The 229,052-nt window shown below is 69.5% G+C and carries 209 protein-coding genes, 4 tRNA genes, 5 pseudogenes and 2 riboswitches (1 of these 220 running past the window's edge); of the genes and pseudogenes, 161 read left to right on the plus strand and 57 right to left on the minus strand.

Going from position 1 to position 229,052, the window contains the following annotated elements; all coding sequences use genetic code 11:
• Positions 1–454 precede the first annotated feature (454 nt).
• Positions 455–1,222, plus strand: coding sequence for a DUF2637 domain-containing protein (locus tag Adu01nite_RS25145; protein WP_203729910.1), 768 nt, complete (start codon positions 455–457; stop codon positions 1,220–1,222).
• A complete protein-coding gene (locus tag Adu01nite_RS25150; RefSeq protein WP_203729912.1) occupies positions 1,219–1,776 on the plus strand; it encodes a hypothetical protein in 558 nt (185 codons plus the stop codon). Before Adu01nite_RS25145 ends, Adu01nite_RS25150 begins: the two co-directional genes overlap by 4 nt.
• Positions 1,777–1,865: 89 nt before the next feature.
• Here Adu01nite_RS25150 and Adu01nite_RS25155 read toward each other — a convergent pair whose 3' ends face one another.
• Positions 1,866–2,423 (minus strand): AfsR/SARP family transcriptional regulator, encoded by a 558-nt coding sequence (locus Adu01nite_RS25155; protein WP_203729914.1) that lies wholly within the window; start codon positions 2,421–2,423, stop codon positions 1,866–1,868.
• 366 nt (positions 2,424–2,789) lie between these two features.
• Here Adu01nite_RS25155 and Adu01nite_RS47950 point away from each other — a divergent pair, with 366 nt between their 5' ends.
• Positions 2,790–2,975: a helix-turn-helix domain-containing protein gene (locus Adu01nite_RS47950; protein ID WP_239132691.1), complete on the plus strand. Its 186-nt coding sequence runs from the start codon at positions 2,790–2,792 to the stop codon at positions 2,973–2,975.
• A 107-nt stretch (positions 2,976–3,082) separates the two neighbouring features.
• Entirely contained in the window at positions 3,083–4,552 is a 1,470-nt protein-coding gene (locus Adu01nite_RS25165; protein WP_203729916.1) for a tyrosine-type recombinase/integrase, read from the plus strand.
• A 223-nt stretch (positions 4,553–4,775) separates the two neighbouring features.
• Here Adu01nite_RS25165 and Adu01nite_RS25170 read toward each other — a convergent pair whose 3' ends face one another.
• The 5 genes from Adu01nite_RS25170 to Adu01nite_RS25190 all read right to left on the minus strand — a co-directional run bounded on the left by Adu01nite_RS25170 (position 4,776) and on the right by Adu01nite_RS25190 (position 15,077).
• Positions 4,776–6,371 (minus strand): serine/threonine-protein kinase, encoded by a 1,596-nt coding sequence (locus tag Adu01nite_RS25170; RefSeq protein WP_239132692.1) that lies wholly within the window; start codon positions 6,369–6,371, stop codon positions 4,776–4,778.
• Between the two features lie 79 nt (positions 6,372–6,450).
• The gene (locus Adu01nite_RS25175; protein WP_239132693.1) at positions 6,451–9,501 is read right to left on the minus strand and encodes a type I restriction endonuclease subunit R; all 3,051 of its coding nucleotides are present in this window, start codon (positions 9,499–9,501) and stop codon (positions 6,451–6,453) included.
• Between the two features lie 128 nt (positions 9,502–9,629).
• Positions 9,630–10,586 carry a restriction endonuclease subunit S domain-containing protein gene (locus Adu01nite_RS25180; RefSeq protein ID WP_203729919.1) on the minus strand — a complete coding sequence of 319 codons (957 nt, stop codon included), beginning with the start codon at positions 10,584–10,586 and terminating at the stop codon, positions 9,630–9,632.
• A gap of 284 nt (positions 10,587–10,870) precedes the next feature.
• Positions 10,871–12,916: a type I restriction-modification system subunit M gene (locus tag Adu01nite_RS25185; protein ID WP_203729921.1), complete on the minus strand. Its 2,046-nt coding sequence runs from the start codon at positions 12,914–12,916 to the stop codon at positions 10,871–10,873.
• Between the two features lie 58 nt (positions 12,917–12,974).
• Complete coding sequence (locus Adu01nite_RS25190) at positions 12,975–15,077, minus strand: N-6 DNA methylase (protein WP_203729923.1); 2,103 nt, start codon at positions 15,075–15,077, stop codon at positions 12,975–12,977.
• Between the two features lie 258 nt (positions 15,078–15,335).
• Here Adu01nite_RS25190 and Adu01nite_RS25195 point away from each other — a divergent pair, with 258 nt between their 5' ends.
• The 7 genes from Adu01nite_RS25195 to Adu01nite_RS25225 all read left to right on the plus strand — a co-directional run bounded on the left by Adu01nite_RS25195 (position 15,336) and on the right by Adu01nite_RS25225 (position 25,447).
• Positions 15,336–17,069, plus strand: a complete 1,734-nt coding sequence (locus Adu01nite_RS25195) for a DUF6119 family protein (protein WP_239132710.1) — start codon at positions 15,336–15,338, stop codon at positions 17,067–17,069.
• Between the two features lie 360 nt (positions 17,070–17,429).
• Positions 17,430–21,413, plus strand: a complete 3,984-nt coding sequence (locus Adu01nite_RS25200) for a PDDEXK-like endonuclease domain-containing protein (RefSeq protein ID WP_203729926.1) — start codon at positions 17,430–17,432, stop codon at positions 21,411–21,413.
• Positions 21,413–22,273 carry a hypothetical protein gene (locus Adu01nite_RS25205; RefSeq protein WP_203730280.1) on the plus strand — a complete coding sequence of 287 codons (861 nt, stop codon included), beginning with the start codon at positions 21,413–21,415 and terminating at the stop codon, positions 22,271–22,273. The genes Adu01nite_RS25200 and Adu01nite_RS25205 overlap by 1 nt, the downstream gene beginning before the upstream one ends.
• 888 nt (positions 22,274–23,161) lie before the next feature.
• Positions 23,162–23,812, plus strand: coding sequence for a type IV toxin-antitoxin system AbiEi family antitoxin domain-containing protein (locus tag Adu01nite_RS25210; RefSeq protein WP_203729928.1), 651 nt, complete (start codon positions 23,162–23,164; stop codon positions 23,810–23,812).
• On the plus strand, positions 23,809–24,726 hold the full coding sequence (locus Adu01nite_RS25215; RefSeq protein ID WP_203729930.1) for a nucleotidyl transferase AbiEii/AbiGii toxin family protein: 918 nt from the start codon (positions 23,809–23,811) through the stop codon (positions 24,724–24,726). The genes Adu01nite_RS25210 and Adu01nite_RS25215 overlap by 4 nt, the downstream gene beginning before the upstream one ends.
• 16 nt (positions 24,727–24,742) lie before the next feature.
• A complete protein-coding gene (locus Adu01nite_RS25220; RefSeq protein ID WP_203729932.1) occupies positions 24,743–25,018 on the plus strand; it encodes a hypothetical protein in 276 nt (91 codons plus the stop codon).
• A 93-nt stretch (positions 25,019–25,111) separates the two neighbouring features.
• A complete protein-coding gene (locus Adu01nite_RS25225) occupies positions 25,112–25,447 on the plus strand; it encodes a hypothetical protein (protein ID WP_239132694.1) in 336 nt (111 codons plus the stop codon).
• Positions 25,448–25,973: 526 nt separating this feature from the next.
• On the opposite strand, the gene Adu01nite_RS25230 is transcribed toward Adu01nite_RS25225, so the two are convergent.
• A complete protein-coding gene (locus tag Adu01nite_RS25230) occupies positions 25,974–27,434 on the minus strand; it encodes a plasmid pRiA4b ORF-3 family protein (RefSeq protein WP_203729934.1) in 1,461 nt (486 codons plus the stop codon).
• Positions 27,435–27,701: 267 nt separating this feature from the next.
• Here Adu01nite_RS25230 and Adu01nite_RS25235 point away from each other — a divergent pair, with 267 nt between their 5' ends.
• Positions 27,702–29,177: an AAA family ATPase gene (locus Adu01nite_RS25235; protein WP_203729936.1), complete on the plus strand. Its 1,476-nt coding sequence runs from the start codon at positions 27,702–27,704 to the stop codon at positions 29,175–29,177.
• Here Adu01nite_RS25235 and Adu01nite_RS49160 read toward each other — a convergent pair.
• Positions 29,165–29,365 (minus strand): annotated as a pseudogene (locus Adu01nite_RS49160) (nucleotidyl transferase AbiEii/AbiGii toxin family protein); the annotation flags it as partial. The gene Adu01nite_RS25235 and the pseudogene Adu01nite_RS49160 sit on opposite strands and share 13 nt — an antisense overlap.
• Before the next feature lie 597 nt (positions 29,366–29,962).
• On the opposite strand from Adu01nite_RS49160, the gene Adu01nite_RS25240 reads away from it, so the two are divergent.
• Positions 29,963–33,187 (plus strand): DEAD/DEAH box helicase, encoded by a 3,225-nt coding sequence (locus Adu01nite_RS25240; protein WP_203729938.1) that lies wholly within the window; start codon positions 29,963–29,965, stop codon positions 33,185–33,187.
• A 91-nt stretch (positions 33,188–33,278) separates the two neighbouring features.
• Positions 33,279–33,785 (plus strand): DUF6933 domain-containing protein, encoded by a 507-nt coding sequence (locus tag Adu01nite_RS25245; protein ID WP_203729940.1) that lies wholly within the window; start codon positions 33,279–33,281, stop codon positions 33,783–33,785.
• A 335-nt stretch (positions 33,786–34,120) separates the two neighbouring features.
• Here Adu01nite_RS25245 and Adu01nite_RS25250 read toward each other — a convergent pair whose 3' ends face one another.
• Positions 34,121–34,432: a hypothetical protein gene (locus Adu01nite_RS25250; protein WP_203729942.1), complete on the minus strand. Its 312-nt coding sequence runs from the start codon at positions 34,430–34,432 to the stop codon at positions 34,121–34,123.
• A gap of 59 nt (positions 34,433–34,491) precedes the next feature.
• Here Adu01nite_RS25250 and Adu01nite_RS25255 point away from each other — a divergent pair, with 59 nt between their 5' ends.
• On the plus strand, positions 34,492–36,840 hold the full coding sequence (locus Adu01nite_RS25255) for a DEAD/DEAH box helicase (RefSeq protein WP_203729944.1): 2,349 nt from the start codon (positions 34,492–34,494) through the stop codon (positions 36,838–36,840).
• 303 nt (positions 36,841–37,143) lie between these two features.
• Here the strand turns inward: Adu01nite_RS25255 and Adu01nite_RS25260 are convergent.
• Positions 37,144–37,792, minus strand: a pseudogene (locus Adu01nite_RS25260) (nucleotidyl transferase AbiEii/AbiGii toxin family protein).
• Positions 37,793–37,795: 3 nt separating this feature from the next.
• Positions 37,796–38,134: pseudogene (locus Adu01nite_RS25265) on the minus strand (hypothetical protein); the annotation flags it as partial.
• Positions 38,135–38,654: 520 nt separating this feature from the next.
• Here Adu01nite_RS25265 and Adu01nite_RS25270 point away from each other — a divergent pair.
• The gene (locus Adu01nite_RS25270; RefSeq protein ID WP_203729946.1) at positions 38,655–39,737 is read left to right on the plus strand and encodes a glycoside hydrolase family 19 protein; all 1,083 of its coding nucleotides are present in this window, start codon (positions 38,655–38,657) and stop codon (positions 39,735–39,737) included.
• Between the two features lie 55 nt (positions 39,738–39,792).
• Positions 39,793–40,650 carry an alpha/beta fold hydrolase gene (locus Adu01nite_RS25275; RefSeq protein ID WP_203729947.1) on the plus strand — a complete coding sequence of 286 codons (858 nt, stop codon included), beginning with the start codon at positions 39,793–39,795 and terminating at the stop codon, positions 40,648–40,650.
• Between the two features lie 58 nt (positions 40,651–40,708).
• Here Adu01nite_RS25275 and Adu01nite_RS25280 read toward each other — a convergent pair whose 3' ends face one another.
• From Adu01nite_RS25280 to Adu01nite_RS25290, 3 genes are read right to left on the minus strand one after another with little or no spacing between them, the layout of a single operon-like run.
• Positions 40,709–41,323, minus strand: coding sequence for an ABC transporter ATP-binding protein (locus Adu01nite_RS25280; protein ID WP_203729949.1), 615 nt, complete (start codon positions 41,321–41,323; stop codon positions 40,709–40,711).
• Between the two features lie 2 nt (positions 41,324–41,325).
• Positions 41,326–42,138 (minus strand): ATP-binding cassette domain-containing protein, encoded by an 813-nt coding sequence (locus Adu01nite_RS25285; RefSeq protein ID WP_203729951.1) that lies wholly within the window; start codon positions 42,136–42,138, stop codon positions 41,326–41,328.
• On the minus strand, positions 42,128–44,902 hold the full coding sequence (locus Adu01nite_RS25290; protein ID WP_203729953.1) for a hypothetical protein: 2,775 nt from the start codon (positions 44,900–44,902) through the stop codon (positions 42,128–42,130). The genes Adu01nite_RS25285 and Adu01nite_RS25290 overlap by 11 nt, the downstream gene beginning before the upstream one ends.
• 119 nt (positions 44,903–45,021) lie before the next feature.
• On the opposite strand from Adu01nite_RS25290, the gene Adu01nite_RS25295 reads away from it, so the two are divergent.
• Positions 45,022–47,700, plus strand: coding sequence for an AfsR/SARP family transcriptional regulator (locus Adu01nite_RS25295; RefSeq protein ID WP_203729955.1), 2,679 nt, complete (start codon positions 45,022–45,024; stop codon positions 47,698–47,700).
• Here the strand turns inward: Adu01nite_RS25295 and Adu01nite_RS25300 are convergent.
• Both Adu01nite_RS25300 and Adu01nite_RS25305 read right to left on the minus strand, forming a co-directional pair.
• Positions 47,697–48,179: a response regulator transcription factor gene (locus Adu01nite_RS25300; RefSeq protein ID WP_203729956.1), complete on the minus strand. Its 483-nt coding sequence runs from the start codon at positions 48,177–48,179 to the stop codon at positions 47,697–47,699. The genes Adu01nite_RS25295 and Adu01nite_RS25300 overlap by 4 nt on opposite strands.
• Positions 48,180–48,235: 56 nt before the next feature.
• Positions 48,236–48,946: a hypothetical protein gene (locus tag Adu01nite_RS25305; RefSeq protein ID WP_203729958.1), complete on the minus strand. Its 711-nt coding sequence runs from the start codon at positions 48,944–48,946 to the stop codon at positions 48,236–48,238.
• A gap of 145 nt (positions 48,947–49,091) precedes the next feature.
• On the opposite strand from Adu01nite_RS25305, the gene Adu01nite_RS25310 reads away from it, so the two are divergent.
• The 9 genes from Adu01nite_RS25310 (at position 49,092) to Adu01nite_RS25350 (ending at position 60,705) form a co-directional block, all read left to right on the plus strand.
• Complete coding sequence (locus tag Adu01nite_RS25310; protein ID WP_203729960.1) at positions 49,092–49,388, plus strand: WXG100 family type VII secretion target; 297 nt, start codon at positions 49,092–49,094, stop codon at positions 49,386–49,388.
• 22 nt (positions 49,389–49,410) lie between these two features.
• Positions 49,411–53,733 carry an FtsK/SpoIIIE domain-containing protein gene (locus tag Adu01nite_RS25315; protein ID WP_203729961.1) on the plus strand — a complete coding sequence of 1,441 codons (4,323 nt, stop codon included), beginning with the start codon at positions 49,411–49,413 and terminating at the stop codon, positions 53,731–53,733.
• Positions 53,733–54,017 (plus strand): hypothetical protein, encoded by a 285-nt coding sequence (locus Adu01nite_RS25320; RefSeq protein WP_203729963.1) that lies wholly within the window; start codon positions 53,733–53,735, stop codon positions 54,015–54,017. Before Adu01nite_RS25315 ends, Adu01nite_RS25320 begins: the two co-directional genes overlap by 1 nt.
• Entirely contained in the window at positions 54,014–55,198 is a 1,185-nt protein-coding gene (locus tag Adu01nite_RS25325; RefSeq protein WP_203729965.1) for a hypothetical protein, read from the plus strand. The genes Adu01nite_RS25320 and Adu01nite_RS25325 overlap by 4 nt, the downstream gene beginning before the upstream one ends.
• Positions 55,198–55,860, plus strand: coding sequence for a hypothetical protein (locus Adu01nite_RS25330; RefSeq protein ID WP_203729967.1), 663 nt, complete (start codon positions 55,198–55,200; stop codon positions 55,858–55,860). Before Adu01nite_RS25325 ends, Adu01nite_RS25330 begins: the two co-directional genes overlap by 1 nt.
• A complete protein-coding gene (locus Adu01nite_RS25335; RefSeq protein ID WP_203729969.1) occupies positions 55,857–56,498 on the plus strand; it encodes a hypothetical protein in 642 nt (213 codons plus the stop codon). Before Adu01nite_RS25330 ends, Adu01nite_RS25335 begins: the two co-directional genes overlap by 4 nt.
• Complete coding sequence (locus Adu01nite_RS25340; protein ID WP_203729971.1) at positions 56,495–58,099, plus strand: RICIN domain-containing protein; 1,605 nt, start codon at positions 56,495–56,497, stop codon at positions 58,097–58,099. The genes Adu01nite_RS25335 and Adu01nite_RS25340 overlap by 4 nt, the downstream gene beginning before the upstream one ends.
• Before the next feature lie 5 nt (positions 58,100–58,104).
• Positions 58,105–59,496: a S8 family serine peptidase gene (locus Adu01nite_RS25345; protein WP_275414696.1), complete on the plus strand. Its 1,392-nt coding sequence runs from the start codon at positions 58,105–58,107 to the stop codon at positions 59,494–59,496.
• 204 nt (positions 59,497–59,700) lie between these two features.
• A complete protein-coding gene (locus Adu01nite_RS25350) occupies positions 59,701–60,705 on the plus strand; it encodes a pectate lyase family protein (protein WP_203729973.1) in 1,005 nt (334 codons plus the stop codon).
• Positions 60,706–60,778: 73 nt separating this feature from the next.
• On the opposite strand, the gene Adu01nite_RS25355 is transcribed toward Adu01nite_RS25350, so the two are convergent.
• Together Adu01nite_RS25355 and Adu01nite_RS25360 are read right to left on the minus strand one after the other, a co-directional pair.
• Positions 60,779–61,966 (minus strand): Kelch repeat-containing protein, encoded by a 1,188-nt coding sequence (locus Adu01nite_RS25355; protein WP_203729975.1) that lies wholly within the window; start codon positions 61,964–61,966, stop codon positions 60,779–60,781.
• Between the two features lie 49 nt (positions 61,967–62,015).
• Positions 62,016–62,486, minus strand: coding sequence for a hypothetical protein (locus Adu01nite_RS25360; protein WP_203729976.1), 471 nt, complete (start codon positions 62,484–62,486; stop codon positions 62,016–62,018).
• A 102-nt stretch (positions 62,487–62,588) separates the two neighbouring features.
• On the opposite strand from Adu01nite_RS25360, the gene Adu01nite_RS25365 reads away from it, so the two are divergent.
• Positions 62,589–63,272 carry a response regulator transcription factor gene (locus Adu01nite_RS25365; protein WP_203729978.1) on the plus strand — a complete coding sequence of 228 codons (684 nt, stop codon included), beginning with the start codon at positions 62,589–62,591 and terminating at the stop codon, positions 63,270–63,272.
• Positions 63,269–64,510: a HAMP domain-containing protein gene (locus tag Adu01nite_RS25370; RefSeq protein WP_203729980.1), complete on the plus strand. Its 1,242-nt coding sequence runs from the start codon at positions 63,269–63,271 to the stop codon at positions 64,508–64,510. Before Adu01nite_RS25365 ends, Adu01nite_RS25370 begins: the two co-directional genes overlap by 4 nt.
• A gap of 155 nt (positions 64,511–64,665) precedes the next feature.
• Here Adu01nite_RS25370 and Adu01nite_RS25375 read toward each other — a convergent pair whose 3' ends face one another.
• Positions 64,666–65,106 carry a hypothetical protein gene (locus Adu01nite_RS25375; RefSeq protein ID WP_203729982.1) on the minus strand — a complete coding sequence of 147 codons (441 nt, stop codon included), beginning with the start codon at positions 65,104–65,106 and terminating at the stop codon, positions 64,666–64,668.
• Between the two features lie 71 nt (positions 65,107–65,177).
• Positions 65,178–65,450: a DUF3040 domain-containing protein gene (locus Adu01nite_RS25380; RefSeq protein ID WP_203729984.1), complete on the minus strand. Its 273-nt coding sequence runs from the start codon at positions 65,448–65,450 to the stop codon at positions 65,178–65,180.
• A gap of 144 nt (positions 65,451–65,594) precedes the next feature.
• Between Adu01nite_RS25380 and ctaD the strand changes: the two genes are divergently transcribed.
• Complete coding sequence (ctaD, locus tag Adu01nite_RS25385) at positions 65,595–67,352, plus strand: aa3-type cytochrome oxidase subunit I (RefSeq protein WP_203729986.1); 1,758 nt, start codon at positions 65,595–65,597, stop codon at positions 67,350–67,352.
• Positions 67,353–67,500: 148 nt separating this feature from the next.
• Positions 67,501–69,204 carry a hypothetical protein gene (locus tag Adu01nite_RS25390; protein WP_203729988.1) on the plus strand — a complete coding sequence of 568 codons (1,704 nt, stop codon included), beginning with the start codon at positions 67,501–67,503 and terminating at the stop codon, positions 69,202–69,204.
• Positions 69,205–69,262: 58 nt separating this feature from the next.
• On the opposite strand, the gene Adu01nite_RS25395 is transcribed toward Adu01nite_RS25390, so the two are convergent.
• A complete protein-coding gene (locus Adu01nite_RS25395; RefSeq protein ID WP_239132697.1) occupies positions 69,263–71,053 on the minus strand; it encodes a glycoside hydrolase family 5 protein in 1,791 nt (596 codons plus the stop codon).
• 294 nt (positions 71,054–71,347) lie between these two features.
• On the opposite strand from Adu01nite_RS25395, the gene Adu01nite_RS25400 reads away from it, so the two are divergent.
• Together Adu01nite_RS25400 and Adu01nite_RS25405 are read left to right on the plus strand one after the other, a co-directional pair.
• Positions 71,348–72,868: a serine/threonine-protein kinase gene (locus Adu01nite_RS25400; RefSeq protein WP_203729990.1), complete on the plus strand. Its 1,521-nt coding sequence runs from the start codon at positions 71,348–71,350 to the stop codon at positions 72,866–72,868.
• A 46-nt stretch (positions 72,869–72,914) separates the two neighbouring features.
• Positions 72,915–75,878 (plus strand): PAS domain S-box protein, encoded by a 2,964-nt coding sequence (locus Adu01nite_RS25405; RefSeq protein ID WP_203729992.1) that lies wholly within the window; start codon positions 72,915–72,917, stop codon positions 75,876–75,878.
• 3 nt (positions 75,879–75,881) lie between these two features.
• On the opposite strand, the gene Adu01nite_RS25410 is transcribed toward Adu01nite_RS25405, so the two are convergent.
• Positions 75,882–77,300 carry an MFS transporter gene (locus Adu01nite_RS25410; RefSeq protein WP_203729994.1) on the minus strand — a complete coding sequence of 473 codons (1,419 nt, stop codon included), beginning with the start codon at positions 77,298–77,300 and terminating at the stop codon, positions 75,882–75,884.
• A gap of 80 nt (positions 77,301–77,380) precedes the next feature.
• Between Adu01nite_RS25410 and Adu01nite_RS25415 the strand changes: the two genes are divergently transcribed.
• From Adu01nite_RS25415 to Adu01nite_RS25445, 7 genes are all read left to right on the plus strand, one after another.
• Positions 77,381–78,049 carry a TetR/AcrR family transcriptional regulator gene (locus Adu01nite_RS25415; RefSeq protein WP_239132698.1) on the plus strand — a complete coding sequence of 223 codons (669 nt, stop codon included), beginning with the start codon at positions 77,381–77,383 and terminating at the stop codon, positions 78,047–78,049.
• A gap of 27 nt (positions 78,050–78,076) precedes the next feature.
• Entirely contained in the window at positions 78,077–78,676 is a 600-nt protein-coding gene (locus Adu01nite_RS25420; protein ID WP_203729998.1) for a mycothiol-dependent nitroreductase Rv2466c family protein, read from the plus strand.
• Positions 78,677–79,108: 432 nt separating this feature from the next.
• Positions 79,109–80,029, plus strand: coding sequence for a glycosyltransferase family 2 protein (locus Adu01nite_RS25425; protein WP_203730000.1), 921 nt, complete (start codon positions 79,109–79,111; stop codon positions 80,027–80,029).
• 138 nt (positions 80,030–80,167) lie between these two features.
• Positions 80,168–83,257: a glycosyltransferase gene (locus Adu01nite_RS25430; protein ID WP_203730002.1), complete on the plus strand. Its 3,090-nt coding sequence runs from the start codon at positions 80,168–80,170 to the stop codon at positions 83,255–83,257.
• 103 nt (positions 83,258–83,360) lie between these two features.
• Positions 83,361–84,974 (plus strand): lipopolysaccharide biosynthesis protein, encoded by a 1,614-nt coding sequence (locus Adu01nite_RS25435; RefSeq protein WP_203730004.1) that lies wholly within the window; start codon positions 83,361–83,363, stop codon positions 84,972–84,974.
• Between the two features lie 10 nt (positions 84,975–84,984).
• Positions 84,985–86,169, plus strand: a complete 1,185-nt coding sequence (locus tag Adu01nite_RS25440) for an NAD(P)/FAD-dependent oxidoreductase (RefSeq protein ID WP_203730006.1) — start codon at positions 84,985–84,987, stop codon at positions 86,167–86,169.
• Between the two features lie 49 nt (positions 86,170–86,218).
• The gene (locus Adu01nite_RS25445; protein WP_203730008.1) at positions 86,219–86,929 is read left to right on the plus strand and encodes an FAD-binding oxidoreductase; all 711 of its coding nucleotides are present in this window, start codon (positions 86,219–86,221) and stop codon (positions 86,927–86,929) included.
• A 97-nt stretch (positions 86,930–87,026) separates the two neighbouring features.
• Here the strand turns inward: Adu01nite_RS25445 and Adu01nite_RS25450 are convergent, their stop codons facing one another.
• A complete protein-coding gene (locus Adu01nite_RS25450; protein WP_203730010.1) occupies positions 87,027–88,094 on the minus strand; it encodes an FAD-dependent monooxygenase in 1,068 nt (355 codons plus the stop codon).
• Between the two features lie 55 nt (positions 88,095–88,149).
• On the opposite strand from Adu01nite_RS25450, the gene Adu01nite_RS25455 reads away from it, so the two are divergent.
• Together Adu01nite_RS25455 and Adu01nite_RS25460 are read left to right on the plus strand one after the other, a co-directional pair.
• Positions 88,150–88,701 carry a TetR/AcrR family transcriptional regulator gene (locus Adu01nite_RS25455; protein WP_203730012.1) on the plus strand — a complete coding sequence of 184 codons (552 nt, stop codon included), beginning with the start codon at positions 88,150–88,152 and terminating at the stop codon, positions 88,699–88,701.
• A 28-nt stretch (positions 88,702–88,729) separates the two neighbouring features.
• A complete protein-coding gene (locus tag Adu01nite_RS25460; protein ID WP_379129402.1) occupies positions 88,730–89,518 on the plus strand; it encodes an SAM-dependent methyltransferase in 789 nt (262 codons plus the stop codon).
• A gap of 206 nt (positions 89,519–89,724) precedes the next feature.
• Here the strand turns inward: Adu01nite_RS25460 and Adu01nite_RS25465 are convergent, their stop codons facing one another.
• Positions 89,725–91,356 (minus strand): DedA family protein, encoded by a 1,632-nt coding sequence (locus Adu01nite_RS25465; protein WP_203730014.1) that lies wholly within the window; start codon positions 91,354–91,356, stop codon positions 89,725–89,727.
• A gap of 134 nt (positions 91,357–91,490) precedes the next feature.
• Here Adu01nite_RS25465 and Adu01nite_RS25470 point away from each other — a divergent pair, with 134 nt between their 5' ends.
• Complete coding sequence (locus Adu01nite_RS25470) at positions 91,491–92,129, plus strand: SDR family oxidoreductase (protein WP_203730016.1); 639 nt, start codon at positions 91,491–91,493, stop codon at positions 92,127–92,129.
• A 98-nt stretch (positions 92,130–92,227) separates the two neighbouring features.
• Here Adu01nite_RS25470 and Adu01nite_RS25475 read toward each other — a convergent pair whose 3' ends face one another.
• Together Adu01nite_RS25475 and Adu01nite_RS25480 are read right to left on the minus strand one after the other, a co-directional pair.
• Complete coding sequence (locus Adu01nite_RS25475; protein WP_203730018.1) at positions 92,228–92,581, minus strand: GatB/YqeY domain-containing protein; 354 nt, start codon at positions 92,579–92,581, stop codon at positions 92,228–92,230.
• A 171-nt stretch (positions 92,582–92,752) separates the two neighbouring features.
• Positions 92,753–93,631 (minus strand): LysR family transcriptional regulator, encoded by an 879-nt coding sequence (locus tag Adu01nite_RS25480; protein WP_203730020.1) that lies wholly within the window; start codon positions 93,629–93,631, stop codon positions 92,753–92,755.
• 70 nt (positions 93,632–93,701) lie between these two features.
• Between Adu01nite_RS25480 and Adu01nite_RS25485 the strand changes: the two genes are divergently transcribed.
• Complete coding sequence (locus Adu01nite_RS25485; RefSeq protein ID WP_203730022.1) at positions 93,702–94,067, plus strand: YybH family protein; 366 nt, start codon at positions 93,702–93,704, stop codon at positions 94,065–94,067.
• A 211-nt stretch (positions 94,068–94,278) separates the two neighbouring features.
• Here the strand turns inward: Adu01nite_RS25485 and Adu01nite_RS25490 are convergent, their stop codons facing one another.
• Complete coding sequence (locus tag Adu01nite_RS25490; RefSeq protein WP_203730024.1) at positions 94,279–94,986, minus strand: LysM peptidoglycan-binding domain-containing protein; 708 nt, start codon at positions 94,984–94,986, stop codon at positions 94,279–94,281.
• Between the two features lies 1 nt (position 94,987).
• Positions 94,988–95,144, minus strand: a riboswitch (cyclic di-AMP (ydaO/yuaA leader).
• Between the two features lie 228 nt (positions 95,145–95,372).
• On the opposite strand from Adu01nite_RS25490, the gene Adu01nite_RS25495 reads away from it, so the two are divergent.
• A complete protein-coding gene (locus Adu01nite_RS25495) occupies positions 95,373–96,611 on the plus strand; it encodes a saccharopine dehydrogenase family protein (protein WP_203730025.1) in 1,239 nt (412 codons plus the stop codon).
• Between the two features lie 21 nt (positions 96,612–96,632).
• Here Adu01nite_RS25495 and Adu01nite_RS25500 read toward each other — a convergent pair whose 3' ends face one another.
• Positions 96,633–97,265, minus strand: coding sequence for a TetR/AcrR family transcriptional regulator (locus Adu01nite_RS25500; RefSeq protein ID WP_239132700.1), 633 nt, complete (start codon positions 97,263–97,265; stop codon positions 96,633–96,635).
• A 147-nt stretch (positions 97,266–97,412) separates the two neighbouring features.
• On the opposite strand from Adu01nite_RS25500, the gene Adu01nite_RS25505 reads away from it, so the two are divergent.
• The 3 genes from Adu01nite_RS25505 to Adu01nite_RS25515 all read left to right on the plus strand — a co-directional run bounded on the left by Adu01nite_RS25505 (position 97,413) and on the right by Adu01nite_RS25515 (position 99,588).
• Positions 97,413–98,021 (plus strand): GNAT family N-acetyltransferase, encoded by a 609-nt coding sequence (locus tag Adu01nite_RS25505; protein ID WP_203730027.1) that lies wholly within the window; start codon positions 97,413–97,415, stop codon positions 98,019–98,021.
• Positions 98,022–98,048: 27 nt separating this feature from the next.
• Positions 98,049–99,143 (plus strand): DNA glycosylase AlkZ-like family protein, encoded by a 1,095-nt coding sequence (locus tag Adu01nite_RS25510; RefSeq protein WP_239132701.1) that lies wholly within the window; start codon positions 98,049–98,051, stop codon positions 99,141–99,143.
• Between the two features lie 160 nt (positions 99,144–99,303).
• The gene (locus tag Adu01nite_RS25515) at positions 99,304–99,588 is read left to right on the plus strand and encodes a DUF3040 domain-containing protein (protein ID WP_203730029.1); all 285 of its coding nucleotides are present in this window, start codon (positions 99,304–99,306) and stop codon (positions 99,586–99,588) included.
• Between the two features lie 143 nt (positions 99,589–99,731).
• Here Adu01nite_RS25515 and Adu01nite_RS25520 read toward each other — a convergent pair whose 3' ends face one another.
• The 5 genes from Adu01nite_RS25520 to Adu01nite_RS25540 form a co-directional block, all read right to left on the minus strand.
• The gene (locus tag Adu01nite_RS25520) at positions 99,732–100,970 is read right to left on the minus strand and encodes a bifunctional glycosyltransferase family 2/GtrA family protein (RefSeq protein WP_203730031.1); all 1,239 of its coding nucleotides are present in this window, start codon (positions 100,968–100,970) and stop codon (positions 99,732–99,734) included.
• A gap of 159 nt (positions 100,971–101,129) precedes the next feature.
• On the minus strand, positions 101,130–103,196 hold the full coding sequence (locus Adu01nite_RS25525) for an ArnT family glycosyltransferase (protein WP_203730033.1): 2,067 nt from the start codon (positions 103,194–103,196) through the stop codon (positions 101,130–101,132).
• 95 nt (positions 103,197–103,291) lie between these two features.
• Positions 103,292–104,365 carry a 3-deoxy-7-phosphoheptulonate synthase gene (locus Adu01nite_RS25530; protein ID WP_203730035.1) on the minus strand — a complete coding sequence of 358 codons (1,074 nt, stop codon included), beginning with the start codon at positions 104,363–104,365 and terminating at the stop codon, positions 103,292–103,294.
• Between the two features lie 188 nt (positions 104,366–104,553).
• Complete coding sequence (locus tag Adu01nite_RS25535) at positions 104,554–106,146, minus strand: sensor histidine kinase (RefSeq protein ID WP_203730037.1); 1,593 nt, start codon at positions 106,144–106,146, stop codon at positions 104,554–104,556.
• Complete coding sequence (locus Adu01nite_RS25540; protein WP_203730039.1) at positions 106,124–106,861, minus strand: response regulator transcription factor; 738 nt, start codon at positions 106,859–106,861, stop codon at positions 106,124–106,126. The genes Adu01nite_RS25535 and Adu01nite_RS25540 overlap by 23 nt, the downstream gene beginning before the upstream one ends.
• Positions 106,862–106,991: 130 nt before the next feature.
• On the opposite strand from Adu01nite_RS25540, the gene Adu01nite_RS25545 reads away from it, so the two are divergent.
• Both Adu01nite_RS25545 and Adu01nite_RS25550 read left to right on the plus strand, forming a co-directional pair.
• Positions 106,992–107,240 carry a hypothetical protein gene (locus Adu01nite_RS25545; RefSeq protein ID WP_203730041.1) on the plus strand — a complete coding sequence of 83 codons (249 nt, stop codon included), beginning with the start codon at positions 106,992–106,994 and terminating at the stop codon, positions 107,238–107,240.
• Positions 107,241–107,258: 18 nt separating this feature from the next.
• A complete protein-coding gene (locus Adu01nite_RS25550) occupies positions 107,259–107,624 on the plus strand; it encodes an RCC1 domain-containing protein (RefSeq protein ID WP_203730043.1) in 366 nt (121 codons plus the stop codon).
• On the opposite strand, the gene Adu01nite_RS25555 is transcribed toward Adu01nite_RS25550, so the two are convergent.
• Positions 107,569–109,695, minus strand: coding sequence for a hypothetical protein (locus tag Adu01nite_RS25555; protein WP_203730045.1), 2,127 nt, complete (start codon positions 109,693–109,695; stop codon positions 107,569–107,571). The two genes, Adu01nite_RS25550 and Adu01nite_RS25555, sit on opposite strands and share 56 nt — an antisense overlap.
• Positions 109,696–109,835: 140 nt before the next feature.
• Between Adu01nite_RS25555 and Adu01nite_RS25560 the strand changes: the two genes are divergently transcribed.
• Together Adu01nite_RS25560 and Adu01nite_RS25565 are read left to right on the plus strand one after the other, a co-directional pair.
• Positions 109,836–110,207 (plus strand): tetratricopeptide repeat protein, encoded by a 372-nt coding sequence (locus Adu01nite_RS25560; RefSeq protein WP_203730047.1) that lies wholly within the window; start codon positions 109,836–109,838, stop codon positions 110,205–110,207.
• A 9-nt stretch (positions 110,208–110,216) separates the two neighbouring features.
• Positions 110,217–110,501, plus strand: coding sequence for a Smr/MutS family protein (locus Adu01nite_RS25565; protein ID WP_203730049.1), 285 nt, complete (start codon positions 110,217–110,219; stop codon positions 110,499–110,501).
• A gap of 4 nt (positions 110,502–110,505) precedes the next feature.
• On the opposite strand, the gene Adu01nite_RS25570 is transcribed toward Adu01nite_RS25565, so the two are convergent.
• Entirely contained in the window at positions 110,506–112,857 is a 2,352-nt protein-coding gene (locus tag Adu01nite_RS25570) for a M28 family peptidase (RefSeq protein ID WP_203730051.1), read from the minus strand.
• A gap of 75 nt (positions 112,858–112,932) precedes the next feature.
• On the opposite strand from Adu01nite_RS25570, the gene Adu01nite_RS25575 reads away from it, so the two are divergent.
• The 10 genes from Adu01nite_RS25575 to Adu01nite_RS25620 all read left to right on the plus strand — a co-directional run bounded on the left by Adu01nite_RS25575 (position 112,933) and on the right by Adu01nite_RS25620 (position 123,597).
• On the plus strand, positions 112,933–113,268 hold the full coding sequence (locus tag Adu01nite_RS25575) for a hypothetical protein (protein ID WP_203730052.1): 336 nt from the start codon (positions 112,933–112,935) through the stop codon (positions 113,266–113,268).
• A 78-nt stretch (positions 113,269–113,346) separates the two neighbouring features.
• Complete coding sequence (locus Adu01nite_RS25580; RefSeq protein ID WP_203730054.1) at positions 113,347–114,549, plus strand: PP2C family protein-serine/threonine phosphatase; 1,203 nt, start codon at positions 113,347–113,349, stop codon at positions 114,547–114,549.
• Positions 114,546–116,153 (plus strand): sensor histidine kinase, encoded by a 1,608-nt coding sequence (locus Adu01nite_RS25585; RefSeq protein WP_203730056.1) that lies wholly within the window; start codon positions 114,546–114,548, stop codon positions 116,151–116,153. The genes Adu01nite_RS25580 and Adu01nite_RS25585 overlap by 4 nt, the downstream gene beginning before the upstream one ends.
• Positions 116,150–116,605: a response regulator gene (locus Adu01nite_RS25590; protein ID WP_203730059.1), complete on the plus strand. Its 456-nt coding sequence runs from the start codon at positions 116,150–116,152 to the stop codon at positions 116,603–116,605. Before Adu01nite_RS25585 ends, Adu01nite_RS25590 begins: the two co-directional genes overlap by 4 nt.
• Positions 116,598–117,407, plus strand: a complete 810-nt coding sequence (locus Adu01nite_RS25595) for an inositol monophosphatase family protein (protein WP_203730061.1) — start codon at positions 116,598–116,600, stop codon at positions 117,405–117,407. Before Adu01nite_RS25590 ends, Adu01nite_RS25595 begins: the two co-directional genes overlap by 8 nt.
• Complete coding sequence (locus Adu01nite_RS25600) at positions 117,404–118,177, plus strand: SDR family NAD(P)-dependent oxidoreductase (protein ID WP_203730063.1); 774 nt, start codon at positions 117,404–117,406, stop codon at positions 118,175–118,177. The genes Adu01nite_RS25595 and Adu01nite_RS25600 overlap by 4 nt, the downstream gene beginning before the upstream one ends.
• Before the next feature lie 64 nt (positions 118,178–118,241).
• Complete coding sequence (locus tag Adu01nite_RS25605) at positions 118,242–119,243, plus strand: coiled-coil domain-containing protein (RefSeq protein WP_203730065.1); 1,002 nt, start codon at positions 118,242–118,244, stop codon at positions 119,241–119,243.
• Complete coding sequence (locus Adu01nite_RS25610) at positions 119,171–120,718, plus strand: fused MFS/spermidine synthase (RefSeq protein WP_438871095.1); 1,548 nt, start codon at positions 119,171–119,173, stop codon at positions 120,716–120,718. The genes Adu01nite_RS25605 and Adu01nite_RS25610 overlap by 73 nt, the downstream gene beginning before the upstream one ends.
• 162 nt (positions 120,719–120,880) lie before the next feature.
• Positions 120,881–122,767 carry a serine/threonine-protein kinase gene (locus tag Adu01nite_RS25615; RefSeq protein WP_203730068.1) on the plus strand — a complete coding sequence of 629 codons (1,887 nt, stop codon included), beginning with the start codon at positions 120,881–120,883 and terminating at the stop codon, positions 122,765–122,767.
• 104 nt (positions 122,768–122,871) lie between these two features.
• Positions 122,872–123,597: an SDR family NAD(P)-dependent oxidoreductase gene (locus Adu01nite_RS25620; RefSeq protein WP_203730070.1), complete on the plus strand. Its 726-nt coding sequence runs from the start codon at positions 122,872–122,874 to the stop codon at positions 123,595–123,597.
• 63 nt (positions 123,598–123,660) lie between these two features.
• On the opposite strand, the gene Adu01nite_RS25625 is transcribed toward Adu01nite_RS25620, so the two are convergent.
• On the minus strand, positions 123,661–124,059 hold the full coding sequence (locus Adu01nite_RS25625) for a hypothetical protein (protein ID WP_203730072.1): 399 nt from the start codon (positions 124,057–124,059) through the stop codon (positions 123,661–123,663).
• Between the two features lie 94 nt (positions 124,060–124,153).
• On the opposite strand from Adu01nite_RS25625, the gene Adu01nite_RS25630 reads away from it, so the two are divergent.
• The 5 genes from Adu01nite_RS25630 to Adu01nite_RS25650 all read left to right on the plus strand — a co-directional run bounded on the left by Adu01nite_RS25630 (position 124,154) and on the right by Adu01nite_RS25650 (position 130,185).
• The gene (locus Adu01nite_RS25630) at positions 124,154–125,695 is read left to right on the plus strand and encodes a glycosyltransferase (protein ID WP_203730074.1); all 1,542 of its coding nucleotides are present in this window, start codon (positions 124,154–124,156) and stop codon (positions 125,693–125,695) included.
• Between the two features lie 162 nt (positions 125,696–125,857).
• On the plus strand, positions 125,858–128,023 hold the full coding sequence (locus Adu01nite_RS25635; protein ID WP_239132702.1) for a RecQ family ATP-dependent DNA helicase: 2,166 nt from the start codon (positions 125,858–125,860) through the stop codon (positions 128,021–128,023).
• A 165-nt stretch (positions 128,024–128,188) separates the two neighbouring features.
• Positions 128,189–128,494: a metal-sensitive transcriptional regulator gene (locus Adu01nite_RS25640; RefSeq protein ID WP_203730075.1), complete on the plus strand. Its 306-nt coding sequence runs from the start codon at positions 128,189–128,191 to the stop codon at positions 128,492–128,494.
• 121 nt (positions 128,495–128,615) lie between these two features.
• Entirely contained in the window at positions 128,616–128,828 is a 213-nt protein-coding gene (locus Adu01nite_RS25645) for a heavy-metal-associated domain-containing protein (RefSeq protein WP_203730077.1), read from the plus strand.
• Positions 128,821–130,185 (plus strand): DUF8832 domain-containing protein, encoded by a 1,365-nt coding sequence (locus Adu01nite_RS25650; protein WP_239132703.1) that lies wholly within the window; start codon positions 128,821–128,823, stop codon positions 130,183–130,185. The genes Adu01nite_RS25645 and Adu01nite_RS25650 overlap by 8 nt, the downstream gene beginning before the upstream one ends.
• On the opposite strand, the gene Adu01nite_RS25655 is transcribed toward Adu01nite_RS25650, so the two are convergent.
• Positions 130,178–131,311: a class I SAM-dependent methyltransferase gene (locus Adu01nite_RS25655; protein ID WP_203730079.1), complete on the minus strand. Its 1,134-nt coding sequence runs from the start codon at positions 131,309–131,311 to the stop codon at positions 130,178–130,180. The genes Adu01nite_RS25650 and Adu01nite_RS25655 overlap by 8 nt on opposite strands.
• 105 nt (positions 131,312–131,416) lie before the next feature.
• Here Adu01nite_RS25655 and Adu01nite_RS25660 point away from each other — a divergent pair, with 105 nt between their 5' ends.
• A complete protein-coding gene (locus Adu01nite_RS25660; RefSeq protein ID WP_203730081.1) occupies positions 131,417–132,073 on the plus strand; it encodes a biliverdin-producing heme oxygenase in 657 nt (218 codons plus the stop codon).
• A gap of 17 nt (positions 132,074–132,090) precedes the next feature.
• Positions 132,091–132,390, plus strand: a complete 300-nt coding sequence (locus Adu01nite_RS25665) for a DUF2470 domain-containing protein (RefSeq protein ID WP_203730083.1) — start codon at positions 132,091–132,093, stop codon at positions 132,388–132,390.
• Between the two features lie 186 nt (positions 132,391–132,576).
• Here the strand turns inward: Adu01nite_RS25665 and Adu01nite_RS25670 are convergent, their stop codons facing one another.
• The 3 genes from Adu01nite_RS25670 to Adu01nite_RS25680 form a co-directional block, all read right to left on the minus strand.
• The gene (locus Adu01nite_RS25670) at positions 132,577–134,424 is read right to left on the minus strand and encodes a DEAD/DEAH box helicase (protein ID WP_203730084.1); all 1,848 of its coding nucleotides are present in this window, start codon (positions 134,422–134,424) and stop codon (positions 132,577–132,579) included.
• A 257-nt stretch (positions 134,425–134,681) separates the two neighbouring features.
• Complete coding sequence (locus Adu01nite_RS25675) at positions 134,682–134,906, minus strand: DUF3107 domain-containing protein (protein WP_203730086.1); 225 nt, start codon at positions 134,904–134,906, stop codon at positions 134,682–134,684.
• 38 nt (positions 134,907–134,944) lie between these two features.
• Positions 134,945–135,604 (minus strand): TetR/AcrR family transcriptional regulator, encoded by a 660-nt coding sequence (locus Adu01nite_RS25680; protein WP_203730088.1) that lies wholly within the window; start codon positions 135,602–135,604, stop codon positions 134,945–134,947.
• A 504-nt stretch (positions 135,605–136,108) separates the two neighbouring features.
• Here Adu01nite_RS25680 and Adu01nite_RS25685 point away from each other — a divergent pair.
• The 6 genes from Adu01nite_RS25685 to Adu01nite_RS25710 all read left to right on the plus strand — a co-directional run bounded on the left by Adu01nite_RS25685 (position 136,109) and on the right by Adu01nite_RS25710 (position 143,131).
• The gene (locus Adu01nite_RS25685; protein WP_239132704.1) at positions 136,109–138,106 is read left to right on the plus strand and encodes a Daple; all 1,998 of its coding nucleotides are present in this window, start codon (positions 136,109–136,111) and stop codon (positions 138,104–138,106) included.
• Positions 138,103–139,074: an alpha/beta fold hydrolase gene (locus Adu01nite_RS25690; RefSeq protein WP_203730090.1), complete on the plus strand. Its 972-nt coding sequence runs from the start codon at positions 138,103–138,105 to the stop codon at positions 139,072–139,074. The genes Adu01nite_RS25685 and Adu01nite_RS25690 overlap by 4 nt, the downstream gene beginning before the upstream one ends.
• A 68-nt stretch (positions 139,075–139,142) precedes the next feature.
• Positions 139,143–140,018: a DUF3152 domain-containing protein gene (locus tag Adu01nite_RS25695; RefSeq protein ID WP_203730092.1), complete on the plus strand. Its 876-nt coding sequence runs from the start codon at positions 139,143–139,145 to the stop codon at positions 140,016–140,018.
• A 53-nt stretch (positions 140,019–140,071) separates the two neighbouring features.
• Positions 140,072–140,935: a DUF3152 domain-containing protein gene (locus Adu01nite_RS25700; RefSeq protein ID WP_203730094.1), complete on the plus strand. Its 864-nt coding sequence runs from the start codon at positions 140,072–140,074 to the stop codon at positions 140,933–140,935.
• Positions 140,936–141,042: 107 nt separating this feature from the next.
• Positions 141,043–142,224 carry an adenylyltransferase/sulfurtransferase MoeZ gene (moeZ, locus tag Adu01nite_RS25705; RefSeq protein WP_203730096.1) on the plus strand — a complete coding sequence of 394 codons (1,182 nt, stop codon included), beginning with the start codon at positions 141,043–141,045 and terminating at the stop codon, positions 142,222–142,224.
• 100 nt (positions 142,225–142,324) lie between these two features.
• Positions 142,325–143,131 carry a prenyltransferase/squalene oxidase repeat-containing protein gene (locus Adu01nite_RS25710; RefSeq protein ID WP_203730098.1) on the plus strand — a complete coding sequence of 269 codons (807 nt, stop codon included), beginning with the start codon at positions 142,325–142,327 and terminating at the stop codon, positions 143,129–143,131.
• 7 nt (positions 143,132–143,138) lie between these two features.
• On the opposite strand, the gene Adu01nite_RS25715 is transcribed toward Adu01nite_RS25710, so the two are convergent.
• Positions 143,139–144,386, minus strand: coding sequence for a glutamate-5-semialdehyde dehydrogenase (locus tag Adu01nite_RS25715; protein ID WP_203730100.1), 1,248 nt, complete (start codon positions 144,384–144,386; stop codon positions 143,139–143,141).
• A gap of 12 nt (positions 144,387–144,398) precedes the next feature.
• Entirely contained in the window at positions 144,399–145,511 is a 1,113-nt protein-coding gene (gene proB, locus Adu01nite_RS25720; RefSeq protein WP_203730102.1) for a glutamate 5-kinase, read from the minus strand.
• A 61-nt stretch (positions 145,512–145,572) separates the two neighbouring features.
• Between proB and Adu01nite_RS25725 the strand changes: the two genes are divergently transcribed.
• A complete protein-coding gene (locus tag Adu01nite_RS25725; protein WP_203730104.1) occupies positions 145,573–145,875 on the plus strand; it encodes an MGMT family protein in 303 nt (100 codons plus the stop codon).
• Entirely contained in the window at positions 145,875–146,678 is an 804-nt protein-coding gene (locus Adu01nite_RS25730) for a class I SAM-dependent methyltransferase (protein ID WP_203730106.1), read from the plus strand. The genes Adu01nite_RS25725 and Adu01nite_RS25730 overlap by 1 nt, the downstream gene beginning before the upstream one ends.
• Here the strand turns inward: Adu01nite_RS25730 and Adu01nite_RS25735 are convergent.
• A complete protein-coding gene (locus Adu01nite_RS25735; RefSeq protein WP_203730108.1) occupies positions 146,671–147,354 on the minus strand; it encodes a TetR/AcrR family transcriptional regulator in 684 nt (227 codons plus the stop codon). The genes Adu01nite_RS25730 and Adu01nite_RS25735 overlap by 8 nt on opposite strands.
• A gap of 102 nt (positions 147,355–147,456) precedes the next feature.
• Between Adu01nite_RS25735 and Adu01nite_RS25740 the strand changes: the two genes are divergently transcribed.
• Complete coding sequence (locus tag Adu01nite_RS25740) at positions 147,457–148,389, plus strand: NAD-dependent epimerase/dehydratase family protein (RefSeq protein ID WP_203730110.1); 933 nt, start codon at positions 147,457–147,459, stop codon at positions 148,387–148,389.
• A 32-nt stretch (positions 148,390–148,421) separates the two neighbouring features.
• Here the strand turns inward: Adu01nite_RS25740 and Adu01nite_RS25745 are convergent, their stop codons facing one another.
• A complete protein-coding gene (locus Adu01nite_RS25745; protein WP_203730112.1) occupies positions 148,422–149,813 on the minus strand; it encodes a gamma-glutamyltransferase in 1,392 nt (463 codons plus the stop codon).
• A gap of 49 nt (positions 149,814–149,862) precedes the next feature.
• On the opposite strand from Adu01nite_RS25745, the gene Adu01nite_RS25750 reads away from it, so the two are divergent.
• The 12 genes and pseudogenes from Adu01nite_RS25750 (at position 149,863) to Adu01nite_RS25805 (ending at position 163,080) form a co-directional block, all read left to right on the plus strand.
• Complete coding sequence (locus Adu01nite_RS25750) at positions 149,863–151,191, plus strand: MFS transporter (protein WP_203730114.1); 1,329 nt, start codon at positions 149,863–149,865, stop codon at positions 151,189–151,191.
• Positions 151,192–151,207: 16 nt separating this feature from the next.
• Positions 151,208–152,629 carry a pyridoxal phosphate-dependent decarboxylase family protein gene (locus tag Adu01nite_RS25755; protein WP_203730116.1) on the plus strand — a complete coding sequence of 474 codons (1,422 nt, stop codon included), beginning with the start codon at positions 151,208–151,210 and terminating at the stop codon, positions 152,627–152,629.
• Between the two features lie 9 nt (positions 152,630–152,638).
• Positions 152,639–153,208, plus strand: a complete 570-nt coding sequence (locus Adu01nite_RS25760) for an NADH-quinone oxidoreductase subunit B (RefSeq protein WP_203730118.1) — start codon at positions 152,639–152,641, stop codon at positions 153,206–153,208.
• A gap of 10 nt (positions 153,209–153,218) precedes the next feature.
• A complete protein-coding gene (locus tag Adu01nite_RS25765) occupies positions 153,219–154,514 on the plus strand; it encodes a DUF2252 domain-containing protein (RefSeq protein WP_203730120.1) in 1,296 nt (431 codons plus the stop codon).
• A 34-nt stretch (positions 154,515–154,548) separates the two neighbouring features.
• Positions 154,549–155,166: an NADH-quinone oxidoreductase subunit C gene (locus tag Adu01nite_RS25770; RefSeq protein WP_203730122.1), complete on the plus strand. Its 618-nt coding sequence runs from the start codon at positions 154,549–154,551 to the stop codon at positions 155,164–155,166.
• Positions 155,166–156,122 (plus strand): NADH-quinone oxidoreductase subunit NuoH, encoded by a 957-nt coding sequence (gene nuoH / locus Adu01nite_RS25775; protein WP_203730124.1) that lies wholly within the window; start codon positions 155,166–155,168, stop codon positions 156,120–156,122. Before Adu01nite_RS25770 ends, nuoH begins: the two co-directional genes overlap by 1 nt.
• 135 nt (positions 156,123–156,257) lie before the next feature.
• Positions 156,258–156,893 carry a NuoI/complex I 23 kDa subunit family protein gene (locus tag Adu01nite_RS25780; RefSeq protein WP_203730126.1) on the plus strand — a complete coding sequence of 212 codons (636 nt, stop codon included), beginning with the start codon at positions 156,258–156,260 and terminating at the stop codon, positions 156,891–156,893.
• Positions 156,890–157,447, plus strand: a pseudogene (locus Adu01nite_RS25785) (NADH-quinone oxidoreductase subunit J family protein); the annotation flags it as partial. The gene Adu01nite_RS25780 and the pseudogene Adu01nite_RS25785, both read left to right, overlap by 4 nt.
• A gap of 428 nt (positions 157,448–157,875) precedes the next feature.
• A complete protein-coding gene (nuoK, locus tag Adu01nite_RS25790; protein WP_203730127.1) occupies positions 157,876–158,250 on the plus strand; it encodes an NADH-quinone oxidoreductase subunit NuoK in 375 nt (124 codons plus the stop codon).
• Positions 158,247–160,157 (plus strand): NADH-quinone oxidoreductase subunit 5 family protein, encoded by a 1,911-nt coding sequence (locus Adu01nite_RS25795; RefSeq protein ID WP_203730129.1) that lies wholly within the window; start codon positions 158,247–158,249, stop codon positions 160,155–160,157. The genes nuoK and Adu01nite_RS25795 overlap by 4 nt, the downstream gene beginning before the upstream one ends.
• 14 nt (positions 160,158–160,171) lie before the next feature.
• Positions 160,172–161,635: a complex I subunit 4 family protein gene (locus Adu01nite_RS25800; RefSeq protein ID WP_203730298.1), complete on the plus strand. Its 1,464-nt coding sequence runs from the start codon at positions 160,172–160,174 to the stop codon at positions 161,633–161,635.
• Entirely contained in the window at positions 161,632–163,080 is a 1,449-nt protein-coding gene (locus Adu01nite_RS25805; protein WP_203730130.1) for an NADH-quinone oxidoreductase subunit N, read from the plus strand. The genes Adu01nite_RS25800 and Adu01nite_RS25805 overlap by 4 nt, the downstream gene beginning before the upstream one ends.
• Here Adu01nite_RS25805 and Adu01nite_RS25810 read toward each other — a convergent pair.
• The 8 genes from Adu01nite_RS25810 to Adu01nite_RS25845 all read right to left on the minus strand — a co-directional run bounded on the left by Adu01nite_RS25810 (position 163,073) and on the right by Adu01nite_RS25845 (position 169,195).
• Complete coding sequence (locus tag Adu01nite_RS25810; RefSeq protein WP_203730300.1) at positions 163,073–163,663, minus strand: MOSC domain-containing protein; 591 nt, start codon at positions 163,661–163,663, stop codon at positions 163,073–163,075. The two genes, Adu01nite_RS25805 and Adu01nite_RS25810, sit on opposite strands and share 8 nt — an antisense overlap.
• Before the next feature lie 61 nt (positions 163,664–163,724).
• Positions 163,725–164,546 (minus strand): GNAT family N-acetyltransferase, encoded by an 822-nt coding sequence (locus Adu01nite_RS25815; protein ID WP_203730132.1) that lies wholly within the window; start codon positions 164,544–164,546, stop codon positions 163,725–163,727.
• 40 nt (positions 164,547–164,586) lie between these two features.
• Positions 164,587–165,597 (minus strand): LLM class flavin-dependent oxidoreductase, encoded by a 1,011-nt coding sequence (locus tag Adu01nite_RS25820; RefSeq protein WP_203730134.1) that lies wholly within the window; start codon positions 165,595–165,597, stop codon positions 164,587–164,589.
• 49 nt (positions 165,598–165,646) lie between these two features.
• Positions 165,647–166,099, minus strand: a complete 453-nt coding sequence (locus Adu01nite_RS25825) for a DUF1707 SHOCT-like domain-containing protein (protein ID WP_203730136.1) — start codon at positions 166,097–166,099, stop codon at positions 165,647–165,649.
• Between the two features lie 48 nt (positions 166,100–166,147).
• Positions 166,148–166,624, minus strand: a complete 477-nt coding sequence (locus Adu01nite_RS25830; RefSeq protein WP_203730138.1) for a DUF4396 domain-containing protein — start codon at positions 166,622–166,624, stop codon at positions 166,148–166,150.
• Between the two features lie 80 nt (positions 166,625–166,704).
• Positions 166,705–167,964: an MFS transporter gene (locus tag Adu01nite_RS25835; RefSeq protein WP_203730140.1), complete on the minus strand. Its 1,260-nt coding sequence runs from the start codon at positions 167,962–167,964 to the stop codon at positions 166,705–166,707.
• Positions 167,965–168,094: 130 nt separating this feature from the next.
• Positions 168,095–168,964 (minus strand): zinc metalloprotease HtpX, encoded by an 870-nt coding sequence (gene htpX, locus Adu01nite_RS25840; protein WP_203730142.1) that lies wholly within the window; start codon positions 168,962–168,964, stop codon positions 168,095–168,097.
• Positions 168,965–169,111: 147 nt separating this feature from the next.
• Positions 169,112–169,195, minus strand: a tRNA-Tyr gene (locus Adu01nite_RS25845).
• 150 nt (positions 169,196–169,345) lie between these two features.
• Here Adu01nite_RS25845 and Adu01nite_RS25850 point away from each other — a divergent pair.
• Genes Adu01nite_RS25850 through Adu01nite_RS25860 form a run of 3 tightly spaced genes read left to right on the plus strand, consistent with a single transcriptional unit; the run spans position 169,346 to position 170,829 of the window.
• Positions 169,346–169,837 carry a YajQ family cyclic di-GMP-binding protein gene (locus Adu01nite_RS25850; protein ID WP_203730143.1) on the plus strand — a complete coding sequence of 164 codons (492 nt, stop codon included), beginning with the start codon at positions 169,346–169,348 and terminating at the stop codon, positions 169,835–169,837.
• Between the two features lie 30 nt (positions 169,838–169,867).
• A complete protein-coding gene (locus Adu01nite_RS25855) occupies positions 169,868–170,170 on the plus strand; it encodes a hypothetical protein (RefSeq protein WP_203730145.1) in 303 nt (100 codons plus the stop codon).
• A 23-nt stretch (positions 170,171–170,193) separates the two neighbouring features.
• Positions 170,194–170,829, plus strand: a complete 636-nt coding sequence (locus tag Adu01nite_RS25860) for a LysE family translocator (RefSeq protein ID WP_239132705.1) — start codon at positions 170,194–170,196, stop codon at positions 170,827–170,829.
• Positions 170,830–170,863: 34 nt separating this feature from the next.
• On the opposite strand, the gene Adu01nite_RS25865 is transcribed toward Adu01nite_RS25860, so the two are convergent.
• Positions 170,864–171,196 carry a hypothetical protein gene (locus tag Adu01nite_RS25865; RefSeq protein WP_203730147.1) on the minus strand — a complete coding sequence of 111 codons (333 nt, stop codon included), beginning with the start codon at positions 171,194–171,196 and terminating at the stop codon, positions 170,864–170,866.
• Between the two features lie 261 nt (positions 171,197–171,457).
• On the opposite strand from Adu01nite_RS25865, the gene Adu01nite_RS25870 reads away from it, so the two are divergent.
• The 57 genes from Adu01nite_RS25870 (at position 171,458) to truA (ending at position 213,641) form a co-directional block, all read left to right on the plus strand.
• On the plus strand, positions 171,458–171,607 hold the full coding sequence (locus Adu01nite_RS25870; protein WP_203730149.1) for a hypothetical protein: 150 nt from the start codon (positions 171,458–171,460) through the stop codon (positions 171,605–171,607).
• 53 nt (positions 171,608–171,660) lie between these two features.
• A complete protein-coding gene (locus Adu01nite_RS25875) occupies positions 171,661–174,189 on the plus strand; it encodes a putative bifunctional diguanylate cyclase/phosphodiesterase (protein ID WP_203730150.1) in 2,529 nt (842 codons plus the stop codon).
• Between the two features lie 94 nt (positions 174,190–174,283).
• Positions 174,284–174,356, plus strand: a tRNA-Thr gene (locus Adu01nite_RS25880).
• Between the two features lie 62 nt (positions 174,357–174,418).
• Positions 174,419–174,491, plus strand: a tRNA-Met gene (locus Adu01nite_RS25885).
• A gap of 106 nt (positions 174,492–174,597) precedes the next feature.
• Positions 174,598–174,765 (plus strand): 50S ribosomal protein L33, encoded by a 168-nt coding sequence (gene rpmG, locus Adu01nite_RS25890; protein WP_203730151.1) that lies wholly within the window; start codon positions 174,598–174,600, stop codon positions 174,763–174,765.
• Positions 174,766–174,841: 76 nt separating this feature from the next.
• Complete coding sequence (locus Adu01nite_RS25895; protein WP_203730152.1) at positions 174,842–175,291, plus strand: MaoC family dehydratase N-terminal domain-containing protein; 450 nt, start codon at positions 174,842–174,844, stop codon at positions 175,289–175,291.
• Positions 175,292–175,293: 2 nt separating this feature from the next.
• Positions 175,294–175,683 carry a MaoC family dehydratase gene (locus tag Adu01nite_RS25900; protein ID WP_203730153.1) on the plus strand — a complete coding sequence of 130 codons (390 nt, stop codon included), beginning with the start codon at positions 175,294–175,296 and terminating at the stop codon, positions 175,681–175,683.
• A gap of 111 nt (positions 175,684–175,794) precedes the next feature.
• A tRNA-Trp gene (locus Adu01nite_RS25905) sits at positions 175,795–175,867 on the plus strand.
• Between the two features lie 105 nt (positions 175,868–175,972).
• A complete protein-coding gene (gene secE, locus Adu01nite_RS25910; protein WP_203730154.1) occupies positions 175,973–176,356 on the plus strand; it encodes a preprotein translocase subunit SecE in 384 nt (127 codons plus the stop codon).
• A gap of 48 nt (positions 176,357–176,404) precedes the next feature.
• Entirely contained in the window at positions 176,405–177,130 is a 726-nt protein-coding gene (nusG, locus tag Adu01nite_RS25915) for a transcription termination/antitermination protein NusG (RefSeq protein WP_203730155.1), read from the plus strand.
• A gap of 65 nt (positions 177,131–177,195) precedes the next feature.
• Positions 177,196–177,906 carry a 50S ribosomal protein L1 gene (gene rplA / locus Adu01nite_RS25920; protein WP_203730157.1) on the plus strand — a complete coding sequence of 237 codons (711 nt, stop codon included), beginning with the start codon at positions 177,196–177,198 and terminating at the stop codon, positions 177,904–177,906.
• A 68-nt stretch (positions 177,907–177,974) separates the two neighbouring features.
• The gene (locus Adu01nite_RS25925) at positions 177,975–178,787 is read left to right on the plus strand and encodes an ATP-binding cassette domain-containing protein (protein WP_203730159.1); all 813 of its coding nucleotides are present in this window, start codon (positions 177,975–177,977) and stop codon (positions 178,785–178,787) included.
• On the plus strand, positions 178,784–179,467 hold the full coding sequence (locus tag Adu01nite_RS25930; RefSeq protein ID WP_203730161.1) for a hypothetical protein: 684 nt from the start codon (positions 178,784–178,786) through the stop codon (positions 179,465–179,467). Before Adu01nite_RS25925 ends, Adu01nite_RS25930 begins: the two co-directional genes overlap by 4 nt.
• Before the next feature lie 383 nt (positions 179,468–179,850).
• On the plus strand, positions 179,851–180,399 hold the full coding sequence (gene rplJ / locus Adu01nite_RS25935) for a 50S ribosomal protein L10 (RefSeq protein ID WP_203730163.1): 549 nt from the start codon (positions 179,851–179,853) through the stop codon (positions 180,397–180,399).
• Between the two features lie 54 nt (positions 180,400–180,453).
• A complete protein-coding gene (gene rplL / locus Adu01nite_RS25940) occupies positions 180,454–180,837 on the plus strand; it encodes a 50S ribosomal protein L7/L12 (RefSeq protein ID WP_203730165.1) in 384 nt (127 codons plus the stop codon).
• 616 nt (positions 180,838–181,453) lie between these two features.
• A complete protein-coding gene (rpoB, locus tag Adu01nite_RS25945; RefSeq protein ID WP_203730166.1) occupies positions 181,454–184,894 on the plus strand; it encodes a DNA-directed RNA polymerase subunit beta in 3,441 nt (1,146 codons plus the stop codon).
• Between the two features lie 84 nt (positions 184,895–184,978).
• Positions 184,979–188,869: a DNA-directed RNA polymerase subunit beta' gene (locus Adu01nite_RS25950; RefSeq protein ID WP_203730167.1), complete on the plus strand. Its 3,891-nt coding sequence runs from the start codon at positions 184,979–184,981 to the stop codon at positions 188,867–188,869.
• Positions 188,870–188,976: 107 nt separating this feature from the next.
• A complete protein-coding gene (locus Adu01nite_RS25955) occupies positions 188,977–189,291 on the plus strand; it encodes a hypothetical protein (protein ID WP_203730304.1) in 315 nt (104 codons plus the stop codon).
• Between the two features lie 43 nt (positions 189,292–189,334).
• The gene (locus Adu01nite_RS25960; RefSeq protein WP_203730168.1) at positions 189,335–189,799 is read left to right on the plus strand and encodes a hypothetical protein; all 465 of its coding nucleotides are present in this window, start codon (positions 189,335–189,337) and stop codon (positions 189,797–189,799) included.
• A gap of 430 nt (positions 189,800–190,229) precedes the next feature.
• On the plus strand, positions 190,230–190,604 hold the full coding sequence (gene rpsL / locus Adu01nite_RS25965) for a 30S ribosomal protein S12 (protein WP_014440718.1): 375 nt from the start codon (positions 190,230–190,232) through the stop codon (positions 190,602–190,604).
• Between the two features lies 1 nt (position 190,605).
• Complete coding sequence (gene rpsG, locus Adu01nite_RS25970) at positions 190,606–191,076, plus strand: 30S ribosomal protein S7 (protein WP_127499794.1); 471 nt, start codon at positions 190,606–190,608, stop codon at positions 191,074–191,076.
• Between the two features lie 87 nt (positions 191,077–191,163).
• Positions 191,164–193,260: an elongation factor G gene (fusA, locus tag Adu01nite_RS25975; protein WP_203730169.1), complete on the plus strand. Its 2,097-nt coding sequence runs from the start codon at positions 191,164–191,166 to the stop codon at positions 193,258–193,260.
• Positions 193,261–193,393: 133 nt separating this feature from the next.
• Positions 193,394–194,587, plus strand: a complete 1,194-nt coding sequence (gene tuf / locus Adu01nite_RS25980) for an elongation factor Tu (protein WP_203730170.1) — start codon at positions 193,394–193,396, stop codon at positions 194,585–194,587.
• 303 nt (positions 194,588–194,890) lie between these two features.
• A complete protein-coding gene (gene rpsJ, locus Adu01nite_RS25985; protein ID WP_007073037.1) occupies positions 194,891–195,199 on the plus strand; it encodes a 30S ribosomal protein S10 in 309 nt (102 codons plus the stop codon).
• Between the two features lie 12 nt (positions 195,200–195,211).
• Positions 195,212–195,862, plus strand: coding sequence for a 50S ribosomal protein L3 (gene rplC, locus Adu01nite_RS25990; protein ID WP_203730171.1), 651 nt, complete (start codon positions 195,212–195,214; stop codon positions 195,860–195,862).
• A complete protein-coding gene (rplD, locus tag Adu01nite_RS25995) occupies positions 195,859–196,509 on the plus strand; it encodes a 50S ribosomal protein L4 (RefSeq protein ID WP_203730173.1) in 651 nt (216 codons plus the stop codon). Before rplC ends, rplD begins: the two co-directional genes overlap by 4 nt.
• Positions 196,506–196,808 (plus strand): 50S ribosomal protein L23, encoded by a 303-nt coding sequence (gene rplW / locus Adu01nite_RS26000; protein ID WP_203730174.1) that lies wholly within the window; start codon positions 196,506–196,508, stop codon positions 196,806–196,808. Before rplD ends, rplW begins: the two co-directional genes overlap by 4 nt.
• A gap of 14 nt (positions 196,809–196,822) precedes the next feature.
• On the plus strand, positions 196,823–197,662 hold the full coding sequence (rplB, locus tag Adu01nite_RS26005; protein WP_203730175.1) for a 50S ribosomal protein L2: 840 nt from the start codon (positions 196,823–196,825) through the stop codon (positions 197,660–197,662).
• 15 nt (positions 197,663–197,677) lie between these two features.
• Entirely contained in the window at positions 197,678–197,959 is a 282-nt protein-coding gene (gene rpsS / locus Adu01nite_RS26010; RefSeq protein ID WP_020513590.1) for a 30S ribosomal protein S19, read from the plus strand.
• Positions 197,960–197,991: 32 nt separating this feature from the next.
• Positions 197,992–198,468 carry a 50S ribosomal protein L22 gene (gene rplV / locus Adu01nite_RS26015; RefSeq protein ID WP_203730176.1) on the plus strand — a complete coding sequence of 159 codons (477 nt, stop codon included), beginning with the start codon at positions 197,992–197,994 and terminating at the stop codon, positions 198,466–198,468.
• Entirely contained in the window at positions 198,468–199,325 is an 858-nt protein-coding gene (gene rpsC, locus Adu01nite_RS26020) for a 30S ribosomal protein S3 (protein ID WP_203730177.1), read from the plus strand. The genes rplV and rpsC overlap by 1 nt, the downstream gene beginning before the upstream one ends.
• A gap of 3 nt (positions 199,326–199,328) precedes the next feature.
• Positions 199,329–199,754, plus strand: coding sequence for a 50S ribosomal protein L16 (gene rplP, locus Adu01nite_RS26025; RefSeq protein WP_020513593.1), 426 nt, complete (start codon positions 199,329–199,331; stop codon positions 199,752–199,754).
• Positions 199,754–199,987 (plus strand): 50S ribosomal protein L29, encoded by a 234-nt coding sequence (gene rpmC, locus Adu01nite_RS26030; protein WP_203730178.1) that lies wholly within the window; start codon positions 199,754–199,756, stop codon positions 199,985–199,987. The genes rplP and rpmC overlap by 1 nt, the downstream gene beginning before the upstream one ends.
• Complete coding sequence (rpsQ, locus tag Adu01nite_RS26035) at positions 199,984–200,259, plus strand: 30S ribosomal protein S17 (RefSeq protein WP_030436513.1); 276 nt, start codon at positions 199,984–199,986, stop codon at positions 200,257–200,259. Before rpmC ends, rpsQ begins: the two co-directional genes overlap by 4 nt.
• Before the next feature lie 92 nt (positions 200,260–200,351).
• The gene (gene rplN / locus Adu01nite_RS26040) at positions 200,352–200,720 is read left to right on the plus strand and encodes a 50S ribosomal protein L14 (RefSeq protein WP_014687766.1); all 369 of its coding nucleotides are present in this window, start codon (positions 200,352–200,354) and stop codon (positions 200,718–200,720) included.
• On the plus strand, positions 200,717–201,037 hold the full coding sequence (rplX, locus tag Adu01nite_RS26045) for a 50S ribosomal protein L24 (RefSeq protein WP_203730306.1): 321 nt from the start codon (positions 200,717–200,719) through the stop codon (positions 201,035–201,037). Before rplN ends, rplX begins: the two co-directional genes overlap by 4 nt.
• Positions 201,037–201,606, plus strand: coding sequence for a 50S ribosomal protein L5 (rplE, locus tag Adu01nite_RS26050; RefSeq protein ID WP_203730179.1), 570 nt, complete (start codon positions 201,037–201,039; stop codon positions 201,604–201,606). The genes rplX and rplE overlap by 1 nt, the downstream gene beginning before the upstream one ends.
• 2 nt (positions 201,607–201,608) lie before the next feature.
• Complete coding sequence (locus Adu01nite_RS26055) at positions 201,609–201,794, plus strand: type Z 30S ribosomal protein S14 (RefSeq protein ID WP_020513598.1); 186 nt, start codon at positions 201,609–201,611, stop codon at positions 201,792–201,794.
• A gap of 73 nt (positions 201,795–201,867) precedes the next feature.
• The gene (gene rpsH / locus Adu01nite_RS26060) at positions 201,868–202,275 is read left to right on the plus strand and encodes a 30S ribosomal protein S8 (protein ID WP_203730180.1); all 408 of its coding nucleotides are present in this window, start codon (positions 201,868–201,870) and stop codon (positions 202,273–202,275) included.
• 14 nt (positions 202,276–202,289) lie between these two features.
• Positions 202,290–202,829 (plus strand): 50S ribosomal protein L6, encoded by a 540-nt coding sequence (rplF, locus tag Adu01nite_RS26065; RefSeq protein WP_203730181.1) that lies wholly within the window; start codon positions 202,290–202,292, stop codon positions 202,827–202,829.
• Positions 202,826–203,221: a 50S ribosomal protein L18 gene (gene rplR, locus Adu01nite_RS26070; RefSeq protein WP_275414698.1), complete on the plus strand. Its 396-nt coding sequence runs from the start codon at positions 202,826–202,828 to the stop codon at positions 203,219–203,221. The genes rplF and rplR overlap by 4 nt, the downstream gene beginning before the upstream one ends.
• A 13-nt stretch (positions 203,222–203,234) precedes the next feature.
• Complete coding sequence (rpsE, locus tag Adu01nite_RS26075) at positions 203,235–203,858, plus strand: 30S ribosomal protein S5 (protein ID WP_203730183.1); 624 nt, start codon at positions 203,235–203,237, stop codon at positions 203,856–203,858.
• Positions 203,858–204,040, plus strand: coding sequence for a 50S ribosomal protein L30 (gene rpmD / locus Adu01nite_RS26080; RefSeq protein WP_203730185.1), 183 nt, complete (start codon positions 203,858–203,860; stop codon positions 204,038–204,040). The genes rpsE and rpmD overlap by 1 nt, the downstream gene beginning before the upstream one ends.
• A complete protein-coding gene (rplO, locus tag Adu01nite_RS26085; RefSeq protein ID WP_203730187.1) occupies positions 204,040–204,483 on the plus strand; it encodes a 50S ribosomal protein L15 in 444 nt (147 codons plus the stop codon). The genes rpmD and rplO overlap by 1 nt, the downstream gene beginning before the upstream one ends.
• 243 nt (positions 204,484–204,726) lie before the next feature.
• A complete protein-coding gene (gene secY, locus Adu01nite_RS26090) occupies positions 204,727–206,073 on the plus strand; it encodes a preprotein translocase subunit SecY (protein WP_203730189.1) in 1,347 nt (448 codons plus the stop codon).
• Between the two features lie 65 nt (positions 206,074–206,138).
• Entirely contained in the window at positions 206,139–206,792 is a 654-nt protein-coding gene (locus Adu01nite_RS26095; RefSeq protein ID WP_203730192.1) for an adenylate kinase, read from the plus strand.
• A 2-nt stretch (positions 206,793–206,794) separates the two neighbouring features.
• Entirely contained in the window at positions 206,795–207,628 is an 834-nt protein-coding gene (map, locus tag Adu01nite_RS26100; RefSeq protein WP_203730194.1) for a type I methionyl aminopeptidase, read from the plus strand.
• A 69-nt stretch (positions 207,629–207,697) separates the two neighbouring features.
• Positions 207,698–208,153: a DUF1707 SHOCT-like domain-containing protein gene (locus tag Adu01nite_RS26105; protein ID WP_239132706.1), complete on the plus strand. Its 456-nt coding sequence runs from the start codon at positions 207,698–207,700 to the stop codon at positions 208,151–208,153.
• Between the two features lie 23 nt (positions 208,154–208,176).
• On the plus strand, positions 208,177–208,818 hold the full coding sequence (locus tag Adu01nite_RS26110) for a DUF1707 SHOCT-like domain-containing protein (RefSeq protein WP_239132707.1): 642 nt from the start codon (positions 208,177–208,179) through the stop codon (positions 208,816–208,818).
• 249 nt (positions 208,819–209,067) lie between these two features.
• Entirely contained in the window at positions 209,068–209,289 is a 222-nt protein-coding gene (gene infA, locus Adu01nite_RS26115; RefSeq protein WP_007073013.1) for a translation initiation factor IF-1, read from the plus strand.
• 45 nt (positions 209,290–209,334) lie between these two features.
• On the plus strand, positions 209,335–209,451 hold the full coding sequence (gene rpmJ, locus Adu01nite_RS26120) for a 50S ribosomal protein L36 (protein ID WP_015619018.1): 117 nt from the start codon (positions 209,335–209,337) through the stop codon (positions 209,449–209,451).
• A 154-nt stretch (positions 209,452–209,605) separates the two neighbouring features.
• A complete protein-coding gene (gene rpsM, locus Adu01nite_RS26125) occupies positions 209,606–209,986 on the plus strand; it encodes a 30S ribosomal protein S13 (RefSeq protein ID WP_203730196.1) in 381 nt (126 codons plus the stop codon).
• 17 nt (positions 209,987–210,003) lie between these two features.
• On the plus strand, positions 210,004–210,411 hold the full coding sequence (gene rpsK / locus Adu01nite_RS26130; protein ID WP_203730198.1) for a 30S ribosomal protein S11: 408 nt from the start codon (positions 210,004–210,006) through the stop codon (positions 210,409–210,411).
• 16 nt (positions 210,412–210,427) lie between these two features.
• Positions 210,428–211,054, plus strand: coding sequence for a 30S ribosomal protein S4 (rpsD, locus tag Adu01nite_RS26135; protein ID WP_203730200.1), 627 nt, complete (start codon positions 210,428–210,430; stop codon positions 211,052–211,054).
• A gap of 92 nt (positions 211,055–211,146) precedes the next feature.
• A complete protein-coding gene (locus Adu01nite_RS26140; protein ID WP_020513615.1) occupies positions 211,147–212,169 on the plus strand; it encodes a DNA-directed RNA polymerase subunit alpha in 1,023 nt (340 codons plus the stop codon).
• 33 nt (positions 212,170–212,202) lie between these two features.
• A complete protein-coding gene (gene rplQ, locus Adu01nite_RS26145) occupies positions 212,203–212,763 on the plus strand; it encodes a 50S ribosomal protein L17 (RefSeq protein WP_203730202.1) in 561 nt (186 codons plus the stop codon).
• Between the two features lie 62 nt (positions 212,764–212,825).
• A complete protein-coding gene (gene truA, locus Adu01nite_RS26150) occupies positions 212,826–213,641 on the plus strand; it encodes a tRNA pseudouridine(38-40) synthase TruA (RefSeq protein WP_203730205.1) in 816 nt (271 codons plus the stop codon).
• Here the strand turns inward: truA and Adu01nite_RS26155 are convergent.
• Positions 213,638–214,465, minus strand: coding sequence for a hypothetical protein (locus tag Adu01nite_RS26155; RefSeq protein WP_203730207.1), 828 nt, complete (start codon positions 214,463–214,465; stop codon positions 213,638–213,640). The two genes, truA and Adu01nite_RS26155, sit on opposite strands and share 4 nt — an antisense overlap.
• Before the next feature lie 96 nt (positions 214,466–214,561).
• Between Adu01nite_RS26155 and Adu01nite_RS26160 the strand changes: the two genes are divergently transcribed.
• The 9 genes and pseudogenes from Adu01nite_RS26160 (at position 214,562) to thiC (ending at position 222,644) form a co-directional block, all read left to right on the plus strand.
• Positions 214,562–215,176: a class I SAM-dependent methyltransferase gene (locus tag Adu01nite_RS26160; protein WP_203730209.1), complete on the plus strand. Its 615-nt coding sequence runs from the start codon at positions 214,562–214,564 to the stop codon at positions 215,174–215,176.
• 33 nt (positions 215,177–215,209) lie between these two features.
• Positions 215,210–216,856, plus strand: a complete 1,647-nt coding sequence (locus Adu01nite_RS26165) for an ABC-F family ATP-binding cassette domain-containing protein (RefSeq protein ID WP_203730211.1) — start codon at positions 215,210–215,212, stop codon at positions 216,854–216,856.
• Between the two features lie 36 nt (positions 216,857–216,892).
• Positions 216,893–217,004, plus strand: a riboswitch (TPP riboswitch).
• Positions 216,973–217,596, plus strand: coding sequence for a thiamine phosphate synthase (locus Adu01nite_RS26170; protein ID WP_203730212.1), 624 nt, complete (start codon positions 216,973–216,975; stop codon positions 217,594–217,596). It overlaps the preceding riboswitch by 32 nt.
• A complete protein-coding gene (gene thiO / locus Adu01nite_RS26175; protein ID WP_203730214.1) occupies positions 217,593–218,597 on the plus strand; it encodes a glycine oxidase ThiO in 1,005 nt (334 codons plus the stop codon). The genes Adu01nite_RS26170 and thiO overlap by 4 nt, the downstream gene beginning before the upstream one ends.
• The gene (gene thiS / locus Adu01nite_RS26180; protein ID WP_203730216.1) at positions 218,597–218,800 is read left to right on the plus strand and encodes a sulfur carrier protein ThiS; all 204 of its coding nucleotides are present in this window, start codon (positions 218,597–218,599) and stop codon (positions 218,798–218,800) included. The genes thiO and thiS overlap by 1 nt, the downstream gene beginning before the upstream one ends.
• Entirely contained in the window at positions 218,797–219,546 is a 750-nt protein-coding gene (locus Adu01nite_RS26185; protein ID WP_203730218.1) for a thiazole synthase, read from the plus strand. The genes thiS and Adu01nite_RS26185 overlap by 4 nt, the downstream gene beginning before the upstream one ends.
• Positions 219,540–220,103, plus strand: a pseudogene (locus tag Adu01nite_RS26190) (thiamine phosphate synthase); the annotation flags it as partial. The gene Adu01nite_RS26185 and the pseudogene Adu01nite_RS26190, both read left to right, overlap by 7 nt.
• Before the next feature lie 158 nt (positions 220,104–220,261).
• On the plus strand, positions 220,262–221,020 hold the full coding sequence (gene thiD / locus Adu01nite_RS26195) for a bifunctional hydroxymethylpyrimidine kinase/phosphomethylpyrimidine kinase (RefSeq protein ID WP_203730222.1): 759 nt from the start codon (positions 220,262–220,264) through the stop codon (positions 221,018–221,020).
• 76 nt (positions 221,021–221,096) lie between these two features.
• Complete coding sequence (thiC, locus tag Adu01nite_RS26200) at positions 221,097–222,644, plus strand: phosphomethylpyrimidine synthase ThiC (RefSeq protein WP_203730313.1); 1,548 nt, start codon at positions 221,097–221,099, stop codon at positions 222,642–222,644.
• On the opposite strand, the gene Adu01nite_RS26205 is transcribed toward thiC, so the two are convergent.
• From Adu01nite_RS26205 to Adu01nite_RS26215, 3 genes are all read right to left on the minus strand, one after another.
• The gene (locus Adu01nite_RS26205; RefSeq protein WP_203730224.1) at positions 222,632–223,072 is read right to left on the minus strand and encodes a ribonuclease domain-containing protein; all 441 of its coding nucleotides are present in this window, start codon (positions 223,070–223,072) and stop codon (positions 222,632–222,634) included. The genes thiC and Adu01nite_RS26205 overlap by 13 nt on opposite strands.
• Positions 223,073–223,207: 135 nt before the next feature.
• Positions 223,208–224,437 (minus strand): hypothetical protein, encoded by a 1,230-nt coding sequence (locus Adu01nite_RS26210; protein ID WP_203730226.1) that lies wholly within the window; start codon positions 224,435–224,437, stop codon positions 223,208–223,210.
• A gap of 108 nt (positions 224,438–224,545) precedes the next feature.
• Positions 224,546–225,706, minus strand: a complete 1,161-nt coding sequence (locus Adu01nite_RS26215; protein ID WP_239132708.1) for an ABC transporter substrate-binding protein — start codon at positions 225,704–225,706, stop codon at positions 224,546–224,548.
• A gap of 413 nt (positions 225,707–226,119) precedes the next feature.
• On the opposite strand from Adu01nite_RS26215, the gene Adu01nite_RS26220 reads away from it, so the two are divergent.
• Entirely contained in the window at positions 226,120–229,047 is a 2,928-nt protein-coding gene (locus tag Adu01nite_RS26220; RefSeq protein ID WP_203730229.1) for a sensor histidine kinase, read from the plus strand.
• A protein-coding gene (locus Adu01nite_RS26225; RefSeq protein ID WP_203730231.1) for a roadblock/LC7 domain-containing protein crosses the window boundary here: on the plus strand, positions 229,044–229,052 show its 5' end (the start). Its footprint extends 399 nt past the window's final position; 9 of the gene's 408 nt are visible here — the first part of the coding sequence; the start codon lies at positions 229,044–229,046; the stop codon falls past the right edge of the window. Before Adu01nite_RS26220 ends, Adu01nite_RS26225 begins: the two co-directional genes overlap by 4 nt.

Raw genomic sequence — 229,052 nt, forward strand, 5'->3', positions numbered from 1 at the left:
GGGGGGACGGCGCCTGCGCCTTGCCGAACTGGGCGGTCGAGACCTGATAGCGGCGGCGTAGACGCCCGGCCGGCCGTTCCCCGAAATGACACTCACCGTGGAGATCGTTTCGTGCTGGCCGACAGACACCGCTTTCTGTCAGAGCACGAACGGCGGCGGTGTTGACAGATGCCGACGCTATCGTCCCGCCGCCCCATCACATCGTTGCCGGCACCCGTCCGGGTGCGGCTTTCGTCCACATCGACCGGAGGAGCTACACCATGAAGTCCAGCCAGCGGTTGCACGCTTCCGCCTTCTCGTCCCGCCGCGTTCACGACGGGGAACCGTGTCGTGATCGCCGTTCGGTGCTCACGGCACGGACGGGTCCGCGGGAGGTGGTCCCGTAGCAGCGAGTCGTTCGCCTGACCGGACCGTCCGCGGCAACCGCGCCGAGGGATTGGCCCAGATCCTGATCATGCTCGCGATCGGCGCAGCCGCCGGAGCCGCGAGCTTCACCCACGTCCACAACGTTGCCGCCGGCCACGGGCAACCGGGCTGGCTCGCCTGGGCCGACGCGATCGTCCTCGAGTTGATGTCGATCGCCTCCGGCCTGGAACTACGCCGCCTCCGACGCGAGCACACCTCAGCCCGTTTCCCCGCCGTGGTGCTGGGCTGCGCGGTCGTGCTGTCCCTGGCGGCACAGGTCGTCGAAGCCGAACCGTCGCCCATCGGCTGGACGGCCGCCGCCATCCCGGCACTGGGTTTCCTGGTCATGGTCAAGGTCGCGCTCAGCCACACCGGGGAACCGTCCGCCTCGACACTCGGCGATCCCGCGGTCCGCGCCGAGTTCGGGAACCGCCCCGCCGACGCGCCCTTGGTCCGCGACGCAGCAGACCCGGATAAGCGGTCCGCACCGGTCCGGCGCCGGTCCCGCGGACCGTCCGCTGAGGTGGAAGACCTGCGGACGGTGCTACCCGCCGCCCGAGCGGTCAGAGACCACCTGGCCGTCAACGGCGAACCCCTGACCCGCGGCGCGCTCGCTCACCACCTGCGAGCCGGTGGCAACAGCGTCTCCAACTCCAAGGCCTCCGCGCTGCTCAAGGCGCTCAGGTCTGAGCGGGAGCCGCCACCGACCCGCCAGTACCGGGCCAGCAGCCCGGGCCGGCCGCCCCAAAGCCCACTCCAGCAGCGTGATCACGGCGCTGACGTGAATCCCCGACAGGAGGGAGGTGATACATCATGACAACGCTCTCAGAACGTTTCCCGGAGATCTTCCCGCCGGACCGTCCGGTCATGGATCACGACTCCGACTGGTTCGCCCAGGCGTGGCTGCACCAGTTCCGGCGCCGCACCGCGCGTACCGTGCCGGTGATCGCGGTCGTCCGCGAACTGGCGGCGACGCTACGCGACGATCAGATCCCGGCACCGCAGGCACTTCGTGCCCTGCGGCGCGCGGTCAGTCTGCTCACCGTGCTCGCCGGTAGCGACCGCAACGTCAACCGACAGGTGGTCGACCGCGGCCGTGCCGACCTCGATGACGAGGCGGAAAGCGACCGGCTCCTCGGTCGCGAGGCCGTCTCGCGGCCGGGGGAATCGACACGGTTCGCCAAGGCGTGGCTGCTCGCCAGCCCCTCCGAGGTGATCCGTACCGAACCGGTGATCGCCCTCGTCGAACAGCTGCTCGACGATCTGATCACGAAGAAGCCGACTGTCGCCTACGCCAGCCTGCGACAGGCCGTCCAGGTGCTCAACGTCTTCGCCCGCGAAAACGAGAACACCACCGGCACCACCAAGTAACCCGGTTCACACCTCGCACCGCCTGAACGGGGCTGTCCCGCCGCCACAACAGGCAGGACGGCCCCGTCTCGGCCGCGGGCAAACGCCGCTCACCGCGTCGGCGTGAACCCTTTCAGGACGGCGGCGAGCCGCTCGTCGTACGGATGGTGCTGTCGGCCCTCTTCCAGCACCGCCCGTGCGGGGCCGGCGAGGTTGTCGGCGAGAGCGACCACCGCCTCGACGTACTCCCGGCGTATGAGGTACCGATAGCCGGTCAGCCACAAGTAACCGGCGCCGTCGGCGAACGGCCCGGTGTAGGCGTCCACCGCCCGGCGCAACGCCGCGACCCGGGCCTGCTGATCGGATGCGGCAGCGGCGTCCGCGACAGCGTCGAGCATCGTCCACAAGTCGACCTCTAAACCGGCGCGCTCCAACACGTACCGGTGCCGCTGCAACTGCAGGTCGCTGCCGTCGCCGCCGAGCCGGGTGAAGATCTGCCGCAGGTTGTACGTGTAGGTATGCATCCGCTCCGCGGCCTTGCGCCGGGACGGCTCAGGCATCAGGTCAGCGGCGATCTCGTCTTGGTACGCGCTGCCGCCGCGCGCGATCAGATACGTCAAGAACTCCAGGGCGTTCTTCCGGACATGCACCTCCGCGGGAACACCCACAATCTCTGGCCTCCCGAGCACCCGCACCCTGATCACCGCACGAGAATCGCCGCCAGTCCCGCCGGGCAGCCGCTCCGGGCGTCCGAGAACCGGGAGGGTGCGGGCATCCGGCCAGGAAGCCACGTCTCCGGCATCGCGACCGCCGGGCCGATCATGCATGGGCAGGACGGTAACGCATCAATCGCCCAGCACGGACGTCAATAACGTCAGCGCGGCTGGGCCGATCCCGCCTGCTCAAATCTGCCATCACGACTGGGAGTCACCCTGACCGATCGTCGCCGCACCCGCACACCCGCCGGCCCTGAAACGCCCGGCGACTCCACTTCGAACATCGAGGACCTGCAAGCACTCGGCGCCACCACCGACGTGGTCACCGCCGGAAAGTTCCTCGGCATCTCCCGCAACACCGCCTACCGGCTCGCCCGCCACGGAGCATTCCCGCTACCCCTCATACGCGTCGGTGCCCAGTACCGCGTCCCCACGGCGGCCCTGATCACCGCTCTTCACCCGCCGCCGAGCGGACCAGCCGCGACCAGCAGCGAAGCGCCGTAGCCATCCGCCAAGACGACTTGATCAATGTTAGGAGCAGAGCGTGAATGTCGTGCGATCACCGAAAAACCGCTGCACACCAACCCTCGTACGCTGGGAGCGTCCACCTCGTGGCCACCGACACCCCGTTCAAAGTCTGCCGTTGCAAGGGCCCTGATACCGGCCAACCACTGCGCAACAAATGCCCGAAACTACGCCGCGCCAACCGATCCTGGAGCCTCACCCACGGTCAGTGGGCATACCAGCTCGAACTCCCCCCGACCGCCGACGGGAAACGACGCCAACTACGGCCCAGCACCGGCTTCGAGAACCGCGACGCCGCACAAGACGAAATCGACCAGGTCCGCCGGCTGCTCGACCTCGCCGGCAAAGACCCGAAACGGCTGACCGAGGTCGCGAATCTCATCCAGGCCGCCCGCCGCGCGACCGGCGAACTGCCCGATCTCGACACCGTCCGGTTCCGCCTGAAGACCGACAGCGCGCTCGGCGGCATCCCCACCCTCGCCCAATACCTGACCGGCTGGGTCGTCGACATCGAGATCGACGAGAACACCCGCCGCAGCTACGCCAACCACATCACCACCCACCTGATCCCGCACCTCGGCGACGTCGCCCTCGACCAACTCCGCCCGCACCACATCCACACCCTCATCCGCAAAATCAAAGAACGAAACGAGGAAATCCTCGCCAAGCGAAACGACCCCGACCCCGCGGTACGCAAAAGCGTCGCCGGTAAACGGCCCACCGGGGAGGCGACCCGCTCCCGCATCCGCGCCACCCTGCGCAAGGCCTTCAACGACGCCCTCCGCGAAGGCATCATCGCCGGCGTAGCCAACCCCGCCGCCCTGGTGAAGACCCGCAACAATCGGTCGAGGCCGATCGTCTGGGAACCCGAACGCGTCGAACGCTGGCGAGCCACCGGCGAAGTCCCCAGCCCCGTCATGGTCTGGACCGACGAACTACTCGCCGACTTCCTCGACTACGCCGCCGACCACGCACCCGACATCCACCCGATGCTGCACCTCATGGCCTACCGCGGCACCCGCCGCGGCGAAACCTGCGGCCTGCTCGACGCCGAAGTCCGCCTCCGCAAAGCCGAGATCGGCATCATCAACCAGATCACCACGTACGGCGGCGGAAGTATCCGTCACAAGAAGCCCAAGAGCGAAGCCGGCAACCGCGACGTCATCCTCGACCCGGATACCGTCGCCCTCTTCACCAGCTACAAGGTCCAGCGAGCGAAGTGGCAACTTGCTGCTGGAGCTTCCTGGCCAGACACCGGCCTGTTCTTCGTCCGTCCCGACGGCAGAGCCTGGCACCCCGCCTCGATCTCCCAGCGCTTCCGCCGCCTCATCAAACGCGGCGGCTTCCCACCCATCCGCCTCCACGACCTACGCCACTGCGCCGCCACGATCGCCCTCGAAGCCGGAATCGACATCAAAGTCGTCTCCGAACAACTCGGCCACTCCACCACGACCCTGACGCGCGACACGTACCAGAGCGTCGCCAAAGAACTGCACCACGAGGCCGCTGGAGCGGTCGCGGAACGCATCAAAGCCAAGCGAAGAGGCGCGGCGTGAGTCCTGCCGCAGAGGTCCTGTGCCTCCACGGCGTTATCGGCATGGAGACGATCTCGCTGGCGCTCGTCTGCACGCAACTACTCGGTCTCGTAACCAGCGAATTCGGAGCCACTCAGTCTCGGCAACCATCCGAAGCTCTACTTCGGTTCACAGGTGCTTACGGTAAACACGAGCCCACCCGGATCATTGTCGATGGCTGCTGCAGCGCCTGCCTACTGTAGTCCTACCGGTCGGTTATCCCCCTCGACCCCAGGGAAGCGCGCAGCCGGGCGAGAATCTCGGCGATTTCCCGGGTCTCCTCATGGTCCGGGCCGTACAGCACGAGGAAATCGTCGTGCAGCGGCACCAGTTCCGCGACCGCCTCTTCCGTGTCGCCCTCGGCGAGCAGCAACATCGCGATGTTTCGGCGCAAGTCCACCGCCTCGGTGGAGACATCGCCGTCGCGGGCGCGGACGTGGGTGAGGACCTGACGAAACTGCCGCAGCGCGATTGTGGCCTGACCCAGCTCCGCACGGCAGTGCGCCGCCTGGCGCAGGCATTCGAGCGCGTCATCGGTGTTGGGGCCGCCGGTTCGAACGAAGGCCGCGTACAGGGCGTCGAATTCAGGCAGGGCTGCCCGGAGATCGCCGCCGACGACGAGGATCGCGGCGCGGCGCTGACGCAGGCTGAGCACGCGCCGGCTTTCGATGCCGAGGGCCGCCGCTGCGGGCTCGATGACCTGTTGCAGCGCCTCGGCAGCCTGGGCAAACCGCTCGTCGTCGAGCAGCTCGTCGGATGTTGAGATCGCGGCTCGGATTGCTCCGCGTAGGTCGGTTGCCGGCGCTGTCTCGGGCGACGGAGCTGGCGCCGGCACCGGCTGGTCAGGTACGCCGGTGGCGACTCGAGGCCGTGGGGCGTTGGGGTGGCGGTAAAGCAGCGTGGGGTCGGGTACACCGGCCGGCGCAGGCCCTGCCGCGGGCGGTCGAGCGCCCGCTTCGGGAAGGAAGGGCAGCAAACGGTCATAGACGTCGTACGCATCCCGGGGCCGCAGCTCAGGCTGTTTAGCGGTCAGGTCGAGGACAAGCGCCTCGAGGGCTTCGGGTACGTCAGCGCGTATCTCTCGGAGGCGGCGGGGTGCGTCATAAACGTGCTGACGCATCAACTCAAAGTCGCTGGTGCCGTCGAAGAGCGTTGTGCCGACGAGGAGCTCGTGCAACACGCAACCGAGGGCGTACAGGTCGCTCTGTGGGCTGATCTGGCCGCCCTGGATCTGTTCCGGCGGCATGTAGTGGTGGGTGCCGACCACACTGCCAGTCGCGGTGAGGCGGGTGACGTCGGTGCGCAGGATGGCGGCGATGCCGAAATCGAGCACCTTGATCTCACCGTCGGCGGATACCAGAACGTTGTCGGGCTTCAAGTCGCGGTGCACGACGGGGATCGCGTGTGCGTGGGAAAGCACGGTGCAGATCTGGGCCGCGATGGCCGCCGCCCAGTCGACCGGCAGCGGCCGGACCGGATCGATGTAAGCACGCAGCGAGATGCCGCGGACGTACTCCATGACCAGGTAGACGCGGTCGTAGGTACGGTCGAGGACCGCGTCGTACACCTGGGGAACGCCGTGGTGCTGGATGCGGGCGGTGACCCGGGCCTCGCGGCGGAACCGCTTGGCGAACTCCTCGGCCAGCTCGGCCGTGGAGATCACGTCCGGGCGGATGAGCTTGACGGCGACCTCGCGGTCGAGGACACCGTCGTATCCGCGCCAGACCTGACCCATGCCGCCGGTGCTGATCTCGTCGACCAACTCGTACCGGCCGGCGATCGGCTCTGCCCGCACCGTCACCCCCGCGTGTCGATGACCCGGTCCGGCCCAGTGTCTCGTGTGGACTCTGCGGCGTCCAGGCTAAAGGGATCTCGGACGGTCAGGCCGCGTCGTCCTCGACGCCCGCCTGGCGGCGGATCATTCGCCAGGCGGCGCTGCGGGCACTGCGGTTGAGTGAGCTGCGGAAGTCCTCCTGCGGGTCGAAGTACTTGCGGCCCATGTCGGCCATGGTGTCGAAGTGGTCCATCATCTTGTCCTCGAATACCGGGTCGAAGACGTGGCCGAAGTTCTCCTCGTCGTTGGCGACCGCGGCCAGGCGCACCTTCGGGTCGTCGAGGGCTTCGTTGAAGGGCGTGATGACGTCCTGCTCGGTGAATTCGGTGCCGTGCTTCTCGTTGAACTTCTCGATCAGCTCCGAAAGCAGCGACTTCTCCGGCTCTTTGGCACCGCCGGTGCCGTCGCCGAAGCCCTTCAGCTCGGTCTCGCCCTCGGGGACGAGGCTGACGTTGTGGTCACCGGTGTGCTCCACCCGCAGGTGGCTGAGGTCGACCTCGCCGATGTCCACGCCGCCGTCGTCACGGCGAGGCAGCCGGTTGAGCAGGTGCCGCCCGTAGAGGTAGAGCCGCTCCAGTTCGGCGTCGGCGTAGGGGACGATGCCGGAGAGGAAGCTGTACTTGCGGACGTAGTCGTTCAGGTCTGCGCGGAAGGCCTCGGCGTTCGCCTGGTCTTCCTCGTCGTCGCTGTTGAGCAGGTCGGCGAAGCGTTCTACCGCCGGGTCCAGGTGCCGGTACAGCTCGGCGTGCAGCTTCTCCCACTTCGCCGTGCTTCCGGCAGCCTCCTGCTCGGCCGCCAGGTAGGCCGCCGCGAACTCCTGCATCTCCGCGTCGACGAGCAGCTCGGCGGCCATCACCTTGCTCTGCGCGGTGAACATCAAGTTGGGGTCGGACGGCAAGGTGGCGGCCTCCTCGAAGTACGGGCGGAATGCCTCCTTGATGTCGTCGGCCTCGTTGACGAAGTCCAAGACGGCCAGGTCAGGCTGGGCCTTGCGATCCATGGTCCGGTTGAGCCGGGACAGGGTCTGCACTGCGGCGATGCCGGTCAGCGTCTTGTTGACGTACATGGTGGTGAGCAGCGGCTGGTCGAAGCCGGTCTGATATTTCTCGGCGACGACCAGGATCCGATATTCGGGCTGCCCGGCGCCGCCGGTCCGGGTGGCCTTATCGTCGGCCCTGGTGTAACCGAACGCCTTGGGCAGGGCGGTCTCCGGCAAACCGCCGTTCTCCCTGGCCTCGGTGGTCTCCTCACCGTCGTATGTGAGGGTGCCGGAGAACGCCACCAACACCCCGAGGTCGCCGTAGCCGCGGTCGTCCCGGTATCGCTTGATCGATCGGGCCATCTGCACGGCGCTGTGCCGCGACGCCGTGACCACCATCGACTTGGCCCGGCCGCCGAGCCGCCCGGCGCTGTGCGCCCGAAAGTGCTCGACGATGATCTGCGCGTGCTGGGCGACGGTGGAGTCGTGTGTCAGCGCGTACCGGGCCAGCAGCGGGTTCGCCTTTGCCGGGTCGACTTCCCGTTCGTCCGGGTTCTCGTTGACGAGCTTCCAGTAGGTGTTGTAGGTGACGTAGTTCTGCAGCGGGTCGAGGATGAACCCCTCCTCGATGGCCTGCCGCATCGAATACGTGTGGAACGGGTGGTACTTCCCGTCCTCGCCGAGCGTCCCGAAGCCTTCGAGGGTTTTGGCCTTCGGCGTCGCGGTGAACGCGAAGTAGGACAGGTTCGCGGCCCGCTGCCGCTTCCGCGCACTGGCTGCCAGCTGTGCATCTACGTCGGTCGCCGGCGCGGTGATCGCGCCCGGGTCGTCGGAATCGGCGTCCAAGCCCAGGTCGCGCAGCACCGCGCGAACGGAAGCGGCGGCGTCGCCGGACTGCGACGAGTGCGCCTCGTCCACGATGATCGCGAACCGGCTGCCCTGGATCTCGATGGGCGTGCGCCGTAGATAGTCCACCAGCGCCGGGAAGGTGTGCAGCGTAACCGTGACGATCTTCCCAGTCTCCTGGGAGAGTGCTCTGGCGAGTTGCTCCGACTTCGACCCGTGCTGTTCGTCGATCTTCACGACCAGGCCAGCGGTCTGCTCGAAGCTACCGACCGTCTCGCGGAGCTGCGAGTCCAGGTTTCGCCGGTCGGTGATGATGATGATTTTGTCGAAGACCGGCGAGCCCGGCTTCAACCCGGCAGCAACCGCGTCCGTTTCCAACTCGTCCGGGTCGGTCGAGGTATGCAACGACGACAGGCGATGCCCAAGCCAGGCGATCGTGTTCGACTTCCCCGACCCCGCCGACGCCATGACCAGGTAGTTGTCCCCTGCGCCATGCCGGGCCGCGTGCGCCGTCAGCATCCGCACCACATGCCACTGGTGATAGCGCGGAAAGATCAAATTCTTGCGGGTACGCCCGTCCGCGCCCTTCTCCTTGTGCAGGTGGACGAAGCGCTCCAACATGTCGAGCCAATTGTCTCGCTGCCAGACTTCGTCCCACAGGTACGAGGTGGCGTACTTGCCGAACTCGGTGGCGGACGGGTTGCCCTTGCCGCCAGGCCGACCCGGCCCTTCTGAGCCGGTGTTGAACGGCAGGAACCGGGTCGCCTTACCGCGCAACTGGGTGGTCACGAAGACCAGATCGGGGTCCACCGCGAAGTTGGCAATCACCCGCCGGGCGAAGATCAGCTCGGTAGGGTCCCGCTCTTTCCGGTACTGCTCCTTGGCGTGCTCCACCCCCGAGCCGGTCAGCGGGTTCTTCAACTCGGCCGTGGCGACCGGGATCCCGTTAAGGAAGAGGGTGAGATCGAGCCGGTTGCCTCTGTCGGCTTGCTTGGTCGCATACGCCAACTCGCGCACGACGCTGAGCCGGTTCTTCCTGTAGTCGGCCAGGATCTCGTCTGACTCCACGAACGACGGCTTGAAGTACGCGACCCGGATGCGTACACCATGGTCCTTGACACCTTTGCGCAGTACGTCGAGCAGCCCATCGCTGGTGATCGCCTGGTCGAGCCGCTTGACGAAGCCCCGCTGCGCGGCATTCGGATCACCGCCGTAGAAGTCCACCACGTCAGCCCACTCGGCCGCCTGGGTATCGCCGACGAACTCAAACAACCGACCGGTATCGAACCCGATGTCAGCCCGATAGTCTGCGCTGCTCCCCACCTCCCATCCTCCGGCGGCAAGCGAGGCGACGATGGCGTCACCAAACGCAGACTCATGATGGATCGGGCTCATGGTCTTCAGTCCTCAATTCCTCGCCCGCTGGCGGTAGACACGTCAATCTTTCCGGTGACGGCTGCGGTGATCAGCGCTTGCCGACGTTCAGCTAGCAAGGCAAGCTGCTTGTCGATCTTTATGCGCAGCGCCTGAGTACGCCGCGTTTCATCGTCTATCATTGCGATCGCGCGGCGTTGTGCAGTCAGGCTGGCCGACGGAATAGGCCAATCCTTGATCTCTTCGAAGCGAACGTTCGCCATCGACTGCGAAGCGCCGTTCGAGACGACTCCACACAGAGCTCGGATGCGGCTGCCGCGAGCGACCAAAGAAATGTATTGAGGATCCATTGTGGCCGAGACTCGAACGCGAAAAATCTTGTCCGAAAGCAGCAGTTTACGTCGTGTTGAGGGAACAACGGCGGTCGAACCGACCAGTTGCGGGGTATTGGCACGTGTGATGAGGAGGTCGCCCTCCTTAACCTCGCGACGGACATCTGGAATGACGTCCTCAGGCAAGCGCTTATTCTCGTCGGGATAGAAAGATCCTGGCCTGAGGCAGCTGACCTTCAATACGCCCCACTCATCCGGTCCGGCTGGCGTGGCATCGCACTGCGGACTGCTGCCCTGGTCCATTCCGTCGATGTATCTTCTGAAGGGGACCGCCCCGCTGCTTGCCGCGAGCCCATCGATCATTGCATCAAGCAGGGCGGAGTCACGCTCTTCGAGGCGTGCGACGGCTTTGCGTTGGAGGGCGTCGAGTCGATCGATACGCGCGGTTTCGAAGTCGAGGAAGTCGGCGATGCGGCGGCGCTCTACTGGCGAGGGGGTGACAATGGTGATGTTGGCATATCGCTCTGCGTTGAAGTTCTGAATTGTCGAAGAAACCGACTCCGCGAGTATTGTCTGTTGGAATACGCTTGATCGCGCAACGTAGGCAAGAAATCTTGCATCAACGTCCGGGCTTGGCCGGAATCTGACCAAGTATCCAGCGTAGGTTGCTTCGCTTTCGGAAGCTTGGACGGAATAAGATTGACCTGGAGGGGTCCCACTGCGCGATAAAAGTAGGTCCCCTTGTCGCAGTCTATGTCTTTCTTCAACATGAGAATCTACATAGACTCCGTCCGCGGCTTGCTTAAGTGAACCACTACTGATGTCTGTGGTGCGAATCAGGCGAGTCCCTTGACCCACGTACTGGTCTGCCGAGATATTTAGCCCATACTGCCCTGAGTCGACACACAAGTACTTAAGGCGTGTCCGTGTCCAGGTCATTCGGTTACCTCGCCAAGTAGGGTTTGAATTTCAAACTCCAGGGCCTTAAGCTCAGCGTCAATTTCGGCGAGAGGCCGTGGCGGCTTGTAGACGTAGAAGTGTCGGGTGAACGGGATCTCGTATCCGATCTTAGTTTTTTCGTCGTCAATCCAGGCGTCGGCGACGTGGGGGAGCACCTCGCGGCGCAGGTATTCGTCGATGTCCTCGTCCAGTGGGACGTTTTCGTAGTCGCGCAGTTCTGGGTCCGGTTCGGGGCTTCCTTTGACGAGCTGTATCTCACCCTCCGGATCACGCACACCGACGATTTCGCGCATTGTCTTCTGGAACGGAGTGCCTGCAGGCCACGGCGCTCCGGCTTCGGCCATCGTCTTGCGCAGGGTGTCCCAAGCTTCCCGCTTCGTCGTCCACACTTGGCCGACCAACGGCTTCAGGGCATGGGCCAGCGACTCGGCATTCGTTGCCTTCTGGATTGGCTTCGACGCGACCAACTCGGTAAGCGTCTCCTCGGTGATCTCGAAGCGAAGCTTCAGCGGGCGTTCGACGGTGATGCGGTGGTAGCCGAAGTCCTCGTTGGCGAAGACTTTCACCTTGGCGTGCATCGGATGCTCGGCGTCCTGGGCGGCGTCGAGGGCTTCGGCGTACAGCTGGGTGATGGTTTTGATCTGGTCTTTGGTCAGGTATTTGCGCTTGTCTCCGAGGGACTTGCGCATCTTGGCGAACTGGTCGCGGGCGTCCAGCAAAACGACCTTGCCGCGGTGGCCTCTGGCCTTGCGGTTGGTCAGGATCCAGAAGTAGGTGGAGATGCCGGTGTTGTAGAAGAGCTGGTCGGGCAGTGCGACGATGCCTTCGAGCCAGTCGTTCTCCAGGATCCACTGGCGGATGCGGGACTCGCCCGACTCGGCGGCGCCGCTGAACAGTGGTGAGCCGTTGAAGACGATGGCGATGCGGCTGCCGCCCTTGCCGTCGGTGGTGACCGGCTTCATCTTCGAGATCATGTGCTGGAGGAAGAGCAGCGAGCCGTCGTTGATCCGGGGCAGGCCGGCGCCGAAGCGGCCGCTCTCACCGAGCGTTTCGTACTCGTGCTCGACCTCGTCTTTGACCTTCTTCCACTCCACCCCGAACGGCGGGTTGGCCAGGATGTAGTCGAAGTGCTTGTTGCGGTGGCCGTCGTCGCTGAACGAGTTGCCGAACTTGATGTTCTCCGGGTCCTGACCCTTGATCATCATGTCCGAGCGGCAGATGGCCCACGACTCCGGGTTGAGTTCCTGGCCGAAGACGGTGACGGTGGCGTCGTCGTTGAGCTGCTTGATGTGCTCCTCGGCGGCGGAGAGCATGCCGCCGGTGCCGCAGGCCGGGTCCAGGACCGTGCGGGAGGCGCCGGGGATGCTGAGCGCATCATCGTCTGGCGCGATGAGCAGGTTGACCATCAGTTCGATGACCTCGCGCGGGGTGAAATGCTCACCTGCGGTCTCGTTGGACTGCTCGGCGAAGCGCCGGATCAGTTCCTCGAAGACGTAGCCCATCTGGTGGTTGGAGACGATGACCTTGGGCTGGCCGTCGTCGCCGAGGACGGGCTTGCCGTCCTTGAGCTCGACGGGCCGCAGATCGAGATCCGCGAACCGGCCGATCACCCGATAGAGCAGGTTCGCGTTGTCGAGGCGCCGGATCTGCTGGGGGAAGTCGTACTTGTCGAGCACCTCCTGTGCGTTCTCGGAGAAGGCACCGACGTACGCGAGCAGGTGTTTCGCCGCCTGGCTCGAATCCTTGGTGATCGCTTTCAGGGTGTAGCGGCTGGTGTTGTAGAAGCTGTGGCCGGCCGCCTTGCGGAGGAACCGGGGCAGGTCGACGTCCTCCCTGCCTTTGAGCTGGTCGTATACACCGAGGACGTTGTCCTTGGCGGGTTCCAGGACGCACTCCAGGCGGCGCAGCACAGTGAACGGCAGGATGACTTTGCCGTAGTCGGACTGCTTGTAGTCGCCGCGGAGAAGATCGGCTACCGACCAGGCGTGGTTCGCCAGTTCGGTGTGCTTGCTGCTGTTCAACGGGTTCCTTCCGTCAGGACCGGGACGGGGGCGCTTCCTTTTGGACTATCGGCGGTGCTCAGGTGTCGGTGTCGGGTGGAAGCAGGGCCCCTTCGGTGAGGCCGGCACTGAGTACTCGGGCGGCTTCGTCGGCCAGGCGGTTGGCTAGGTCGGCGGCGACCCGCATCGTGTGCAGTCGGCGGAACGCCATCGCGTACCGATGCTGCTCGGATAGCGGCAGCAGCGGTAAGCGCAGGCGGCGTACGTCGACCCGGACGATGCTGGTGCCGTTGGCGGCGGCGTTGAGGTTATCCTCGGCGGCGAGGAATCCGGCGAGGAACCACGGGTCGAAGCGGGTGGGATCCGGGCGTAGCAGGTAGAGCTGCCTGCCCAGGAGGTGACCGGCGTCGGCATCGGTGGCTACCCGGGCGACGCTGGCGCCGTGGTGCAGGATCTCGGGCAGGATGACGTCGCCGGTCTCGATGGTGATCTCCTCGCCGGCCCGTTCGGCGGGCCCGGAGGCGGGCCGGCGATTGAGCACATCCTGCGTCGTCAAGGTCCTGACCTGGTCTGATTCGTCGCGTGATGCGTCCGCCGCGCGGTGGACCATCAACGGGGCGCGGACCAGCGACAACGCGTCACCGCGTAGGAGATCGGCGACGGTTGCCTGCCGCCAGTCCCTCGCTGTGCTACCGGCGGGCGGCCAGTGCTGTCCGCCGCTGAGTGCGGTCAGTCCGGCAGCGGCACGCCGCAATCTGTCCCGCACCGCCAGCGCGGTGGCGGCTAGTTCCTCTGGTGGGGCGACTGCCGGTGTCGCCCGGACGTGCCGTGCCGGCGTGAGGTCGACGGCATCGTCCAGTAGGTCCACGACCGGCACGGCGTGGGCTGTGCCGGGGATCGCGTCGAAGGCGTCCGGGTGCAGGTCGTACTCGCGCCAGGTGCCGAGCACGAGGCTGCTCAGGGCGGGCCAGTCCGCGGTGGGGCGACGGGTCGCTGTTTTGTCGGTGCGGCGCGCGTTGGCGGCGGCCGTGTCGACGAAGAGGACGTGCTGTGCCGGGGTCGTCTGCTGGTACGGGCGTTGGAGTAGCCACAGGTGCAGCCCGATGTGCAGCGGGGGCGCCGCGCCGGCCGGGAGGGCGATCACGGCGCGCAGCGTGCCGGTGCGGACGAGTTCAGCCCGGATACGGCGTCCCGCGGCTCGCTCGGCGGTGGCCGGTGGCATGAGCATGACGACCCTCCCGCCCTGCGGTGTGTGGCTCAGGCAGTGCTGCGCCCAGGCCAGTTCCGGTTCGCTCTTGGGGGGCAGGGTGAACATCCATCGTGGATCGTAGGCCAATTCCTCGTGACCCCAGTCCCGGTCCCCGTATGGCGGCGCGCATAGCACGGCCTCCGTCATCAGCCCGGGGAAGCCGTCGGCACGCATGCTGTCACCAACGCGCACGGTCACCCCCGCGTTTGGTGTCTCCAGTGCGATACGGACTGCGGCCTGGGCAGCTAAGCCGGCGACGACGTCCTGGCCGTACAGCTCGGTCGCACCCCGCGTCCCGGCTGCGATCAGCAGGCCGCCGCCGCCGCAGGCGGGATCGAAGACAGTAGCCGGGTAGGGCTCGCCCGGAGTGACCAGCAGGTCGGCGATCAGTTCGCTCAGCGGGACAGGGGTCTGGTAGTTGCCGCCGCTAGCCATGTCGTCGGAGTTGTACTCAGCCAGGGCCTCTGCGGTCGGCACGGCGCCCACCTCGGCCACGCTGCGAAGCAGGGCTCGGAGCAGGTCAGCACTTTCGTCGCGGTACCGCTGATTGTCGATCCCCGGCACGTAGTCGTGGTAAGGCTCAACCGCCAACCCGAGCCGGGACATGAGTATCTCGTCGGGAAGTGCGATGACGTCCTTGAGTTCGCCCGGACCCATCCGCCCAGCGGCCAGCACCAATGGGAGGAGCCACAGGGGGGCTGCCTTGGTCGTCAACTTGGCGCGCAGGGCGTCCGCCGGGGAGTCGGCCGGGAGCTGCCCCCGGGCGGCCAGCCAAGCGCGCACCGAGGCCAGGTCGTATGCCGGGCTCGCCTCCGTTCCTCCGGACGGCGCGGGAAAGTCCGGGTGTCGCCGGCGCCAGTTGCTGACCGTGGCGCGCGTGACCCCGGCCAGCCGGGATATCTCGGCGGCAGTCACCAGGGCGAGGTCCGGCATGTGACGTCCTGTCGGTCGGTACTGGGATGTTTCATTGCGGACCCTACACTACGCCGGAAGCGTCTAGACGGTTTGACAGTGCTTTCACTTGCAAGTTGGGCCGGAGTCGCTTAGGGTTTGGCCGGTCTGGCCCGTCTGCCTACCGCTCCGGCGATTCGGATCGCGCCGCGAACGCAATCCACCCACTCCACATGCGCCACCCGGCCTTGTTGCACTCGGCCGGCCAGGGGTCACACCGCGAACAGGGAGAAGCGCTCCATGAGTGAGAACACAGGCAACCGCCCGCCCGGCCGTGGCGACAAGCGCCGCCCGGCCGGTGCGGCCCGCGGCCGGCGAACCGTTCGCCGCGCGCCCCGACCCCGGTCCACGTATCGCACGAGCGTCTATCGGCTGCGCGTCGACCTCGACCAGGAAAGCCTCGAGGCCGTCCTCAATCACCGTTACCTGAGCGGCAACGACTTCACCACCGTGACCACCGAGGTAGCCGGAGCGCCGGCGCTGCTGATCCACGGGCACGTTCCGCAGCCCGTCGCCGATTGGTGTCCGGTTGTCACGGGCCTGACCGGTGACGCGATGACGGTCAGCCACAGCAGCGCAGGCTGCGTCCTAGTCGTCGCCGTCGACGATCAGGTGTACGCCCTGACCTACGGCACTATCGGCCGGTTCATGCTCGACGCGGAGCGGATCGACCCCGGCTTCGGTATCGCGTTCGCGATCCGGGCGATCGAACCGGAACAGGTTCGCCGGGTCACCCGGCGGGTGCTGGCCTCGACCGGGCGGGTCGAGCGCAGCCTAGTGCCGGGTGGTCAGCACATCCGCCGCTATGCGATCGAGGGCTTCGGCGAAATCGTTGGTCAGCTGTCCGGTCACCTCACCAACGCCCAGCTCACCGTCGTTCGTGGTAGCACCCGCCCGGTGTCTATCGCCGGCGCCGAGTCTCTGCAGATCGCAGTGAGCACCGATCCCGCTGGGCTGATCGACGACCTGCGCGAGATCAGCCGGGTCTGCGCCCGCGAATCCCCCGCGCCCGACCTCGAATTCATTGCCCAGATCCGGCCGATGCGCCCGGGAGACAGCACAGCCCGGCTCGACGAACTCCTCGACGGTTTGCTCGGCGCCGACGGGCACCCCGACCTGGGCCTGGCTGTGCCCGCCACCCAGATCGACTACGAAGCCTCAGCCCTGTCGTACGTGGTCAAGCTGCCATACCGGGCGGTCCACACTTCCGACCTCGACCTGGACACGATCCTCGAGAACACCCGCAAGCGGCCCGCCGGGCGCCGACTGGAGACGTTGAAGATCGGTTCCATCGGCTTGTGCGCCGACCCGGACGGCCGCGAACTGCTTGCCCCGGCGGTCGCGGCGCACAGGTGGATCACCGCGGAGGTCTCCCTCGGCGCGGTCCGAATGGTCTATTGCGAAGGCCGCTGGTACGAGATCGGCGCTGAGCATCTCGCCCTCCTCCGCGCCGAGATCGAGCAGATCCTGACCCAGCCCTCAACTGTCGTCCTGCCCCCGTGGACCGGCGACCTCGCGGACGAGGACGCTTACAACCGGATGGTCGCCGGGCGGGGAACCGGATACGTCCTGCTCGACAAGCACTTCCTCAAGACCAGGCAGCACCGCCGCGGCCCCGGCATCGAAGCCTGCGACCTGCTCGGGCCCGCCAACGAACTGATCCACGTCAAGCGCGCCGAGCGGTCGGCGCCGCTGAGCCACCTGTTCGCCCAGGGCGAGGTCTCCGCCGACGCGTTGATCAACGAGGCCGACGCGCGGGAGCGGCTCGTCGACCAGGTACGCGCCGAACGGCCGGAGCACACCATCGACACGACATTCCGTCCGCGCAAGGTGGTTTTTGCCATCGCGCTCGGTGAGGGCAAGCGGCTCACCGTCGACACCCTCTTTACGTTCTCGCAGGTTGCGCTCTACCGGACGGTCCGGCGGCTGCGCGGCGACGGTATCGACGTTGAAGTCGTTTCCATCCCTACCTGACGTGCCACAGGTGAGTGGGCGATGGGGCGTGGCAGGCCGGCGGGGTCGATGAGGCTGCGGCGTGCCTGCCCATCGCCCGCAACTGCGGCTTCGCCGGCCAGTGCCCGTCATCTTGCCCTCACGCCACCCACCCGTGAATGAATACCTGGAACCCCTCCGTTGACCACGGTCGATGCTGAATGTCGTAATGCCGACTCCGAGGCTGGTTCAAATTAGCCATAGCCTGAAGGGCTCTGCCCCGGGCCGACGGCTTGGCGGATCTCCATCAGCGCAATTCATCTGACGCGGGAGAAGAATTCGGTGATCCAATCACGGACGCATCACCTCGTGCAGCAAGCCGCCAGTCGATGGGCAGACCAATTGATCGACTTCGGCCCACGCAACACACTGCTCTATTTCAAGGAACGGCAGACCACCACGCTCGATCTCGGCGCAGCGGCCGTCGATGGAATCGCTGATCTACTTGCGGGTCAGAAGGTCCGGCTTCGGACGCTTTTTGCCGATCAGGAAGATCACACTGCTGCGTGTTCTCGCGCGCGGATTTTGCGGCGCAAGCTGGTGGAACTCGACGAGGAGCAGGGCATCCAGGCCGGCTGGGTGGCCCGCGGGCTGATCTGCATGGACAAGGCATACACACGCGGGACGGTGCCGATGCCGCCGTTGCGAGCTCCGCTGATCCTGCAACAGATGACCTTGGACACTCGGACCGCGACGGAAAGCGACTTCACACTGGAGCTTCCCGAGGCGCCGGAAATCAACCCCGTGTTGCTCTACGCACTCGACCGACAGTACGGCGTGGAAGCAGACATTGACGCTCTCGCGGAGAAGTTGAGCACCATGTTGTCCGAGGTAACCGACCCGGAGGAGCAGTTGAGGGCGGCCTACGACGTGATCGCTGACGCGGTCAAGCCGAGCGGCCTATCTTTGTGGTTAGACTCTGCCGTCGTCGCTGGCGTCTTCAGCTTCGACAAGCTACCCATGGTCAAGGACCTTCGTGGCTCGGCTGAGCTGCTCGCTGCACATCCGGTGATCGCGGCGATGGCAGGAGATCAGGACGCCCGGCAGCTACTGCGGACCGAGTCGGCATCCGGCCCGAGTTCCACTGCCGACCGGATCGATTTGGCGCAGGAGTTCCTGGTCCACGACGCGGACTCGTCGCAGCAGCGGGCCCTCGACATGGCGCTGTCCGGACGGCATGTGGTCATCGAAGGGCCACCCGGCACCGGCAAGAGCCAGACCATTGCCAACCTCATCGCTCACATGGCGGCGATGGGCCGCAGCGTACTTTTCGTCTCCGAGAAGCGAGCCGCCATCGAGGCGGTCATGAACCGGCTCGGCGACTTCAAGCTCGACAATCTCGTCTTCGACCTGCACGACCGAAAGATCAGCAGGCGGCAGGTGGCCCAGCGCATCGCTACGACCCTGGCTCAGGCTGAGACAGAGCCGCCGGTCGACGTCAGCGACCTACACCGGCGGCTGCACGCACGCCGTGACGCGGCGCAGCGCCATCCGGCAGAGTTGCACGAGAAAAGGCAGCCGTGGGGTCTCAGCGCGTTCGAGGTGACCGAGCGATTGCTCGCCCTGCCAGAGTACGACGTGAGCAGGTACAACCTGCGTGCCTCACAGTTGCTGAACCTGGACCGCAATGCCGTCAGTGAGCTGACGGACGACCTGCGGGCGTTCGTGGAACGCGGCGGCCTACGCGTCTGGCGCGGGGAGTCGCCCTGGTCCAAGGCCGCCATCCGGACCTCTGACGACGTGAGCAGAGTGCTGGTACATCTCGACGAACTGGCCGCCGGTGCGCTTCAGGGCGCGAAGCGGCAGATCCGAGACCTGGTCGATCAGGCCGGGCTCGACGTACCCGACGACCTGGCTGCCTGGACGGACTTGTTCGAGCTGCTAAGCGACGTGGATCGCACCATCGCCGGCTATGGCGGGGACATCTTCGGACCCGAGCTGGAGGATTTCGTCTATGCCACCGCGCCGCGCCGACTCCGGTCGGTGCGGTCAGAACCAATCGGGGCTGTCCGGAGATTCCACCTGCGGCGTCACCTGCGGCGGGCCTATCCCGCGGTGCCTCGACATCGGACTGAGATGTATCAGGGCCTGGTCGCCGCGGCCGATCAACGCGATCGGTGGCGGAAACTCAGCCGGCAGGAGGCCACGCCCCAGACGTTGGCCGGAACCGGGCTGTGCATGTCGTCATTCACCCAGGTCCGCGATCATCTCGCCGCGGTCGCTGCCTGCGCACAGGTCGATGGACTGGAACGCCGATCGGCCACAGACGCGGAGACCACCATCGCTGAGCTGCAAGGCGACCGCGACACTCTGTTCCGCATGCCCGATCTCAACCAGCAGCAGCAACGGTTCCGGGCACTTGGGCTGGCCTCTCTTCTTGACGACCTGGCCATTCGACACCTCGGTGCTGCCGAGGCAGCAGAAATTCTCCTACGAGCCTGGAACCAGGTGGTCCTCGACGAAATGCGGATACGGGTGCCGTACCTCGGCCAGTTTGTCGGCCAACAGCACGCTGCGGTGATCGAGGACTTCCGGGCCGCCGACGCTTCACACGTCGCGTACGCGGCGGCAAGGGTACGGCGCAAGGTAGCCGTGCGACTGCGCAAGACCCGCGATGAGTACCCAGACCAGAACACCGTAGTGCGGCAGCAGGCTGCCAAGAAGAGCCGCCACATGCCTTTGCGACAACTGCTCTCCCAGGCACCAGACGTGCTGCTGGCCGCGTTTCCCTGCTGGGCGATGTCCCCGCTGGTGGTAAGCAGGGTCCTGCCCGCCGACCGAGTGTTCGACGTGGTCGTCTTCGACGAAGCGAGCCAGATCGAACCACACGACGCGGTCGCGTCCATCATGCGTGGTTCACAGCTGGTCGTTGCGGGAGACCCGAAGCAGCTCCCGCCCACTCCGTTCTTCCGACGTCTCGTCCCGCAAGCGGCCGTCAGCGACGACGAATTCCTCGACGAGGATCTCGGCGATTACGAGTCGATCCTCGACTCGCTCGGCGGACTGATTTCTGACAACTACCGCCTGAACTGGCACTATCGCAGCCGCGACGAACGTTTGATCGCGTTCTCCAACGTCGAGATCTATGACCGCTCCCTGGTCACTTTCCCCGGCGTGCGCGTCGACAGCCCGCTGCGTCTGGAAACGGTCGACGGGCGGGTTGCGCCGGGACAGGGCGGCTCTTCCCCTGAAGAGGTCAACCGGGTCGTCGACCTCGTCCTCGAGCATGCCGAACAGCGGCCGGACGAGAGCCTAGGTGTCATCACGATGGGACAGAAGCACGCCTTGCGCATCGAGGCCGCGCTGCGTGCCCGGAGGCGTGAGCACGAGCCCTTCGACGACTTCTTCGCCCAGGACCGGCCTGCAAGCCAGCGCTTCTTCGTCAAGAGCCTGGAGAACGTACAGGGCGACGAACGCGACGCCATCATCCTAAGCATCGGGTACGCCAAGACCCGCGACGGGAAACTGCCGCTGCGGTTCGGGCCGCTCAACCAGGACGGCGGAGAGCGGCGGCTGAACGTCGCGGTCACCCGAGCCCGCAACCGGATGACGGTGGTCGCAGCCTTCTCTCACCACGACATGGACCCCAGCCAGACCGCAGCCACCAAGAACCGCGGCCCCGAACTTCTGCGCCGCTATCTTGAATTCGTCGCCCTCGGCGGCGGTCTCGGCGACCGACAACACACCGACGCAGAGCTGAACGGGCTCGAGCGCAGCGTCTACGAGGCGATCAAGCGCCAAAGCATTGGCGTGGTGCCGCAGTGGGGCGTTTCGGGGTACCGGATCGATCTCGCACTTGCCCACCCGGAACAGCCCGGCCGCATGGTGCTTGCGGTCGAGACCGACGGCCACAACTACCACCATGCGCACAGCGCCCGGGACCGGGACCGGCTACGTCAGCAGCATCTTGAACGACTCGGCTGGGAGTTCCACCGCATTTGGTCTACCGACTGGTATCGCGATCCGGCCGGTGAGACGACCCGACTGGTGGCCCGGTGGCGACAAGCGGTCGATCGTGCGGACCAAGCGCCGCAGCCAAGGACCATGCCGGAGCCTCTGCCGAGAGCCCAGCCTGTTGTGTCGGCGGCCCGACGGGGACCACGACCTCCGGTGCCATCGGGGCTGCGGATCGGCGACTACTCCGACTACCACCTGATCTCGTTGTGCGTCTGGCTGCTCAGCGACCAACTGCAGCGCGACCGGGACGAACGCATCCAGGAAGCAATGTCTGACCTCGGCTTCCAAAAGCGAGGATCCATCATCGTCCGCCGACTGACCGAAGCGCTCGAAATCGCCCAACAATACACCGACCGGGAGGCATCGTGATGATCACCTTGGACGTACTCACTATCGAGCGCGTCGCCCGGCTGATCTGTGACATTGGAGGTCCGTACGAGAAGACCGGGCGGGAGGCGGAAGGCTTCCTACGGCGGGTCCGCTGGCCGAGTCTCTCGGAGTACGACGGCTCTCCCCGCGTCCCTTGGGTCGTTGAGACCCTGGTCGCCCACGCCGACGACGCCGCCGCCCTCGACCGCTTACTGTGCCGAATCTGTGACCCGCTGGAATATGAGGACGGTCGGGCCGCGGCAGAACCAGTCGCCGAGGAACTGAATCGAATCCTCTTGTCCGAACAACTGACCGTCCGCTACGTCAGCGGGCGCCCCGTACTGGGTCAAATGACCCAAGCAGACGATTCACCTCGCTACGAGCAGCCGCCGGACCTTCGGCTGAGGCTGCAACGCCTGACCACCGACAACAAGGTGGTCGAGGTCCTCATGGCCCGCGCGGACGAGGCTTGCATCTGCCAGAACAACGGAGCATTCGCGCTCGCGATCATCGGAATCGGCAGCTTCGTGGAAGGGCTACTCCACGTCGTCGCCACTGAACACGACGAAGAAGTACGGCGGAACGGGCTGGTCGGCCGTGGAGGCCGGCGGTTCACTGCCGACCGTGCGGGTCTGCAACTTCTACTCGAATACACCCATCGGCGGGGTTGGGTCCAGACCGACGCCAAGGACTTCATGGAGAAGGTTCGGGACTACCGCAACTTCGTGCACCCCAGACACCAGATCCAGTACGGGCTGATACCGGACCTGGACACCGTTCAGCTGTGCTGGGGCCCGGTGCACGCCCTGTTAAACGATCTTGAAGCAGCGCTGCTATCCCCTACTCCGACCACCGCGTAGCGCAGCGACCACGAAAGGCGCGCGCAAAGTCGCCGAGTACATAGGGATCATCGGCCGTCGCCACGAGTCCCTAGACTGCGCAAACTCAGACGGGGGAGATCGCCGGTGATGATCCCGGCCGGTTTCTCATGGTGTTGCCTTCGGCCCCAGGTTCGAGTCACGCCGGGTCCCCAAGTTTGAGCCACGCCCTGGATCTACGATCCGGGCGGGTCTGAAGTCGGCTCCCCGCTCCCCGCTGCCCGTCGACCGCTCGACCCGCGGAGTACAAATCGAGCGAATGCTCGGTGACAGCAGGGCGCGTGATGGGTGCTTCTGCAGCTAGTTCGCGTGGCGAATCGGTGTCCGTCCACATTAGGAAACCGATGCTCTATCCCCTGAGCTACGAGGGCCTACGGCCCATATCGTACCGACCTGGGGATACCCACGAGTGCCCGGGCGTCCTGTGGGGTGCCCACTGGTGTCATCTGGTCGACTGGCGGGGATTCCGTCGCTGGTCGGAGGACGTGCGGAGCAAATCTCGCGCACACGCCGCTCGGCGTGCCTGGCCGTGACCGCGGGTGCCCAGCGGTGATCTCCATTGCCATTCGCTCGCCGAGCACCGCCGGAGCACTCGCGGCGGCTTCTGAGCTGGGAAAACATCTTCGGCGCACGACTTGATGTTCGCGAGGGGTTAGGCGATCGTTCCTGCACCGGTACCGCGGGGTGCGCCTCCTGCGGCAGCGTCGCCGGGCACCTCGCTTACGAGGTGCCCGGCGCGTGGCCTCGTCGCTACGGCGGTGGCCACGCAGTTTCCGTATCGCGGCGGGGCGCGACTCACCTGAGTCCTGTTTCGTTGGGCTGGCTAGCGGCAACCTGGAGCGTTCGTCGCACTATTGATACGATCGCTCCATGTCGAGACGCACTGCGCTAGCCGCGATTAGTCCCGTGGCCAGCGAGCAGTGGGGCATGGTCACCGCAGGACAAGCCCGCCGACTCGGGGTGTCCCGTCAAGACCTGAACCGCCTCGTCGATGACGGCACGCTGGCCATCGCCGATCAGGCCACGCGGGTTTATCGGCTCACGGGCGCGCCTGAAGACCCTGACCTTGACCCGCTACGCGCTGCCTGGCTCCAACTAGGCGACGCCCAGTCGTGGCAAGAACGCACCACCGCCCCGGACCTTATTATCAGCCACCGCAGTGCCGCACACCTGCGCGGACTAGGTGACCTGATTCCGCACGAACACGAGTTCTACGCCACCACCCGGATGCGACCACGACGTCACGACATCAAACTGCGCGTCCGGTCACAGATCAGCCCGGACAGCTGGGAAATCTCGGGTGGCCTTCCAGCGCGTACCGTACCGGCGATTCTTGATGATCTGCTCTCTGACGGCGAGGACGAGTCCGCAGTGGCTCAGGTCGTACGGGATGCCCTCGCGCTGGGCCTGCTGCGCGATGAGGCGCTCAACGCCATCGTCGCGCCCTACGCGGTCGTCTACGGCCACACCAACGGGGACGAGTTCGCCCAGGTACTCACCGGCAAGGGAACGAGTCGATGACCGAGCCCACGTTCCGATATCAGACGCCTTCGGCGTTCAGGACGGCACTCAAGGAACGCTTCGGGCAGATCGCGCGTACCGACCGGCGCTACCCACTCGCCGAACTCCAGCGGCAGTTCGCCTACGACCGGGCACTCGCCCGGCTGTTCAGTTCCCACGACGCCGACCGGTGGGTCCTCAAGGGCGCGGGGGCGCTGTTAGCCCGGCTCGCTACGGCTCGGCACAGCAAGGATGTCGACGTCTTCTTCAACGCCTCCGAAGTCGTCGTCGACGACGCCGTTGATGCTCTGCGTGCTGCACTTCGTGCCGATATCGGCGATCACTTCGCGTTCGACGTCAACCGGATCGCTCCTCTCCAGGAGGAAGCCAAAGGAGCCCGGGTGCACGTCAACGCACGACTCGGCCCGACTTCCTTTGCCGGCTTCCATATCGACGTCGTGGTGGGCACCGCCATGACAGGCGCGCCGGATGTCGTCGCGCCGCTGACGCCGCTCACCATCGACGGCCTGGTTCGACCGCACTATCGGGTCTTTCCAATCCCAGACCATCTGGCCGACAAGCTCTGCGCGACGGTCGGCACCTACGTCCGGGACGGGCAGCCCGCGAACAGCAGCCGAGTCAAGGACCTCGTCGACATCGCGATCATCGCCAGCACGCAAACCTTCAGCGCCGACCGGCTACGCACCGCGGTCGTCATCAACGCGGCGATACGCAAGGTTGAACTTCCCGACCGATTCATCGTGCCCGACGACGGCTGGGCAAGGCGCTACCCGAAGGTCGCGGCCGAAGCTCCCGGCACCGTCCCGGACTACGACACCGCCGTGAGCCTTGCAAGCCAGATTTTCGACCCCATTCTGGACGCAACAGCGACCGGCGTCTGGGATCCGTCAGCGCGGGCCTGGACCCCAGAGTGACCCCACCGTCCAGATCGTGGTCCAACAGCGCCGGCCAGATTTGGCAGAGCCGATCCTGCTGGAGCTCTTGAAGAAGCATCAGTCCGGACGGCGTCGGGGAATCGCGCTCGCCGACCTTACGGCGGTCAGCGCACAACGGCCGGATGTGCTGCGGCTGGTCACCTATGGGGCGGCGGCCCTCGACCATGCCCGGCAGACCGGGTCCGGTGTCGTGCTTCGTAAACTGCAAAACCTGCGGCCGGAGTTGGCCCGGTTCAAGCAAGATCCGCACGTACGCAACCTGGACACCTAAATCGCTCACCTGGTCTTTTCGTCGCACTGACCAGCAGCTCGATGGGAAGGCTCCTTCAGTGGCCGTAGAAGCCGGCAAGATCTTCCGCGAGGCTTGGATCGCCGGGGTCAACAGCACTACCCCGGGGAACCCAAAGCGGGCTACGTCGCGCCATGGGACGAAACCCCGGAATGGGAGCGGCACAGCGCGGCCGCGGTCTACCAACTCGTCACCGAGCTGCTGCGCATCAGTGAAGGCGCCGCTCGCCGTCTCACTCGGGTTCAGAAGAGCCAATTCGTGGCAGCCAGCTGGACCGCCCAGATCTTTCTGCGGATCGACAACCCCAAGCCAGCCTACGTAGCGCCGTGGGAGGCCCTGCCGACCTGGCAGCAAGAGGTCGATGCCGACATTTTCGAGTCCATCGAGAGAGTCGAGCCCCAAGCGGACTGACGCCTTCGTTCGTGCACTGGCACCGTGGGGGTGCGCCTCCTGCGGCAGCTCGCCGGGCATCTCGCGCACGAAGGGCCGGTGCGGGGCCTACCGAGGCAGCGCCGGTCGCCAGTTCCACAAGCTCTCTCACCGTGGTGAGCACCGCCTTGTGCGTGCTGGACAGGCGGGCGGGCCGACTCAGGTCATACTCGGCATGGCTGGACCAGTCGAGATGGTGCGGCAAGGTGATCATGCCGCGGGTCGGCCCGTTGAGCGCGGTGAGCGTGTCGGCCAGAACGGACGGTTTCCGATGACCGTCCGGGAGATAGCCCGCCGGTGGCCGGGTCATCGGCTCGTCCCACCCGCTGTCGCTCCCTCGGAGAAACTCGCCATCCCCAAGCCTATTGGGCCGCCCTCCACACTTCGGGCATGCGCCCAGGTAGAGGCAGTTTCAGTCCTTAGTCCTGAAAAAGAGCCTCCGGCCAACGTAGTGCGACGTGCCCTGTGACCGCGGCTCTCGGAAGCGCCGACACATGTGGCCCGTTCGTCAGCGGTTTCGTAGTCGCTGGTTCACCTGGTCGAGGTTGAAGGTGTTGGGCGCGAACTGGGTCGCGTCGGGCAGTCCCAGCCACTCCAGCCGTTCCTCATGCTCCGGGTGGCCGGGGTCGGCCAGCACCTCGATCAGCTCTTGGTATCCCCAGATGCCGCCGCAGTCGTCGGGCGGGGCCGCTCGCCGGCCGCCGGTGCACAGCGGGTACTCGAGGGTGGGGTCGGCGGCCGTCACCTTCTCGACCAAGATCTCGTGTTCCCAGTCGTCGCCGAAGTCGTAGGTGTACCGGATTTTGTCTTTCAGCGCGGGTGCGACCTGTTCCAGGGTTACTGGGCTGTCCGAGCGATGCCCCAGCTCCGGGTCGGCCTGACCGAATTGGCCGTACGCCGTGTCGAAGACGTGCAGATGGCCGCCGTGCCAGCCGAACGCCGCGAGGAACGCGAGGTGGAGCCGGTTCAGGGTGATATCGCCGGGAACCAGCAGCCGGCGCCAGATCGGCGGTTTCGCGCCCCGCAGGCTGACCTTGATCTGGTAAACCGGTGCCGGGCCGTTCGACTTCTTCCGTTTCGTCGGCAGTTTCGCCGACTGCGGCCGACGCGCGGCCGGTAGGTCCAGGCCGAACGCGGCGGGCCCGCCGGACCTGCCGAGCACGGCGGCGAACTGTTGCAACACGTCCAGTGCTGTCCGGTCAGCGGCGTGGCCGGACGCGGCCGCGCCGCGCGGCCGGCGAGCGGGCGGCAGACCTGCCAGCCGGTTGTGGGTCAGCACAGCGAGCGGGGCGTATCCCGGGCCGTCCTCGCTGTCGGTCAGGTCGAAGCCGGCCGGGACGTTGTCGGGTTCGTCCTCCTCGTCGTGGACGGCACGCGCTTCCAGGGCCTGCTCGACATGCCAGCGGAACTCGGCCGCGCTCAGTTTCTTGGTCTTGATGGTCACCCCGTCCTGCCGGGCGCCCTGATGAACCGCGGCCACGGCCGTCGGCAGTTCTTCCCCGCCGAGCAGGTAGATCTCGTCCGCAGCACCACAGTGGTCGTGATCGACCACGATCATGAGCGCGTGGTCACGATCTGCCCGCTGGAACACACCGATCAGCACCGACATGGTGTCCTCGACGTCGTACAGGCGGGTGAATGGCCCGGCGGTCAGGGGCTGCGCCAGATCATCCGCCCAGGACGGCACGGCGACACCGCCGCCGGTCAGCCGGACGGCAGCCGTCCGGGCCGCCTCGGAGACCGGATCCGCCACCTTGCCGGCCGCCGCGCCGATCGCGGTGAGCAGGGTCAGGGCAGCGCGGGTGCCGCGCGCCTCGATCGCCGGGATTACTCCACCGGCGAAAGCTGCCATGGCGTCGTCACCGCCGGATCGCGCCATCACCACGAACAGCGCGCCCGCCAACTCAGCTTCGAGGGGGTCTTTGACCTCGGCCAGGGCGGCGGCATCGTCGACCAGATCGGTCAACATCTGCTCGGGATCAGCCGCACCCGCACCGCAGGCAGGGCAGTCACAAGCCTGATCCCGATCGGAGACGACAGTGAGGTCAGGGCGTCGGAGAGACCGGCCGGTCCCTCGCTTGACAGCGCGTCGGCTTCCAGAACTCATCGCGCCATTCTGCCGCAAGAGCCGAATCTCACCTCGGCCCACCCGCTGCGAGGCTCCCTAGATTGATTCCAGGAGCCCGATCCTGCTGTCTGCCGCCCACGTAAGTATAGTTATAGTAACTACGCTTACATGGGGAGGGTCGTGGAGAAGCCGAGCGGGATCTTCGACCGGGACGACGAGTGGAACGAACTGGTCCGCTTCGCTCGCCTGCCCCAGGACGGAGCGACCCTGGGTGTCGTTTCCGGTCGTCGACGTCAGGGCAAGACGTTCCTGCTCGACGCCTTGGTCCAGGCGGCTGGCGGATTCATGTTCACCGCCACCGAGTCGTCCGAGGCCGATGCGCTACGGCAGTATGGGCAGGCGCTCGGCGACCACCTCGGTGAGGCGACACCGCTGCGGTTCGTCAATTGGGACGAAGCGATCATGCGGACGATGACGATGGCCCGGCGCGAACCGATGCCGGTGGTGATCGATGAGTTTCCGTTCCTGGCCCGCGCCAGCCCAGCACTGCCCTCGATCATTCAGCGTGCGCTCGATCCGGCCGGACAGCGCTCGAACACGCAGGTACGGCTGCTGTTGTGTGGTTCGGCGCTGTCGTTCATGGGCGGGTTGTTATCCGGGACCGCGCCGCTGAGGGGACGAGCCGGTCTGGAATTGGTGGTTCGGACGCTGGACTACCGGGCAGCCGCCCAGTTCTGGGACATCGACGACCCACGCACCGCCCTGCTCGTGAACGCGATCGTCGGCGGCACGCCTGCCTATCGGCACGAGTTCACCCAGGACGACTCTCCGGCCGGGCCGGGCGACTTCGACGACTGGGTCGTCCGTGCTGTGCTGAACCCGGCGCGCCCGTTGTTCCGGGAAGCCCGCTACCTGCTCGCGGAGGAACCCGACATCCGCGATCCCGCCCTGTACCACTCGGTCCTGGCCGCGATCGCCGACGGCCGTACCCGCCGTGGCGAGATCGCCAGCTTCCTGGGCCGGCAACCGTCCGACCTGGCCCATGCGTTGGGTGTGCTGGAGGATGCCGGACTGGTCGTGCGCGAGGAGGACGCCTTCAAGAGCAACCGGGGCGTCTACCGGACTGCTGAGCCGCTCCTGACCTTCTTCCACGCTGTCATGCGCCCGGCGTGGGGTGACCTCGAACGAACCGGTCGCGCCCGGCAGGTCTGGCCCCGCCTGCAGCGCACCTTCCTGAGCAAGGTCGTCGGCCCGCATTTCGAGACGATCTGCCGGAACTGGGCCCGCTGGGAAGCCGACCCGGACCTGCTTGGCGGCTATCCGACCAGGGTTGCGGCCGGCATCGTCAACGACCCCGCCGCCCGCACCCAGCACGAAGTGGACGTGGCCGTCTTCGGCCGCGACGACCAGGACCGCGAGGAACTTCTCGCGATCGGCGAGGCCAAGTGGAACGAGACCGTCGGAACAGGCCACCTGCAGCGGCTGGCCCACATCCGCACCCTGCTCAACGGCCGGAACGACATCCGCGCGGACCGGTGCCGGCTGCTGCTGTTCAGCGGCGGCGGCTTCACCGACGACCTTCTCGCGATGGCTGCTGCCGATCCCGGCATCCAACTCATCGACCTTGCCCGCCTGTACACGTGACCTCGACGTATTCCGCAACTCCCGATGTCGACGAAGTCACGCGCGAACGCCCGCCCGTAGACCGCACTCATCTTGTTCGCGACCGCGTCGTTGGGATGCAGAACCGGTCCCACGGCCATGAGAATGGGCTCGTTGGCCCGCCAGTCCACGCCGAACTCCACCTTCGACTGCTCTATCCCCTGAGCTACGAGGGCCTACGGCCCATATCGTACCGACCTGGGGATACTCACGAGTGCCCGGGAGTCCCGTCGAGAGGCCCCCTGGTGCCATCTGGTCTGCCGGTGGGGGTTCCGGCGCTGGTCGGAGGACGTGCGGAGCAAGTCTCGCGCACACACGCCCGGCGCGCCCGGTGGTGACTGCGGGTGCCTAGCACTGATGTCGAGTGTTATTTACTCGCCGAGCGCGTCTGGAGCACTCACGGCGCCTTCTGAGCTGGGGAAAATCTTCGGCGGACGACTTGATGTTCGCACGAGGTCACGCGATGGTTCGTGCCACCGCCGTGCGCTTGGACCGCGTACCCGCCGGCGAGTGCGAAACCGCGAACCGCGCGCCGCGCCATCGATCGCTGCCACCTGCTCCACCCCCCTTGGCCGATATACACGGCCAGGTGGCCGTCGGCGGGTCTCATGGTCTGAGCAGTTCGGGGTGTCACCAACCCTCCGCGACCTTTGCCGCCGGGCCTCACCCTGGCGGCGCCCCGTGACGTCACTCGTCGTGAGTACGTCGCGTGCAGCATCTCTTGCCGCGCGTTTAAGGTGGGTCGCTGACTCTGGCGAAAGGCGACGATGGCGAAGCTGGTCCTCCCGGCAGAAGAAGCGGTGCTTTGTGAGTTGGTCGGAGTCCGCACCTTTCTCCAAGCACGAGCAGTGCTGGCCGATGGGGAGATCGTCGATCTAGCAGTAAACGGGTCCGGTCAGGCGGTCGGCAAGGTTCGCGCCGGCGGGGCAGTGACCGGCGAGATCATCCCGGGTGCGGCGCCCGCGGTGGCAGGTGCGTGCAGCTGCGCCGATGCGGAATGCGTTCATGTCGTGGCGCTGCTGATCGCCGCTGAGCAGGAGGCCAGGGTGAAGAAGCCCGCTGCACCGGCCCAGCGCCGGCCGAGCGCCAGCCGATGGGAGTCCCAGCTGTCGGCCTGGGTCCGTGACGTGGCCGGGACACAGCCGGTCCCGCAGTCTACGGATCCCGGTGTCGGGCTGCAGTTTGAGCTGGTGAACGCATACGTTTCACGGACGCGGAAGACCCAGCAGCGGATCTCGATGCGTCCGGTGCTGCCGGGCCGCAGGGGCTGGGTGCGCACGGGGATCAGTTGGCAGTCGCTCGGCTATGCCGGGGGCGGTTCGTCGGACCTGAAGCACCACCGCCAACTACTTACCGAGATCGTCAAGCTGTCCGGCTCCCATGCGCAGTACTACAGCAGCAGCGCGAACGTCTTTCTCGACGAATTCGGCAGTCGACGGATCTGGGACTTGTTGGCGGAGGCGCAGGAGTCCGGCCTGCCGCTGGTGGCGTACGGCAAGAACGCCGGGCCGGTCATCGTGGCGCGCCGGCCGGCGCGGGTGTCGATGCGAGTGGACCGGGTCGACGGCGACCTGTTGTTACAAGCCGTGGTGCAGGACGACGGCATGCCGGTCGACCTGGAGAGCGCGATGTTCATCGGGGAGCCGGCGCACGGCATCGCCTCGTGGGGTATGCGCGGCGAAGCGGAGTCGGCTGGGCGGCCCATGAGGCTGGCTCCGCTGGCCCGGCCGCTTCCGAGTTCGGCTCGTAAGGTCCTGACGGCATCGAGTATCCGGATTCCGGGCGACCACGAGAAGCGGTTCTTCGCCGAGTTCTATCCCGGCCTGGTCCAGCAGGTGGAGGTCGTGCCGGCCGGACCCGCCGTAAGTCTGCCCGAGGTGGGTGCTCCAACCCTGACCGCGACCTTGAGTGCCGAACGCCGGCAGCAGCTGCGATTGCACTGGGAGTGGGTGGTTGAGGTAGGCGGCGGGCGACATGGCGAGCCGCTCTGGCCGCCGACGCTGTCCGACGAGGGCGCCGATCTCCTTCAGCGGGTGGCCGATCTCGTCGTGCCCAGCCTGCTCGAATCCGGCCCACTGGGCCCACGGCTCGCCTCCGAGTCGGTGCTCGGCGGCGACGAGATGATCCGCTTCCTGAGTACGGTGGTCCCCGCGCTGGCCAGACTCGGGGTGTCCGTGATCGAGCCCGACGACGGTTGGAACCTGCAGGAAACTGCGGCGACGCCGATCATCAGATTCACCGGCGCCGCCGAAGCCGACGAGCAGGATTGGTTCGACCTGTCAGTTCGCGTCGAGGTGGGCGGCGAGCAGGTCGACTTCGAAGTGCTGTTCGTGGCCCTCGCCCGGGACCAGGAGTACTTAATTCTGCCCAGTGGCGCCTATTTTGGCTTGGATCGGCCGGAGTTCCAGCAGCTGCGCGATCTGATCACCGAATCGCGAGCGCTGACCGACAGCCCGCCGGGCGTGCTCCGGGTCGGCCGGTTCCAGGCCGGGGTCTGGGACGAGCTGGCCGAATTGGGCGAGTTGGCCGGTCAGGCCGCGGATTGGCAGCGTACGGTGGCCGCGCTGACTGACGGCGTGGCCCTCGACCAGCCGGTGCCCGCCGAGGTACACGCCCAGTTGCGGCCGTACCAGGAGGAGGGTTTCCGCTGGCTGGCCGCGTTGCACGACAACGGGCTCGGCGGCATCCTCGCCGACGACATGGGTCTCGGTAAGACGCTGCAGGCGCTCGCTCTGCTGTGTCATGCCCGCAAACACGGCCGCTTCCTGGTCGTGGCGCCGGCCAGCGTCGTGCACAACTGGGCGGCTGAAGCGGCCCGGTTCACTCCCGATCTCGAGGTTCGGGCGATCACATCGACTGCGGCCCGGCGAGGTGTCGATCTGGCTGAGGCTATTGGGCAGGCCGACGTTGTGGTTACGTCTTACACGCTGTTCCGCTTGGAGTACGACGATTACGCGGCATTGGACTGGGTTGGTCTGGTGCTCGACGAAGCGCAGTTTGTGAAGAACCCGCAGTCGCAGGCATACAAGTGCGCCCGCCGCCTCCCGGTGCCTTTCAAAATCGCTATCACCGGTACGCCGATGGAGAACAATCTGGCCGAACTGTGGGCGCTGTGTTCGGTCGCCGCCCCCGGGCTGTTTCCTCGGCTCGATCGGTTCACCGAGTATTACCGCCATCCGATCGAGCGTGACCGCGACCAGGACCGGCTGGCCCAGTTACGCCGCCGGATCCGGCCGCTGGTGCTGCGCCGGCGCAAGAGCGAGGTTGCCGCCGACCTGCCGGCCAAGCAGGAGCAGGTGGTCGAGGTTGATCTGTCGCCAGGTCATCGCAAGGTTTACCAGCGCTACCTGCAGCGGGAGCGGCAGAAGGTACTTGGCTTGCTGGGTGACATGGAGAAGAATCGCTTTGAGATCTTCCGCTCGTTGACTTTGTTGCGGCAGGCCAGCCTGGACGTAGCGCTGGTCGACGAACGACACCGCGCAGTTTCCTCCACCAAGCTTGATCTGCTCGTGGAGCAACTCACCGACATCGTCGCGGAGGGCCACCGCACTCTGGTGTTCAGCCAGTTCACTCGCTTCCTCGGCAGCGCTCGCGATCGGTTGGAACAGGCCGGCATCGCCTGCACGTACCTGGACGGCAACACCCGCAATCGCAAGCGGGTGGTGGAGGAGTTCAAGACCGGCGCCGCCGGGGCCTTCCTGATCAGCCTGAAGGCCGGCGGGTTCGGCCTGAATCTGACCGAGGCGGACTACTGCATCCTGCTCGACCCGTGGTGGAACCCCGCGACGGAAGCCCAGGCGGTGGATCGAACCCACCGCATCGGGCAGACCCGCAACGTAATGGTCTATCGCCTGGTAGCGCGGGACACCATCGAGGAGAAAGTAATGGCCTTGCAGGCCCGCAAGGCCGAACTGTTCTCCGGCGTGATGGACGGCGGGGAATTCTCCTCTGCCGGGCTCACCGCGGAAGACATCCGCGAGCTCCTCGGTTAGGGGCCATGGTGCGAAAAGCGGGCGCTTAGTCACGCCCTGATAAGACCAGCCCGGCCACTTCGGTCGACAACTGTGGGGCAGAATCGGTCTCGTGTTGATCGTCCGCGCGACCAAGAAACTACGCCAGCGGCTCGGGTCGGCGACGCCGTATGACGGTGAACCGTCGGCCACCCTGCTGGGCGAGTGGTACGCGACCCTGCTGCCGTGGCGGCCTCAGCAACTGATCCTGCTGGTCAATGAGGAGACCCTGCTACCGGTGTTGATGCCGGTGGCACCGGGCGCCACCGCGCCGGCCCGCATCGGACCGGAGATCGCCGCAGCCCTGGCCACCCACCAAGCGCCGGCGAGTGTTATCGACAGCGAGTTGAGCCAGATGCGTGACTGTCGGTTCGGTCCGACCGCGAACCGCAGCGTCGTCGGGATCATGAACGAGTTCGCCTACCTCGCCGACGTCTACCGGCACTCCGACCCCAGCCGAAGCCTGACCGAGCTGGGTGCGAAACTGGCGGAGACGCCATGCAGCCCGCTCTACCGCCGCCATGTCCGGCCGGCCCGTGAACTCAAGGCGTTCCTGCAACTCATCCAGCGCCCGGAGTAGTTCGGCCAAGGTGCACCGTCGGTGGACGACTTGATGTTCGCGAGAGGTCACGCGACTGTTCGTGCACCGGTACCGCGGGGGTGCGCATCCCGCGGCAGCGTCGCCGGGCACCTCGCGCACGAGGTACCCGGTGCGTGGCTTCTCGCCGCCACGGTGTGTTGACTTCGGCGAGACCGGAAGCATTGTTCGCAGGACCGCTGGGGGTCTCGGATCTGTGCCGGTATGGGAGCATCGCGAATAGCCGGCGCATGCAGCCAGCGACCTTCCGGCCTCTTTGCCGTTCCGCGGTTTGGGCAGGCGCGGGAGGAGTAGGACTGGCATTCACCTACCGTGGTCTACCGTCCTGCCCAATACCGGTAGGCATCGATCCATACTGAGCCGTCCGGTGGTGGGGTGGGCAGTGGCAGGTCGAGTAGGTCGATCCGCTGCCGGTCACGACCTCGGGCGCAGATGGCGACGATGCTGTCGCCGGTGAGGTCGAGTTTCTTCACGGTGACTTCCACGCCGAGCGCGGTGGTGGTGAACGGCACGACCACGTTTTCTTCGATCATGGTGAACAGGCCGGTGAGTTGTTCGTCGTCGTTGTACGCGTCAACCGTGGCTTCTTCGATCATCGCCTCGAGCGCCGCGTTCCGCTTCGGTGCCATCGGCGGAGGATGGCGGCCTGTCGTCGTAGGTTCGAAGCCCGATACGCCAGAATGATTCGGTGGATGCGACGGCTGAGCACGCCGACCTGCGCCGGGAGGTACAGCGCTTACAGGCCGAGAACGCCAGGCTGTCGCGGTTGCTGGAACTGCGTGGTCAGGACACAGCTCCGTCCCCGGAGCAGCTATCCGCCCCGGCCGCCGCGCCGGGGATGGTCACCATGGCCTCGCCGGTGGCGGACAAGCTGGCTTTGTTCACCGACCGGTTCCGGGCCCGCACCGACGTGTACGCCGTCCGCTGGGAAAACACTCGTACGGGTGCATCTGGGTGGTCGCCAGCCGTCGCCGGCGGCTGGCGCAAGGGTATGGATCGGCGCAGCGCCGTCCATCTTCCTCGTACGCCCCAAGTCGTCGCCGCTCATCTGGTCGGCGACGTGTTCATGGGTCTCTACCCGTTGCTACCCAAAAACACGTGCCAGTTCGTCGTCGCCGACTTCGACGGTGCGACGGCGATGCTTGACGCGCTCGCCTACGTCAAGGCGGCGAGGGCCAGTGCTGTGCCGGCCGCGCTGGAGATTTCCCAGTCTGGCCGCGGGGCCCATGTATGGATCTTCTTCACTGACACGCTAACCGCGGCGACGGCACGAATGGTCGGTACCGCGTTGCTGCACGAGGCGATGGTGCTGCGCGGGTCGATGGACCTACGGTCTTATGACCGGCTGTTTCCCAATCAAGACGTCATGCCCGACGGCGGGTTCGGCAACCTCATCGCCGCCCCGCTGTACGGCCGCCGCCGTAAAGAAGGCCTCACCACGTTCCTCGACCTCGGCACGCTCGAACCGTACGAGGACCAGTGGGCGTTCCTCTCGACGCTGGATCGGCTCAGCCCCGGCGATGCAGAACGCCTCGTCCGTAATGCGAAACGCTCCACCACCGGAACCGACGTCGCCAGGATCAGCCGGTCTGCCGCAACGCAGGTCCATCCCGCGCTGCCTCCGGTGGTCCAGGCGGAACTCGGTGCCGGTCTGAATCTCGACGCCGGTCAGCTCACCCCGGCCGCGCTCGCGACGTTCAAACACGCGGCTGCCATTGCCAATCCGAAGTTCTACGAACTGCAACGCCTGCGGAAATCGACCTGGGACACCCCGCGATTCATCCGCGGCTACGACCTCACCCTCGACGACCACCTGGTCCTGCCCCGCGGGTTGCGACACACCATCAACTCCATCGTCGAACATGCGGGTTCGCGGCTTTCCGTCGCCGACGCGCGAAACCCCGGCCAGGAGATCGACGTCGCGTTCACCGGCGAACTCACCGCCAAGCAAGGGACCGCGGTCGGCGCCCTGCTCGCCCACGACGACGGGCTGCTCATCGCTCCGCCCGGATCCGGTAAGACCGTCATGGGCTGCGCCGTGATCGCCGAGCGTGGCACCTCCACCCTGATCCTCATCGACCGCAAAGCCCTCGCAGACCAGTGGCGTATGCGCGTCGAGCAGTTCCTCGGCATCAAACCCGGCCAACTCGGCGGCGGCCGGCGCAAACTCACCGGCACCGTGGACATCGTGCTGCTGCCGTCGCTGGCCAGACGTGACGACATCGCCACCCTCACCCACGAGTACGGGCACGTGATTGTCGACGAGTGCCATCACCTCGGCGCAGCCGCGTACGAGCATTCCGTCAAAGCGATCGCCGCGCAGTTCTGGCTCGGCCTCACCGCCACGCCCACCCGGCGTGACGGCCTCGGTCAACTCGTCACCTGGCAACTCGGCCCCGTGCGGCACACCATGACCGACGAGGAACAGGGCACTCTCGCCGCCACCATGCACGCTGACGCCGGACCGCGACGCGTGTTGTTCCTGCAGGACACCGAGTTCAAGGCCGGCGACGTCGACCTGGACGCGCCGGGCGGGCTGGCCGAGGTGCATCGGAGATTGGCCCTCGACGAGCCACGCAACACTCTGATCGCCGATGACGTTGCCGCGGCCCTGAAGCGTGGCCGCAATTGTCTGATCCTCACCCGACGGGTCGCCCACGTCGAGGCTCTCGCCGCAATGCTCGCCACACGGGGACATCAGCCGCTCGTGCTCCAAGGAGCGATGAGCACCACCGATCGCCGGGCGGTTGTCGAACGACTGGACACAGCCAAAGCCGGTGACGCCCTGCTGGTCATCGGCACCACGCCGTTCATCGGCGAAGGCTTCGACGCCCCAGCCCTCGATACCCTCTTCCTCGCCGGGCCGATCTCCTACGACGGCCTGCTCGTCCAATGCGCCGGCCGCGTCATCCGAGCCGCACCAGGCAAGGACATCGCCGAGGTACACGACTACCACGACGTTGCCACCCCAGTCCTTGCCGCCTCATTGCAACGCCGCATGCCCGGATACCGGACTCTCGGCTTCGCAGCGGCATAAACCAGTGCAGTCGCGGATAGCCTCAGTCGTCGATGGATGATGGTCGTGAGGCCAACCGGCAGACCGCCGATTCCGTCCGAGCGACGGCAGCGGTCGGCCGAACGGGGTCTTCTCTACGACCCGGCCACGGGGAATTCTCAGGGAATCTCGGCTGAGGTCAACAGGCTCTTGTTCAGCCAGGTAGTCGCCTCGATCCTGCGCAGCTGCCGGGCCGCATGTCGCAGTGAATGGCCCCTTTTCACCCGGCATGCGGACGCCTCGACCCGGCGCGAGCCCGACCACTCCGCGGGTTTCGCCACGCAACTACTCCGACGAAGACTGGTCACGCAGATCGCGACGCCATACGGCGAACCGTTTCCGGATGTCGTCGAGCGCTTGACCGGTGATGCCGTATTGGGCGAAGTCGTCCGGATCCAGCAGGTCGGCCTGCCCAAGGGCGTCGGCGAAGATTCGCCGGTCGAAGCCGCGGTCGGCGCGTTCGGCCAGGCATAGAACGACTTCGTGGGTGTACCGGCCTGATCGCAGCGCGGCATCGACGTCGACGAAGTCGCGTGCGAACGCCCGCCCGTAGAGCGCACACATTTTGTTCGCGACCGCGTCGTCGGGATGCAGAACCGGTCCCACGGCCATGAGAATGGGTTCGTTGGCTCGCCAGTCCACGCCTAGCTCCACCTTCGACGTGTGGCTGCCGTCGCTCACTGCCAGTCGGGCGAACGTCTCGTACCGCCGTGCGAGGTCGACTGTGAGGCCGTCGTCGCGGTACGCCTGAACCACGGCTGCGACCGCTGTGCTGAACTCGTCGCGGCGGTTCCAGCCGGTAAACAGGTCGATGTCCTCGCTGGGCCGCTCAAGAAGACCGGCTGCCTGGACCGTATCCGCCGGCGAGGGCGAAGCCGTATCGCTGAGCGGCGGCAAGCCCCGTGCGAGCGAGCCGTTCGTGAAAGGGATCCACCAGCTATGCGGCGTTCGTGCGGGTAGCGGCGAGTTCCGGGAAGCGTTCTTCCCAGCGCCGCCGGAGCTGCGGTGGCAGCCACAGCGTGGGCCAGAGCCGGAGAAGCAGTTCACCGTTGAGCCAGGTGCACAAGTCGTCGACGCTGCCAGCCTCGGTCAGCACCACCTTGTACATGCTGGACAGGCGCGCGGCCCGGCTCAGGTCATACTCGGCATGGCCGGACCAGTCGAGGTGGCGCGGCAACGTGATCATGCCGCGGGTCGGCCCGTTCAACGCAGTGAGCGTGTCGGCGAGGACGTACGGCTTCCGATCACCGTACGGAAGGTAGCTCACCGGCGGCCGGGTCATCGGCTCGTCCCGCCAGGTGTCGACTCCCTCAGAGAACTGGCCCACGCCCCCAGCCTACTGGACACGCCTCCACACTTCGTGCATACGCTCCGGCGAATGGCAGGTCCGTAGTCCTCTATCCGCTGACAAATCGCCTCCGGTTTGCCACGGCGTAGTGCCTGAAATGCGTACGTCATTGAGGGGTTTGGCGCCGCTGAGAAGTCGGATGCCGAGCTGGCGCAGCCTGCGTGACGCCTCCAGGCGACGCCGTTGGGCGCCGTGACCACGAGGCCGGCAGCAGCGTCAGCTGGAACACCCACCTCGTCAGCCCCTGAGCTACGAGGGCCTGCGGCCCACGTCCTGCCGACCTGGGGATGTCGGTCATGGTCCGGGCGTGCTGGTCGGGGGGTTCGGGACGAAGGTTGCCCGATCTACTTAAGTTTGTTTACAGATATTGACCGGGCCCTCGGTATTTGGTTTGGTCGATTTATCGCGCGCGCGGTCCTCTTCCCCCACGCTCCCCGGAAGGTCCGCCATGAAACGGAAACGCCTGCTCACGCTGCTTGCTGTGGTCAGTCTTGGGCTTGTTGGTGCGGTGGCGCCGATGCTCACGTCGGAAGCTGCCGCTGCCTGCGTGACCGCCTATAACAGCAGTGCGGTGTACACCGGAGGCATGACCGCCTCCTACAACAGCCACAACTGGACCGCCAAGTGGTGGACCCAAGGTGAAGCGCCCAGCACCGGTGGCTCGGGGGTCTGGCAGGACAACGGGGGCTGTGACGGCGGCAGCACCGGCGGTGGCGGGGGCAGCACCAACTGCAGCTATCCGAACTGGGTCGCCGGGCAGTATTACGCGGTCGGGGCCATCGTTAAATACACGAATGGGCAGTTCTATCAGGCCACCCATGAAAATCCGGGCTATGACCCGGTCATCAGCACCTGGTTCTGGTCTCCCTACACCTGTACCGGTGGGGGCAACACCGGCGGCGGGGGCGGGACCAGCGGGTTTGTGGTCAGTGAAGCTCAGTTCAATCAGATGTTCCCGGGGCGGAACGGCTTTTACACGTACGCCGGGCTCGTTGACGCCATGAAGAAGTATCCGTCGTTTGCCACCAGTGGCAGTGACACCGTCAAGAAGCAGGAGGCGGCGGCGTTCCTGGCCAACGTCAGCCACGAGACCGGTGGTCTGGTCTACATCGACGAGATCAACCAGGCCAACTGGCCGCACTACTGCGACACCTCCCAGCCGTACGGGTGTCCGGCGGGGCAGTCGGCCTATCACGGTCGCGGGCCTATTCAGCTGAGCTGGAACTTCAACTACTACGCGGCCGGTAACGCTCTCGGTGTCGACCTGCTCAACAACCCCAACCTGGTGGCCACCAACTCGTCGATCTCGTGGCAGACCGGTCTCTGGTACTGGATGACCGGCACCGGCGCGGCCGGCACCACCTCGCACAACGCCATGGTCAACGGGCAGGGGTTCGGCACCACGATCCGGGCGATCAACAGCATCGAGTGCAACGGCGGTAACCCGGCCCAGGTGCAGAGCCGGGTCAACATCTACACGCAGTTCGCGAACGTGCTCGGCGTCGCCACCGGCGGCAACCTGAGCTGCTGACACGACCGGGCGGTGCTGCTGCGAAAGCGGCACCGCCCGTCGTAGCCTCGGCTGCATGACGGAGACCCACACCCTGGCGCTGCCCGAGGTCGATCTGGTTTACGACGTACGAGGTACGGGCGGGAACACGCTGCTCATGATCGGGCAGCCGATGACGGCGGACGGGTTCGGCGCGCTCGCCGAGCACTTCACCGACCGCACCGTCGTCACCTACGACCCTCGTGGGCTGGGCCGCAGCACCCGCAAGGACGGCCGCAGCGAGCTCACCCCGCAGGATCAGGCGGCGGACCTGCACCGGCTGATCGAGGCGCTCGGCGGCGGGCCGGTCGACGTCTTCGCCAGCAGCGGCGGCGCGGTCACCGCACTGGAGCTGGTCGCGAAGTACCCGGGTGACGTCGGCACGCTGGTGGCGCACGAACCGCCGATCAACGCGGTCCTGCCCGACGCCGCGGCCGCCGATCGGGCCCGGGCCCGCTTTTACGAGGCGTACCAGGCGAAGGGCAACGGGGCCGGCATGGCCGCGTTCATCGTCATGACGTCGTGGCAGGGCGAGTTCACCGACGCGTACTTCGAGCAGCCGTTGCCGGACCCGGCGATGTTCGGGATGCCGGCCGAGGACGACGGCAACCGCGACGACCCGCTGCTGTCGAAGAAGTCGTGGTCGATCACCGACTACCGGCCGGACGCGGCCGCGCTGACCGCGGCCCCGACCCGAATCGTGATCGGGGTCGGCGAGGAGACCGGGAACGCCTACACGGCGCGCACCGCGCACGGTGTGGCGGCGCTGCTCGGCCAGGAGGCGGTCGTCTTCCCCAGCCATCACGGCGGCTTCCTCGGCGGCGACTTCGGCTACGCGGGCAAGCCGCCGGAGTTCGCGGCCAAGCTGCGAGAGGTGCTGGACGTAAAGGCGTGACGGGGCTGAACGTAAAGGCGTGACGGGGCTGGCCGTAAAGGCGTGACGGGGCTGGAAGTCAGTCCGTGACGATGCGGCCGGAGTGCAGCCGGACGACGATGTCGGCGGCGTCGATGACGCGCTGGTCATGGGTTGCCACGATGGCCAGGGTGCCGGTCTGCACCGCGGCCCGCAAGGCGTCGAGCACCAGGTGGACGTGCTCGTCGTCCTGATGGGCGGTGGGTTCGTCGAGGACGGCGACGGCCGGGCGCAGGACGAGCGCGCGGGCCAGCGCGGTGCGCTGCTGCTCACCCAGCGAGGTGTCCCGAGCCGGGCGCCCGGCGATCGCGGTCAGGCCGAGCCGGTCGAGCAGTTCGGCATCGTCCGCCGCGCCGAACAGCGGGAGCAGCACGTTCTCGGCGACGGTCAGGGCCGGGTCGAGCGCCAGCCGTTGCGGCAGCAGCGACACGGTCGACCAGCTCGGGGCGGGCACCGCGGGCCGGCCGTCGACCAGCACGGTTCCGCTGGTGGGTGGCATGACCCCGGCGATCAGGTGGCACAGGGTGGATTTGCCGGAGCCGGACCGTCCGGCGAGGACGGCCGTCGCGGCGGCCGGCAGCGACAGGTCGACGTCCTGAAGAACGGGCTGCCCGGCCCGGGTGTGCCCGACGTTGCGTACCTCTACCAGTGCCATCGTCACTCCGGCCGATGCAGCTCGACGTGGCCGTCGACGACGGTGACGACGACCCGGCCGTCGGGGAACAGCGGCAGCGCTTCTTCGGGCAGCTGGAGCCGGCCCTGGCCGTCGATGGTGGTGGTGTGGTCCTGGCCGGCATCCACGACCCCGCTCAGCACTCCGTGCCGCAGTCGCAGCACGGTGTCGGCGGCCGCCGTGGCCCGCGCGTCGTGGGTGGCGAGCACGACGGCGCTGCCCTGGTCGGCGCGGGCCCGCAGCAGGCGAAGGACCAGCGCCGCCGAGTCGTCGTCCAACTCGGCGGTCGGCTCGTCGGCCACGAGAAGCGCGGGCGCACCGACGGCGGCCGCGGCCACCGCGAGGCGCTGCTGCTCACCGCCGGACAGCACGGCCGGAAGCGCCCCGGCCCGGGCCCCCAGCTCGACCTCGTCCAGCAGGGCGAGGGCGTCGCAGCGTACGCGCCGGAGCCGGGCTATCTGCTCGATCTGCCCCCGGGCGTCCAGTTGCGGGAACAGGCTGTGCGTCGGCCGCTGCGCCACCCAGCCGATCTCCTGGCGGCGAAGCCGTTGCAGCCTGCGGCGGGACAGCCCGGACACGAGCGTGCCCCGATGCCGCAGCTCACCGCCGGCCGGCCGTTCACGGAGGGCCAGCAACGCGAGCAGGGTGGATTTGCCGCTGCCGGACGGCCCGGTGATGGCGCTGATCCGGCCGCCGAACACGGTGACGTCGACACCGCGCAGCGCCTGGGTCGGGCCGGTGGGGGCGGCGTAGAGCTGCAGGAGCTCGCGCCCGGCGAGAAGGGGTTCAGTCGTCACGGTAGGCGTCCTCCTCGGCGCTCACCGAACGCATCGTGGTCAGCGCCACGGCCAGGGCGGTCGCCACGACGGCCGCCACGGCGGTGATCACCAGGCCGAGTGCGGAGAGCTGGAAGGCGTAGCGGGGGAGCAGGCCGGGCTGATCGTCGAGCAGCCGGCCGGCGATCGGGGCGAGTGCCGCCACCCCGGCCACCGCGGCGGCCAGGGCGACCACCGCCAGCAGCACGAACTCCAGCGACCGCGCGCGGCGCACCCGGGCCCGGCCGAGACCGACCCGGGCCAGCATCAGGTCGGTGGGCCGGCGGAGGACGGCGGTGCGTTGCGCGTAGACGCCCAGGGTCAGGACGGCCAGCAGCGCCAGGTAGCCGGCGATGGCGAGCTGGTAACTGCGGGCCCGGCCGGTCGCGATGTAGGTGGCGTCCTGGCGCAGGAGGGTCGCGCTGGCCAGCGACTCGGGCTGTACGCCCTTCGCGGTCAGCACCGGCTGCACGCTGGTCGAGCTCCACAGGAAGGTCCGGAACAGCTGGACGCCGGCCGGCATCGCGGTGCGCGGGCGCAGGCGCGGGTCGTCCGGGCCGAGCTTCGCGAACATCGGGGTGGCGGCGACCACGTACATCGGGCGGCCCTGCATGCCGGGGAAGGCGGCCACCCGCGCCGCCACCTCGACGTCCTCGGTCGATGCGCCGACCGCGACCCGGATCGTGTCGACCAGCGCGGACGCCGGGTCGCCGACGACGATCGCCCGCGCCGAGCCGCTGCCGTTGTTCTCGTCGGCGGTGCCGGGGTTCGCGGCCAGTGCCGCCACCGCGGCCCGGGCCGCGGCGAGATCCGGGCCGTGGCCCCACATCGCGACGTCGAGGAACCGGGCCGGGTCGATGACCAGCAGATCTTTTCGGAAGTCGTCGAGCGGGGTCAGCACGTCGGACCGCCAGACCACGGTGTTGCCGGCCGGCAGCGGCGGGATGCGCGACCCGGCCACCGGGGCATCCGGCGGCCCGCCGCGCAGCGGATCGTCGGGCGGCACCGACACCGCCGCGTCGTCGAGCGACGAGGAGCCGCCATCCAGGACCGCGACGCTCTCCGCGCCGGCCGCCACCGCGATGCGGTCGCCGGCCGAGACCGTGGTCGACTCCACCGCGGACAGGCCGAACAGCAGCATGCCCAGGCCCGCGGTCACCACCGTGACGGCGAGCCGCCGCTCGGCCCCGCCGGAATCCAGGCCGCGGCGGGCCAGCCACACCACCGCGCGGCGCGGCGAGGCCGGCAGCCGGGCGCCGCCGGCCAACCGGCCGGGCAGCCAGCCGGCCAGCACCCCGACCGCCGCCAGGATCAGCAGCGGGACCAGCAGGTCGATGCCCTCGGCGCTGCCACCCGCGCTGATCAGGCCGGCCGCGGCGACCAGGGCGACCACCACGACCATCGCGGACCAGGGCAACGGCCGGCGTGCGGTGGCCGGCGGCGATGGGCGTACCCGTCGCAAGGCCGCAAGCGCGCCCACGCACGCCACCGTGAGCAGACCGGCCAGGGCGACCGTCGCCCCGGCCCGCGCCGCCGGCGCGAGTGACTCGTCGATCCGGCCGGGCGGACCCAGCCGGGCCACCAGCTGCCAGGCGGCCAGCCAGCCGAGAGCCGCGCCGAGCGCGGCCGGCAGCAGATGCTCGAGCAGCCACAGCCCGCCCACCCGCAGCGGTGACATCCCGACCGCGACCGCGTGCCGGATCTCCCGTTCCCGGCGCCGCGCGGTCAGCAGGGCCACCGCCAGCACCGATGCCAGGCCGACGCCGGTTGCCGCCCACTCCACCGGCCTGGTCCGCTGGCGCACGGTGTCGGTGGTGGCCTGGGCGGTCTCGGCGATCCGGCCGATGCCGCTGGCGAACCGCAGGGCCAGTGGGTCGTCGCCCTCGGCCGGCAGCGCGGTCGCGTACTTGCGGCGGACCTCCTCCAGCCGCGCGGCGGTGCGTCGCGCGTCGGCGAGCGTCCCGCCCGGCGCGAGTGCCGCCTCGACCGCCCAGAAGATCTGGTCACCGGTGGCCTGCGCCAGGCGTTCCACCGTCGCCACGTCGCCGATCAGGAGGTACGCCGGGATCGTGCGGTACTCGGTGTCGTCGGGGGTGTCCCCGCGCCGCAGCGCCCACTTGCGGCTCGGCGGGGTCTCGGCGGGCAGCCGGCCGGCGGCGTCGACGGCGTAGATGCCGCCGACCGTGGTGGTGACCCGCTGCGGCGTGCCGCGGTTGCCGATGACGAGGGCGAGCATGATCTGGTCGCCGGCGCGTACGCCCAGCTCGGCGGCCATCGGCTCGGGCAGCCACAGCCCGTCCGTCCCGGCCGGGGCACCCACCGCGACCAGCTCGTCGGCGGGCGAGCCGACGGCGAACAGCCGCCCCCGCTCGTGCCGGTCGCCGGCGTTGGCGGTGAATCCCCAGAACTTGGGGGCGGCCAGCTCCGCGCCCACCGACTGGCCGGTCAGGTCCGGCTCGGTCAGGCCCGGCACCGCTCGCAGATCGTCGATCACCGCCTGCTGGTCGAAGCTTTTCGGCCCGACGTCGGCCGACATCCGGACCACCGCGGCGTCGCTCTGCCGGGCCGCCGCGACCTCACCGAGGCGCACCTGGAAGGCGGCGTTGCCGGACGCCTCGGCGAACATCTGCCCGGCCGCGCCGGCCGCCGCCAGCACCAGGAACGCCGCGAGGATCAGCAGCGACCAGGCCCGTTGCCGCAGCCCACCCAGCATCGCGGCCATCGTGAGGCGATCAACGGGCCGCATAGTTCCGGAACCTACAACACGTCATCCAGGGAAGCCGATATGAGCGACTAGTCCGCAAAGCTCGCTGCGATAGTGTTGCGGCCGCTCTGTCCATCGGGGTAGTGAGCAGGAGTGCATGCTTGACAGCGACGTTGCGGGTCGAGGGCCTCGGGTCGTTCCGCGCGATGGTCGACGGTGCCGAGGTCGATCTCGGGCCGCCGAAGCAGCGCGCCGTCTTCGCGGTGCTCGCGCTCTGCGCCGGCACCACCGTCTCGCGCGGGCAGCTCGTCGACCGGATCTGGGGTGAATCGCCGCCCACCACCGCGGCCGGCAGCCTGCACACCTATCTTTCCGGGCTGCGTCGCGCGCTCGGTGCGGCCCAGGGTCGCCTCGACAGCAGCCGGGCCGGTTACTGCCTGCGGCTCGGCCGGGACGAGTTCGACGTCACGGTGGCCGAGGACCGCGCCCGGGCCGCGGACTCGATCGAGGCGTACGAAAAGGCATTGGAGCCTTGGCGTACGGGCACAGCCTTCCCGGGCGTGCCGGGCCCGTTCGTCGCGCAGTCCCGTGATCGGCTGGCCGGGCTGCGGCTGCAGGTGCTGATCGAGCACGCCGAGCGGGCCCGGCCCGGCATGCTGCCGGAGGTGGTGGACCGGCTGCTCGCCGAGGTGCCGGCCAACCCGTTCGACGAGCGGCTCCGCGGCGCACTGATGACCGCCCTGCATCGGACCGGCCGCACCGCCGACGCCCTGGCGCAGTACGACGACCTGCGCCGCGGGCTCGCCGCCGAGCTGGGCATCAGCCCGTCGCCGACCACCCAGGGCCTGCACGCCGAGATCCTGGCCGACGACCAGCCGCCACCGGCGAAGCTGCGCCCGGCCCAGCTGCCGCACGACAACGACGCTTTCGTCGGCCGGGCCGAGGAACTGCTCACCCTGCTGACCCCGCGCCGGCGGATCGTCATGATCGTGGGTGTCGGCGGGATCGGGAAGACCACCCTCGCGATCCGGGCCGGGCACATGCTGCGCGACAGCCACCCGGACGGGCAGGTCTACATCAATCTGCGGGGCTTCGACCCGTCGCACTCGGCGCTCACCCCGGACGCCGCCCTGCACCAGCTGCTCACCTCGATCGGCGCGCGGCACGTCCCGAGCGGCCGCGAGGAGCGGGTCGCGCTGTGGCGCAGCATGCTGGCCGACAAGCGGATGCTGCTGGTCCTCGACAACGCCGCGTCCACCGACCAGATCGAGGACCTGCTGCCCGGCGGCAGTACCTGCTTCGTGATCGTGACCAGCCGCAACCGGCTCTCCGGCCTGGCCGTGCGGCACTCGGCGCACCGGGTCCCGCTCGGCGCGCTCAGCGACGACGAATCGCTGAGCCTGCTCAGCACGCTGATCGGGGCCGACCGGGTCGGGGCCGAGCCGGAGTCCGCCCGCCGCCTCACCGCGCTGTGCGACCGGTCGCCGTTCGCCCTGCAGATCGCGGCCGAGCAGGTCGCGTCGACCGCGAGCACCGGCATCGACGACCTGGTCCGGCAGCTGGCCGACGTCCAGCACCGGCTGGACACCCTTCAGCTGGCCGATGACGTGCTCTACTCCGTACGCGGCGTGCTGTCCTGGTCGTTCGCCGCGCTCGGCGAGGACGCGGCCCGGGCGTTCCGGCTGCTCGGGGTCTTTCCCGGGCCGAGCGTGACCCGGCTGACCGCGGCCACCCTCTTCGGGACGACGGTGGAGCAGGCCGCGCTGCTGCTGGACCGGCTCGACACACTCAGCCTGCTGGAGCAGGTCGACGACCGGTACACCATGCACGACCTGGTCCGGGCGTACGCCGCCGAGCTCGCCGGCGAACTGACCTCGGCCGAGCGCGGGGATGCCCTGGCCCGGGTCCTGTCCTGGTACCGCGTCTCGCTCGGCACGGTCGGCGATCGCCAGGTCGGCCGGGGTGCGCCGACCGAGCAACCGCGCACCGACGTCCCGCCGGCCGTCTTCGCCGGGCAGAGTGAGGCCCTGCGCTGGTGCGGCATCGAGTGGCAGAACATCACCGCGCTGGCCCGGCGGGCCGGCCGGGGCGGGCAGCACGACGCGGCCTGGCACCTGACGCTGCTGCTGTTCGACTACTTCTACGCGGCCGGCCGCCCGTTGGAGTGGCTGGAGCTGCTGCGGGTGGGGATGCGGGCCGCGGAGACGGCCGGCAACCGGGTGGCCCGCGCGATGATGTTCAACCATCGCAGCGTCGCTCACTCCCGGCTGGGCCAGAACGACACCGCGGTCGAGCAGTTGCGGCTGGGCCTGGAGCTGCTCGACCGGCCGGAGGACTGGCAGCACCGGATCAGCCTGCTCGGCAACCTGGCGTCGACGCTGCGCGAGGCCAAGGAGTACGACGCCGCGCGCGGCCCGGCCCGGGAGGCGCTGGAGCTGGCCCGCCGCGAGGGCATCGACTACTACCTGGCCGCGACGTACGACGTGCTGTGCGAGCTGAACGCCGAGACCGGCCGGTGGGCGGAGGCGATCGAGGACGGGTTGCCGGGCCTGGAGTACGCCCGCAAGTCCCGCAGCCAGCTCGTCGAGGCGAATCTGCTGATCAACATCGGGCTGGCCCGGCACGGTCTCGGCCGGCAGGAGGAGGCCGAGAAGGCGTTCACCGACGCGCTGCGGATCAGCACCGACGCCGGCGACCGCTACCACGAGGGGCTGGCCCTGTTCGGCCTGGCCAAGGTGGGCGCCGGCGCCGACCTGGCCCGTCGGGCGCTGGCCCTTTTCCAGGAGCTGGACGCCGAGGAGGCCGGCGAGGTGCGCAAGTTCCTGGCGGCGCTGACCTAAGCCGTCCGCTGCCAGATCAGGACGGCCTCGACCCGGTTGGCCGCACCGAGCTTGGTGAAGATCCGGTTGATGTGGTTCTTCACGGTCTTCGGCTGCACCTGGAGCAGTCCGGCGATGTCGGCATTGGACCGGCCGCGGCTGATCCAGTCCATGACCTCCGCCTCCCGGGGCGAAAGAGGGGTGAGCCGGCGTGCCTTGGCGGCCGGGTTGCCGTGCGGCACCACCGCGAGCCGATAGCGGGCGGTGGCCGGGTCCTTGTGCCGGGTCTGCGGCCCGGCCAGTCCGCTGAGGGCGTCGGCGAGCGCGCCGGTGGCCGGTGCGACCCCGCTGCCCGGCGTGATCACCACATCGACCGAGGGCAACCCGTCGATCTGTACGTCCAGGCCTTTGCTCGCGAATTCATGGCGGATGTGCGCGAGGATCTCCGGACTGGAGATCGCGATCCGCACCCGGCCCGGCTTGGCGTCAACGATGATCACGCCGGAAAGTCTGGTGTGCCCCTCTTCATGAATCCTTCACGCGATGACCGGACCGGTCACCCGCGCAGCCGAACCGGGTCCCGCAGAAGCCCGGTTTCGACCGTTCCGTCCGGGCGCACGGTGAACCGCCAGGTCGCGTCGCCGGGCCCGACGGCCACCACCGTCCACCGCCGCACCGGCTCGGCGAGCAGCCGTTCGACCTGGTAGACGTCGCGCCCGAGGGGCCGGTCGGCGAAGATCAGGATGCCGCGCTCGGCCTCCTCCAGCACCGGGGTCACCTCGACCAGCCGGGAGACATCCCACCCGCCGAAGTCGGGATCGGGCGGAAAGCCGACCCGGATGACCGGGCTCCCGGCCGTCCACGGGCTCGAGGTGAGCCGGCGCGACCACGACCGCGCCAGGTTGCGGGCGAGCTCGATGTCGCCGTCCAGGCCGATCAATCCGTCCGCCGCGGCCAGGTTGAGCAGCAGCCGGCCCGCGTCGATCGCGCCGGCTGAGACGAGCAGCGGGTACGGCTCGGCGACCCGGTCGTCCACCGCCGCCGACTCCAGCCACGGCAGCGACGCCAGCCAGGTGCGGCCGTTGTCCTCGGCGATCCAGCCGGGCGGCGGCGTCTCGTCCGGGGTGGTCAGTCGCAGCATCAGCGCGTCCGGGCCGAGGACCACCGCGCCGGCCGCCGGGACCGGCCGCTGCCACTCGGCGCACCCGGTGGCCAGGACGCGCAGCGCGTGGTCGACGGTCCAGGCGCCGGAGCGCTCGTAACTCATGGCGAAATGGTCGGTGGACAGCCGGTGACTGTCAACGCCGGGCCTGGGCCCTCGGGCCCACATTCGCGAACTTCGATCTGGACCCGGGCTCGCGGACGCTCCTACGTTCGTCAGCGTTGCTAGCACCATTCGAAGGGACACCCCGATGGCGAACCTCAACATCACCTACACGGAGATGTCGGACAGCGCGACCCGGATGCGCAACAACAAGAACGAGATCGACTCCCGGCTCACCGAGTGCAAGTCGATCGTGGACAACCTGACCGGCTCCGGCTTCGTCACCGACCAGGCGTCCGGCAAGTTCGACGAGGTCCACACCGAGTTCGTGAACGCGGCGAACGAGCTGATGGAGAACCTCGACCTGCTCTCCGAGTGGCTCGACAAGGCGGTCGAGGCGCTGCGCGACATGGACACGCAGCTCGCCGGTTCGCTGAACAAGTAAATCTGAGGGGTACGCCGTGCGCATGCTGATCACCCTCGCGTCGGCGCAAGCGTCGCCCGAGGCGTGGTCGGCCGACGTGGTCGTGGACGCCGATCCCGCCACCCCGGTGCGGGACATCGTCAAGAACCTGCTGGACAGCCTCGACATCGCGCATGCGCACGGCCCGATCCACCTCGACGACCAGCCGCTCGACCTCGGCCTGCCGCTGTCCGCCAGCGGCGTGCACGACGGTTCGGTGCTGTGGGTCGGCGGGCCCGGCCCGGCCGCGTACACGGCCGGCGGCCTGGTCACCATCCGGGCGGTGACCGGCGCCGGTGCGGGTCAGATCTGGTCGCTGGGCCCGGGCGAGCATCGGATCGGCTCGGCCGCGAGTTGTGCGGTCCGGCTGGACGGTCTGCCGGCGGTGGCCGCCGTCGTCCGGGTCACCTTCGACGCCGACGTGCACCTGCGGGGTGTCGCCGGCGGCCTGCTGCTGGACCGGGAGGAGTTGCCGGCCGGCGAGGTGGGATGGCGGGAGACGGCCCAGCTGATCGCGGGCGGCACCGCGCTGGAGGCGCATCCGGTCCTCTGTCCGGACGCGATGATCGAGCAGTCGCCGGACAGCGAATACCTCGACTACAACCGGCCGCCGCGGCTGCTGCCGCCGATGCGGCCGGACAAGTTCAAGATCCCGACGGAGCCGAAGGCGCCGAACCCGAACGCCCTGCCGTGGCTGGCCGCCGCGCTGCCGGCCGCGTTCGGCATCGTCATGTCGACCGTCCTGCGCAACCCGATGTACCTGATGTTCGCGGCGATGTCGCCGATCATGGTGGTCGGCAACTGGTGGTCCTCGCGCCGCCAGGGCGGCCGGAACTACCGTGGCCAGGTCGCCGAGCACAGGGCGCGGGTCGCCGCGATCGAGGCGGACATCGCCGAGTCGATCGTCCTGGAGCGCCGCGACCGCCGGGTCGCCGCGCCGGACCCGGCCGAGCTGCTGATCGTGGCCACCGGCCCGCGGTCCCGGCTGTGGGAGCGCCGGCGCACCGACCCCGACCACCTGGTGGTCCGGATCGGCGTCGCCGACCTGCCGAGCGCGATCCGGGTCGAGGCGGCCGGGCAGGACCGGCAGACCGAGCGACGGCTCAACGACGTACCCGTCGCCTTCTCCATCGTGCAGGCCGGCGTGGTGGGCGTGGCCGGCCGCGGCGAGTGGCCGCGTCGCCTGGCCCGCTGGATGGCTGGTCAGCTGGCCGTCGCGCAGAGCCCCCGCGACCTGCAGCTCTACGTGCTCACCGACCCGGCCGGCGGCAACCTGTGGGAGTGGGCGGCCTGGCTGCCGCACACCCGCCCGCTGCTCGGCCAGCAGACCCTGACGCTGCTCGGGATGGACGCCGAGACGATCGCCCGCCGGATCGCCGAGCTGATCGAGCTGATCGAGGCCCGGCGACAGGCCCGGCTCAACGCCGGCTCGCACGTGGTGAGTGGCGACCCCGACGTGGTCGTCGTGCTCGACGGCGCACGCCGGCTGCGCTCGTTGCCCGGCGTGGTCTCGATCCTGCTCGGCGGCCCGGCCGTCGGCGTCTACTTCGTCTGCGTGGACAGCGACGAGCGCACCCTGCCGGAGGAGTGCACCACCGTGGTGGTCGGCGGCGACGGTCTGCCGACGACGCTGCGCCAGCAGCGGGCCGCGATGATCGAGGGCATCCGGGTCGACGAGGTGGTCGACGGCTGGTTCCCGGCCACCGGCCGGCGACTGGCCCCGGTCCGCGACGTCAGCGACACCCACGGCGACGCCGCGCTGCCGGGCGCCGCCCGCCTGCTCGAGGTGCTGGGCCTGGAGGATCCGTCGCCGGCCGGGATCAGCGCCCGCTGGACGGCGTCGCCGCGCAGCACCCGCGCGGTGGTCGGCTACAGCCTGGACGGGCCGTTCGCGCTCGACCTGGTGCAGCACGGCCCGCACGGCCTGGTCGCCGGCACCACCGGCTCCGGCAAGTCGGAGTTCCTGCAGACCGTGGTGGCGTCGCTCGCGGTGGCGAACCGGCCGGACGCGATGAACTTCGTGCTCGTCGACTACAAGGGCGGCGCCGCGTTCAAGGACTGCGTCGACCTGCCGCACACCGTCGGGATGGTCACCGACCTCGACACCCATCTGGTCGAGCGGGCGCTGACCTCGCTCACCGCCGAACTCACCCACCGCGAGCACCTGCTCGCCGCGGTCGGCGCCAAGGACCTCGAGGACTACGTCGACTACTCGACCCGGCGGGCGGTGCCGGAGCCGATCCCGCGGCTGCTGATCGTGATCGACGAGTTCGCCTCGATGGCCCGCGAGCTGCCCGACTTCGTGACCGGCCTGGTCAACATCGCGCAGCGCGGCCGGTCGCTCGGCATCCACCTGATCCTGGCCACCCAGCGCCCGAACGGCGTGGTGAACGCGGAGATCCGGGCCAACACCAACCTCCGGGTCGCGCTGCGGGTGACCGACGCGGGGGAGAGCGCCGACGTGATCGACGCCCGGGAGGCGGCGAGCATCTCGGCCGCGACGCCGGGCCGCGCGTACGCCCGGCTCGGGCACAGCTCGCTCATCCCGTTCCAGACCGGCCGGGTCGGTGGCCGCCGGCCGCAGCAGAACCAGGCCGAGGCGGTGATCGCGCCGTTCCTGCACCCGGTGAGCTGGCTCGACCTGGGCCGCCCGGTGCCGCAGCGGCCGCGGGTCGCGGGCGAGACCGACGAGGCGACCGACCTGTCGGTGCTGGTGGCGGCGATCCGGCAGACCAACGACATGCTCGGCCTGCGCGCTCAGCGCCGCCCGTGGCTGCCCGCGTTGCCGCTGGTGACGGTGGCCGACCTGGAGTCCTTCACCTGGGCCGTGCAGGACCTGCCGCGCACCCAGCAGCAGGTGCCGCTGACGATCGACCTCGCGACCTTCGACCACCTGCACATCATCGGCGCGCCCCGCTCGGGACGGTCGCAGGCGCTGCGCACCATCGCGGCGGCCGCGGCGGCCTCGTCGAGCGTGGCCGACCTGCACCTCTACGGGCTGGACTGCGGCAACGGCGCGCTGTTGCCGCTCACCAAGTTCCCGCACTGCGGCGCGGTCGCGCAGCGCACCGACGTGGAGCGGTCCAGCCGCCTGCTGCGCCGCCTGCACGAGGAGGTGCAGCGCCGGCAACGGGTGCTCGGCGAGGGTGGCTTCGCCGACGTGACCGAGCAGCGTGCGGCCGGCCCGGCCGGCGAGCGGCTGCCGCACATCCTGCTGCTGCTCGACCGCTGGGAAGGGTTCATGGGAACCCTCAGCGAGCACGACAGCGGCTCGCTGACCGACCTGATCTACATCCTGATGCGCGAGGGCGCGAGCGCCGGCGTCCACCTGATCGTGGCGGGCGACCACAGCCTGCTCAGCGGCCGGATGAGCTCGCTGTGCGAGGAGAAGCTGGTGCTGCGGCTCTCCGACCGCAGCGACGCGACGATGGCCGGGCTCAACCCGCGGAAGATCCCGGAGAACCTGCCGCCGGGCCGCGGTTACCGGTCGAACAGCGCGACCGAGGTGCAGGTCGCCCTGGTGGCGGCCGACCCGAGCGGCCCGGCCCAGGTGGCCGCGATGCACGCGCTGGCGGCGCAGCTGACCGAGCGCGAGGCGGCGGTCCCGGCCCAGTTGCGCCCGGGCAAGATCGCGGCGATGCCCAGTCAGCTGACCTTCGAGCAGGCCTGGAAGTCGGTCGGCACCCCGCGCCCGGGCTGGGCCCTGGTCGGGGTCGGCGGCGACGAACTGGCGCCGATCGGCATGGACCTGCTCGGCGACCAGCCGACCTTCCTGATCGCCGGGCCGTCCCGCTCCGGCCGCAGCACCGCGTTGCGGGTGATGGCGGAATCGTTGCTGCGCTCCGGCACCGAACTCGTCATCGGCGCTCCGATGCGGACCCCGCTGCTCGACCTCGCGGGCCGGCCCGGCGTGCGCGGCGTCATCACCGGTGACAGTCCGACCGAGGAGGACTTCGCCGCCCTGCTGGGCGCGGGGGAGGACCCGGTCGCGTTGCTGATCGACGACGCCGAGGCGTGGCGCGACGTGACCTGCCGGGACTACCTGCGCCAGCTGATCCGCAGCGCGTCCGGCAAGCGGCGGGCGATCGTCATCGCCGGCGAGATCTCGTCGGTCGCGATGGGCTTCTCCGGCTGGCAGGTCGAGATCAAGAAGAACCGGCGCGGTGCGCTGCTCTCCCCGCCGACCCTGAGCGCCGGCGATCTGGTCGGCGTCCGGTTGTCCCGGGCACACCTGGCCGAGCGGGTGGTGCCCGGCATGGCCCGGGTGCATCTCGGCGACGGCACCCTGCAGACCGTTCAGATTCCAAGTACGGAAGCGGTGATGTGATGGCCGACATCGTGGTCAAGGACCTGGCCGACCTGGCCCGGGACCTCAGCGACCTGATCAGCCAGTTCGAGGGCGCGCTGGACTTCCAGGACGAGTTCAAGGGCCAGTGGGGCCAGCTCAACGCGAACCTGTCGATGGGTGACTTCGCCGACAACTGGACCGGCAGCCGGGACAAGATGGTCGAGGCCATGAAGAAGTTCCGCGACTCGGTCGAGGGCGCCGACCAGGCATGGGCCGAGGCCGAGGCGAAGATGGTCGCCAGCCTCGAGGAGGGCGACAAGTGAGCGACGGCCGCCTCGGCACCCTCCGCAAGGCCGATCCGGCCGAGATCGATGCCGCTCAGAAGCGCTACGAGCACATCTCGATGACCATCGACGACGCGGTCGCCAAGCTGCAGAAGATCGTCGACGCCGGCGACGAGGGCCTGCGCGGCCAGTGGGTGGAGCCGCTCAAGGAGGACGCGCAGTCCCTCAAGGACAGCCTGACCAAGGCCGCGGTCCGCTACCGCGACGTCGCGACCGAGGCCAAGAAGTACGAGCCGGACCTGCAGCACGCGATCGACGAGGTGAACGCGGCCGAGCGCGACGAGTCGGCCGGGACCGACGCGCTGACCAGGGCCAACGGGTTGCCCGACCCGCAGAAGGACGCGGACGGCAACATTCCGCCCACCGAGGCGCAGAAGGGCACCGACAAGCAGCGCGCGCAGGACGAGGCGAACGCGTCGGTCAGTGCGGCCAAGAGCCGGCTGACCGGTGCGCTGGACGCCCTCGACGTGGCCGGCAAGCGCTTCGGCGACGCGGTGAACTGCAAGAACTACGACGACGGCCTGACCGACAAGATCAATTGGCGGGTGATGGCCATCTTCAAGAAGATCAGCGAGATCTTCGGGATCATCGCGATGGTCCTGACCGCGCTGGCCTTCCTGATACCCGGGCTCAACGTGCTCGCGATCGGCGCGTTCGCGGCCGGCGCGGTGCTGCTCATCGCCGACAGCGTGCTGCTCGGCGGCGGGGACGGCAGTGTGCTCAGCGTCGTGCTCGACGCGGTCGGCCTCGGGTTCGCCGGCCTCGGCGCGGCGTTCGGCGCCTTCAGCAAGTCGATCGAGGGCTTCAGCAAGTTCCTCAAGGGACTGCCGTACCTCAAGTTCAAGCCGGGCGTCGGCCCGAACGGGCAGATCATCGAACTGTTCGACTTCAGCAAGCCGCTCGCGATCGGGGCCGGCCGGCCCGGCTTCTTCGACATCGCGAAGACCTGGCTGAACGGCCTGTTCGACCTGAACTCGCTGAAGAACCTCAACTTCCTCAGCGGCCTGTCCGCGTTCGGCGGCTTCTTCAGCGGCGGCGCCAACGGCCTCAAGTGGATCTTCGCGTCCTGGGGTGGCATCAACCAGATCTTCAACCTGGGCGCCGGCCTGATCATCGCCGGTCTGCAGGCCACCTCGAACCCCGCCTTCGAGAACGCCTGATGACCGCGCAGCAGCTCGGCCTCGACGTCTCCTGGTACTGGGACTGGGTGCCGGCCGACCCGGCCGCGGCGGCCGACTGGACCGCGTCGCTGGCGACCCTGCTCGACGAGTGGGTCGGTGCGCAGGTGGCCGCGGCCCGGGCCGCCTGGACCGAGGACGGGGAGTTCCCGTTCACGGCCGGCGAGATGGGCACGGCGGTGGCCCGGGACCTGCTCGAGCGGGCCGCCGGCCTGCCGGCCAACTGCCGCCTGATCTGGGGAGCCGGGTTCGTCGGCGACCAGCCGCGCTGGCTCCCGCTCCTGGTCCTGGCGGAGTTCCGCCGGGCCCGGCCGGAAGACCCGGCCTACCTGATGGCCACGGTGGGTGCGGAGGGTTTCCCCGAGGACGTACGCGAACCGGCCGTCGACTACGTGACCACCGAGAACGGCGACGGCGTCCGGGTGGTCGCACTCGCCCGTTCCGAGGGTGAGGGCCTGCACGGCCGGGTCAACGCGGCGCTGCGGATGGAAGGCCCGGCCGGTGACATCGACGTCCTGCTCACCACCCGGGTCGGCGGCCTGGACAAGCTGGCGGTGATCGGCCCCGCGGTGGAAGCGGTGATGCACATGATCGCCGCCGACCCGCCGCGGTTCGTGCCGCCGGCCGAGGAGGACCCCGCGTGATCGACTTCGAGCTCATCATCCCCGAGGGCTGGGTGCACGTGCCCACCATGCCCGGGCTGAGCCGGCTCCGGGAGCGAACCATCGAGGCGATCGTCCGGCACGCCCTGCCCGACACGCTGCCCCGGGACAAGGCCGGACCGTGGCGGCGGATGCTCCGCCGCGAGCTGACCGACGCGACCGACGAGGCCGAACGGCAGGGCGCCCGCGCGGTCGTGCTGCCGGTGCAGGAGCTGCACGGCATGCGGCTGCCCGGCACGATGCTGCTCTCGGTGCTGGAGGACGGCGAGGAGACGCAGAACCCGCGGTCGGTGCTCGACTCGATCCTTGCCGACGCCGGCCCGGACGGGATGGCGCTGGAGCTCGGTGGCTGCCCCGCGGCCCGGATCCGGCAGATCGTCGAGAGCGGCCCGATCAAGCGCAAGGCTCCGGCCGTACGCATCAGTTATTTCGTGGCCGCACCCGGCGCTCCCGGCGTGTGGGCCGTCCTGACCTTCACCGTGCTGAGCGACGGTGACGTCGACGCCGCCCCGGTGCAGGCGATCGTCCTGCTCTTCGACGCGGTCGTCGCCACCCTGCGCTGGGCCGACGACGTCGACGTCCCGACGGAGGACGAACTGCTCGCGCAGGTCCCGCAGTGATCCGCCCGACCCGCCCGGTGGTGCTGGGTGTCGTGCTCGCGCTCGCCGTGCTGACCGGTGCCGGTGGCTTCGCGGCCCGGCAGGCGGCCAACGCCGCCGCGCCGCTCGAAGGCAACCAGCTCTCCGCGGCCGACGCCCGAATCCTGGTCGGCGCCGCGTCCTCCTGCTCCGCGCTCACCCCGGCCCGGCTGGCCGGCCAGGTCATGGTCGCCTCGCACTTCGGCAGCCAGCCGGTCGACGACATGCGCGACGGCGGCGCGACCGGCGTGGCCGCGCTGACCCCCGCGCAGTGGCAGCAGAACGCGCCGTGGTCCGGCGCCGACCCGGCCGACCGGACCGCCGCCATCACCGCGCTCGCGCATCTGATGTGCCGGCTCGTCGGCCAGTCCCGGGCGGTGAAGCTGGCCGAGGACCCGTGGCGGGTCGCGCTGGCGGCGCACCGGCTCGGCATGGACAAGGTGGTCGCGGCGGGCGGCATCCCCGACCCCACCAAGGACTATGTGGACCGGGTGGCCCGCTACGCCGACTGGTACGCCCTGCAGCCCGCGCTCGGCGGCGGCCCGGCCTCGCCCGCGCCGACCGCCGGCTACCAGGCCGGCGGCGCGGTGACCCCGGTTCCGGACGCGTACGCCGCGGCGGTCGTCGACGCCGGGAAGATCTGCTCCGGCATGCCGCCCGCCCGGATCGCCGCCCAGATCATGGCCACCTCCGGCTTCGACGCCGGCAAGCTCGGCCCGGCGGGGGAGCAGGGCATCGCGCAGTTCCTCCCGCAAGTCTGGTCGGACACGGTCCAGGACGCCGACCGCAGGTCCCCGTGGGATCCGGCCGCGGCCATCCCGGCCCTCGGCCGCACCATGTGCAAGCTGCTCGACCGGGCCGGCGGGCAATACCCGCCCGCGCTGGTCGCCTTCAACCCGTCCGCCGCCACCTCGGCCGACGCGGTGACCAAGGCCCAGGCCGAGTACGCCAAGGACGGCCGCCTTCAGGCCGCGAAGACGCCCACTACCGCGCCCGCGTCCGCCCCGGCCGCCAAACCGACCTCGGCCAAGCCCGGCAAGACGAAGCCCACCAAACCGGCCCGGTCCAACCAGCCGGCCGTCAAGGCGGCCGACGTCGCCGGGGGCAACTACGGCCCGTACTTCATCCTGAACTTCGCCACCAAGATGTGCGTCGACCTCTCCGGTTACGGCGCCGGCCCGCGGGACGGCCCGGTCACCCAGTTCACCTGCAACAAGACCGGTGACGACAACCAGGAGTGGACGTTCGAGCCGCGGGCCGTCGACGGTGACGGCTACCAGCTCTACTGGATCCGCAACACCGACGACGGGTTCTGCATCGACCCGCCCGGTGCCGAGGCGGTGACGTCCGGCGCGGAGCTCAGCGAGACCGGCTGCTTCGACCAGGACAACCAGTACTTCCGGCTGGAGCCGAAGCGGACCGCGAACGGCTTCACCTACTACTGGCTGCGCAACACCGTCGCCAACATGTGCATCGACGTCCCCGGCCCGGGCAACGGCGGCGCCGACCTCCGGCTCGCCCTCATCCCGTGCCTGGCGAACGACGACCACGACTGGGCGCTCGTCGAGAAGACGGAGTGGTGACCGCGATGATGCTTCGCGCACTGGCGGCGGCCGCGCTGGTCGTCCTGCTCGCGGCGCCGGCCCAGGCCGCGCCGCCGGCCAACCAGGTCTACTACACGGTCACCGCTGCCTACCAGGGTGCGCCGGAGACGCTGTGGGAGATCGCCACCCGCTTCCTGGGCAACTCGGCCCGGGCCGGCGAGATCCTCGAGCTGAACTCGGGCCGGGTCCAGCCGGACGGCGACCGCCTCGCCGACGCGGGCCGCCTGCACGACGGCTGGATCCTGGTCCTGCCGTGGGACGCGGTCGGCACCGAGCTGCACTACGGCCCACTGCCGTCCGCGGCCGGCTCGTCGTCGGGCTGCGAGCGGCCGAACGGCACCCCCGCCGCGGCGGCCTGGGGCCAGACCCTGCTCGCCCCGGCCAAGGCCTGGCCGGTGGCGAACGGCGCGGGCGTCAAGGTGGCGATCATCGGCTCCGGAGTGGACGGTGCCACCCCCGAACTGGCCGGCCGGGTCACCGCGGGCGCCGACGTCGGGGCCGGCGCGGGCCGCGCCGACAACGCCTGCGACGGCTCCGGAACGGCCCTGGCCGGCCTGGTCGCCGGCAACGACGACACGTTCGGCGTCGCCCCCGGCGCGCGGATCATCCCGATCAAGGTGGGGGCCGGCTCGCAGCAGCTGGCCACCGCCATCGACGTCGCGGTCGCCGCCGGCGCCCGGGTCATCCTGGTCACCGCGGGCGACGCGGCCGACGCGGCGGTCCGGGCCGCGACCAGCGAGGCGATCTCCCGCGACGTGGTGGTGGTGCTGCCGGTCTCGACCGGCGGCACCCAGGCGGACGGCCTGCTCCGGGCCGGGGCGATCGGCGAGGACCGGCGGGTGGCCGAGGAGTATCCGGCCGACCGGGTCGACGTGCTGGCCCCCGGCGTGGAGGTGGCCAGCATCGGCGGCGCCGTCACCGGCCCCGAATTCGCGGCCGCATCGGTGGCCGGCACCGTCGCCCTGGTCCGCTCGGCCCACCCCGAGCTGCACGCCGCCGACGTGACCCGGCAGGTGCGCAGCACGGCCACGGACGGCGTGGTCAACCCGGTGGCCGCGGTGACCACGGCCCTTCCGTCCGGCGTCGGCGTGAACGCCGCCGACGTGAAACCGACGAGCAGCCTGGGCACGTTGAGCCAGGTGCTGCTGTGGATCGCCGTCGCCCTGGCCGTATGCCTGCTCCTGCCGTTCGTGCTGCAGCGCCCGGCGCGCCGGCTGGCCGGACTGGCGAAGCGGGCCTGGGCCAAGCGACAGGCCCAGCGGGCCCGAGCCCGGATGCTCGACGACGGCGACAACGACCCGTTCTGGGAGCCGCCGTCGACCGCGTCGTCCGAGGACCGGGACGAGATCACCGAGGTCATCCACCCCGCCCGGTAACGGCGTTCATTTTCGGTCACCGACCGCCCGGCCAGAGCTACGGCCGGGCGGTCTTTGCATCCTTGGGAATAGATGGTTACCGATCCTTGACTCAATTGAAACAAGTGGATACGGTCCCGAGTCAGGAAAGCGCTTACCTGCCCCGCCCGTCCTCAGCGGGCCGCTCCCCCGGTCTGGGTGAACAACCGCATCGGAGGTCCCCCAATGTCCACCCACGCTTCCCGGCGCTCCTGGCGCACCCCCCTGGCCGCTGCCGCCACCGTGGCTGCTGCCGCCGTCGCCTTTCTCGCCTTCGTTCCCGAGGCATCCGCCGCCACCTTCAACCAGGAGGGGTGGTCCACCCAGGGTGGTGGCACCACCGGCGGCTCGACCAGCACCACGGTGACCGTGACCAGCCTGTCCGCGCTGACCACCGCAGCGAAGGCCAGCACGTCGCAGACCGTCTATGTGAACGGCAACTTCAGCTGCTCGGCCGACGTCACGGTCGCGGCCAACAAGTCGATCGTCGGCGTCGGATCGAGCTCCGGGCTGACCGGCTGCGGGTTCAAGATCAATGATGTCAACAATGTCATCATCCGGAACCTGAAGATCGCCAAGGTCAAGGCCGGCACCGGCAACGGCGACGCCGTGCACATCGACGGTGCCACCCACGTCTGGGTCGACCACAACGACCTGTCCAGCGACACCACCAGCGGTACCGACTACTACGACGGCCTGATCGACATCACGCACGCCGCCGACTACATCACCGTGTCCTGGAACTACGAGCACGACCACATCAAGTGCAACCTGCTCGGGCACAGCGACAGCAACGCCTCCGAGGACACCGGTCACCTGCGGGTCACCTACCACCACAACTACTTCCGCAACTGTGACCAGCGTGGACCGCGGGTTCGCTTCGGCAACCCGGTGCACGTCTACAACAACTACTACTACAACAGCGGCACGTACGGCATCGCCAGCACCTGCAACGCCGGCGTGTACGTCGAGCGCAACTACTTCGAGAACACCCCGAACTCGGTGGTCACCGCGACCGGGTCCTCGCCCTCCGGCAACGTCAAGGTGCTCAACAACTACCTCGTGAACTCCGGCGCGGAGCAGGTCCGCAACGGCGCGAGCGTGGCTGCGATCCCCTACGCCTACACGGTCGACGCGAACAGCAGCGTCAAGTCGATCGTCACGGCGAGCGCGGGCACCGGCAAGATCTGATCCCTCCGTCCCCCCAAAAGTGAAGCCGGGAGGCAGCCACCGCGCCTCCCGGCTTCACACTGTTCAAATCCGGTCAGCCGCGGCTCGGCGCGGGCAGCGCGGCGACGGTCAGGCTCAGTCCGTCCGCGGTGACCGGGGGCCCCTCCGGGCGGCAGGTCTGGCCGCCCCAGCTGAGGAGCTGCGCGCCGGTCCAGACCACCGCACCGCTCACGCCGCAGAAGCCGGCTTCCTGGTAGGTCGACTCGCTGAGCTGCACCCGGCCGCTGCGCGGATCCAGCATCGTGACGTCCGGCAGGCCGGCCAGCAGCAGAAGATCGGGAGACAGCAGCGCGGTGAGTCCGGTGTAGCCGGTGCTGATCTCGTTCGGGGCGGGCGCCGCGTGCGAGGTGGTCACCGGAGCCCAGCCGGGGAGCAGCACCCCGTCCGACAGCGTCCCGACGGCGACCCAGGTTTCCGGGGCCTGATCGGTGAGGGCCAGATAGACCTTGCCGCCCGCGGCGGCCAGGCCGACCCGTTCGACCGCCTTGTCGCCGACCGGTGCGGGGGTCCGGGCGAGCTCCGACCCGTCCAGCCCGACCTGGGTGACGGCCAGCCGGCCGTCGTCGGCGTACTCGGCGAGCACCAGCGTGTCTCCCGAAGGGGCGGCGGCGAAGACCCGGCCCGGCGTGGGGAACGTCGTCCAGGCGTCGGCGCGCGGGTCATAGACCAGTGTCGTCTTCGACATGTCGGCGCCGAGCACGCCGTTCCCGCCGAACACCACCATCTTGCCGCCGGCCATCAGCGCCTGGCCGCCGGTGCGGCCCCGGCCCGGTGCGGCGGCGATGCGCCGCCACTTGTCGGTCCGCGGGTTGTAGGCGGCACCGTCGACGACGCCGAACTGGCTGTGCCGGGCGTCCGAGCCACCCCAGACGATCATCTCGGTGCCGGTCCAGACGGCCTGCGCCTCGGAGCGGGCGCCCAGCGGCGCGGCCGGGAGCTTGCGCCACGATCGCGTGCCCGGGCGGTAGGCGGCGCCGTCCGCGAAGAACTTCTCGTGCGCCTGGTTCCCGGCGAAGCCGCCCCAGACGAGCAGCTCGGACCCGGTCCAGACGCCGCTGACGTCCCGCCGGGCGGCCAGCGGCGCGGCCGGCAGCTTCTCGACGGCGGCCGTCCACGGTGGCGGGGCCGATTTGGTGACCTTGGTGGCGAGCACGGCCGCGCCGGCCGCCACGGCGATCAGGCTCGCGCCGGCCATCGCGAACCGGCCCACAGTAAGTCTCATGATGTGCGCATGATGCGCTACGGCCATCGATGCCGATCACACCGGGGCGTCAGTCACCTTCCGCGCGTACCCGCAAGTGGGCCACCCCGCCGGAGCAGGACAACTCCACCTTGACCCGGTCGTGGTTGTCGCGGGTTCCGCGGAATTCGCCTTCCCGCGCGCTCTGCTCGTGCACCGAATAACCCTGGGCCGGCGACATCGACTCGATGCCCGCGCAGGACGCCAGCACGGTGCCGCCGTCGGTGACGAAGGACTGCACGGTCTGCGGGGACTCGCCGATCTGCGCGGACGGGGAGGGCGAGGGAGAAGGAGAAGCCGAGGGGGAGGCCGACGGCGAATCCGACGTCTCCAACGCCCGCCGCACGTCCTCCTCGCTGATCGGCGTGCCCTGCCGCGAGGTCAGGCCGGCGCCGACGATGCCGATCCCGACGACGCCGACCAGCACCGCGAGCACCGCCGCCAAGATCCACCCGGTGACGATCACCCCGGGCCGGTGACCCAGCCGATCCAACAAACGCATGCCCTTACTCTGCGCGCTCCGACGCTAAGCCGGGCACCCGGCACGGATAAGGGACGGTTAAGAAGGCGCCGGTCGGCGGGGTGCAGCGGTTAGCGTGGCGCCGTGGCGAGACTGTTGTTGATCGAGGACGACCCGGCGATCCGGGCCACCCTGCTGCGCGCGCTGCGCGAGCGGGGGCACGCCGTGGCCGCATCGCCGGCCGCGATGGAGGGCCTGCAGACCGCGCTGGCCGAGAAGCCCGACCTGATCGTCCTGGATCTGGGCCTGCCCGACCTCGACGGCCGGGAGCTGCTGCGCATGCTCCGGGCGGTCTCCAAGGTGCCGGTGATCATCGCGACCGCCCGGGACGAGGAGACCGAGATGGTCCGGCTGCTCGACGCGGGCGCCGACGACTACGTGGTCAAGCCGTTCACGGCCGCCCAGCTGGACGCCCGGATCCGGGCCGTGCTGCGCCGCGGCCAGGCCCCGGAGGAGTCGTCCGTCCTCACCGTCGGTCAACTGCAGATCGATCCGGGTGCACGGTCGGTCACCCTCGACGGTGCCGCGGTGGAGTTGACCCCGCGCGAGTTCGACCTGCTGCACCATCTCGCGCAGCGGGCCGGCCAGGTGGTGACCAAACGGGAGCTGCTGAGCGAGGTGTGGCAGGTGCCGTACGGCAGCACCGACAAGACGGTCGACGTGCATCTGTCCTGGTTGCGCCGCAAGCTGGGGGAGACCGCCCTGGAGCCGCGCTACCTGCACACCGTGCGCGGCGTCGGGGTCAAGCTCAGCGAGCCGTCGTCGTGAGGGCCCGGCTCACCCTGCTGGTCGCCGCGACCACCGTGCTGGTGCTGCTCGCGTTCCTGATCCCGATGGCGCTGCTGGTCCGGCAGGTCGCCGCCGACCGGGCGCTGAGCCGGGCCGACGACGTGGTGCAGACGATCGTTCCGCTGGTCAGCGACCCGCAGGCGCTGCGGTTGGCGGTGCCGGTCCAGGCCGTACCGGTCACCGTCTTCCTCCCCGACGGCAGCTCGGTCGGCGCGCCGGTCGGCCGGACGCCCGCCGTGCAGCTGGCCGCGGCCCACGGCCAGGCCCTGACCGTGGTGACCCCGGCCGGCCAGGAGCTGGTCGTCCCGATCGTCGGCGTCGGCGGCGTCACGGTGGTCCGGACGGTGGTCACGAACGCCGAGCTCACCCGCGGGGTCGGCCGCGCCTGGCTGATCCTGGCCGGGCTCGGGCTCGCGTTGGTGCTGCTCGGGCTGCTGGTGGCCGATCGGCTCGCCCGGGCCATCGTCGTGCCGATCACCGAGCTCTCCGCGGTCTCGCACCGCCTCGCCGGGGCCGAGCTGACCGCCCGCGCCGAGCCGGCCGGGCCGCCGGAGCTGCGCGAGGTAGCCGGCGCGCTCAACCATCTGGCCGGGCGGATCCAGGATCTCCTCGCCGCCGAGCGGGAACGGGTCGCTGACCTGTCGCATCGGCTGCGCACCCCGCTGACGGCGCTGCGGCTGGAGGCCGAGTCGCTGCGCGATCCGGAGGAGGCCACCCGGGTGGCCGCGGCGGCGGACGGGGTGGCACGGGCGGTGACCGCGGTGATCCAGCAGGCCCGCCGGCGTGACGCCACGCCCGTCGCGGCCAGTTGCGATGCGACGGCCGTGGTCACCGGCCGGGTTGCCTTCTGGGCGGTGCTCGCCGAGGACACCGGCCGGGTGCTCGCCCAGGATCTGCCGTCCGGGCCGCTGCCGGTCGCGGTCGCCGCGGATGATCTCGCGGCCGCGCTGGACGCCCTCCTCGGCAACGTCTTCGCCCACACCCCCGACGGGACCGGCCTCGCGGTCACTCTCCGCGGAAAAACCGGCGGCGGCGCGGTGCTGGAGGTCTCCGACGAGGGGCCGGGCTTCGGCGCGGCGGTTGCGGAGCGTGGCGCCTCCGGCGGCGGATCCACCGGCCTCGGCCTGGACATCGCCCGCCAGGTGGCGGCCGGCTTCGAGATCGGCACATCCGCCTCCGGCGGGGCATCGGTCCGGCTCGAGATCGCCGGTCACTGATTTTTGCGTACGCGTCAAGAAGTCCCCCACCGCAGCCGAGCCCGCACCCGCTTTTGGAGAAAACCACCGCCGCACCGCCTACTTCGAGGCTTGGTTCGCACCCGGCACACGGAAATGCGCCGGACCCCCATGGCCCGGCGCATGCCCTATCGCGTTCAGTCGTCGGAGCCGTGCCCGCCACTGCCGTGGTCGTCGCCCTTCTCGGACCCGTGGCCGCTCTTCCCCGAGCCCCGGTTCCGCCCGTGGTCGTCACCCGGCTCGCTGGTCCGGCCGCCGCGGTCGTCACCCTTCTCGGCCCGTCGCCCGCCGTTGTCGTCGCCCGACTCGGCCGTCCGCCGGCTGCGGTCGTCCCGCTTGACGCCGTCGTCGCTGCCGTCGTGCCGGGTGTGGGTGGACGCACTGGCCGAGGGGCTCGGCGAGGCACTGGCACTGGCGCTCGGCGAGGCACTCGGCGACGAGTCGTCGCTCACCGTCACCGAGGTGGTCGACCGGTGCGGCGCCGGGTCGTCGGCTCCCGCCGCCAGCGCCGTCCCCGCGATCCCCAGCGCCGCCAGGGTGCCACCGGCCACCATCGCCACTACACGCTTCTTGTTCATCTTTTGGCCTCTCCATCGTTCGGACATGCAAACGATCTCGGAGAAGGCCCTATGCGCACGCTGTGCGACCGTTAAGGCCGCGCTAAGACCTGCTCGGCGGCGCGCCGGCGAATCAGGATGCCGCCCATCAGGGCGACGCCGAGGCCGAGGGTGACGATCGCGACGGTCGCGCCGAACATCAGCGCCACCAGCGGCAACGTGATATAGAGCGCGGCGCTCAGCACCAGGATCGTCGGGAATGGTCGCGGGTCGAGAGTGCTCAGCCGCGCGGCCAAAGCAGGATCCTCGGCGTGCAGGTGCCGCTCGATCTCCTCGAGGGCACGCCGATGGTCACCGTCCAGCATTGTGCCTCCGCCACCCCTCGGGCGCCCTTTACCGGGTCAGCCGGAGATGTGCTCAATGCTCGGAAATCGAGCGGTTCGGGACGTTGGGAGCCTATAACAGAGGGTGCGTAAGGGTTTCCTAGACGCGATATCCGAGGAGCTCGCATGACCACAGTCGCACCACGCCCGGTGACGACCAGGCCTTATCCGGTCCGACGACAGGTCAAGGGTTCTGCGTTCACCCGGATCCTGCGGACCACCGACGCGAAGCAAATCGGGATCATGTACATGATCACGTCGATCATCTTCTACATGGTCGGCGGCGTCATGGCCCTGCTGATGCGGGCGGAGCTGGCCCGGCCGGGCATGCAGTTCCTCTCGCCGGAGCAGTACAACCAGCTGTTCACCATGCACGGCACCGCCATGCTGCTGTTCTTCGCGACGCCGATCGTGTTCGCCTTCGCGAACTTCGTGGTGCCGATGCAGATCGGCGCCCCGGACGTGTCGTTCCCCCGGCTCAACGCGTTCGCGTACTGGCTCTACCTCTTCGGCACGCTGATCGCGATGAGCGGCTTCATCACCCCCGGTGGCGCGGCCGACTTCGGCTGGTTCGCCTACGCCCCGCTCAGCGACTCGCTGCACTCCCCGGGCATCGGCGGCAACTGCTGGGTGGTCGGCCTGGCCATCGGTGGTCTGGGCTCGATCCTCGGCGCGGTCAACCTGATCACCACGATCCTGACCCTGCGCGCCCCCGGCATGACCATGTTCCGGATGCCGATCTTCACCTGGAACATGCTGGTCACCAGCCTCCTGGTGATCCTGATCTTCCCATTCCTGGCCGCCGCCCTGTTCGCCCTCGCCGCCGACCGTGTGCTGGGCGCCCATGTGTTCGATGTGGATACCGGCGGGCCGATGCTCTGGCAGCACCTGTTCTGGTTCTTCGGCCATCCCGAGGTGTACGTCATCGCCCTGCCGTTCTTCGGCATCATCACTGAGGTCATTCCGGTGTTCAGCCGTAAGCCGGTCTTCGGTTACAAGGGCCTGGTCGCCGCGACCCTGCTGATCGGTGCGCTGTCGATGAGCGTGTGGGCGCACCACATGTTCGTCACCGGCCAGGTGCTGCTGCCGTTCTTCAGCTTCCTGAGCTTCCTGATCGCGGTGCCGACCGGGATGAAGTTCTTCGTCTGGATCGGCACCATGTGGCGCGGCCAGATCAGCTTCGAGACGCCGATGATGTTCGCCATCGGCTTCCTGGTGACGTTCCTCTTCGGCGGTCTGTCCGGGGTGCTGCTGGCGTCGCCGCCGATCGACTTCCATGTGTCCGACTCGTACTTCGTGATCGCGCACTTCCACTACGTACTCTTCGGAACCATCGTTTTCGCCGTCTTTTCGGGGATCTATTTCTGGTTCCCGAAGATGTTCGGCCGGATGCTCGACGACCGCCTGGGCAAGGTCCACTTCTGGCTGACGTTCCTGGGCTTCCACGCGACGTTCCTGGTGCAGCACTGGCTGGGCACCGAGGGCATGCCGCGGCGGTACGCCGACTACCTGCCGAGCGACGGGTTCACGTTCCTGAACATGTTCTCCACGGTCGGCTCGTTCGTGCTCGGCATCGCGACCCTGCCGTTCATCTACAACGTGTGGCACTCCTACAAGGCCGGCCGGCTCGTCACGGTCGACGACCCCTGGGGGCACGGCAACTCGCTGGAGTGGGCGACCTCGTCCCCGCCGCCGCTGCGCAACTTCGACCGGATGCCGCGCATCCGCTCCGAGCGCCCGGCCTTCGACGTGAAGTTCCCCGAGCTGGCGGCGGGGGAGCAGTCCCTGGCCGGCCCGCCGGAGGGCGGCGCCCGAGTCCTGACCAGCGAGTCCGACGGCGGCGCCACCTATATGGAGGACATCGCCTCCGACCGGGACCGCTGACCGGGGCGCCCGAGCACGGGCCGATCGGCCCCCAATTGGCCCTTTCCCCGGAATCAGCCCGCCCGTGGTCACGGCCGTTACTGTCCGCGCACCGCGGCTTATGCTGTGCCCGTTTCGGTCGTCACCGGCCGTCTACGGGGAGTCACACATGCGTACCTTCCGCTCCGCGCTCCTGTCCCTGGTCCTCACCCTCCCGTTACTCGTGGCCGGCGGTCCGGCCCGTGCCGACGATCGGACGCTGCCGGCGAGCGCCGGCCATCCGGTGCCGATCGGCTTCGTCAACGCGATGCTTGTCGATCCGGCGCACCGGCAGGTCTTCCTCGCCGAGCAGGCCAGCGACCGGCTGCTGGCCACGTCCTACCGAGGCGGGGTCAACGTCATCCACGACGGTCTGGACGGGGTCAACGGGCTGGCGCTCTCCGCCGACTCCCGCACCCTCTACGCCGCGCTGTACTACGCGCACGCGATCGTCGCCCTCGACGCCGTGACCCTGGTCGAGAAGGCGCGCTATCCGCTGGACGCGGACATGTACCCGGCCAACCTCACCCGCACCGCCGGCAAGCTGTGGTTCGGCTACCACCGCGGCTTCGGGGACGACCAGAACCGGGGCAACTTCGGCTCGCTCGACCTGTCCGGCCCGGCGCCGGTCGTGCACCTGCACGACCCGGCCACCGACGACAGCGCCTTCTTCTCGGCGCCCTACATGGTGTCGGTGCCCGGCGCGCCCGGCGTTCTGCTGGTCGCCGACAGTTCGGCCAACTACCCGCCGTCCGGCACCGCGTCCACCTACGACGTGTCGAGCGGCACCGAGGTCTTCCGCAGCCACGGCGATCTGTCGCCGGACTGGACGCTCGACGTCGCGCTCACCCCGGACGGGAAGCAGATCCTGTCGAACGGGGTCTGCAGCGTGTGGCGTACCCCGGTGGCCGACCTGACCCGGAACGCCGAGGCGTACCGGCAGATCTGCAACCCGGTGTCGGTCGACGCCGCCCGGGACGGCCGGGTCGCCTTCGCTTATCGGGGCACCAACGTTCCGGACATCTCGATCTACCCGCGCGGCTCGGAGACGGCGCCGACGGATTACCGGTTCCCGGTCGGCAACTTCGATGCGGCCGACAAGGTGGCCTGGGAGCCGGGCGGGCCGCGACTGTTCGCGATCTCCTACGACAACAAGCAGCAGACCAAGCTCTGGGTGCTCAACGAGCCGCGACTCGTCACCCCGCCGCTGACCCTGAACCACCACCGCGCGGTCTACGGCTACGGCACGACCGTCGTGTTCACCGCCCACCTCGGCAACTGGGCCGCGAACCGGATCGTGGAGATCTGGGCCGATCCGTACGGCAGTGACCAGGGGCCGCGCCTGCTCACCCGGGCTCCGGTGAACCCCAAGGGCAACGTGTCGGCGCGGATCCGGCTGACCCGCAACACGGTGGTGACCGCCCGGTATGCCGGCGACGATCGGTACGCGCCGCGTTCGGTCTCGTCGACCGTCTACACGAAGGTCGCGGTCAGCACCGCGCTCGCCCGGTATTACCGGACCGGCCGGATCGGCGGCACCACCTATTACTACTTCCACCGGACGACGAACCCGTACGTGACGACGTCGATGACGCCGTACCCGAACCGCAAGCAGCGGCTGATCGTCGAGCGCTGGTCGGGCGGCAAGTGGCGGGTCTCGACGGCGAGTTACCGGGTGCTGAACTCGGCCGGTAAGTCCTCCGTGCAGCTGACCGGCAGCCATCCGGTGGGCGGGAAGTTCCGGGTTCGGGCCGCCTACGTCCAGACGAGCTCCGGCGACAACCTCAACTACACGACGTACAGCGCGTACCGGTACTTCACGTACCGGAAGTGAAAAGCGGAACGGCCGCACCCGGGGATGGGTGCGGCCGTGCCTTTGGGGGATGGGGAACTCAGTTGGGGTTGCCGACCCCGGTGAGGATGCGGCTGCGGAGGTAGCGGCCGGCCTCGGTGAGGACGCCGGCGCCCTCGAAGTTGGTGCCGGCGCACGTGCCCTGCTTGAAGGCGGAGTTGGTCTCGCGGCCGTCGGAGAGGCTCCACATGCCGTACGAGATCTTGTTGGCCTTCAACAGGTCCAGCCAAGCCGTCGTGCTGGTGAAGTCGTTGGTGCCGTCGCCGGTGAAGGTCTGGGTGCCGAACTCGCTGACGAACAGCGGGAGCTCCTTGGCGGCCCGGGCCACCACCGCCCGGCGGTCGGCGCCGTGCGACGCGGCGTAGAAGTGGAACGTGTACATCACGTTCTTGAAGTCGACCGGGTCGGCGAGGATCTCCTTCTCGTCACTGCCGTCGGTCAGGCCGAGCGAGGAGAAGCCGCGGGTGCCGACCAGCACGACGCTGTCCGGCGAGTTCGCCCGGATGACCGGGATGACCTGGTCGGCGTACGTCTTGATGGCGTCCCAGCTCACGCCGTTCGGCTCGTTGGCGATCTCGTAGATGACGTTGTTGTTGTTCGCGTGCTTGGCCGTGACGTTCTGGAAGAAGGTCTTGGCCAGGCCCAGGTTGAAGTTGGGGTCACCCGGCGTGAGGATGTGGAAGTCGACGACCACGTAGAGGCCCAGCTCCGTCGCGTCGTCGACCAGGCCGTTCACCTTGTTGGTGAAGCCGGTCGGGTCGGTCTCCAGACCGCCCTCCTGCACGTACATCGACAGCCGGATGAAGTCGGCGTTCCAGTCGTTGCGCAGCGCGGCGAGCGAGTTGGCGTTCACGCAGTTCGGGAAGAACTGCAGGCCGTGGCTGCTCATGCCGCGCAGCTGGATGGCCGTGCCGGCCTCGTTGCAGAGCTGCACGCCGCAGACGCTGAGCTGCCCGTTGGCCGCGACCGGCGTCCCGGCCGGGGCGTCGGTGTCCGGCTGCTCCGGGGCGGGCGCCTCGGTGGTCGGCGCGACGGTGGTGGGCTCGGCGGTCGGCTCGGCGGTAGCGCCGCCGGCCTCGTTGAGGCCGCACGCCGACAGGCCCTCGGCATTGAGATCCGGCTTGGCGGCGTTGCGGCCGATCGCGGTCTCGATGCGGTTGATGGTGGCGAAGCGCTTGTCCTTCAGCGGCCCGAGGATCGCGTTCTTGATGAAGTCCTTGCCGCCCTGGCCGACCGTGCTCTTCAGCCGGTTGTTCGCCTCGGTGATCTGCGTCTTGAGCAGCTCGAGGTTGCGGTCGACGTCGGCCTTCTGCTGGGCCGGCACCGCGACGGTGATCGGCACATCCGGGCAGTTGACCGTCGGCACCCCGGCGGCGGCGTCGGAACCGGCGGCCGCGGACGGCACCGCGGTCGGCTGCGCGGCCGACGCGCCGCCACCCTGGTTGAGGGTGCACGGCGCCAGGCCCTCGGCATTGAGGTCGGGCTTGGCGGCGTTGCGGCCGATCGCCGTCTCGATGCGGTTGATGGTGGCGATGCGCTTGTCCTTCAGCGGCCCGAGGATCGCGTTCTGGATGAAGTCCTTGCCGCCCTGGCCGACCGTGCTCTTGAGCCGGTTGTTGGCCTCGGTGATCTGCGTGTTGAGCAGTTCGAGGTTGCGCTGCACGTCCGCCTGCTGCTGGGCGGGTACGGCCACCTTGATGGCGACCTGTGGACAGTTGACCGTCGGCACCGCCTCGTCGGCGGAGGCGACGCCCAATCCGACGCCGACCACGACAACGGCGACCCCGGCCACCGCGCCGATCTGCCACCGGCGCATCGTCGACCGGCTCATTCCGGACCTGGATCTGTACATTGGAACCTGCGCCTCCCGAGAGATGCCTACGGCCGGCAATACGGGAGCGCTCCCATGGGCGGATCAAGCCTTAAGGTTTATTTCATCTACGCAGGCCGCTGGGCAGATGAGAACGTTCTCACAGTTCCCACCAGTTAGGACACCGGGTCGGGAGCCTGCGGACGATCATCGGTATTCACCAGGGCGGATGCCCTCCACGGCCGGGATCGACAAATCATTGACGTCGATTTTCGGCTGACCAGACCCCTGGCGTCCGGCCGGTACGGTTCCGTCGTGTCCGAGGTGATCGCCGAACGTTACCGCCTGGTAGAGGCGCTGGGCGAGGGCGGCATGGGCCGGGTGTGGCAGGCGCGCGACGAGCTGCTCGGCCGGAATGTCGCGCTCAAGGAACTCGTGCTGCCCCGCGGCCTCCCCGAGGCCGAGATCCGTGACCTGCGGGAGCGGGCCATCCGGGAGGCGCGGGCCATCGCCCGCATCGACCACCGGAATGTGGTCCGCATCTTCGACGTGTTCCACGAGGGCGGCTCGCCCTGGATCGTGATGGAACTCGTGGTCGGGCGTTCGCTCTACGAGGAGGTCCGCGACGACGGGCCGATGCCGCCCGAGCGGGCCGCCGCGATCGGCCTGGACATCCTGGCCGGGCTGCGGGCCGCGCACCGGTCCGGCGTGCTGCACCGCGACGTGAAGCCGGCCAACGTGCTGCTCAGCGACGACGGCCGGGTGGTGCTCACCGACTTCGGCCTGGCCGCGTCGTCCGGCGACTCCGGCATGACCAGCACCGGCATCGTGCTCGGCTCGCCGTCCTACCTGGCGCCGGAGCGGGCCCTGGACGACGAGATCACCGCGGCCGCCGATCTGTGGTCGCTGGGCGCGACGCTCTACGCGGCGGTCGAGGGCCGCCCGCCGTACGACAAGTCGACGCCGATGGCCACGCTCGCCGCGCTGGCCACCCAGCCGCCCCGGCCGCCGACGCAGGCCGGCGTGCTGCAGCCGGTGCTCGACGGGCTGCTGCGCAAGGAGGTGGCCGATCGGATCGGCGCCGACGAGGCCGAGGAGCTGCTGCGCGCGGCTCTGAACGGCGAGATCAGCCCGGCCGACACCATGGGACTTCCTGAGCCGAAGACCCGTCGCGGCGGGGTCCTCTGGTGGGCCGGCATCGCGGCCGTCCTGGTGGTGGCGGCGGTGATCGCCGGGCGTCCGATGTTCTCCAGCAGCGCCGGTGCCGAAGAGCTGCCCGCGTCGGAGCGCATCGTGCAGGAGCAGCCGCCGGCGGGTGTGGTCCCGCCCGTACCCGCCGGATCGGCGCCGCGGTCGGCAGCCACCGCAACCCGGACCACCCGGGTCCCACCCACCACAACCGTCGCCGCCGCTCCGGCCGTGACCACCGCGCACGCCGCGACCGCCACCACGACGGCCGCGCCGAAGCCGGCCGCCGTCGGCAGCCAGATCCAGAACATGCGGACCGGCACCTGCCTGCAGCTGGACTCCGGCAGCGGCGCGATCGTGCTGTGGAGCTGCACCGGCGCCGATGCGCAGAAGTTCGATCTCCCCAGCGACGGGACCCTGCGGGTGCTCGGCCAGTGCGTGCGGATCCTCGGCACCGGCGACGGCGGCCGCCTCGGCACCGGCTCCTGCGCCGGCAAGGCGGCGCAGTGGAACCTGAACGCCTCGTACGACCTGGTCAACCTCGACGTGGTGAAGTGCACGGACGTCCCCGACAGCAACAGCGCCGACGGGGTGCCCGCGCAGATCTGGGAGTGCACCGGCTCCGGCAACCAGAAGTGGCGGCATTAGGCCCTCAGCTGCTCAGATGATTCGCATGTGCGCCGATGGTGCGGGCATGCAGCACGCGCGAATCCTGGACAGGGACCGGCTGAGCGTCCTGCGGGCCACGAGCCTGCTGGCCGCCGGTCAGGTGCCGTCCCTGGACCGGCTGACCGGGCTCGCCGCCCGGCTGGTCGGGGCGCGTGTGGCCATGGTGACGCTGATCGACGCGGACCGGCAGAAGTTCGTCAGCGCCTGCGGTCTTCCGCCGGCCCTGGACGAGCGCCGCGAGTCGCCGCTGACCTACTCGATCTGCCGCTACGTGGTCGAGGACGACGCTCCGCTGATCGTGCCGGACACCGGCGCGGACGAGCGGCTGCGGGACAACCCGGCGGTCACCGTGCTCGGGGCGGCCGCCTACACGGGCTTTCCGCTGCGCGCCCCGGACGGGCACGTGCTCGGCTCGTTCTGCGTGATCGACGACAAGGTCCGCGACTGGACCACCGACGAGCTCGCCACGGTCAGCGACCTGGCGGCCGCGGCCGAGTCGGAGATCGCCCTGCGGCTCGCGCACGGCGAGCAGACCCTGGCCGCCGCCCGGATGCGCGCGGTGCTGGCGAGCGCGCACGACGCGTACGTCTCGATCGACCCGAACGGCCAGGTGGTGGCCTGGAACAGCGCCGCCGAGCGACTGTTCGGCTGGACCGCGGCGGAGGCGCTCGGCCGGTCGATCGACGAGTTGATCATCCCGGAGCGGTTCCGGGCGGCGCACCTGGCCGGCATGGCCCGGGTCCGGGAGACCCTGCACTCCGAGCTGTCCGGCACCCGGATGCAGCTGTCCGCGATCGACCGGCACGGGCGGGAGTTCCCGGCCGAGATGAGCCTGCAGGTCTGCTTCGAGCGGGACGTCCCGTTCTTCCACGCGTTCCTGCACGACATCAGCGACCGGATCGACGCGCTCAACGAGCTGGAGCGCCGGCGTCAGGAGCTGGACGACGAGCACACCTTCCTGCACTCGCTGCTGGACAACCTCGACACCGGCGTCGCCGCCTGCGACAGCGACGGCAGCGTGACCTTCTTCAACCGCGCGCTGCGCGAGGTGCACGGCCGCGACGCGGAGGCGGGTGAGTCGGGGGAGAGTTGGGCTGCGCAGTACGACCTGTACGCCCCGGACGGCGTCACCCCGCTGGGCGCCGACGAGGTCCCGCTGGCCCGCGCGCACGCCGGCGAGATCGTGCGCGGCATGCACATCGTGGTGCGGGCCGAGGAGGGCGGGCAGCGCCGGTTCGTGTGCAACGGCCGGCCGATCGACACCGCCGACGGCCGCCGGCTGGGCGCCGTCGTCGCCATGCACGACATCACCGAAACGCATCACGTCGAAGAGCTGCGCCGGGCCCGGCACGCGGTGGCCCAGGTGCTGTCCGAGGCCACCAGCGCCGAGCAGGCCGCCATCCGCGCGGTCACCGTGATCACCGACCAGCTCGGTCTGGCCTGCGGCGAGTACTGGCAGGTCACCGACGACCGGGAGCACATCGGGCGGCTCTGCTCGCACGTCACCGGCGGGATCGACCTGTCCGAGTTCACCGGCGACGAGCCGCTGGCGTTCGAGCGTGGCCAGGGCGTGCCCGGTCTGGTCTGGAAGCGCGGCGCCGAGGTCTGGATGAGCGAGCCGCCGGACGACATGGTGGACAAGGGCCGGCTCGAGGGCGCGGCCATCGCCGGCCTGCGAACCGCCATCGCCGTCCCGGTCCGTTCCGGTCGCCGGGTGCTGGGCGTGCTCGCCTTCTACTCGTCCGAGGAGTTGCCGCACGACCCGGAGATCTCGGCGATGCTCGACACGGTCGCGGCCCACCTGGGCCGGTTCGTGGAGCGCCGCCGGGCCGAGGACCTCACGCTCGCGCTGTCCGAGGCGCGGCGCGACTTCGACCGGGTGATCGGGCAGCTCAACGACTACGTCTGGACCGTCGAGGTGGTCCCGGGCGAGCAGGGCAAACTCGTCTACGGCAGCCCGAACGCGACCGGTGTCTTCGGCGGCGAGCCGCAGGCCGACGAGGGCCGGGCCACCTTCATCATCGACCGGACCCACCCCGAGGACGCCCACAAGATCCCGGTGTTCCACCAGACGCTGGGCCGCGGCCTGCCGTCCGAGCTGGAGTGCCGGATCGTCGGCTACGACGGCGTGGTGCGCTGGGTCTGGACCCGGGCGCAACCGCGCATCGTGGACGGTCACATCCTGGTCGACGGGATCAGCACCAACGTCACCGAGCGCCGGGAGCTGGCCGAGCAGCGCGAGCAGGTGCTCGAGCAGGAGCGCCAGCAGGTGGAGCAGCTGCGCGAGCTGGACCGGATGAAGGACGAGCTGGCCGCGGTGGTCATCCACGAGCTGCGCAACCCGCTCGGGGTGATCCGCGGCTACACCGAGATGCTGCTGGAGAACCCGCGGATCGACGACCTCGCCCACCGGTACGCGTCGGTGGTCGAACGCACCACCAACCACCTGCAGCGGCTGGTCGACGACCTGCTCGACCTGGCCCGGGTCGACGCCGGGCACCTCAGCGTGGACCCGATGCCGATGCCGGTCGGCCGGTTGGTGTACGACGTTGTGGACAACCACCGGCCCGGCGCGTACGCCAAGAAGCTGATGATCACCGAGCGGCTGGACCATGATCTCCCGGTGCTCGGGGACGCGCAGCGTCTCCGGCAGGCACTCGACAACCTGATGTCCAACGCGATCAAGTACACCCCGGAGGGCGGCACCGTCACGGTGGTCGCGCAGCAGGCCGGCGACCGGGTGGTCATCGAGATCAGCGACAGCGGCATCGGCATCCCGGCCGAGCAGTACCCGCACCTGTTCAGCCGGTTCTTCCGGGCCAGCAACGCGACCGCGCAGGGGATCAAGGGCACCGGGCTGGGACTCGCGGTGACCAAGGCCATCGTGGACGCTCACCACGGGACCCTGGTCGCCTCCCCGGCGCCGGGCGGCGGCACCCTGTTCACGCTGAGCCTGCCGCTGGCCGCCGCCCTGGAGTCGATCAGCTGATCTTTAGACGAGAGCCGGCTCGATCTCGGCCGGGGCCTCGGCGGAAACTGCGCGCACCGTGCGCAGCGACCACAGTGCGACCGGAATGCCGAGCGCGACCAGGATCGCGGCCACCACCAGGGAGTACTGGTAGCCGGCCAGGTAGCGGTGCAGCTCGGTGCCGGCCGCGGCGTTGGACCGGTTGCTCAGGATCGCGCCGAGGATGGTGATGCCGAGCAGGCCGAACACCTCGCGGGAGACGTTCAGCATGCCCGAGGCGATGCCGGCCCGGTCGCTGGGCAGAGCCCCGACGATCACATTGCTCAGCGGGACGAGCGCGCCGCCGCCGAGGCCGTAGAGCGCGAACCAGGGGAGCAGCTGGGTGTAGCTGGTGCCCTCGCCGAAGCCGGAGATGCCGAAGATGGCGATCGCCATCAGCGCCAGCCCCACCGCCACCGTGCGGGCCGCGCCGAACCGGGCCTCGAGCCGTGGCGCGACGATCGCGGTCACCGCCATGATCAGGGCCATCGGGATGAACGCCGAACCCGCCTCGGTGGGCGAGAAACCGAGCACGTTCTGCAGGTAGATGGCCATGTAGAAGTAGATGCCGAAGACCCCGAACGCCCACAGGCCCATCACCAGCAGGCCGCCCGAGAACACCCGCTGGCGCAGGAAACTCAGGTCCATCATCGGGTTGGCGGAGCGGATCTCGACGACCACGAAGGCGACGGCCGCCGCTGCCGCGATGCCGAAGGCGGCCAGGATGGTGCCGGACGTCCAGCCGTGCGACTCGCCCTCGATGAGCGCGTAGGTGAGGGCGAACAGTGCGAGTGACGAGGTGGCGACGCCGGGGAGGTCGAACCCGCGGGCGGTGCCCCGGCGCGAGGCCGGAAACGTGACCGCGGCCAGCACCGCGGTGGCCACCCCGATCGGCGCGTTGATCAGGAAGATCCAGCCCCAGGACACGTGCTGGCTGAGGATGCCGCCGGTGAACGGGCCGATCGCGAGGGCGAGGGCGCCGACGCCACCCCAGACGCCGATCGCGGTGGCGCGCTCCCGGGCATCCGGGAAGAGCTGGGTGATCAGGGCCAGCGCGGCCGGGGTCAGCAGCGCGGCGCCGATGCCCTGGACGGCCCGGGCGCCGATCAGTACCTCCTGGTTCTGCGCGAGGCCGGCGCCGATCGAGGCGAGGGTGAAGACCGCGAGACCGCCGAAGAACACCCCGCGGGTGCCGATCACGTCGGCGATCCGGCCGCCGGCCAGCAGCAGGCCGGCGAAGACCAGGACGTACGCGCTGGTGATCCACTCCAGACCGGAGATGCTCAGCTGCAGGTCGCGCTGGATCGACGGGAGGGCCACGTTGACCACGTTGTTGTCGAGATAGGTCATGAAGGTGCCGAGCGCCACCGCTACCAGCGCCCACCACCGTCGGTTCTTCTCCATGGAAAGCCCTTCCTGTACGGCGTCCTTGTACAACGTACATGTACCTCGTACATGACACCTATACGTTGTATGGTTGTCAAGTGGCAGCGGAGAAACTGAGTCGGGCAGCGGTCGCCGAGCGCGCGCTGAGCCTCGGCGACCAGGAGGGCGTGGAAGCCGTCACGGTTCGCCGGCTCGCGCAGGAGCTGGGCGTGACGCCGATGGCGCTGTATTGGCACTTCAAGAACAAGGACGAGCTGCTGGTCGGCATCGTCGACCACGCGCTGGCGAGCGTCCGGGCCGACCGGTCCGCCGCCGATCCGTGGCCGAAGCAGCTGCGTGCCATGGTTGAGGCGCTCGTCACGGTGATGCGGGAGCATCCGTCGCTGCCCGAGCTCATGCACTCCGTCGCCAAGGACGAGGGGGAGAGCTTCCAGCGCGCCTCGGACGACGCGCTCGCTCTGCTCACCGCGGGCGGCTACCCCATCGACCAGGCCTGGTGGGTGGCGTCCTACCTGCTGCACTCGGCGATCGGGATGGTGCAGGCGCAACCCGACTGCCCGGCCAACGTGCCGGCGGCCGAGGCGCCGGAGTGGCGCCGCAAGAAGCGCCTGATGCTGGAGAGCCTGCCGGCCGACAGGTTCCCGATGATGGTGGCGTTCGGCGCCACCTACGCCCGGGCGCCGGACACCGAGCGTTACTTCAGTTTCTGCATCGACCTGGTCATGGCGGCGGTGGAATCGATGGCGCCGGGATCACAGCGGCCATGACGCCGCGCTCGGCGTAACGTCCAGGGTGTGACAAGAGTCGACTTCTATTTCGACCCCGCCTGCCCCTTCGCCTGGATCACCTCCCGCTGGATTCTCGAAGTGGAGAAGCAGCGCGAGATCGATCTCCGTTTCCACGTGATGAGCCTCTATGTGCTCAACGAGGGTCGCGATCTTCCCGAGGAATATCGCGAGCTCATCGATCGATCGCTCGGCACCGTGCGAGTGGTCACCGCGGCCGCCGTCAAGCACGGCGAAAAGGTGCTCGGTGATCTCTACACCGCGCTCGGCACCCGCATCCACAACCAGGGCAACAAGGACTTTGCCGTGGTCATCCGGGAGGCGCTCGCCGAGGTCGGGCTGCCGGCCGAGCTGGCCGACGCGGCCACCAGCACCGAGTTCGACGCAGAGTTACGGCGTAGCCACCATGAGGGCATGGATCCGGTCGGTGAGGATGTCGGCACGCCGACCATTCACATCAACGGAGTGGCCTTCTTCGGCCCGGTTCTGTCGAGCATTCCGCGTGGTGCGGACGCGTTGACGGTCTTCGACGGGGCGGTGGCGCTCGCGTCGTACCCGGACTTCTTCGAGTTGAAGCGCACGCGTACCGGTGGCCTCAATTTTGACTAACTGCCCATAGGTCGGCAAAACGCCCAGCGATTTCGCGGTCCTTTGACCGTTTTGAGATCGCTGGGCGGTTGTTTATGATCATTTGCCCCAGTCGATACCCGCGGTGGATGTCACACGCCAGGGTGGCCGAGGAGGTAGGGCAAACGGCTGGCCAGCAAGGGGAAAACCGGTTGATCAGCTGGCCGCTGGTACCGGCGGCGGTAACGGTCAGTCGTTTCTGCGGCACGAGTCGGCACGACTGCCGTTCCCATTCATAAAGGCATATCCCGGGGTCGTATCGTGACTCGCGCGGAGGATGTCCCCATGCCTCCGCGCGGGACGGGACCGGTGAATTCAATCACAAGTATTACGGTTTTGTTTCGTCAGTGGCTGCGGTGAGAGGACCCACACTCGGTGCAACAGGATCGGTACGCTGCCCGCACGATCAGTGTCGTGATCTGTAGCTATGCGGATTGGCGCTGGGACGACTTCCGGCGCGCGTGCGTCTCCGTCGAGGAGCAACTTACCGAGGGTGACGAGCTGGTGGTCGTGATCGACCACAACGACGGCCTGCTCGAGCGAGCCCGGACCGAGTTCCCCAACGCCCGCGTCGTCCCCAACGCCGGCCGCAAGGGTCTCTCCGACGCCCGCAACACCGGGGTCGAGACCAGCCGCGGCGACGTGGTCGCTTTCCTCGACGACGACGCGGTCGCCCGGCCCGGCTGGGTCGACGGCCTCCGCACCGCGTTCGCCAGTGACGACGTGGCCGTCGCCGGCACCACGGTCCGGCCCAACTGGGAGGGTGGCAGCGCGCCCCGCTGGTTCCCCGACGAGTTCGGCTGGGTGGTCGGCTGCAGCTACCGTGGCCTGCCCGAGGTCAAGACGACCGTCCGCAACCCGATCGGCGCTTCCATGGCGGTGCGGCGCACGATCTTCGGGAAGGTGGGCGGCTTCTCCGACGCCATCGGCCGGGTCGGCACCAAGCCGGTCGGCTGCGAGGAGACCGAGTTCTGCATCCGGGTCTCCGCGCACGACCCCAACTACAAGGTGGTGTTCGACCCGTTCTCGGCGGTCGACCACTACGTTCCGGCGGTCCGGCAGACGATGAAGTATTTCGTCAGCCGCTGCTACCACGAAGGCCGCTCGAAGCGGATCGTCTCGATCCTGCAGGGGACCGACGCCGGTCTGTCCTCGGAGCGTACGTACGTGCGCGTGACTCTTCCGTCCGCAGTGGTGAAAGGGGTCGCCGGATCGCTACGGCGGCCGTCAGGTCTTCTCCGCGCCGGCGTCGTGGTGATCGGCCTGAGCAGCACCGTCCTGGGCTACGTGGTCGAGTCCTTCCAGCGAGGACAGGTCACCGTTTCCGCAACCTGAGTCGTGCCCGCTGATGAGGGGCTCCATGTTCGAGGCGTTTTTCCGATCCGTCTGCCGTCGCGTCCGCGACAGGCGGCCGGGGGCAATCGGGGAAGGGCCACCCCTCATCTCACTAGCCGAAACTGGAGCAAGGTAACCGTGGACGCAACACCCTTCCGGTTCAGCATCATCATTCCCACGTACAACAGACGCGAGATCCTGCTGGACACGGTGGCCTCGATCGCCGCCGCCAGCCGGCCGTGGCCGTGCGAACTGATCGTGGTGATCGACGGTTCCCAGGACGGGAGTGCCGAGGCGCTCCGGAAACTCGACCTGCCGCTGCCGATCACGGTGGTGGAACAGGTGAACCAGGGCGCTGCGGCGGCCCGCAACACCGGCGCGCTGGCCGCCCGGGGTGAGCTCCTGCTCTTCCTCGACGACGACATGGCCGTCGAGAAGGATTTGATCATCGAGCACGAGAAGACGCTGATGGCGGGCGCGGACGCGTCGGTCGGGCACATGCACATCGACCAGCGCTCGCCGCACAACCTGATGACCCGGGGCGTCGAGCGCTGGGCCGCGCTGCGGCGGGAGCGGCTCGAGAAGTCCGGCGGCAAGCTCGGCATGACCGACTTCCTCACCGGCCAGCTGTCGGTGCGGGCCGACTACTTTCGCAAGGTCGCCGGCTTCGACGGCGGGATCACCGCCGACGGCACCTTCGGCGGCGAGGACACCGACCTCGTCTACCGCCTGCTGCAGCACGGCGCCACCCTCCGGTTCAGCGCCAAGGCGATCTCCCACCAGCGGTACGTGGTGCCGGCCGCCAAGAGCATCCGGCAGTGGGAGCAGGCCGCGCACGCCGATGTCGCGCTGTCGCACAAGCATCCCGGCATGGGCACCATGCTGAACAACGGGTACGCCGGCAACTCGCTCATGGGCCGGTTCACCCGCACCCTCGCGGCCCTGCCGGCCGGTGTCTTCCGGCCGTTCCAGGAGCGGGTCACCCAGCGGGTCGACAACGGCAAGATGGACGCCGCCACCGACGCGGTCTTCACCATGCTGCGCCGGATCGCCTACTGGCGTGGCGTGCGCTCCCGCGGTGGGTACGACCTGGCCTCCGACCCGGGTGTCCGGGTCGTCGCGTACCACGCGATCGAGGAGATCGACGACCCGCAGATCGGGCTGTACAGCGTCGCGCCCGAGCTCTTCGAGAAGCAGCTCGACGCGATGGTCGCGGCGGGCTACACGTTCATCACCGGCACCGACCTGCTCGAGCACCTCGACGGCCGGCCGCTCAAGCCGCGCAGCGTCCTGCTCACCTTCGACGACGCGTACGAAAGCCTGCTCACCAACGCCACGCCGATCATGGAGCGGTTCGCCGCCAACGGCATGGTCTGCGTGGTCGGCGACGAGATCGGTGGCTACAACACCTGGGACCACGCCGAGGGCGCCACCAAGTTGCCGCTGCTCAGCGCCGAACAGCTCGACCACATGCGGGCGAACGGCTGGGAGATCGAGTCGCACAGCGCGCGGCACGGGCACCTCACCCGGATGGGCAGCGCCGAGCTGGCCGCCGATCTGACCGGGTCGCGGGACTCCATCGCGGACGCCGGCCTGGGCCGCCCGCGGTTCGTGGCCTACCCGTTCGGCGAGCATGACCGCCGGGTGCGCGCGCAGGCCCGCAAATCCGGCTACTCGGCCGCCTTCGCGCTGGTCACCGGCCCCACCAGCCCCGCCGACGGGAACCGTTACGGGATTCCCCGGGTAGAGGTTCAGAAAGACACCACGCCGGACGATCTGCTACGGCGGCTCGACAACCCGGTGCGGATCGGCCGCGGCGACGTCCTCCGACGTGAGTTGCGCGGCCTGGCCAGCGGGGTGCTCGCCCGCGTACGGCGTAGCCCCGAGCACCACCACCCCTGGAATACCGACGGAGCTGCGTTGACCCTCCCTACCGTTCGTACCGGCGTCTGGTGCTGCGACTTCGAGTTGGCCGGCGACGGCGCGACGTCGTCGATGGTGCCCGCCCGCGACGAGACCAGCATGCGAGTCCTGGTGCGCCTGCACGGTGAGCCGCTCGGGTACCTCACCCTGCCCCGCACCGGCACCGACCGCGATCACGTGGCGATCCGCCGGGCCACCTGGGCCGAATTCGGCGATCTGCTGATCGAGCACCTGAACGCGGAGGGCACGCCCGTCCCCGAGCAGTCCGAGCGGGCCGACTGGCGCCCGCCGGCTCAGCCGGACACCTGCCCCAACCGGGTCGAGGCCGACGGCGACCTGGTCTCGGTCGTGGTCTGCACCCGCAACCGCAGCGAGTCGCTGCCGGACTGCCTCGACCGGCTGGCCGCGGTGACCTACCCGCACGTCGAGTTCATCATCGTGGACAACGCGCCCAGCGACGACTCCACCCAGCAGGTGGTGCAGCGCTACGCGTCCGCCGACGAGCGGTTCCGCTACGTTCGCGAATCGCGGCCGGGCCTCTCCCGCGCCCGCAACGCCGGTCTCGCCGCGGCTCGTGGCCGCTACCTGGCCTACACCGACGACGACGTCGCGGTCGACAGCGGCTGGGTGCACGGCCTGGTCCGGGGCTTCCGCCGCCGGGCCGACGTGGCCTGCGTGACCGGCCTGGTCTGCACCGCGGCGATCAGCAACGGCTCGGAGGCCTACTTCGACGCGCGGCTGGCGTCCTGGTCGACCCGGTGCCGGCCGCAGTTCTTCGACATGTCGATGCGCGGCGAGTACGGCGTGCTCTACCCGTTCTCACCCGGCATGTTCGGCACCGGTGCCAGCTTCGCCTTCGACCGGGAGCGGCTGGTCCGGCTCGGCGGCTTCGACGAGGCGCTCGGCGCCGGCACGCTCACCCGCGGCGGCGAAGACCTGGACATCTTCGTCCGGGTGATGCTCGACAACGGCGCGATCGCCTACGAACCCTCCGCGGTCGTATGGCATCACCACCGGGCGGACGAAGCGGCCCTGCTGCGTCAGATGTATGGCTACGGCACCGGTTTCACGGCGTACGTAACAAAGCTTCTGATGTCTCGTGCCACCCGTGGCGAGGTGTTGCGGCGTGTTCCGGCCGGTCTCGCCAAGATGGTGCGGATCAAGCGGGAGACCGACCAGCGCCTGACCGAGGCGGTGCCCACGCCGGCCGGTGCGATGCGCCGCGAATTCACCGGTTATCTCACCGGTCCGGTGCTCTATGTCCGGGCCCGCCGGCAGGTTCGCCGGGAGCTCGTCGCCTCGTGACGGTGGTCGCTTGTCGCTCATCCTGAAACAAATTCTTAGTATGGTCAGCCTGTAAGCCGGGGGTCGAGAAGTCCGGCGCTGTGCGCTTCTGAAAGGGCTCTTGATGACTGCCGAGCCGGTGGAGAAAGAGGCGAAGAACCATGTCGCCCAACTCTTCGGCCGGGACTCGATCTATCTGGTGGTCTGGGCGGTGCAGCTCCTCTGCTCCGCCCTGTTCACCCCGGTCCTCACCCGCATCCTCAGCGCGGGTGACTACGGCACGGTCCAGTCCGGCATTGCGATCATGCAGGTGTTGTTCATCTTTGCCGCGCTCGGCCTGCAAGCGGCTGTGCAACGCGAGGACGCCGGCAACGACAACCTGCTCGGCGCGCGGCGCCTGATCGGTTTCGGCGTCATCGCGGCCGGGGCGATCACCTTCACCGCATGGTCGACGGTCGGGCTGTGGAGCGCGCCGCTCGGTCTGCACGGCAGCCAGTACGAGTTGAAGATGTCGGTGATCTGGGCCGGTGCGTCCGCGGTCACCAACACCTCGCTCGGCCTGCTGCGCAGCCGGGACCGGCTGGCCGCGTTCGTCGCGGTCGGCCTGACCCAGTCGGTGGGCGGTCAGCTGACCGCGCTGGCGCTGTGCAAGTTCATCGCGCCCACCTCCGAGAACTACCTGCTCGGCCAGACCGTCTGTCAGATCGGCGCGATGCTGATCGCGCTCTGCATCTTCCCGCCGGCCTTCTTCTGGGTGCGGCACTTCGACTTCCTCGGCCGGGCGCTGCTGTTCGCCCTCCCGCTGGTGCCGTCCACGCTCTCCACGTTCGTCATCGAGAGCTCCGACCGGCTGGTGATCGGCGCGAACCTCGGCAGCGAGCAGGTGGCGCGATATCAGATCGCGTACAACATCGCGAGCATGCCGATGCTGTTGCTGGCGGTGCTCAGTTCGGCGTGGATGCCCCGGTTCTTCAGCCTCAGCGAACCGGGGGAGCGCGCTCAAGTCCTGCGCGACAGCCGGGATGCGCTCAACCGGCTGATGGTCCCAGTGGTCCTCGGCTTCGCGTTCGGGTCACCACTGATCCTGCGGTTGTGGGTGCCTCCCTCGTACCGTCCGGATGATCTTCAATTCGTCGTCGCCGTCGTCCTGATCACCGTGGTGCCCTACTCGGCGCAGCTGGCCGTGACCCGCACCCTGCTGACCTACGGCCGGACCGGCTCGATCGCGCTGGTCAACTTCGTCGGCGCGGCGATCAACCTGGTCGTCAACCTGGCCCTGGTCACGCATCTCGGGCTGATCGGGCCGGCCCTCGCCACGCTCATCGCGTTCACCCTGCTCTGGCTGATCTTCGCCTGGGTCGGCCGGGACATCTCGCCCGGACGCGCGCCGATAAACCTTCTGCTGCAGCTCGTCGCCGCCTGCGGGATAGCACTGGCCGCGGCCGCCGTCCCGGAGAGCGTTCCGGTCATGATCCTGCGGGCCGCCCTCAGCGTCGGCGCGGTGGCCTGGTTCGTGCTGGTCTTCCTGAAGATCCGCCAGACCGAGGTGCCCGAGTCCGACCTGATGATCGACGAGCACGTGACGACCCTGATGCCGGCGGTCGCCGAGATCACCACGTTCTCGGCGCAGGTGCCGGTCCGGGTGCCGGCGATCGGCCGGGCCACCGTCCGCCGCCCGTCGAACATCGAGCAGACCGCGAAGATCTACTACGGCGGCCGGTACGTGACCCGGCTCTAGGATCGGTTCCATGACTTACGTCGTGGTGGGTGGGGGCCTCGCCGGGGCCAAAGCGGTGGAAACCCTACGGGAGTCCGGTTTTGCCGGAGCGGTCACGCTGATCGGGACGGAACCCGAGCTTCCGTACGAACGTCCGCCGCTCTCCAAGGGCCTGCTGCTCGGCAACGACGCCCCGGACAGCGTCTACGTGCACACCGCCGAGTGGTACGCGGAGCACGACGTCACGCTGCGCACCGGCACCACGGTGACCGGCATCGACCGGGCGGCCAAGGCGGTCCGGCTCGGTGACGGTTCGTCGATCGGCTACCAGCGGTTGCTGCTGGCCACCGGTTCCAGCCCGCGGCCGCTGCCCGGCGCCCTGTCGCTGCGCACCCTCGCCGATTCGCACCGGATCGCGGCGGCGGTGACCGAAAGCGGCCGGGTGGTGATCGTCGGGGCCGGCTGGATCGGTCTCGAGGTCGCGGCGTTCGCCCGCAGCCGCGGCGCCGCCGTGACCGTGGTCGGCAGCTCGGCCCTCCCGCTGCAGGGCATTCTCGGCGACGAGATCGCCCAGGTCTTCGCCGACCTGCACCGCGCCAACGGCGTCACCCTGCACATGGGCACCCACGCCGTCGCGGTCGGCGACGGCGCGGTCCGGCTCGCCGACGGCACGAGCCTCCCCGCCGACGTGGTGATCGCCGGCATCGGGGTCACGCCGAACGTGTCGCTCGCCGCCGACGCCGGCCTGGCTGTCGACAACGGCGTGCTGGTCGACCACCGGCTGGCCACCAGTGACCCGGACATCTTCGCGGCCGGCGACATCGCGAACGTCGACCACCCGCTGCTCAAGCACCGCATCCGGGTCGAGCACTGGGCCGCCGCCCGCAACACCGGCCCGGTCGCCGCCAAGGCGATGCTCGGCGAGGACGTCTCCTACGACAAGCTGCCCTACTTCTTCACCGACCAGTTCGACCTCGGCATGGAGTACATCGGCTGGATCGCGCCCGGGGCCGAACCGGAGGTCGTCGTCCGTGGCGATCTCGCAGGGCGGGAATTCATCGCGTTCTGGCTGGTCGACGGCAAGGTCGCGGCGGGCATGAATGTCAACATCTGGGACGTGGGCGAACCGATCGAAGCCCTGATCCGCTCCGGCGCCGTCGTCGACCCGGCCCGCCTCGCCGACCCGGGCGTCGAGCTGTCTGACCTTTCCGGGTAATCGCACTCCGCGTGCGCCCCCGAACTGGCAGATCGACGACGCTTGGCACATGGACGGGTGGCACGCCCAGGTGCTTACGCACGAACGACGTGGTCCCGACGTCGCCGTGTTCACGTGCCGTACGGGCGTGCCATTACCGTTCCATGCCGGGCAGCACGTCACCATCGAGTGCCCGTACCGGCCATGGCAGTCACGGGCGTACGCCATGGCGAACGCCCCGCGACCGGACCGCGTACTGGAGTTCCACGTACGCGCCGCCGGCGTGGCCGGAGTGTCGGCCGCGCTGGTGCGGCGCCTGAAACCCGGCGACATGCTGCGGCTGAGCGAGCCACGCGGCACCCTGGCCCTGGACTCGTTCTCCCGCCGGGACGCCGTCTTCGTGGCCGGCGGCACCGGTCTGGCCCCGGCGAAGGCCCTGATCGAGGAGTTGGCCCGCTTCAACCGAACCCGCTGGATCCACCTGTTCCGCGGCGAGCGCCGGCTGAGCGACTTCTACGACCGGCCGAGCCTGGACCGGATGGAACGGCAACACCCATGGCTGACCGTGCTCAGGGCAACGAGCGACGAGCCCGGCGAGGACGGCGAACAGGCCACGGTCGCCGACCTGATCGCCCGCCACGGCCCATGGCCCGACCACGACTTCTACGTCTTCGGCTCGTCCGGGATGGTCTCCGAAACCCTGATCCGGCTGGACGATCTGGGCGTAACCCCCGACCGAATCCGCCACGGAACGTACGACATAACCCCGGCCGCTCGGTAGCCGTATCCGGTTCTCAGCCTTTTCCGCCTGGCATCGGCTCAGCCTTTTCCTGCCTGGCATCGGCTCAGCCTCTTCCGCCCGGCTTCGGCTCAGCCTTTCAGTCCGGTGGGCCGGTCAGCATGCTCACCTTGAGCACGCCGTCGCGCAACGGCACTGCGTGCCGCTGACGCGTCATCCACGATGCGGCGCCTGCCATCCGCGCGAGCCGCTGCGTGGTCCGGCGACGGTTCTTGTCGTACGCCGTGAGCCCGTGCCCTTTGCTCGCGTCGGTCGTGTTCATCGCGGCGGCCAGGGCGACGGCGTCGATCATTGCTTCGCAGGCGCCGCGGCCCAGATCGGGATTCATGGCGTGGGCGGCGTCGCCGATCAGCGCGACGTTTCCGGCCACATAGGACGGCAGTTTCGGGGTCACGTAGATGTCGTGCCGCAGGATGCCCTCCTCGCTGATCTTCGGGAGGATGTCGGCGACCGGGCCGGTCCAGTGCCCGAAGCGCTGCTGCAGGGCTGCCCGCTCGGCGCCGGGCCGGAAGTCGCCCTCGGGGGCAGCGGCCGAGGCGAACCAGTTGGTGCGGCCACCCTCCTGCGGGGTGACGCCGAACTTGACGCCGGCACCCCAGTACTCGGCGAACGTGTCGATGGGCCGATCATCGAGGGTGCCGCGCCAGGCCGTGGTGCCGGCGTAACGGGCCCGGAAGCGCGGCCCGAAAAGTTCCTCGCGGGTGTGACTGAAGACGCCGTCGGCCGCGACGACCAGGTCGTTCGTCCCTCGTAGCGCCGCGACCTCGCCGATCGGGTCACCGAACCGCAGGTCGCAGCCGTCGGCCGCGGCGCGGAGAACGGCCAGGAGTGCGGGCCGGGACAGCAGGTGGACACGGTCGCCGGTGCGGCGCTCGAGCTTGTCGACGTCGATCCGGGCGATGACGCTGCCGTCCGGTCGGCGGAACTCGCCGTGCTTCTGCGGGCAGCCCCGCTCGCGGACCTCGTCGCCGATGCCGAGGGTGTCGAGGGCGCGCAGGGCAACGGGCCAGATGCCCAGCGCCGTGCCGGTGGGCGGCGTGCCGGTCTGGCGCTCGTGGACGGTGACCTGCCAGCCGGTGCGGTGGAGGGCGATGGCCGCGGCCAGGCCGCCGATGCCACCACCGATGATCGCTGCGGTTCTCCCCATGCATCGGAAGTTACCACAGGTGTAGTTTCGAGACTACTGATGTAGTATGACCGACATGCCGTCACGTCAAGAGGTGCTGCTCGACGCCGCCATCGCGGTGCTGGGCAGTGCAGGGCCCCGCCGGCTCACCCATCGGGCGGTCGACGCGGCCGCCGGTTTGCCCGCCGGCTCGGCGTCGAACTACTTCAAGACCAGGGATGCGCTGGTCAACGCGATGGCGGCGCGGTTCGTGGAGCGGGAGCAGGCGATCTGGGCGACCCTGACCGGGCTGGTGGTGCCGCGCACTCCCGCGGAACTGGCGGTCGCCCTCGCCGCGTTCGTCCGGCGGGCGGTCGAGGCAGACCGGGTGATGACCATCGCCCGATATGGCCTGTTCCTCGAGGCCGCCCTGCACCCCGAGGCCCACCGCACACTGGCCGACTCGGCCCGGGAGATCCGCCGGTTCGGGGCGCAGTGGCTGCGGGCGGTCGGCGCGGCCGACCCGGAAACGGCCTGCGAGCTCATCCTCGACCAGATGGACGGCATGATCCTGCACCAGTTGGCCTACCCCGACCCGGCGCTCGATCTGGAGCGGCGGCTGGACACCGTGGTCCGGGCGTACACCTGAATCGCTCTTTCCTATGTAGAGTTTGATCGTGGATCGCATTGACACGTCGGTGGCGCACCCGGCCCGTCGATACAACTACTGGCTGGGCGGCAAGGACCACTTCGCCGCCGATCGCGAGTCGGGTGACCTGCACGCGAAGGCATTCCCGACAGTCCGGATCGCCGCTCGGGAAAACCGCGACTTCCTCCGGCGAAGCGTGCGTTTCCTGGCCGAGTCCGGCATCCGCCAGTTCCTCGACATCGGCACCGGCCTGCCGGTGCCGGACAACACGCACGAGATCGCGCAGCGCATCGACCCGACGTCCCGGGTCCTCTACGTCGACAACGACCCGATCGTGATGACGCACTCGCGCGCGCTGACCATCGGCAGCCCGACCGGCCGCACCGGCTATGTGGAAGCCGACCTGCGCTCGCCCGAGGTCATTCTCGAAGCCCCGGAGCTGCGGGCCGTGCTCAACTTGCAGGAGCCGGTGGGCTTGCTGCTGGTCGCCGTGCTGCACTTCCTGCACGACGACACCCAGGCGCAAGGGATCGTCCGCACCCTGCTCGCCGCACTCCCACCCGGCAGCTACCTGGTGGCTAGCAACCTGACCCTCGACTACGCATCGCCGGAGCAGGTGGCCAAGCACAAGGAACTGTTGGCCTCGGGCCGCACCGACGCCCGGGCCCGCAACAGCGCCGAGTTCGGCAGTTTCTTCACCGACTTGGAGCTCGTGTCACCCGGCATCGTCGCGGTCAGCGATTGGCGCCCGGAGTCAGACGAGCGACCAACGGCGGCCGACGTCTCCATCTACGGAGCAGTAGGCCGAACCACCTGAACCCCGCCGTCACCCGTCCCGCCGTCCCGCCGTCACCCGTCCCGCGGTGGCCCGTCCCGCGGCGGCCCGTCCCACGGCGGGCAGGCCGATGCCCCAGAAGCGTGACCCGGCGCGGCCCTCACCCCTGAGGTCCAACCCTCGATGGGTGTTCGTCCTTCAGTCCCCTGCCCGACGATCTCACCGGGCCGCTTCCGGAATGGGAACGTCTACGCGATGGCCGGCGCCGGAGTGATCGGCTCCGGAACCGGGCGGACGCGAGGTGCCGACCAGATGGCCGCGTTCAGGGCGGCCCAGGCGGCGCCGATCAGAACCGCCGCCACCGTCTCGCTCGTGCGGCTCCAGCCCAGATAGACCCAGGCCCCGGCGCACGTCGCCACGTAGATCGCCGCCACGGTCCAGACCGTAACCCGCCACTTCCAGGGCAGATGCCCGGCGAGCATCCAGGCGAGCAGCCCCACCGCACCGGCAAGTTGAGCGGTGTGCCCGGCCGCCATCGACGCCATCGCACCCGCCACCTCGAACGGGATGTACCCGTCGAATTCCGAGGCCGCCGGAAAGACGACCGAGACGGGCGTCTGCAGCGTTTCCCAGGCCGGCGGCGTAGCCAGGTAGTAGGCGGCCGCCAGCAGGACGATCGGCAGCACCGGCCCGACCGCCGTGAGCAGCCCGACGTCGGCCCCGCGCCGCCGCCGCATCCACCACCAGCGCACCACCGAGACCACCGCCGCGACCGCGAACAGCACGCCAGGATCGGCAAAGGTAGCCGCGTCCAGCGCGAAGAGATAGCCGTCCGATGTCCACTGAGACCGGGCCCAGTTCGAGATCGCCACGTCCGCGTCCCCCAGCCCACTGAACCGCACTACCAGCGGCACCACCACGACAAGCACCGTGGCCAGCGAGAAGAGCGCCACAGCACCGAGCGCCAGGTCAACCAGCGGCCCAGCCGCACTACGCCCAGGCCGGAACCGGCCGAAGCCCCGCAACACCCCGACCCGCCCGGCAATCGCCCCCAGCGACCGCGCGAACGCCGGAGCCGCAATGGTCCCGCGCTCCGACCCGAGCGAACTCGCCGCCCCAACCCGGCGACCCGCCACTCCAACTCGGCGCCCGGTCGCCCCAGCCCAGCGATCCACCGCTCCAGGCCGGCGACTCGCCGTCCCGGCCCGGCGATCCGCAGCCCGGCGCCCGGTCGTCCCAGCCTGGCGGTCCGTCCTGAGCGTGTGGAACGGCCGCGGGTGACGGCCGATCCAGCGCCCGACCAGAATCAGGGCCACGACGATCGTGGCGAGAGCGGCCAGCGCGCCCCCGGCGCGACCGGCCCGGGCCGCCAGCAGGTCGTAGGAGGCCCCCGCCAGATAACTGGCCCCCACCATCCACAGTGCCCACAGAACCGCGGCAGGCGCGTGCCAAGCGGCGAATCGGCGGTAGCGAACCCCGTTCATCCCCGCCAGCCGAGGAACGAGGGTGCGAGCCCCGACGATCCACTGACCAAGGAAGATCGCCCGACCACCCTGAGAGGTGAAGAGCCGCTCCGCCCGATTCCACCGCTTGTCCCCGATCCAGCGCCCGAGCCGGGTGGACCGCACCCGAGCCCCACGCCGCCGCCCCGAGTGAAAGGCGACCGTGCCGCCGAACACCGCGGCCGCCACCCCCACCAGCAGCGCCGGGACGATCCGCACCGCGCCGGCGTTGGCCAGCAGACCAAGCGCTATCAGCGCAGTGGCGGCCGGCAGCACCAGCCCGGCGACGACCGCCGACTCCGCCGCCACCAGCCCAGCGACCACCGCATACACCAGAACCGGGGGAAGACCACCGAGCAGATCGTTGAGCACGGGCATGCCCGTGACGCTAGGCAGCCCATCCGTCACCCTCAATCGGTGATGGCCCCTAAGTCACACCCAGCCCCGCCACGCTGCGCGTGATCGGCGGGCAAGCGGCTTCGGCGGTGCTGCTGGCGGGGTATGACTGGGTGATGGACATCCTCGTAGCCGGCGGCCACGGCCAGATCGCCCTCCGCCTGTTGAAACTGCTCGCCGCCGACGGGCACACCGCGCGCGGCCTGATCCGCAAACCCGAGCAGGCCGCGGACCTCACCGCCGTCGGCGCCGTCCCGGTGATCGGCGACCTGGAGAACGACCCGTCGCTGGCGCCCTACGTGAAGGGCTCCGACGCCGTGGTCTTCGCGGCCGGCGCAGGCCCAGGCAGCGGCCCGGCCCGCAAACGAACGGTCGACCTCGGCGGCGCGATCAAACTGGCCGACGCGGCCATGTCCGAGGGCGTGACCCGCTACGTCATGGTCTCCTCGATCGGAGCCCAGGACCCGTCGAGCGCCGGCCCGACCATGCAGCCTTACCTGGAGGCAAAGGCGGAAGCCGACGCCTACGTCATCGGCAGCGGTCTCGACTGCACGATCGTCCGCCCCGGCAGCCTGACCGACGACCCCGGAACCGGCCTGGTGACCGTCACCCGTGACCTGGGCAATCGAGGCCCAGTCCCGCGCGACGACGTGGCCGCCGTCCTGGCCGCCTGCCTCGTCACCCCGACCACCATCGGCGTCACCTTCGAACTGTTCGCCGGCGACACCCCGATCCCCGAAGCCCTGAAGCTGTAGCCAGGCGCCAGCCGCAGCCGCGGCGCCGGGCGCCGCAGCCGCCGAAGGTGTGGCTGGTGCTGCAGCTGTAGCCGGTCGCCGAGGCTGCAATCGGCCGCCTACAGGTGGGCGGCCAGGGCGCGGGCTTCGCTGCGCAGTTGCTCCGCGCGGTCCGGGTGGCCGGACCGGTCGTAGTCGTCGGCGACCGTCTCCCGTTCGGTCACCTCCGCCCGCACGATCTGCTCGACCTCCTGGTCGCTCAGTGCGCGCCGCGCCACCTCGGTGGCACCCACACCGATCGGCACCGCCTCGATGGCCTGGCCGCCCGCCGCACCCTCCGCCGGCACCACCGCCTCGGCGTTGTCGATCGCCGCCAAGGTGGCGCGCAACGCCGTAGTGGCGACCCGATCGCGAGCTTTCATGGCGGCCGGCAGCGCCTTCCGAAGCCGGTCCCGCAGCGAGCTGTCCGTCATGCTCGCGACGGTAGCGATCGCGCCGCGCCCGCAACATCGCTTTTCGCGGACGTGACCTCGACGGTCTCGCAGTGGCCTCCGCAGCGACTGCCGGGCCATGACGTCGCCACGTCGCCAGGGCCGGGGAGGCCGGCAGGCTGCTCTCTGCAGTTGTCAAAGAACTGCTGTTGGTCAGCTGCTGCCGAACTCTCGCCGGCAGTGCGGCAGCAGCGCGGAAAGTGCGGGGCCCGCCCGTGGTCGCCACACCAGAGCGAGCAGCGCTGGAACGTCTATCCCGGTGATCGGCACGGCCACCAGACCAGGGTGGACCGCGGCCATCGACTCGCTGAGCACGGCAACTCCCATGCCGCGCGCGGCCAACTCGGCCACTGCGCCGGGTGCCGATGCGACCAGCACGACATCCGGAACGAAGCCCGCGGTCACACACGCATCGTCGAAAGCGGCGCGGATACCGGTCCCCTCGGGCAACGTGACGAGAGGATAGGACATCAAGTCGGCGAGTGGTAAGCCCTTCGATCCCGCAAGCGGCGAGTCGGGCGGGACGAGCGCGATCAGGCCCTCGTCGGCGACCACGTGCGCGCTCAGGTGTTCCGGTACCGCGCCGGCTACGCCGACCAGGGCGATGTCGGCGGTCCCGGCGATCACCGCGGCGATCAGATTGTCGGAGTTGGCTTCCACGATCTCGAGCTCGATCGCCGGGTGCTCACGGTGGAACGCGGCCAGCGCGGCGAACAGGGGCGTGACCTCGCAGCCGGTCACCATCCCGACCGTCAGGTGGCCCCGAACGAGCCCCTTGACCTCGTCGATCGCCTCGCGGAGGTCGGCAGCGGCGTCGAGGGCCGCCCGGGCGTAGGGCAGGGCGGCCGCGCCCGCCGCGGTGAGTCGCGCGATCCGGCCCGACCGGTCGATGAGCTCCGCGCCCAACTCGGTTTCCAAGGCCTTGACCTGGGCACTTACTCCGGACTGGCTGATGTGCACGCGCTCGGCGGCACGGGTGAAGTTGGCTTCCTCGGCCACCGCGAGGAAGTACTCGAGCTGACGCAGTTCCATAACCGCAGATTCTAGTTCCTACAAAAATCATGCGTTGGACTTCTTGAACCGCTGCGAGCAAGGTGGAGACATGACCGAACGCGAAAAGGCTCTTAAGCCGGAAGACCTGACCCGCTTGTTCGTCGAGCGCGCCAACGCGAAGGACGCCGAGGGCCTCGCCCTTCTCTACGAGGAGGACGCGGTCATGGCCTACCCGCCCGGGCAGCAGACCGTGGGCCGCGCGGCGATCCAGAAGCTGTGGGAGGGGGCGCTGCCGCACATGCCGGCGTTCGAGCCGGAGCAGCCGCTGCCCACTCTGATCAGCGGCGACTTGGCCCTGACCGCGACCCCGCCGAAAGACGGCTCGGGCGCCCGGGCCCAGGTGGTTCGCCGTCAGCCCGACGGCAGCTGGCTGCGAGTGCTCGACCAGCCGGAGTTCCAGAAACCGACCAGCTGACCGAGACCAGCTGACCCGGCGGCCAGGGAGTGGCGTCGTCGTCGACCGGTGCAAGTCTGCCGGCCGTCCGGCGGCCGAGAAGTTCGGGGCCGCGGCCCGGCTGCCCTGGGGGACAGGCAACCGGACCGCGAGGGGTGGATCGGGGGATGGATCCCGGGGTGGATCGCAGCGTGGATCCCGGAGTGGGTCCCGGGGTGGGTCCCGGGGTGGATCAGAGTGCGATGTGCTGACCGGGGAAGATCAGGTTGGGGTTGCTGATGGTGCTGCGGTTCAGCTGGTAGAGGGTGTGCCAGCCGCCGTTGACGTGGTTCTTCGTGGCGATGGCCGCCAGCGTGTCGCCGGAGCGGACGACGTACTGCTTGCCGATGGCCTTCACGGTCGTCGACCGGGTGACCTTGGGGGTGACCGCCTTGCGCGGCGTCGTGGGGGACGACTTCTTGGTCGCCTTGTGAGCCGACGACTTCGAGGACGACTTCGAGGACGACTTGGCAGTCGACTTCGAGGAGGACTTCGAGCCGCTCGTGTTGGTGCTCTTGTAGTGCTTCGACGAACCGGCCTTCTTGCCGCACACCGGCCACGCGCCGATGCCCTGGCCGGAAAGCACCTTCTCGGCGATCCGGATCTGCTCCGGCTTGCTTGCCTTGTTGGCGGTGCCGGCGTACTTCGTGCCGCCGTAGGCCCGCCACGTGCTGCGGCTGAACTGCAGGCCGCCGTAGTAGCCGTTGCCGGTGTTGATGCTCCAGTTGCCGCCCGACTCGCACTGCGCGACCGCGTCCCAGTTCACACTGGACGCCAGCGCCGGCGAGGCCGGGCCCAACAGGGCGGCTGTGCCCGCGACACCGGCGGCCGTGAGGCCGAGCGCCAGGCGGGCGTGCTTGCTGACCCGCGAAACGCGGGCATGCTTGTGGATCTGTGCCATGACAGAAAAACCTCCACGCCTACGAGGTCAGCTGTCGGGTTCGGGCTGAGGTGCCCGGCCGCTCCTGGCGGCTTCACCCCGAGGCGCGCGAATCGCGCGCCGAGGAACTTGGGTCCCCCGCTCCCTGCCACGGGTTCGAGATCCGGTGGGCGGCGGCAGGAACTCGGCGTTCCGCCCAACGGTGCCCACGTTCGCGGGACCGGGCCGACGGTAGCCACGAGGAACGGACATCGACCAAGCGTGAAGGGGTGATGGTGACGTTCTTCTCACCGATTGAGCTATTTGATCTTTCTTTACGGTGAGAATGACCGATACGTGATGATCCTGAATTACCGATCGGTAACTTGTCGGGCCACGGCCCGAAACCTGATGCAGAATCGGCAACCATGAGCGAGTTCGTCCGCGATCACGACATCGTCGTCTACGGTGCGTCCGGCTTTGTCGGCGTGCTGGTGGCGAAATACCTGGCCGAGCACGCACCGGCCGGCACCAGGGTGGCCCTGGCCGGCCGTTCCGAGACGAAGCTCGCCGAGGTCAAGCAGCGTCTCGGCGTTGATTGGCCGGTCCTGGTGGCCGACGCCGACGATGCCCCGGCCCTGGCCAAGCTCGCCGAGTCCGCCCGCGTCGTGATCACCACGGTCGGGCCGTATGCGAAGTTCGGCAAGGCGGTCGTGGGTGCGTGCGCGGCGGCCGGCACCGACTACGTCGACCTGACCGGCGAGGTGCTGTTCGCCCGGCAGAGCATCGACGACAACCACGAGCTGGCCCGGTCGACCGGCGCGCGGATCGTGCACTCGTGCGGGTTCGACTCGATCCCGTCCGATCTCGGGGTGCACGTGCTCGATCAGCAGGTCAAGGCGGACGGAGCTGGCGAGCTGGCCGACACCACGCTGGTGGTCACCAGCCTGCGCGGTGGGATCAGCGGCGGCACGATCGACTCGATGCGCCATCAGCTCGATGTCGTCAAGAAGGACCGCAAGCTGCGTCGGGTGGCCGCCAGCCCCTACTCGTTGAGCCCCGACCGGGCGGCCGAGCCCGACCTGGGCCGGCAGGACGACGTCGCCACCCTGAACGGGCCGGACATCAATCCGCGGCTGCGGGGCACGCTCGCGCCGTTCGTGATGGCCTCCTACAACACCCGGGTGGTGCGGCGCAGCAACGCACTGCGGGACTGGACCTACGGCCGGCAGTTCCGCTACCGGGAGGCGATGAGTGTGGGCGCGTCGCCGCTGTCTCCGGTGATCGCGTTCGCCACCAAGCTCGGCCTGGGCGCCCTGATCGTGGGGCTGTCCATGCCACCGACCCGATTCCTGCTCGACCGGATGCTGCCCAAGCCGGGGGAGGGGCCGAGCGAGCAGGCCCGCAACTCGGGTCACTTCACGATGGACCTGTTCACCACGACCACGACGGGCGAGCGGTACACGGCGCGGGTTCGGGCCAAGGGCGACCCCGGCTACGCGGCGACCGCCGTCATGCTCGGCGAGTCGGCGCTCGCTCTGGTCCACGACCGCGACGCCCTGCCGCCGGTCGAGGGCGGCGTCCTCACCCCCGCCACCGCGCTCGGCGACGCCCTGGTCAGCCGGCTTCGAGCGGCCGGAATGGAGATTTCCGCGCGCAAATGCTGACCGCACCACCGCCTGGGAGGGTCAGGTCAGGGAGTTGAGGACGGCCACGCAGTAGTCGGTCAGGTGGTCGGCGAGGACGACCGGGTCTTCGGTCATGTCCCGGGACAGCCAGTCGATGATGACCTCGCTCAGCCCGGACACCAGGGCGAGCAGCATGCGATCGCTGCGGAGATGGTCGGTGGGGTGGCCACCCACCCGGCGCAGCAGGCCCGCCAGGAACTGGGCGTCCTCGCGGATCACGCCCCGCCGCCGCGTCTCCATCCGTGGGGCGTTGATGTAGATGACCTGCGCCCGCTCCGGGTTGGCGCGCAGCATTTCGAGGAGCCGGCGCACCGACGGGCGGAGCATCTCGTCGAGGCTCCCCGGCGACTCCGGTGCTGCCGCGGCGACCCCTTTGAGCAGCCACATGTTCTGCTCGCGGTGCAGGGCCCGCACCAGGTCGGGCCGGTCGGTGAAGTGCTCGTAGAAATACCGCTTGGAGACGCGGGCGTCGGCGCAGACATCGGCGACCGTCACGTCGTCGTAGGCACGCGTGCCGAACAGGTGCAGCGCCGACGTGAGGATCCGCTCACGCCGGTCGGTCGCGCGTTCCTGGCGGGACCGGCCGCCATAATTCTCGCCTCGCCGCGTCACCAACGCAGTCCGTTCGTCCACGAGATCAAAGGTATGCCCTGCGCCACATTCATGCCGCGTGCACCCTCCGTCCACGTTGATCACCGAAGTGGGCCATGACGTATCACTCATGAGCTTCATAACCATCACTACTGGCCGGAACCGGGTGCATACGGGCAGGATCACGGTGTGGCCGCCAGCCGTCTTCCCTACCCGCTCACGCTGACGGGCGAGGGCCTCGTGCTGCGCGACTGGCGCCCGGAGGATCTCGACGATCTGGTGACGCTGCTCGACGACCCGGATGTCGCCCGCTGGACGCCGATGCCGACACCGTTCGACGTGGAGGCCGGCATCGCCTACCTCAAGCGCGCCCACCAGGGCCGGATCAGCGGCCAGCGGATCCAGCTCGCGATCACCGAGGACGGCGGTCGCCCCCTCGGCGAGGTGTTGCTCTTCGGCGTCGACGCCGGCCTCAAGGAGGCCGAGCTCGGCTATCTGGTGGGTTCGCAGCATCGCCGGCGCGGGCTCGCGTCGGGCTCACTCTCACTGCTTTCCGCGTACGCGCGAAGCAGCCTCAAACTGGGTCGCCTGCTCCTGCGGATCGACCCGGCCAACACGGCGAGCACCGCGGTGGCCCGTCGATGTGGTTACCGGCTGACCGCCGACCCCCCGATCCTGCAGGTCGGACCGCACGGGCCGAGCAGTCTGGACACCTGGGAGCTACCCGGCGACCGGGCCGCGACCCGCCTGGAACGACTGAAAAATGTCGCAGCCCGGCGGTACGGTCGTCGCACCTAGAAATCGGGGAAATACCGGGGAGGTGCCGTGGTCAGCGTCGACCGTGCACAGGTGATGGCCTATCGGGTGGCGGCCATGGGGCTGGCGACCCGAAGTCGCCAGCGGCCGGCCGACCTGCCCGTCCTCGATCTGGGCGTGCAGGAGTACACGTCGGGTTCCGACCACGTCGCCCTGGCCGCCCGCACGAGCGCCGGCCTCGACGACGATCGCCTGATCATGGTGTGGGCCGCGCGCGGGGCCCCGCACCTGCACCGCCGAGCCGACCTGGCGGCCCTGGTCAAACAGCTCTGGCCGGTGAGCGACACCGATGCCACCGCGCGCATCCAGAGCGGTCAGATCCCCGAGGGGATGAAGCTGGGTCTGGCCGCCTTCACCGCCACCGCCGCCGCGTTCCGTAAGGTGGTGACGACCTCGATGCCACGCGGCGAGGCGAGCACCGAGGTGAGCAAGCGGGTGCCGAGAGAGTTGACGTATGAGTGCCGGGGCTGCGAGGCGCGGCACATCGCCGGCAACGTCTGGCAGCACTCCGGCCTGGCCGGTGGCGTGCAGGTGGAGTCGCGTGGGCGGGATGCGACGCTCGGCCCGATTCCGGACGCACCGCCGCAGCCGACCGAGAATGCCGGCATCGGCGATCTGATCACCACCTATCTGCGTTTCCTCGGCCCGGCGAGCCCGGCCGACGTGGCGAAATATCTGGGCGGCAGCGCCACCGAGATGAAACGGGTGTGGCCGGCCGGGCTGGCCGAGGTCACCGTCGACGGGCGGAAGAGGTGGCTGCCGGAGTCCGAGCTGGCGGCCCTGACCAAGGCGGCGCCGCCGTCGGGTGTGCGGCTGATCCCGGGGATGGATCCGCTGCTGCAGGCCCGCGACCGCGACCTGGTGGTGCCCGACCGAGGCCAGCAGAAAGAGGTGTGGCGGATCATCGGCAACCCCGGTGCTCTGCTGCTCGACGGCGAGATCGCCGGGGTGTGGCGGGCCAAGATGGCCGGCCGCAAACGGGTCGACCTGACCGTCACCTCCTTCGGCCCGCTCCCGGCCCCGCGCCGTAAACAGATCGAGGCGGAGGCGGCCGAGGTGGCACGCGGGCGTGGGGTGCCGGAGGCGGCGGTCGCGTTCGAGTGACCTTCCGCTGTGGACCGCCAGTCGCTGGGCTAAAACGGACGTATGGCGGGAACTGGCACTCGCGGAGGTATCGGGAAGGCAACGCGCGAGTAACAATGACATCGATCGAGTCGGTTGATCCTCGATCGATGGCATGCCCGGGCCGACCGGAGGTGACGACATGCTGAGCAGGGAAGACAGCCGCCGTCTGGCGGAGCTTGAGCGCCAGTTACGGCGCGACGATCCCGAGTTCTGCGCCCGCATGACCGGTGGTGGCGACAGCCCGGCACCGCGCAGGCGCCACACCCTTTCCCTGATCTGCACGGCCACCGTCATCTGGCTGGCCGCGATCACGCTGGGCGTCCTCGACTGGTGGCCGGCCGCGATCCTGGCCGCCATCTGCGGCACGACCGTGATCGCCGTCCTGATCTACCACCGAGCCCGGCGAAGGCGCGGCAGGAGCTGACCCTGATTTGCCACCGGGCGCGGCGACGGCGCGGCAGAAGCTAAGGAGAAAGGCGGCGCCGATTGGGGTCTTCGGCGCCGCCTTCCGGGTGGAACTGAAAGCCGGGGATTTCCCGTGATGCGCCCCCGCACCACGGGCGGCAGTCAGTTCCGGGTGTTGCTTTCCCGGCGCGCGCGGAACACCCAGATGCGCAGCATCAGGAAGCGGACCGCGGTGGCCAGCAGGTTGGCGAGGATGAGGACGACCAGCTCCACCGATTTGGCCGGGTTGGTCGACAGCGCGTCGAGCAGGGCCAGGGAGCCGCTGGTCAGGCCGAGGCCGACCGCGAAGACGAGCAGGCCCTGTGCCTGGTGACGCCAGGCGCCGTCGTTACCCCGTACCCCGAAGGTGACCCGGCGGTTGGCGGCGGTGTTGGCGATGGCGGTGATCAGCAGGGCGATCAGGTTCGCCCACTGCGGGCCGACGCCGGTGCGCAGCAACGCGTACAGCAGCAGGTAGGCAAGCGTGCTGGCCGCGCCGATGGCGGCGAATCGGATGAGCTGGCCGGTCAGGCCGGCCGGGACGCCGGCCACCGGCAGCGGGTTGCGGCCGAGCTGTTCGCGCAGCGTGCCCAGCGGCAGCCGGCCCGCACCGAACGCACGCAGCAGCCGGACGATGCCCTTCAGGTCGGCGATGGCGGTCGCCCTGATGTCGACCCGGCTGTCCGGGTCGTCCACCCAGTCGACCGGCACCTCGTGGATGCGCAGGCCGGCCCGCTCGGCCAGCACCAGCATCTCGGTGTCGAAGAACCAGCCGGTGTCCTCGACCATCGGCAGCAGGCGCTCGGCCACGTCGGACCGGATGGCCTTGAATCCGCACTGGGCGTCGGAGAAGCGGGCCGACAGGGTGCCGCGCAGGATCAGGTTGTAGGTGCGGGAGATGAACTCGCGCTTCGCGCCGCGCACCACCCGGGAGCCGCGGGCCAGCCGGGACCCGATCGCCAGGTCCGAGTGGCCGGAGATCAGCGGCGCGACCAGCGGCAACAGTGCGTCGAGGTCGGTGGAGAGGTCCACGTCCATGTAGGCGAGGACGGCCGCGTCGGACTGGGTCCAGACGTACTTCAGGGCCCGTCCGCGGCCTTTCTCCGGCAGGTGCACCGACGCCACGCCGGGTAGTTCGGAGGTGAGCCAGCGCGCCACGTCGGCCGTCGAATCGGTGCTCGCGTTGTCCGCGATGGTGATCCGGAAGCGGTAGGGGAAATGCGCCGAGAGGTAGGCGTGCAGACGCCGCACGCACGGCTCGAGGTCGATTTCCTCGTTGTAGACGGGAACGACCACATCGAGCACCGGAGCGTCGAACCGGGTCGGGTCGGCGGCGTGCGATGGCAGCGTCGTAAGGCTCATGTCATCCAAGGTCGGCCACACAACTGGGCAATACGTAGGGCGACCCTGTGTCGGCCCTGTGAGTCCGTTTTCTACTTTGTGAACGTTTCCCTAACGAGTGAACGGAACGAACGGGCGGCCCCGAAGTGGGACCGCCCGTCGATGACGGTAAATGCCTGGTCAGGTCGTCGGTGAGGTCAGGTCGTAGACCGTGGTGCTGCCGACGGTCGACGACGTGAAGTTCGCGGCCACCCACTCGGCGATCTCCGAGCTGGCGTTGCTGCCGCTGCTGGTCGAGCCGCCCACACTGCCGCTGCCGATGAAGTAGTGGATCTTCCCGTCGGCCACGTACTGCTTGAACTGGGCGAGGGTGGGTGCCGGGTCGGTGCCGTTGAAGCCGCCGATCGCCATCACCGGGTCGCCGGTGGCCAGCTGGTAGCTGGACTGGTTCTGTGACCCGACGGTGGCCGCCACCCAGGTGTACTTGTCGGCGTCGGTCTCGAGCAGCGTCTTCATCTCGTCGCTGACTGAGACCCCGTTGATCAGGCCACCCATGCCGCCACCACCACCGCGCATCCCGCCACCGCCGTTGCCGGTGCCCCCGCCACCGGGGAATCCGCCGCCGTTGGTCTGGCCGCCGCCGGGGAATCCGCCGCCCTGGTTACCGCCGGGACCGCCGCCCCCACCACGGTTGCCACCGCCGCCGCCGAAACCGCCACCTCCGCCGAATCCGCCCGACGTCGATGGGCCGGCGGACGGGATCGACCCGGTATGCGCCTCGGACGCGGTCTGTACGGCGTACGCAGCAGGTCCGGCAAGAACCGCGACCAATGCCGCCCCGGCCGACACCAACCCGATTCGCGCCGAAAGGCGCGAAGCCATGAAGGCCGAGCCGAGCACCCCCGCTGCCGCGGCCAGCCCGCCGAGCAGGACCACCCACCGCAGCCAGGGCAGGAAGTCGGAGCTGCGGGCCAGCAGGTGGTAGCACCACCAGGCGGTGATCGCGATGGCCGCGGCGAGGGTGGCCGCCGCGACGATGTTGCGCCGGTTCCGCCAGAGCAGCACCGACCCCATGCCGACGACCGCGCCGACCGCCGGGGCCAGGGCCACGGTGTAGTAGGCGTGGAAGATGCCCTGCATGTAGCTGAAGACGAGCCCGGTGATCATGAGCCAGCCGCCCCAGATGACGAAGCCGGCCCGCTGGCGGTCGGTACGGATCCGCGGCGCGGTGAGAACCAAGCCGGCGACCAGCACGATCAGCGCGCCGGGGAGGAGCCAGGAGATCTGGCCGCCCTGCGAGCTGTCGAACATCCGGAGCAGCCCGGTCTCACCCCAGCCGCTGCCCCCGCCACCCCCGCCGACGCTGCCGGTCTCGTCGCCGGAGAGCCGGCCGAGTCCGTTGTAGCCGAGGGCGAGCTCGAGGATGCTGTTGTTCTGCGAGCCGCCGATGTAGGGCCGCATCGAGGCCGGCACGAGTTCGACGACCGCGATGTACCAGCCGGCCGAGACGACGATCGCGACGCCGGCGATGAGCAGCTGGACGATGCGCTTGCCGAGCTTGGGCGGCCCGGCGATGAGGTAGGCGAGGCCGAAGGCCGGCACCACGAGCAGGGCCTGCAGCATCTTGGCGAGGAACGCGAAGCCGATGAAGACGCCCGCCCAGACCAGCCACTTCGTCTTGCCGTTCTCGATCGCCCGGGAGGTCGCCCAGGCCCCGGCGATCATCAGCAGGACGAGCAGCGCGTCCGGGTTGTTGAAGCGGAACATCAGCACGGCGATCGGGGTGAGGGCCAGCACCGCGCCGGCGATCAGACCGGCCGCCGGGCCGAACCAGCGCTTGACGCTGCTGAACAGCAGGCCGACGCTGGCGACACCCATCAGGGCCTGCGGCACCAGGATGCTCCACGAGTTGACCCCGAAGATCCGGGCGGAGAGCGACATCACCCAGAGTGCCGCGGGCGTCTTGTCCACGGTGATCGAGTTGGCCGCGTCGGAGGAGCCGTAGAAGAGGGCCTTCCAGCTCACCGAGCCGGCCTGGGCGGCCGCCGAGTAGAACGCGTTGGCCCAGCCCGACTCGTTCAGGCCCCAGATGTAGAGGACGCCGGTGAGTAGGAGAAGAGCGTAGAGGGAGGGGCGAACCCAGCTGGGGTCGTCCTCTTTGCCGCGCACCACACGGCTCCAGCGAGATGGGGGAGCCGAGGGCGGTGGGGCCTCTATCACTGGCGGAACGGGCAACGTCGAGGTCATCGAGGCTCCACGGAGGCTGGTGGATTTACTTTCTCGACAACTCTCGACGCGTGCCCTGTCCCGCCTTTGTGGCCTTCCTGTGCGCCCGCTGTAAGTTACCGAGCGCGACGCTTCGCCGACGCCGCAGCGAGTTTTTCGAGTACGCCGACGGTCGGTTCCCAGCCCATGCAGGCGTCGGTGACGGACTGTCCGTAGGTGAGCGGGCCACCCAGGTCCTGCCGCCCGGGAACGAGGAAGCTCTCCAGCATGACGCCGCTGATACCGCGCTGCCCGTCGGCGACCTGACCGGCCACGTCGTCGGCGACGAGCGGCTGGCGCAGGTGGTCCTTGTTGCTGTTGCCGTGCGAGCAGTCGATGACGAGCCGCTCCGGCAGGCCGTCCTTGCGCAGCAGCTGCAGCGCGCCCTCGACGTCGGCGGCGCTGTAGTTGGGGCGGCCACCGCCACCGCGCAGCACCAGGTGGGTGTCGGGGTTGCCGGTGGTGTGCAGGATCGCCGGGGTCCCGGAGTAGTCGATGCCGGGGAAGACGTGCGACGCGGCCGCGGCCTGGATGGCGTCGATCGCGGTGCTGATGCTGCCGTCGGGGCGGTTCTTCATGCCGATCGGCATCGAAAGGCCGGAGGCGAGCTGCCGGTGGACCTGCGATTCGACCGTACGGGCCCCGATGGCACCCCAGGCCACGGTGTCGGCGATGTACTGCGGCGTGATCGGGTCGAGGAACTCGACGGCGGTGGGCAGCCCCCGGCCGACGATCTCGAGGAGCAGCTTGCGGGCGATCCGCAGGCCGGTGCCGACGTCGCCGGTGCCGTCCAGCGCCGGGTCGTTGATCAGGCCCTTCCAGCCGACCGTGGAGCGCGGCTTCTCGAAGTAGACGCGCATCACGATGAGCAGGTCGTCGGCGAGCCGGTCGGCCTGCTCGCGCAGCAGCCCGGCGTATTCGCCGGCGGCGGCCGGGTCGTGCACGGAACACGGGCCGACCACGACCAACAGCCGTGGATCTCGGGCGTTGAGCACGTCCTCGACCTGGCGCCGGCCGTCCAGCACGCTGTCGTGCAGATCGGCGGTGAGGGGCAGCTCGTGGTGCAGCAGCGCGGGGCTCATCAGCGGCACGACGGCGGCGATGCGCTGGTCACGGACGCGCTGGACCTCGGGGATGGTCACGGTGTTCATCTCCTTAGCCGGCGCCCGGGGCGCGAGAGCCGGCATGCTCGTGGGCAAAACAAAAGGCAGCGACGTCGTCGCTGCCTAGGCCGGCTCTGGCTTGGTGTCTCAGGTCATGCGGAGATAACCGAGGCACCGGCTGGAGCCGGCCCGGTAAACCACCGATAGATCCGAGACACGTCGGCCAGCATAGCGCGTCACCGCAGCCGGGGTGCCATCTGCGACAACTGACCAGCTGATGGGACGAGGGGCGGCGGCACGAGCGGCAGGACCACGGTGAAGACGGTCTGGCCGGGAACGCTCTGCACGGAGACGTTGCCGCGGTGCGCGGTGACCACGGCGTGCACGATCGACAGGCCGAGGCCGGTGCTGCCGGCCGCCCGGGATCGGGAGCTGTCGCCGCGGGCGAACCGCTCGAAGATGTGCGGCTGGAGCTCGGGCGCGATGCCGGGCCCGCCGTCGATGACGTGCAGGACGGCGGCATCGTGGCCGGCCCGCACCGCGACGGTGACGGTGGTGCCCTCCGGGGTGTGCGTGCGGGCGTTGGCCAGCAGGTTGGCGAGCACCTGGTGCAGCCGGGCGCCGTCACCGAGCACGGTGACCGGCTCCTCGGGCAGGTCGAGCTGCCAATAGTGCCGTGGCCCGGCGGCGTGCGCGTCGCTGATCGCGTCGACGACCAGCATGGTCAGGTCGACCGGGTCGTGGGCGAGCGGCCGGCCGGCGTCGAGGCGGGCGAGCAGCAGCAGGTCCTCGACGAGCCCGGTCATCCGCTTGGCCTCGGACTCGACTCGGCTGAGCACGTGCGCGATCTCCTCGGAGATCGGGGCCCGGCTGCGGCGGCTCAGCTCGGCGTAGCCACGGATGGCGGCGAGCGGGGTGCGCAGCTCGTGGCTGGCGTCGGCGACGAACTGCCGGACCTGCATCTCGCTGGCGTGCCGGGCTTCGAGGGCGTTGCCGACGTGGTCGAGGAGCTGGTTGAGGGCCGCGCCGACCTGGCCGACCTCGGTGCGCGGGTCGGTGTCGCCGTCCGGCACCCGCTGGGCGAGCTGGACCGCGCCGCGGTCGAGCCGCAGCTCGGAGACGCGGGTGGCGGTGGACGCGACCCGGCGCAGCGGCCGCAGCGTGGCGCGGACGATCAGCGCCCCGGCCCAGCCGGCGATGGCGAGCGCGATGAGCAGGGCACCGCCGATGACGAGGGCAACCCGCAGCAGCGTGCTGTTGTTGTTCTTGAGGGACAGCGCGATCACCCGGATGGTGCCGTTGTCGGTGTCGTCGGCGATCACCCGGTACGAGCCGTACCCCTCGATGTCGATGTCGTGCGCAGTGCCGTCGGCCTTGAGAGCGAGCAGCTGACTTTCCGCCGCGGTGGTCAGCGGGGTGTAGCCGGTGTCGTAGCTGCCGTCGGTCTTCGGGCTGACAATGCCGCTGTTGTCGTCGACGGTGTTGGTGCTGGGGTCGTAGACGATCGAGATCGAGCCGATCTCCGAGCCGATGAACGGGCGGCTCGTGTCGAACCCGCTCGGCGGCTTGAACCCGCCGTTGGAACCCTGGGGCTGGTTGCCGCCGCCGTTGGGCCGAGCGGGGTGCATCGCCGTGGCGAGGCGGGCGTCGATCTGGTCGTACAGCTGCTTGCGCAGGAAGATCTCGGCGGTGCCGCCGACCGCGATGCCGAGCGTGGTGAGCAGGACGACGATGATCGCCACGATGCGGGTACGCAGCGACCAGCCCGCCGGCCGGCGCCAGCGGGCAGGACGAGCGGGACGGATCTCAGTCCGCCGGCTTGAGGACATACCCAGCCCCGCGCATCGTGTGGATCATCGGCGCCCGGCCCGCGTCGATCTTCTTACGAAGGTACGAGATGTAGAGCTCGACCACGTTGGCCTGGCCACCGAAGTCGTAGTTCCACACCCGGTCCAGGATCTGGCTCTTGCTCAGTACCCGGCGCGGGTTGCGCATGAGGTAGCGCAGCAGCTCGAACTCGGTCGCGGTGAGGGTGATCAGGTCGCCGCCCCGGCGGACCTCGTGGCTGTCCTCGTCGAGCGACAGGTCGCCGACGATGAGCTGCGACTCCGTCCGCATCGGCGAGTGACCCATCCGGCGCATCAGGCCGCGCAGCCGGGCCACCACCTCTTCGAGGCTGAACGGCTTGGTGACGTAGTCGTCGCCGCCGGCGGTGAGGCCGGTGATCCGGTCCTCGACCGAGTCCTTCGCCGTCAGGAACAGCACCGGCACCTCGGGCGATTCGCCGCGCAGGCGGCGCAGCACCTCGAGCCCGTCGATGTCCGGGAGCATCATGTCGAGGACGACGGCATCCGGGCGGAAGTCACGGGCGGTGCGGACGGCGGTCTGGCCGTCGCCGGCACTCTTCACGTCCCAGCCCTCGTAACGCAGGGCCATCGAAAGCAGCTCGGCCAGTGTCGGCTCGTCGTCGACCACGAGGACTCGAACCGGGCCACCGTCGGGGCGGCGGAGCTCGGTGCCGGATTCTTGGTTCGCCATCGTCATGCCCCTACTGTCACGGGTCACGCTTTGCGTCGCCTTTCCAGTTCCTGTGTAGCACCTGTGACCCGCACGCACAGGAAGCACAAATTATTCGCACAGCCGTGTGACACCGTACGCCCCGATCGTGGTGGTTATGACGCAGACGATGAAGCACCAGATGCTCGGTTGGAAGCGGCGCACCGGCCTCGCGGCCCTGGGTGCGGCGGTCGTGGTGGCGGCAGCCTTCGGCCCGCAGACGATCGCGACGACGCGGCTCGGCGCGGCCAGTGAGGTGTCCGGCTACGCGACCGTCACCGCCGCCGACACGATCACCAGCTACGCCGTGCTGGCCGACGTGGCGGCCGGCCGTGGGCGCGTGTCGAAAACGCTCGAAAGCGTATAAAACGCCCATAATGGTTGCATGAGGATCTTGCGTCGGGTATTGGCGATCTTGGCCGTAGTCGCGACGCTCTTCCTGGTGGGGCCACCTTCGGAGGCGAGCGCGGACGAGTGTTCCGGCGATTGCCCGGCCAAGCTCGTCCAGGTCGGGCTGAAGGGGCGCGTGGTGCAGCTCGTCGCCGACGGGGACGGCACCTGTGCGCTGACCGACGCGGGCGAGGTCTACTGCTGGGGAGCCGACTACCCGGACGGGTCCCGCCCGGGACGCAACCCGCTGCTGCTGGTCGTGGCGGGCGCGCTGCTGGTCGCGGGCGGTGCGGCGTTGATGCTGATCAGTCGTTCGTCACCGCGAGAGCCGCATCCCGGAACTGCTCCGCCCCCTGCTTGATCCGCTCGGTGGCGACCGGCCAGTTCCAGTCGTCCCAGGTCACCTGACCGAGTGACTGGTCGGTGCCGGAGGCCGACAGGGTGACGCTTACCCCGGTGCTGCGCTGGGTGGTGAGCTTGCCGTCCTTCGGCACGCCGACCGCGTGCGCCGACGGGTCGGCGAAGGCCATCATCGCCCACGGCACCCGTATGGTCAGGTCGTCGCCGTCGACGTGCCACAGCGCCCGGCTGTCCGTGCTGTCGCCGTAGTGCAGGAGACCGGCGTTCTGCATCTCGATCGGCACCTTCTGCGCCCGGTTCACCAGCAACTCGTACGGCCGCCAGCCGTCCGGGGCCGGCCCGCGCGCCGAGTCCGGGATGTCGCCGTCCAGCTGCAATGGGTCCAACTGCTTACGGACGTACGCCTGCCCGGTGTGCCCGACCAGGTTGAGCGCGAAGATCGCGTCCGGCCGCCGATCCGCGCTCCCGGCCATCGGCGTACCGGTCAGCCCGGCCAGTGAGTCGAAGCCGATCATCAGCGATCCCGGCGGCGAGTCACCCAGCCGGATCGAGAGATGCAGGTACGACTCGTCGGCGCGCGCGGTGACCCGCCGGCCCGGCCAGCCGCCGTCCGCGTCGACAAGCGTCTGGGAGTCCTCGCCGGTGACCCCGGCCGCATCCATCGCCAGCAGCCCGAACCCCTGCTCGTTGGTGAGCGGGTCGTGCCAGAGCTGGCGCCGGTTGGGGACCTGATGGGTGACCGTGTTCCAGGTGTAGCGGAACCACTCGTCGGCCCACTCGAACACGAACCCGCCGGCCATCCCGATCGCCCGCATGTCCCGCAGCAGCCCGGCGGTCATCCGGGTGGCCTCGACCTCGCTGTGATCGCCCTGGTCACGTTCGAGCGGACCGTTGTGCGCCGACCCGATCGACGACGGCACCCCGAACTCGGTGATCATCGTCGGCATCCCGGCATGGTGTTTGCGCAGCGCCGCGAGGTAGGAGACGTAGGGATCACCCTGCGCTTGCAGCGCCGGCTCATACCGCAAAAAATCCGGATAGTACGGGTACGCGTGGTAGCTCGCGAACGTTCCGGCCGGCCACTCGTCGGTGGGTCGTACGTGGTTGGCGTCCAGCTGAAGCTGATCCTCCTGGCGCAGCGGCTCCTCGGGGTGCCGCAGCGGGTCGGTGGTGGCCCAGTTGACGAACGCGATCGGCTGGCTCACCTTCTCCGCGGCCACGTAGCCGGCCAGGTCGTTCATCCGGTTCGCCAGCCACCGCTCGGTCGGCGTCGCGTCCGACGCACTGCGGAAGTACTTTCCGGTCACCGCCTTCGCGTCGGCGTTCTTGCGATCGGTGGCGGTCGCGGCGGCCGGGTCGAGCTCCGACCCGATGATCCAGCCGGCCAGCCAGGGCGTGATGTCCGCGGTCCACTCGCCGCCGACCCGCCCCGGCAGCGTGGTGCGGTTCAGCTGCCCGGACACCGCTTGCGCGGCGTCCTTCAATTCCCGCCGGAAGGCGTCGGTGACCTGCGCGTCGTAGAGATTGCCCTTCTTGATGTACGCGTCCCCGACGAGCGAGACGCCCTGCATCACATAGAGCGGCCGATCCGGGTTCGCCTGGTTGTAGGCGGCCAGCTGCTGGTAGAACGCCGGCGGGTGGATGTCGTAGATCCGCACCACCCGGATCCCCAGCCAGGTCATCGCCGCGAACCAGGCCCGGTACTGCGCCGCCGAGATCGACACGTCGGCCGGCACGTGCCCGGGCGTGGTGTTGCCGAGATCCACCCCGGGCAGGAAGGTGCGCGGCCCGGCCGCCGTGTGCAGCACGAACTGCTGCCCGTCGGTGCTGGCCACCATGTTCAGGCCGTTCGCGTCGATCGGCGCCGGCCGCCACGGGGTGCCGGTCGGCGGGGACGGTATGTCCCGCATCCCGGCGATCAGCAGCGCCGGCGACCGTAGTGCCGGCGACGAGGTGGCGCCCGACAGCGTCAGGCACAGTGCGAAGGCGAGCACCGTGAAGGCGGTCGCCCGGGCACGCCCGAATCGTGGACGGGCCGGCACGGACACGACATGGCTCGGAAAGTCCCCCACGCAGGCATTGTCTGACGACAAAGTTGCCGTATGCGGTGAATTGTCGGGAAGCTTGAGAGGCCGGAACACTCGCCGTTGGCTCATGGTTGTGCCAGCGTTGATGTCTGTCGGCGGCGCGAGGTTGTTGGGGGAGCGTGTTCGTGGATCTACTCGAGGAGTACCGCAGAGCTACCTTTTTCTTCGAGTCCGGCGATCCGCTCGGCGCCGCCAAGCTGCTCGAGCCGATCGTCGAGGCCGAGCCGCACAACTCCGCGGTCCGCCAGCTGCTGGCCCGGGCGTATTTCAACTCGGCCCAGTTGAAGCGGGCGGAAGCCCAGCTCCGGGCGTTGGTCGAGCATGATCCGTCGGATCACTACGCGCACCACGTGCTCGGCCGGACCCTGGAACGGGACGGCCGCTTTCGTGAGGCCCTCCCGCACCTGCGGTTGGCCGTGGCGATGAAGCAGCACGCCGACTACGAGGACGCGGTGCGCCGGGTCGAGGAATGGCTAGGCAAGTCCGCCCACGAATAGGATCTTGACGTGAAGCTCAAGCTCGACCTGCACGACATCTTCAACAAAGGCACCGAGATCGACCGTGCCCTGCGCGGGATCATCGACGAGGCCATCGAGAAGAAGGCCGCGATGATCGAGATCATCCCGGGCAAGGGCAGCGGCGCGCTGAAGAAGAAGGTGCTGCGCTTCCTCGACCAGCGCGACATCAAGCAGCTCTACCACCGGGTGGAGAAGGACGGCGACAACTGGGGCCGCCTCTTCGTGCACTTCCGCCACGACGCCCCCACCGGGCGCCGCGGCCGCGGGCGCTGACCTCTTACCGCTCGTAGGTGGCGGCCACCGCCAGCAGTTCGCTGCTGTGCGAGCCGACGATGCCGACGCCGGACGGGCGCGCCTGGAAACCGGGCAGCGTGGTCAGCCCGTCGCTGCCGTCCATCGCCCGAAACTTGACCTTGCCGGCGGTCTGCACGGTCAGCGTGACCTCGACGCCCGCGGCCGGCGGCCCGTGGAAGACGAAGCCGAAGCCCCAGGGGCCGTCCGTCGCCTTCTCGACGGTCAGCTCGCGGCCGCCGATCGTGGCCGCGGTGACCCCGATCCCGGCCGCGACGTGCAGGGTGGTGAACCGAACCGGCCGCTGCGGCTGCAGCAGCAGCTTCATGACCCGGCTGTCCCCGGACCGGGTGTCGGACAGCAGCGTGAGTTTCGGCGCCGGCAGCGTGGCCGCCTGGGCCTTGCCGGTGCGCATCTCCTCCGGCCCGAACGCGGGCAGCGTCGCGTCGACCGTGTGCGGGTCGCCGGCGACGTACCGCGACGTCCACTTCTGCACCACCGGCTCGTCGCTGAGCCACTGCGCGGTGCCGTTGTCGGCGTCGAGGGCATACATCAGGTGGGTGGGCGTCGGGTGCTCGGCGTCGAACCGGTCGACGCTCAGCCCGACCACCGTGCAGACCACGACGGCGAGCAGCGCGGCGAGCGTGGGTAGCGCGCCCCGGCGGCGAGCGCGTAACGCCTCCAGTCCCTGCTGGTTCTCGGCCCGCGGGTGGATCAGGTCGAGGACCGGGAGCAGTGCCAGGCCGAGGAGCACCGCGAGGAACGCGCCGGTGGCGCCGAGCTTGAGGCCGAGCGCCGGGAACAGCATGATCACCGTGGGCAGCAGGATGATCACGGCGACCGCGCCGCCGAGGGTCACCGCGAGCACCGGCCACCAGCCGCGGGTCAGGACGGCCACGATGCCGGCGATCGCGCCGGCCAGCGCGGGCAGGGCGGCCAGGTAGGAGCCGCCGGGCGTGGCCGCGGCCAGCACCACGCCGAGGACGGCCAGCCAGCCCAGGCCGGCGACGGCGAGCGTGGCCGGGCCGGTCTTGCGGCGCAGCCAGACGAACCAGGCCAGCACGACCAGCGCGGCGATCGCGCCGATGGCCAGCCGGTACCACCCCGGGCGATACGGGTCGATGGGCATCTCCGCGTACCCCGGGCGGATCAGCTTGAGCAGCGCCCAGTAAAGCTGGGCCAGCACCGGCGCCGCGATGATCGGCACCAGGGTCAGGGCGCCCGCCTTGACCAACCGCTTGCCGTCGGTCAGGCCACGCCGCCGGGCCAGCCAGCCGAGTGCGATCACCGCGAGCAGGGCCAGCACCGCCAGCGGCCAGACCAGCTCGCCGGGGTAGCGGACGAGCAGGCCGGGCGCCGGGAAGTAGGTCGCGTCGTCGCCGCTCTTCAGGGCGGACAGGTCCTGCGCGCCGAGCACACGGGTGACGGCCAGGGCATTGTCGCCGTGGTGTTGCAGGCTGTCGATGTCCATTGCGGACGGTACGTCGGTCGGCGCGTGATAGACGGCGGCGCCGTCGATGTAGGCCGAGTTGAGCCCGGTGAAGCCGGCCTCGCGGAACGCGGTGAAATCGGTGTCGTTCGGCAGCAGGCGGTAGATCTCGACGCCGAACGACGTACCGACCGGCTTGGGCGCCCCGCCGTAGATGTCGACCAGGCGGCGGTTGTTCGCCGCGGTCTCGAACATGATCGCCGGTCCGCTGCTGCCGCGCGCCTCGAGGTTGAGCACGACGCCGCCATCTTTGGCGAGCGGATTCTGGTCGACGAACGCCTTGGCGCCGCAGAGGCAGGCCTCCTCGGCGTCGGTGAGCACCAGCACCACGTCGTTGCGCAGGCGGGCGCCGCTGGTCAGGGCCCTCGCGGTCTCCAGGATCGCGGCGGTGCCGGCCCCGTCGTCGTTGGCGCCCGGCCCGACCTGCACCGAGTCGTAGTGGGCGACCAGGAAGATCCGGCCGGTGGAGGCGGTGCCCGGGATGGTGGCGACCACGTTGCGTACGTGCGCGAAGCCGGCACCCCCGGCGCTGGACGAGAGCTTCGCTCCCTGGACCGACACGGTGTCCTGCACCTCGGGCGTCAGCCCGAGCCCGCGCAGCGTGGTGAGCAGCTGCTCGCGCACCCGGTCCTGCGCCGCGCTGCCGACCGGGTGCGGCTCGGTCGCGATCGCCTCGACCTGCGCGAACGCGCGAGCCGCGCTGAATTCGGCAGCCGGCACGGAGGTGTCGCGGGCGGCCGGCGGCTGCACCGACCAGACCGCGGCGGCACCGATCGCCACCAGGGCGGCGACGGCGGAAAGCGCGGCGGGCAGCCGTCTGGCGGGGGCGGCGAGGGCGGGGGCACTCATGGGTGACATCTAAGCGGGTAGCTATGACACCGGGTAGCCCAAAGATCGTTTCCGGCGTGGCCTAGCGTTGTCGAGGTGAGTGCACCGATCGACCCGGCCGCCGTCGTCGCGGAGTTCATCGACGCGGTTGCCCCATATGACCCGAATCCGGAGGCCGACCCGGTCGCCGTCGTCGGTGTGCGTACCGCCTTCGGCCAGGACGTCTTCCCGATGAGCGACCACGTCATCCGCGCACTGTGCAAGGCCCTGGCCTCCTACCGGGACCCCGATGACCGCGGCACCTGCAACGGGTGCGGCAGCCGCCGGATCGACGAGAACCTGCATTGTCAGGATTGCGGGCGATTGCACGGCATCCTCGGACAGGTGATCGTCGACCACGCCCGGCGCGTGGCCGCCGAGGATCACACTTGAGATCCGCAGAGTTGTGCGCCGGACGCCAGTGGTCCACGATTCTCGAGTCAGGTTCGGTGAAGCGAGTGGGGTATCGACATGACTGAACGGTCGGTCGCCCCCCGCGTCCGGACCGGGCCGGCGGTGACCCAGGAACGCCTGCGGGTCCTGCTGGTCGAGGACGATGAGGGCGACGCCTTCCTGGTGCGCGAGCTTCTGCACGAGGCGGCCGCACCGTTCGACCTGGCGGTGGCCACCACGCTGCGTGAGGCCACCTCGATGATGCGTGGCATCCAGTGCATCCTGCTCGATCTCGGGTTGCCCGATGCCGAGGGCATCGACGGCCTGCGGCAGCTGCTAGCGGTGGCCGGCAGCGCCGCGGTCTGCGTCCTGACCGGCCGCTCCGACGAGCATCTCGGCGTCGCCGCGGTGGCCGAGGGCGCCCAGGACTACCTGGTCAAGGGCCAGGTCGACGGGGTCCTGCTGACCCGGGCCCTGCGATATGCGGTCGAGCGCAAGCGCGCCGACGAGAACGCGCGCCGGCTCCGCGAAGTGGAGCTGCGCCAGGCCGAGTCGGCCCGTCTGGAGCGTGGTCTGCTCCCGCAGCCGCTGATGTCGACCGCGGCCGTGCAGGTGCACACGTTCTATCGCTCCGGCCGGGCCATGGGCCTGCTCGGCGGCGACTTCTTCGATGTCGTGCAGGTGGGCGACGACCGGCTGCACGTGATCGTCGGCGACGTGTGCGGGCACGGCGTCGACGAGGCGGCGCTCGGCGTCGAGCTCCGGGTCGCCTGGCGGGCCCTGGTGCTGGCCGGGGTGCCGGACGAGCAGGTGCTCGGCTTCCTCGAACAGGTGTTGATGAGTGAGCGGCGGGCCCGTGAGGTGTTCGCCACGGTCGCGTCGGTGGTGCTCGACATCCCGGCCAACCGGGCCATCGTGCGGCTCGCCGGGCATCCGCCGCCCGTGCAGCTGGCCGGCGGCCGGGCCGAACCGGTCGACGCCAAGCCCGGCATCGTGCTCGGCGTGCGCCCGAAGGCGCCGCCGGTCACCGTGCTGCAGCTGCCGGCCGACGACTGGTCCCTGTTGATGTATACCGATGGCCTGATCGAGGGGCACGCCGGCAACGGCGACGAGCGGCTGGACGTCGGTGGCCTGTGCAAGCTGCTCGACGAGCCGGCCGGCCGGGGCGTGCCGCTGCCGGCCCTGCCGGCGTGGCTGGTCGGCCAGGCCGAGCAGGCCAACGGCGGGCCGCTCGCCGACGACGTGGCGATGTTGCTCATCTCCCGCGGCGGTGGGCGGTGAGCATTTTCGAGCTGAGCCGGTGGACGCTGCGCCGGCGGATCGCGGCGCTGTGCATCATCGTCGGCGTCCTGCTCAGCGCCCTTGCCGTGTTCGCCGTGATCACCGCGGCCCGGAACAATCGCCAGCTCGACGACGTGCTCAACCGGGCCAGCCCGATGCGGGCCGCGGGCGAGTCGCTGAACACGGCGTTCGTCGACCAGGAGACCGGCATTCGCGGCTTCGCGATCACCGGCCGGGAGAGCAACCTCACCCCCTACACGACCGGGATGGCCGATGAGCAGCGCCTGGTCAGCCGGATCGAGGACCTGCTCGAACCGGACGACACGGCGATCCACGCCGACCTCGACCTGGTCCGCCAGCGCGGCCAGGCCTGGCACCGCGACGTCGCCGAGCCGGTGATCGACGCGGTCCGCACCGAGGGGGCCGAAGCCGGTCGAGCTCAGATCGCGGCCGGGTCCACGGCCGCCTTCGACGCGCTGCGCGCCGCGATCACCCAGATGCAGACCGATATCGGGGTGCTGCGGGCCGCGTCCGCGGCCGCGGCCAAGGACAGCAGCCAGACCATGGTGGCGATCCAGATCGCCGCGGCCGCGATCATCATCCTGGCCGGGGCCGGGCTGCTCCTGCTGCTCGACCGCCTGGTCAGCCGCCCGGTGGTGGAGTTGGCCGGCCAGGTCCGCGAGGTGGCGGCGGGTGACTACGAGAAGCACATCGACAGTGTCGGCTCGCCCGAGTTGGCCAGCCTCGCCGCCGACGTGGACGGCATGCGGCAGAAGATCGTTTCCGACCTGGCCGAGGTGCGCGAGGCGCGCGGCCAGATCGAATGGGTGAACGACCAGCTCAAGGTGCAGGCCGAGGAGCTGACCCGGTCCAACCGCGACCTCGAGCAGTTCGCCTATGTGGCGTCGCACGACCTGCAGGAGCCGTTGCGCAAGGTGGCCAGTTTCTGCCAGCTGCTGCAGCGCCGCTATTCGGGGCAGCTGGACGAGCGGGCCGATCAATACATCGGGTTCGCGGTCGACGGCGCGCAGCGGATGCAGCGGCTGATCAACGACCTGCTGGCGTTCTCCCGGATCGGCCGGATCACCGCCGGGTTCACCGACGTCGACCTCGGCCAGGTGCTCACCGAGGTGAAGTCCCAGCTCGAGGTGCGGGCCGGAGAGGACGCCGAGATCAGCTGGGCCGGACTGCCCACGGTGGAGGGTGAGGAGCCGCTGCTCACCACGCTCTTCGTCAACCTGATCGGCAACTCGCTGAAGTTCCGCCGGCCGGACGAGCCGCCGGTCATCCGGATCTCCGCCGAGCGCGACGGCGGCGAGTGGGTCGTCAAGGTCCGGGACAACGGCATCGGCATCGAGAAGGAGTTCGCCGACAAGGTCTTCGTGATCTTCCAGCGGCTGCACGCCCGGGACGCCTATGAGGGCACCGGCATCGGGCTGGCCATCGTGAAGAAGATCGTCGAATACCATGGCGGACGGATCTGGCTGGACCTGGACGTCGAGGAAGGCACGTCGATCAACTTCACTCTTCCGGTGCTTGCGGGCACTCCGGACGTTGAAGTTCCGACGACTGGCGAAGAAGCAAACAGAGAGGTCGCAGCGTGACATCTCCTACGCGTGCCGACGGCACGCCGATCGAGGTTCTTCTGGTCGAGGACGACCCGGGTGACGTGCTGATGACGCAGGAGGCGTTCGAGGAGCACAAGCTGCGCAACCGCCTCAACGTCGTCTCCGACGGGGCCGAGGCGCTCGCCTACCTGCGGCGCGAGGGCGAGTACGCGGATGCCGTCCGCCCCGACCTGATCCTGCTCGACCTCAACCTGCCCCGCCGCGACGGCCGCGAGGTGCTGGAGGAGATCAAGAAGGACGACGAGCTGGGTGGCATCCCGGTCGTCGTGCTCACCACCTCGGCCGCCGACGAGGACATCCTGCGCAGCTACCAGCTGCACGCCAACGCGTACGTGACCAAGCCGGTCGACTTCGAGCGGTTCATCCAGGTCATCCGGCAGATCGACGAGTTCTTCGTCAGCGTCGTGAAGTTGCCGCCGCGTGCTTGATCAGGTCGCCGATCTCATCCGGGAGGTCGCGGCGACGATCGTGCTGCCGCGGTTCCGGCACCTGGCCGCCGGTGACATTCAGCAGAAATCGCCCGGTGACCTGGTCACCATCGCCGACCAGGAGTCGGAGAAGGCGCTGACCGCCGGCCTCACCGCGCTGCTGCCGGGTTCGAGGGTGGTCGGCGAGGAAGGTGTCGCCGCCGATCCGCAGCTCCTGTCCCGCGTCGGCGACCCGGGCGCGGTGTGGATCGTCGACCCGGTCGACGGCACCAACAACTTCGCGGCCGGCAAGACGCCGTTCGCCATCATGGTCGCGCTGGCCCGCGACGGCGAGGTCACCGCGTCCTGGATCCTCGACGTTCCCGGTGACCACCTGACGGTGGCCGAGCTGGGCGCGGGGGCCTACCGCGACGGCGTACGCGTCAAGACCCGCACCGACGATCCCGGCGCCCGTGCGCTCCGCGGTGTCGTCGCCACCCACTACCTGCCGCAGCACCTGCGCGAGATCGCCATCGCGAACGCGCCGGAGCTCGCTCAGGTCACCAAGGGTCACCACTGCGCGGGGTACGAATATCCGGCCGTGGCCACCGACGAGCAGCAGTTCGCGCTGTTCTGGCGGATCCTGCCGTGGGACCACGCCCCCGGTTCGCTGATCATCAAGGAGGCCGGCGGCACGGTCCGTCACCTCGACGATTCGCCGTACAGCCCGACCGACAGCGAGCGCGGCCTGCTCGTGGCGGCGAACGACGACATCTGGCACACGGTTCGCGACACGCTCTTCCCGGATACGTCGGTGCTGTGAACGCGTACCTCCAGGAGATTTTCGGTCTTCAGGGTCGCTTGGCGGTGGTGACCGGCGGGAGTTCCGGCATCGGCCGGGCGATGGCCGTGGCGCTCGGCCGGGCCGGCGCGAAGGTGCTGCTGGTGGCCCGGCGCGAGGCGCCGATGGCCGAGGTGGTGGCCGAGCTGCGCGGTTACGGCGCGGTGGGGCACGCGATCTCGGCGGATCTCGCCGATCGGGAGGCCGTGACGCAGGTCATCGACAAGATCATTGCTGGGTACGGCCAGCCGGACGTGCTCGTGAACGCGGCCGGGGTGAATCGCCGGCCGCCGATGGACGAGCTCACCATCGACGACTGGGATGTCACGCTCGCCGCCAACCTGACCGCGCCGTTCCAGCTGGGTCAAGCGTTCGGTCCGCGGATGGCCGAGCGCGGCTGGGGGCGGATCATCAACGTGGTCTCCCAGCAGGCATTCCGGGCATACGGGAATTCCGGTGCCTACGGGGCCGCCAAAGCCGGCCTGGTCGGGCTCACTCGATCACAGGCCGAGGCCTGGTCGCGGCACGGCGTCTGCTGCAACGCGATCGCCCCCGGCGTGGTGCACACGCCGCTCACCGAGGCCGTCTTCGCCGACCCGGCCAAGGTGGCCGGACACGCCGCGCGCACGATGATCGGCAGAAATGGCGTACCGGAAGATTTCGTTGCTTGTGCGATCTTTCTGGCCAGCGACGCGGCGGTTGCCGTGACCGGTCAGACACTCTTCGTCGACGGTGGTTACTCCGCGACTTGAACGATCTGCAACCTTCCTGCGTAGCACGGTATAGTCCCCCGCGCTGACTTTCTGGGAGGTAATCGTGGCGGCGGTTGTCCTTCGGCGCATCAGCGCTGTCCTGGCGCTGCTCGTCGCGAGTGTGTTCCTGGTGAGTTCGCCGGCGATGGCGGACCCCGATGAGGGCGACAACAAGACCCTGCGCAACGCGCTCGAGTCCGCGGCCAAGGGTCAGGCCGACGCGATCCAGAAACTCAACGCGTCCAAGAAGCGGCAGGTCCAGCTGCAGACCACGGTCATCACCGCCACCGCCGCGGCGAAGACGCTGGAGACCCAGGTCGGCTCGATCGCCAACCGCACCTACCGGCTGGGCCGCACCAGCACCATGGCGCTGCTGCTCAACTCCAGCTCGCCGGACAGCTTCCTGGAGCGGGTCCAGCACCTCGACATGCTCGCCCAGCTCGACGGCCAGATCCTTTCGCAATATCGGGACGATCTCGCCCAGGCGCAGGCCGCCAAGGCCGCCGTCGAGAAGGAGATCAAGGAGCAGCAGAAGCAGGTCGCGGCGCTGACCAAGAAGAAGAAGGAGGCCGAGCTTGCCCTCGGCAGCGTCGGCGGCGGTGGTGCGGCCGGCGGCTTCGTCAACGTCAACTCGCCGCTCGCCAAGGCGGCGCCGCGCAACTCCGACGGCTCCTGGCCCAAGGAATCCTGCACGGTCGACGACCCGACCACGTCCGGGTGCATCACGCCGCGCACGCTGCACGCCTATCAGGAGGCGGTGGCGGCCGACTTCACGCACTACACGAACTGCTTCTCGCAGCGCTCCTCCGGCGAGCACCCGAAGGGCCGGGCCTGCGACTTCTCGGCGAACAAGTCCGGCTTCCAGAATGTGGCGGCCAGCGGTAGCGACAAGACGTACGGCAACAACCTGGCCGCCTTCTTCGTGAAGAACGCGGATAGGCTCGGGGTCATGTACGTGATCTGGTACCGGCAGATCTGGATGCCGGGTACGGGCTGGAAGGCCTACAGCGGGACCGGTGGGCCGGCCGCGGTGCACACCAACCACGTTCACCTGTCGATGTTGTGACGGCGCGAGCGCTGCCGTCCGGTCTCGCCACCGCACTCGTCTTCACCGCCAGCGGCGCCGTCCTGGTCCTGGAGATCGTCGCGCTCCGGCTCGTCGGGCCCTACGTCGGTGTCACCCTGCAGGTGAGCAGCTCGGTCATCGGGATCTCGCTGGCCGCCATCGCGTACGGGACCTGGCTCGGCGGCCGCCTCGCCGACCAGTTCGACCCGCGCACGCTGCTGGCACCCGCGCTGCTGCTGGCCGCCGTCGGCACGGCCGGCACCCTGCCGCTGGTCCGCTACGGCGGTGAGATCCTGCGCGGCGGCGCCGCCCCCGCCGTCCTGCTGCTCGCCGCCCTCGCCGTCTTCCTGCCCGCTTTCCTGCTCTCCACGATCACCCCGATGGTGGTGAAGCTGCAGCTCAGCGACCTCAACCGGACCGGGGCGGTGGTCGGCCGGCTGTCCAGCGTGGGGACCCTCGGGGCGATCACCGCGACCCTGGCCACCGGTTTCATCTTCGTGGCCGCACTACCCACCAACTGGATCATCCTGTGCCTCGCCGCGCTGCTGGCCCTGGCCGGTCTCGGGCTGGCCTGGTGGATGCGGCGCGACCTGCCCGGACAGCCGAAGACCCGGGCGATGCTCGTCTCGGTCGGGCTGGTCGGGGCCGGTCTCGGGGCGGTCGGGCCGACGCCGTGCGACGTCGAGACGGCCTATCACTGCGCCCGGGTGGAGCGCGATCCGGCCGTGCCGAGTGGCCGCACCCTCATCCTCAACTCGGCCCGCCACTCATACGTCGACCTTCAAGATCCAAAACACCTCGAATTTGCGTACGTCCAGTGGATCGCCGCCGTGGCCGACGCGACGGCGCCGGCCGGGATGGCCCTCGACGCCCTGCACCTCGGTGGGGGTGGATTCACCCTGCCGACCTACCTGCGGCACACCCGGCCCGGCAGCGAGCAGCAGGTGATCGAGCTCGACGGCGGGCTGGTCGACCTCGACAAGCGGGAGCTGGGCCTGGTCACCGGGCCGGACCTGCGGGTGCGGGTCGGCGATGCCCGGGTCGGGCTGGCCGCCCAGCCGACCGCCGCGTACGACCTCGTCGTCGGGGACGCGTTCGGCTACCTCGTGGTGCCGTGGCACCTCTCGACCCGCGAGATGATGTCCGACGTCTCCCGCGTCATGCGCCCCACCGGCATCTTCGCCCAGAACGTGATCGACTACCCGCCCGATCGCTTCCTCAAGGCCGAGCTGGCCACCGTCGCGGCGGTGTTTCCGCACGTCGCGCTGATCGCGCCGCCGGACGCTCTGGCCGGAGAGCGCGGTGCCAACTTCGTGATCGTGGCGTCCAAGAGCCCGCTCCCGCTGGACGCGATCCGCTCCGGGCTGGCCGGCCTGAAAGAACCGGTGACGCTGCAGGACGGCGCCGGGTTCGCCACGGGGTCGCGGGTGCTGACCGACGACTACGCCCCGGTTGATCAGCTCTTGAACTTCTGACCTTCCCCACCGCTGAGGTGAGCAGGCGGGCAACACCGTATTTGGCGGGGCCCCTACGTCGTACTCTTCGGTTGATTCGGCTTTTCATGGTTTTTATCGGAGTCCGGCACGGGTTTTGCCGTGCGGCGCCGGGCGGACGGTAGCGCGGGTCACAATCGGCAGATGGGGCGGACGGAGCGAAACGGTCAGGCTGCCCCGCGTCGTATCGGCGCCCGCTACCGGCTCCTCGAGAAGCTCGGCACCGGCGGCATGTCGGAGGTCTGGCGCGGCTACGACGAGACGCTCGGCCGGCCGGTCGCGGTCAAGGTGCTGTCGCCGCGGCTCGCCGAGGACCAGAGCTTCCGTGATCGGCTCCGGCAGGAGGCGCTCGCCGCCGCCCGGCTGACCCATCCGCATATCACCGGCATATTCGACTTCGGCGAATCGCCGCTCTCCGAACGACTCACCGTGCCGTACGTGGTGATGGAGCTGAACGACGGCGAATCGGTCGCGGCCCGCCTCGTACGGAAGGGGCCGCTGCCCTGGCGGGAAGCGGTGACCGTCGCCATGCAGGTGGCGTCCGCGCTGGCCACGGCCCATGCCCGCGGCGTCGTGCACCGGGATGTCACCCCCGCCAACGTGATGCTGACCGGGGCCGGCGCGAAGGTGGTCGACTTCGGCATCTCCGCGATCGTCGGCGAACGCGACGCGGCGCCCGACGGCAGCCTGCTCGGCACCCCCGCCTACCTGGCGCCGGAACGCCTGGGTGGTGCCCAGGTCTCGGCCGCCACCGATGTGTACGCGCTGGGGCTGCTCCTCTATCGCGCGCTGACCGGCCGCCTGCCCTGGCCTGCGGAGACCACCGCCGAAGCGTTGCGAGCCCATCTGTACGCCGATCCGGCTCCGTTGCCCGACCTGGCCGGAATGCCGGCCGAGGTGGAGGCCCTCTGCCTCCGGTGCCTGAGCAAGGCCCCGGATGGTCGTCCCGATGCCGCCGAAGCGGCCCGTTCACTGGCCGTTCTGGTCGGTCTTCAGGCGGTGCTTCCGCCGTTGCGGGAGCGGGCCGAGGACGCGCCGGCGTCCGTGCGGGGCAACGCCGCTCCGGTGTCGGCCTCCTCTTCCCCCTCTGCGTCTGCGTCTGCGTCCGCGTCCGCTCCGGTTTCCGCTTCGGGTGGGCGGCTGCTGTCGTCGGTGCGCCTGTTGCGGCTTCGGGCCGGGCTGAAGGTCGGTGGGTGGCTGCGGGTGGGTGGGGTGCGGTCGCTCGGTGGTGGGCTGTTCGCCGGTGGTGGGGCGGCTCGCGAGGTGCTGACCGGGCGGGCGTTGTTCGCCGGGCGGCATCGTCTGCACGCCGCGGTGATCACGGCCGCGCTGCTGGGGGCGGCGGGCGTCGGGTGGGCGGCCACCCGCGAATCGCCGGCCGTGGAACAGGCCCAGGCGGCCGGTGCCGGCGCCGGTGCGGCCGCGGTGGCCCCGGCGAACACCGCCTGCTCGGTCCGCTACCAGCTCAAACGCGACTCGGGCCGGGACTACGAGGCGTTGCTGACGGTCGTCACCACCGATGAGGTCGGCCGCGGTCCGTGGCGGGTGGTCTTCACCTATCCAGGCTCGCAGCGCCTCACCGGGTCGCCGAAGGCGGTGGCGCAGAAGGGCCGCAAGGTGATCGCCAAGGGGCGTGGCACGCAGCGGACCTTCCGGTTGCGGGGCGACTATCGCGGCTACAACCTGTTGCCGCTCGCATTCACCCTGGACGGCCGTCGTTGCCGGGCCGAGGTGCTGGGCGGTACGACCCAGGTGATCGGCGAGGTCTCCGGCGGTTCTGGTTCTTCAGGAGCTTCGGGCGCGTCCGGCGCTTCCGGCGCTTCCGGTGCGTCCGGCCCTTCCGGCCCGGACAAGGCGCAGCCGAACCGGTCCGTAGGCGGCGGCGCGAAACGCGATCGTCCGCCGCGCAAGAGCAGCGCGCCGCGGAAGCGCTCGGGCCGCACCCAGCCGGCCACCCCGCCGCCGGCGCCGACGACCCCGTCGTTGCCGCCGGTGGCCCGCACCGGATCCGGCTTCTCGCTGGCCCTTTGAGCTCGCGGCTCCCGCCTGGGCTCCTGAGCTCGCGGCATCCCGCCGGGCCTCCGAGCTAGCGGCTTCTCGCTGGCGCTCGGAGCTCGCGGACTAGGGTCGGGGGCATGTCGAGACTTGCGGTGGTGACCGGCGGCGGAACCGGAATCGGTCGGGCCACGGCCGGCATGCTGGCGGGGGAGGGCTACGACGTCATCATCGTCGGCCGCCGCGCCGACGTGCTGGCCGACGCGGAGAAGTGGATCGGCCCGCAGGCCAGCGCGGTGACGGCCGACGTCGCCGACCCGGCCCAGATCCCCCGGATCGTCGAGGCGGTCGGCGACCGCCGGCTGGACGTCCTGGTCAACAACGCGGGCGCGTTCATCGCCGGCGACGACTCCACACTCGACGAGGTCGCGGCCCGCTGGCACGCGACCCTCGACTCCAACGTGCTCTCGGCCGTGCTGACCACCACGGCCCTGCTCCCGGCGTTCCGCCGCCCCGGCGGCCACATCATCCTGACCAGCTCGATCGCCGCCCAGCGCGGCGGCGGAGGCCCGTACTCGGCGGCCAAGGCAGCACTGCACGGTTACGCCTTGGACCTGGCGACGCAGCTGGGCGAGGACGGCATCACCGTGAACGTGATCTCCCCCGGCTACATCACCGACAGCGAGTTCTTCGACGGCCGGATGACCCCCGAGGGCCACGAACGCCGAGTGAACGCCAGCCTGGTTAAGCGCTCCGGCGCCCCCGACGAGATCGCCGAGGCGGTCCGCTGGCTGGTCGGCCCCGGCGGCGGCTTCGTAACCGCCCAGATCATCAACGTGAACGGCGGCACGGTCCTGGGCCGCTGACCCGACCGCCGCTGACCCGACCGCCGCTGACCCGACCGCCGCTGGCGAGCCCGGCCGGCGGTGTTACTTCGCGCCGCCGGTGAAGCGGCCCTCGCCCTCGCGGTTGGCCCGGAAGCGCAGGCCGGACCAGCGGTCGTCGATGGCGACCTGACCGCACGGGCGCATGTCGAAGTCGGCGACAATCGGCCACAGGGTGTCGCGGTTGATGTCGGCCTTGTTGCCCTTCGGATAAGCCACCCAGAACACCCCCGGCTTGGCCAGATCGGCGCGGTGCTCCTCGAGCTGCTTGCGCGCGCCCGCCGCGTCCTCGGCGAAGAGCACCGCCGTGCTGGCGGTGGCGAGCGTCTCAACCTCGCGCACCCCCTCGGGCATCGGCGTGAGCAGCGGCAGCCGCGCCGGGTCGGACAGCCACACGGTCGTATTCGGCTTGATCAGCAGCTTCTCGGCAATCGTCTTGGACATGATCCGAGCCTGCCACCGACAAATTTTGTTGTCAAGGACTTCACGGGACTGCGCAGACACCACGAGGACCTCGATGTCCGATAGCGTTCGCGGAATGGCGAGAATCCTGGTGGCATCGATGCCCTTCGCCGGGCACGTCGGCCCGATGAGCGCGATCACCGCCGAGCTGGTGCGACGGGGCCACGAGGTAGTCGTCTACACCGGCGCGAAATACCGCGACCGCTTCCTGTCCGCCGGCGCCACCTGGCTCCCCTGGATCAAGGCCACCGACTTCGACGACGCCGACCTGGCCGCCACCTTCCCCGAGGTCGGCGACGGCAAGGGCTTCCGCGGCACCCAGGCCAACGGTGAATACGTCCTCTTCGGCACCACCGCCGGCCAGATCGCCGACATCATGGCCGGCGCACCCTACGACCTGCTGGTGACCGACCAGGTCGCCTTCGGCGGAGCCATCGCCGGCCAGGCACTGGGCATCCCGTGGGCAACGGTCACCGTCACACCGCTGTCCCTGACCAGCCGTCACCTGCCGGCCCTGGGCATGCCGTGGACCCCGGGCGGCGGCCCGCTCGGCCGGGCCCGCGACGCCGCTTCGCGGGGCCTGACCAACGCGCTCTACCGACGCATCACCGACCCGAAGCTGAACAAGCTCCGCGCCGACGTCGGCCTGGGCCCGGTCGAGCCGGGCCGCCTTTTCGACGGCATCTACTCCACCGACCTGATCATCGCCCAGGGGGTGCCGGGCCTCGAATACCCACGCCCCGACCTCCCGCCCTACGTCCACTTCGTCGGCCGCCTGGCCCCCGCAACCTCGCCGCCCGGCTCAGCCACCCCCTCCGCTGCCGATATCGCTGCCGATGGCACTGCCGCTGACGCTGATACCGCAGCCGCCGCTGTCGCTGCTGCCGATGCAGCGACGGCCGCTGCTGATGCCGTTGCTGCAGCTGCCGCCGTTGCGGCGGCCGCCGCGGCCGGCCTGGCCGTTCCCCGGCCGGGACCGGCGACCCTGCACGACATCCTGGCTGACCCGGCTGACTCGGTCGGTGCAGGCCGCCCGGCTGGTCGAGCCGCTTCGCCGGCCGGCCCGGGCGGCTCAGCCGGCCTGCCCGACTGGTGGCCGGAGCTCGCCGAGGCCGCCACGGTCGTGCACGTGACCCAGGGGACCCTCGACATGGACCCGGCCGACCTGCTGCGGCCCACCATGGACGGGCTGGCCGACCGGGACGTGCTGGTCGTCTGCACGACCGGCGGCGCCGACCCGGCCACGCTCGGGCCACTTCCGTCGAATGCGCGGGCGGCCACGTTTCTCCCGCACGACCTGCTGCTGCCGCTCGTGGACGTCATGGTCACCAACGGCGGCTGGGGTGGGGTGCTGGCCGCCCTGCAGGCCGGGGTGCCGCTCGTCGTCGCCGGCGGTTCGCTCGACAAGCCGGAGGTTGCGCGCCGGGTGGCCTGGTCGGGCGCGGGCCTCGACCTGCGGACCGGAAGCCCGAAGGCCGCCCGGATCGCCGAGGCGGTCGACCGGGTGCGCTCCGACCCGGCCTTCCGAACCCGCGCCGGCGAGCTCGGCGCGGCGATGACGGCGGCGGGTGGTGCGCCGGTGGCCGTCGACCTGATCGAGGGATTGTTGCCGAGCTGACCTGGGCTTACGGATCACGATGAGCTCCTTCCGATCGTCCTGGGCAGGTCTGATTCTGGCCTCGGCGGCACGGGCGGTGCTGAAGTTTCTCGCCGGCCTGTGGACAACGGTTGGCCTGTGGATAACTCCGGTTCTGTCGGTGGCGGCTGATAGACATGCCGGGTGACCGAGACAACGCGGACAACAGCCGGGACGGCCGAGCGGGCAGCGGTGCGCGAGCGCGCCGAGGAGGTGCTGCGCCGGCTCGCCGGTGCGCATGCCGTTCTGCGCGAAGACCAATGGCGGGCCATCGAGGCGCTCACCGTCGACCGGCGGCGGGTGCTGTGTGTGCAGCGCACCGGCTGGGGCAAGTCGGCGGTCTACTTCGTGGCCACCGCCCTGCTGCGTGACGGTGTGACGGCCGAGCCCGATGATCCGCCGGCCGGCCCGACGGTCATCGTGTCCCCGCTGCTCGCGCTGATGCGTAACCAGGTGGAGGCGGCTGCCCGCGCCGGCATCCGGGCGCGCACCATCAATTCAGCCAACCTCGACGAGTGGTCCGAGATCGAGCACGAGATCCGGGCCGGCGCGGTCGACGTGTTGCTGATCAGTCCGGAGCGGCTCAACAACCCCGACTTCCGCGACAACGTGCTGCCCGGCCTGGCCGGCAGCACCGGGCTGCTGGTGGTCGACGAGGCGCACTGTGTCTCCGACTGGGGCCACGACTTCCGGCCCGACTATCGGCGCCTGCGCACGTTCCTCGCCGGACTCCCGGGCCGCACGCCGGTGCTGGCCACGACCGCGACCGCCAATTCGCGAGTGACCGCCGACGTGGCCGAGCAGCTCGGCGACGCGCTGGTGCTGCGCGGCCCGCTCGACCGTGATTCGCTGCGCCTGGCCGTGCTCGACCTGCCCAACCCGGCGCATCGGCTGGCCTGGCTCGCCGACCACCTCGACCGGCTCCCGGGCTCCGGCATCGTCTACACACTCACCGTCGCCGGGGCCACCGAGACCGCCGACTTCCTGCGCTCGCGCGGCTTCCCGGTGGCGTCCTACACGGGCCAGGTGGAGGATGCCGAGCGCCGCGCCGCCGAGCAGGACCTTCAGGACAACAAGATCAAGGCGCTGGTCGCGACGTCGGCGCTCGGCATGGGCTTCGACAAACCCGACCTCGGCTTCGTGATCCATGTGGGCGCACCGCCGTCGCCGATCGCCTATTACCAGCAGGTCGGCCGGGCGGGCCGGGCCGTCGAGCACGCCGAGGTGGTGCTGCTGCCCGGCCGGGAGGATGCGGCGATCTGGCGTTACTTCGCGTCCCTGGCGTTCCCGCCGGAAGACCAGGTGCGCTCGGTGCTGGCCAACCTCGCGGCCGACCGTCCGATGTCGACGCAGGCCCTCGAGCCGCTGGTCGACCTGCGCCGTAACCGGCTCGAGATGATGCTCAAGGTTCTCGACGTGGACGGCGCGGTCCGCCGGGCCCGCGGCGGCTGGCTCGCCACCGGTGAGCCGTGGACCTACGACACCGCGCGGCTGCGCCGGGTCGCCGAGGCCCGCTCGGCCGAGCAGAAGACCATGATCGAGTATGCGGAGACCGACGCCTGCCGCATGGAGTTCCTCCGCCGCTGCCTCGACGACCCCGATGCGGTGCCGTGCGGCCGTTGTGACAACTGTGCCGAGCCGCTGTTCGACGCCGAGGTGTCACCGGCCTCGCTGGCCGCCGCCGACGCGTTCCTGGGCCGGCCCGGCGTCGAGATTTCCCCGAAGAAGATGTGGCCGACCGGCATGGCCGCGGTCGGCATCTCCCTCAAGGGCAAGATCGCCCCGGCCGATCAGATCGACCCCGGCCGGGCCGTCGGCCGGCTGTCCGACCTCGGCTGGGGTGGCCGGCTGCGCACGGTGGTCGCGCCCGAGGCGCCCGACGGCGCGATCTCCGGCGAGCTGGCGGCCGCCGTGGTGGAGATCCTGAAGGCCTGGGCGCACGGCGAGGATGCCTGGAAGCGCCGTCCGGCCGCGGTGGTCGAGGTGTCTTCACGACGCCACCCCGAGTTGATCCACACGCTGGCCGAGCACATCGCCCGGGTGGGCCGGCTGCCGCTGCTGGGCGCGATCACCTCGGCCGCACCGCCCGGCGGCGACGCCCGGGGCAACAGCGCGCAGCGGGTGCGCGCCCTGCATGAGGCCTTCACTGTCCCGGCCGAGGTGACCGCCGAGTTGCCGACCCTGGGCGGCCCGGTCCTGCTGGTGGACGACCTGGTGGATTCGGGCTGGACGATGGTCCTGGCCGGCCGCGCCCTGCGCCGAGCCGGCGCCGAGGGGGTGCTGCCGCTGGCGCTGGCCGTGGCCGCCTGATCGGCGGCGGTCCCGCACCGGCCGGGGTGACCGCGGAATGTCGCGCCTAAGGGTGCCCGGTGGTGACAAATGGGCTGTTAGTGGACAGGATGGATCTAGGTAGGCGGGTTCGGCGAGGGGTGGCCGCGGGGCGGCCCGGATACGGGTAGGGGGTATGCTGGCGTCATGTCCGAAGAATCGACGTCGCACCATGGTCCGCACGGTTACTCCGGTGACAAGGCGGCGCTGCTCGGGCGCCTCCGGCGCATCGAGGGACAGATCCGCGGGCTGCAGCGGATGGTCGACGAGGACACCTACTGCATCGACGTTCTGACTCAGATCTCCGCGGCCAAGAGTGCGCTCCAGGCGGTGGCGATCGGCCTGCTCGAGGACCACCTGGCCCACTGCGTCGTCGACGCGGCGCGGGCCGGTGACCCGAGCGCCAAGGTCAAGGAGGCGTCCGACGCGATCGCGCGGCTCGTGCGGTCCTGACGGGCGAGGCGCGCAGAGCGGGCGAGAAGCGGTTCGGGCAGGCGAGAAGACAACCCGGGCGGGCGAAAGCGGTTCGGGCCGGCGAAAGCCGCGGGCGAGAAAACCGAAGAAAGGCAATTTCATGGCTGTGACCAGCACCTACACCGTGACCGGGATGACCTGCTCGCACTGCGTCCAGGCAGTCACCGGCGAGCTCACCGCCCTGCCGGGCGTCGCGGAGGTGCAGGTCGACCTGGCCTCCGGCGCGGTCACCGTGACCAGCGAGACGCCCCTGGCTGCCGACGACGTGCGCGCCGCGGTGGACGAGGCCGGCTACGAGCTCGCGAATGCCTGACGGCTCAGCCGCCGAAGACGCAACCGGCGCCGGTCTGCGGCCGTCCGGCAGCACAACCGATGCCGGTGAGCGACTGTCCAGCGGCGGCGGCGTGGCGGAGCAGCGGTCCGGCGGGGTCGAGCAGCCGACCAGCGCGGTCGAGCAGCACGCCTACGCGGCTGAGCAGCACGCCTACGCGGCTGAGCAGCACGTTGGAGCCGCGGAGCGACAGCCAGCCGCAGCCGCGGCTGAGCAGCAGGTCGGAGCAGCGGAGGAGCAGCAGGCCGGAGCCGCGGCTGAACAGGACGCTGGAGCAGCGGAAGAGCAGCAAGCCGGAGCCACGGAAGAACCGGTTGGCGGGAGTGAGCGCGATCTGACCGCGATCGGTCTCTCGGAGACGACCGCCGCGGGCGACAAGGCCGGGTTCCGACTGGCGGCCTTCGGCGCGCTGCTGATCGTGGTGCTCTTCGCGGGCTACGGCCTGGGCCGCCTGAACAACGGCACCGCCTCGGCGTCGGCACCACCGGCGACCGGCGCCGGAACAGGCACCGGCAGCGGCACAGGCACCGGCACCGGTGCGGCGATGCCGGGCATGGACGAGAGCCAGCCGCACGCTCACGCCACCGACGGCACGGTCACCCAGACCGGCACCGCCGCCGCGACCTCGGTCGGTGCGGCGGTCGGGGGACTCTCGCTGAGCTCCGGCGGCCTGACCCTGGTGCCGGGCACGACGACGTTCGCGGCCGGGAAACCCCAGCGTCTCAGCTTCCGGATCACCGGGCCGGGTGGGGCGCCGGTCACGACGTACGCGATCGTGCACGAGAAGCTTTTGCACCTCATCGTGGTCCGGCGGGACCTGACCGGCTTCCAGCACCTGCATCCGAGCATGGCCGCCGACGGCACCTGGGGCATCGACCTCACGCTGCCGAACCCGGGGATCTACCGGATGGTCGCCGACTTCACCGCGGTCGTCGGTGGCGCGCCGATCGCCACCACGCTCGGCAGTGACCTCACGGTGGCCGGAAACTACGCACCGGCGGCCCTGCCCGCGCCGATCAAGGCGGTGGCGACCGACGGGTTCGCGGTCGGCTACGAGGGTGCGCCCAGCACGAAGTCGACCCAGCCGCTGCTGATCGGCGTGGCCGGGCCCGACCACCAGACCGCGGTGCTCGAGCCCTACCTGGGCACCTACGGTCATCTGGTGGTGCTACGGGCGGGCGATCTTGCCTACGTGCACGTCCACCCGGAGACGCAGCTGGTCGACGGGAAGGTCAAGTTCTGGGTGTCGGTGCCGAGCGCCGGGACCTACCGGATGTTCTTCGACTTCCAGGTGGCCGGCCAGGTGCACGACGCGGCCTGGACGGTCGCGGTCAACTGAGCAGCTTCTCCAGCGCGGGGGTCACGGACCACTGACCGGTCAGGGTTTCGTACTCCTCGCGCTGGGCGGGGGTCGGCGCGGCGTCGGTGCGGCGGGCGCGCAGCAGCAGGTTGCGCGGGGTGTGGGCGGAGTCGATGAACTCGACCACCTCCACCCGGTAGCCGTGCAGGCGCAGCAGCGATGCCCGTAGCGAGTCGGTCAGCACGTCGGCGAAGCGTTCCCGCATGATCGCGTGCCGGGTGAGTTCGCCGAACGGGGCCGGTGCCGGGGAACCCTTCAGCTGGGCGGCGATGTCGTGGTGGCAGCACGGCGCGGCCAGCACCCAGTCGGCCTCCCAGCGCACCGCCCGGGCCAGCGCCTGGTCGGTGGCGGTGTCGCAGGCGTGCAGGGCCAGCACCAGGTCGGGGGTGAACGGCAGGCTCGCGTCCTCGATGGTGCCGGCCACGAACGTCACGTCGTCGGCGCAGCCCAGGTCGGCGGCGACGGCGGTGTTGCGTACCCGCTGGTCCTCGCGGACGTCGACCCCGACCACCTCGACCTTCGCGCCGCGCCCGGCCAGGTAGCGGTAGGCGGCGAAGGTCAGGTAGGCGTTTCCGCAGCCCAGGTCGACGACGCGCAGCGGCGTCGGCAGTTCTTCGGGGAGCGTCGCGGCGAGCGCGCGCAGGAACGCGTCGACCTGGCGTCGCTTGGCCGCGTTGCCGCCGATCACCGAGAACAGTGGATCGCCCGGGTCGAGCAGCCACTGCTTGGTGCGATCGTGAGCGAGATCACCCGTAGTGACCGCCGCGGACCGATGCACCTGAGCGTCACCCTTCTTGGTGATTCGTACCTGCACCGTCGCGGACGACGTCTCCACATGCCAGTTGCCGAACGGCTCGGCGAGCAGCTCGTCCACGGCCGCCGCGGCCTCGTCGCCGAACGTGACATTCCGGGTGAACGGGCGTGCCCCGTCGTCGGTGACGATCTGCAGCTTGGGCCCGCCCTTGAGGGCGACGGGGCGAAGCTCTGCCCTGGTCACCGAGGGTGTCTGACCGCGGCGGCGACCGGCCGCGACGGCTCGGGTGAGCGCGGGGTCGAGCAGGAGGGTGCGAACTTCGGCGAGCACGTCCGCCAAGGGCTGGGGCATCCCTCAATTGTGCCTGGCCCCGGATCGGCGATTCGATCACAACGGGTGAGACATGAAGTGGATCTATCGCTACGCTGTGCCCCCAAGAAATGAGGTGCGCAGCCGATGTCCTTGATGGCCGACCTGCCGGGGGCCGACCGGCTCTCCGCCCGGCTGCGCCGGGACACGCACGCCGCGCACGAGGCGGCGCAGGGTAGCGGCTTTCTCGACGCGCTGGCCTCGGGCCTGCTGCCCTGGGAGGCCTACGCGGATCTCACCGCGCAGCACTGGTTCCTCTACGAAGCGCTCGAGCTGGCGGCCGGCACGATGGCCGACGACCCGGTGGCGCGCGCGTTCGTCTTCCCCGAGCTGATGCGGCTGCCGTCGCTCGAGGCCGATCTGCACTATCTGCACGGCCCGTGCTGGCCGGATCGGATCGCCGCGCTGCCGGCCACCACCACCTACTGCACCCGCCTGCGCTACGCCGCCAACTCGCACCCGATCGGCTTCATCGCCCACCACTACACGCGCTACCTGGGCGATCTTTCCGGCGGGCAGTACCTGGGGCGTGCCATCGCCCGCGCCTACGGCCTGAACGGCGACGGCCACCGCTTCTTCATCTTCGACGGCATCGAGCCCACCGCCCTCAAGACCTACTACCGTCAGTTGCTTGACTCGCTGCCCTGGTCACACTACGAACAGGATGAGTTCGTCACCGAAGTGCTCGAGGCGTACCGGCTCAACATCGCCGTGCTCGACGACCTCCGTCGCCGCTGGACCTGACCACCAGGGAGAAGACCATGACCGATCCGTTCCCGCCCGAGGTGGTCGAGCAGATCGCCGGTCACATGAACGGCGACCACGCCGACGACAACCTGCTGATCGTGCGGTCGCTGGGCGGTATTCCGTCGGCCACCGCCGCCCGGATGTCCGGCATGGACGCCGACGCGATGGAGTTCGCCGCGGTGGTCGACGGCATCGAGGTCCCGGTCCGGGTCCCGTTCGCCGAGCGTCTCACCGAGCGCCGCCAGGTCCGGGCGGAAGCCGTCCGCATGTACCGCGACGCCTGCACTGCGCTCGGCGTAACCCCGAGCCACTGACGCTGCGTGATCCCGACACGCTTCCTTTGAGTACGCCGTAGCACCGGAACCCGCCCGTCAGTGGGAGCACCGTCGGCCACCGGGCCGTCCGCCCGCTGCGGCCCGGCCCCGGTGGTAACGCTGCGGCCGGTAACGCATTTCGGCCACGGTCCCGAATGGGAGCCGTGGCCGAATGACAGAAAACGATCAGGCGGTGGCGCCGTCACTCACGTCGGCCGAGCTCACGACCGTGTCGGAGTCGGAGTCGGAGTCGGAGTCGGCCTCGGTGGCGGAACCGTTGCCGGAGCCACGGCTGCCACGGCCACCCCGGCGGCGGCGCCGGCGGGGACGGTCGGCGTCGTCCGAGTCGGCGGAGTCGTCGGCGTCACCGGAGTCGGCCACGACGGTTAGCTCGGGAGCGGCGTCGCCACCGTCCTCGAAGATCATCGTGGTCGCCGGGGCGCGCCGCCGGGTCCGCGCACGTTTCGGAGCCGCATCGTCCGCAGCGGGCGCCACCTCGGTCGAGCCGGCGGCCGGCGCAACCTCCGGCGTACCCACCTCGGGAGCCGCATCGTCGTCGACCCGACGCCGGCGACGCTGCCGCTTGGGCCGCTCGCCCCCGTCCTCGGACGCCGCAGGCGTGCTCTCGTCAGCGGGACCGCTGGAACCGCTGCGTCCTCCCCGGCGGGGAGCCGCCCCACCGCGACCGCGCCCGGCCGGCTCGCGCCGCCGACGACCGCCGCCCAGGTCCTCCTCGATCTCGGCGGCCAGGCCGACCCGGTTGCGGTCGGCGGTCGGCAGCGTGCCCGAGATGTCGGTCGGGATGTCCAGGTCGGAGTAGAGCGCGGCGCTCGTGTGGTAGGTCTCCGGGGGCTGCGGCATGTTCAGGCCCATCGACTTGTCGATGAGGACCCAGCGCGGCATGTCCTCCCAGTCGACGAACGTGACCGCGACACCGGTGGCGCCCGCGCGACCGGTGCGGCCGATGCGGTGCGTGTAGGTGTCCGGGTCTTCCGGGCAGTCGTAGTTGATCACGTGGGTGACGCCGGAGACGTCCAGGCCGCGGGCGGCGACGTCGGTGGCGACCAGCACGTCGATCTTGCCGGAGCGGAAGGCACGGAGAGCCCGCTCGCGCGCGCCCTGGCCGAGGTCACCGTGCACCGCCGCGACCGCGAAGCCGCGGAAGTCGAGGTCCTCGGCGACCCGGTCGGCGGCCCGCTTGGTGCGGCAGAAGATCATCGTGAGGCTGCGGCCGCGGGCCTGCAGGATGCGGGCCACCATCTCCAGCTTGTTCAGCGGGTGGGTGCGGTAGACGACCTGCTTGGTCAGTGGCGACGGGCCGCTCTCGCTGGTGTGCCCGGCGTGGATCGTGACCGGGTTGTGCAGGAAGCGGCGGGACAGCGCGACGATCGGGTCGGGCATGGTCGCCGAGAACAGCATGGTCTGCCGCTCGTCGGGCAGCATCGCCAGGATCTTCTCGACGTCGTCGAGGAAGCCCAGGTCGAGCATGCGGTCGGCCTCGTCGAGCACGAGCGCCTTGATCGACTTGAGGTTCAGCTGCTTCTGCTTGGCCAGGTCGAGCAGGCGGCCGGGGGTGCCGACCAGGATCTCGATGCCCTTCTTGAGGGCGTCGACCTGCGGCTCGTACGCCACGCCGCCGTAGATCGGCAGCACCCGCACGCCGCGCGTGCTGCCCGCGGCGGCGAGGTCGCGCGCGACCTGCAGGCCCAGCTCACGGGTGGGAACGACGATGAGTGCCTGCGGCTTGCCGTCGGCGCCCTCGGAGGGGGCGGTGACCCGCTCGAGCAGGGGCAGGCCGAAGCCGAGGGTCTTACCGGTGCCGGTCGGCGCCTGGCCGATCAGGTCGGTGCCGCGCAGCGCGATCGGCAGTGCGTACTCCTGGATCGCGAAGGCCCTGGTGATGCCGGCCTTCGCCAGCGCTTCGACGGTCTCGGCCCGGACACCCAGCTCGGCGAAGGTGGGGCTGTCCGGACGGACGGGAGCGCGATTGACAACTGGTACGAGTGCGGGTTCGGAGTTTTCGATGTCTGTCATGAAGTTTTACGGGTGCCTCTCGTGGTGCGCCCGTCGTGTCAGGGGCGCGCTATGGGTAGGGCGCGGGCCACACGCTGATAAAAGCGGGCCGCACGCGCGCGGGTTGCCGCGGCGATTCAGGTCGTTTCAGGTGAAAGTGAATCGACGTCGACAGCAACGCACGCCAGTCTACCCGACCGCGAGATCGTGCACCTCAGAGCAGAGTTACGGGAGGGCATCCCGGGACAACGGGATGCCCTCCGGACGAGCTCTTAACCTCAGCGGGTGGTGAAGCCGAACGGTCGGTTGGACGACTCGGCGATCTCCACGTAAGCCACCTTGGCGATCGGGATGATCACCTTGCGGCCCTTCTCATCCGTGAGCGACAGCACGCTGTCCTTGGCCATCGCCTCGGTCACGGCCTGCTCGACCTCCGCCGGGCTCTGAGCGCTCTCGAGCACCAGCTCGCGCGGCGTGTGCTGCACGCCGATCTTGACCTCCACGGGGCCCTCCCTCTGTGCATGTGTTACCGCACTGAAGGTTATCCGATTTCGGCCGGTGTTCCGCCCGATGCGCCGCCCTGCAGGGGGAAGCTGGCCACCCCGCGCCAGATCAGTGCAGCTACGAGCGATTCGGCTTCAGCTTTAGGCGTACGACGTCCGTTCGCGAGCCAGAACTGAGCCGACTGCCCGGCCGCCCCGACCAGGCCAGAGGCGAGCAGCTCGGCAGCATCCGAACTGAGCCCGGTGTCCGAGATGATGGTGTCGGTCACCGCGGCGATGCAGCCCTGCTCGACCCGCTCGACCCGTTGCCGGACCTGCGGATCGTTGCGCAGGTCGGACTCGAAGACGAGCCGGAAGGCCTCGCTCTCGTGGTCCATGAAGTCGAAGTAGGCCCGGACCGCGCCCTTGACCCGCTCCTTGTTGTCGTGCGTCGCCAGCATCGCGTCGCGAACCTTGGCGATTATCGCGTCGCAGTGCGTGTCGAGCAGCGCGAGATAGAGCTCGAGCTTGCCGGGGAAGTGTTGATAGAGCACCGGCTTGGAAACCCCGGCCCGCTCAGCGATGTCATCCATCGCGGCGGCGTGGTAGCCGTGCGCCACGAAGATCTGCTGGGCGGCAGCCAACAACTGCTTGCGGCGCGCGGAGCGCGGCAAGCGAGTGGGCCGGGCGGTCTGTGCCCCGCCAGACGCAGCGGTCATCTCTCTCAAACCTCCAGGGGGTCGGTCCCCGCGGTTGGGTCGGCGCGGATTGTCCGGATCGGCGCTCGTCGCAGTCGAGCCGGCAACTGTCGCGACGCTGCAACTTATCGCCACCGCATGCACACGGTAGCCTCAGCACGGGCGAGCGAGGAGCGCGCGGTGGATGAATCAGGGCATTCCGGAGACACTGGAGCCGCAGAGGGCGGCAACAGTGCCGATTCGCGTGAGCGCACTCGGGTGAACGGCTGGGTGACGCAGGATAGTCCCTGGTCCAATGCGGGCAGCGCACTCGACCCGGAAAACGACGTACCGGCGTGGCGCCGGCCAACGCCGTTCCCGCGCAATCAGTCATTTCCCCCGCCCGACCGAGGATACGGCCCGGTTCAGCCCACTCCTCTGCAGCCGATCCCGGTGCAGCCCGCCTCGGCCGTGCCCAATCCGGTCCCGGCGCCCGCCCCGCCCGGCTTCGTCGATGCCAAACAGTCCGGCGAAATTCCCCCGTCCGTGGCACCCACGAGCCCCGGTGCCGAGGGCCGCTGGCCGGACACCCGCCCGCGCTACTCCGACCTGCTGGCTCACCTGACTCCGCCCGGCGGCGAGCCGGCCCGTCCGCCGGCGCCGCGTACCGAGCCGGGCGCGCCGTCGTCCCGCCCGATCGGCGAGAGCACCGGCGCCCCGATGGCCCGGCCCATCTCGCCCGAGCCGGGCCTGGGCTCCAGAGCCGCCGAAAGAGCCGCCGAAAGAGCCGCCGACCGGGCCGCAGACCAGGGCGCCGATCGAGTCGCCGACCGCGCAACCGACCCCGGTCCGGGCTCCCGCCCGGTGAGCCCGGGTCTGGGCTCCCGCCCGGCCGACCCGGGCCTCGGCTCCCGGGCCAGCCGGCCCACCAGCCTGCGGACGGCCGAGGCGCGGGGCTACGACCTGCCCACGCCGAACAGCGCGCCGCCGTACCCGTATGAGGGCGACCTCGACGACAACCGGCCCACACCGCCGCCGCCCGCGCCCGCCCAGCAGCGCGCCGCCGTGCCCCTCGTGCGCCCCGCCGCCCCGTCGGCCCGGCGCTCCGAGTGGAGCCCGCCCGAGCCCGCCCGGCCGCAGTCGCCGGCGCCCTATCAGCCGAGCCCGCCGACCGCCCCCGCCGATGAAGCGCCGCCGGCCCGCCCGTCGTACGATCCGTCCAGCTTCCCGCGCCGGGTGTCGTACGAATCCGGGCCGGTCGCCGAGCCGTCGGGCTACACCCCGCCCGCGGCATATGCGGCGTTCGGCAACTCGCCCTCCGGCGCCGGAGCCGGTGGGCCGGCCGACCCCGGTCCTCGGGGTCTGCCGCAGCGCGTGCCGGCCCAACCGGACGTTCCGAGAGTTCCGGAGCCCCCGTTGACGGAGCCGACGGCCGAGACGCCGCAGCTGGCCCGCATCGCGACGCATCTGCGCCGCGGTGACGTGGTGCAGCCGCGCGAGCGGGAGGAAGGCTTCGACGTCCAGGCGATCCTGGCCGCCGTCCGCGGCGTGGACGGCGTGCGGGACGCATCGTTGCGCGCCACCCCGACCGGCGCGCACAGCCTGCGACTCGACCTGGCCGAGGGCGCCGACCCGGCCGAGGTGAGCCGCCGGGTGGCCCGCCTGCTGCAGGACCGGATGGGTCTGGACGCGGCGATGAAGGGTGACGCACCACCAGCGCCCCCGGCAGCTCCGCCCGCCCCGGTCTCGCCGGCCGCCCTGGTGCCGACCCGGCAGCGCAGCGCGCCGCCGGCGCCGGTCGCGACGCCGACCCCGATGCCGGTCGCGGCCCCGACCCCGATGCCGGCCGCCACCCCGCCGCCGCCCCGACGGCCCGAACCCGAGCCCGAGCGGCCCCGCCTGGACCAGCGCCCACCCGAGCCGCAGCGCCCACCCGAGCCCGCCCGCCCGGTGGAGACCCCGCGCCCGGTTGAGGCCGCTCGCCCGGTGACGGCCGAGCGCATCCAGCCGCCCGCGCCCCGCGCCGAGGAGCGCAAGGAAGAGCGCCGCGACGAGCGCAAGGAAGAGCCGAACGCGGTGGTCCCGGCCGACGACGAGCCCGGCCCGCCGCGCCCGCTCTACCCCGGCGAGCAGCCCGGCCCGCGCATCGTCATCGAGAACGTCAACGTCAACACGTACGGCACGGACGCCTCGGTGGAGGTCCGGCTGGCGGTCGGCGGGCGGGTGTCGTCCGGCGTGGCCGACGGCCCGGCGGTCGACGGCTACCTGCTGCGGCTGTGCGCGATGGCCACCGCCGGCGCGGTCAACGACCTGCTGAGCGAGTCCGATCACCCGGACGGCCCGGCCCGCTGCTTCGTCGAGCACGCGGCCGCCGTCCCGTTCGGCAACCACCAGGTCGCCGTCGTCGTGCTGTTGTTGTCCTGCAACAGCTGGGTGGAGCAGCTGGCCGGCTCGGCGGTGGTGTCCAGTGACGACCGGCACGCCATGGTTCGGGCAACTTTGGCGGCGGTCAACCGTCGCCTAGAGGCACTCTTGTCCCGATGAAGGGCGCAAGACTTTCCGACGACACCGTTCTGCTGCCGGACGACGACGCACCACCCCCGTGGCCCGCACGCCGGGTCGAGATCGGCGGGTCGATGCTGCACGTCCGGGACACTCCGGCAACCCGGCCGGACGCCGAACCGGCCGTCTACGTGCACGGCCTCGGCGGCTCCTCGCAAAACTTCACCGACGTGGCCGGCCTGCTCGCCGGCCGCTTCGACGCCCAGGCGGTCGACCTGCCCGGGTTCGGCTACAGCGATCCGAGCCCGCGCTATTCGATCCCGGCGTTCGCCGCCACCCTCACCGGCTACCTGGAGCACGCCGACCGGGGGCCGGTCCATCTGATCGGCAACTCGCTGGGCGGCTCCATCGCCGTACGCGTAGCCGCTCTTCGCCCTGATCTGATCCGTTCGCTCACCCTGATCTCCCCGGCGATGCCGTTCCTCGATCCGCGCCGCACGGCGCACGGCCCCTACCTGCCGGTGCTGGCGCTGCCGCTGGCCGACCGGATCTTCGCGTGGGGGATGACCCGGATCCCGGTCGAGGAGATGGCCGAGCAGGTGCTCGCCGCGTGCTTCGGCGACCCCCGGAAGGCGAGCGCGCAGCGCCGGGCCGAGGCGATGGACGAGATCCGGCTGCGTTACACGGTGGAGCACTATCCGAGCGCCTATCTGCGCACGCTGCGCGGCCTGGTCTCCAGCTTCCTGCGCGCGTACCTGCCGGGCCGTAACTCGATGTGGCGACTGGCCACCGAGATCACCGCGCCGACCCTGGTGATCGGCGGTCTCGGCGACCGGCTGATCGACCCGCGGGTGCCGGCCCAGGTGGCCCGGGCGATCCCGGACAGTCGGCTGCTGATCCTGCCGGGCGTCGGCCACGTCGCGCAGATGGAGGTGCCGCGGCTGGTGGCGCGGGCGATCGTCGGCATGCTCGACGAGATTTCGGCCCCGGCGGCGAAACCGGCCGGATAGGGCGACGTCGCTCTCACAAGATCGGCCCGGCAAGACAACGATCGCTGCGTGTGAAACCCTGGCGATCGATGATCGAGGAAGCCACCCTGCCCGTCACGCGGCCCCCAAATCCGCCGGACCGGTGGCGGCGCTGGTGGCTCGCGCTGCTCGTGCTGACCGCGGTGGTGGCGTCGGGTTTCCTCGCCGGGCGCGGGCTGAGCTCCAACGCAGCCACGGTCCCGACCACTCCTGTGACTTCCATCACGCCATCCGCGTCAGCTCCGATGTTGGAGACCACGACGACGCCTTCGGCGCCGGCGGTGGACCAGCCGGCGGTGGACCAGCCGGCGGTGGATCAGCTGAGTCTGCCGGGTGCGGTTCCGTCGCACGGTTCCGGCACATTTGCGTACGCGACCACCCGCGGCCCGGTGCTCGGCACCCAGGGCAAACTGCGCCGTTTCCACGTCGCCGTCGAGCAGGGCAGCAACGAGGACCTGACCGCGTTCGCGAGCTCGGTGGTGTCGACCCTGGGCAACCCGCAGAGCTGGATCGGCGGCGGCCAGGTCCGGCTGCAGATGGTGCCCGGCGCGGAGAAGGCGGACTTCACGGTCTACCTGGCGACGCGGGACACGGCCGGGAAGATGTGCCTGAACGGCGGCACCAACATCCGGATCAACGGAGTGCCGTACACGTCGTGCCGCACCACCGGTAAGGCGATCATCAACCTGGACCGCTGGCGGTTGTCCGCGAAGCCCTACCTGTACGCGAAGGTGCCGCTGGCCACCTATCGGCAGTACGTGGTGAACCACGAGGTCGGGCACGAGCTCGGGCATCGGCACGAGGGGTGCCCGAAGGCGGGCGGCCCAGCTCCGGTGATGGTGCAGCAGACGCTCACCACCCGCGGTTGCGTGCCCTACGCCTGGCCGCGCCGGGGCAACGGGTTCCTGACCGGTCCGGCGAGGTAGCCAGCGAAAACCGCCCTTCTCCCGCGATCCGGCGTGGCAATCTCGGCTATGTCATGACTTTGCCGGGAAGGACGGAAGAGGCGTGGGCCGGCGTCGCGGTCTGGAATCCCGACCGCAATCCGCCGGCGATGACCCGGCGCCCGTTGTCCCGCCAGGAGCCCCCGCCGCTCGCCGCCGAGGACGAGCCGGTCGAGCCCCGCCCCGCCCGGTTCCGCCGCCGCATCCTGCTGGCCCTCGTCTACGTCCTGCTGGCCGCCGGAGTTCTCGCCGTGGGCCGATACGTGCGGGCCGACGAGGGCGACCGCATCGTGGTCCCACCGGCCCCGGCCCCCTCGGCTCGACCGGCCGTCGCCACCCCCGCCAAGCCAAAGGTCAGGCTGGCGGGCGCCAGTGGCTCGTTCGCCTACGTGGCCGGCTTCGGGCCGATCGTGGGGAACCGCGGACCGATCCACCGCTTCAAGATCGCGGTGGAGAAACCGACCGCCGGTGCCCTCGATTTCGCGAATCAGGTCAACCGGGTTCTCGGCGACCGCCGCAGCTGGATCGCGAGCCACCGCTTCCGCTTCCAGCGGGTCCCGGAGTCCGCGCACGCCGAGTTCATCGTCTACCTGGCCTCGGCGAAGACATCGGAGCGGATGTGCCGCACCGGCGGGCTGGAGACCGACGGATTCACCTCCTGCCGGGTGCCCCGGAAGGTGATCATCAACGACGACCGGTGGGCGGGGGCCATCCGTGGCTACGGCGCCTCGCTGGACGTCTACCGCGCCTATGCGGTCAACCACGAGGTCGGCCACCAGCTGGGGCACGGCCACCAACGGTGTCCGGGCAAGGGCAAGGTCGCGCCGGTGATGATGCAGCAGACGTACGGTCTGAAGGGCTGCATCGCCAATTCCTGGCCGTACCCGGGCGGTTCGTGAATATTCCCTGTCCCGCATGTCGGGCCGGTGGGCAACGTCATGGCTACGACATCCGTCAACGAGCAACAATGGCTAGCGATCCTTACCGTCAACCCGGGGAGTAAACCGTGGCACTGCCCCCGCTCGTCGAGCCGGCCGCTGAGCTGACCATCGACGAGATCCGCCGCTACTCGCGTCACCTGATCATCCCGGACGTGGGGATGGACGGGCAGAAGCGGCTGAAGAACGCCAAGGTTCTCGCCGTCGGCGCGGGTGGCCTCGGCTCGCCGGCCCTGCTCTACCTGGCCGCCGCCGGGGTGGGCACGCTCGGCATCATCGACTTCGACACGGTCGACGAGTCCAACCTCCAGCGCCAGGTCATCCACGGCGTCTCCGACGTGGGCCGGCCCAAGGCCGAGTCGGCCGCGGACAGCATTCGCGAGATCAACCCGCTGGTGAACGTGATCATTCACAACACCGCGCTGGATCGCGACAACGTCCTGGAGCTCTTCAGCCAGTACGACCTGATCGTCGACGGCACCGACAACTTCGCCACCCGCTACATGGTGAACGACGCGGCCGTGCTGCTCGGCAAGCCGTATGTGTGGGGTTCGATCTACCGTTTCGACGGCCAGGCCTCGGTCTTCTGGGAGGAGCACGGTCCCTGCTACCGCTGCCTCTACCCGGAGCCCCCGCCGCCCGGCATGGTTCCGAGCTGCGCCGAGGGCGGCGTCCTCGGCGTGCTCTGCGCGTCGATCGGCTCGATCCAGGTCAACGAGGCGATCAAGCTGATCACCGGCATCGGTGAGCCGCTCGTCGGCCGGCTGATGGTCTACGACGCCCTGGAGATGGAGTACCGCAAGATCAAGGTCCGCAAGGACCCGAACTGCGCGCTCTGCGGGGAGAACCCGACGGTCACCGAGCTGCTGGAGGACTACGAGGACTTCTGCGGCGCGGTGTCGGCCGAGGCCGAGGAGGCCACTCAGAACGCGACCATCACGGCCCGCGAGCTGAAGGACTGGCAGGACTCCGGCAAGGACGTGTTCCTGGTCGACGTGCGCGAGCCCGCCGAGTGGGAGATCAACCGCATCCCGGGTGCGGTGCTGATCCCGAAGGGGGAGATCCTCTCCGGCGAGGCGCTGTCCCGCTTCCCGCAGGACCGGCAGATCGTGCTGCACTGCAAGTCGGGCGTGCGCTCGGCGGAGGCCCTGGCCGCGATCAAGGCGGCCGGCTTCAAGGACGCCGTGCACGTCCAGGGCGGCATCGTCTCCTGGGTCAACACGGTCGACCCGTCCCTGCCTTCTTACTGACGACTATCACTCTGGGGAGTTGAAACCTAGCTCCCCAGAGTGATCGTTGTGCGTTAACAAACAGAGGCGGATTACCGTTCGGCGTTGTAGCGTCACCGACGTGGTCGATATCGACGCCGCGATCGGGTACGTGGTCGCACATGGCGACACCGTGGAGCGCGCCCGGCTCTCCTACCTGCGCACCCAGCAGGCACCGGCGCCGGCCATCGTCGAGCGCATCGCGGCCGGGCAGACCGCGGCCGGCGGCTGGCCCGCCTCCACCGACGGGGTGATCCCGTCCGTCGACGCCACCTGTTTTCGGCTCAACGAGCTCGATGACCTGGGCGGCCTGCGCGGCGACGTGGTCGACCGCGCGCTGGGCTGGCTGGCCTCTGCACAGCGGATGGACGGCACCTGGCAGGAGAACGAGTCGCTCGCCGCCGAGGCGCCGCCCTGGGCGATGCCGGGCGACCCGGAGGCCACCCTGCACCTGACCGCGCTGGCCGGCTTCTGGTTCACGGTCGCCGAGGTGGAGGTCCACCCGCACCTCGACCAGCCGGCCCGATATGCGAACACTCTCCAGGCCGCGGCCGGCTATTTCGTCTCCCAGCTGCGCCCGGACGGCACCTGGCCGTCGTTCCTGGCGGCCGGCTGGCACGCCACCGGCCTGCTGCACGCCCAGCAGTTCTTCTACGAGTCGGCCCGGGTGCAGCTGGTGCTCGGCGACCGGCTGAACGACATGGCCCCGGCCGATGTGGCCTCGATGGCGGCCGCGCTGTGCCGGGTCAACCTCGGCGACGACTGGCTGCTGCAGGAGGCGCGCAAGCGGCTGGCCGCCACCCAGCGCACCGACGGCGGCTGGGACAGCGCGGAGGGCCCGGCCTTCGACGTGAACACGACGCTGACGGTGCTGCGCGCCTGCCGTTGACAGTCAGTCAGCCCCGGGTGTGGCCGTTGCCGGAGACGATGTATTTCGTGGAGGTCAGCTCGGGCAGGCCCATCGGGCCGCGGGCGTGCAGCTTCTGCGTGCTGATCCCGATCTCGGCGCCGAAGCCGAACTCGCCGCCGTCGGTGAACCGCGTCGACGCGTTGATCATCACGGCCGCCGCGTCCACCCGGGCCGCGAACCGCCGGTTGGTGGTGGCCGACTCGCTGACGATCGCCTCGGTGTGCCCGGTGCCGTAGCGGCGGATGTGGTCGAGCGCGTCGTCCATCGAGTCGACGATCGCCACCGCGATGTCGGCCGACAGGTACTCCCGGCCCCAGTCGTCCTCGGTGGCCGGGACGACGTCGTCGCTGTAGTTGGCCACCCGCGGGTCGCCGTGCACGGTGACGCCCTTGAGCGCCAGCTCCTCCAGCACCAGCGGCAGGAACGAGTCGGCGATGTCGGCGTGCACCAGCAGCGACTCGGCGGTGTTGCAGGTGGACAGTCGCTGGGTCTTCGAGTTGACCGTGACGGCCAGCGCCTTCTCCAGGTCGGCGGACTGATCCACGTAGACGTGGCAGTTGCCCACCCCAGTTTCGATCACCGGAACCGTGGACTCCTCGACGACCGTCCGGATCAGGCTGGAGCCGCCGCGCGGGATGAGCACGTCGACCAGGCCGCGGGCCCGCATCAGCTCCTTGACCGAGTCGCGGGTGGTGGCGTCGAGCAGCTGAATGGTGTCGGCCGGCAGGCCGGTGTCGGCGACCGCCTTGCGCAGCACCGCGACGATGGCGGCGTTCGAGCTGAACGCCGAGCCGGAACCCCGCAGCAGCGCCGCGTTCCCCGACTTCAGGCAGATGCCGGCCGCGTCCGCGGTGACGTTGGGCCGGCCCTCGTAGATGATGCCGACCACGCCGAACGGCACCCGCACCTGGCGCAGCTCGAGCCCGTTGGCCAGGGTCGAACCGCGCACCACGTCACCGACCGGGTCGGGCAGCGCGGCGAGCTGGCGCAGCCCGTCGGCCATCGCCTCGACCCGGGCCGGGGTGAGCGTGAGCCGGTCGATCATCGCCTCGGTCTGGCCGGCGTCGCGCGCATTGTTCACGTCCACCGCGTTCGCGGCCACGATGTCCTCGGCCCGTTCGACCAGGCGGTCGGCCATCAGCAGCAGCGCCCGGTCCTTCTCGGCCCGGGTGGCGGCGGCCAGATCGATCGAGGCCACACGCGCGTCGGCGGCCTGCTTCAGCACAGTCGTCATCCGGAGCTCCCGTTACAGAAGGACGAGGTCGTCACGATGGACCACCTCACGTTCATAGCCTGGTCCGAGTGCGGCCGCCAACTCGGGGGTGGAACGGCCGAGCAGCGCGGGCAGCTCGACGGCGTCGTAGTTGACCAGGCCGCGGGCCACCGGCGCGCCGGAGCCGGCATCGACCAGGTCGACCGGGTCGCCGGCCGCGAACGAGCCGTCCACCGCGGTGATCCCGGCCGGCAGCAGTGACTTGCGCCGGGCCACCACCGCGGTGACCGCGCCCGGGTCGAGGTGCAGCCGGCCGCGCGGCGCGGTGGCGTGGGCCAGCCAGAACAGTCGAGCGGCCGGGCGGTGCTCAGCCGCCCGGAACAGGGTGCCCACGTCGTCGCCGGTCATCACCGATCCGGCCTGCGGCGCCGAGGTCAGCACGACCGGGATGCCGAAGCCGGTGGCGATCCGGGCCGCCTCCACCTTGGTCACCATGCCGCCGGTGCCGACCCCGGACTTGCCGGGCGTCGAGACCTTGACGCCGGCCAGGTCGTCGTCGCCGGTCACATACGGAATCCGGCGGGACGCCGGGTCGGACGGGCTGCCGGTGTAGAGCGCGTCCACGTCGGAGAGCAGCACCAGCAGGTCGGCGTCGACCAGGGCGGCCACCAGCGCGGCGAGCCGGTCGTTGTCGCCGAACCGGATCTCCTCGGTGGCGACCGTGTCGTTCTCGTTCACGATCGGCACCGCGCCCAGGTCGAGCAGCTTGCGCAGGGTCCGGTACGCGTTGCGGTAGTGCACCCGCCGGGTCACGTCGTCGACGGTGAGCAGCACCTGGCCGACGGTCAGGCCGTGCCGGGCGAAACCCGCCGCATACCGTCCGATCAGCAGGCCCTGCCCGACCGAGGCCGCGGCCTGCTGGGTGGCCAGGTCGCGCGGGCGTCGGCGCAGCCGCAGCGGCGCCAGGCCGGCCGCGATGGCACCGCTGGAGACCAGCACCACCTCGCGCCCGTGGGTGGCCAGGCCGCCGAGCACGTCGACGAGGGCATCGACCCGCTGCTCATCCAGGCCGCCGGCCGCCGTGGTCAGGGAGGACGAACCCACCTTGACCACGATGCGGCGCGCACCGGTCACCACTTCGCGCACCCGGCCCATTGTGCTCGGGTGGGTCGCCCGGACCGAGTCGAGATCCCATATCGTGGCCCGGGTGACACCGCAGGAGTACGTGGAAGAGGTGCTTTCACTCGTCGAGCGCATCCCGGCGGGCAAGGTCATGTCGTACGGTGCGGTCGCCGACGCGCTCGCCGAGGTCTCCGGGCGTAACTCGGCCCGGCAGATCGGCAACATCATGGCTCGCCATGGTGGCGGCGTGCCGTGGCACCGGGTGGTGAACAGCGCCGGACGGATGCCGCCCGGCCACGAGCAGGAGGCCCGGCAGCGGTTGCTGAGCGAGGGCGTCCCCTTGAAAGGTGATCGTGTGGACGTGTCCCGAGCCCTGTGGATGCCGTGATGGAAACCGGACAGGCGAGTAAGACGGCCTACAGCGCGGCCCGCTACCGGGCCGCGCACCAGTTCCTGGAGCTCGGCGCGATCTTCAAGGACCCGCTGGCCCCGCGCATCCTCGGCGCGACCGCGGAGGAGTTGCAGGCCGACGCGCCCCGCCGGGCGATGCGGATGTTCATCGCGGCCCGGCACCGGTTCGCCGAGGACGCGCTGGCCGCGGCCGTGCGGCGGGGCGTGCGGACGGTGGTGGTGCTGGGCGCGGGGCTGGACACGTTCGCCTACCGCAACCCGTTCGAGGACGTGCGGGTGATCGAGGTCGACCACCCGGACACCCAGGCCTGGAAGCGGGAGCGGCTGGCCGCGACCCACATCGAGGTGCCGCCGGGGGTGTCCTACACCGGCGTCGACTTCGAGAAGGAGTCGCTGGCCGACCGGCTGCGGCTGGACGGGCCGGCGTTCTTCGTCTGGCTCGGCGTCGTCCCCTACCTGACCAGGGCGGGTTTCGACGAGACGCTCGGCTTCGTGGCCGGGGCGCCGGGCAACGAGGTGGTCTTCGACTACGCCCAGTCCCCGGCGAAGATGGCGCCGGAGCGGCGGGCCGCCCTGGAGGCCCGGGCCGCGCGGGTGGCCAAGATCGGCGAGCCGTGGCTGACCTACTTCGAGCCGGCCGAGATCGCGGCCGACCTGACCGGGCTCGGCTTCAGCGAGATCGAGGACCTCGGGCCGGCCCAGCTGGCCGCGCACTTCTTCGGCCGCAGCGACGTCCCGGCCGACACGCCGGGCGGGCACGTGCTGCGGGCGGTCAGGTAAGCCCGATGAAGGCGGCGGCGCCGCGCATCTGGAACTCGAAGAAGCCCCGGCGGTCGTCGTCGACCGAGTTCTTGAGCTGGCCGAACAGCTCGGCGCTGACCGCGCCGTTGAGCTGGAAGTAGGCCGACATCGCGGAGCCGACGAGCCGGGGCGGGACGTTCGGGCCGAACTGCTCGGCGACCGCGGTCAGCTCCTCGACGTAGCGGCCGGTGGGCTCCGGTCGCGGTTCGATCTCGCCGGCCTGGTAGCCGGCCTGCACGATCGCGGCGATCGCCATGATCACCCGGGTGGCGGGCCCGATCGTGTCCTGCGGCGCCTGATAGCCGGGGACCGGGCTGCCGTAGATCAGGGCCCACTGGTGCGGGTCGGCGAGCGCCCAATCGCGTACGGCATGGGAAAGCGCGAGAAGCCGATCGGCCTGGCCCTCGGCCGGTCGGGCCGACGCCGTCTCGGCGGCGGCACCGACCCCGTCGTACGCCTCGATGATCAGCGCCGTGAGCAGGTCGTCCCGGCTCGCGAAGTAGCGGTAGACGGCGGACGAGGCCATGCCCACGTCCCGGGCGACCGCGCGCAGCGACAGGTTGGCCCCGTCGGTGGCGAGGTGCCGGCGGGCCACCGTCTTGATCTCTTCGGTCATCTCGGCCCGGACCCGGGCGCGAACTCCTGAGGCGCTCATGCGGACCAGTGTGCCATAACGAGAGCACTGCTCTTGTATTTCCCGCAAACGCGTGAGACTGTTGTTCCCAACAGAGAGCACTGCTCGCTAAGGAGAACAGCTATGTCGAACCACGTCATCATCGGCTCCGGCCCGATCGGCTCCGCCATCGCTCGGCTCCTCGTCGACCAGGGCGAAAGCGTCCGGATGATCACCCGCAGCGGAAGTGGCCCCGACCTGCCGGGCCTGGAACGGGTCGCCGCGGACGCCTCCGACGCCCGCCGGCTGACCGAGCTGTCGGCCGGCGCCGAGACCGTCTACAACTGCGCGAACCCGAAGTACACCGAGTGGGAGCGCCTCTGGTTCCCGATGAACGACGCGATGATCGCCGCGGCCAAGGCGGCCGGCGCGGTCTACGTGATCACCGGGAACCTCTACGGCTACGGCCCGCAGCCCGGCGGCCGGATGACCGAGAACACGCCGCTGGCCGCGGTCGGCCGCAAGGGCAAGGTCCGGATCAAGATGTGGCGCGACGCGCTCGACAGCGGGGTGCGCACGGTCGAGGTGCGCGGCTCCGACTACGTCGGCGCCGGCGCGATCGGCGTGTTCAGCTCGGTGCTGCTGCCGGCCATCCAAAGCGGGCGTACGGCGTGGGCCCCCGGCAACCCCGACCTGCCGCACAGCTTCACCTACACCGGCGACATGGCCCGCACCATGGTCACCCTGGCGCGCGACGAGCGGGCTTACGGCAAGGCCTGGCACGCCCCGACCCAGCCCGCCATCACCATCCGCGAGCTGGCCGACCGCTACACCGCGCTGACCGGCCGGCCCCGGGTGAAGATCCGCAAGATGCCGCGGTTCGTGATGCGCACCGCCGGCCTGGTCGTCCCGATGGCCCGTGAGCTGGCCGAGATGGACTACCAGTTCTACGCACCGTTCCACCTGGACAGCCGGCTGACCGAGGACACCTTCGGCCTCAAGCCCACCGACCTGGCCGTCCCGCTGCGGGAGACCGCCGCCGACGCCCAGAACGTGGCCGCCCGCCGGATGAACTAGAGAAGCCGGATGAACTAGAGAAGCCGGATGAACTAGAGAAGCAGGCCGACGCCGGCCCGGCGGGGATCACCCGCCGCGCCGGCCTGGCCGACCGCGGTGACCCCGCCGAAGTAGTGATTGAGGCCGGACCACTGCTCGATCTTCCAGCCGGCCTCGGCCAGCGCCGCCAGCTCGTCACCGGGGTAGCCGCCCTCGGCGTGCACGGTGTCGCCGACCACGTGGAAGCGCGACCGGCCGATGGCCGTGGCCATGTCGAGGTCGTCGGCCAGCACCCCGAGCAGCGTGTCGATCAGGGCCGTGCGGATCCGCGACGCACCGGCCGAGCCGGCCGCCACCGCCAGCCGCCCGTCCGGGTCGATCACCACGAGCGGGCACATGTTGGACGGCATCCGGCCACCCGGCGCGAGGTCGTCGGTGATCAGCTCACCCTCGCCGAGCATCGAGTTGAGGTTGATGCCCAGCCCGGGCAGCCACACCCCGGAGCCGAGCCCCAGCGTCGTGGTGATCACGCAGGCGTTCCCCTCGGCATCCACCACCGACACGTTGGTGGTGTCGCCGACCCGCTGCCGCCCCTGGTCGCGCAGCGCCCCGGCCAGCCCGACCGCCCGAGCGGGCCGGGACAGGTCGGCGGGCAGCGCCCCGATCGTGTCGACCACCCGGTTCAGATCGTGCCGGGCCCGCACCTGGTAGTCGCCGAGGGTGGCCCGATCGACGTGCGTCTCGAGCACCGCGTACGCGGCGAGGTCGCGCGGACCGAGTGAACCGCCCGCGCCGCGCACCGCGTCGACGATGACCGGGGCGAAGTCGCCGGTGTAGAAGATCGACGGGCCGGCCACCGCGAGAGCGTCGAGCGCGGTCGCCAGGCCGGGGTGGAAGAGCAGGTCACCGCCCTGCAGCCGCTTCCCGTTCGGGGTGTAGATCGCGGCGCCCTCGCCGTAGGCCAGCGCGGGCGCGCACGAGTCGAGCGTGCGGGCGTGCGCCTCCGGGGTCGGCACCCCGGTCTTGGCCAGCGTCAACGCGGGCGCCACCAGCTCGGCCCAGGGCAACCGCCCCCACCGCCGGTGCACCTCGCCGCAGCCGGCCGGCACCCCGGGCACCGCCGCGCTCGCCCCGCCGATCGAGTAGACCTGCGGCAGGCCGCCGAAGAACACGTCCACCGAGATCATCGGCCCGGGTTCGGCGTCGCCGTCCAGGCCGGGCGCCGCCACGAAGAAGTCGAGGCAGGTGACCTCGCCGGTGGCCACCTCGAAGTAGGTGGCGAACCCGCCACCGCCCAGCCCGGTGAAGATCGTCTCGGTCACGCAGGTGGCCAGGACGGCCGCCACCGCCGCGTCCGCCGCCGTTCCGCCGTCCTGCAGGATCTGCAGGCCGGCCTGTGCGGTCGCCGGGTGGCTGGCAGCGACGCCGGCCGGAACGCTTTTCATCTGGCGAAGCGTAGGCGCCGCGGCAAGATCGTGGTTAGCATGCGCGACCATGACGACCACCGGTCCCTCTCCGGAAGTACAACCGGCCGAGCAGTTGCCTCGCCGCGTGCTGGCCGGTTACTCCCTGGGTTCGCTGGTCACGGGTGCCTTCGGCACCGTGCCGGGTTTGCTCCTGCTGCCCTATCTGACCGATACGTTAGGTGTTGCGGCGGGGGTGGCCGGTCTGCTGGTCCTGCTACCGAAGGCCTGGGACGTGCTGGTCAATCCGATCGCCGGCCGGGTCTCCGACCGTCGCGGCGACCGGCGTTCCTTCCTGCTGGTCGCCGGCCTGGTGCTCGCCGTGCTGTTCGCGGCCATCTTCGCCGGTCCCGTCGGCAGCGGCGCCGGGGCCGGCGCCTACGTCGCGATCGCCTTCCTGGCCGCCGCCACCGCCTACGCGTTCTTCCAGGTGCCCTACGTCGCGATGCCGGCCGAGCTGACCGACGGGTACGCCGAGCGCACCCGCCTGATGACCTGGCGGGTCGCCGTGCTGGCGCTGGCCATCCTGGTCTCCGGGGCGCTGGCCCCGCTCGTCGTCGACCGGACCGGTGGTGGCCTGGTCGGCCACCGGTGGTCCGGCATCTTCGTCGGTGTCCTGATCGTCCTGGGCACGCTCGGCGTCTACTTCGGCACCCGCTCGGCCGAGACCCGCGCCGCCGGCGAATCCGAGCCGAACCTGCGTAGCCAGCTGCGCATCGCCGCCGCCAACCGTCCCTTCCGCGCGCTGCTGCTCTGCTGGATCCTGCAGGCCGTCGGCATCGGCACGATGCTGGCCGGAGTGCAGTACTTCGCCGACCACGTGGTCGAGACCGACTCCGGCGCCACCTTCCTCTTCGCCGCCTTCGTCGGCCCGGCGTTGCTGGTCATGCCGTTGTGGAGCCGGGTGGGCGCCCGCTTCGGCAAGCTCCGCTCGCTGATCGCCGGTTCGCTGCTCTTCGCGGCCGGCGCGCTGATCCTGCTGACCGCCACCACGCTGCCGCCGGTGGCGGTCTATCTGGTGGTGGCCCTGATCGGCTGTGGCTACGCCGGTCAGCAGGTCTTCTCCCTGTCGATGCTGCCCGACTGCATCGCCTACGACACCGCGCGGACCGGCCGCCGCCAGGCCGGTGTCTTCACCGGGCTGTGGACGGCGGGGGAGACTCTCGGGCTGGCCCTCGGCCCCGGCATCTACGCCTTGATCCTCCAGCTCTTCGGCTATGTCTCGTCGTCGACCGGGGAGGCCGCCACCCAGGACGGCACCGCCCGGCTCGGCGTGCTGCTCGGCTTCACCGCGGTGCCCGCCGTGCTGGTCGGCGCCGCGGTCCTGCTGCTGGGCGCCTACCGGGACGTCGAGCGGTAGCGACTACCGTCAACTCATGTTCGAAGCGTTGCCCGAGCAGGGCGTCCCCGGTGCGCAGATCCTCGACGAGCTGCGTGAGCTCCGCCGGGCCGACCTGCCCACGCACGGTGGCCGCCTGTTCGCCTACGTCTACGACCCCGCCCTCGACGGCCTCGACGAGCTGGCCCAGGCTGCCTACGCGATCTCGGCGCACGTCAACGGCCTCGACCCGACCGCCTTTCCGTCGCTGCTGGCGATGGAGAACGCGCTGGTCGGCGCCGCGGCCCGGCTGCTGGGCGGCGACCAGGAGACGGTCGGCAGCGTCACCAGCGGCGGCACCGAGTCGCTGATCCTGGCGGTCAAGGCGGCCCGCGACAGCCGTCCCGAGCCGGCCACCCCGCGCCTGGTGATCCCGTCCACCGCGCACGCCGCGTTCGCCAAGGCCGCGCACTACCTGCGGGTGGCGCTCGACGTGGTGCCGGTCGGCGCCGACCTGCGCGCCGACCCGGCCGCCATGGCCGCCGCGATCACCGCCGACACGGTGCTGGTGGTGGCGTCCGCGCCGTCCTACGCGCACGGCGTGGTCGATCCGATCCCGCAGCTGGCCGCGATCGCCGCCGAGCGCGGCGTGCGCTTCCACGTGGACGCCTGCTTCGGTGGCTGGGTCCTGCCCTACCTTCGCCGGCTCGGGGCCGACCTGCCGCCGTTCGACCTGTCCGTTCCCGGCGTCACCAGCATCTCGGTCGACCTGCACAAATACGCCTACGCCCCGAAGGGTGTCTCGGTCCTGCTGCACCGCACCGAGGAGCTGCGCCGCCCGCAATACTTCGCGTTCGCCGGCTGGCCGGGCTACACGATGATCAACCCGATCGTGTCCTCCACCCGCTCCGGCGGCCCGATCGCCGGTGCGCTGGCCACGATGCGCCACATCGGCGACGCCGGCTACCTGGAGCTGGCCCGCAGCACCCGGGAGGCGGTCGGGGTCCTGGCCGCGGCGGTCACCGAGACCGACGGGGTCAGCCTCTTCGCCCCGCCGGAGACCAGCGTGGTGTGCCTGACCGCGGAAGATCCGTTCGTGCTGGCCGACGAGCTGGCCGCCCGCGGCTGGCACACGCAGCCGCAGATGTCGTTCGGCGACCTGCCCGCCACGATTCACCTGACCGTGACGGCGGCGATCGCGCCCACCGCCAAGGAGTTCGCCGCCGACCTGGCCGCCGCCGTGGCCGCGACCCGAGAGCGCGGCCCGGCACCGGTGCTCGACCTGACCGGCCTCACTCCCGAGATGATCACGCCGGACCTGGTGGCCGGCCTGGCCGAGGGCCTCGGCCTGGGCGGCGGCGACTTCAGCCGGATGGCCGCGGTCAACTCGCTGCTCGACACCGTCCCGCCGGCCGTGCGCGAGGCGCTGCTGACCAGCTTCCTCAGCCTGCTGCAGCGTCCGGCGAAGACCACAGAGTAGGTTGACGACGTGGCCGGTCTGCCAGGAGTGCTCGGGGAGCCCATCCGGTTCGTTCTGAACTGGGGGAGGCGCTATTCGCTCTGGGTGTTCAACTTCGGGCTGGCGTGCTGCGCGATCGAGTTCATCGCGTCCAGCATGAGCCGGCACGACTTCATGCGCCTCGGGGTGATCCCGTTCGCGCACGGCCCCCGCCAGGCCGACCTCATGGTCGTCTCCGGCACGGTCACCGACAAGATGGCCCCGGCCATCAAGCGGCTCTACGACCAGATGCCCGAGCCGAAATACGTGATCTCGTTCGGCTCCTGCTCCAATTGCGGCGGCCCCTACTGGGATTCCTATTCGGTGACCAAGGGCGTCGACCAGCTCATCCCGGTCGACGTCTACGTGCCCGGCTGCCCGCCCCGCCCGGAGGCGTTGCTGCACGGCATCCTGCGCCTCCAGGAGAAGATCGCGGCCGAGCAGTCCGGGCCCGGCGGAGTGTCGCGCCCCGATCCACTGGCCGCCATCGGAAGCCGGCCGCGCGACGCTTCCTCTCTGACTGCCCCGATGGTCACTCCGCCGATGGTCGCCGCCGACTAGTCTGCGCGTTATGAGCCCTCGCGCGGATTTCATCATCGACGTTCTCACCAGGGAATTCGGCGAGCTGATGGCGCTCGATCCGGCCGCCTTCCGCCGCAAGTTCCGCAAGATGGCGGCGTCGCCGTTCGCCTTCTACCGGGGCAGCGCCTCGCTCTTCTACGCCGACCTGACGAGTGCGTTCCAGGACGACAGCTTCCTCGACGCGCGGACCAGCCGGGTGTGGATCCACGGCGACCTGCACGCGGAGAATTTCGGCACCTACATGAATTCGTCCGGCGTCCTGGTCTTCAACGTCAACGACTTCGACGAGGCGTATGTCGGGCCCTTCTCCTGGGACCTCAAGCGCTTCGCCGCCAGCCTCGCCCTGATCGGCTATTCGAAGGCGCTCTCCGACGACAACATCAGCACGCTGGTCCGGGCGTTCGCCCAGTCCTACCTGATCGAGCTGCGGGCGATCGCGGCCGGCGGCGACGACGCGATCGGCTCGATCACCCTCGACACGGCGGACGGCGTGCTGCGCCGCGTGCTGCAGGAGGCACGCCTCAACACCCGGGTCGACCTGCTCGCCGGCCAGACCACGATCGATGACTACGAGCGCCGGTTCTCGCTGGGCGACGGCGTCTACGAGGTCGACGAGGTGACCTCGTCGCTGGTGGAGGCCGCGTTCACCGACTATCTGGGCACCCTGCCCGAGGCGAGCCGCCCGGTGTCCACCACCATCAAGGACATCAAGCTGCGCAAGGGCGTGGGCATCGGCTCGGCCGGCCTGCCGTCCTACAACATGCTGCTCGAGGGCCACACCCAGGCCCTGGAGAATGACGTGATCATCTACATGAAGCAGGCGCAGGTGCCGGCCGTGGCCCGGTGGATCGACGACGACCGGGTGAAGGCGCACTTCAAGCACCAGGGCCACCGCACCGCCGAGTCGCAGCACGCCCTGCAGGCGCACGCCGACCCGTGGGTCGGCTACACCACGCTCAACGGCATCGGCCAGCTGGTCGCGGAGGTCTCACCGTATGCCGCCGACCTCGACTGGGCCGACGTCAACGAGCCCGACGAGCTGCTCGGCGTGATCACCGACCTGGGCCGCGCGGTCGCCCGGATGCATTCGGTCGCCGACGACGAGTCCAGCCACGATCTGGTCGACTTCTCCACCGAGGAGGCCATCGCCGCGGCCGTCGACAAGGACGAGAAGGGCTTCGTCGAGCACCTGGTCGAGTTCGCCCACCGCTACGGCGACCAGGCCCGCGAGGACCACCAGGACTTCGTCGACCTGTTCCGCAACGGACGGCTGCCCGGCCTCTGATCGGGAAAAGGCCGGAAAACCATAGGATGACGCCATGACGCCCGAAGAGGTCGGCGAACGCCTGGTCACGCTCATGGCGGACTACCAGCCGGACGCCCCGGACATGGAGGACGCGACCGCGTCCGTCTCCGGTGGCGGCCCCGGCCACGAGCGCGCCGTCGTCGACGTGCCGGTCGCCCGCTGGTGGGAGGCGATCGGCACGGCGAAGCACAACGGCGCGCTGGGCTGCGACTTCTTCGACTGGCTGTCCGCCGTCGACGAGCTGGAGGAGGGCTTCTCCGTCCTCTGCCACCTCTACTCGACTCGCCGCAAGCACTCGCTGCTGCTGCGCACCCGGGTCCCTCGGGAGGACCCGGTGGTCGAGTCGGTGGTCGAGCTGTTCCCCGGCGCCACCTGGCACGAGCGCGAGACGTTCGAGATGTTCGGGATCACCTTCGCCCGCCACCCCGACCTGAAGCCGCTGCTGCTGCCGCCCGGTTTCGAGGGCCACCCGCTGCGCAAGGAGTTCGTCCTGGCCGCCCGGGTCGCCAAGGCCTGGCCGGGCGCGAAGGAGCCGGGCGAGTCGGAGGCGGGCACGGCCAAGCGGGCCCCGATGCGGCCGCCCGGCGTGCCCGATCCGGCCGAGTGGGGCCCGCGGGCGGGGGACAAGTAATGCCGCTCTGGCTCGACCTGACCATCCGGGTGGTTGCCGTGGTGGTCGGCTTCCTCACTCTCCCGCTCATCGTCGGCCAGGCCGAGCACAAGGTGATGGCGCACATGCAGGGGCGCCTCGGCCCGATGTATGCGGGCGGTTACCACGGCTGGGCGCAGCTGGTCGCCGACGGCGTGAAGTTCGTCCAGAAAGAGGACATCGCCCCGCGCGACGCCGATCGCCGGGTCTTCCGCCTGGCGCCGCTGGTCGCGCTCTTCCCCTACCTGCTGGTGCTCCTGGCCATCCCGCTGGGCCCCGACCTGGTCGCCCAGCCGCTGGATGTGGGCCTGTTCTTCGTGCTCGCCGTCCTCGGCGTGGGCGTGCTCGCCGTGCTGATGTCGGCGTGGGCGAGCGCCAACAAATACAGCCTGCTCGGCGGCCTGCGCGGCGCGGCCCAGCTGCTCGGCTACGAACTGCCGCTGGTGCTGGCCGCGGCGAGCGTCGCGATGGCGGCCGGCACGCTGAGCCTGCCCGGCATCGTCGAGGCGTGGAAGCCCTGGTGGCTGCTCTGGCAGGCACCGGCCGCGATCATCTTCTTCATCGCCGGCCTGGCCGAGATCCGCCGCCCCCCGTTCGACATGCCGATCGCGGATTCGGAGCTGGTCTTCGGCTACATGACCGAATACACCGGGCTGCGTTTCGCGTTCTTCCTGCTCGCCGAATATGTCGGCATCATCGTGATCGCCGCCCTGACCACGGTCCTGTTCCTGGGCGGCTGGCACGGCCCGCTGTCCGACCAACTCGGCTGGCTGTGGACCCTGCTGAAGATCTTCGCGCTGTCCTTCGTGATCATCTGGCTGCGGGTGACCTACCCCCGGCTGCGCGAGGATCAGCTGCAGCGTCTCTGCTGGCTGGTCCTGGTGCCGTTGGCGCTGGCTCAGTTGGTATTGACCGCCGCGGTAAAGATCGCGACGTAGTGAGGGTTGTTCAGGACGGTTGAGACCATCCCGTTCACCCGACGGCAGCCTGCAACTCAAGGTAGGTCCTGAATAACCCTCAATCCGCGGGGGTGTGCTCGCATCAAAACCCCCGACGGGGCAGGATGTGCGTTTGTGACTGATGACGGGGAGCGGGGCACGCCGGGTAAAGGGCTGGTGCAGGGGCTCGCCGTCACCCTCAAGACGATGACCAAACGGTCGACCACCCGGCAATATCCGGACGTCGAGCCGGAACTCCCGCCGCGCAGCCGAGGCGTGATCGCGCTGCTCGAGGAGAACTGCACGGTCTGCATGCTCTGCGCGCGCGAATGCCCCGACTGGTGCATCTACATCGATTCGCACAAGGAAGAGGTCGTCGTTCCGGGCGCCGCCCGCGCGCGGCAGCGAAACGTCCTCGACCGCTTCGACATCGACTTCTCGCTCTGCATGTACTGCGGCATCTGCATCGAGGTCTGCCCGTTCGACGCGCTGCACTGGACGCCCGAGTTCGAATACGCCGAGACCGACGTGCTCGATCTGCTGCACGACAAAAATCGGCTGGGTGAGTGGATGCGCACGGTGCCTCCGCCGCCGGCTCACGACGTGCTCGGCGAACCTTCGAAGGAGGAGGCGACGGCCGCGCGGAAAGCTGCGGGTCCGGGGGCGGCAACTGCGGCGAAGACGAATGTACGCCGAGCCTCTCCGACAACCGCAGAACGACCGAACCGCGCTGCTCAAGCCCAGCCCGAACCCCCGGAGCAACCGCAGTGACCGTGGCGGACGCGCTGCTGCTGGCGCTCGGTCTGATCGCGGTCGGTTCCGGCGCGCTCGTGGTCACCAGCAGCCACCTGGTCCGGGCCGGCTTCTACCTGGTGGTGAGCCTGGGCGCGATCGCCGGTCTCTACCTGGTGATGGGCGCCGAGCTGGTCGCCTGGGTGCAGGTGCTGGTCTACGTGGGCGCCGTGGTCGTGCTGCTGCTGTTCGCGGTGATGCTGACCCGGGCCCCGATCGGCCCGTCGGATGACCTGGACCGGCCGAAGGCCCCGGCCGTGATCATCGGCGCCGGTGTCGGCTTCGGACTGACCGCGCTGCTGGCCGACGCGTTCCGCTGGACCGAGTTCGAGCTGCCCCCGCCCGGCAACGCCGAGCGGGTCGGCGAGCAGGTCTTCGGCGCCTGGGTGCTGCCGTTCGAGGTGCTGTCGATCCTGCTGCTGGCCGCCCTGATCGGCGCGATCGTGCTGTCCCGCCCCGACCTGGGCGCCCGCGTCGACCCGTCGGCGCCGGAGCCGGCCCCGCCGCCGGACCCGGTCGACGAGTCGGCCGAGGTGGTGGCCCGCCTGGAGCGGATCGCCGCCCGCCAGGCCGCCGCGCAGGCCCGGGTGCGGCAGGCCCGCGCCGACCAGGAGGCGGCCGAGGCAGCGGCGAACGCGCCGGCCCCCGAGCCCGAGCCGGAGGACCCGCGCCGGCGGGCGGCCCACAACCTCATCTTCGAGGCCCACGACGCCCGGCCGAAGATCGGCGAGCCGGGCCAGGCCGAGGTCATCGACTCGCGGATCATTCCCGGCGAGAGCGTGGTGGAGAGCGAGGAGCCGATCGAGCGCCCCGCGCGGCAGCAACCGGCCATCGAGGGCAACGTCGTCGAGGGCGAGTTGGTCGAGGACAAGCCGGCCGCCGCCCGGCCGGACAAATCGGGCATCGAGGGTCACGCGGACCGCCTGGCACTCCCGGCGAGTGACGACGAGAAGGAGCAGTGATGCACGCGGTCATCCCGTACGTCATCGCCTCTCTGCTCTTCGCCCTCGGCGTCTACGGCGTCCTGCGCCGGCGCAACGCGATCCTGGTCCTGATGGCGGTCGAGCTGATGCTCAACGCGGTCAACCTGATCCTGGTGGCGGCGGACGCGACGGTCCGCTCGGTGCTGGCCGGCGTGCGCCCCGAGGCCTGGGCCTATCCGGTGCCGGAGCCGCGGTCCGGCGCCATCTTCGCGCTGTTCATCATCGTGCTGGCCGCCGCCGAGGTGGGCGTCGGCCTGGCGATCGTGTTGCAGTACTACCGCCTGCACCGGGCCGTGAACCTGGACGAGGTGGTGCTGGATGAGCACGACCACGAGAAGCAGGTGACGTCGTGACCGCCGCGGCCTTCGGTGCGCTGATCCCGGGCGCACCCCTCCTGCTGGGTCTCGCCGGTCTGCTGATCCGGCCCGGCGACGATGACGAGCACCACACGCCACGCCGGCTGGCCGCCGGTCTCGGCATCTTCGGCGCCGCCGTCGCACTCGCCGTGACCGTGGAACTGCTACTCGGCGCGACCATGCCGCTCGCCGCCAACACGCACTGGATCGGCATCGGCGACATCGACGTCACGCTCGGTTTCTCGGCCGACCTGGCGGCGCTCTACATCGCTCTCGCGGTCGGTGTGGTCGCCCTGTTCGTGCAGATCTACTCGGTGGCCTACCTGCACGACGACCCCCGCTACGCGCCGTACGCCGCCCAGGTCAGTCTGTTCACCGGCGCGATGCTGCTGGTCGTCACGTCCGGCGACCTGATCGGCATGCTGGTCGGCTGGGAGGTGATGGGCGCCTGCTCGTACCTGCTGATCGGCCACGACCGCCGGTTGCCCGAGGCGCCGGCCGCCGCGGTGAAGGCGTTCGTGGTCACCCGGGTCGGCGACGTCGGCTTCCTGCTCGGCATCGCGCTGCTGGCGGTCGACGCCGGCACCACCCGGATCAGCGTGATCCTCACCCACGACTACGGCCACGGCACGCTGACCGCCGCGTTGCTGCTGGTGCTGGCCGGGGTGGCCGGCAAGAGCGCCCAGTTCCCGCTGCACACCTGGCTGCCCGACGCGATGGCCGGCCCGACCCCGATCTCGGCCCTGATCCACGCGGCCACCATGGTCGCGGCCGGCGTCTACGTGGTGTTCCGGCTCTACCCGCTCTACGCGCAGTCGCCGGCCGCGCTGGCCGTGCTGGGCGTCGCCGCGTCGATCACGATCCTGCTGGGCGCGCTGAGCGCGACCGCGCAGGACGATCTGAAACGGGTGCTGGCCTGGTCGACGGTCAGCCAGATCGGCTACATGACCGGCGCGCTGGCCGTGGGTTCGCCGGCCGCCGCCCTGTTCCACCTGCTCACCCACGCCGCGTTCAAGGCGCTGCTGTTCCTCGCGGCCGGCGCGGTGATCCACGCGGTGGGCACCAACTACCTGTCCCGGATGGGCGGCTTGCGCGAGCACATGCCGATCACGTTCTGGTCGTTCGTGGTCGGGCTCGGCGCGCTGGCCGGGCTGCCGCCGTTGGCCGGCTTCTGGTCGAAGGAGAACGTGCTGGCCGCGGCCGCGCACGCCACCGACGGCAGCGGTCCGGCCCCGGTCTGGGTGGCCTGGTTGGTGTGGGTGGCCGCGCTGTTCGCGGTGGCGATCACCGCCTGGTATGCGACCCGTCTCCTCCTCTGCGCGTTCTTCGGCATCTCCCGCGCACACGGCCCGGACGGCCCGGACTGGGAGGTCGGCTTCGACGACGCCCAATACACCCCGCCGCACGCCCCGCACGACCCACCCGGCCTGATGCGCTGGCCGATCCTGCTGCTCGCGATCCCGGCCGCGCTGCTCGGCCTGGCCGCCTACGCCCCCGGCTTCCGACAGGCTCTTGAGCTGGCGGACCCGCACCTGGGCGTGGCCGTGGTGCTGCCGCTCGTGCTGCTCGCGCTCGGCGCCGGCTCCGCCTGGTGGCGGTGGCGGGCGGCGCCGGGCACCGACCCGGCCCTGGTGCTCGGCCCGGCCCGGCCGTTCCTCGCCGCCGGGTTCCGCCTCGACGACGTGCAGAACCGCCTGGTCGTCCGCCCGGTGAAACAGCTCGCCCGGCTGGCCCGCAAGACCGACGAGCGGGTCGTCGACGCCGCGGTCGAGGGCACCGGCACCGGCACCAGCTGGCTGGGGGAGCTGGTCGCCGAGATGCACCGGATCGCGCTGCCCTGGGCCGCGCTCATCGTCTTCGCCGGCGCCCTGCTGCTGACCGTCTGGTTCGGAGTCGCCTCGTGAACGCCTACCAGGTGATGCTGGTCGCTACGGTGGCTCTGCCGGCCGTCGGGGCGGGCCTGCTGTCGATGCTTCCGGCCAAGCGCGCCGGGATCATCGCGACCGTCTTCGCCGCCGCGGCCCTGATCCCGATCGTCGCGCTGGCGTTCGCCGCCGACGACGACGACGGGATCAGATCAGGGGCGGCCATCCACCCCTGGGCCGAGGTCGATCTCTCCTGGGTGCCGGCCCTGCACCTCGACTTCCACCTGGGCGTCGACGGCGTGTCCTATCCGCTGGTCGCGCTGACCGGGCTGCTCACCCTGCTCTGCTGCGCGTACACGATGTGGCGTGCGCCGGCCGGCGGCTCACCGCGTACCCTCCTGGTCCTGCTCTTGATCTTGGAAGCCGGCATCCTCGGCACCTTCCTCTCCCTCGACCTGATCCTGTTCTTCCTGTTCTTCGAGGTCACCCTGCTGCCGATGTACGCGGTGATCGCCGGTTGGGGTGGCGAGGACCGGCGCCGCGCGGCCCGCAAGTTCGTGCTCTACACACTCTTCGGCTCGATGCTCCTGCTGATCGGCGTGCTGACCGTGGCCGTCCACGCCGGCACCGCCGACCTGGTCGCCCTCACCGGCGGAACCGGGCTGACCAAGGGCACCCAGTACGCCGCCTTCGCCCTGTTCGCCGTCGCGTTCGCGGTGAAGGCCCCGCTCTGGCCGCTGCACACCTGGCTGCCGGACGCGCACACCCAGGCCCCCACGGTCGGCTCGGTGATCCTGGCCGGCGTGCTGCTGAAGATGGGCACCTACGGCCTGATCCGGGTCGGGCTCGGCGTGACCCCGCTCGGCGCCGAGTGGGCGTCGCCGCTGCTGGGCATCCTGGCCGCGGCCGCGATCCTGGCCGGCGCCCTGATCTGCCTGCGGCAGACCGAGCTGAAGCGGCTGATCGCCTATTCGAGCGTCGGCCACATGGGTTTCGTGCTGCTCAGCATCGCCACCCTGACCACCACCGGCGTCCAGGCCGCGCTGCTCGGCAACGTGGCCCACGGGCTGATCACCGGCCTGCTGTTCTTCCTGGCCGGGGCGATCAAGGACCGGGCGCACACCGGCGAGCTGGCCGACCTGGGTGGCCTGCGGGAGACCGCGCCCCGGCTGGCCGGCCTGCTCGGGTTCGCCGCGATCGCGTCGCTCGGGTTGCCCGGGCTGGCCGGGTTCTGGGGTGAGGCGTTCGCGGTGGTCGCCGCGGTCGAGCGCGGTGGTGTCCTCTGGACGATCCTGGCGGTGCTGGCCGCGATCGGCGGTGCGCTGACCGCCGCGTACTTCCTGCGGTTGCTGCGCAAGGTGACGCACGGCCCGGTGGGTACGCCGGTGGCGCCGGCGATCGCCGGCGCCGAATGGTTCGCGTGGTCGCCGCTGGTCGCCCTGACGCTTGCCGTGGGCCTGGTGCCGTCGCTGGTGCTGGCCGCGACGTCGCTGCCGGTGGAGGCGCTGATCCCATGACCATCGACCACGTGACGCTGCTGCCGCTCTACGCGGCGTCCGGGACCGCCGTCCTGGTGCTGCTGATGGATCTGCTCGTCGCCCGGCGCGGCATCACGGTCGGCGTGCTCGCTCTGGGCGGGGTGGCCACCGCGGTCGGTGCGATCGTGGCCGGCACCCGCCCGCCGACGTTCTGCGCGGGCGCCGAATGCTCGTGGGTCCCGACGCCGCTGGCCGCGGTGATGGCCGTGATGTTCGCGGCGCTCACCGTCGGCGTGCTGGCCCTGTCGGTGCCGTCGCTGCGGATCGGCGCGGCCCCGCCCGGCGAGTTCTGCTTCCTGCTCGCCGCGTCGATGACCGGCGGCGTCGTGATCGGCTACGCCGGCGACCTGATCTCGCTGATCGTCGGGCTGGAGACACTGACCCTGCCGCTCTACATCCTGGTCGGCCTGCGCCGCTTCGGCCCGGGCGAGAAGGTCAGCACCGCGGGCGCCTCCGCCTCGATCACGTTCTTCCTGATCAGTGTCGTGTCCACGGCGATCGCGCTGCTCGGGGTGGCCCTCAATTACGCCGCCACCGGCGTGATCCACCTCAATCATCTGGTCGCCGGGATCGGCCCGCTCGGCCCGGTCGCGCAGACCGGCGCCGCGCTGCTGGTGATCGGCTTCGCCTTCAAGGTGGCGGCCGTCCCGATGCACGCGTGGGCGCCGCCGACCTACGAGGGCTCGCCGCTGCCGGTGGCCGCCTACCTGTCCACCGCCTCGAAGCTGGGCGGCGTGCTGGCCCTGATCGCGATCGTGTCCAGGCTGGACACCGGGCCGGTGGTGGCCGCCCTCGCGGTGCTCACCATGACGACCGGCAACCTGGTCGCGCTGCGCCAGCAGCGGATGGTGCGGCTGCTCGCCTGGTCGTCGATCGCCCAGGCCGGCTACATCCTGGCCGCGCTCGCGCTGGGCGCCGCGGGGGTGCGGGCGGCCGGCGTCTACGCGGTGTTCTTCGTGCTGCTCGAGTTCCTCGCGTTCGGCGTCGTGGTCGCGCTGCGGCCGCCCGCCGCGAACGGCGGTGACCTGCTCGCCTACCGCGGGGCCGGCCGCCGGCACCCGTGGCTGGGCGCGGCGATGGTGCTGGCCCTGGCTGGGCTGGCCGGCCTGCCGCCCGGTCTGGTCGGCATGTTCGCCAAGGTCACCGTGGTGGACGCGCTGCTCGCCGAGGGCTGGGGCTGGCTGGCCGGTTTCGTGGCGCTGAACGCGGTGATCGGCCTGGCCTACTACGTGCGGGTCGGCGCCAACCTCTACGTGACGCCGCCCAAACCCGGCATCCAGATCGTCGACCCGGATCTGCTGGAGGCGGTCACCCACCCGCGCCTGCCGGTGACCCGCCCGGTGGCGGCCGCGCTGATCGCCGCGGCGGTCGCGGCGGTGGCGATCGGCTTCGCGCCGCAGCTGCTGTTCGACGCGCTCAGCTGATCCGGCGCTCGACCTCGGCGCGCATGCCGTCGGGCAGCGCCTCGGCGTCGAGCAGCCGGGCGAGGCGCGCCGGTTCGAGCATGTAGACCTGGAACGCCTCGGCGATGCTCACGCTCTTGTCCGGCCGGTGGACGACCGTGATCGGGTCGCCGGTCTGCACGAAGCCGGGCGTCACGATGCGCAGGTAGGCGCCGGTGCGGTTCTCCTTGGTGAACCGCTTCAACCACTTCGGCTCCGCCATCCGGGCCTGGAACGTGGCGCACGGGATGCGGCCGAACGTGGGCTGCAACTCCAGCTCCTCGCCGACCCGCCACACCTCGCCGATCATCGCGCCGTTCACGTCGATCCCGAGCGTGGTGAGATTTTCCCCGAAGGCGCCGCCGGCCAGCTGCCGGTCGAGCTGCTTCTCCCACCAGTCGTAGTCCTCCCGGGCGTACGCATAGACCGCCTGATCGTCCCCGCCGTGGCTCTTGATGTCGCCGATCGGGTCGCCGACCAGCCCGCTGTGCAGCCCGGTCGTCTTCGGCCCCGGCCGCCGCACCTGCACCGGGTGGTCGACCGGCCGCTTGTCGATCCCGGTCATCGCGAGCTTCTTGGCCGGGTTGGCGCGCGGCACCCCGACATTCACCGAAAGCACCGTGCCGTCACTCACGAAACTCCACCACCACTCGATCCTCGATGGGCTGATACCCCAACCGCTGGTAGAGCCCGTTACTTGTCGGATTGGCCAGGTCGGTGACGAGCACGACCGCCGCGGCGCCCAGGTCCAGCGCGTCCCTGGTGGCCACGGTAGTGGCCGCTCCCGCATACCCGCGACCGCGAAACTCCTTCGGCGTCCAGACCATCTGCACCCGGACCATGCCTGCCCCGAGCCGGGAGCGGACCGCCATCGACACCGGCCGTCCGTCGTCCTCCCAGAGCACGACCCCGCCGTACCCGATCCGGTCGTCGACGGCCGCCCCGAAGTCGCCGCTGTGCTCCTCGCCGATCTCGTCGTAGAACTCGGCATGCCAGCGCAGCAGCAGATCGCGGTCGTCGGCGGTGGCCGTCCGCGACCGCCCGCCCGGCGCGGCCGGCGGCACCAGAGTGTCCAAGAGGTACAGCCGGGTGCGCATCTTCACGGTCGCCGCGGTCTTGCGGCCGGCCACGAACTCGTCGATATCGTCGGCCACCAGGTTCACTCCGGTCAGCGGCCGGTCGGCAAGCGCCTCGACCGCGGCCGGAACGGCCCCGGCGGGCAGGGCACTGAACATCATCGGGTGTGGCGGGGTCTGCAGGAGCACAGCGCCCGACGGCCCACGCCAAAAGCCGAAAACCGGTTCCCCCGGCCCGTACGCATGAAGTCCGCGCCGCCGCAACGTGTCGATCAGCGTGAGAAACACGGTGTGCTGGACCGGACGCGACCGCAAGAATTCTTCCGCGGCCGAGGCGAAGGCCTCGAGGTCCGCGGTCAGCTCCCAAGACATGTACTGATCCTGGCCGCGAAGCGACGGAATTGCACCCCGATTAAAGACCCCAGGCCTTCGCGATCCGAGCCAGCGAGTCCTGCCTGGTCGCCGGGTCGTAGACCGTGCCGGCCAGCATCAACTCGTCCGCCCCGGTGCGCTCCACCAGCGCGTCCAGGTCGGCGACCACCTCGTCGGCGGTCCCCGCGTACTGCGTGCCCGGCAGCGAGTCGAGCATCGCCCGGTCCAGATCGGACAGTTCGACCGCCGCGGCCTGCTCGGGCGAGATGATCGGCCCGAGCCGCCCGGTCCGCAGACTCAGCGCCATGATCCGCGAAGGCCCGGCCAGGTAGAGCGCCTCCTCGCTGGTCTCGGCGGCGATCACCGACGCGCTGACCATCGCGTGCGGCTCCGGGAAGCGCGGCGACGGCTTGAACCCGGTCCGGTAGAGCCGCAGCGCCGACTCCACATCGGAGCTGATCGCGAAGTGGTAGGCGTAGCAGAACGGCAGCCCCAGCGCGGCCGCGATCTGCGCGCCGTAGGTCGAGGACCCGAGCATCCACACCTCGGGGAAGCTCTCCGCGGCCGGCGTGGCCCGCAGCCGGCCGGCGGTGGCGTTCTCGATCCGGTCGTCGCCCAGCAGCGCCAGCAGCGTCTGCAGATGCTCCGGGAACTGCTCGACGGTCAGGTAGGGCGAGACCCCGCGCAGCGCCGCCGCGGTCGCCTGAGCGGTGCCCGGCGCCCGCCCGAGGCCGAGATCGATCCGGCCCGGGTGCAGCGCCTCCAGGATCGCGAACTGCTCGGCCACCACGAACGGCATGTGGTTCGGCAGCATCACGCCACCGGAACCGACCTTGATGCGGTTGGTGCGCGCGGCCACCGCGGCGATCAGCACCGGCGGCGCGGTCGACGCGACGGCCGGCATGTTGTGGTGCTCGGCCACCCAGAACCGGTGATAGCCCAGCTCATCGGCGGACTTGGCAACTTCCAGGGTGCCGCGGAGCGCGTCGGCGCTGGTGTGCCCCTCGCGGACGGTGGCCAGATCGAGCACGGAAAGCGGGACGCGCGTCATGATGGCGACCATAACGCGGCGCCGGCCGGCAGCCGGTGTGAGCTGGGCGTCAGTGCTTCTGGTTGCGGATCGCCTGCACGCCCACGGTGACCGCGCCGAGGGCCGCTCCCGGCACCAGCAGCCACACCGGCCACGGGTAGATCGAGCCGTCCACGCTCGCCACCACCAGGCCGAAAACCACCAGGTTGACCACGGTGACCGCGGCCCAGATGGTCCAGAGCACGAGCAGCGCGACCGGCAGCCGTCGCGCTCGGCGGCGCTCCTCCGCCTGTCGGCGAGCGGCGACGTCGGTTGCGCTGAGACCGGGCCGCGGCAGGTCCGAGACGAGCACAAGCAGTTCCTGGTACGTCTTGGCGCCGTACGCGTCGCGCACCCGGTCGTCGTATTCGTGGAGCGACAACCGGCCCTCGTCGAGCGCGGCCTTCAGCTGATCGGCGACCTTCTGCCGGTCGGCGTCGGCCGCCCGAAGCGTCTCGACATCGGCCCGCGTTTCTTTCCCCATCGGACGCTCCCTCCCCATGGATGCGGGGACACATTATCCGAGAAACGTTCAGTGTTGATGCCCGTGCGCCTCGGCGTTGCCATGGTGGTATTCGTGCGCCACCGCGTGCCCCTTGCCGCGCGCGATCATCCACCGGTTGACCGGCACGGTGACCACGAACGCGATGGCCAGCGAGGCGACCAGGCTGCCCCAGAACAGAAGGTCGCCCAGCCCCGCATCCATGGCGCCCGGAATGACCAGCAGGCTGCCGTTGTCGACCAGCTCCATCACCGCGATCGAGATGGTGTCGGCGGCCAGCGCGACGCCGAGCGCCCGCCGGAAGCCGACCCCGGCCGCGAGCACCGGCCGGATGGCCAGCGTGTAGCCGAAGAAGAAGGCCAGCACGATGGAGAGCGCGATGTTGCCGGCGTTGTGCCAGCCGAGCGCAGTGCTGATCACCATGCCGAGGATCTCCCCGATGGCGCAGCCGGTCAGGCAGTGCAGCGTGGCGGAGATGGCCGCCCGCGTGAGCTCCCGAGATTCCATGGCATCCAAGGTACCCCTGGGGGGTATAAAAGCAAGAGTATCCAGCTCTGCTTACACAGACGCGCTGCGGCGCTGATGAGCTATGCGGCGAGCTGCTGTTGCGCGCGCTCCTCCACCCGGCGGTCGGCGCGAGCGATCGAGCCGCTCGGCACCGCCGCCACCAGCGCCGCGATCACCAGCACGCTGCCGGCGAAGACGAACGCCCACGGCAGCCCGCCCGGCCGGTCCACGATCGCGCCGGCCACCGCACCGCCGGCCGCGCTGCCGCCGACCGAGACGGTCACGGTCCAGGTGTACGCCTCGTTCAGCATCGCGGCCGGCGCGAGCCGCCCGACCAGCGTGTTGCCGACGGTCAGCGCCGGCGCGATGGTCACCCCGCCCAGCACCAGCGCCATCCCCAGGTAGAGCGGGCTCGGCATCGCGGTCAGGATCAGGAAGCTGACCGCGACCGCCCCGAGCAGCCAGGCGAACTGCCGGGTCAGGGCCATGGTGGGCCGCCGGGTGCCGAACCAGATGCCACCGATCGCGCTGCCCACACCCCAGATGCCGAGGAGTACGCCGCCGAGGCCGTCCCCGCCGCCGTGCTGCCCGGCGTACGCCGGAACGATGACGCCCGCGGCGCCGAACGCCGTTCCCAGCGCGACCACGCAGATCATCAGGGCCGGGAAGCCGCCCGCGGTGAGCGGGCCGAGCCCCTTGGCCGCGTGCCCGCTGTGCTGCCGGGGCCGCTGCCGCATCACCGGCAGCCGGGAGATCCAGCCGGTGCCGACGAAGGTGGCGACCGCGGCCGCCAGCAGCGCCGACGCCGGCCGGTGGGTGATCACCACGAGCGCCGACACCAGGATCGGGCCGAGCACGAACACCAGCTCGAAGAGCGAGGTCTCGGCGGCCAGCGCGGCGCCGCGCAGATGATGCCGGCCGGAGCCGGCCTCGGTCATGTTGTTCCAGCCGCGCCGGATCGCCGCGGTCAGCGGGGGATAGGTGGCGCCCGCGACCGCCGACGCCACGAAGATCCATGGCAGGGCCGCCTCGCCGCCGCGGCTCACCAGCACCAGGCCGACGAGCGCGAGCGGGTGCAGCAGGGCGGTGGCGAGCAGGATCGGGGCCGGCCCGATCCGGTCGGCGAGCCGCCCCGCGATCGGGCTGACGGTGGCGCCGGAGATCGCGTAGACCCCGCCGGTGAGGCCGGCCGCCGAGTAGCTGCCGGTGGTCTGCTGGACGAGCAGCAGGAGCGCGAGCGGCGTCATCCCGATCCCGAGCCGGGCCAGGATGCCCACGCTGAGCAGGACCCGGCCGCCGGGGAGCCGCCAGACGCCGACGTACTGACGCAACGCGGCCACGTCTCGCCTCCCCGTGTAACGACCCGACCTGCGTTCCGACCCTAACCGGGAAACATCCCGGAAATACATGGCCGGTAATGCGGAACACATGGCGAAGGGCCGCCGGCGAACCGGCGGCCCTTCAGGGTGGTCATCGGTACTGGATGGCGCCCGCCTGCTGGCGGAGCCGGGCGATGCGCTGCTCCATCGGCGGGTGGGTGGAGAACAGCGCCGAGATGCCGCCGCCCCGGAACGGGTTGGCGATCATCAGGTGCGCGGAGCTGGTCAGCTGCCCGTCCGCGGGAAGCGGGAGCCGCTGGGCGCCGTACTGAATCTTCTCGAGCGCACTGGCGAGCGCGAGCGGGTCCCCGGTCAGCTCGGCACCGGAGGCGTCCGCCTGGAACTCCCGGTTCCGGCTGATCGCCAGCTGGATGATCGAGGCGGCGAGCGGGCCGAGGATCAGCATGAGCAGCAGCGAGGCCGGGTTGGGGCCGTCGTCGTCATCCGAGCCACCCAGCGGCAGGAAGATCGCCAGCTGGGCGAACATGGTGATGATCCCGGCCAGCGCCGCGGCGACGCTGGAGATCAGGATGTCCCGGTTGTAGACGTGCGAGAGCTCGTGGCCGATGACGGCCCGCAGCTCCCGCCGGTCGAGCAGCTGGGTGATCCCGACGGTGACCGCCACCGCCGCGTGCTGCGGGTTACGCCCGGTCGCGAACGCGTTGGGCTGCATGGACGGCGACACGTAGAGCCGGGGCATCGGCTGGCCGGCGGTCGCCGACAGCTCCCGCACCATCTGGTGCAGGGCCGGGAACTCGGCCTCGCTGACCGGCCGGGCCCGCATGGACCGCAGCGCGAGCTTGTCCGAGTAGAAGTAGCTGAACGCGTTCATCCCCAACGAGATGACCACGGCGAACACGAGGCCGCCGCTGCCGCCGACCCAGTAGCCGATCGCCAGGATCAACCCACTGAGCAGGCCGAGCAGGGCGGCCGTCTTGAGACCGTTGTGATGGCTGGACAACTGACACTCCTAGGTGAGATGCGTACCTACGTGAACGCCTCTCACCTGCGTTTTCATCCGACCCTGGCTGTGAGTTGGCTGAACCGCCCGGGAAAACGAAAACGGCCCCGGGCGCGTCTCCGCAGCCTCCGGGGCCGTTCTCTGTGCTGGTGGCGGGTAGAGGATTCGAACCTCTGAAGCTTTCGCGACGGATTTACAGTCCGCTCCCATTGGCCGCTCGGGCAACCCGCCTGGGCACACTGTTGCGGTCTCCCGCAGCAGCGGAAAACAGAATAGCCGTACCGCGGCCCGGGTACGCAACCGGGTACCGTCGGCATGTCGGAGGCCGGGTCGCCGGTCTCCCGCTTACATCGACGTACGCCATCCCGCAGGAGTCTGATCATGGCAGCCAGCCCGTCCTTCGACATCGTGAGCAAGGTCGACAGTCAGGAGGTCGACAACGCGTTCAACCAGGCGGAGAAGGAGCTGGCCACCCGCTTCGACTTCCGGGGCACGGGCACGGTCGTCGCCAAGTCGGGGGAGAGTTTCACGATCACGTCCGAGACCGAGGAGCGGGCCGTCGCCGCGCTCGACGTGTTCAAGGAGAAGCTGGTCAAGCGGAACATCTCGCTGAAGTCGCTGGACGCGGGGGAGCCGCGGCAGTCCGGCAAGACCTACAAGATCGACCTCAAGGTCGTCGAGGGGATCGAGTCCGACAAGGCCAAGGCGATCAGCAAGAAGATCCGCGACGAGGGCCCGAAGGGCGTGCAGGCGCAGATCCAGGGCGACCAGCTGCGGGTGACCGGCAAGAAGCGGGACGACCTGCAGGCCGTCATCACCCTGCTGAAGTCCGAGGATTTCGGGGTCGCGCTCCAGTTCACCAATTACCGCTGACGCGGAGCCGTTCGGCGGCAGACTGGGGTGATGAGCACCAGCACCTGGACCATGGTCGGCGGCGGTGTCGCCGGCTTGGCTCTGGTGGTGTTCGGCGTCGGGATGCTGATCACCGGACGCGCGCCGGATGCCACCGTGCGGTCGTTCCGCACCGTGCGTGAGGCCGGCCTCTATCACCTGCTGTTCGGGGCGGGCCTGGCGCTCGTGGTGCTGGGCACGGCCGTCCGGGTCGCCGTGGTGACGGTGTTGACCAGCGTGGCCGCGGTCGCCCTGGTCGGGGTGGCGGTGGTCCGGTTCCGGCCGCGCGGTCACCGGCGCCAGTTGAAGCAGTGACCGGTAACGACTAGAAACGGCGTGTGGACCTGACGCACGCCGTTCTTTCATTCGCCGTGCTCGGCGCCCTGCTGACGATCACGCCGGGGCTGGACACCGCTCTCGTGCTCCGCGCCGCGGTGACCATGGGCCGCGGGCCGGCCTTCGCCACCGCGCTCGGCATCAATGCGGGCGCTCTCACCTGGGGTGCGGCCGCCGCGGTAGGGGTCTCGGCCCTGCTCACCGCGTCCCAGGTGGCCTACACGATCCTGCGGGTGGCCGGCGCCGCCTACATGATCTACCTGGGCGCGAAAATGATCTTGGCCGCCATAAAGCATGACAAAACGGACGTAGTGCTCGACAACGCCGCCCATGGCGCGACCTTCTGGTCCACCTTCGGGCGTGGTCTCCTCACCAACCTGCTCAACCCCAAGGTGGGCGCCTTCTACGTGGCGGTGCTGCCGCAGTTCATCCCGTCCGGCGAGTCCCCGCTCCTGGTCGGCCTGCTGCTGGCGCTGGTGCACGACGTCGAGGGCATCCTCTGGTTCGCCGCGATCATCCTGGGTGCCGGTGCCCTGCGCGGCCACCTGGCCCGCCGGAAGGTCCGGGCCGCCGTCGACGGCGGCACCGGTGCGGTCCTGCTCGGATTCGGCCTGAAGCTGGGCCTGTCGAGCCGATGACGTGGTCCGACCGTCCTCGCGGGACCGTCGGCGATCAGGAGTCCAGTCCCTGCTCCTCCAGCCACCGGGAGTGCGATTCCCAGGCGGCCTGCTTGCTGCTGCCCAGTGCGGTGCCGATCTGGGTCCACGAGGCACCGGCGCCGCGGGCCGAGCGCACCATGGACTGTCGGCCGTAGCCCGCCTTGCGGATGACGACCTCGCTGAGCGCGAGCATTTCCAGCGCCTCATCCTTACCGAGCGGCGGGGAGTTGCCGGCCGCTTCACCGGCCATTGCGGCCAGTGCATCCCGCATCCTCAGTTCGTCGTACCGCGTTGTAGCGGTCGAGAGGGTGTGCTGTCGCTCCAGTTCGTCCGGTGATGCCGTCATAGGCCCACTTTGATCGTCAGGAACGCTTGACGTCAAGTGATCTTGACGAGGCAGAGACGAATTGCCCTCACTTACTTGTTTATATCCGGCGTAAAGCCGTCAATTTTGCTGGGTGAAATCCGTGCCTAACCTCAGCCGTTCGGTCAGGATTTAGGTATGGGGGTCGCCGAGTCGCTCGTGCACACTGCCCATCGCACACCTGGTGTGGCACCATCATGTGACCCCCCACTGGGCACTTCTATAGACCCGCAGGAGCCGAAGATGTTCACAAGGAAGCTGGGCCGCATGCTCGGCTTGGTCTTCGTCCTCGCCGCGACCGTCGGAGGGGTCGGCGCTGCGGCCGGGGCGCAATATCAGAGCGGTGCTCCCACTGCTGTTCAGGTGGCAGACTCCAGCATCACCTGGGAGTGACCGCGGAGCGGTGAGCGGCGCTGCGGTATCGCCTTGACCTGCGAGGGAGCATTATGGCTGGGCGTCCTAGAGTGCGGCGTCGCTCTGCCCAGTACGCATGGCTGATCACCAACCCTCTGGCGATCTTTGCGCTGATCTGTCTCGTCTCGTTCTGGGTGATTTATCCCCATTGGTATACGGCGTGGCCCGTCGGACTACTTGCGCTCGTGCTTTACGTGGTCGCCGATATCGGCGTTCTCAATTTCGTGGTCGGGCGAAGCGTCTTCAAGGTCGCCCTCTCTGAGCTCCCGTTCGTGCTGGCGCTCTATTTCCTGACGCCACCGATGGTCATCTGCGTCGGCACGCTGGCCATGATCATCTGCCAGCTCCGCGCCTCGCTGCCGGCCACCAAGATGTGGTTCAACGTCGCCAAGACGGCCGCCGGCGCCTCCATGGCACTGCTGGTGATCGCCGCCCTCCCCGACATCCGCGGGGCCGGCCCCGGCACCTGGGCGATCCTCTTCGCCGCCATGGCCGTCAGCTTCTTCTTCGAGATCGTCTGCCTGGCCTCGGTGATGGGCGTGGTGCAGGGCGTCCGCGCCGCGCAGGACGTGTTGAGCGCGATCTGGGCGCCGATGCTCCTCTCCGGCGTCAACGTCGTCGTCGGCCTGGTCTTCCTGGTCGCGCTCGACGCCACCTGGTGGGCGGCCATCCTGCTGACGGTGCTGGCCGCCGCCCTGGTTCTGGTGCTGCGCTCGCTGGCCGAGTTCTTCCGCCAGCACCGCACCCTCTCCGAGGTCTACGAGCTCACCCAGGCGATCCGCGAGGCGGGCACCGATTCGAGCCTGCCCGACGTGCTGCTCGGCCGGGTCCGCGCCCTGATGCGCGCGGAGTACGCGACGCTCTGGCTGGAGCCGCAGGGCCGCTATCCCGAGGTGCTGCTCACCGCCCGGGTGGAAAACAAGGGCCTGCTCGATCTGTCGACCACCCCGCCGTCGGTTCGCGAGCGCTCGATCGCCGAGGGAAAGACGGTCGCGGTCGGCCGCCGCCTGGGCTCGGACACCGACCTTCGCCCGGCCCTGCAGGCCGCCAAGGTCAAGGATGTCGTCGTGGTACCGCTGCGGTCCGGCCGCACCGCGATCGGCAGCCTCGAGGTGATCAACCGGATCGGCGAGACCCGGACCTTCCGCGACGCCGACGTCCAGGTGCTGGAGACGGTCGCGGCGCATGCCGCGGTGGCGGTGGAAAACTCCCGCCTGGTCGAGCGGCTGCGCTACGACGCCTACCACGACCGGCTCACCGCGCTGCCCAACCGCCGCCGGATCACCGACGCGCTGGCCGAGTCGGTGAAGGTGCGCGCCGAGGAGGAGGTCGTCGCGGTCCTGCTCTTCGACGTCGACGGGCAGCGCGACGTGAACGAGTCGATGGGCCACGGCGCCGGCGACAAGCTGCTCGCCGAGGTGGCCGAGCGCCTGCGGGCGATCGCCGGCCCGGGCGCCCTGGTCGGCCGGATCGGCGGCGACGAGTTCGTGGTGACGCTGCGGGCCGAGAGCACCGACGCGACCGTGGAGCTGGCCACCCGGATGCGCGAGCAGATGCGCGGCCCGATGACGGTGGGGAAGCTGACGCTCGACGTGGACACCGCGGTCGGTGTCGCGGTCTACCCCGACCACGGTGGCGACCCGGAGACGCTGCTGCAGCGGGCCGAGCTGGCCGCGAATGCGGCCAAGGTCCTGCCATACGGGGTGCAGCTGTTCCACCCGGCCCTGGAGTCCCGCGCGGTCCGTCGCCTGGGCATCGCGGCCGACCTGCGCAAGGCCCTCGACAACGGCGATCTGGACGTCTACTTCCAGCCCAAGGTCACGCTCACCGACCGCCATCTGGTCGGGGTGGAGTGCCTGGCGCGCTGGCAGCACCCGACCCACGGCGAGGTGTCCCCGGAAGACTTCGTGGCCGTCGCCGAGCACACCGGACAGCTCTCCAAGCTCACCGAGCGGGTGCTCACCGAGGGCCTGCGGCGCTGCCGGGAGTGGGCCGACGCCGACCGTCCGCTCTCCATCGCGGTCAACCTGTCGGTGCGCACCCTGCTCGACTCCCGCTTCCCCGACCAGGTCGAGGCGCTCCTGACCCAGTCCGGAGTGGCCGCCGCCCAGGTCACCTTCGAGATCTCCGAGCCGGGCATGCTCGGCGACATCGAGCGGGTGCTGCCCACCCTCTACCGCCTGCGCGATCTGGGCGTCCGCCTCAGCGTGGACGACTTCGGCACCGGTGCCTCGTCGCTGTCCTATCTGCGGCAGTGGCCGGTGCACGAGGTGAAGATCGACGACAGCTTCGTGCAGGGCATGGCCACCGACTCGGGCGATCTGGCGATCGTGCGGGCCGTGGTGAGCCTGTCCCGCGAATTCGGGCTGACGGTGGTGGCCGAGGGGGTGGAGAGCGAGCTGACCCTCGACCTGCTCGAAGAAATGGGCTGCGAGATAGGCCAGGGTTATCTGTTCTCCCGCCCTCTTCCCTATGAGCGTCTGGAGGCCTGGTTCAGCGCCCAGACCGAGCCGGAATCGACCCCGACCGGAGAGGTCAGAAGGCTCCGCGCGGTTATCTGAGCAGCGGTTTTTCCTTAGTGGGGGAGTCGATTTCACCCCTGCCCGAGGGTCGTGTAGCCTTACTCCTGCGCAACAAGCGAGTGATCGCGCGCAAGCCCCCTTAGCTCAGTCGGCAGAGCGTCTCCATGGTAAGGAGAAGGTCTACGGTTCGATTCCGTAAGGGGGCTCTACCGGGTTCGTTCCCCGCCGCCGGCGCTGGCAAAGCTCCGGTTTGCGCCGAGCCTGGCTCGGCGGTGTAGCTCAGATGGCAGAGCAAGCGGCTCATAATCGCTGTGTCGCCGGTTCAAGTCCGGCCACCGCTACTTGCGACGGGACCCTTCCCTGGGGTCCCACTTTGCAGATCGGCCCCATCAGCGTCTACGCTGTCAGGTCGTAAAGTAATCACAGTGAGCAGGAAGGCACCTTGCCGTGGCCAAGGCGACCGACGTCCGTCCGAAGATCACCCTGGCGTGTACGGAGTGCAAGGAGCGGAACTACATCACCCGGAAGAACCGGCGTAACGACCCCGACCGCGTCGAGCTGAAGAAGTTCTGCCCTCGGGATGGCCGGCACACCGTGCACCGCGAGACGCGCTAACTCGCACCAGCTTCACCCTGCGCCGTCCGGGCCCTTCCTCGAAGGGCCGCCGGGCGGCGCAGAGTAGTTTGTGGGCATGCCCTTGGACCAATCCTTCGTCGGACGGACGTACCCGCCCACCGAGCCCTACCTCGTCGGGCGCGAGAAGATCCGCGAGTTCGCCCGCGCCATCGGCGCCACCGACCGGGAGTATGTCGACCCCGAAGCGGCCCGCGCGATCGGCTACCAGGACGTCGTCGCCCCGCCCACCTTCCCGATCATCATCACGATGGCGTCCAGCCACGCGCAGATCGTCGAGGACCCGGAGCTCGGCATCGACTACAGCCGAGTGGTGCACGGCGACCAGAAGTTCGCCTACGCCCGCCCGATCGTGGCCGGCGATGCGCTGGTCTGCGTCAACACCGTCGAGGAGATCACCACCCGCGGCGGCCACGACTTCATGACCACGCGCAGCGACGTCACGACCGAGGCCGGCGAGCCGGTCGTCACCGTGTGGGCCAAGCTCGTGCAGCGCGGGGAGGAGTGAACGTGTCGTTCGAGTCGCAGACCTTCCGGGTCACCCGGGCCGATCTGGTCCGCTACGCCGGTGCCTCCGGTGACTTCAACCCGATCCACTGGAGCGAGCGTTTCGCGACCGGTGTCGGCCTGCCCGGCGTGATCGCCCACGGCATGTTCACGATGGCTCTGGTGGGCCGGGCGGTGACCGCCTGGGCCGGCGCTCCGGACGCGGTCGTCGAGTTCGGCGTGCGCTTCGCCCGGCCGGTTCCGGTGCCCGACACCGACGAGGGCACCGAGGTCGTCGTGACCGCCACGGTCAAGGGCGAGACCGAGGACGGCAACACCAAATTGGCGCTGACCGCGACCTGTCAGGGCGAGAAAGTTCTGTCCCTCGCGCAGGCGGTTGTACGGAAGCGGTAGGGCGGGTTGGGCTAACCCGGTGTGAACCCGTACACTGGTCCGCCGTGGGGCTGTGACCCCCTGAACTCGTCTGCGCACAGCAGGTGGAGTGCAGGGAAAGCCGCCTCGCACAGGGGTGTAGCTCAATTGGCAGAGCAGCGGTCTCCAAAACCGCAGGCTGCAGGTTCAAGTCCTGTCACCCCTGCGCAACTCTCCTGACGTGCCCGCCCGGTGCGCGGTCCGCACGACCCCCGCGCCGGATCGAGCGCCGACGGGGGTCCACCACCACCGATCACGGAAGTAGGGCGGCATGGCCGAGAGGAACCGACCCGGTGACGCCGGCGACCCGGCCGACGACGAGGTGTTTGACGATGCCGTCGCCGAGGACGTGGCCGACGACGAGGACGCCGACGGCGAGCCGGTAGGCCGTGGCGGCACTGCCGTCCGCGAGCGGACCAAGGACGCCGAGGCGCCGAAGGCGAAGAAGGCCGCCCGGCGATCCGGGTTCTTCGGTCGCATCGGTGGTTTCTTCCGTGAGGTCGTCAGCGAGCTGCGTAAGGTCATTTGGCCGACCCGCAAGGAGTTGCTGACCTACACGACGATCGTGATCGCGTTCGTGACGATCATGACCGCCATCGTGGCTGTCCTGGACTACGGGTTCGGCAAGGGCATCCTCTGGGCGTTCGGCGGCTGAGCAGGCCCGCCGGAGTTCTTTCGAAGACTTATGTGGAAGTGAGCGAGCGTGCCTGAGTACGACGACGAGACCACGCCGGCCACCGACGAGCAGTCGTCGGTCGCCACGGTGGACGCCGACGAGTCGGTCGAGGCCGCCCCCGCCGAACCGGCCGAGGTGCCGGCCGCCGAGGACGACGAAGATTTCGACCCGGTGCAGGAGCTGCGGCAGAAGCTGCGCTACGCGCCCGGCGACTGGTACGTGGTGCACTCGTACGCCGGTTACGAGAACAAGGTCAAGACCAACCTCGAGACCCGGATCACGAGCCTCGACATGGAGGAGTTCATCTTCCAGGTCGAGGTGCCGACCCGCGAAGAGGTCGAGGTCAAGAACGGCAAGCGCCAGCAGGTCAACAACAAGGTCTTCCCGGGCTACATCCTGGTCCGGATGGATCTGACCCCCGAGTCCTACTCGTGTGTGCGCAACACGCCCGGCGTGACCGGCTTCGTGGGCGCCACCGACCGGGTCGACCGGCCGGCCCCGCTCTCCCTCGACGAGGTGCTGAAGTGGCTGGCACCGGCGGTCGAGACCGAGGAGAAGAAGGCCAAGCCCGAGATCAAGGTCCTCGACTTCGAGGTGGGCGACTCGGTCACGGTCACCGACGGCGCGTTCGCGTCGCTGCCGGCCTCGATCAGTGAAATCAATGCCGACCAGCAGAAGTTGAAGGTTCTGGTCTCCATCTTCGGTCGCGAGACGCCGGTGGAGCTCAACTTCAACCAGGTCACCAAGATCTGACAGCACGTCAGTGGGAGGGGCTCCGACATCGGGGGCCCCGCCAACAACCACAGGAGTAATCAGAAATGAAGCGCAGCAAGGCGTACCGCGCCGCAGCCGAGAAGATCGACGTCACCAAGCTCTACGAGCCGGCCGACGCGATCAAGCTCACCAAGGAATCCAGCTCCACCAAGTTCGACTCGACCGTCGAGGTCGCGATGCGGCTGGGTGTCGACCCGCGTAAGGCGGACCAGATGGTCCGCGGCACGGTCAACCTGCCGCACGGCACCGGCAAGACGGCCCGCGTGATCGTCTTCGCCCAGGGCGCCAAGGCCGAAGAGGCCGTGGCGGCCGGCGCCGACGAGGTCGGCACCGACGAGCTCGTGGCCCGCATCCAGGGCGGCTGGCTCGACTTCGACGCCGCGATCGCGACCCCCGACCAGATGGCCAAGATCGGTCGGATCGCTCGTATCCTCGGCCCGCGTGGCCTCATGCCGAACCCGAAGACCGGCACGGTCACCATGGACGTGACCAAGGCGATCAACGAGATCAAGGGCGGCAAGATCACGTTCCGGGTGGACAAGCACTCGAACCTGCACCTGATCATCGGCAAGGCCTCGTTCTCCGAGGAGCAGCTGGCCGACAACTACTCGGCCGTGCTCGACGAGGTCCTGCGGGCCAAGCCGTCGGCCGCCAAGGGCACCTACCTGCGGAAGGTCACCTTCACCACCACGATGGGCCCCGGCGTGCCGGTCGACCCGAAGGTCGTGAAGGGCATCAAGCAGGCCGAGGCCTGATCAGCCAGTAGTTCTACGGAAGGCCCCCGGGACATCCCGGGGGCCTTTTTTGTGGCAGGCTTGCCGCCGTGCGCTTCCAGGATGTCTGGTTCCGGTATTCAAGACGCTCCGACTGGACGCTGCGCGAAGTGGACGCGACGGTCGACCCGGGCGCGACGGTAGTGGTCCTGGGTCGCAACGGCGCCGGCAAATCCACCCTCCTCCAGCTGGCCGCGGGCGTCCTGCGCCCCAGCCGCGGCCTGCTCGGCGACCGTCCCGCCGTGATCGGCTGGGTCCCCGAGCGATTCCCCGCCGACCAGCCCTTCACCGCCGGCGACTACCTGCGCCGGATGGCGACGATCCGCGGCATCACCGACCCGCACGCCGTCGACCGCTGGATCGAGCGCCTCCTGCTCACCGAGCACACCGAAACCCGCCTCGCCGACCTCTCCAAGGGCACCGCGCAGAAGGTCGGCCTCGCTCAGGCGCTGCTCGTCCGACCCGGCCTGCTCGTCCTGGACGAGCCATGGGAGGGCCTCGACGCGGTCGCCCGCACGCTGATCCCCGACATCGTCACCGAGGTGACCGCGGCCGGCGGCATGGTCCTGGTCAGCGACCATCGCGGCGAGATCACCGCCCTCCCGGACGCGATCCACTGGACGGTCTCCGAGCACGGCGTGCACGCCGCCGAGTCGCCGAACGCTTCGGCCGAGGCGGAGGTGATCGTCGAGGTGGCGATGCGAAGATCCGAGGCGACCCAGGCGGTGGCCCAGCTGCGTGCCGCCGGTCACCGAGTGCTGCGCATCCAAGATCAAGTTCCAGATGCAGATGTACGCGGTGGAGCCTTCCTCGCCGAACCAGACCGCGCCCAGGAAGCTCCCGTCGACCGGGAGTCCCGATGACCGCCCTGGTGGCCATGCGAGTGGCCGGCTTCGTCCGCGGCGGCCGGGCCCTGGCCCCGCTGATCGCCGTGCTGGTCGTGCTGGGCGTGATCTACGGCGGGGGAGCGTCCCCGGCCGCGGTCGCCTACGGCTACTCGGCCGCCGCCCTCTTCCCGGTCCTGGCCTGGCTGACGAAGCTGCTGCTCGACACCGAACCGGACGTGCAGCGCCGCCTGGCCCGCCTGGCCGTCGGCCCGGCCCGGGAGGCAACCGCGGGCGTGCTCACCGCGATCCTGCTGTCCCTGGTGGTCTGCGCCGCCGCGATGGTCGCCCCCTGGCTGTTCCACGGCATCGACACCGAACAGAGCCTGGCCACCGGCATCGCCCTCGGCGTGCTGGCCCACCTGTTGGCGGTCCCGCCGGCGGTGGCACTGGGCGCCCTGGCCAGCCGAGCGGTAACCGGAAGCGTGCGCCTGGGCGTGACGGTGCTGGTGGTGTCCGCGGTCCTGGTGGTGGTCCTGGGCCTGACGACATCCTGGGCCCCCTGGCTGGTCCCGCCGGTGATGGCCACGGCCCGAGCCCTGAACGACCCCAGGTTCCCGCCATCGGCCGCGACCCTGGCCGTGCTCACCGGCTGGGCAGCGGCTTGGTGCGCCGCCGCTTACGCCGCCTACGGCTGGTTCCGCCGTTCCCGAGCCTGAAACCGAGGCCACCGGAAACCGCGGCCGGCTGAGCGCCCCGCGGTCGGGACCCCCGGCCGCTCGGCCCTCCGCACGGGAGGGGCTGCTTTTCGCGCGTGAGGCGGGAGCGGCCCGATTTGGCGGTGGCGGTGAGACCGCGTACTCTTCTGAATCGAAGTTCCACCCATAGACCGCTGGTCGCCGCAACCACCGTTCGCAAGACGGAGGTCGCGGTCGAAGGTCCCGCAGAGAGCGGGCGGCCCGCGCAGGGGAGAACGGTTCGTGAATCTGGTTCATGTTTTCTCTGAGCCTGCTTCCGCCCCGTGCGCCCTGCGCCGGGGCGTTTCTCATTCTCGGTTCCTTCTCCCCAGACCAGTGGCTTTGAGCACTGAGAGAGGAGGGACATGGCGGACAAGCCGGTCCGGGCCGACAAGGCCAATGCCGTCTCCGAGCTGACGGACAACTTCCGTAACTCGGCGGCCACCGTGTTGACCGAGTACCGCGGCCTCACGGTGAAGCAGATCACCGAGCTGCGGCGCTCGCTCGGCCAGGAGACCAAGTACTCCGTTTCGAAGAACACGCTGGCCAAGCGGGCAGCTACCGACGCGGGCATCGAAGGTCTCGACGCGCTGTTCACCGGTCCTACCGCGCTCGCCTTCATCAGCGGCGACCCGGTCGAGGCGGCCAAGAGCCTTCGGGCTTTCGCCAAGGCCCACCCCGTCCTGATCATCAAGGGCGGCGTCTTCGAGGGCAAGCCCCTCACCGCTGACGAGGTCAACAAGCTCGCCGACCTCGAGTCCCGTGAGGTGTTGCTGGCCAAGCTGGCCGGCGCCATGAAGGGCAACCTGAGCAAGGCCGCGGCGACGTTCCAGGCTCCGCTTTCCCAGGCTGTGCGCCTGGTGGACGCCCTGCGTGCCGAGCGCGAGAAGGACGGTTCCGCCGAGGCCGCCTGACGGCCTCGCGAACCACGCAGTTTTTAATTCAGAAGCTAAGAAAGGTTGCCAAACATGGCGAAGCTCAGCACCGACGAGCTGCTCGACGCGTTCAAGGAAATGACGCTCATCGAGCTGTCCGAGTTCGTGAAGACGTTCGAGGACGTCTTCGACGTCAAGGCTGCCGCGCCCGTCGCGGTTGCCGGCCCGGCCGCGGCCGGCCCGGCCGCCGAGGCTGCCGTCGAGCAGGACTCCTTCGACGTCGTCCTCGAGGGCGACGGCGGCAAGAAGATCCAGGTCATCAAGGTCGTGCGTGAGCTGACCGGCCTGGGCCTCAAGGAGGCCAAGGACGCCGTCGAGTCCGCCCCCAAGGCGATCCTCGAGGGTGTCAACAAGGAGAAGGCCGAGGCCGCCAAGGCCAAGCTCGAGGGCGAGGGCGCCAAGGTCACCCTCAAGTGATCTAACGCTCCACTGCACCATCTTGCGGATGGCGAGGACCCGTGCTCGGGTCCTCGCTATCTGTATTTTGTTACGCATTGTCGCAGGTGACGGCCTTGTGTGGGGCTGTCGTCCTGCCGACCGGCAAAGCCGGTTTAATCGGGCAATCCATGGAGTATGGTCGCTAAGACGTGCCCGCCACCCGGCGGCTCGTGTCCGACCCGCGGCGCAGCCCTTGACTGAGTGTCCGCTGACAGGCACGCTGACATCAGCAAGTCATCCGCGCTTGCGACAGCCGCCTTCGGGTAACCCGGTGTTCCACGGGTCGCTCGCAGGTGGCACCCGAGGGAGACAAGCCGCGTTCCGAGCGGCCCCGCACGAGGCATTGACCAGTGAGGCGCAGGTCAGAGGCCGCGGGGACACGTTCCGCAGGCACCCTCAGGTGTGGGCTGGACAGCGGTTAGCCGAGCGGCTACACTGCTAGTTTGCGCTGCCTTCTGCCTTGAGCCCTGCCTGGACATCCATCCGGATGAATTCCTGGGGGCTCGTTGGAGTGCCTACAAACGAGGGCAACGCAAACAGTTGCATACCGCAGCTGCAGCCGCATCAGCAGCACCGGTCCTCGGAAGGACGCATCTTGGCAGCTTCCCGCCCTGCGAAGACCAGCCGTACGTCGAGCGCTTACGCACCCCGCCGTGTCTCTTTCGGCAGGATCACCGAGCAACTTGAGGTCCCCAACCTTCTTGCCCTCCAGACCGAGTCCTTCGACTGGCTGGTTGGCAACGAGGCTTGGCAGGCCCGGTCGACGGACGACCCGAACGCCCACTCGGGCCTCGCAGAGATCCTCGAAGAGATCAGTCCCATTGAGGACTTCTCCGGCACTATGTCACTGTCCTTCTCGTCTCCGCGCTTCGACGAGGTGAAGGCCTCGATCGAGGAGTGCAAAGAGAAGGACCTGACTTACTGCGCGCCGCTGTTCGTGACCGCGGAGTTCACCAACAACACGACTGGCGAGATCAAGAGCCAGACCGTGTTCATGGGCGACTTCCCGATGATGACCCCCAAGGGGACGTTCGTCATCAACGGCACCGAGCGGGTCGTCGTGAGCCAGCTCGTCCGCTCGCCGGGCGTGTACTTCACGAAGGAGCCGGACAAGACCTCCGACCGTGACCTGTCCAGCGTCAAGGTCATCCCGAGCCGGGGTGCCTGGCTGGAGTTCGACATCGACAAGCGCGACACCGTCGGTGTCCGGATCGACCGCAAGCGCCGGCAGGCTGTCACCGTCCTGCTGAAGGCGATCGGTTGGTCGGCGGACCAGATCCGCGAGCGGTTCGGCTGGTCCGAGCTGCTCATGACCACCCTCGAGAAGGACCACATCGCCGGCCAGGATGAGGCCCTGCTCGACATCTACCGCAAGCTCCGCCCTGGCGAGCCCCCGACCCGGGAGAACGCGCAGACCCTGCTCGACAACCTCTTCTTCAACCCGAAGAGGTACGACGTCGCCAAGGTCGGCCGTTACAAGTTCAACAAGAAGCTCGAGATCGACGTCCCGATCGTCCGGGGCACGCTGACCGAGGAAGACATCGTCAAGACCGTGGACTACCTGTGCCGGCTGCACGCCGGTGAGGAAGGCTACGAGCCCGACGACATCGACCACTTCGGTAACCGTCGCCTGCGCACCGTCGGCGAGCTCATCCAGAACCAGGTCCGCGTGGGCCTGTCCCGGATGGAGCGCGTTGTCCGTGAGCGCATGACGACTCAGGACGTCGAGGCGATCACGCCGCAGACCCTGATCAACATCCGCCCGGTCGTGGCGGCGATCAAGGAGTTCTTCGGTACCTCCCAGCTGTCGCAGTTCATGGACCAGACCAATCCGCTGGCGGGCCTGACCCACCGGCGCCGGCTGAGCGCGCTCGGCCCCGGTGGTCTGTCCCGTGAGCGGGCCGGCTTCGAGGTTCGCGACGTGCACCCCAGCCACTACGGCCGGATGTGCCCGATCGAGACGCCCGAGGGTCCGAACATCGGTCTGATCGGTGCGCTCTCGACGTTCGCGCGGGTCAACCCGTTCGGCTTCATCGAGACGCCGTACCGCAAGGTCGAGGACGGCACCGTCACCGACGAGGTCCACTACCTGACCGCCGATGAGGAGGACAGGTACATCAAGGCGCAGGCGAACGCCGTGCTGAGCAGTGACGGCACGTTCGCCGAGGATCGCGTCCTGGTCCGCCGTAAGGGCGGTGAGGTCGACTACGTGCCTGGTGCACAGGTCGACTACATGGACGTGTCGCCGCGGCAGATGACCTCGGTCGCCACCGCGATGATCCCGTTCCTCGAGCACGACGACGCGAACCGCGCGCTCATGGGCGCGAACATGCAGCGTCAGGCCGTGCCGCTGGTCAAGGCCGAGGCGCCGCTGGTCGGCACCGGCATGGAGTACCGTGCCGCGGTCGACGCCGGTGACGTGGTTGTCGCCGAGGTCGGCGGCGTGGTCGAGGACCTGTGTGCCGACTACGTGACGGTGCACCAGGACGACGGTCACCGCCGTACGTACCTGCTGCACAAGTTCCGTCGCTCGAACGCCGGCTCCTGCGTCAACCAGAAGCCGGTCGTGTTCGAGGGTGACCGGGTCGAGGCCGGCCAGGTCGTCGCCGACGGTCCGTGCACCGACGAGGGTGAGATGGCCCTGGGCCGCAACCTCCTCGTCGCGTTCATGTGCTGGGAAGGCCACAACTACGAGGACGCGATCATCCTGTCGCAGCGCCTCGTGCAGCAGGACGTGCTCACCTCGATCCACATCGAGGAGCACGAGGTCGACGCTCGGGACACCAAGCTCGGCCCGGAGGAGATCACCCGCGACATCCCCAACGTCAGCGAGGAAATGCTCGCCGACCTGGACGAGCGGGGCATCATCCGGATCGGTGCCGAGGTCGTCCCCGGCGACATCCTGGTCGGCAAGGTCACGCCCAAGGGCGAGACCGAGCTGACCCCCGAGGAGCGGCTGCTCCGCGCGATCTTCGGTGAGAAGGCGCGCGAGGTCCGGGATACCTCGCTGAAGGTTCCGCACGGCGAGACCGGCACGGTCATCGGCGTTCGCACCTTCTCCCGCGAGGACGGCGACGAGCTTCCCCCGGGCGTGAACGAGCTGGTCCGCGTGTACGTCGCGCAGAAGCGGAAGATCCAGGACGGCGACAAGCTCGCCGGCCGGCACGGCAACAAGGGCGTCATCTCGAAGATCCTGCCGGTCGAGGACATGCCGTTCCTGGAGGATGGCACCCCGGTCGACATCGTGCTGAACCCGCTGGGTGTGCCCTCGCGTATGAACATCGGCCAGGTTCTGGAGACCCACCTCGGGTGGATCGCCAAGACCGGTTGGTCGGTGGAGGGCGAGGACACCGAGTGGAAGCGTCAGCTGCGGGCGATCGAGGCGCACGAGTCGATCGCGGACTCGAACGTCGCGACCCCGGTCTTCGACGGCGCGCAGGAAGAGGAGATCAAGGGTCTCCTCGAGTCGACGCTGCTCAACCGCGACGGTAAGCGGCTGGTCAACGGCGATGGCAAGGCGCAGCTGTTCGACGGCCGCTCCGGTGAGCCGCTGCCGGACCCGATCTCGGTCGGCTACGTCTACATCCTGAAGCTGAACCACCTGGTCGACGACAAGATCCACGCACGGTCGACCGGCCCGTACTCGATGATCACGCAGCAGCCGCTGGGCGGTAAGGCCCAGTTCGGTGGCCAGCGGTTCGGCGAGATGGAGTGCTGGGCCATGCAGGCCTACGGTGCGGCTTACGCGCTGCAGGAGCTGCTCACCATCAAGTCCGACGACGTGCTCGGCCGCGTGAAGGTCTACGAGGCCATCGTCAAGGGCGAAAACATTCCGGAGCCGGGTATCCCGGAGTCCTTCAAGGTGCTTCTCAAGGAACTGCAGTCGCTGTGCCTGAACGTCGAGGTGCTGTCCAGCGACGGTGTGGCCCTGGAGATGCGCGAGACGGACGACGAGGTCTTCCGGGCCGCGGAGGAACTGGGTATCGACCTGTCCCGACGCCCGAACGAGGGCGTCAGCAGCGTCGAGGAGATCTGACGGATGGCGCCCCCTCGTCACTGAGGGGGCGCCGCCGCCGGCCTTGAATTCATTCCGAGCAACGAAACACGAGGGATAGTCCAAGTGCTCGACGTCAACTTCTTCGACGAGTTGCGTATCGGCCTGGCGACCGCCGACGACATCCGGCAGTGGTCGCATGGCGAGGTCAAGAAGCCCGAGACGATCAACTACCGCACGCTCAAGCCTGAGAAGGACGGACTCTTCTGCGAGAAGATCTTCGGCCCTCAGCGCGACTGGGAGTGCTACTGCGGCAAGTACAAGCGCGTCCGCTTCAAGGGCATCATCTGTGAGCGCTGCGGCGTCGAGGTGACCCGGTCCAAGGTCCGCCGTGAGCGGATGGGCCACATCGAGCTGGCCGCGTCGGTGACGCACATCTGGTACTTCAAGGGTGTGCCGAGCCGGCTGGGCTACCTGCTCGACCTGGCCCCCAAGGACCTCGAGAAGATCATTTACTTCGCCTCGTACGTGATCACGAGCGTTGACACCGAGTCGCGTCACCGTGACATGAGCACGATCGAGAACGAGATCTTCGCCGAGAAGCGCCAGTCGGAGAACAGCCGTGACTCGGAGATCGAGAAGCGGGCCGGCAAGCTGGAGCAGGACCTGGCCGAGCTCGAGGCCGAGGGTGCCAAGGCGGACGTGCGCCGCAAGGTCAAGGAAGCTGGCGAGCGCGAGATGCGCCAGATCCGGGACAAGGCGCAGCGCGAGATCGACCGCCTCGACGAGGTGCTCGACACCTTCCGCAAGCTCGACTCCAAGCAGCTGGTCACCGACGAGCTGCTCTACCGCGAGCTCCGGGACCGCTTCGGTGAGTACTTCACCGGTGGCATGGGTGCCGAGGCGATCAAGGCGCTGCTCGAGAACATGGACCTGGACGCTGAGGCCGAGAACCTGCGGGAGATCATCCGCAGCGGTAAGGGCCAGCGGAAGATCCGTGCGCTCAAGCGCCTCAAGGTTGTCGCCGCGTTCCTGAACACGCGTAACTCGCCGCTGGGCATGGTCCTCGACTGCGTCCCGGTCATCCCGCCGGACCTGCGCCCGATGGTGCAGCTCGACGGTGGCCGCTTCGCGACTTCCGACCTGAACGACCTGTACCGCCGGGTCATCAACCGGAACAACCGGCTCAAGCGACTGATCGACCTGGGCGCGCCCGAGATCATCGTGAACAACGAGAAGCGGATGCTGCAGGAGGCCGTCGACGCACTGTTCGACAACGGCCGCCGCGGCCGGCCGGTCACCGGCCCGGGTAACCGCCCGCTGAAGTCGCTGTCCGACATGCTCAAGGGCAAGCAGGGCCGGTTCCGTCAGAACCTGCTGGGCAAGCGGGTCGACTACTCCGGTCGTTCCGTCATCGTCGTCGGCCCCCGGCTCAAGCTGCACCAGTGCGGCCTGCCGAAGCAGATGGCGCTGGAGCTGTTCAAGCCGTTCGTGATGAAGCGTCTGGTCGACCTGAACCACGCGCAGAACATCAAGTCGGCCAAGCGGATGGTCGAGCGTCAGCGGCCGGTCGTGTGGGACGTCCTCGAAGAGGTCATCAGCGAGCACCCGGTGCTGCTGAACCGCGCGCCGACCCTGCACCGCCTGGGCATCCAGGCCTTCGAGCCGCAGCTGGTCGAGGGCAAGGCGATCCAGATCCACCCGCTCGTCTGCACGGCGTTCAACGCCGACTTCGACGGTGACCAGATGGCGGTGCACGTGCCGCTGTCGGCCGAGGCGCAGGCCGAGGCCCGGATCCTGATGCTCTCGTCGAACAACATCCTCAAGCCGGCCGACGGCAAGCCGGTGACCATGCCTACCCAGGACATGATCATCGGTCTCTACTACCTGACGCACCAGACCATCGGTGCCAAGGGTGAGGGCCGGGTCTTCTCCTCGGACGCCGAGGCGCGGATGGCGTTCGACAACGGCGAGCTGCACCTGCAGGCGGCCGTCAAGATCCGTCTTCGCGAGGTCATCGGTGTCGACAACGGCATCAAGGGCCCGAAGTGGGAAGCTCCGGAGGAGTGGACCGAGGGCGAGAACCTTCTCGTCGAGACCACGCTGGGCCGGGTCCTCTTCAACGAGACCCTCCCGCCGGGCTACCGCTTCGTGAACTACGAGATCCGCAAGGGTCAGCTGTCGGCGATCGTCAACGACCTCGCCGAGCGCTTCCCCAAGGTCGCCCTGGCGGCGACCCTGGACGCGCTCAAGGAGGCCGGCTTCCACTGGGCCACCTGGTCCGGTGTGACGATCGGTATGGGCGACGTCATCGGCCCCCCGCGCAAGCCGGAGATTCTGGCCCGCTACCAGGCCGAGGCCGACACCATCGACAAGCAGTACCAGCGTGGTCTGATGACCGCCGAGGAGCGCCGCGGCGAGCTCATCGAGATCTGGACCAAGGCGACCAACGAGATCGCGGCCGAGATGTCGACGGCTCTCCCGCAGGAGAACCCGCTCTGGGTCATGATCAACTCGGGTGCCCGCGGTAACCTGCTGCAGCTCCGGCAGATCGCCGCGATCCGTGGTCTGGTGGCCAACCCCAAGGGTGAGATCATCCCGCGGCCGATCACCTCGTCGTACCGCGAGGGTCTGACCGTCCTGGAGTACTTCATCTCCACGCACGGTGCCCGTAAGGGTCTGGCCGACACCGCGCTGCGTACCGCCGACTCGGGTTACCTGACCCGGCGTCTGGTGGACGTCTCGCAGGACGTCATCATCCGCGAGGAGGACTGCGGCACCGACCGCGCCATCCCGATGGCGGTCGGCGAGCGCGAGGCGGACGGCACTCTGGTCGTGCACACGCACGCGGAGACCGGCGTCCACGCCCGGACGCTGGCCGACGACATCAAGGACGCCAACGGCAACCTGGTCGTCGCACGTGGCTCGGACCTCAACTCGATCATGGTCGACCAGCTGGTCGCGGCCGGCGTCGAGAATGTCCGGGTGCGTTCGGTGCTGACCTGCGAGTCGAAGCTCGGCGTGTGCGCGGCCTGCTACGGCCGTTCGCTGCCGACCGGCAAGGGCGTGGACATCGGTGAGGCGGTCGGCATCATCGCGGCCCAGTCCATCGGTGAGCCGGGTACCCAGCTGACCATGCGTACCTTCCACACCGGTGGTGTCGCGGGTGAGGACATCACCCAGGGTCTGCCGCGTGTGCAGGAAATCTTCGAGGCCCGTGTGCCCAAGGGCAAGGCGCCCATCGCCGACACCCCGGGACGCATCCGGATCGAGGACGGCGAGCGTTCGCGGAAGATCATCGTGGTGCCGGACGACGGCAGCGAGGAGATCGTCTACGACAAGATCTCCAAGCGCGTCAAGCTCCGCGCCCACGACGGCGACCACGTCGGCGTCGGCGAGAAGCTGACCGAGGGCACCATCGACCCGCACGAGCTCCTGCGCATCATGGGTCCGCGCGCGGTTCAGGTCCACCTGACCGCCGAGGTCCAGCAGGTCTACCGCTCGCAGGGTGTGCTCATCCACGACAAGCACATCGAGATCATCATCCGCCAGATGCTGAAGCGGGTGACGGTCATCGACTCGGGTGCCGCGGAGTTCCTGCCGGGCATCCTGGTCGACCGGGCGCTCTTCGAGTCGGAGAACCGCCGGCTCGTGGGCGAGGGTGGCGAGCCCGCCGCCGGTCGTCCGGTGCTGATGGGTATCACCAAGGCCTCGCTGGCGACCGACTCCTGGCTCTCGGCGGCCTCCTTCCAGGAGACCACCCGGGTGCTCACCGACGCTGCGATCAACTCGCGCAGCGACTCGCTGGTGGGCCTCAAGGAGAACGTCATCATCGGCAAGCTCATCCCGGCCGGTACCGGTATTGCGAAGTACCGGAACATCCGGGTCGAGCCGACCGAGGAGGCCAAGGCCAAGGTGTACTCGATGACCGGGTACCCGGAGACCGACTACGGCTTCGGGCCGGCCAGCGGGCAGGCTGTGCCGCTGGACGACTTCGACTTCGGTTCCTACCGCTGACGATGTCCTACTGAAGTCGAAGGGCGGCCGCGCACTGCGCGGCCGCCCTTCGGCCTTCTTACTATGGTGTGGTGACTTCTCCCGTGGCCGCGCCCACCCGCCACCCGATGGACCCGGACCCGGCGCCTTCGACGAAGGCGCGCGCCGTCTTCGCCCTGGGGCTGGTGGGCTTCCTGACCGGCGCGTTCGTCGGCGGGGTCATCCCGGCCACCATCGCCCTGCTGCTGGCGCGTCAGGCGGCGCGAGAGGCCTTCACGGCCAAGGGCTACCTCACCGGCTCGGTGTGGATCCGTCGTGGCCGGCGGCTGGCCTGGGCCGGCATCGTGCTGGCGATCACCGCCCTCGTGGTGGCCAGCATCGCCGGCCTGCTGCACCTGGCGTCCACACCGTCCGGGCCGGACTTCGCGCCGGGTACGGACTGAACCCGGGCTGCGGCCCGCCTCGTCCGGGTGACATGCTCGTTCCATGACCCAGCCGCCCTATGCGCCGCCGGTCCCGCCGCCCCCGCCGTCCGGCCGCTGGCAGCCGGACCGGGTCGACCAGGTTCCCGGCACCGAGTTCGGTCTGGTCCAGCTCAAGGTCGTGCCGATCACGTCGGGCCTGGCGATCGGTTCGCTGATCGCCGGCATCGGCGCCATCCTGGTCTCGGGTCTGGTCCTCTGCTTCGGACTGACCGGCTCCGGCCCCGGCTGGGGTGCTCTGGTGGCCGGTGCCTTCACTCTGCCGGCGGTGCTCGGCGGCGGGGGCGCGATCACGGTCGGGCTGGTCGCGCGCCGGCAGATCCGCCGGTCCGGCCGCACCGGTCAGGTGCGCTTCACCGGGGGAGGCGTGGCCGTCGCGGGGATCTCCTGCGGTGCGGTCGGGGCGGGAATTGCCCTGGTCTCCCTGGCGTTGGCAGTGGTGTTGCAGTTGTCTTCCGCTGGGGTGTGACGACGCCGCGAGCCGGATCCCGGCACCGCGGCGTTGCCGTCTCCGGGCACCCGGTACACTTGCCTCGGAGATATCCGTCGCGAGGGCCCGCAGAGCCGACCTTGGTAAATGGGGGTCGATTTTGACCTGGGTGCTTGTGGTAGGTACTCTTTCCCCTCGTGCCCGGGCTTGCCCGGGCAACTCGTGCGTGCGCCCGAGTCGTAAACACAGGACGGGGTAACAGCACGCCGAGCTCACCACGCCGACCAGATCGGCATGGTGACACAGACAAGACCCGATGCGCGTGAACCCACGCGTGGCGGGACCGTGAGCCGGACGACACGCCCGACCGCGGGTGTCGGAGCCACTCCCACTGACGTGGGAAGGCTTCGCACACAGCAAACAAACGGTGCGGCCGTTCGGAAGCGGCCGAAGGGAGCGGAGAAACCCGGTGCCCACGATCCAGCAGCTGGTCCGAAAGGGCCGCCAGGCGAAGACGAGTAAGACCAAGACGCCGGCGCTTAAGGGAAGCCCCCAGCGGCGCGGCGTGTGCACGCGCGTGTACACCACCACCCCCAAGAAGCCGAACTCTGCGCTGCGCAAGGTCGCTCGTGTGAAGCTCAGCAGCCAGATCGAGGTGACGGCGTACATCCCGGGCGTCGGCCACAACCTGCAGGAGCACTCGATCGTGCTCGTGCGTGGCGGTCGTGTTAAGGACCTCCCGGGCGTGCGCTACAAGATCGTCCGCGGTTCGCTGGACACCCAGGGTGTCCGCAACCGCAAGCAGGCCCGCAGCCGTTATGGCGCGAAGAAGGAGAAGAGCTGACATGCCGCGTAAGGGCCCCGCTCCGCGCCACCCTGTGGTCGCCGACCCGGTTTACAACTCCCCGCTGGTCACTCAGCTGATCAACAAGATCCTGATCGGTGGCAAGCGTCAGCTGGCCGAGCGCATCGTGTACGGCGCGCTCGAGGGCGCTCGGGAGAAGAGCGGCACTGACCCCGTGGTGACGCTCAAGCGCGCCATGGACAACGTGAAGCCGACCCTCGAGGTCCGCAGCCGCCGCGTCGGTGGCGCGACCTACCAGGTTCCGGTCGAGGTCCGCACCCCGCGGCAGACCACCCTCGGTCTGCGCTGGCTGGTCCAGTACTCCAAGGCCCGCCGCGAGAAGACCATGATCGAGCGTCTCCAGAACGAGCTGCTCGACGCCAGCAATGGCCTCGGTGCGGCCGTCAAGCGGCGTGAGGACACCCACAAGATGGCGGAGTCCAACAAGGCCTTCGCGCACTACCGCTGGTAAGACCCTGCTGCCGGCCCGGCGTCTGCCGGGCCGAACGGCAAGTCGTACCGATCCACGAGACGACGACGAAGAAAAGTAGGGATTGAAGTGGCCGCCGCAGACGCGCTCGCCAACGTACGCAACATCGGCATCATGGCGCACATCGATGCCGGTAAGACCACGACTACTGAGCGAATCCTGTTCTACACCGGCATCACGTACAAGATCGGTGAGGTCCACGAGGGCGCTGCCGTCATGGACTGGATGGAGCAGGAGCAGGAGCGCGGTATCACGATCACTTCCGCCGCCACCAAGTGCGAGTGGAAGGGCCACACGATCCAGATCATCGACACGCCCGGCCACGTCGACTTCACGGTCGAGGTGGAGCGGTCGTTGCGTGTGCTGGACGGTGCGGTCGCGGTTTACGACGGCGTTGCCGGCGTCGAGCCGCAGACCGAGAACGTGTGGCGGCAGGCGGACAAGTACCACGTCCCCCGGATGTGCTTCGTCAACAAGCTCGACCGGACCGGCGCGGACTTCTTCCGCTGCGTGCAGATGATGATCGACCGGCTCAACGCCACCCCGCTGGTCCTCCAGATCCCGATCGGGCTCGAGGGCGACCACATCGGTGTCGTGGACCTGATCGGCATGCGCGCGCTCACCTGGCGTGGCGAGACCCAGAAGGGCGACGACTACGCGATCGAGGAGATCCCGGCCGACCTGCTGGACTCCGCGACCGAGTGGCGCGAGAAGCTGATCGAGACCCTGGCCGACGTCGACGACGCCGTGATGGAGAAGTACCTGGAGGGCGAAGAGGTCTCCCAGGAGGAGATCAAGGCCGCCATCCGGCGTTCCACGATCGCCAGCAAGGCCAACCCGGTGCTGTGCGGCTCGGCGTTCAAGAACAAGGGCGTTCAGCCCATGCTCGACGCCGTGGTCGACTTCCTGCCGTCGCCGCTGGACGTCCCGGCCATCGAGGGCACGCTGCCGGACGGCGAGACGCTGGTCCTGCGCAAGCCGTCGAGCAGCGAGCCGTTCTCCGGCCTGGCGTTCAAGATCCAGACGGACAAGCACCTCGGCAAGCTGACCTACGTCCGGGTCTACTCCGGCACGCTCGAGTCCGGTTCTCAGGTGGTCAACTCCACCAAGGACCGCAAGGAGCGGATCGGCAAGATCTACCAGATGCACGCGAACAAGCGTGAGGAGCGTCCAACGGCGCAGGCCGGCGACATCATCGCCGTCCAGGGTCTCAAGCAGACCACCACCGGTGACACGCTCAGCGACCCGGCCAACCCGGTCATCCTGGAGTCGATGACGTTCCCGGAGCCGGTCATCCAGGTCGCCATCGAGCCGAAGACCAAGTCGGACCAGGAGAAGCTGGGCACCGCGATCCAGCGCCTGGCCGAAGAGGACCCGACCTTCCGCGTCTTCAACGACGAGGAGACCGGCCAGACGATCATCGCCGGCATGGGCGAGCTCCACCTGGACATCCTGGTGGACCGCATGCGCCGCGAGTTCAACGTCGAGGCCAACATCGGCAAGCCGCAGGTGGCGTACCGCGAGACCATCCGGGGCAAGGTCGAGAAGCACACGTACGTCCACAAGAAGCAGACCGGTGGTTCGGGTCAGTACGCGAAGGTCGTCGTCAACGTCGAGCCGTTGTCGCTCGAGGCGGACGGCCCGACCTACGAGTTCGTGAACGCCGTCACCGGTGGTCGCATCCCCAAGGAGTTCATCCCCTCGGTGGACGCGGGCGCGCAGGACTCCCTGCAGTACGGCGTCCTCGCCGGCTACCCGCTGGTCGGCGTGAAGTTCACGCTGGTCGACGGTCAGTACCACGAGGTCGACTCCTCCGAGATGGCCTTCAAGATCGCCGGTTCCATGGCGATGAAGGAGGTCGCTCGCAAGGCCGACCCCGCGCTGCTGGAGCCGATGATGTCCGTCGAGGTCACCACCCCGGAGGACAACATGGGTGACGTGATCGGCGACCTCAACTCCCGCCGCGGCCTGATCCAGTCGATGGAGGAGCGCTCCGGCGCCCGCGTCGTCAAGGCTCTCGTGCCGCTGTCGGAGATGTTCGGCTACGTCGGCGACCTCCGGTCGAAGACTGCCGGCCGGGCAAGCTACAGCATGCAGTTCGACTCCTACGCCGAGGTTCCGCAGAACGTCGCGAAGGAGATCATCGCCAAGGCAACGGGCGCCTGAGCTCCCAAAGCCGTAAGCGTTGAGGCGCGTGCGGTCCGTCGAGGACCGCACGCGCGCGAGCAGTCGACAGAGTCCCAGTCGCTCTAACCGGGCGTGCCGGGCAAAGCAATGATCAGTCCACAGGAGGACACCAGTGGCGAAGGCGAAGTTCGAGCGGACTAAGCCGCACGTCAACATCGGCACCATTGGTCACATCGACCACGGTAAGACGACGCTGACTGCGGCCATCACGAAGGTCCTGCACGACGAGTTCCCGGACCTGAACCCGTACACCCCGTTCGACGAGATCGACAAGGCGCCTGAAGAGAAGGCCCGTGGTATCACGATCTCGATCGCACACGTCGAGTACCAGACCGCGGCGCGGCACTACGCGCACGTGGACTGCCCCGGCCACGCTGACTACATCAAGAACATGATCACCGGTGCCGCGCAGATGGACGGCGCGATCCTGGTGGTTGCCGCGACCGACGGCCCGATGCCGCAGACCAAGGAGCACGTGCTCCTGGCCCGCCAGGTCGGCGTTCCGTACATCGTCGTGGCGCTGAACAAGTCGGACATGGTCGACGACGAGGAGCTCCTCGAGCTCGTCGAGCTCGAGGTCCGCGAGCTGCTCAGCACCTACGAGTTCCCGGGCGACGACCTTCCGGTCGTGCGCGTCTCGGCGCTCAAGGCGCTTGAGGGCGACAAGGAGTGGACCGGCAAGCTCCTCGAGCTGATGAACGCGGTCGACACCGCGATCCCGCAGCCCGAGCGCGACACCGACAAGCCGTTCCTCATGCCGATCGAGGACGTCTTCACGATCACCGGTCGTGGAACGGTCGTCACCGGTCGCGCCGAGCGTGGCATCCTCAAGCCGAACGAGGAGGTCGAGATCGTCGGCATCCGCGAGAAGTCGACGAAGACCGTCTGCACCGGCATCGAGATGTTCCGCAAGCTGCTCGACGAGGCCCGCGCGGGCGAGAACGTCGGCCTCCTGCTGCGTGGTATCAAGCGCGAGGACGTCGAGCGCGGCATGGTCGTCGTGAAGCCGGGTTCTTCGACTCCGCACACGGAGTTCGAGGGCCAGGTCTACATCCTCTCGAAGGAAGAGGGCGGCCGGCACACCCCGTTCTTCCAGAACTACCGCCCGCAGTTCTACTTCCGCACCACGGACGTCACCGGCGTCGTCACGCTGCCCGAGGGCACCGAGATGGTCATGCCGGGCGACTCCACCAGCATGTCGGTCAAGCTGATCCAGCCGATCGCCATGGAGCAGGGCCTGAAGTTCGCGATCCGTGAGGGTGGCCGCACCGTCGGCGCCGGCACGGTCACGAAGATCAACGTCTGACCTAGGAGTACCCCGATTAGCATTGCTGGAGTCAATCCGGCATACTAGTCAGGTTGCGTCCGCGCGGGGTGGTTGGCGACCTAGAGTTGCCAGCCACCCTCGCCGGGTGTCCGGGCGTGTTTTTGGCCCGTCCGGCACTCCAGATCCCCGTGATCGAGTTGCTTGATAAAGGCTGCATAGCGACAGCAGGCGCGACACGCCCGACCGCGGGGGTCGGACAACGCAGGATCGACGGTCCTGCGGGCATGCGAGAGCCACCGCTCTCGCACGTAGCGGCATCGAGAGAAGGAAACAGAAGCCACCATGGCGGGACAGAAGATCCGCATCCGGCTCAAGGCCTATGACCACGAGGTCGTCGACTCCTCGGCGCGGAAGATCGTCGAGACGGTGACGCGGACCGGTGCTCAGGTTGCGGGCCCGGTGCCGCTGCCCACGGAGATCAACCGTTTCTGCGTGATCCGTTCGCCGCACAAGTACAAGGACTCGCGCGAGCACTTCGAGATGCGCACGCACAAGCGTCTGATCGACATCATCGACCCGACTCCGAAGACGGTCGACTCGCTCATGCGTCTCGACCTGCCGGCTGGCGTCGACATCGAGATCAAGCTGTAGGGATCACGACTAATGGACAGGCAAGTTAAGGGGATCCTGGGCGCCAAGCTCGGCATGACCCAGGTCTGGGACAACAACAAGGTTGTTCCGGTGACCGTGGTGCAGGCCGGCCCGTGCGTCGTGACCCAGGTCCGCACCGATGACAAGGACGGCTACTCGGCCGTCCAGCTCGCTTACGGCGCTATCGACCCGCGCAAGGTCAACAAGCCCGAGGGCGGCCACTACGCCAAGGCGGGTGTGTCGCCGCGGCGCCACCTCGTGGAGCTGCGCACCATCGATGCCGGCGAGTACGAGCTCGGCCAAGAGGTAACCGTCGAGGCGTTCGCGGTGGGTTCGCCCATCGACGTCACCGGTAAGACCAAGGGCAAGGGCTACGCCGGTGTCATGAAGCGACACGGCTTCCACGGCCTCAAGAGCAGCCACGGTGTCGAGCGCAAGCACCGTTCGCCCGGTTCCATCGGCGCCTGCGCGACCCCGGGTCGCGTCTTCAAGGGCGTGCGGATGGCCGGCCGGATGGGTGGCAAGCGCTTCACCGTGCAGAACCTGACCGTGCAGGCGGTGGACACCGAGAACAACATCCTGCTGGTCCGGGGCGCAGTGCCCGGTCCCAAGGGTGCGCTGGTCTTGGTCCGCAGCGCGGCGAAGAAGGGCGGTGCCAAGTGAGTTCGGTTGACGTGATCAACGCCGAGGGCACGAAGTCCGGCTCGGTCGTGCTTCCCGACGACATTTTCGACGTGCAGGCGAACATTCCGCTGATGCACCAGGTCGTCGTGGCGCAGCTGGCCGCGGCTCGGCAGGGTACGGCTAAGGCCAAGACCCGCGGTGAGGTCGCCGGTGGCGGCAAGAAGCCCTACAAGCAGAAGGGCACCGGTCGTGCCCGCCAGGGCTCGATCCGCGCGCCGCAGTTCACCGGCGGTGGCGTCGTGCACGGTCCCGTGCCGCGCGACTACAGCCAGCGGACTCCCAAGAAGATGAAGGCCGCCGCTCTGCGTGGCGCCCTCTCCGACCGGGCCCGCGACGGCCGGGTGCACGTGATCGAGGCGTTCGTCTCCGGCGACAAGCCGTCGACCAAGGCCGCGATCGCCACCCTGCGCAAGGCGACCGAGTCGACCAAGGTTCTGGTCGTTCTGAGCAGCACCGACGAGCTGAACTGGCTGTCGCTGCGCAACGAGACGACCGTGCACCTGATCGAAGCGGGTCAGCTGAACACGTACGACGTACTGGTCGCCGACGAGGTGGTCTTCACCAAGGACGCTCTCGATGAGTTCCTGGGCGTGCCGGCCGAGGCCTCCGAGGAGGGGGACAAGTGAGCACCATCGCCGACCCGCGCGACGTAATCATCGCGCCCGTCGTCTCCGAGAAGAGCTACAGCGTTCTCGACCAGAACTGGTACACGTTCCTCGTCGACCCGGACGCGAACAAGACGCAGATCAAGATCGCGATCCAGCAGATCTTCAACGTGCGCGTGCTGACGGTGAACACCGCGAACCGCGAGGGCAAGCGCAAGCGCACCCGGACGGGCTTCGGTCAGCGCAAGGCGACCAAGCGCGCGATGGTCAAGCTGGCTGACGGTGACCGTATCGAGGCCTTCGGCGGCCCGGTCAGCTAAGGGGTTGTAAAACAATGGCTATCCGTAAGTACAAGCCGACCACGCCGGGCCGTCGCGGCTCGAGCGTCGCCGACTTCGCCGAGATCACCCGGTCGACGCCGGAGAAGTCTCTGCTGGTTCCGCTGCCCAAGAAGGGTGGCCGCAACGTTCACGGCCGGATCACCACCCGGCACCAGGGCGGCGGTCACAAGCGGCAGTACCGGCTGATCGACTTCAAGCGGGTCGACAAGGACGGCGTGCCGGCCAAGGTCGCGCACATCGAGTACGACCCGAACCGCACCTCCCGCATCGCACTGCTGCACTACGCCGACGGCGAGAAGCGCTACATCCTCGCGCCGAAGGACCTGAAGCAGGGCGACGCCGTGGAGTCCGGCCCGGGCGCGGACATCAAGCCGGGGAACAACCTTCCCCTGCGCAACATCCCGGTCGGTACGCAGCTGCACGGTGTGGAGCTTCGTCCCGGCGGTGGCGCCAAGCTGGGTCGTTCGGCCGGTGTCGGTATCCAGCTCCTCGGCCGTGAGGGCGCGTACGCCACGCTGCGTATGCCTTCCGGTGAGATCCGCCGGGTCGACATCCGCTGCCGCGCGACGGTCGGCGAGGTCGGCAATGCCGAGCAGTCGAACATCAACTGGGGCAAGGCCGGCCGCATGCGCTGGAAGGGCAAGCGCCCGACCGTCCGCGGTGTCGCCATGAACCCTGTCGACCACCCGCATGGTGGTGGTGAGGGTAAGACCTCCGGTGGTCGCCACCCGGTCAACCCGGGTGGTAAGCCCGAGGGTCGTACCCGTCGTAAGGGCCAGGAGAGCGACCGCATGATCGTTCGCCGCCGCTACGCCACCCGCAAGCGCGGATAACGGGAGTAGAGAAAGATGCCTCGCAGCCTGAAGAAGGGCCCGTTCGTCGACGACCACCTGCTCAAGAAGGTGGAAGTCCAGAACGAGAAGAACTCGAAGAACGTCATCAAGACCTGGTCGCGGCGCTCGACGATCATTCCCGACATGCTCGGGCACACGATCGCCGTGCACGACGGGCGCAAGCACGTCCCGGTGTTCATCACCGAGGCCATGGTCGGTCACAAGCTCGGGGAGTTCGCTCTGACCCGCACGTTCAAGGGTCACGAGAAGGACGACCGCAAGAGCCGTCGTCGCTAGTCAGTCCACGGATAAGAAAGGGGTCACAAGCGATGCCAGTAAAGAACGACGCACCGGCGCTTCCGGGTAGCCGGGCAGTTGCGAAGCACGTCCGCATCTCGCCGAGCAAGGCACGCCGTGTGGTCAACCTCGTCCGCGGTCTGCCCGCGAAGGAGGCTCTGACCGTCCTGCAGTTCGCGCCGCAGGCCGCCAGCGAGCAGGTCTACAAGGTGCTCGCCAGCGCGATCGCCAATGCGGAGAACAACGAGCGGCTCGATCCCGACGCACTCCTCGTGAGCGAGGCGTTCGTCGACGAGGGTCCGACGCTCAAGCGGTTCCGTCCGCGGGCGCAGGGCCGGGCGTACCGGATCCGCAAGCGCACCTGCCACATCACGATCGCCGTCGAGGCGGTCCAGGTCGCACGGCCGGCCAAGAAGGCCGCCGCGGCGAAGAAGGCGGCGCCGGCTAAGGCCGTTGCTGCTGACGAGCCCCAGTCCGGGCAAACCCAGACCACGGAGGAGTCCGAGTAATGGGCCAGAAAGTTCACCCCACCGGATTCCGGCTCGGCATCTCCACCGACTGGAAGAGCCGCTGGTTCGCGGACAAGCTGTACAAGGACTACATCGGCGAGGACGTCAAGATCCGCCGCATGATGTCCAAGGGCCTCGAGCGTGCCGGCATCTCCAAGGTGGACATCGAGCGCACCCGTGACCGGGTTCGCGTCGACATCCACACCGCCCGGCCGGGCATTGTCATCGGCCGTAAGGGCGCGGAGGCCGACCGGATCCGCGGCGAGCTCGAGAAGCTCACCGGCAAGCAGGTCCAGCTGAACATCCTCGAGGTGAAGAACCCGGAGTCGGACGCTCAGCTGGTGGCGCAGGGCGTCGCCGAGCAGCTGTCCTCCCGGGTCAGCTTCCGCCGGGCGATGCGCAAGGCCATGCAGTCGGCCATGAAGAACCCGATCTGCAAGGGCATCCGGGTGCAGGTCTCCGGCCGCCTCGGCGGCGCGGAGATGAGCCGCACGGAGTTCTACCGTGAGGGTCGCGTTCCGCTGCACACGCTGCGGGCGAACATCGAGTACGGCTTCTTCGAGGCCCGTACGACGTTCGGTCGCATCGGCGTGAAGGTCTGGATCTACAAGGGCGACGCTGTTCCCGGCCGTGAGGCTGTCGCCGAGGCTCCCGCGCGTCCGCGCCGGGACCGCGCCGACCGCCCCGAGCGTCCGCGCCGTGGCCGTTCCGGTTCGTCCGGCACGACCGCCGGTGGGACCGAGGCCGGCCGGGCCGCTCAGCAGGCCGCAGCCAACGCGGACGCTCCGGCCGCGGCTGCCCCGCAGAACGACACCGCCGCTGCTCCGGCCGCGGCCGAACCGCAGCAGGAGGGCTGACCCATGCTGATGCCGCGTAAGCCCCCGAAGGGCTTCCGCAAGCCGCACCACCCGGACCGCCACGGCGCGTCCAAGGGCGGCAACCGGGTCGTCTTCGGCGAGTTCGGTATCCAGGCGCTGGAGCCGGCGTACGTGACCAACCGGCAGATCGAGTCGGCGCGTATCGCGATGACCCGCCACATCAAGCGTGGCGGCAAGGTCTGGATCTCGGTCTTCCCCGACCAGGCCCTGACCAAGAAGCCGGCCGAAACCCGCATGGGTTCCGGCAAGGGTTCTCCCGAGTGGTGGGTGGCGAACGTCAAGCCGGGACGCATTCTCTTCGAGATGTCGTTCCCGAACGAGACGATCGCGCGCGAGGCGATGCGCCGTGCGATCCACAAGCTCCCGATGAAGTGCCGCATCGTTACGCGCGAAGTGGGTGAAAGCTGATGGCAGCGGGCGTTAAGGCCGGCGAGCTGCGCGAGCTGACCGGCGAAGAGCTGGTATCGCGTCTCCGTGAGGCCAAGGCGGAGCTGTTCAATCTTCGCGTGCAGGGCGCGACCGGTCAGCTCGACAATCACCGTCGACTGCAGGTCGTCCGCAAGGACATCGCGAAGATCTATACGATCATGCGTGAACGTGAGCTGGGGCTCTCGGTCGCGCCGGATGAGGTGACGGCATGAGTGACGAGAGCACGACCCCGGTGCGCGCGACCCGCAAGGTTCGCGAGGGCCTGGTGGTCAGCGACAAGATGGACAAGACCGTCGTCGTCGAGGTCGAGGACCGCGTCAAGCACGCGCTCTACGGCAAGGTTCTGCGTCGCACCCGCAAGCTCAAGGTGCACGACGAGCAGAACGCGTGCGGTATCGGCGACCGGGTTCTCCTGATGGAGACCCGTCCGCTCTCCGCCACCAAGCGGTGGCGGGTCGTGGAGATCCTCGAAAAGGCCAAGTGAGTGGGCGGGGTCGGCCCCGGCCGGCCCCGAACACCATCGTTCCGCCAAGCTTCGCGATCGAAGCGAAGAACTGGCAGACATAGGAGACCCCAGTGATCCAGCAGGAGTCGCGACTGCGTGTCGCCGACAACACGGGTGCACGTGAGATCCTGTGCATCCGCGTGCTCGGTGGCTCCGGCCGCCGCTACGCGAGCATCGGCGACGTCATCGTGGCCACGGTCAAGGACGCCATCCCCGGTGCCGGCGTGAAGAAGGGTGACGTCGTCAAGGCGGTCATCGTTCGCACCAGCAAGGAGAGGCGTCGCCCGGACGGTTCGTACATCCGGTTCGACGAGAACGCCGCCGTCATCATCAAGGACGGCGGAGACCCCCGCGGTACCCGCATCTTCGGCCCGGTCGGCCGCGAGCTGCGCGACAAGCGGTTCATGAAGATCATCAGCCTGGCGCCGGAGGTGCTCTGACCGTGAAGATCAAGAAGGGCGACACGGTCGTCGTCATCGCCGGCAAGGACAAGGGCGCCAAGGGCAAGGTCATCGCGGCCTACCCGACGCGTGACAAGGTCCTGGTCGAGGGCGTCAACCGCGTCAAGAAGCACGAGCGCATCCGTACGACGCAGCGTGGCTCGAAGACCGGCGGCATCGTGACCCAGGAAGCCGCGATCCACATCTCGAATGTGCAGATCGTGGACGACCAGGGCAAGCCGACCCGGATCGGCTACAAGGTCGACGAGAACGGCAACAAGGTCCGTATCGCGCGTACGACCGGTAAGGAACTCTGATGACTGCCGCTACCGAGACCAAGACGCTGCCGCGCCTCAAGCAGAAGTACCGCGCTGAGGTCGTCGCAGGGCTCAAGGAGCAGTACAACTACGCCAACCCCATGCAGATCCCCGGCCTGGTCAAGGTCGTCGTGAACATGGGTGTCGGCGAAGCGGCCCGCGACGCCAAGCTGATCGACGGCGCGGTCCGTGACCTGACCACGATCACCGGTCAGAAGCCGCTGGTCCGCCGGGCCACCAAGTCCATCGCCCAGTTCAAGCTGCGCGAGGGCATGCCGATCGGCGCGAAGGTCACCCTTCGCAACGACCGGATGTGGGAGTTCCTGGACCGGCTGCTGTCCATCGCGCTGCCGCGTATCCGTGACTTCCGCGGGCTCGACGGTCGCAAGCTGGACGGCCACGGTAACTACACGTTCGGCCTGACCGAGCAGTCGGTGTTCCACGAGATCGATCAGGACCGGATCGACCGCACCCGGGGCATGGACATCACGGTGGTCACCACGGCCAAGACCGATGACGAGGGCCGGGCGCTGCTCAAGCTCCTGGGCTTCCCGTTCAAGGAGAACTGAGCATGGCTAAGAAGGCGCTGATCCTGAAGGCTGCCGCGAAGCCGAAGTTCGCTGTGCGCGCCTACACCCGCTGCCAGAAGTGCGGTCGCCCGCACTCGGTCTACCGCAAGTTCGGCCTGTGCCGGGTTTGCGTGCGGGACATGGCTCACCGTGGTGAGCTGCCCGGCGTGTCCAAGGCTTCCTGGTAACCCAGAGAAATACCGCTTCGCCGTAGGCCTGGAGCACTCCGGGAACCCCGGCGAGAAAGGTTGACGAATACCCATGACGATGACGGACCCGATCGCAGACATGCTCACGCGTCTGCGAAACGCCAACCAGGCGTACCACGACAAGGTGACGATGCCCTTCTCGAAGATCAAGGCGAACATCGCCGAGGTCCTCAAGGCAGAGGGCTACATCGCCTCCTGGGCGGCTGAGGAGCCCGAGGAAGGCGCTGTCGGCAAGCGTCTGGTCGTAGAGCTCAAGTACGGCCAGAGCCGCGAGCGCAGCCTCGCCGGCATCAAGCGCGTTTCCAAGCCCGGCCTCCGGGTGTACGCCAAGTCCGACGAACTCCCGCGCGTGCTCGGCGGTCTGGGCGTCGCGATCATCTCAACGTCCCAGGGGCTGCTGACCGACAAGCAGGCCCGCAAGCGGAGCGTGGGCGGGGAAGTCCTCGCCTTCGTCTGGTAACTGGAGACTCTGATATGTCGCGAATCGGACGTAAGTCGATCCCGGTCCCGGCCGGCGTCGACATCACCATCTCGGGCCAGACCGTCAAGGTCAAGGGCCCCAAGGGCGAGCTCTCGCACACCGTCGCCGAGCCGATCACGGTCGAGCAGGACGGCAGCGAGCTGCACGTCAACCGACCCAATGACGAGCGCAAGGCCAAGGAGCTGCACGGTCTTTCTCGTACCCTGGTCGCCAACATGATCGTCGGCGTCACCGAGGGCTACAAGAAGACCCTGGAGATCAACGGCACCGGTTACCGCGTGACCGCCAAGGGCAAGGACCTCGAGTTCGCCCTGGGCTTCTCGCACCCGGTCAACGTGCCCGCGCCGACCGGCATCAGCTTCTCGGTCGAGAAGCCGACGCAGTTCACGGTCGCCGGAATCGACAAGCAGCTCGTCGGCGAGGTTGCCGCCAACATCCGGAAGATCCGCCCGCCGGAGCCCTACAAGGGCAAGGGCGTCAAGTACCAGGGCGAGGTCATCCGCCGCAAGGCTGGAAAGGCAGGTAAGAAGTGACCGCCACGCTGCTCAAGCGCCGCAATGGCGGCGGTGTGTCCGCCGCGCGTGCCGTCGGCAAGGCGCGTCGGCACTTCCGGGTCCGCAAGAACGTCCGCGGTTCCGCCGAGCGTCCCCGCCTGGTCGTCACCCGCTCTTCGCGGCATATCACCGCGCAGATCATCGACGACCTCAAGGGTCACACGCTGGCTTCGGCCTCCACTCTCGACACCTCGATCCGGGGCAACGAGGGTGACAAGAGCGCTCTGGCCGGCAAGGTCGGCACGCTTCTTGCCGAGCGGGCCAAGGCCGCCGGTGTGTCCAAGGTCGTCTTCGACCGGGGTGGCAACAAGTACGCGGGGCGGATCGCCGCGCTTGCCGGTGCCGCTCGTGAAGCCGGACTCGAGTTCTAGGAGGAATTGACCAATGCCTGGTCAGCAGCGCCGAGGCGGCGGGTCCGGCGGTAACACCGAGGGTGGCAACCGCAGGGACAACCGCCGCGAAGGCGGTCGCGGCAACGCGCCCGTCGACAAGACCCCGCATCTCGAGCGGGTCGTCGCGATCAACCGTGTTGCCAAGGTCGTCAAGGGTGGTCGTCGCTTCAGCTTCACCGCCCTGGTGATCGTGGGCGACGGCGACGGCACCGTCGGTATCGGCTACGGAAAGGCCAAGGAGGTGCCCGCGGCGATCGCCAAGGGCGTCGAGGAGGCCAAGAAGCACTTCTTCAAGGTTCCGCGGATCGGTGCGACCATTCCGCACCCGATCATCGGCGAGGCGGCCGCGGGTGTCGTGCTGCTCAAGCCGGCGTCGGCTGGTACCGGTGTTATCGCCGGTGGTCCGGTGCGCGCCGTGCTGGAGTGCGCGGGCATCCACGACATCCTGTCGAAGAGCCTGGGTTCGTCGAACCCGATCAACATCGTGCACGCGACCGTGGCCGCTCTGAAGGGCCTCGAGTCGCCGGAGCAGGTCGCGGCTCGCCGTGGTCTGCCGGTCGAGGACGTGGCGCCGGCGGCCATGCTGGCAGCGCGTGCGGAAGCGGCGGTGCACTGATGGCTCGCTTGAAGGTCACCCAGGTCCGGTCCGAGATCGGCCGTAAGCAGAACCAGCGGGATTCCCTGCGGTCGCTCGGCCTGAAGCGGATCAACGATGTGGTGGTCAAGGAGGACCGCCCCGAGATTCGGGGCATGATCTTCGCCGTGAACCACCTCGTCATTGTTGAGGAGGTCGAGTAATGGCGATCAAGGTCCACCACCTCCGCCCGGCGCCCGGAGCCAAGACCGCGAAGACCCGTGTGGGTCGCGGTGAAGGCTCGAAGGGTAAGACTGCCGGTCGCGGTACCAAGGGTACGAAGGCCCGTTACCAGGTTCCGGCCAGGTTCGAGGGTGGGCAGATGCCCATTCACATGCGCCTGCCGAAGCTCAAGGGCTTCAAGAACAAGAACAAGGTCGTCTTCCAGGTCGTGAACCTGGACCGCCTTGCCGAGCTGTTCCCGAACGGCGGCGAGGTCGGCCCGGCCGAGCTCGTCGAGGCCGGCGCGGTCCGCAAGGGCCAGCTGGTCAAGGTCCTGGGCTCGGGCGAGCTGGGCGGCGTGTCGCTGACTATCACGGCGCACGCGTTCAGCGAGTCGGCCAAGGAGAAGATCGCAGCCGCCGGTGGTTCCGCCAGCGAGCTGTGAGGCTTGTGGGGGTGCTGGCCCGGGCGTCGAGAAACGCGTCGCTCGGGCAGCATCCCCTTTGTGGCGTCTGACCAGCCATTTCGCCGGCTGCGAAGTTGCCTACCCGCAGTGAGGGCTACCGTGACTCACCGCGGCGCTCCAAGACTGTTAGAGTCCGTTCCCAGCTAGGGATATCGGTCTTCCGGACCGGTGCCCATCCCCCGTCCGCCGGTTACGGCGGTAACCTCGCGCAGGAGGAAGAAGTTGCTCTCCGCCTTTACCAGTGCGTTCCGGACGCCTGACCTGCGCAAGAAACTGCTGTTTACAGTCGCGATCATCGCTCTGTACCGGCTGGGTGCCACCATTCCCAGCCCTGGTGTGTCCTACACCAACGTGCAGACGTGCCTGAAGGCTGTGAGCGACCAGGACGCCGGCGGCGGCGTGCTGAACCTGCTGAATCTCTTCTCCGGCGGCGCTCTGCTGCACCTGTCGGTCTTCGCGCTCGGCATCATGCCGTACATCACCGCGTCGATCATCCTGCAGCTGCTGACGGTCGTGATCCCGCGCCTCGAACAGCTCCGCAAGGAGGGCCAGTCCGGCCAGGCGAAGATCACCCAGTACACCCGGTACCTGACGCTCGGCCTGGCGATCCTGCAGTCCTCGGCGTTCGTCGCGCTCGCGCGGACCGGTCAGCTGTTCGGCAACGCGTGCGACCAGAGCGACCCCACCATGCAGATCGTCCCGGAGAACACCGGGCTGCCGATGTGGCTGACGCTCAGCATCCTGGTTCTGACGATGACGGCCGGCACCGGCATGGTGATGTGGCTCGGTGAGCTGATCACCGACCGCGGCGTCGGGAACGGTATGTCGGTCCTGATCTTCACCTCGATCGCGGCCCGCCTTCCCGGCGAGGGCTGGACGATCAAGGAGTCCAGCGGCATCGGCAAGTTCTTCCTCGTCATCGGCTTGGTTCTGGTCATCATCTGCCTGGTGGTCTTCATCGAGCAGGCGCAGCGCCGGATCCCCGTGCAGTACGCGAAGCGCATGATCGGTCGCCGCATGTACGGCGGCACCTCGACCTACATCCCCCTCAAGGTCAACCAGGCCGGTGTCGTGCCGGTGATCTTCGGTTCGTCGCTGCTCTACCTGCCGCAGCTGTACCTGCAGTTCTTCGACCAGAACAACCTCAAGGGTTACCAGATCTGGATTCAGAAGTGGCTGGCCGACCCGACGAGCATGCTCTACATCGGCGTCTACTTCTTCCTGATCATCTTCTTCACGTACTTCTACGTCTCGATCACGTTCAACCCGACTGAGGTCTCGGACAACATGAGGAAGTACGGTGGTTTCGTTCCGGGTATCCGCCCGGGCAAGCCGACCGCCGACTACCTCGACTTCATCCTCAGCCGGATCACCCTCGCCGGTGCGCTCTACCTCGGCGTGATCTCGGTTCTGCCGAACTTCTTCTTCATCTGGCTCGACCAGCAGCAGTACCAGAACTTCCCGTTCGGTGGTACGGCGGTGCTGATCATGGTGGGTGTGGGTCTGGAGACGGTGAAGCAGATCGAGAGCCAGCTCATGCAGCGCAACTACGAAGGGTTCCTCCGGTAGTGGCGACGCGGAGCCGGGGGGCTCTAGCGTCGAGGATCTCAACTCACCTAAGCGAGGCGATGTAGGTGCGGCTGGTGCTGGTGGGCCCTCCAGGGGCCGGTAAGGGAACCCAGGCTGAGTTCATCGCCGCCCATCTCGCCGTACCGAAGATCTCGACCGGGGACATCTTCCGGGCCAACGTGTCGCAGGGCACGCCGCTGGGCGTGGAAGCCAAGCGCTACATGGACGCCGGGCAGCTGGTGCCGGACGAGGTGACCATCAACATGGTCCGGGACCGGCTGGCCGAACCGGACGCCGGCGACGGCTTCCTGCTGGACGGCTTCCCGCGCACGGTGCCCCAGGCGTCGGCGCTGGACAAGCTGCTGGCCGACCTGGGCACCGCGCTGGACCTGGTGATGGAGCTCGTGGTCGACGACGACGAGGTGATCCGGCGGCTCTCGGGCCGCCGGACCTGCCGTGGTTGCGGCAAGATCTGGCACGTCGAGTTCGACCCGACCAGCAAGGACAACATCTGCGACCGCTGTGGGTCGGAGCTGTTCCAGCGGGACGACGACAAGGCCGACACCATCGGCAACCGCCTGGTCGAGTACTCCGAGAAGACCGCGCCGCTGGTCGACTTCTTCGGCGCGCAGGGCAAGCTGGTGGGAATCGACGCGACCGGACCGGTCGAGGACGTCACGGTGCGCGCCATCGACGCCCTTCGGTCGTACGGAGGCTGACCATGCGCCGCCCCCAGCTGGATATTCAGCTGAAAACTCCCGCGCAGATCGAGTTGATGCGCGGCGCCGGCCTGGTCGTCGCCGCCGCGCTGGACGCGATGCGCGACGCCGTTGCTCCCGGTGTCTCGACGGCCGATCTCGACGCGATCGCCGAGAAGGTCATCCGCGACGCCGGTGCGGTCCCGTCGTTCAAGGGCTACCACGGCTTCCCGGCCTCCATCTGCGCCTCGGTCAACGAGCAGGTCGTGCACGGCATCCCGGGTGCCGAGCAGGTGCTCGCCGAGGGCGACCTGATCTCGCTCGACTGCGGCGCGATCCTGGAGGGCTGGCACGGCGACTCGGCCATCACGGTCGGCGTCGGCGAGACCGACCCGGCGCTGCTGAAGATGGCCGTGGTCGCCGAGGACGCGATGTGGGCGGGTATCGCCGCCGCCGCGCGCGGTGCCGCGAACGGCCGGGGCCGGCTCACCGACATTTCCTTCAACGTGGAGAAGACGGTCCGCAAGGCCGGCCGCTACGGCATCGTCGACGGCTACGGCGGGCACGGCATCGGCACCGAGATGCACCAGGACCCGCACGTGCTCAACCACGGCAAGCCCGGCAAGGGCCCGCGCCTGGAGCCCGGCCTGTGCCTGGCGATCGAGCCGATGATCACAATGGGCTCGCCCCGGACGCACGAGCTCTCCGACGGCTGGACCGTGGTGACCCGGGACGGCTCGTTCGCGGCCCACGTCGAGCACACCATGTGCCTGCTCGAGGACGGCGTCTGGGTGACCACCGCGGTCGACGGCGGCCGCGGCCGGCTGGGCGACCTCGTCACCGCACGCCAGTCCTGACCTGAGCGACCGGCACGACCAACTGGCCTGGCCTACCGGTCCGTGTGCCCATCGGGCATGCTGGGACTCATGGGGCGGGACGATATGCGGGCCGGTGACGGCGACCGTAAGGCAGTCGCGGAGCAGTTGAAGTCGGCACTCGACGAGGGTCGGCTCGACCTGAGCGAGTACGACGATCGGCTCCAGCGGACGTATGCGGCGAAGACCTACGCCGATCTGGACGGTCTTCTCTCCGACCTGCCCGGCACGGTGCCCGTGCAGCACTCTCAGATCCAGCCTGCCGCCGCTACGGCGCCCGCTGCGACTCCGGTGCAGCCCGGGCACTCCACGGGCCGTCAGATCGCTCAGTGGGTCGGGCCGTACGCGGGTGTCGTCCTGGTCTGCTCGCTGATCTGGTTGATCACCAGCCTGAGCGCCGGTCACCTGACCTACTTCTGGCCGGTCTGGATGCTGATCCCGCTGATCCTCGGGGTCTTCGGCCAGGCGTTCGGCGGCGGCGGCGGTCGCCGCGATCGGAAGCGTTGACGGGACGCGGCACCATGGCAGACATGAGCCGGGAGCAGATGCGGGCCGCCGACGCGGATCGGCAGAAGGTCGCGGATCAGTTGAAGTCGGCGCTCGAGGAGGGCCGGCTGGACCTCAGCGAGTACGACGAGCGCCTCCGGGACGCGTACGCCGCAAGGACCTATGGTGACCTCGACCGCTTGCTGACCGACCTGCCGAACGCCGCACCCGTCGTTCCGGCCGCGCCGCAGGCGATGGCCGTGCCCGCGCCGGCCGGCGCCGAACACATGACCCGCGACTGGCTCCTCCATGTCTGGGGGTCGTGGGTCCGGGCGACCGCCTTCTTCACGGTGATCTGGGCGTTCGGGTGGATCTTCTCGAGCGACAGCGACGCGGCCTTCTACTGGCCGGTCTGGATCCTCGGGCCGTGGGGCGCCGTGGCTCTGCTCCGCACGATCTCCGGACTGACCCAGGGGGAGCCGCGCAAGCACGCGGACGCCCAGGCGCACCGGCAGATGTTGCGCGAGCACAAGGAGGAGCGGCGCCGTCTCTACAAGGAGGCGATCGTCGCCGGGGAACTGCCGGCGAACCCGACCAAGGAGCAGCGGAAGACGTTCATCGCGGAGGCGACCGAGCGGGGCGATCTGCCGCCGAAGCCGCGCCGGCCCGAACCTCAGGGCGGATAAAGAAGCCTTTGTCCGGTTTTTCGGGCCGCGACACACCCGACCTCGGGATAGGGGCACCTCGGTTTGGCGTGCTGATGGGGCGCGCGTACACTGGCTAGCTGGCGCGCAGCGTCCACTCCCGCATGTCCTCAGCGCTTCGAGGATGGCGGGTGCCGCGGCTGGTCCGAGACGCCTCAGTTCCAGTAATTGAGTCGCTCGGGTAAGGCGTTGCGAGCTAGCCCCGAACCCCAGTGTCAGGTAGCGGAGGACATGCCAAAGAAAGACGGAGCCATCGAGATCGAGGGCCGAGTGATCGAGCCCCTGCCCAACGCTATGTTCCGGGTGGAGCTCGCGAACGGTCACAAGGTGCTTGCTCACATCTCCGGCAAGATGCGGCAGCACTACATCCGCATCCTTCCTGAGGACAGGGTCGTCGTCGAACTCTCGCCGTACGACCTGACCCGTGGACGCATCGTCTATCGCTACAAGTAGCTAGGGCGGGGATCGTCCCGTCCGACTGAAGAGTTAAGGCAAACCGTGAAGGTCAAGCCGAGCGTCAAGCGGATCTGCAACAACTGCCGGGTCATCCGGCGGCACGGTCGCGTCATGGTCATCTGCAAGACCGACGCGCGCCACAAGCAGCGCCAGGGCTGAGCCCCGGCTCCAGCTGCCAGATCCGGCACACAAAGCTCGTCCCGGCCGCTTCTCAATGAAGTGGCCAACCCCTGGTCGGAGGCCGGGGCCCGCCCGGGCAGGCGGGATGGGAGGGGCACAGACCTCCGAATGATTCCAAGGAGTACGCCCGCTTATGGCTCGACTCGTTGGCGTCGATCTTCCCCGCGACAAGCGGATGGAGATCGCGCTCACCTACATCTACGGGATCGGTCGCACTCGCTCCGTCGAGGCGCTGACCGCTACCGCGATTGACCTGAACAAGCGCGCCAAGGACCTCACGGACGAGGAGCTGGTCCAGCTCCGCGAATACATTGAGGGCAATTTCAAGGTTGAAGGCGACCTACGCCGCGAGGTCGCCGCGGACATCCGCCGCAAGGTTGAGATCGGCTGCTACGCCGGCATCCGCCACCGCCGGGGTCTTCCCGTGCGCGGTCAGCGGACCCGTACCAACGCTCGTACCCGCAAGGGTCCGAAGCGCACGGTCGCCGGTAAGAAGAAGCCCGGTCGGAAGTAATAGGAGCGCACTGACTTATGCCACCGAAGGCGCGCACAGGGGCCGCAGTAAAGAAGGTCCGGCGCAAGGAACGCAAGAACGTCGCCCACGGGCAGGCGCACATCAAGAGCACCTTCAACAACACCATCGTGTCGATCACCGACCCGACCGGTGCGGTCATCTCCTGGGCCTCTTCCGGCCAGGTGGGCTTCAAGGGCTCCCGCAAGTCGACTCCGTTCGCCGCGCAGCTGGCCGCCGAGGCCGCCGCTCGCCGGGCGATGGAGCACGGCATGCGCAAGGTCGACGTGTTCGTCAAGGGCCCCGGCTCCGGCCGGGAGACCGCGATCCGTTCGCTGCAGGCCGCGGGCCTCGAGGTCGGGCAGATCTCTGACGTCACGCCGCAGCCGCACAACGGATGCCGTCCGCCGAAGCGCCGTCGGGTCTAGGGGAGAGACAGAAGCAATGGCTCGTTACACAGGTGCGGACTGCAAGCGCTGCCGCCGCGAGAAGATGAAGCTGTTCCTCAAGGGCAGCAAGTGCGATGGGCCGAAGTGCCCGTTCGAGTCGCGTCCCTTCCCGCCCGGCCAGCACGGCCGTGGTCGCACGAAGGAGACCGAGTACCTGCTCCAGCACCGCGAGAAGCAGAAGGCCCGCCGCGCGTACGGCGTGCTCGAGAAGCAGTTCCGCGGGTACTACGAAGAGGCTGTCAACAAGCAGGGCAAGACCGGTGAGGTCCTCCTGCAGATCCTCGAGTCGCGGCTGGACAACGTCGTTTACCGGGCCGGCTTCGCCGCCTCCCGGGACATGGCCCGGCAGCTGGTCAAGCACGGCCACTTCCTGGTCAACGGCGTCAAGGTCGACATCCCGTCGTACCGGGTGAAGGAGCACGACATCGTCACGCTCCGGGAGAAGTCGAAGGAGATGACCCCCTTCGTCGTCGCCCAGGCCCAGGCCGGCCAGCGCTCGGTTCCGGCGTGGCTGGAGCCGATCCCGGCCGAGATGAAGATCCTGGTGCACTCGCTCCCGGCCCGCGCTGTCATCGACACGCAGGTCCAGGAGCAGCTGATCGTCGAGCTTTACTCCAAGTAAGGCTCTTGGGATGCCGGCCCCTCGGGGTCGGCATCCCAGATTCATGAGGACGGCCATCAAATAGTGGGTGGCCTGACAGAAAGAAGAATCGCGTGCTCATCAGCCAGCGGCCGACCCTCTCGGAGGAGTCGCTCTCGGAGACCCGCTCCCGGTTCACCATCGAACCTCTGGAGCCGGGTTTCGGCTACACCCTCGGTAACTCGCTGCGGCGGACCCTGCTGTCGTCCATCCCGGGCGCGGCGGTCACCAGCATCAAGATCGATGGCGTGCTGCACGAGTTCACCACCATCCCCGGTGTCAAGGAGGACGTGGTCGAGCTCGTCATGAACGTCAAGGAGCTCACCGTCAGCTCCGAGCACGACGAGCCGGTCAGCATGTACCTGCGCAAGCAGGGCCCGGGCGACGTCACCGCCGGTGACATCCAGCCCCCGGCCGGTGTCTCCGTGCACAACCCCGACCTGAAGCTGGCCACGCTCAACAGCAAGGGCCGGCTCGACATGGAACTCACCGTCGAGCGGGGCCGTGGCTACGTCACGGCGGCGCAGAACAAGAACACCGGCGCTGAGATCGGCCGTATCCCGGTCGACTCGATCTACTCGCCGGTCATGAAGGTGACCTACCGCGTCGAGGCGACCCGTGTCGAGCAGCGCACCGACTTCGACCGCCTGATCATCGACGTCGAGTCGAAGGCGTCCATCTCGCCCCGCACCGCGCTGGCGTCGGCCGGCTCGACCCTCGTCGAGCTGTTCGGTCTCTGCCGCGAGCTGGACGAGACCGCCGAGGGCATCGACATCGGACCGTCCCCGCAGGACGCGCAGCTCGCTGCCGACCTGGCCCTGCCGATCGAGGAGCTGGACCTCACCGTCCGGTCGTACAACTGCCTCAAGCGCGAGGGCATCAATAGCGTGGGCGAGTTGATAGGGCGTACGGAGGCCGACCTTCTGGACATCCGGAACTTCGGCCAGAAGTCCATCGACGAGGTCAAGATGAAGCTCGCCGGAATGGGCCTGGGGCTCAAGGACAGCGCGCCGTCCTTCGACCCGGCGCACGTCGTGGATTCGTTCGGCGACGTGGACTACGACACCGACGACTACCGCGAGACCGAGCAGCTGTAACCCGGCTGCCGCCTTAACCAAGGAGCATTGGAAATGCCCACGCCCACCAAGGGTCCCCGCCTCGGCGGCAGCCCCGCGCACGAGAAGCTCATCCTGGCCAACCTGGCCACCGAGCTCTTCCGGCACGGGAAGATCAAGACCACCGAGACGAAGGCCAAGCGGCTCCGTCCGCTGGCTGAGCAGCTCATCACGAAGGCCAAGCGTGGCGACCTGCACTCCCGTCGCCGGGTCCTGACCGTCGTGAAGGACAAGGACGTCGTGTACGCCCTGTTCGAGCAGATCGCTCCGCGGTACGGCAACCGGCCGGGTGGCTACACCCGGATCACCAAGACCGGCCCCCGCAAGGGCGACGCCGCTCCGATGGCCGTCATCGAGCTGGTCGAGGAGCTCGAGGTCGCGGCCACCACCGCCCCCGCCAAGAAGACGGCGGCGCGTAAGGCCACGGCGCAGCAGGACAAGGTCGAGGCCCTGGCCCGCGAGGACGAGGCGCCCGTCGCCCAGTCCGAGCCCGCCAAGACCGAGTCGGACCAGGACGCCGAGGCTCCGGAGAACGCTTCCGGTGACAAGGCCGAGGGCGACGACGCCAAGGCGTAAGTAACGCATCGAACGCCCGGCACCTCTGGTGCCGGGCGTTCTTTCGTAGAGGGGCGTTTCGCGTGACCGAATCCATCCGCCTGCGGCTCGATGTCTCCTACGACGGGGCCGAGTTCTCGGGATGGGCGGCGCAACCCACCCGCCGGACGGTCGCCGGGGTGCTGACCGAGGCCCTGGGGCGGCTCGTGGGCGCCGAAACCCCGCTCGGCCTCACCGTGGCCGGGCGGACCGACGCCGGCGTGCACGCGACCGGTCAGGTGTGCCACGTCGACCTGCCGGCCGCGGCCTGGACCGACCTGGAAGCGTCGCTGCTGCGCCGGCTGGCCGGGCTGATGCCGCCGGACGCCCGGGTCCGGGCGATCACGCCGGTGCCGGACACCTTCGACGCGCGGTTCTCGGCGACGTTCCGGCGCTACGAATACCGGGTCTCGGACACGCCGTGGGGAGCCGAGCCGCTTCGCCGCTACGACACCCTCGGCTGGCTGCGGCCGCTCGATCTCGACCTGCTCAACGCCGGGGCGGCCGAGTTGGTCGGGGAGCACGACTACGCGGCCTACTGCAAGCGCAAGGAGCACGCCACGACGATCCGGGCGATCACCCGGCTGGAATGGCGGCGCGACCCGGACGGCATCTGTGTGGCGACCGTGCAGGCCGACGCGTTCTGCCAGTCGATGGTGCGCAGCCTGGTCGGCGCGATGCTGGCGGTCGGCGACGGTCGGCGCGACCCGTCCTGGCCGGGGAAGCTGCTCACGCTGCGGGAACGCTCCAGCGAGGTGACCGTGGCCCCGGCCCACGGGCTCACCCTGATCGCGGTCGGCTATCCCGCCGAGGCGGAGTACGCGGAACGCGCCGATGCAACACGCCGGATGCGCGCCTAGGGTGAGGCGCGCCGGCCGAGCACCGTGCTGACCAGGTAGGAGTCGACCAGGTCGCGGGTGATCCGCTCGGCCACCGGGTCGTCGCTGCTGACCAGCTTCCCGTCGGAGCGGTTGATCACGCAGTAGAGCAGGTAGTGGCCGCTGGTCCGCCAGCCCACCTGGGACGTGGGCAGGGTGTCCGGCACGGTGCGGGCGGCCGGCAGCGTCGCGAAACCGCCGTCCCCGGTCTCCACCAGCTCCCGCAGCCGGTCGTCCACCACGCCGGCGCCGGCCTCGTCGGCCAGGTTGAACAGGCCGGCCGTGACCTCGTAGCCGTCGAAGGGGGCGGTCATCCCGGCCCGGACCACCTGGCTGCAGCCGTGCACGGTCAGCAGCGCGCCGAGCTGGCCGGTGGTGGCGGTGCGGCAGTCGGCGTCGGTGTGCGTGAGGGTGATCCGGTAGGGCCTGGCCGCGGGCGGCCGCACTTCTCGCGAATCGGGAAAAACCTCCTCGACGGTGAGCGGTGCGTTGTCCACCGTGCGCGACGCGAGCTGACCGGCCCTCGGGTCAGTCGCTGCGGCGGCGTCGTGCCTACGCTCGCCGCCGAACACGAAGAACGCGCTCATCGCCACCAGTCCGATAAGGATCAGTGCGGCCAGCCCGCGGACCAGGAACTGTGCGGTGCGTTCCGGCCCGCGTGGCGACCGCCGGCGTTGCCGCCGGGGCCGGGTGCGCGACAGGGGCCGGTGCTGGCCGGTGTCCATGCCGCCAATGCCGCGGACGAACAGCGCGAGGCTGCCGCGAGCGGCCGGATGTTCGTAGCGGGGAGGGGTCCCGTACAGCATGCATTTCACGTTAGAAGCGCACCGTGATCGATGGACGCACAGGATGTGCGGCACCCCGGCGGTGGTCGTCCGTTCGCGCGGCGGCAAACTTGCAGGGTGACCGCCGAGCATTACTTCAGCGCCGAACCGACCGCGCCCGCCAAGCGGGGCGAGATCGAGTTCAATGTCGCCGGCCGCGACTACAAGCTGGTCGTGGCGTCCGGCGTCTTCTCGGCCGGGCGGCTCGACCCCGGCACCGCCGTGCTGCTGCGCAAGGGCGACCTGCCGGCCGCGGCCACCACCGGGGTGTTCCTCGATGTGGGTTGCGGCTACGGGCCGATCGCGAGCGTGCTGGCCAGCGAATCGCCGCGGGCCACGGTGTGGGCGGTCGACGTGAACGCACGGGCCCGGGAGCTGACCGTGGAGAACGCGGAACGACTCGGCCTGGCCGATCGGCTGCGGGTGGCCGCGCCCGACGAGGTGCCCGGCGACGTGGTGTTCGACCAGATCTGGAGCAACCCGCCCACCCATGTCGGCAAGGCCGAGCTGCACGCGGTGCTGGAGCGCTGGCTGCCCCGGCTCGCCCCGGACGGCGTGGCCTGGCTGGTGATCAACCGGAACCTCGGCGGTGATTCGCTGCACAGCTGGCTGGTCGGCCTCGGCTGGGACGTCGCGCGGGTGGCCAGTCAGAAGGGCTTCCGGGTGCTGCGGGTGAGCCGGAAAACCGGCTGACCGCGCGCCCTTGGAACGGAAGAATGCGTGCCCATGGGTTATGTGGACGTCGCCGGGGCCGGATTCGTGCTGCCCGACGGCCGGGAGCTGTTCGCCGACGTGTCGTTCCGGGTCGGTGAGGGCGCCAAGGTCGCGCTGGTCGGGCCGAACGGCGCGGGCAAGACCACGCTGCTGCGCCTGGTCGCGGGCGACCTGTCGGCGCAGACCGGGAGCATCGCGCGGTCCGGCGGGCTGGGCGTGATGCGCCAGTTCATCGGCATGATCGGCGACGACCGTACGCTGGAGGAGCTTGCTCTTTCGCTTGTCGAACCGCCGCTTCGGGCCGCCGGTGAACGACTGGCGACGGCCGCCGCGGCGCTCGACGAGACCGAGCGCAGCCAATTGGCGTACGCAAATGCTCTTGCTCATTGGGGTGAGGTCGGCGGTTATGACGTCGAGGTTCTCTTCGACACCGTCGCGGTGGCGATCCTCGACAAGCCGTGGGATCAGGTGCGGCACCGTCCGGTTCGGACACTCTCCGGCGGCCAGCAGAAGCGGTTCGCGCTCGACCTGCTGCTGCGCGGTCGCGACGAGGTGCTGCTGCTCGACGAGCCGGACAACTTCCTCGACGTGCCCGGCAAACGCTGGCTGGAGGGGCGGCTGCGGGAGTCGACGAAGTCGGTGCTGTTCGTGTCGCACGACCGGGAGTTGCTGGCGCAGACCGCCGACCGGGTGGTGGCGGTCGAGGGTGGCGGCGCCTGGACCCATCCGGGCGGGTTCGCCTCGTGGCACGAGGCCCGGGTCAACCGGCACGAGCGCCTGGAGGAGAACCGGCGGCGCTGGGACGAGGAGCATCAGAAGCTGCGCGAGCTGATGTTCATGTACAAGCAGAAGGCCGCCTACAACTCGGACATGGCGTCGCGTTATCAGTCGGCGCAGACCCGGCTGCGACGGTTCGAGGAGGCCGGGCCGCCGCCGTTGCCGCCCAAGGAGCAGTCGCTGCGGATGAACCTGCGCGGTGGCCGCACCGGCAAGCGGGCGGTGATGTGTGAGCAGCTCGAGCTGGAGAATTTGACGTTCCCGTTCGACCTGGAGATCTGGTACGGCGATCGGGTGGCGGTGCTGGGCGCCAACGGCACCGGCAAGTCGCACTTCCTGCGGCTGCTGGCGGCCGGCGGCTCCGATCCGGACGCGGAGAACAAGCCGGTCGACGGCGCGCCACTGGCCTATGTGGCGCACGGCGGGGTGGCCCGGCTCGGCGCGCGGGTGCGGCCCGGGCACTTCTCGCAGACGCACGACCGGCCCGAGCTGCTGGAGCGCACCCTCGTCGAGATCCTGTGGCGCGGCGACGACCACCGGTCCGGGAAGGATCGGGCCGGCGCGATGAAGGCCCTCAACCGGTACGAGCTCGCGGAGCAGGGCGATCAGAAGTTCGGCACGCTCTCCGGCGGGCAGCAGGCCCGGTTCCTCGTGCTGATGCTGGAGCTGTCCGGGGCGACTCTTCTGCTGCTGGACGAACCGACGGACAACCTGGACATGGCATCCGCGGAAGCCCTGGAGGAGGGCCTGAAGATGTTCGAGGGCACGGTGATGGCGGTCACCCACGACCGCTGGTTCACCCGCTCCTTCGACCGCTTCGTGCTGTTCCAGGGCGATGGCGAGGTCGTCGAGACGCCGGAGCCGGTCTGGGACGTCCGCTAGCGCGACCCGCCCCGGGCCGGTTATGGTCCGAGACAAGACAAACCCCACGGGAGTCCGGAGCACCGGGCTGAGAGGGGGGCTGAGGCAGCCCCCGACCGTCGAACCTGATCCGGATCATGCCGGCGCAGGGAGGAGCGTTCGTTGTGTTTCCTCGGCTTCACATCGTCACCGACGCGCTCGACGTGGTGCGGGGCGCGATCGGGCACGGGCCGGTCGTCATCCAGGTGCGGGTCAAGAGCGGTGATCGGGACGCCTATCAGCTGACCGTGGCCGCGCTCGCGCTGTGCCGGGCCGCCGGCGATGCGCTCTGCCTGGTCGATGATCGGGTCGGCGTGGCCCTCGCGGCCGGTGCCGACGGCGTGCACGTCGGCGCGGACGACCTTCCGGTCGAGGCCGCCCGGCGGGTGCTCGGGCCGGCCGCGATCCTCGGCGCCACCTGCCGGAACCCTTCCTCGGCCCGGGCCGCCGTCGCCGGCGGCGCCAGCTATCTCGGGGTCGGGCCGGTCTTCGCGACCATCAGCAAGGTGGGGCTGCCGCCGCCGATCGGGGTGGACGGGCTTGCCGCCGTCGTCGACGCGGTGCCGGGCACACCGGTGATCGCGATCGCGGGCATCACCGTGGCGCGGGTCGCCGAGCTGCCCGGACACGGCGTCGCGGCGATCTCGGCCATCGCCGCCGACCCGGCCGGGGCGACCGTGAAGTTCCTGGGGGCACTCGCAGCGCGCGGCGGTGTTGCATGACCAGCGTCGCGGTCGTCGGGGGCGGGATCATCGGGCTGGCGATCGCTTGGCGTCTTCAGGAGCGTGGTGCCGATGTCGTCGTGCTCGACGACGGTGAGCCGGGGGCCTGGTATGTGGCGGCCGGCATGCTGGCGCCCGGTGGTGAGGCCAGTCACGAGGAACCGGAGCTGATCCGGCTGCTGGCGGCGGGCAACGAGCGGTGGCCGGCCTTCGCGGCGGAGCTCGGCGTCGACGTCGGCTATGACGACACCGGCACGCTCAGCCTGGCGATGACCGCGGACGATCTGGCCGCGGCGGCCCGGGACTGGACCCGGCAGAAACTGCCCCTGCTGCGCCCCTCCGAGCTGCGCGAACGCGAGCCGGCCCTGTCGCCGCGGGTGCGGGCCGGGGTCTACTCGCCGGCCGAGCGGCAGGTGGATCCGCGCCGGGTGGTGGCGGCGCTGCGCGACCGGCTGGCCGATCGGATCGTCAGCAAGCGGATCGTCGATCTGTCCGAGGTGGCCGCGCCGACCGTGATCGTCGCGGCCGGCTGCGGGACGGCCGCGCTGACCGGGCTGCCGATCCGGCCGGTCAAGGGGCAGGTGCTGCGGCTGCGCGGCGAGCCGGGGCTTCTCCGGCACGTTCTGGAGGCGGCGGTCGACGGGCGGCACGTCTACGTGGTGCCGCGCGCGGACGGCGAGATCGTCGTGGGGGCTACCCAGGAGGAGCGCACCGACCGGACGGTCACCGCCGGGGGCGTGCACGAACTGCTGCGCGCGGCCATCGAGCTGGTGCCGGATCTGGCCGAGTGTGCGCTGGTCGAGACGGTTGCCGGGCACCGGCCGGGCACGCCGGACAACGCGCCGCTGCTCGGCCGGCACGACGAGCGGGTGATCGTGGCGGCCGGGCACTTCCGCAACGGGGTGCTGCTCGCGCCGATCACCGCCGACCTGATCGCCGGCCTGGTCCTGGACGAGGTCGCGGATCCGTTGCTCCACCACTTCACGCCGGGGAGGTTCTGATGCGGTTGACGGTCAACGGGCGGGAACTTGTCGAAGGCGGGGACGGGCTGTCGGTGGCGGATCTCGTCGAGCGGCTGACCGCGGCCCGGCGCGGCGTGGCGGTGGCGGTCAACGGGACCGTCGTGCCCCGCAGCACCTGGGACGACGCGCGGCTCGCCGACGGGGACGCGGTCGAGGTGCTCACCGCGGCGCAGGGGGGATGACGATGTTCTTCGGAGAATCCCGGCTCATCCTCGGCACCGGGGGAGCCAACAGTCTCAGCGCTCTCGAGGACGCTGTTCGCGCCTCCGGCACCGAGCTGGTCACCGTCGCGCTGCGCCGGATCGACGCGGCCGGGCCGGGGCTGCTGCCGATGCTCGATCGGGCCGGGGTGCGGATCCTGCCGAACACGGCCGGCTGCTACACCGCGGCGGATGCGATCAAGACGGCCCGGCTGGCCCGGGACGCGTTCGAGACCGATCTGGTCAAGCTCGAGGTGATCGGCGACGAGCGGACCCTGCTGCCGGACGGCGTCGAGCTGCTGGTCGCGGCCGAGAAACTGGTGGCGGACGGGTTCACCGTGCTGCCGTACACCACCGACGACCCGATCCTGGCCCGCCGGCTCGCCGATGTCGGTTGCGCCGCGGTGATGCCGGCCGGGTCGCCGATCGGTTCCGGGCTGGGCATCTCCAATCCGCACCACATCGAGCTCATCCGGCAGACGGTCGACGTGCCGGTGGTCCTCGACGCGGGGATCGGGACGGCCTCGGATGCGGCGCTCGCCATGGAGCTCGGCTGCGACGCGGTGCTGATCGCGAGTGCGATCACCCGGGCCGACGATCCGGCGGGGATGGCGGCGGCGATGCGGCATGCGGTCGCCGGCGGTCGCCTCGCCTACACCTCGGGGCGGATTCCGCGGCGCTTCCACGCGCTCGCGTCCACGTCGGACGATGGGCTGGCGCGGTGGTGACGCCGAGCGGTCTGGTGCTGCTCACCGATCGGCGGCTCGCCTCCGGCTCGCTTCCGTGGGTGGTTGCGCGAGCGGTCCGCGGCGGCGTCGCCTGGGTCGTTCTCCGGGAACGCGATTTGCCGTACGCCGAGCGAAGAGCACTCGCGGTCACGTTGCGGGATCTCCTGCCGCCGGGCCGGTTGATCGTGGCCGGGCCGGATCCGCTCGGGGCGGACGCGGTGCACCTGGCCGAGGCCGACCCGCTGCCGGCCGCGGGCGTGGCGCTGATCGGCCGTTCCCAGCACGACGTGCCGGCGCTGTCCATCGAGGACTACGTGATGCTGTCGCCGGTCTTCCCGACGTCGACCAAGCCGGGGTACGGGCCGGCGCTCGGGGCGGCCGGGGCGGCCGCGCTTGCCGGGGACGTGCCGTGGCTGGCGCTCGGCGGGGTCGACTCGCCGGGGCGGGCCGCGGAATGTGCGGTGGCCGGCGCCCGGGGGATCGCGGTTCTCGGCGCGATCATGCGGTCGCCCGATCCGGAGGCGACCGCGCGGGTGCTGGCCTCGGCATTCGGGGCGGCGCGGACCTCTCGGGCCCATGACTCCGTCGCTGACGTGCGGCTTCTCGCCTCCGGGACGGCGCGGCCGTCCGGGACGGCCCGGCCCGCGGGGGTGGCTCGGCCGGCGATGCCACCCTCGATGCGCAGCCGCGGGCCGGCCGGATCGGCGGGGCCGCGATGACGCCGCCGGTCGTGTTGACCATTGCCGGGTCGGATTCCGGTGGGGGAGCGGGGATTCAGGCGGATCTCAAGACGTTTGCCGCGCTCGGGGTCTATGGCACCTCGGTGGTCACCGCCATCACCGCGCAGAACACCCTTGGGGTCACGGCCATTCATCCGGTGCCGGTGGAGATCGTGGCGGCGCAGCTCGACGCGGTGCTCGCCGATTTTCCGGTGGCGGCGGTCAAGGTCGGGATGATCGGGGATCGGGCCGTTGCCGAGATGCTTGTCGAGCGCGGGGCGCAATTGCCCAACCTCGTCGTGGATCCGGTACTCGTTGCTACTTCCGGGGCTCGGCTCGCGGCCGCTGCGTTTGTGGCACCGCTCCTCGCGTACAAAAGCATCTTGACGCCGAATCGGCAGGAAGCCGCCGCCCTCACCGGAAGCCCTTGTGAGACGGCCGAGGAAATGATTTCGGCGGCTGTTCGGCTCGCCGCGGGCGGGCCTCGTGCGGTGGTGGTGACCGGCAGTGAGCTCGCGGTTGACGTGCTGCATTGCGACGGCGAAACGTCGGTGCTGCGCGGCGAACCGGTGGAGACGACAAACAATCACGGGTCGGGGTGCACGTTTTCCTCGGCGGTGGCGGTGCGGCTGGCGCTCGGTGACGACGTGCGCTCGGCCGTGCTCGCCGCGAAGAAGTATGTGGCCGCGGCGCTGGCCGGTGGTCGTTCGTGGCGGCTGGGTGCCGGGCCCGGACCGCTGAATCACTTCGCCTGACGGTTACCCCCTCGGCCCGGCCGTGGGATCCGTGCTGCCGTCGTCCGTCTGTTTAGTACCGGTTTGGGAGGAAAAGATGAGGCGCAAGGTGTACGTCGAAGGGTCGCGGCCCGAATTGCAGGTGCCGTTCACCGAGTTGGAATTGACCGACGATTCCACGTTCCGGCTCTATGACACCTCGGGGCCCGGCAGTGATCCGTCGGTGGGGCTGCCGCCGCTGCGGTCGGGGTGGAGTCAGGGGCGTACCCAATTGGGGTTTGCCCGGGCCGGCGTCGTGACGCCGGAGATGGAGTTCGCCGCTGTTCGAGAAGGGGTTTCGCCGTCCTTGGTGCGGGACGAGATCGCCGCGGGGCGGGCCGTGCTGCCGGCCAACAAGAATCACCCGGAATCGGAGCCGATGGTGATCGGGTCGCGCTTTCTGGTGAAGGTCAACGCGAACATCGGGACGTCCGCGGTGACCTCTTCGGTCGCCGAGGAGGTCGACAAGATGACCTGGGCGACGCGGTGGGGTGCGGACACCGTGATGGATCTGTCGACCGGTCCGCGGATCCATGAGACCCGTGAGGCGATCATCCGAAACTCTCCCGTTCCGATCGGGACGGTTCCGCTCTATCAGGCCCTCGAAAAGGTCAACGGGGATCCGGAGAAGCTCAGTTTTTCGCTGTTCCGGGACACCGTTCTGGAGCAGGCCGAGCAGGGTGTGGATTACATGACGATCCATGCCGGGGTGCTGCTGCCCTATGTGCCGCTCACCACCGATCGGGTCACCGGGATCGTGTCCCGCGGCGGCTCGATCATGGCGGCCTGGTGTCTGGCGCACCACGAGGAGAACTTCCTCTACACAAATTTCGCCGAGCTCTGCCGGATATTTGCGGAATATGACATCACGTTCTCGCTCGGTGATGGGCTGCGGCCGGGATCCATCGCGGATGCCAACGACGAGGCGCAGTTCGCCGAGCTGCGGACCCTCGGGGAGTTGACGCACATCGCCTGGGAGCACGACGTGCAGGTGATGGTCGAGGGGCCCGGGCACGTGCCGATGCACAAGATCAAGGAGAACGTGGATCTGCAGGTCGCACTGTGCGGGGGAGCGCCGTTCTATACCCTCGGGCCGCTGACCACGGATATCGCGCCCGCCTACGACCACATCACGTCGGCGATCGGGGCCGCGATGATCGGGATGTTCGGGACCGCGATGCTCTGTTACGTCACGCCCAAGGAACACCTCGGGCTGCCGAACCGGGACGACGTCAAGGCCGGGATGATCGCCTACAAGATCGCGGCGCACGCGGCCGACCTGGCCAAGGGGCATCCGGGGGCGCAGGCCTGGGACGATGCCCTCTCGAAGGCCCGGTTCGAGTTCCGCTGGGAGGATCAGTTCGAGCTGGCGCTGGATCCGGTCACGGCGCGGGCCTATCACGACGAGACGTTGCCGGCGGCGCCCGCGAAGACGGCCCACTTCTGCTCGATGTGCGGGCCGAAGTTCTGCTCGATGAAGATCTCGCACGAGTTGCGGGCGCGGGGCTTGCGTGACAAATCGGATGAATTTCGCTCTTCGGGCGGGAAGGTTTATGTGGAGGTGCAGGCGGGGTCGCCGCCTGCACCCGCCCGTCAGAGCTTGTAGAACGTGACGTAGTGGTCGGGGGTGAACCAGGTCTCCTTGGTGGAGCGGTTCACCACGATCCGGTAGGCGTCGCGGCTCGCACCGCGGGCGCGGGAGTAGACGTCGTACTCGTTGTAGTTCGCGTTCGCCGGGAGCTGGCCCTCACGGTTCTGGAAGGTGCCGCCGGTGTAGTTGTACTGGCCGTACGGCCAGGAGTACCAGCCGGCCGTGGTCGGCCAGCCGAGCGAGCTCCAGCCGGTGCGGGCCGTGCGGGCCGCCGAGCAGCGGGAGATGGTGCAGGACGAGTAGACCGCGGCCTCGGCGGCGGGGGTGTGCGTCGGTGCGATTACCGCCGGCGCCACCAGGCCGGTGCCGGACAGGGCGAAGACCAGGGCGAAGCCGGCGAGGAGCCGGCCGAGGCGGGTGCGGGGTTGCCGGTCAGTGATCATGATCGGACTCCGATGCCGTCGTGGGGTCGGGGGTTGACCCGGTTCCCGACATCCTCGGCTGTCGATGTACTCACCGGTACATCTTCGGCAGGTCATTCCATTTATGTTCGTCTATGCGTTACTTCGTTACATCGATCAGCTGTTTCCTAGACCGCTTACCCAGTCGGCTACGCCGTCCTGTTCGGGCTGGTGGCGGCCACGCTTCTGCTGCGGCTGGGGGCGTGGCGTGCCGTGCAGGGTGCCCTGGGCGATGTTCGGTGCCGGTGAACTGAATCCGTCGAACGTCGCCGGCGGGGCCTTCTCCGGCGGGGCCTGCTTGGGCGGGGCCTGCTTGGGCGGGGCCTTTTTTGGCAGGGACGGGGTGGCTGCGGCGCCGGCCTGGGCGATCGCCGAGTCGGGCTCCGGGTCGCGCTTCGGCAGCGGTGGGCGGTCCGGGCTCGGTTTCGGCTTCGTCCTCGGCTTTGCCGCTCCGCCGAGGCCGACGTCGAGGCCGCTGCTGTTGCCGCTGCTCGGCGTCGTCGGTGCCGCCGGCGCGCGGCGGAGCACCGCCGCCAGCACCGAGCCGAGAACGCCGGCGCCGGCCGCGGTCATCGCCGCCCAGTAGGGCACGCCCTGGTAGTCGCCCTTGCTCGAACCCGGGCCGGCGACCAGGTAGGCCGCCGTCAGCAGGGCCGGCCCGGCCAGCCCGGCCAGCGCGATGGTCAGCGTGGAGTCGTCGCGGCGGCGGGCCGCCCAGCCGAGCGCGATGCCGCTGATCAGGGCCAAGGCCGGCATGGTCAGCAGCGCGGTCCGCTGGGTGACGGCGTCGGACAGGAAGTCGGCGTCGATCACGCCGAGTCGAACGGTGGGCAGCGCCTTGCCGGGCGCCATCGAGGGCGCCACCGAGATGATCGCGATCACCCAGGCGGCCACGCCCACGGTCACGAAGCTCCAGCGGGCGACCTGCCGGCTCAGGGCGGCGTACGCGGCGAACAGGCCGACCGCGGCGCCCAGTGCGGCGCACACCCCGATCACGAAGACCGGCTGGACCCCGGCGACCTCGGCGGTGCGGGCCGGCTGCATGGTCAGCGGCACCACCACCGCGGCACCGACGCCGGCCGCGACCGCGGTGACGAGCCGGGTGCCGGCGCCCGACCGCTTCGGCAGCAGTGGCCGGCCGGCCATGCCGCCGACCACCGCGGAGGCCATCGCGAACCAGGCGACCCAGGCCAGCTGGGCAGTCCATTGGTCACGCGCAGTTAGGTCGAGAACGCGGGTGAGGCGCACGATGCCCAGCCCGTAAGCCAGCCCGAGCTGACTCGCGCCGGCCAGCGCGGCGACGCCGAGCGTGACTCCCAACAGTTTGGCCGAGGTCCGGAATGCCATGCCGGGCACGTTACGGAATTCCTCGTCGATGACGCCACTCCGGATTCGGATTCTTAAGACTGAGTTATCTGTGTTACTGACCGTGATCGTTCGATCTTGGTCGCTGACTCAGGACGAAAGACGCCAGCGCCCGGCCCGCGCCACCAGGAGGGTGAGCGCCTGTGGCATCAGCCCGGAGTGGTTGGCCGGGGTCAGCCGGATCGGGCCGGAGAGGCCGTCCACCTGAGAGGTCTCGACGATCGCCCGGATCTGCTCGCGGTCGTCGCCGACCCGGGCCACCGCCGCGGCGATCAGGTCGACCGCGTCGGCCGCGAACGACCCGACCCCCGAGTAGCTGCCGTACCGCGAGATGTAGTCGCGGAACCACTGCTTGCGCGCGGCCTTGGCCGGGGTCGTCGCGATCACGTCGTCGATCGCCAGGGTCTGGGTGAAGACCATGGTGGTGTTGTTGGTGGCCGCGACCGCGTCGTTCGGGATGAACAGGTCGCCGGCGGCGGCCGCGTCGAAGAACACCTTGCCCTTGTAGCCCGAGTTCTTGGCGCTCTTCGCGGCCAGCGCGGCCTGGTCCGGGCCGGTCAGCACGAGCAGCGCGGCCGGGTTGGCGTCGGTCAGGGTGCCGACCGCCTGGGTGATGTCGGTGGCGGCCGGCTTCACCGAGCGGGCTCCGCTCAGCGGGATCTTCGCCTTGTCCAGCTCGGCGGTCAGCACGGTGTTGCCGCCCCTGCCGTAGAGGTCGTCGGAGTAGAGGATCGCGGCGTTCGCGACCTGCAGCCGGCGCAGCTCATTGACCATGGTCACGGCGCTGTCGGACGAGTTGGGCCCGAGCTTGAAGAGGTACGGCGTGACCGTCTGGCTGACCTGGTCGGAGGCGGCCAGGACGATGGTCGGAACCTTCTTGTCGTTGACCGTCTTGGCCGCGCCGACCATGCACTGATCGCACGTGCCCTCGACGATCGCGGCCACCGACGGGTCGTCCGCGAACGTGGTGATGTTGCGCAGCGAGGCGGTCGGGTCGGCCCGGTTGTCCTGGGTGCGCAGCTGGAGCTTGCGATCGCCCAGCCGGCCGGACGCGTTCACCTGGTCGACCCGCAGCTGCAGGGCACGGCCGTAGGCGGTGTCCACGCTGGACGAGTTGTTCAGGTCGGCGGCGATCACAATCGTCTCGCTGCCACCGCCCGAGCCGCCGGAGTCCGATGTGCAGCCGGCCAAACCGGCGACGAGAAGCGTCGAGGCCACGACGGATGCCGTGGCGAGGCGGGGGAGCCTCACTGCGGTGCCTCCTCGGAGGGCGGAAACACGGACCGGCTGCATAGGGTGTCCGCCGGAATACGCGCTGATACGGACTGCATGTCCGTCTGATCGCGCCAAACCTTGCCAACGTGAAGGCGGCTGGTCAAGCCGGTGCCGAACGTCGTGGCGGGACAGTCGTCTCACATATTGGTTGGAATCTTGCCTATATTCGGTAACCGTGAAATCACTTTGTGTTGCCGTTCTGATATTCGTGCACGTCAAAGCAGTTTCCGTGTCGAATGTAGAGCCGAACGGCTTGTTACTCATCGGACAACAAGTTGGTTTCCGGGCGGCTCCAGACTTCCCAAAGGGCAGCGCTCTCTGATGAAATCGCCGGGCCGCAGGCTCCTGTGCGGGCGAGGAGTGACGGGGAAGACCACGGAGGAGAAGTCGTGAGCACCGGATCTTCGACCCAGGTGGCGCGCCGTGGTGTCTTCCCGCGGCTCCGGGACGCACGGATCCGCGCCAAGCTGGCTCTCATTCTGTTCGTGCCGCTTGCCGCGGTCGTCGTGCTCGCCACCGCTCGTCTGGTCGACGTCAGTCAGCGCGCCACCGCGGCCGGTCAGGTCGAGAAGCTCGCCGAGGTCGGCACCGACGTCTCCCTCCTGACCCAGATGCTGCACGGCGAGCGGATGGCCGCCGCCGAATACCTGGCGACGCCCGGGGTCAAGGTCGAGACCTACACCGCCGCGGTCAAGGCGACCGACACCCAGATCGAGGTCTACCGCGATCACCGCCGTGCCCTCGACGACCCACCGGCGGCGGTCGAGTCCCGGCTGGTCGAGATCGACGACAACCTGAACACCCTCAACGCCACCCGTGACCAGGTGAGCAAGCGTGAGGGCCTCGGGGTCGCCGAAGCCATGTCGCGGTACAGCGTGGTCCTCACCGACCTGCTCGGCTACGGCGACGCGGTCAGCCAGTACGCGGGTGACGACGAGGTCGGCGACGGTCTCCGGGCCACCGGCGCGTTCTCCAAGGCCAAGGCGGGCGCCGCCGAGCTCGAAGCGATCTCCTACACCGCCCTGGTCTCCGGCGACCTCAGCGCCGAGCAGCGCACCGCCTTCATCGCGTCGCAGACCAGCCAGCAGGAGGGTCTGCTCACCTTCGCCGCGTTCGCCAGCCAGGACCAGCAGGCCCTGGTGAACAACGTGGTCACCGGCGACGCGGTCAACCTGGCCGACCAGATCTCGATCCAGCTCGGCCGGGGCGTGGCCGTCCCGCCCGACGAGGTCACCGCGGCCTTCGGCTCGGTCGTCGACCTGATGCGCTGGGCCGAGCAGCAGCTCGAGTCGGAGAACGTGACGCTGGCCGGCGACGAGGCCACCTCGGTGGTCCGGCAGGCCGCGCTCGAGGCGGCGCTGGTCATCCTGGTCCTCATCGTCGCCATCGCCCTCGCGGTGATCCTGGCCCGCTCGCTCAACCTCTCGCTGCGCCGGCTCCGGGAGGGCGCCCTCGCGGTGGCCAACCGCGACCTGCCGGACGCCGTGGCCCGGCTGCGCGACGCCCGCACCCTCGGCGAGAACGGTGCCGAGGACATCATCCGGCAGCTGCGCGACCCGATCCGGCTCACCAACCGTGACGAGATCGGCCAGGTCGGTCAGGCGTTCAACGTGGTCCACCGGGAAGCGGTCCGGATCGCGGCCGAGCAGGCCGCGCTGCGCACCACCGTCTCGGCGATGTTCCTCAACCTGGCCCGCCGCAGTCAGTCCCTGGTCGACCGGATGATCGGCGAGCTGGACTCGATCGAGCGCACCGAGGAAGACCCGAAGCGACTGGCCCGGCTCTTCGAGCTCGACCACCTCGCCACCCGGATGCGCCGCAACGACGAAAACCTGCTGGTCCTGGCGGGCGCCGACTCCAGCCCGCCGCGCCGCGAGGACGCGCTGCTGGTCGACGCCCTGCGGGCCAGCCAGTCCGAGGTCGAGCTCTACAACCGCATCGAGTTCGGCACGGTCGACACCGACATCGCCATCGCGGCGCTCGCCGTCAACGACGTCGTCCGGCTGGTCGCCGAGCTGCTCGACAACGCCACCCGGTTCTCCCCGCCCACCACCAGCGTGGTCGCCGACGCCCGGCGCATCCGCGACTACGTGGTGATCCAGGTGGAGGACCGCGGCCTCGGCATGTCCGAGGAGCAGATGGACCAGCTCAACCGGCGACTGGCCGAGACGCCCAACGTGGACGTGGCCTCGTTCCGGCTGATGGGTCTGGCCGTGGTCAGCCGGCTCGCCAGCCGCTACGGCATCCGGGTCGAGCTGCGGGCCAACCTCGAGGGCGGCACGGTCGCCCAGGTGATCCTGCCGAGCAGCATCGTGATGCTGCCCAACAGGCGCGACGGTCAGCTGGGCAGCGGGCAGTTCCCCGAGCTGGGGGCCGCACCGAGCGGCGGCTGGGACGCCATGTCCGCCCGGGCCGCCACCGCGACCCTGCCGGCCATCGCGCCCGACCCTTGGCACGAGCCGCAGCGGCAGGTGTCCGCGCCACCCGCGCCTTCGCATCCCCAGTTGCCGATGTTCCCGTCCCAGCGCCCGGCGCCGGCGACCGAGACCACGCCTACGCCGAACCGGCCACCGCTGCCCACCCGGGTCGCGCAGCCGGTCACCGCGCAGGGCGGCATGAACGGCTTCACCCCGATGGCGCCGGCTCCGATGGCGCCGACGCCGGCCCCGACGCAACCGGACTCGGGCAGCTGGGGGGCTGCCCTGGCCGCGATGCCGCCGGTGCCGGTTCAGGAGATGCCCGTACCGGCCGAGGAGCGGAACGACTCGCCGATCTTCGTGCAGATGCAGCAGAGCTGGTTCCGCAATCACGAGGGGGCCGCGCCGGAGGAGTGGGGGATGCCCACCGCCGGGTATGCGCCGCCGCCGAACTCGGCCCCTGCGGTGTCCGCTTCCCCTGCCGCTGCGGCGGCCCCGCAGTCTCCGGCTCCGGCGCCCGTGCCGGCTCCGGCGGCACCACCCGCTCCGGCGGCACCACCCGCACCCGCTCCGGCGGCGACCGGGCACAATGGATCATCGATTCCGAAGCCGCGGCCGGCGGCCGAGGACCGATGGAAGACGGCGGCCGACGAAGGGTGGCAGCGTGCGATGGCAGCGGCCGAACCGGTCGACGCCGGTACCACGCGTTCGGGACTGCCCAAGCGCGTACCGCAGGCACAGCTCGTGCCCGGCGGCGTGCAGAGCGGTCCGCGCAACCAGAACCGTCGCAGCCCCGACGAGGTCCGTGGACTCCTGTCCGCGTACCACCGTGGTGTGCAACGCGGGCGGACGGACGGCACCGCCGAGTCCTCCCTCCAGGCTAAGGAGAACGACCAGTGACCAGG

Source organism: Paractinoplanes durhamensis, from assembly GCF_016862175.1.
In the GTDB taxonomy this organism is placed as follows: domain Bacteria; phylum Actinomycetota; class Actinomycetes; order Mycobacteriales; family Micromonosporaceae; genus Actinoplanes; species Actinoplanes durhamensis.

Bases quoted from the DNA above. Each gene is read 5' to 3' on its own strand.
- Adu01nite_RS25145 (WP_203729910.1), top strand. From the start codon at position 455: ATGCTCGCGATCGGCGCAGCCGCCGGAGCCGCGAGCTTCACCCACGTC.
- Adu01nite_RS25150 (WP_203729912.1), top strand. From the start codon at position 1,219: ATGACAACGCTCTCAGAACGTTTCCCGGAGATCTTCCCGCCGGACCGT.
- Adu01nite_RS25190 (WP_203729923.1), bottom strand. From the start codon at position 15,077: ATGCCGGACCTCGCCCTGGTGACTGCCGCCGAGATATCCCGGCTGGCC.
- Adu01nite_RS25195 (WP_239132710.1), top strand. From the start codon at position 15,336: ATGAGTGAGAACACAGGCAACCGCCCGCCCGGCCGTGGCGACAAGCGC.
- Adu01nite_RS25205 (WP_203730280.1), top strand. From the start codon at position 21,413: ATGATCACCTTGGACGTACTCACTATCGAGCGCGTCGCCCGGCTGATC.
- Adu01nite_RS25210 (WP_203729928.1), top strand. From the start codon at position 23,162: ATGTCGAGACGCACTGCGCTAGCCGCGATTAGTCCCGTGGCCAGCGAG.
- Adu01nite_RS25215 (WP_203729930.1), top strand. From the start codon at position 23,809: ATGACCGAGCCCACGTTCCGATATCAGACGCCTTCGGCGTTCAGGACG.
- Adu01nite_RS25230 (WP_203729934.1), bottom strand. From the start codon at position 27,434: ATGTTGACCGATCTGGTCGACGATGCCGCCGCCCTGGCCGAGGTCAAA.
- Adu01nite_RS25235 (WP_203729936.1), top strand. From the start codon at position 27,702: ATGGGGAGGGTCGTGGAGAAGCCGAGCGGGATCTTCGACCGGGACGAC.
- Adu01nite_RS25240 (WP_203729938.1), top strand. From the start codon at position 29,963: ATGGCGAAGCTGGTCCTCCCGGCAGAAGAAGCGGTGCTTTGTGAGTTG.
- Adu01nite_RS25250 (WP_203729942.1), bottom strand. From the start codon at position 34,432: ATGGCACCGAAGCGGAACGCGGCGCTCGAGGCGATGATCGAAGAAGCC.
- Adu01nite_RS25270 (WP_203729946.1), top strand. From the start codon at position 38,655: ATGAAACGGAAACGCCTGCTCACGCTGCTTGCTGTGGTCAGTCTTGGG.
- Adu01nite_RS25275 (WP_203729947.1), top strand. From the start codon at position 39,793: ATGACGGAGACCCACACCCTGGCGCTGCCCGAGGTCGATCTGGTTTAC.
- Adu01nite_RS25280 (WP_203729949.1), bottom strand. From the start codon at position 41,323: ATGGCACTGGTAGAGGTACGCAACGTCGGGCACACCCGGGCCGGGCAG.
- Adu01nite_RS25290 (WP_203729953.1), bottom strand. From the start codon at position 44,902: ATGCGGCCCGTTGATCGCCTCACGATGGCCGCGATGCTGGGTGGGCTG.
- Adu01nite_RS25305 (WP_203729958.1), bottom strand. From the start codon at position 48,946: ATGAGTTACGAGCGCTCCGGCGCCTGGACCGTCGACCACGCGCTGCGC.
- Adu01nite_RS25310 (WP_203729960.1), top strand. From the start codon at position 49,092: ATGGCGAACCTCAACATCACCTACACGGAGATGTCGGACAGCGCGACC.
- Adu01nite_RS25315 (WP_203729961.1), top strand. From the start codon at position 49,411: ATGCTGATCACCCTCGCGTCGGCGCAAGCGTCGCCCGAGGCGTGGTCG.
- Adu01nite_RS25320 (WP_203729963.1), top strand. From the start codon at position 53,733: ATGGCCGACATCGTGGTCAAGGACCTGGCCGACCTGGCCCGGGACCTC.
- Adu01nite_RS25330 (WP_203729967.1), top strand. From the start codon at position 55,198: ATGACCGCGCAGCAGCTCGGCCTCGACGTCTCCTGGTACTGGGACTGG.
- Adu01nite_RS25345 (WP_275414696.1), top strand. From the start codon at position 58,105: ATGATGCTTCGCGCACTGGCGGCGGCCGCGCTGGTCGTCCTGCTCGCG.
- Adu01nite_RS25350 (WP_203729973.1), top strand. From the start codon at position 59,701: ATGTCCACCCACGCTTCCCGGCGCTCCTGGCGCACCCCCCTGGCCGCT.
- Adu01nite_RS25355 (WP_203729975.1), bottom strand. From the start codon at position 61,966: ATGAGACTTACTGTGGGCCGGTTCGCGATGGCCGGCGCGAGCCTGATC.
- Adu01nite_RS25360 (WP_203729976.1), bottom strand. From the start codon at position 62,486: ATGCGTTTGTTGGATCGGCTGGGTCACCGGCCCGGGGTGATCGTCACC.
- Adu01nite_RS25375 (WP_203729982.1), bottom strand. From the start codon at position 65,106: ATGAACAAGAAGCGTGTAGTGGCGATGGTGGCCGGTGGCACCCTGGCG.
- Adu01nite_RS25380 (WP_203729984.1), bottom strand. From the start codon at position 65,450: ATGCTGGACGGTGACCATCGGCGTGCCCTCGAGGAGATCGAGCGGCAC.
- ctaD (WP_203729986.1), top strand. From the start codon at position 65,595: ATGACCACAGTCGCACCACGCCCGGTGACGACCAGGCCTTATCCGGTC.
- Adu01nite_RS25390 (WP_203729988.1), top strand. From the start codon at position 67,501: ATGCGTACCTTCCGCTCCGCGCTCCTGTCCCTGGTCCTCACCCTCCCG.
- Adu01nite_RS25395 (WP_239132697.1), bottom strand. From the start codon at position 71,053: ATGAGCCGGTCGACGATGCGCCGGTGGCAGATCGGCGCGGTGGCCGGG.
- Adu01nite_RS25405 (WP_203729992.1), top strand. From the start codon at position 72,915: ATGCAGCACGCGCGAATCCTGGACAGGGACCGGCTGAGCGTCCTGCGG.
- Adu01nite_RS25410 (WP_203729994.1), bottom strand. From the start codon at position 77,300: ATGGAGAAGAACCGACGGTGGTGGGCGCTGGTAGCGGTGGCGCTCGGC.
- Adu01nite_RS25435 (WP_203730004.1), top strand. From the start codon at position 83,361: ATGACTGCCGAGCCGGTGGAGAAAGAGGCGAAGAACCATGTCGCCCAA.
- Adu01nite_RS25440 (WP_203730006.1), top strand. From the start codon at position 84,985: ATGACTTACGTCGTGGTGGGTGGGGGCCTCGCCGGGGCCAAAGCGGTG.
- Adu01nite_RS25445 (WP_203730008.1), top strand. From the start codon at position 86,219: ATGGACGGGTGGCACGCCCAGGTGCTTACGCACGAACGACGTGGTCCC.
- Adu01nite_RS25450 (WP_203730010.1), bottom strand. From the start codon at position 88,094: ATGGGGAGAACCGCAGCGATCATCGGTGGTGGCATCGGCGGCCTGGCC.
- Adu01nite_RS25455 (WP_203730012.1), top strand. From the start codon at position 88,150: ATGCCGTCACGTCAAGAGGTGCTGCTCGACGCCGCCATCGCGGTGCTG.
- Adu01nite_RS25465 (WP_203730014.1), bottom strand. From the start codon at position 91,356: ATGCCCGTGCTCAACGATCTGCTCGGTGGTCTTCCCCCGGTTCTGGTG.
- Adu01nite_RS25470 (WP_203730016.1), top strand. From the start codon at position 91,491: ATGGACATCCTCGTAGCCGGCGGCCACGGCCAGATCGCCCTCCGCCTG.
- Adu01nite_RS25475 (WP_203730018.1), bottom strand. From the start codon at position 92,581: ATGACGGACAGCTCGCTGCGGGACCGGCTTCGGAAGGCGCTGCCGGCC.
- Adu01nite_RS25480 (WP_203730020.1), bottom strand. From the start codon at position 93,631: ATGGAACTGCGTCAGCTCGAGTACTTCCTCGCGGTGGCCGAGGAAGCC.
- Adu01nite_RS25485 (WP_203730022.1), top strand. From the start codon at position 93,702: ATGACCGAACGCGAAAAGGCTCTTAAGCCGGAAGACCTGACCCGCTTG.
- Adu01nite_RS25490 (WP_203730024.1), bottom strand. From the start codon at position 94,986: ATGGCACAGATCCACAAGCATGCCCGCGTTTCGCGGGTCAGCAAGCAC.
- Adu01nite_RS25495 (WP_203730025.1), top strand. From the start codon at position 95,373: ATGAGCGAGTTCGTCCGCGATCACGACATCGTCGTCTACGGTGCGTCC.
- Adu01nite_RS25515 (WP_203730029.1), top strand. From the start codon at position 99,304: ATGCTGAGCAGGGAAGACAGCCGCCGTCTGGCGGAGCTTGAGCGCCAG.
- Adu01nite_RS25520 (WP_203730031.1), bottom strand. From the start codon at position 100,970: ATGAGCCTTACGACGCTGCCATCGCACGCCGCCGACCCGACCCGGTTC.
- Adu01nite_RS25525 (WP_203730033.1), bottom strand. From the start codon at position 103,196: ATGACCTCGACGTTGCCCGTTCCGCCAGTGATAGAGGCCCCACCGCCC.
- Adu01nite_RS25530 (WP_203730035.1), bottom strand. From the start codon at position 104,365: ATGAACACCGTGACCATCCCCGAGGTCCAGCGCGTCCGTGACCAGCGC.
- Adu01nite_RS25535 (WP_203730037.1), bottom strand. From the start codon at position 106,146: ATGTCCTCAAGCCGGCGGACTGAGATCCGTCCCGCTCGTCCTGCCCGC.
- Adu01nite_RS25540 (WP_203730039.1), bottom strand. From the start codon at position 106,861: ATGACGATGGCGAACCAAGAATCCGGCACCGAGCTCCGCCGCCCCGAC.
- Adu01nite_RS25545 (WP_203730041.1), top strand. From the start codon at position 106,992: ATGACGCAGACGATGAAGCACCAGATGCTCGGTTGGAAGCGGCGCACC.
- Adu01nite_RS25550 (WP_203730043.1), top strand. From the start codon at position 107,259: ATGAGGATCTTGCGTCGGGTATTGGCGATCTTGGCCGTAGTCGCGACG.
- Adu01nite_RS25570 (WP_203730051.1), bottom strand. From the start codon at position 112,857: ATGAGTGCCCCCGCCCTCGCCGCCCCCGCCAGACGGCTGCCCGCCGCG.
- Adu01nite_RS25580 (WP_203730054.1), top strand. From the start codon at position 113,347: ATGACTGAACGGTCGGTCGCCCCCCGCGTCCGGACCGGGCCGGCGGTG.
- Adu01nite_RS25615 (WP_203730068.1), top strand. From the start codon at position 120,881: ATGGGGCGGACGGAGCGAAACGGTCAGGCTGCCCCGCGTCGTATCGGC.
- Adu01nite_RS25620 (WP_203730070.1), top strand. From the start codon at position 122,872: ATGTCGAGACTTGCGGTGGTGACCGGCGGCGGAACCGGAATCGGTCGG.
- Adu01nite_RS25625 (WP_203730072.1), bottom strand. From the start codon at position 124,059: ATGTCCAAGACGATTGCCGAGAAGCTGCTGATCAAGCCGAATACGACC.
- Adu01nite_RS25630 (WP_203730074.1), top strand. From the start codon at position 124,154: ATGGCGAGAATCCTGGTGGCATCGATGCCCTTCGCCGGGCACGTCGGC.
- Adu01nite_RS25640 (WP_203730075.1), top strand. From the start codon at position 128,189: ATGTCCGAAGAATCGACGTCGCACCATGGTCCGCACGGTTACTCCGGT.
- Adu01nite_RS25645 (WP_203730077.1), top strand. From the start codon at position 128,616: ATGGCTGTGACCAGCACCTACACCGTGACCGGGATGACCTGCTCGCAC.
- Adu01nite_RS25650 (WP_239132703.1), top strand. From the start codon at position 128,821: ATGCCTGACGGCTCAGCCGCCGAAGACGCAACCGGCGCCGGTCTGCGG.
- Adu01nite_RS25655 (WP_203730079.1), bottom strand. From the start codon at position 131,311: ATGCCCCAGCCCTTGGCGGACGTGCTCGCCGAAGTTCGCACCCTCCTG.
- Adu01nite_RS25660 (WP_203730081.1), top strand. From the start codon at position 131,417: ATGTCCTTGATGGCCGACCTGCCGGGGGCCGACCGGCTCTCCGCCCGG.
- Adu01nite_RS25665 (WP_203730083.1), top strand. From the start codon at position 132,091: ATGACCGATCCGTTCCCGCCCGAGGTGGTCGAGCAGATCGCCGGTCAC.
- Adu01nite_RS25670 (WP_203730084.1), bottom strand. From the start codon at position 134,424: ATGACAGACATCGAAAACTCCGAACCCGCACTCGTACCAGTTGTCAAT.
- Adu01nite_RS25680 (WP_203730088.1), bottom strand. From the start codon at position 135,604: ATGACCGCTGCGTCTGGCGGGGCACAGACCGCCCGGCCCACTCGCTTG.
- Adu01nite_RS25690 (WP_203730090.1), top strand. From the start codon at position 138,103: ATGAAGGGCGCAAGACTTTCCGACGACACCGTTCTGCTGCCGGACGAC.
- Adu01nite_RS25695 (WP_203730092.1), top strand. From the start codon at position 139,143: ATGATCGAGGAAGCCACCCTGCCCGTCACGCGGCCCCCAAATCCGCCG.
- Adu01nite_RS25700 (WP_203730094.1), top strand. From the start codon at position 140,072: ATGACTTTGCCGGGAAGGACGGAAGAGGCGTGGGCCGGCGTCGCGGTC.
- Adu01nite_RS25715 (WP_203730100.1), bottom strand. From the start codon at position 144,386: ATGACGACTGTGCTGAAGCAGGCCGCCGACGCGCGTGTGGCCTCGATC.
- Adu01nite_RS25730 (WP_203730106.1), top strand. From the start codon at position 145,875: ATGGAAACCGGACAGGCGAGTAAGACGGCCTACAGCGCGGCCCGCTAC.
- Adu01nite_RS25735 (WP_203730108.1), bottom strand. From the start codon at position 147,354: ATGAGCGCCTCAGGAGTTCGCGCCCGGGTCCGGGCCGAGATGACCGAA.
- Adu01nite_RS25740 (WP_203730110.1), top strand. From the start codon at position 147,457: ATGTCGAACCACGTCATCATCGGCTCCGGCCCGATCGGCTCCGCCATC.
- Adu01nite_RS25745 (WP_203730112.1), bottom strand. From the start codon at position 149,813: ATGAAAAGCGTTCCGGCCGGCGTCGCTGCCAGCCACCCGGCGACCGCA.
- Adu01nite_RS25750 (WP_203730114.1), top strand. From the start codon at position 149,863: ATGACGACCACCGGTCCCTCTCCGGAAGTACAACCGGCCGAGCAGTTG.
- Adu01nite_RS25755 (WP_203730116.1), top strand. From the start codon at position 151,208: ATGTTCGAAGCGTTGCCCGAGCAGGGCGTCCCCGGTGCGCAGATCCTC.
- Adu01nite_RS25765 (WP_203730120.1), top strand. From the start codon at position 153,219: ATGAGCCCTCGCGCGGATTTCATCATCGACGTTCTCACCAGGGAATTC.
- Adu01nite_RS25770 (WP_203730122.1), top strand. From the start codon at position 154,549: ATGACGCCCGAAGAGGTCGGCGAACGCCTGGTCACGCTCATGGCGGAC.
- nuoH (WP_203730124.1), top strand. From the start codon at position 155,166: ATGCCGCTCTGGCTCGACCTGACCATCCGGGTGGTTGCCGTGGTGGTC.
- nuoK (WP_203730127.1), top strand. From the start codon at position 157,876: ATGCACGCGGTCATCCCGTACGTCATCGCCTCTCTGCTCTTCGCCCTC.
- Adu01nite_RS25800 (WP_203730298.1), top strand. From the start codon at position 160,172: ATGCTGGTCGCTACGGTGGCTCTGCCGGCCGTCGGGGCGGGCCTGCTG.
- Adu01nite_RS25805 (WP_203730130.1), top strand. From the start codon at position 161,632: ATGACCATCGACCACGTGACGCTGCTGCCGCTCTACGCGGCGTCCGGG.
- Adu01nite_RS25810 (WP_203730300.1), bottom strand. From the start codon at position 163,663: ATGACCGGGATCGACAAGCGGCCGGTCGACCACCCGGTGCAGGTGCGG.
- Adu01nite_RS25815 (WP_203730132.1), bottom strand. From the start codon at position 164,546: ATGTCTTGGGAGCTGACCGCGGACCTCGAGGCCTTCGCCTCGGCCGCG.
- Adu01nite_RS25820 (WP_203730134.1), bottom strand. From the start codon at position 165,597: ATGACGCGCGTCCCGCTTTCCGTGCTCGATCTGGCCACCGTCCGCGAG.
- Adu01nite_RS25825 (WP_203730136.1), bottom strand. From the start codon at position 166,099: ATGGGGAAAGAAACGCGGGCCGATGTCGAGACGCTTCGGGCGGCCGAC.
- Adu01nite_RS25830 (WP_203730138.1), bottom strand. From the start codon at position 166,624: ATGGAATCTCGGGAGCTCACGCGGGCGGCCATCTCCGCCACGCTGCAC.
- Adu01nite_RS25850 (WP_203730143.1), top strand. From the start codon at position 169,346: ATGGCAGCCAGCCCGTCCTTCGACATCGTGAGCAAGGTCGACAGTCAG.
- Adu01nite_RS25855 (WP_203730145.1), top strand. From the start codon at position 169,868: ATGAGCACCAGCACCTGGACCATGGTCGGCGGCGGTGTCGCCGGCTTG.
- Adu01nite_RS25865 (WP_203730147.1), bottom strand. From the start codon at position 171,196: ATGACGGCATCACCGGACGAACTGGAGCGACAGCACACCCTCTCGACC.
- Adu01nite_RS25870 (WP_203730149.1), top strand. From the start codon at position 171,458: ATGTTCACAAGGAAGCTGGGCCGCATGCTCGGCTTGGTCTTCGTCCTC.
- Adu01nite_RS25875 (WP_203730150.1), top strand. From the start codon at position 171,661: ATGGCTGGGCGTCCTAGAGTGCGGCGTCGCTCTGCCCAGTACGCATGG.
- Adu01nite_RS25895 (WP_203730152.1), top strand. From the start codon at position 174,842: ATGCCCTTGGACCAATCCTTCGTCGGACGGACGTACCCGCCCACCGAG.
- secE (WP_203730154.1), top strand. From the start codon at position 175,973: ATGGCCGAGAGGAACCGACCCGGTGACGCCGGCGACCCGGCCGACGAC.
- rplA (WP_203730157.1), top strand. From the start codon at position 177,196: ATGAAGCGCAGCAAGGCGTACCGCGCCGCAGCCGAGAAGATCGACGTC.
- Adu01nite_RS25930 (WP_203730161.1), top strand. From the start codon at position 178,784: ATGACCGCCCTGGTGGCCATGCGAGTGGCCGGCTTCGTCCGCGGCGGC.
- rplJ (WP_203730163.1), top strand. From the start codon at position 179,851: ATGGCGGACAAGCCGGTCCGGGCCGACAAGGCCAATGCCGTCTCCGAG.
- rplL (WP_203730165.1), top strand. From the start codon at position 180,454: ATGGCGAAGCTCAGCACCGACGAGCTGCTCGACGCGTTCAAGGAAATG.
- Adu01nite_RS25955 (WP_203730304.1), top strand. From the start codon at position 188,977: ATGGACCCGGACCCGGCGCCTTCGACGAAGGCGCGCGCCGTCTTCGCC.
- Adu01nite_RS25960 (WP_203730168.1), top strand. From the start codon at position 189,335: ATGACCCAGCCGCCCTATGCGCCGCCGGTCCCGCCGCCCCCGCCGTCC.
- rpsG (WP_127499794.1), top strand. From the start codon at position 190,606: ATGCCGCGTAAGGGCCCCGCTCCGCGCCACCCTGTGGTCGCCGACCCG.
- rpsJ (WP_007073037.1), top strand. From the start codon at position 194,891: ATGGCGGGACAGAAGATCCGCATCCGGCTCAAGGCCTATGACCACGAG.
- rplC (WP_203730171.1), top strand. From the start codon at position 195,212: ATGGACAGGCAAGTTAAGGGGATCCTGGGCGCCAAGCTCGGCATGACC.
- rplB (WP_203730175.1), top strand. From the start codon at position 196,823: ATGGCTATCCGTAAGTACAAGCCGACCACGCCGGGCCGTCGCGGCTCG.
- rpsS (WP_020513590.1), top strand. From the start codon at position 197,678: ATGCCTCGCAGCCTGAAGAAGGGCCCGTTCGTCGACGACCACCTGCTC.
- rplV (WP_203730176.1), top strand. From the start codon at position 197,992: ATGCCAGTAAAGAACGACGCACCGGCGCTTCCGGGTAGCCGGGCAGTT.
- rpsC (WP_203730177.1), top strand. From the start codon at position 198,468: ATGGGCCAGAAAGTTCACCCCACCGGATTCCGGCTCGGCATCTCCACC.
- rplP (WP_020513593.1), top strand. From the start codon at position 199,329: ATGCTGATGCCGCGTAAGCCCCCGAAGGGCTTCCGCAAGCCGCACCAC.
- rpmC (WP_203730178.1), top strand. From the start codon at position 199,754: ATGGCAGCGGGCGTTAAGGCCGGCGAGCTGCGCGAGCTGACCGGCGAA.
- rpsQ (WP_030436513.1), top strand. From the start codon at position 199,984: ATGAGTGACGAGAGCACGACCCCGGTGCGCGCGACCCGCAAGGTTCGC.
- rplE (WP_203730179.1), top strand. From the start codon at position 201,037: ATGACTGCCGCTACCGAGACCAAGACGCTGCCGCGCCTCAAGCAGAAG.
- Adu01nite_RS26055 (WP_020513598.1), top strand. From the start codon at position 201,609: ATGGCTAAGAAGGCGCTGATCCTGAAGGCTGCCGCGAAGCCGAAGTTC.
- rpsH (WP_203730180.1), top strand. From the start codon at position 201,868: ATGACGATGACGGACCCGATCGCAGACATGCTCACGCGTCTGCGAAAC.
- rplF (WP_203730181.1), top strand. From the start codon at position 202,290: ATGTCGCGAATCGGACGTAAGTCGATCCCGGTCCCGGCCGGCGTCGAC.
- rpsE (WP_203730183.1), top strand. From the start codon at position 203,235: ATGCCTGGTCAGCAGCGCCGAGGCGGCGGGTCCGGCGGTAACACCGAG.
- rpmD (WP_203730185.1), top strand. From the start codon at position 203,858: ATGGCTCGCTTGAAGGTCACCCAGGTCCGGTCCGAGATCGGCCGTAAG.
- rplO (WP_203730187.1), top strand. From the start codon at position 204,040: ATGGCGATCAAGGTCCACCACCTCCGCCCGGCGCCCGGAGCCAAGACC.
- map (WP_203730194.1), top strand. From the start codon at position 206,795: ATGCGCCGCCCCCAGCTGGATATTCAGCTGAAAACTCCCGCGCAGATC.
- Adu01nite_RS26105 (WP_239132706.1), top strand. From the start codon at position 207,698: ATGGGGCGGGACGATATGCGGGCCGGTGACGGCGACCGTAAGGCAGTC.
- Adu01nite_RS26110 (WP_239132707.1), top strand. From the start codon at position 208,177: ATGAGCCGGGAGCAGATGCGGGCCGCCGACGCGGATCGGCAGAAGGTC.
- infA (WP_007073013.1), top strand. From the start codon at position 209,068: ATGCCAAAGAAAGACGGAGCCATCGAGATCGAGGGCCGAGTGATCGAG.
- rpsM (WP_203730196.1), top strand. From the start codon at position 209,606: ATGGCTCGACTCGTTGGCGTCGATCTTCCCCGCGACAAGCGGATGGAG.
- rpsK (WP_203730198.1), top strand. From the start codon at position 210,004: ATGCCACCGAAGGCGCGCACAGGGGCCGCAGTAAAGAAGGTCCGGCGC.
- rpsD (WP_203730200.1), top strand. From the start codon at position 210,428: ATGGCTCGTTACACAGGTGCGGACTGCAAGCGCTGCCGCCGCGAGAAG.
- rplQ (WP_203730202.1), top strand. From the start codon at position 212,203: ATGCCCACGCCCACCAAGGGTCCCCGCCTCGGCGGCAGCCCCGCGCAC.
- Adu01nite_RS26155 (WP_203730207.1), bottom strand. From the start codon at position 214,465: ATGCTGTACGGGACCCCTCCCCGCTACGAACATCCGGCCGCTCGCGGC.
- Adu01nite_RS26165 (WP_203730211.1), top strand. From the start codon at position 215,210: ATGGGTTATGTGGACGTCGCCGGGGCCGGATTCGTGCTGCCCGACGGC.
- Adu01nite_RS26170 (WP_203730212.1), top strand. From the start codon at position 216,973: ATGCCGGCGCAGGGAGGAGCGTTCGTTGTGTTTCCTCGGCTTCACATC.
- thiO (WP_203730214.1), top strand. From the start codon at position 217,593: ATGACCAGCGTCGCGGTCGTCGGGGGCGGGATCATCGGGCTGGCGATC.
- thiS (WP_203730216.1), top strand. From the start codon at position 218,597: ATGCGGTTGACGGTCAACGGGCGGGAACTTGTCGAAGGCGGGGACGGG.
- Adu01nite_RS26185 (WP_203730218.1), top strand. From the start codon at position 218,797: ATGACGATGTTCTTCGGAGAATCCCGGCTCATCCTCGGCACCGGGGGA.
- thiD (WP_203730222.1), top strand. From the start codon at position 220,262: ATGACGCCGCCGGTCGTGTTGACCATTGCCGGGTCGGATTCCGGTGGG.
- thiC (WP_203730313.1), top strand. From the start codon at position 221,097: ATGAGGCGCAAGGTGTACGTCGAAGGGTCGCGGCCCGAATTGCAGGTG.
- Adu01nite_RS26205 (WP_203730224.1), bottom strand. From the start codon at position 223,072: ATGATCACTGACCGGCAACCCCGCACCCGCCTCGGCCGGCTCCTCGCC.
- Adu01nite_RS26210 (WP_203730226.1), bottom strand. From the start codon at position 224,437: ATGGCATTCCGGACCTCGGCCAAACTGTTGGGAGTCACGCTCGGCGTC.